Annotated in this window: 187 protein-coding genes (2 of these 187 only partly in view); 102 read left to right on the forward strand and 85 right to left on the reverse strand. The window is 42.5% G+C overall.

All coding sequences use genetic code 11. The features are described from left to right. Positions 1-1,726: the 3' portion of a SurA N-terminal domain-containing protein gene (locus tag FLL45_RS10900; RefSeq protein WP_142942037.1), read on the forward strand. The gene continues 173 nt to the left of window position 1, outside the view; the window shows 1,726 of its 1,899 coding nt (coding positions 174-1,899); the start codon falls outside the window, past its left edge; its stop codon occupies positions 1,724-1,726. Between the two features lie 65 nt (positions 1,727-1,791). Here the strand turns inward: FLL45_RS10900 and FLL45_RS10905 are convergent, their stop codons facing one another. Genes FLL45_RS10905 through pspF form a run of 6 tightly spaced genes read right to left on the reverse strand, consistent with a single transcriptional unit; the run spans position 1,792 to position 8,343 of the window. After that, a complete protein-coding gene (locus FLL45_RS10905) occupies positions 1,792-2,748 on the reverse strand; it encodes an oligopeptide/dipeptide ABC transporter ATP-binding protein (protein WP_210247156.1) in 957 nt (318 codons plus the stop codon). Further along, the gene (locus FLL45_RS10910) at positions 2,745-3,743 is read right to left on the reverse strand and encodes an ABC transporter ATP-binding protein (protein ID WP_142942039.1); all 999 of its coding nucleotides are present in this window, start codon (positions 3,741-3,743) and stop codon (positions 2,745-2,747) included. The genes FLL45_RS10905 and FLL45_RS10910 overlap by 4 nt, the downstream gene beginning before the upstream one ends. A 1-nt stretch (position 3,744) precedes the next feature. Beyond that, positions 3,745-4,632: an ABC transporter permease subunit gene (locus FLL45_RS10915; RefSeq protein ID WP_142942040.1), complete on the reverse strand. Its 888-nt coding sequence runs from the start codon at positions 4,630-4,632 to the stop codon at positions 3,745-3,747. After that, entirely contained in the window at positions 4,629-5,606 is a 978-nt protein-coding gene (locus tag FLL45_RS10920) for an ABC transporter permease subunit (protein WP_142942041.1), read from the reverse strand. Before FLL45_RS10920 ends, FLL45_RS10915 begins: the two co-directional genes overlap by 4 nt. Continuing rightward, positions 5,599-7,257, reverse strand: a complete 1,659-nt coding sequence (locus tag FLL45_RS10925) for an ABC transporter substrate-binding protein (RefSeq protein WP_185964412.1) — start codon at positions 7,255-7,257, stop codon at positions 5,599-5,601. Before FLL45_RS10925 ends, FLL45_RS10920 begins: the two co-directional genes overlap by 8 nt. Positions 7,258-7,263: 6 nt before the next feature. Next, positions 7,264-8,343 carry a phage shock protein operon transcriptional activator gene (gene pspF, locus FLL45_RS10930; protein WP_142942042.1) on the reverse strand — a complete coding sequence of 360 codons (1,080 nt, stop codon included), beginning with the start codon at positions 8,341-8,343 and terminating at the stop codon, positions 7,264-7,266. Between the two features lie 284 nt (positions 8,344-8,627). Here pspF and FLL45_RS10935 point away from each other — a divergent pair, with 284 nt between their 5' ends. The 9 genes from FLL45_RS10935 to FLL45_RS10975 all read left to right on the forward strand — a co-directional run bounded on the left by FLL45_RS10935 (position 8,628) and on the right by FLL45_RS10975 (position 24,198). Next, a complete protein-coding gene (locus tag FLL45_RS10935; RefSeq protein ID WP_142942043.1) occupies positions 8,628-8,849 on the forward strand; it encodes a hypothetical protein in 222 nt (73 codons plus the stop codon). Positions 8,850-8,938: 89 nt separating this feature from the next. Further along, positions 8,939-9,604: a phage shock protein PspA gene (gene pspA / locus FLL45_RS10940; protein WP_142942044.1), complete on the forward strand. Its 666-nt coding sequence runs from the start codon at positions 8,939-8,941 to the stop codon at positions 9,602-9,604. An 11-nt stretch (positions 9,605-9,615) separates the two neighbouring features. Then, positions 9,616-9,852, forward strand: a complete 237-nt coding sequence (gene pspB, locus FLL45_RS10945; protein ID WP_142942045.1) for an envelope stress response membrane protein PspB — start codon at positions 9,616-9,618, stop codon at positions 9,850-9,852. Then, a complete protein-coding gene (gene pspC, locus FLL45_RS10950; protein WP_142942046.1) occupies positions 9,842-10,303 on the forward strand; it encodes an envelope stress response membrane protein PspC in 462 nt (153 codons plus the stop codon). The genes pspB and pspC overlap by 11 nt, the downstream gene beginning before the upstream one ends. A 483-nt stretch (positions 10,304-10,786) precedes the next feature. Next, entirely contained in the window at positions 10,787-13,720 is a 2,934-nt protein-coding gene (locus FLL45_RS10955) for a TonB-dependent receptor domain-containing protein (protein WP_210247157.1), read from the forward strand. A gap of 90 nt (positions 13,721-13,810) precedes the next feature. Continuing rightward, positions 13,811-18,733, forward strand: a complete 4,923-nt coding sequence (locus tag FLL45_RS10960) for a S8 family serine peptidase (protein ID WP_142942047.1) — start codon at positions 13,811-13,813, stop codon at positions 18,731-18,733. Positions 18,734-19,308: 575 nt separating this feature from the next. Beyond that, positions 19,309-22,212 carry a TonB-dependent receptor domain-containing protein gene (locus FLL45_RS10965; protein ID WP_185964413.1) on the forward strand — a complete coding sequence of 968 codons (2,904 nt, stop codon included), beginning with the start codon at positions 19,309-19,311 and terminating at the stop codon, positions 22,210-22,212. An 88-nt stretch (positions 22,213-22,300) separates the two neighbouring features. After that, positions 22,301-23,257 (forward strand): class I SAM-dependent methyltransferase, encoded by a 957-nt coding sequence (locus FLL45_RS10970; protein WP_185964414.1) that lies wholly within the window; start codon positions 22,301-22,303, stop codon positions 23,255-23,257. Next, the gene (locus FLL45_RS10975; protein WP_185964415.1) at positions 23,257-24,198 is read left to right on the forward strand and encodes a class I SAM-dependent methyltransferase; all 942 of its coding nucleotides are present in this window, start codon (positions 23,257-23,259) and stop codon (positions 24,196-24,198) included. The genes FLL45_RS10970 and FLL45_RS10975 overlap by 1 nt, the downstream gene beginning before the upstream one ends. Positions 24,199-24,256: 58 nt before the next feature. Here the strand turns inward: FLL45_RS10975 and FLL45_RS10980 are convergent, their stop codons facing one another. Next, complete coding sequence (locus FLL45_RS10980; protein WP_142942051.1) at positions 24,257-24,997, reverse strand: hypothetical protein; 741 nt, start codon at positions 24,995-24,997, stop codon at positions 24,257-24,259. Positions 24,998-25,233: 236 nt separating this feature from the next. Here FLL45_RS10980 and FLL45_RS10985 point away from each other — a divergent pair, with 236 nt between their 5' ends. From FLL45_RS10985 to FLL45_RS11020, 8 genes are all read left to right on the forward strand, one after another. After that, the gene (locus FLL45_RS10985; protein ID WP_142942052.1) at positions 25,234-25,794 is read left to right on the forward strand and encodes a 2OG-Fe(II) oxygenase; all 561 of its coding nucleotides are present in this window, start codon (positions 25,234-25,236) and stop codon (positions 25,792-25,794) included. Positions 25,795-25,844: 50 nt separating this feature from the next. Continuing rightward, positions 25,845-26,516, forward strand: a complete 672-nt coding sequence (locus FLL45_RS10990; RefSeq protein ID WP_142942053.1) for a putative 2OG-Fe(II) oxygenase — start codon at positions 25,845-25,847, stop codon at positions 26,514-26,516. A gap of 699 nt (positions 26,517-27,215) precedes the next feature. After that, entirely contained in the window at positions 27,216-28,001 is a 786-nt protein-coding gene (locus FLL45_RS10995) for a DUF3450 domain-containing protein (RefSeq protein WP_142942054.1), read from the forward strand. Between the two features lies 1 nt (position 28,002). Continuing rightward, a complete protein-coding gene (locus tag FLL45_RS11000; RefSeq protein ID WP_210247158.1) occupies positions 28,003-29,376 on the forward strand; it encodes a MotA/TolQ/ExbB proton channel family protein in 1,374 nt (457 codons plus the stop codon). Positions 29,377-29,379: 3 nt separating this feature from the next. Then, the gene (locus tag FLL45_RS11005) at positions 29,380-29,904 is read left to right on the forward strand and encodes a MotA/TolQ/ExbB proton channel family protein (protein WP_142942055.1); all 525 of its coding nucleotides are present in this window, start codon (positions 29,380-29,382) and stop codon (positions 29,902-29,904) included. Positions 29,905-29,923: 19 nt separating this feature from the next. Continuing rightward, on the forward strand, positions 29,924-30,325 hold the full coding sequence (locus tag FLL45_RS11010) for an ExbD/TolR family protein (RefSeq protein WP_142942056.1): 402 nt from the start codon (positions 29,924-29,926) through the stop codon (positions 30,323-30,325). A gap of 1 nt (position 30,326) precedes the next feature. Next, a complete protein-coding gene (locus FLL45_RS11015) occupies positions 30,327-30,959 on the forward strand; it encodes an energy transducer TonB (RefSeq protein ID WP_142942057.1) in 633 nt (210 codons plus the stop codon). Positions 30,960-30,971: 12 nt separating this feature from the next. Beyond that, a complete protein-coding gene (locus tag FLL45_RS11020) occupies positions 30,972-32,261 on the forward strand; it encodes a tetratricopeptide repeat protein (RefSeq protein ID WP_142942058.1) in 1,290 nt (429 codons plus the stop codon). 597 nt (positions 32,262-32,858) lie between these two features. On the opposite strand, the gene FLL45_RS11025 is transcribed toward FLL45_RS11020, so the two are convergent. The 4 genes from FLL45_RS11025 to FLL45_RS11040 are packed head-to-tail and all read right to left on the reverse strand — an operon-like array spanning position 32,859 to position 36,736. After that, complete coding sequence (locus tag FLL45_RS11025; protein ID WP_142942059.1) at positions 32,859-34,088, reverse strand: ABC transporter permease; 1,230 nt, start codon at positions 34,086-34,088, stop codon at positions 32,859-32,861. Then, positions 34,081-34,740 carry an ABC transporter ATP-binding protein gene (locus tag FLL45_RS11030; protein WP_246075809.1) on the reverse strand — a complete coding sequence of 220 codons (660 nt, stop codon included), beginning with the start codon at positions 34,738-34,740 and terminating at the stop codon, positions 34,081-34,083. Before FLL45_RS11030 ends, FLL45_RS11025 begins: the two co-directional genes overlap by 8 nt. A gap of 48 nt (positions 34,741-34,788) precedes the next feature. Further along, positions 34,789-35,976 carry an efflux RND transporter periplasmic adaptor subunit gene (locus FLL45_RS11035; RefSeq protein WP_142942061.1) on the reverse strand — a complete coding sequence of 396 codons (1,188 nt, stop codon included), beginning with the start codon at positions 35,974-35,976 and terminating at the stop codon, positions 34,789-34,791. Between the two features lie 16 nt (positions 35,977-35,992). Next, positions 35,993-36,736: a YIP1 family protein gene (locus tag FLL45_RS11040; RefSeq protein ID WP_142942062.1), complete on the reverse strand. Its 744-nt coding sequence runs from the start codon at positions 36,734-36,736 to the stop codon at positions 35,993-35,995. Between the two features lie 299 nt (positions 36,737-37,035). On the opposite strand from FLL45_RS11040, the gene FLL45_RS11045 reads away from it, so the two are divergent. From FLL45_RS11045 to FLL45_RS11060, 4 genes are all read left to right on the forward strand, one after another. After that, positions 37,036-37,836, forward strand: a complete 801-nt coding sequence (locus tag FLL45_RS11045; RefSeq protein ID WP_142942063.1) for an ABC transporter ATP-binding protein — start codon at positions 37,036-37,038, stop codon at positions 37,834-37,836. Next, positions 37,836-39,089 carry an ABC transporter permease gene (locus tag FLL45_RS11050; RefSeq protein WP_142942064.1) on the forward strand — a complete coding sequence of 418 codons (1,254 nt, stop codon included), beginning with the start codon at positions 37,836-37,838 and terminating at the stop codon, positions 39,087-39,089. Before FLL45_RS11045 ends, FLL45_RS11050 begins: the two co-directional genes overlap by 1 nt. A gap of 146 nt (positions 39,090-39,235) precedes the next feature. Further along, positions 39,236-40,630, forward strand: a complete 1,395-nt coding sequence (locus FLL45_RS11055; protein ID WP_142942065.1) for an HDOD domain-containing protein — start codon at positions 39,236-39,238, stop codon at positions 40,628-40,630. Positions 40,631-40,929: 299 nt separating this feature from the next. Further along, entirely contained in the window at positions 40,930-41,895 is a 966-nt protein-coding gene (locus tag FLL45_RS11060; protein ID WP_142942066.1) for a bifunctional helix-turn-helix transcriptional regulator/GNAT family N-acetyltransferase, read from the forward strand. A gap of 62 nt (positions 41,896-41,957) precedes the next feature. On the opposite strand, the gene FLL45_RS11065 is transcribed toward FLL45_RS11060, so the two are convergent. Next, positions 41,958-43,568, reverse strand: coding sequence for a lytic transglycosylase (locus FLL45_RS11065; protein WP_142942067.1), 1,611 nt, complete (start codon positions 43,566-43,568; stop codon positions 41,958-41,960). 114 nt (positions 43,569-43,682) lie between these two features. Next, positions 43,683-44,465 (reverse strand): hydroxyacylglutathione hydrolase, encoded by a 783-nt coding sequence (gene gloB / locus FLL45_RS11070; RefSeq protein ID WP_210247159.1) that lies wholly within the window; start codon positions 44,463-44,465, stop codon positions 43,683-43,685. Between the two features lie 136 nt (positions 44,466-44,601). Between gloB and FLL45_RS11075 the strand changes: the two genes are divergently transcribed. The 3 genes from FLL45_RS11075 (at position 44,602) to dnaQ (ending at position 46,620) form a co-directional block, all read left to right on the forward strand. Next, positions 44,602-45,363 carry a methyltransferase domain-containing protein gene (locus FLL45_RS11075; protein WP_185964416.1) on the forward strand — a complete coding sequence of 254 codons (762 nt, stop codon included), beginning with the start codon at positions 44,602-44,604 and terminating at the stop codon, positions 45,361-45,363. 68 nt (positions 45,364-45,431) lie between these two features. Continuing rightward, complete coding sequence (gene rnhA, locus FLL45_RS11080; protein WP_142942070.1) at positions 45,432-45,863, forward strand: ribonuclease HI; 432 nt, start codon at positions 45,432-45,434, stop codon at positions 45,861-45,863. 49 nt (positions 45,864-45,912) lie between these two features. Beyond that, positions 45,913-46,620 carry a DNA polymerase III subunit epsilon gene (gene dnaQ, locus FLL45_RS11085; protein ID WP_142942071.1) on the forward strand — a complete coding sequence of 236 codons (708 nt, stop codon included), beginning with the start codon at positions 45,913-45,915 and terminating at the stop codon, positions 46,618-46,620. 127 nt (positions 46,621-46,747) lie between these two features. Here dnaQ and FLL45_RS11090 read toward each other — a convergent pair whose 3' ends face one another. Next, a complete protein-coding gene (locus tag FLL45_RS11090; RefSeq protein WP_185964417.1) occupies positions 46,748-47,200 on the reverse strand; it encodes a DUF4124 domain-containing protein in 453 nt (150 codons plus the stop codon). Positions 47,201-47,377: 177 nt separating this feature from the next. On the opposite strand from FLL45_RS11090, the gene FLL45_RS22765 reads away from it, so the two are divergent. Then, complete coding sequence (locus FLL45_RS22765; protein WP_185964418.1) at positions 47,378-47,551, forward strand: hypothetical protein; 174 nt, start codon at positions 47,378-47,380, stop codon at positions 47,549-47,551. A 178-nt stretch (positions 47,552-47,729) separates the two neighbouring features. Here FLL45_RS22765 and FLL45_RS11095 read toward each other — a convergent pair whose 3' ends face one another. The 3 genes from FLL45_RS11095 to pepN all read right to left on the reverse strand — a co-directional run bounded on the left by FLL45_RS11095 (position 47,730) and on the right by pepN (position 52,819). Continuing rightward, the gene (locus FLL45_RS11095) at positions 47,730-48,077 is read right to left on the reverse strand and encodes a hypothetical protein (RefSeq protein WP_142942073.1); all 348 of its coding nucleotides are present in this window, start codon (positions 48,075-48,077) and stop codon (positions 47,730-47,732) included. Positions 48,078-48,205: 128 nt separating this feature from the next. Continuing rightward, complete coding sequence (locus FLL45_RS11100; protein WP_142942074.1) at positions 48,206-50,065, reverse strand: HDOD domain-containing protein; 1,860 nt, start codon at positions 50,063-50,065, stop codon at positions 48,206-48,208. 138 nt (positions 50,066-50,203) lie between these two features. Beyond that, on the reverse strand, positions 50,204-52,819 hold the full coding sequence (pepN, locus tag FLL45_RS11105) for an aminopeptidase N (RefSeq protein WP_142942075.1): 2,616 nt from the start codon (positions 52,817-52,819) through the stop codon (positions 50,204-50,206). Positions 52,820-53,253: 434 nt separating this feature from the next. On the opposite strand from pepN, the gene pdhA reads away from it, so the two are divergent. The 6 genes from pdhA (at position 53,254) to FLL45_RS11135 (ending at position 59,466) form a co-directional block, all read left to right on the forward strand. Next, complete coding sequence (gene pdhA / locus FLL45_RS11110; protein WP_142942076.1) at positions 53,254-54,330, forward strand: pyruvate dehydrogenase (acetyl-transferring) E1 component subunit alpha; 1,077 nt, start codon at positions 53,254-53,256, stop codon at positions 54,328-54,330. Then, positions 54,330-55,310, forward strand: a complete 981-nt coding sequence (locus tag FLL45_RS11115) for an alpha-ketoacid dehydrogenase subunit beta (protein ID WP_142942077.1) — start codon at positions 54,330-54,332, stop codon at positions 55,308-55,310. The genes pdhA and FLL45_RS11115 overlap by 1 nt, the downstream gene beginning before the upstream one ends. Beyond that, entirely contained in the window at positions 55,307-57,040 is a 1,734-nt protein-coding gene (locus tag FLL45_RS11120) for a 2-oxo acid dehydrogenase subunit E2 (protein WP_142942078.1), read from the forward strand. The genes FLL45_RS11115 and FLL45_RS11120 overlap by 4 nt, the downstream gene beginning before the upstream one ends. A gap of 157 nt (positions 57,041-57,197) precedes the next feature. Then, complete coding sequence (locus FLL45_RS11125) at positions 57,198-58,073, forward strand: hypothetical protein (RefSeq protein ID WP_142942079.1); 876 nt, start codon at positions 57,198-57,200, stop codon at positions 58,071-58,073. A gap of 50 nt (positions 58,074-58,123) precedes the next feature. After that, the gene (locus FLL45_RS11130; protein WP_142942080.1) at positions 58,124-58,702 is read left to right on the forward strand and encodes an NADPH-dependent FMN reductase; all 579 of its coding nucleotides are present in this window, start codon (positions 58,124-58,126) and stop codon (positions 58,700-58,702) included. Between the two features lie 398 nt (positions 58,703-59,100). Continuing rightward, positions 59,101-59,466: a hypothetical protein gene (locus FLL45_RS11135; RefSeq protein WP_142942081.1), complete on the forward strand. Its 366-nt coding sequence runs from the start codon at positions 59,101-59,103 to the stop codon at positions 59,464-59,466. 96 nt (positions 59,467-59,562) lie between these two features. Here the strand turns inward: FLL45_RS11135 and FLL45_RS11140 are convergent, their stop codons facing one another. The 3 genes from FLL45_RS11140 to FLL45_RS11150 all read right to left on the reverse strand — a co-directional run bounded on the left by FLL45_RS11140 (position 59,563) and on the right by FLL45_RS11150 (position 62,954). Continuing rightward, a complete protein-coding gene (locus FLL45_RS11140; RefSeq protein WP_210247160.1) occupies positions 59,563-59,985 on the reverse strand; it encodes a type 2 periplasmic-binding domain-containing protein in 423 nt (140 codons plus the stop codon). A 10-nt stretch (positions 59,986-59,995) separates the two neighbouring features. Then, positions 59,996-61,129: a porin gene (locus FLL45_RS11145; protein WP_142942082.1), complete on the reverse strand. Its 1,134-nt coding sequence runs from the start codon at positions 61,127-61,129 to the stop codon at positions 59,996-59,998. A gap of 439 nt (positions 61,130-61,568) precedes the next feature. After that, entirely contained in the window at positions 61,569-62,954 is a 1,386-nt protein-coding gene (locus FLL45_RS11150) for a chalcone isomerase family protein (RefSeq protein ID WP_142942083.1), read from the reverse strand. Positions 62,955-63,237: 283 nt separating this feature from the next. On the opposite strand from FLL45_RS11150, the gene FLL45_RS11155 reads away from it, so the two are divergent. The 4 genes from FLL45_RS11155 to FLL45_RS11170 all read left to right on the forward strand — a co-directional run bounded on the left by FLL45_RS11155 (position 63,238) and on the right by FLL45_RS11170 (position 66,110). After that, positions 63,238-63,891: a transglycosylase SLT domain-containing protein gene (locus FLL45_RS11155; RefSeq protein WP_210247161.1), complete on the forward strand. Its 654-nt coding sequence runs from the start codon at positions 63,238-63,240 to the stop codon at positions 63,889-63,891. A 200-nt stretch (positions 63,892-64,091) separates the two neighbouring features. Then, positions 64,092-64,373, forward strand: coding sequence for an acylphosphatase (locus tag FLL45_RS11160; protein ID WP_142942084.1), 282 nt, complete (start codon positions 64,092-64,094; stop codon positions 64,371-64,373). 210 nt (positions 64,374-64,583) lie between these two features. Further along, positions 64,584-65,822 (forward strand): M20/M25/M40 family metallo-hydrolase, encoded by a 1,239-nt coding sequence (locus FLL45_RS11165; protein WP_142942085.1) that lies wholly within the window; start codon positions 64,584-64,586, stop codon positions 65,820-65,822. 51 nt (positions 65,823-65,873) lie between these two features. Next, positions 65,874-66,110 (forward strand): hypothetical protein, encoded by a 237-nt coding sequence (locus FLL45_RS11170; protein ID WP_142942086.1) that lies wholly within the window; start codon positions 65,874-65,876, stop codon positions 66,108-66,110. Positions 66,111-66,194: 84 nt separating this feature from the next. Here FLL45_RS11170 and FLL45_RS11175 read toward each other — a convergent pair whose 3' ends face one another. The 3 genes from FLL45_RS11175 to xseA form a co-directional block, all read right to left on the reverse strand. After that, complete coding sequence (locus FLL45_RS11175; RefSeq protein WP_142942087.1) at positions 66,195-66,956, reverse strand: class I SAM-dependent methyltransferase; 762 nt, start codon at positions 66,954-66,956, stop codon at positions 66,195-66,197. A gap of 175 nt (positions 66,957-67,131) precedes the next feature. After that, positions 67,132-68,796, reverse strand: coding sequence for an AMP-binding protein (locus FLL45_RS11180; protein WP_142942088.1), 1,665 nt, complete (start codon positions 68,794-68,796; stop codon positions 67,132-67,134). A 182-nt stretch (positions 68,797-68,978) separates the two neighbouring features. After that, positions 68,979-70,346 carry an exodeoxyribonuclease VII large subunit gene (gene xseA / locus FLL45_RS11185; protein ID WP_142942089.1) on the reverse strand — a complete coding sequence of 456 codons (1,368 nt, stop codon included), beginning with the start codon at positions 70,344-70,346 and terminating at the stop codon, positions 68,979-68,981. Between the two features lie 257 nt (positions 70,347-70,603). On the opposite strand from xseA, the gene guaB reads away from it, so the two are divergent. The 4 genes from guaB (at position 70,604) to FLL45_RS11205 (ending at position 76,238) form a co-directional block, all read left to right on the forward strand. Next, complete coding sequence (gene guaB, locus FLL45_RS11190) at positions 70,604-72,070, forward strand: IMP dehydrogenase (protein ID WP_142942090.1); 1,467 nt, start codon at positions 70,604-70,606, stop codon at positions 72,068-72,070. Between the two features lie 184 nt (positions 72,071-72,254). Then, positions 72,255-73,829, forward strand: a complete 1,575-nt coding sequence (gene guaA / locus FLL45_RS11195) for a glutamine-hydrolyzing GMP synthase (protein WP_142942091.1) — start codon at positions 72,255-72,257, stop codon at positions 73,827-73,829. Between the two features lie 139 nt (positions 73,830-73,968). After that, positions 73,969-74,427: a tRNA adenosine(34) deaminase TadA gene (tadA, locus tag FLL45_RS11200; RefSeq protein WP_142942092.1), complete on the forward strand. Its 459-nt coding sequence runs from the start codon at positions 73,969-73,971 to the stop codon at positions 74,425-74,427. A gap of 248 nt (positions 74,428-74,675) precedes the next feature. After that, on the forward strand, positions 74,676-76,238 hold the full coding sequence (locus FLL45_RS11205) for a cytochrome-c peroxidase (protein WP_142942093.1): 1,563 nt from the start codon (positions 74,676-74,678) through the stop codon (positions 76,236-76,238). On the opposite strand, the gene FLL45_RS23210 is transcribed toward FLL45_RS11205, so the two are convergent. Beyond that, positions 76,153-76,914, reverse strand: a complete 762-nt coding sequence (locus FLL45_RS23210) for a sugar ABC transporter substrate-binding protein (protein WP_142942270.1) — start codon at positions 76,912-76,914, stop codon at positions 76,153-76,155. The two genes, FLL45_RS11205 and FLL45_RS23210, sit on opposite strands and share 86 nt — an antisense overlap. 140 nt (positions 76,915-77,054) lie before the next feature. Beyond that, entirely contained in the window at positions 77,055-77,375 is a 321-nt protein-coding gene (locus FLL45_RS11215; RefSeq protein WP_142942094.1) for a hypothetical protein, read from the reverse strand. A gap of 166 nt (positions 77,376-77,541) precedes the next feature. Between FLL45_RS11215 and FLL45_RS11220 the strand changes: the two genes are divergently transcribed. Beyond that, a complete protein-coding gene (locus tag FLL45_RS11220) occupies positions 77,542-78,027 on the forward strand; it encodes a hypothetical protein (protein ID WP_142942095.1) in 486 nt (161 codons plus the stop codon). Positions 78,028-78,203: 176 nt separating this feature from the next. On the opposite strand, the gene FLL45_RS11225 is transcribed toward FLL45_RS11220, so the two are convergent. After that, a complete protein-coding gene (locus FLL45_RS11225) occupies positions 78,204-79,499 on the reverse strand; it encodes a glycerophosphodiester phosphodiesterase family protein (protein ID WP_142942096.1) in 1,296 nt (431 codons plus the stop codon). Positions 79,500-80,072: 573 nt separating this feature from the next. Between FLL45_RS11225 and FLL45_RS11230 the strand changes: the two genes are divergently transcribed. The 3 genes from FLL45_RS11230 (at position 80,073) to FLL45_RS11240 (ending at position 84,632) form a co-directional block, all read left to right on the forward strand. After that, complete coding sequence (locus tag FLL45_RS11230) at positions 80,073-83,381, forward strand: S41 family peptidase (protein WP_210247163.1); 3,309 nt, start codon at positions 80,073-80,075, stop codon at positions 83,379-83,381. 137 nt (positions 83,382-83,518) lie between these two features. Continuing rightward, positions 83,519-83,872 (forward strand): DUF1428 domain-containing protein, encoded by a 354-nt coding sequence (locus FLL45_RS11235; RefSeq protein ID WP_142942097.1) that lies wholly within the window; start codon positions 83,519-83,521, stop codon positions 83,870-83,872. 43 nt (positions 83,873-83,915) lie between these two features. Further along, on the forward strand, positions 83,916-84,632 hold the full coding sequence (locus FLL45_RS11240; RefSeq protein WP_142942098.1) for a TMEM175 family protein: 717 nt from the start codon (positions 83,916-83,918) through the stop codon (positions 84,630-84,632). 11 nt (positions 84,633-84,643) lie between these two features. On the opposite strand, the gene FLL45_RS11245 is transcribed toward FLL45_RS11240, so the two are convergent. Further along, positions 84,644-85,513 (reverse strand): LysR family transcriptional regulator, encoded by an 870-nt coding sequence (locus FLL45_RS11245; RefSeq protein ID WP_142942099.1) that lies wholly within the window; start codon positions 85,511-85,513, stop codon positions 84,644-84,646. 245 nt (positions 85,514-85,758) lie between these two features. Here FLL45_RS11245 and FLL45_RS11250 point away from each other — a divergent pair, with 245 nt between their 5' ends. The 9 genes from FLL45_RS11250 (at position 85,759) to FLL45_RS11290 (ending at position 97,341) form a co-directional block, all read left to right on the forward strand. Next, positions 85,759-86,796, forward strand: a complete 1,038-nt coding sequence (locus tag FLL45_RS11250; RefSeq protein WP_210247164.1) for an NADP-dependent oxidoreductase — start codon at positions 85,759-85,761, stop codon at positions 86,794-86,796. Continuing rightward, the gene (locus FLL45_RS11255) at positions 86,793-87,476 is read left to right on the forward strand and encodes a hypothetical protein (RefSeq protein WP_142942100.1); all 684 of its coding nucleotides are present in this window, start codon (positions 86,793-86,795) and stop codon (positions 87,474-87,476) included. The genes FLL45_RS11250 and FLL45_RS11255 overlap by 4 nt, the downstream gene beginning before the upstream one ends. A gap of 89 nt (positions 87,477-87,565) precedes the next feature. Continuing rightward, positions 87,566-87,841 carry a CBU_0592 family membrane protein gene (locus FLL45_RS23215; protein ID WP_142942101.1) on the forward strand — a complete coding sequence of 92 codons (276 nt, stop codon included), beginning with the start codon at positions 87,566-87,568 and terminating at the stop codon, positions 87,839-87,841. 382 nt (positions 87,842-88,223) lie between these two features. Next, positions 88,224-90,977: a TonB-dependent receptor plug domain-containing protein gene (locus tag FLL45_RS11265; protein ID WP_142942102.1), complete on the forward strand. Its 2,754-nt coding sequence runs from the start codon at positions 88,224-88,226 to the stop codon at positions 90,975-90,977. Positions 90,978-91,091: 114 nt separating this feature from the next. Continuing rightward, positions 91,092-92,573 carry a putative basic amino acid antiporter YfcC gene (gene yfcC / locus FLL45_RS11270; protein ID WP_142942103.1) on the forward strand — a complete coding sequence of 494 codons (1,482 nt, stop codon included), beginning with the start codon at positions 91,092-91,094 and terminating at the stop codon, positions 92,571-92,573. Position 92,574: 1 nt separating this feature from the next. Continuing rightward, the gene (gene iadA / locus FLL45_RS11275; RefSeq protein ID WP_142942104.1) at positions 92,575-93,744 is read left to right on the forward strand and encodes a beta-aspartyl-peptidase; all 1,170 of its coding nucleotides are present in this window, start codon (positions 92,575-92,577) and stop codon (positions 93,742-93,744) included. A 38-nt stretch (positions 93,745-93,782) separates the two neighbouring features. Beyond that, positions 93,783-95,447 (forward strand): cyanophycinase, encoded by a 1,665-nt coding sequence (locus FLL45_RS11280; RefSeq protein WP_142942105.1) that lies wholly within the window; start codon positions 93,783-93,785, stop codon positions 95,445-95,447. Between the two features lie 104 nt (positions 95,448-95,551). After that, positions 95,552-96,940, forward strand: coding sequence for a B-box zinc finger protein (locus FLL45_RS11285; RefSeq protein ID WP_142942106.1), 1,389 nt, complete (start codon positions 95,552-95,554; stop codon positions 96,938-96,940). Continuing rightward, entirely contained in the window at positions 96,937-97,341 is a 405-nt protein-coding gene (locus FLL45_RS11290; RefSeq protein WP_142942107.1) for a hypothetical protein, read from the forward strand. The genes FLL45_RS11285 and FLL45_RS11290 overlap by 4 nt, the downstream gene beginning before the upstream one ends. A gap of 44 nt (positions 97,342-97,385) precedes the next feature. Here FLL45_RS11290 and FLL45_RS11295 read toward each other — a convergent pair whose 3' ends face one another. The 6 genes from FLL45_RS11295 to FLL45_RS11320 form a co-directional block, all read right to left on the reverse strand. Continuing rightward, positions 97,386-100,535: an efflux RND transporter permease subunit gene (locus tag FLL45_RS11295; RefSeq protein WP_246075810.1), complete on the reverse strand. Its 3,150-nt coding sequence runs from the start codon at positions 100,533-100,535 to the stop codon at positions 97,386-97,388. An 11-nt stretch (positions 100,536-100,546) separates the two neighbouring features. Continuing rightward, positions 100,547-101,899, reverse strand: coding sequence for an efflux RND transporter periplasmic adaptor subunit (locus FLL45_RS11300; protein WP_142942108.1), 1,353 nt, complete (start codon positions 101,897-101,899; stop codon positions 100,547-100,549). A 314-nt stretch (positions 101,900-102,213) separates the two neighbouring features. Beyond that, positions 102,214-102,771 (reverse strand): tetratricopeptide repeat protein, encoded by a 558-nt coding sequence (locus tag FLL45_RS11305; protein WP_142942109.1) that lies wholly within the window; start codon positions 102,769-102,771, stop codon positions 102,214-102,216. Positions 102,772-102,800: 29 nt separating this feature from the next. Continuing rightward, on the reverse strand, positions 102,801-104,399 hold the full coding sequence (locus tag FLL45_RS11310; protein WP_142942110.1) for a general secretion pathway protein GspF: 1,599 nt from the start codon (positions 104,397-104,399) through the stop codon (positions 102,801-102,803). Positions 104,400-104,414: 15 nt separating this feature from the next. Next, positions 104,415-106,907 carry a LamG domain-containing protein gene (locus FLL45_RS11315; protein ID WP_142942111.1) on the reverse strand — a complete coding sequence of 831 codons (2,493 nt, stop codon included), beginning with the start codon at positions 106,905-106,907 and terminating at the stop codon, positions 104,415-104,417. Positions 106,908-106,909: 2 nt separating this feature from the next. Next, positions 106,910-108,139, reverse strand: coding sequence for a hypothetical protein (locus FLL45_RS11320; protein ID WP_246075811.1), 1,230 nt, complete (start codon positions 108,137-108,139; stop codon positions 106,910-106,912). A gap of 404 nt (positions 108,140-108,543) precedes the next feature. Here FLL45_RS11320 and FLL45_RS11325 point away from each other — a divergent pair, with 404 nt between their 5' ends. Genes FLL45_RS11325 through FLL45_RS11350 form a run of 6 tightly spaced genes read left to right on the forward strand, consistent with a single transcriptional unit; the run spans position 108,544 to position 114,655 of the window. Next, the gene (locus FLL45_RS11325; protein WP_142942112.1) at positions 108,544-111,237 is read left to right on the forward strand and encodes an HzsA-related protein; all 2,694 of its coding nucleotides are present in this window, start codon (positions 108,544-108,546) and stop codon (positions 111,235-111,237) included. Positions 111,238-111,297: 60 nt separating this feature from the next. Continuing rightward, positions 111,298-112,074, forward strand: coding sequence for an SH3 domain-containing protein (locus tag FLL45_RS11330; RefSeq protein ID WP_142942113.1), 777 nt, complete (start codon positions 111,298-111,300; stop codon positions 112,072-112,074). Continuing rightward, a complete protein-coding gene (locus FLL45_RS11335; protein ID WP_142942114.1) occupies positions 112,044-112,709 on the forward strand; it encodes an outer membrane beta-barrel domain-containing protein in 666 nt (221 codons plus the stop codon). Before FLL45_RS11330 ends, FLL45_RS11335 begins: the two co-directional genes overlap by 31 nt. Positions 112,710-112,765: 56 nt before the next feature. Next, positions 112,766-113,269, forward strand: a complete 504-nt coding sequence (locus FLL45_RS11340; RefSeq protein WP_142942115.1) for a TlpA disulfide reductase family protein — start codon at positions 112,766-112,768, stop codon at positions 113,267-113,269. A gap of 2 nt (positions 113,270-113,271) precedes the next feature. Next, positions 113,272-113,508 carry a DUF4266 domain-containing protein gene (locus FLL45_RS11345; protein ID WP_142942116.1) on the forward strand — a complete coding sequence of 79 codons (237 nt, stop codon included), beginning with the start codon at positions 113,272-113,274 and terminating at the stop codon, positions 113,506-113,508. Next, the gene (locus FLL45_RS11350) at positions 113,495-114,655 is read left to right on the forward strand and encodes a DUF3570 domain-containing protein (RefSeq protein ID WP_246075812.1); all 1,161 of its coding nucleotides are present in this window, start codon (positions 113,495-113,497) and stop codon (positions 114,653-114,655) included. Before FLL45_RS11345 ends, FLL45_RS11350 begins: the two co-directional genes overlap by 14 nt. A 55-nt stretch (positions 114,656-114,710) precedes the next feature. On the opposite strand, the gene FLL45_RS11355 is transcribed toward FLL45_RS11350, so the two are convergent. From FLL45_RS11355 to FLL45_RS11380, 6 genes are all read right to left on the reverse strand, one after another. Further along, on the reverse strand, positions 114,711-116,057 hold the full coding sequence (locus tag FLL45_RS11355) for a cytochrome-c peroxidase (protein ID WP_142942118.1): 1,347 nt from the start codon (positions 116,055-116,057) through the stop codon (positions 114,711-114,713). A 2-nt stretch (positions 116,058-116,059) separates the two neighbouring features. After that, the gene (locus FLL45_RS11360; protein ID WP_185964419.1) at positions 116,060-117,037 is read right to left on the reverse strand and encodes a FixH family protein; all 978 of its coding nucleotides are present in this window, start codon (positions 117,035-117,037) and stop codon (positions 116,060-116,062) included. A 96-nt stretch (positions 117,038-117,133) separates the two neighbouring features. Beyond that, positions 117,134-119,413 carry a choice-of-anchor B family protein gene (locus tag FLL45_RS11365; protein WP_142942120.1) on the reverse strand — a complete coding sequence of 760 codons (2,280 nt, stop codon included), beginning with the start codon at positions 119,411-119,413 and terminating at the stop codon, positions 117,134-117,136. A gap of 720 nt (positions 119,414-120,133) precedes the next feature. Next, positions 120,134-120,409, reverse strand: a complete 276-nt coding sequence (locus FLL45_RS11370; RefSeq protein WP_142942121.1) for a DUF6316 family protein — start codon at positions 120,407-120,409, stop codon at positions 120,134-120,136. A gap of 311 nt (positions 120,410-120,720) precedes the next feature. Next, the gene (locus FLL45_RS11375; protein ID WP_142942122.1) at positions 120,721-122,010 is read right to left on the reverse strand and encodes an HlyC/CorC family transporter; all 1,290 of its coding nucleotides are present in this window, start codon (positions 122,008-122,010) and stop codon (positions 120,721-120,723) included. 51 nt (positions 122,011-122,061) lie between these two features. Further along, positions 122,062-122,853: a cytochrome C assembly family protein gene (locus FLL45_RS11380; protein WP_142942123.1), complete on the reverse strand. Its 792-nt coding sequence runs from the start codon at positions 122,851-122,853 to the stop codon at positions 122,062-122,064. A 283-nt stretch (positions 122,854-123,136) separates the two neighbouring features. On the opposite strand from FLL45_RS11380, the gene ffh reads away from it, so the two are divergent. The 5 genes from ffh to rplS all read left to right on the forward strand — a co-directional run bounded on the left by ffh (position 123,137) and on the right by rplS (position 126,728). Further along, positions 123,137-124,513 (forward strand): signal recognition particle protein, encoded by a 1,377-nt coding sequence (gene ffh, locus FLL45_RS11385; protein ID WP_142942124.1) that lies wholly within the window; start codon positions 123,137-123,139, stop codon positions 124,511-124,513. A 279-nt stretch (positions 124,514-124,792) separates the two neighbouring features. Then, entirely contained in the window at positions 124,793-125,038 is a 246-nt protein-coding gene (gene rpsP / locus FLL45_RS11390; protein WP_142942125.1) for a 30S ribosomal protein S16, read from the forward strand. A gap of 18 nt (positions 125,039-125,056) precedes the next feature. Continuing rightward, positions 125,057-125,590 (forward strand): ribosome maturation factor RimM, encoded by a 534-nt coding sequence (gene rimM, locus FLL45_RS11395; protein ID WP_142942126.1) that lies wholly within the window; start codon positions 125,057-125,059, stop codon positions 125,588-125,590. After that, positions 125,577-126,353, forward strand: coding sequence for a tRNA (guanosine(37)-N1)-methyltransferase TrmD (gene trmD, locus FLL45_RS11400; protein ID WP_142942127.1), 777 nt, complete (start codon positions 125,577-125,579; stop codon positions 126,351-126,353). The genes rimM and trmD overlap by 14 nt, the downstream gene beginning before the upstream one ends. A gap of 18 nt (positions 126,354-126,371) precedes the next feature. Beyond that, the gene (gene rplS / locus FLL45_RS11405; RefSeq protein ID WP_142942128.1) at positions 126,372-126,728 is read left to right on the forward strand and encodes a 50S ribosomal protein L19; all 357 of its coding nucleotides are present in this window, start codon (positions 126,372-126,374) and stop codon (positions 126,726-126,728) included. A 281-nt stretch (positions 126,729-127,009) separates the two neighbouring features. On the opposite strand, the gene FLL45_RS11410 is transcribed toward rplS, so the two are convergent. Then, positions 127,010-127,264: a hypothetical protein gene (locus FLL45_RS11410; protein ID WP_142942129.1), complete on the reverse strand. Its 255-nt coding sequence runs from the start codon at positions 127,262-127,264 to the stop codon at positions 127,010-127,012. 134 nt (positions 127,265-127,398) lie between these two features. Here FLL45_RS11410 and FLL45_RS11415 point away from each other — a divergent pair, with 134 nt between their 5' ends. Continuing rightward, positions 127,399-128,436, forward strand: a complete 1,038-nt coding sequence (locus FLL45_RS11415) for a GlxA family transcriptional regulator (protein ID WP_142942130.1) — start codon at positions 127,399-127,401, stop codon at positions 128,434-128,436. 109 nt (positions 128,437-128,545) lie between these two features. Here the strand turns inward: FLL45_RS11415 and FLL45_RS11420 are convergent, their stop codons facing one another. Further along, positions 128,546-130,291 carry a sensor histidine kinase gene (locus tag FLL45_RS11420; RefSeq protein ID WP_142942131.1) on the reverse strand — a complete coding sequence of 582 codons (1,746 nt, stop codon included), beginning with the start codon at positions 130,289-130,291 and terminating at the stop codon, positions 128,546-128,548. Between the two features lie 107 nt (positions 130,292-130,398). Further along, positions 130,399-131,301: a ketopantoate reductase family protein gene (locus FLL45_RS11425; protein ID WP_142942132.1), complete on the reverse strand. Its 903-nt coding sequence runs from the start codon at positions 131,299-131,301 to the stop codon at positions 130,399-130,401. A 111-nt stretch (positions 131,302-131,412) separates the two neighbouring features. Between FLL45_RS11425 and FLL45_RS11430 the strand changes: the two genes are divergently transcribed. Continuing rightward, positions 131,413-132,999, forward strand: a complete 1,587-nt coding sequence (locus FLL45_RS11430; protein ID WP_142942133.1) for an AmpG family muropeptide MFS transporter — start codon at positions 131,413-131,415, stop codon at positions 132,997-132,999. A 49-nt stretch (positions 133,000-133,048) separates the two neighbouring features. On the opposite strand, the gene FLL45_RS11435 is transcribed toward FLL45_RS11430, so the two are convergent. The 5 genes from FLL45_RS11435 to FLL45_RS11455 form a co-directional block, all read right to left on the reverse strand. Further along, positions 133,049-134,065, reverse strand: coding sequence for an ABC transporter permease (locus FLL45_RS11435; protein ID WP_210247165.1), 1,017 nt, complete (start codon positions 134,063-134,065; stop codon positions 133,049-133,051). A 2-nt stretch (positions 134,066-134,067) separates the two neighbouring features. Then, entirely contained in the window at positions 134,068-134,949 is an 882-nt protein-coding gene (locus FLL45_RS11440; protein ID WP_142942135.1) for an ABC transporter ATP-binding protein, read from the reverse strand. Positions 134,950-135,060: 111 nt separating this feature from the next. Beyond that, on the reverse strand, positions 135,061-135,828 hold the full coding sequence (locus tag FLL45_RS11445; protein WP_142942136.1) for a TIGR04219 family outer membrane beta-barrel protein: 768 nt from the start codon (positions 135,826-135,828) through the stop codon (positions 135,061-135,063). 205 nt (positions 135,829-136,033) lie between these two features. Then, complete coding sequence (locus FLL45_RS11450; RefSeq protein ID WP_142942137.1) at positions 136,034-136,606, reverse strand: YajG family lipoprotein; 573 nt, start codon at positions 136,604-136,606, stop codon at positions 136,034-136,036. A gap of 89 nt (positions 136,607-136,695) precedes the next feature. Continuing rightward, complete coding sequence (locus FLL45_RS11455; RefSeq protein WP_142942138.1) at positions 136,696-137,886, reverse strand: class I SAM-dependent methyltransferase; 1,191 nt, start codon at positions 137,884-137,886, stop codon at positions 136,696-136,698. A gap of 251 nt (positions 137,887-138,137) precedes the next feature. On the opposite strand from FLL45_RS11455, the gene FLL45_RS11460 reads away from it, so the two are divergent. Beyond that, positions 138,138-138,500 (forward strand): response regulator, encoded by a 363-nt coding sequence (locus FLL45_RS11460; RefSeq protein ID WP_142942139.1) that lies wholly within the window; start codon positions 138,138-138,140, stop codon positions 138,498-138,500. A 105-nt stretch (positions 138,501-138,605) separates the two neighbouring features. Here FLL45_RS11460 and FLL45_RS11465 read toward each other — a convergent pair whose 3' ends face one another. The 7 genes from FLL45_RS11465 to map form a co-directional block, all read right to left on the reverse strand. Continuing rightward, positions 138,606-138,848, reverse strand: coding sequence for a DUF2897 family protein (locus FLL45_RS11465; protein WP_142942140.1), 243 nt, complete (start codon positions 138,846-138,848; stop codon positions 138,606-138,608). A gap of 67 nt (positions 138,849-138,915) precedes the next feature. Next, positions 138,916-139,605: a M15 family metallopeptidase gene (locus FLL45_RS11470; RefSeq protein ID WP_142942141.1), complete on the reverse strand. Its 690-nt coding sequence runs from the start codon at positions 139,603-139,605 to the stop codon at positions 138,916-138,918. A gap of 49 nt (positions 139,606-139,654) precedes the next feature. Next, positions 139,655-140,818, reverse strand: coding sequence for a succinyl-diaminopimelate desuccinylase (gene dapE, locus FLL45_RS11475; protein ID WP_142942142.1), 1,164 nt, complete (start codon positions 140,816-140,818; stop codon positions 139,655-139,657). 34 nt (positions 140,819-140,852) lie between these two features. Next, positions 140,853-141,194, reverse strand: coding sequence for an arsenate reductase (locus tag FLL45_RS11480; RefSeq protein ID WP_142942143.1), 342 nt, complete (start codon positions 141,192-141,194; stop codon positions 140,853-140,855). A 29-nt stretch (positions 141,195-141,223) separates the two neighbouring features. Further along, positions 141,224-142,048 (reverse strand): 2,3,4,5-tetrahydropyridine-2,6-dicarboxylate N-succinyltransferase, encoded by an 825-nt coding sequence (dapD, locus tag FLL45_RS11485; RefSeq protein ID WP_142942144.1) that lies wholly within the window; start codon positions 142,046-142,048, stop codon positions 141,224-141,226. Between the two features lie 22 nt (positions 142,049-142,070). Then, a complete protein-coding gene (glnD, locus tag FLL45_RS11490) occupies positions 142,071-144,731 on the reverse strand; it encodes a [protein-PII] uridylyltransferase (RefSeq protein ID WP_142942145.1) in 2,661 nt (886 codons plus the stop codon). 12 nt (positions 144,732-144,743) lie between these two features. Then, positions 144,744-145,637: a type I methionyl aminopeptidase gene (map, locus tag FLL45_RS11495; RefSeq protein WP_342778751.1), complete on the reverse strand. Its 894-nt coding sequence runs from the start codon at positions 145,635-145,637 to the stop codon at positions 144,744-144,746. A 53-nt stretch (positions 145,638-145,690) separates the two neighbouring features. On the opposite strand from map, the gene FLL45_RS11500 reads away from it, so the two are divergent. The 4 genes from FLL45_RS11500 to FLL45_RS11515 all read left to right on the forward strand — a co-directional run bounded on the left by FLL45_RS11500 (position 145,691) and on the right by FLL45_RS11515 (position 149,532). Beyond that, a complete protein-coding gene (locus FLL45_RS11500; protein ID WP_142942147.1) occupies positions 145,691-146,989 on the forward strand; it encodes an NAD(P)/FAD-dependent oxidoreductase in 1,299 nt (432 codons plus the stop codon). 506 nt (positions 146,990-147,495) lie between these two features. After that, entirely contained in the window at positions 147,496-148,527 is a 1,032-nt protein-coding gene (recA, locus tag FLL45_RS11505) for a recombinase RecA (protein WP_142942148.1), read from the forward strand. Between the two features lie 387 nt (positions 148,528-148,914). Further along, a complete protein-coding gene (locus FLL45_RS11510) occupies positions 148,915-149,187 on the forward strand; it encodes a hypothetical protein (RefSeq protein WP_142942149.1) in 273 nt (90 codons plus the stop codon). A 6-nt stretch (positions 149,188-149,193) separates the two neighbouring features. Beyond that, positions 149,194-149,532 (forward strand): nuclear transport factor 2 family protein, encoded by a 339-nt coding sequence (locus FLL45_RS11515; protein ID WP_142942150.1) that lies wholly within the window; start codon positions 149,194-149,196, stop codon positions 149,530-149,532. A 458-nt stretch (positions 149,533-149,990) separates the two neighbouring features. Here FLL45_RS11515 and mltF read toward each other — a convergent pair whose 3' ends face one another. Continuing rightward, complete coding sequence (gene mltF, locus FLL45_RS11520) at positions 149,991-151,271, reverse strand: membrane-bound lytic murein transglycosylase MltF (protein WP_142942151.1); 1,281 nt, start codon at positions 151,269-151,271, stop codon at positions 149,991-149,993. Then, positions 151,232-151,522, reverse strand: coding sequence for a hypothetical protein (locus FLL45_RS11525; RefSeq protein ID WP_142942152.1), 291 nt, complete (start codon positions 151,520-151,522; stop codon positions 151,232-151,234). Before FLL45_RS11525 ends, mltF begins: the two co-directional genes overlap by 40 nt. 478 nt (positions 151,523-152,000) lie before the next feature. Between FLL45_RS11525 and purL the strand changes: the two genes are divergently transcribed. Beyond that, positions 152,001-155,906, forward strand: coding sequence for a phosphoribosylformylglycinamidine synthase (purL, locus tag FLL45_RS11530; RefSeq protein WP_142942153.1), 3,906 nt, complete (start codon positions 152,001-152,003; stop codon positions 155,904-155,906). A gap of 168 nt (positions 155,907-156,074) precedes the next feature. Here the strand turns inward: purL and FLL45_RS11535 are convergent, their stop codons facing one another. Then, positions 156,075-157,100, reverse strand: coding sequence for a phospholipase A (locus FLL45_RS11535; RefSeq protein ID WP_142942154.1), 1,026 nt, complete (start codon positions 157,098-157,100; stop codon positions 156,075-156,077). A gap of 221 nt (positions 157,101-157,321) precedes the next feature. Between FLL45_RS11535 and FLL45_RS11540 the strand changes: the two genes are divergently transcribed. The 7 genes from FLL45_RS11540 to FLL45_RS11570 all read left to right on the forward strand — a co-directional run bounded on the left by FLL45_RS11540 (position 157,322) and on the right by FLL45_RS11570 (position 165,704). Continuing rightward, positions 157,322-158,197 (forward strand): ATP-grasp domain-containing protein, encoded by an 876-nt coding sequence (locus FLL45_RS11540; RefSeq protein WP_142942155.1) that lies wholly within the window; start codon positions 157,322-157,324, stop codon positions 158,195-158,197. A 116-nt stretch (positions 158,198-158,313) separates the two neighbouring features. After that, positions 158,314-159,903, forward strand: a complete 1,590-nt coding sequence (locus tag FLL45_RS11545; RefSeq protein ID WP_142942156.1) for a protein adenylyltransferase SelO — start codon at positions 158,314-158,316, stop codon at positions 159,901-159,903. 27 nt (positions 159,904-159,930) lie between these two features. Beyond that, positions 159,931-160,521, forward strand: coding sequence for a MarR family winged helix-turn-helix transcriptional regulator (locus FLL45_RS11550; RefSeq protein ID WP_142942157.1), 591 nt, complete (start codon positions 159,931-159,933; stop codon positions 160,519-160,521). Between the two features lie 110 nt (positions 160,522-160,631). Further along, positions 160,632-161,267, forward strand: a complete 636-nt coding sequence (locus FLL45_RS11555) for a hypothetical protein (RefSeq protein ID WP_142942158.1) — start codon at positions 160,632-160,634, stop codon at positions 161,265-161,267. Between the two features lie 79 nt (positions 161,268-161,346). Next, positions 161,347-161,763: a CBS domain-containing protein gene (locus tag FLL45_RS11560; RefSeq protein WP_142942159.1), complete on the forward strand. Its 417-nt coding sequence runs from the start codon at positions 161,347-161,349 to the stop codon at positions 161,761-161,763. A 332-nt stretch (positions 161,764-162,095) separates the two neighbouring features. Beyond that, positions 162,096-164,717 carry a phosphoenolpyruvate carboxylase gene (gene ppc / locus FLL45_RS11565; RefSeq protein WP_142942160.1) on the forward strand — a complete coding sequence of 874 codons (2,622 nt, stop codon included), beginning with the start codon at positions 162,096-162,098 and terminating at the stop codon, positions 164,715-164,717. A gap of 159 nt (positions 164,718-164,876) precedes the next feature. Beyond that, on the forward strand, positions 164,877-165,704 hold the full coding sequence (locus FLL45_RS11570) for a substrate-binding periplasmic protein (RefSeq protein WP_142942161.1): 828 nt from the start codon (positions 164,877-164,879) through the stop codon (positions 165,702-165,704). A 102-nt stretch (positions 165,705-165,806) separates the two neighbouring features. On the opposite strand, the gene FLL45_RS11575 is transcribed toward FLL45_RS11570, so the two are convergent. Then, on the reverse strand, positions 165,807-167,903 hold the full coding sequence (locus FLL45_RS11575) for a GGDEF and EAL domain-containing protein (RefSeq protein WP_142942162.1): 2,097 nt from the start codon (positions 167,901-167,903) through the stop codon (positions 165,807-165,809). Between the two features lie 176 nt (positions 167,904-168,079). After that, positions 168,080-169,120 carry a tetratricopeptide repeat protein gene (locus tag FLL45_RS11580; protein WP_185964420.1) on the reverse strand — a complete coding sequence of 347 codons (1,041 nt, stop codon included), beginning with the start codon at positions 169,118-169,120 and terminating at the stop codon, positions 168,080-168,082. Positions 169,121-169,404: 284 nt separating this feature from the next. Here FLL45_RS11580 and FLL45_RS11585 point away from each other — a divergent pair, with 284 nt between their 5' ends. Next, entirely contained in the window at positions 169,405-170,712 is a 1,308-nt protein-coding gene (locus FLL45_RS11585) for an NAD-dependent malic enzyme (RefSeq protein ID WP_142942164.1), read from the forward strand. Positions 170,713-170,909: 197 nt separating this feature from the next. Here FLL45_RS11585 and FLL45_RS11590 read toward each other — a convergent pair whose 3' ends face one another. The 4 genes from FLL45_RS11590 to FLL45_RS11605 form a co-directional block, all read right to left on the reverse strand. Further along, the gene (locus FLL45_RS11590) at positions 170,910-172,826 is read right to left on the reverse strand and encodes a PhoX family protein (RefSeq protein WP_142942165.1); all 1,917 of its coding nucleotides are present in this window, start codon (positions 172,824-172,826) and stop codon (positions 170,910-170,912) included. Positions 172,827-173,386: 560 nt separating this feature from the next. Continuing rightward, positions 173,387-174,220, reverse strand: a complete 834-nt coding sequence (locus FLL45_RS11595; protein ID WP_142942166.1) for a hypothetical protein — start codon at positions 174,218-174,220, stop codon at positions 173,387-173,389. A gap of 15 nt (positions 174,221-174,235) precedes the next feature. Beyond that, a complete protein-coding gene (locus tag FLL45_RS11600; protein WP_246075813.1) occupies positions 174,236-175,558 on the reverse strand; it encodes a serine hydrolase domain-containing protein in 1,323 nt (440 codons plus the stop codon). Between the two features lie 254 nt (positions 175,559-175,812). After that, the gene (locus tag FLL45_RS11605) at positions 175,813-176,688 is read right to left on the reverse strand and encodes an AraC family transcriptional regulator (protein WP_142942167.1); all 876 of its coding nucleotides are present in this window, start codon (positions 176,686-176,688) and stop codon (positions 175,813-175,815) included. 357 nt (positions 176,689-177,045) lie between these two features. On the opposite strand from FLL45_RS11605, the gene FLL45_RS11610 reads away from it, so the two are divergent. From FLL45_RS11610 to FLL45_RS11620, 3 genes are all read left to right on the forward strand, one after another. After that, entirely contained in the window at positions 177,046-178,209 is a 1,164-nt protein-coding gene (locus FLL45_RS11610) for a cation:proton antiporter (RefSeq protein ID WP_142942168.1), read from the forward strand. Positions 178,210-178,280: 71 nt separating this feature from the next. Then, a complete protein-coding gene (locus tag FLL45_RS11615; RefSeq protein WP_142942169.1) occupies positions 178,281-180,359 on the forward strand; it encodes a mechanosensitive ion channel family protein in 2,079 nt (692 codons plus the stop codon). Positions 180,360-180,383: 24 nt separating this feature from the next. Then, a complete protein-coding gene (locus FLL45_RS11620; RefSeq protein WP_142942170.1) occupies positions 180,384-181,331 on the forward strand; it encodes a CorA family divalent cation transporter in 948 nt (315 codons plus the stop codon). A gap of 153 nt (positions 181,332-181,484) precedes the next feature. On the opposite strand, the gene FLL45_RS11625 is transcribed toward FLL45_RS11620, so the two are convergent. Both FLL45_RS11625 and FLL45_RS11630 read right to left on the reverse strand, forming a co-directional pair. Continuing rightward, a complete protein-coding gene (locus FLL45_RS11625; protein ID WP_142942171.1) occupies positions 181,485-182,570 on the reverse strand; it encodes a WD40/YVTN/BNR-like repeat-containing protein in 1,086 nt (361 codons plus the stop codon). Positions 182,571-182,638: 68 nt separating this feature from the next. Beyond that, the gene (locus tag FLL45_RS11630; protein WP_210247166.1) at positions 182,639-182,926 is read right to left on the reverse strand and encodes a MoaD/ThiS family protein; all 288 of its coding nucleotides are present in this window, start codon (positions 182,924-182,926) and stop codon (positions 182,639-182,641) included. Positions 182,927-183,070: 144 nt separating this feature from the next. On the opposite strand from FLL45_RS11630, the gene FLL45_RS11635 reads away from it, so the two are divergent. The 7 genes from FLL45_RS11635 to FLL45_RS11665 all read left to right on the forward strand — a co-directional run bounded on the left by FLL45_RS11635 (position 183,071) and on the right by FLL45_RS11665 (position 191,559). Continuing rightward, positions 183,071-184,072, forward strand: a complete 1,002-nt coding sequence (locus FLL45_RS11635) for an AraC family transcriptional regulator (protein ID WP_142942172.1) — start codon at positions 183,071-183,073, stop codon at positions 184,070-184,072. Between the two features lie 191 nt (positions 184,073-184,263). Next, on the forward strand, positions 184,264-185,472 hold the full coding sequence (locus FLL45_RS11640; protein ID WP_142942173.1) for an acetyl-CoA C-acetyltransferase: 1,209 nt from the start codon (positions 184,264-184,266) through the stop codon (positions 185,470-185,472). Next, positions 185,381-187,618, forward strand: a complete 2,238-nt coding sequence (locus FLL45_RS11645) for a 3-hydroxyacyl-CoA dehydrogenase NAD-binding domain-containing protein (RefSeq protein WP_342778748.1) — start codon at positions 185,381-185,383, stop codon at positions 187,616-187,618. The genes FLL45_RS11640 and FLL45_RS11645 overlap by 92 nt, the downstream gene beginning before the upstream one ends. Positions 187,619-187,620: 2 nt before the next feature. After that, positions 187,621-188,766 (forward strand): acyl-CoA dehydrogenase family protein, encoded by a 1,146-nt coding sequence (locus FLL45_RS11650; RefSeq protein WP_142942174.1) that lies wholly within the window; start codon positions 187,621-187,623, stop codon positions 188,764-188,766. A 19-nt stretch (positions 188,767-188,785) separates the two neighbouring features. Beyond that, complete coding sequence (locus FLL45_RS11655) at positions 188,786-189,988, forward strand: CaiB/BaiF CoA transferase family protein (RefSeq protein ID WP_142942175.1); 1,203 nt, start codon at positions 188,786-188,788, stop codon at positions 189,986-189,988. A gap of 15 nt (positions 189,989-190,003) precedes the next feature. After that, complete coding sequence (locus tag FLL45_RS11660; RefSeq protein WP_142942176.1) at positions 190,004-190,654, forward strand: transglutaminase-like domain-containing protein; 651 nt, start codon at positions 190,004-190,006, stop codon at positions 190,652-190,654. Positions 190,655-190,707: 53 nt separating this feature from the next. Further along, positions 190,708-191,559: a phosphotransferase gene (locus FLL45_RS11665; protein WP_142942177.1), complete on the forward strand. Its 852-nt coding sequence runs from the start codon at positions 190,708-190,710 to the stop codon at positions 191,557-191,559. 37 nt (positions 191,560-191,596) lie between these two features. On the opposite strand, the gene FLL45_RS11670 is transcribed toward FLL45_RS11665, so the two are convergent. The 12 genes from FLL45_RS11670 to FLL45_RS22770 all read right to left on the reverse strand — a co-directional run bounded on the left by FLL45_RS11670 (position 191,597) and on the right by FLL45_RS22770 (position 204,770). Beyond that, on the reverse strand, positions 191,597-193,699 hold the full coding sequence (locus FLL45_RS11670; protein ID WP_142942178.1) for a putative bifunctional diguanylate cyclase/phosphodiesterase: 2,103 nt from the start codon (positions 193,697-193,699) through the stop codon (positions 191,597-191,599). 338 nt (positions 193,700-194,037) lie between these two features. After that, positions 194,038-194,886: a DNA ligase gene (locus tag FLL45_RS11675; RefSeq protein WP_142942179.1), complete on the reverse strand. Its 849-nt coding sequence runs from the start codon at positions 194,884-194,886 to the stop codon at positions 194,038-194,040. A 119-nt stretch (positions 194,887-195,005) separates the two neighbouring features. Beyond that, positions 195,006-195,608: a YceI family protein gene (locus FLL45_RS11680; RefSeq protein ID WP_185964421.1), complete on the reverse strand. Its 603-nt coding sequence runs from the start codon at positions 195,606-195,608 to the stop codon at positions 195,006-195,008. 72 nt (positions 195,609-195,680) lie between these two features. Then, complete coding sequence (locus FLL45_RS11685) at positions 195,681-196,037, reverse strand: VOC family protein (protein WP_142942181.1); 357 nt, start codon at positions 196,035-196,037, stop codon at positions 195,681-195,683. Positions 196,038-196,486: 449 nt separating this feature from the next. Next, positions 196,487-197,311: a tryptophan synthase subunit alpha gene (gene trpA, locus FLL45_RS11690; RefSeq protein ID WP_142942182.1), complete on the reverse strand. Its 825-nt coding sequence runs from the start codon at positions 197,309-197,311 to the stop codon at positions 196,487-196,489. 23 nt (positions 197,312-197,334) lie between these two features. After that, positions 197,335-198,525, reverse strand: coding sequence for a tryptophan synthase subunit beta (trpB, locus tag FLL45_RS11695; protein WP_142942183.1), 1,191 nt, complete (start codon positions 198,523-198,525; stop codon positions 197,335-197,337). Between the two features lie 11 nt (positions 198,526-198,536). Further along, positions 198,537-199,919 (reverse strand): bifunctional indole-3-glycerol-phosphate synthase TrpC/phosphoribosylanthranilate isomerase TrpF, encoded by a 1,383-nt coding sequence (trpCF, locus tag FLL45_RS11700; RefSeq protein ID WP_142942184.1) that lies wholly within the window; start codon positions 199,917-199,919, stop codon positions 198,537-198,539. Then, positions 199,912-200,934: an anthranilate phosphoribosyltransferase gene (gene trpD / locus FLL45_RS11705; RefSeq protein ID WP_142942185.1), complete on the reverse strand. Its 1,023-nt coding sequence runs from the start codon at positions 200,932-200,934 to the stop codon at positions 199,912-199,914. Before trpD ends, trpCF begins: the two co-directional genes overlap by 8 nt. Positions 200,935-200,977: 43 nt before the next feature. Further along, positions 200,978-201,610 carry an aminodeoxychorismate/anthranilate synthase component II gene (locus FLL45_RS11710; RefSeq protein ID WP_142942186.1) on the reverse strand — a complete coding sequence of 211 codons (633 nt, stop codon included), beginning with the start codon at positions 201,608-201,610 and terminating at the stop codon, positions 200,978-200,980. Further along, on the reverse strand, positions 201,610-203,352 hold the full coding sequence (locus tag FLL45_RS11715; RefSeq protein ID WP_142942187.1) for an anthranilate synthase component 1: 1,743 nt from the start codon (positions 203,350-203,352) through the stop codon (positions 201,610-201,612). The genes FLL45_RS11710 and FLL45_RS11715 overlap by 1 nt, the downstream gene beginning before the upstream one ends. Beyond that, a complete protein-coding gene (gene aroF / locus FLL45_RS11720; RefSeq protein WP_142942188.1) occupies positions 203,352-204,368 on the reverse strand; it encodes a 3-deoxy-7-phosphoheptulonate synthase in 1,017 nt (338 codons plus the stop codon). Before aroF ends, FLL45_RS11715 begins: the two co-directional genes overlap by 1 nt. A 249-nt stretch (positions 204,369-204,617) precedes the next feature. Then, positions 204,618-204,770 carry a hypothetical protein gene (locus FLL45_RS22770; protein WP_185964422.1) on the reverse strand — a complete coding sequence of 51 codons (153 nt, stop codon included), beginning with the start codon at positions 204,768-204,770 and terminating at the stop codon, positions 204,618-204,620. Positions 204,771-205,054: 284 nt separating this feature from the next. On the opposite strand from FLL45_RS22770, the gene FLL45_RS11725 reads away from it, so the two are divergent. Together FLL45_RS11725 and FLL45_RS11730 are read left to right on the forward strand one after the other, a co-directional pair. After that, positions 205,055-205,555 (forward strand): chemotaxis protein CheW, encoded by a 501-nt coding sequence (locus FLL45_RS11725; RefSeq protein WP_142942189.1) that lies wholly within the window; start codon positions 205,055-205,057, stop codon positions 205,553-205,555. 38 nt (positions 205,556-205,593) lie between these two features. Then, on the forward strand, positions 205,594-206,010 hold the full coding sequence (locus FLL45_RS11730) for a DUF2802 domain-containing protein (RefSeq protein ID WP_142942190.1): 417 nt from the start codon (positions 205,594-205,596) through the stop codon (positions 206,008-206,010). A 33-nt stretch (positions 206,011-206,043) separates the two neighbouring features. Here the strand turns inward: FLL45_RS11730 and FLL45_RS11735 are convergent, their stop codons facing one another. After that, entirely contained in the window at positions 206,044-206,718 is a 675-nt protein-coding gene (locus FLL45_RS11735; RefSeq protein WP_185964423.1) for a class I SAM-dependent methyltransferase, read from the reverse strand. 434 nt (positions 206,719-207,152) lie between these two features. On the opposite strand from FLL45_RS11735, the gene gshA reads away from it, so the two are divergent. The 4 genes from gshA (at position 207,153) to FLL45_RS11755 (ending at position 211,482) form a co-directional block, all read left to right on the forward strand. Continuing rightward, positions 207,153-208,709 carry a glutamate--cysteine ligase gene (gene gshA, locus FLL45_RS11740; RefSeq protein ID WP_142942192.1) on the forward strand — a complete coding sequence of 519 codons (1,557 nt, stop codon included), beginning with the start codon at positions 207,153-207,155 and terminating at the stop codon, positions 208,707-208,709. Between the two features lie 124 nt (positions 208,710-208,833). Further along, positions 208,834-210,360 carry a sodium/proline symporter PutP gene (gene putP / locus FLL45_RS11745; protein ID WP_142942193.1) on the forward strand — a complete coding sequence of 509 codons (1,527 nt, stop codon included), beginning with the start codon at positions 208,834-208,836 and terminating at the stop codon, positions 210,358-210,360. Then, positions 210,361-210,858, forward strand: coding sequence for a GNAT family N-acetyltransferase (locus tag FLL45_RS11750; RefSeq protein ID WP_142942194.1), 498 nt, complete (start codon positions 210,361-210,363; stop codon positions 210,856-210,858). Positions 210,859-210,915: 57 nt separating this feature from the next. Beyond that, positions 210,916-211,482: an SMI1/KNR4 family protein gene (locus tag FLL45_RS11755; RefSeq protein WP_142942195.1), complete on the forward strand. Its 567-nt coding sequence runs from the start codon at positions 210,916-210,918 to the stop codon at positions 211,480-211,482. Positions 211,483-211,643: 161 nt separating this feature from the next. Here FLL45_RS11755 and nhaB read toward each other — a convergent pair whose 3' ends face one another. Next, positions 211,644-213,278: a sodium/proton antiporter NhaB gene (gene nhaB, locus FLL45_RS11760; protein WP_142942196.1), complete on the reverse strand. Its 1,635-nt coding sequence runs from the start codon at positions 213,276-213,278 to the stop codon at positions 211,644-211,646. Between the two features lie 402 nt (positions 213,279-213,680). Here nhaB and fadR point away from each other — a divergent pair, with 402 nt between their 5' ends. Then, entirely contained in the window at positions 213,681-214,406 is a 726-nt protein-coding gene (fadR, locus tag FLL45_RS11765) for a fatty acid metabolism transcriptional regulator FadR (protein ID WP_142942197.1), read from the forward strand. An 11-nt stretch (positions 214,407-214,417) separates the two neighbouring features. Here the strand turns inward: fadR and FLL45_RS11770 are convergent, their stop codons facing one another. Genes FLL45_RS11770 through FLL45_RS11780 form a run of 3 tightly spaced genes read right to left on the reverse strand, consistent with a single transcriptional unit; the run spans position 214,418 to position 219,139 of the window. Beyond that, positions 214,418-215,938 (reverse strand): SpoVR family protein, encoded by a 1,521-nt coding sequence (locus FLL45_RS11770; RefSeq protein ID WP_142942198.1) that lies wholly within the window; start codon positions 215,936-215,938, stop codon positions 214,418-214,420. A 12-nt stretch (positions 215,939-215,950) separates the two neighbouring features. Beyond that, a complete protein-coding gene (locus tag FLL45_RS11775; RefSeq protein ID WP_425456676.1) occupies positions 215,951-217,204 on the reverse strand; it encodes a YeaH/YhbH family protein in 1,254 nt (417 codons plus the stop codon). Between the two features lie 12 nt (positions 217,205-217,216). Beyond that, positions 217,217-219,139: a PrkA family serine protein kinase gene (locus FLL45_RS11780; RefSeq protein WP_142942200.1), complete on the reverse strand. Its 1,923-nt coding sequence runs from the start codon at positions 219,137-219,139 to the stop codon at positions 217,217-217,219. 688 nt (positions 219,140-219,827) lie between these two features. Between FLL45_RS11780 and FLL45_RS11785 the strand changes: the two genes are divergently transcribed. The 4 genes from FLL45_RS11785 (at position 219,828) to FLL45_RS11800 (ending at position 225,994) form a co-directional block, all read left to right on the forward strand. Then, a complete protein-coding gene (locus tag FLL45_RS11785) occupies positions 219,828-222,047 on the forward strand; it encodes a hypothetical protein (RefSeq protein WP_142942201.1) in 2,220 nt (739 codons plus the stop codon). 141 nt (positions 222,048-222,188) lie between these two features. Further along, a complete protein-coding gene (sohB, locus tag FLL45_RS11790; RefSeq protein WP_142942202.1) occupies positions 222,189-223,295 on the forward strand; it encodes a protease SohB in 1,107 nt (368 codons plus the stop codon). Positions 223,296-223,318: 23 nt separating this feature from the next. Then, positions 223,319-223,963 carry a thiopurine S-methyltransferase gene (locus FLL45_RS11795; RefSeq protein ID WP_142942203.1) on the forward strand — a complete coding sequence of 215 codons (645 nt, stop codon included), beginning with the start codon at positions 223,319-223,321 and terminating at the stop codon, positions 223,961-223,963. A gap of 102 nt (positions 223,964-224,065) precedes the next feature. Continuing rightward, on the forward strand, positions 224,066-225,994 hold the full coding sequence (locus tag FLL45_RS11800) for a S9 family peptidase (RefSeq protein ID WP_142942204.1): 1,929 nt from the start codon (positions 224,066-224,068) through the stop codon (positions 225,992-225,994). 79 nt (positions 225,995-226,073) lie between these two features. On the opposite strand, the gene FLL45_RS11805 is transcribed toward FLL45_RS11800, so the two are convergent. The 3 genes from FLL45_RS11805 to astA all read right to left on the reverse strand — a co-directional run bounded on the left by FLL45_RS11805 (position 226,074) and on the right by astA (position 230,038). Beyond that, positions 226,074-227,408: a dicarboxylate/amino acid:cation symporter gene (locus tag FLL45_RS11805; RefSeq protein ID WP_142942205.1), complete on the reverse strand. Its 1,335-nt coding sequence runs from the start codon at positions 227,406-227,408 to the stop codon at positions 226,074-226,076. A gap of 129 nt (positions 227,409-227,537) precedes the next feature. Next, positions 227,538-228,875, reverse strand: coding sequence for an N-succinylarginine dihydrolase (astB, locus tag FLL45_RS11810; RefSeq protein WP_142942206.1), 1,338 nt, complete (start codon positions 228,873-228,875; stop codon positions 227,538-227,540). Between the two features lie 143 nt (positions 228,876-229,018). Next, on the reverse strand, positions 229,019-230,038 hold the full coding sequence (astA, locus tag FLL45_RS11815) for an arginine N-succinyltransferase (protein WP_246075814.1): 1,020 nt from the start codon (positions 230,036-230,038) through the stop codon (positions 229,019-229,021). A gap of 307 nt (positions 230,039-230,345) precedes the next feature. Here astA and FLL45_RS11820 point away from each other — a divergent pair, with 307 nt between their 5' ends. Further along, positions 230,346-230,686: the 5' end (the start) of an aspartate aminotransferase family protein gene (locus tag FLL45_RS11820; RefSeq protein WP_142942207.1), read on the forward strand. It continues 868 nt past the right edge of the window; the window shows 341 of its 1,209 coding nt (coding positions 1-341); the start codon lies at positions 230,346-230,348; the stop codon falls past the right edge of the window.

The following is a 230,686-nucleotide window of genomic DNA, read 5'->3' on the forward strand; positions in this document are numbered from 1 at the left end:
TTATTTAAGTCTTAAATCTCAGCAAGCTGATTACTACAATGCCACAGTTAAAACTGAGGAAGATGAGCGCAATTTCCAAGAGAGCGTATTGCAGCGTTTAATCAATATTAAAGTTAAAGATCAAGCGCTTGAAGAATTGGGTATGCGTTTCTCAAGCACTGCGCTTAGAGACAAAATTCAATCGGATCCTAATTATCAAATTGATGGAAAGTATTCATCAGGATTGGTTGATCAGGCATTAGTTGCGACGCAAAGAAGCCGTGAGAGTTTCAAAATAGACTATGCAAACCAAGAAGTAACCCGCCAATTGTTGTTGGGATTATCGGAAACCGATTTTGCTTTGCCAGGTGAAGCCCAAAATGACTTTGAGCTTATCTCGCAGACTCGCAGTGGAAGAGCATTACAAATCAACTTTGCTCAGTTTAAACAGAACGTAACCCCAACTGAAGAAGAGATTAATCAGTACTACCAAGACAATCAAGAAGCGTTTCGTGTCGAAGAGAAAGTATCCATCGAATATATCGAGCTTTCTATGGCTGATCTACAGTCGCAACAAGAGATTACCGATGAGGAAGCAAAACTTTATTATGACGAGAACATTGATCGGTACAAGGCCGATGCTCAACGACAAATTGCACACATTTTAGTTCTCCATAATGATGATGAGTCTGCGTCGCTAGCAAAAGCAGAAGCTTTAAAAACCAGAATCGATAACGGAGAGGATTTTGCTGCAATTGTTGCAACTGAATCAGACGACATTCCTACCAGGGAAACCGGTGGTGACTTAGGCGTTTTGCTTCCAGGCGCGATGGAACCCGAAATTGAAAGTGCAGCAAATGATTTGGTTAATGTTGGTGATATCTCTGCACCTGTGAGAACTGACTTTGGTTATCATATCGTTAAATTGACAAACTTTGTTGAAGGTAGCGTTCAACCTTTTGACGATGTTAAAGCTGAAATTGTTTCGGAGCTCCAAAAAACCAAAGCGGACGAAATTTTCTACGCAAAATCACAAGACCTTGAAAGTTGGGCATTTGAAGTATCGGATTCCCTCGCTGAAGCGTCTGCGCAGACTGGATTAGAAATTAAAGTTAGCCCATTTTTTGGTCAGTCCTCTCGAAAAGATATTTTTGCGAATCAAGCGTTAAAAAATGCTGCTTTTAGCTCAGATGTTAAAGATTCTTTGCTTAATTCGGCACCTGTTGAAATCGGTGAAAATCACATTGTTGTATTAAGGCTTAAGGAGTCGCAACCGAGCAGAGTACAAACGTTAGAGGAAGTGAAAGCTCGAGTCGAAAATAGTGTTAAGCAAGCAAAAGCGAAAAATGACGCAGAACAGCTAGCTGACAACCTATTAGGTAAACTCAAAGCGAAGGAAGATGTAGAAGCGTTACTCTCTGAAAATCAACTAACGTGGACTGACTTAGATAAAGTACAACGCAATAATGCCAGCATGTCATTTGTTGCTAATCAGCAATTCTTTAAAATGCCTGCACCTTCCGAGGGTAATGTGACTTGGGATAAAGTTGAGGACTTTCAAGGCATTACTATTTTGATGTTGAACAAGGTTGAGAAGGGGGATTGGGCTGCTGCAGATGATGCAAACAAAAACCAACGAACCCTATACATTGGTAGTTACTTTGCAAACGCTGGGTTTTCAGCGTTTTTAGAAGATCGTCGCAAAGAGTCAAAGGTCACGCGCAACCTTCAAAACCTACCTCAATAACAGCAACTCTGTTAGAGTAATACATAAAAAAGGCGACATTAGTCGCCTTTTTTATGTTCGCCGATTCAGTTTTCATTTTTAAAACACGCGACCCTCGAACTGTCTTCTTTGGTAATAAGATCAGGATGCTCTACTTGACAACGTTGTTCGCTATAGGGACACCTTTCAGCAAAACAACAAGCGCCTTTCTTAACATTTTTTATTTTTTTGTCACGCGGTTTTTGAAAGTTTGGAAAACGTTTACGATACATTGGAGTGCTTGCAAACAGACTTTGAGTATAGGGGTGTACTGGCCTATCAAATACCTGCGAGACGCTTCCTGACTCAACAACTTCCCCTTGGTACATGACCAAAACGTGATCAGCAATGTGCTCTACAACATTGAGGTCATGAGAAATAAACAAGTAAGACATCCCCATTTCTTCTTGTAATTCTTGCAACAGATTGAGTATTTGAGCTTGGATTGAAACATCCAATGCGCTCAGTGGCTCGTCAGCAATAATCACTTTAGGATCGAGTATTATTGCTCTCGCTATCGCGACTCTCTGACGTTGTCCACCTGAAAACATGTGTGGGTATCGATGACGGTGTTCGGGGAGTAATCCGACGCGACTCAAGGTTGATTCTATTTTCTGTTTCCTTTGCTTTGGGTTTAAATCAGTATTTATTGATAGAACATCATCTAAGATTTTACCGATACGCGCTTGAGGATTGAGCGATTCATAAGGGTTCTGAAAAATCATTCTGATATTTCGAAAACGGTTTTTTCGATGTTTTTTGTTGGCAAACTCTAATCGTTCATTTTCAAAGAAAATATCGCCACGAGTAGGCTTTTCAATGCCAATGATCTGTCTTGCCAGGGTAGATTTGCCCGAACCAGACTCACCCACAATAGCTAAAGTTTCACCTTTCTCTAAGGCGAAACTGATGTTCTTAATCGCCTCGAGCATCCCAGATTGACCTAAATTATAACTACGCACGCGGTACTTACGACAAATATTTTTTGCTTCAAGTAAGCTCAAGAGTCGGCCTCCGCTTTGTTTACCGAACTGACAGAAGCTAAATGACATCTAACTTTTCCGTAGTTTTCAATGCTACGAAGTTCAGGCGTATTTACACATTGACGCTCAGCTTTAGGACACCTTGGGCCAAGTCGACAGCCCACAGGTAGTTGGTCAATAGCAGGGATATTGCCATCTAAAGCAAACAAGCGGCTCCCTTTAACATGCCTGTCGCCTAGCTGAGGAATACTATCAAGTAACGCTTTTGTGTAAGGGTGGTGGGGTGAAGATAAGATATTCTCAGTTGCCGCGTGTTCCATAAGTTGTCCAGAGTAAACGACCCCGATTCGATCGGTATTTTCAGAGAGTAATGCAAAGTCGTGAGTGATGAGCATAAGGCCTGATTGTTGGGCGCGACTGAGTTTGACTAACAGTTCGATAATTTGCGATTGAATGGTCACATCAAGCGCCGTCGTCGGCTCGTCAGCTATCAATAGTCTTGGTTCACAGGCCAAAGCCATCGCAATCGCAACGCGCTGGTTCATGCCGCCCGATAATTGATGAGGATACATTTTTAAGACTAAATCTGGACGATTAATACCAACATCATCCAGTAGCTCGAGTGCCTTGGTTTTTCGATCCGCTCGACCACCTCCACCATGAAACGCTATTGTCTCATCCAATTGACTAGCAATTGAGAAACAGGGGTTTAAACTGGCTTGCGGTTCTTGAAAGATGATTGCGGCTTTCGATGCCACATAAGCGGCCCGATCTTCAACCGACATTTTCATCAAGTCCTCTCCGTCGAGGTTGATATAGTCTGCACGCATTCGCATCTTAGGAGACAGCAATCCCATGATAGCCAAAGCCATCATACTTTTGCCAGAGCCTGATTCACCAACGACCCCTAATATTTCTCCCATCCCCATCTTAATAGACATTCGATCTACGATAGGGACTTCACCTGACTCTGTTAGATAACTGACTGATAAATTTTCAACTCGGAGTAAATGCATTTTATTGCTCCAACTCCATTGCATCTCGTAAACCTTCCCCAACGAGATTAATTGAAAGTAATGTAAAGAATATTGCGAGACCAGGTAGGGCTACTGTCCACGGCGCTATCGTGATGTAAGCGTGCGACTCGGACAAAATTGTTCCCCATTCTGGATAAGGTGCCTGAGCGCCTAAACCGAGAAAACCAAGTGCGGCTATTTCAAGAACCGCGGTGGAAAATGCTAAAGTAATTTGTACGATGACTGAAGGTAAAATATTCGGCAGGATTGAGTGAGTGAACAACCTTACTTTGGTTGCGCCATCGAGCATCATCGCTGTTACATACTCTTTACCCAATTCAGCTTTTATCGCATTACGGGTAATTAAAACAAAATGCGGAATCAAAACTATCGCGACCGCATAGATGGCATTCGGTAAGCCAGGTCCAATTAAAGCCACGATGACAATCGCAAGTAATAAAGAAGGTAGCGCTAAGATTAAATCCATTACCCGCATGATTATTTGGTCAATCCAAACATTCGATAATGCCGATAAGGAACCCAAAAGCATACCGATGCTGGATGCTATGACCACAACAAATATTGCTAGCTTGAGTGAGAGCCGAGCGCCGTGAACTAAGCGAGAAAATAAATCTCTACCGAGGTCATCAGTGCCAAGCAAATGTCTAGCCATACCATCATCATACCAAGCAGGTGGAAGTTTAGTATTCTCAAATTGAATAGCCGGATCATAGGGAGCTATCCACGGCGCAAACAAAGCAACTAAAAATATTAAAGCGAGCAAAACGAATGCGCTGAGTGCTAATTTGTTTTTTAAGAAATTGTTCGTCCAGCGACTAACTGTACTAGGGATAACGCTCTGCTGGTAAAATTGAGGACTATGAATCATTTTTTGTGCCTCAACTTGGGATTGACAAGGTGAACCAAAACTTCAACGGCGATGTTAACTATAATGACCAGCGAGGCAATTGCTAACAGTCCGCCGTGCAAAGTAACAAGGTCTCTTCGATAAACTGCTTCCAACAACCATTTACCGATTCCTGGCCAAGCAAAAATCTTTTCGGTTATAAGAGTACCGGTGATCAGTACACTTATTTGCAAACCAATAACTGTTACGATTGGAATCATCGCATTGCGTAATGCGTGAGACCAAATAATTCTATCATAAGGTAAACCTTTCGCTTTAGCGGTACGAATATAATCACTGGAAAGTGCATCAATCATTGCCGAGCGAGTGACTCGCGTAAATATTGCGAGTGGGATAGTGCCGAGTACTATCGTTGGTAAAACCAAATGTTGAAGAGCGTTTTGAAAGGCCGCTAGTGCGTAGGGTTGATCGGATAAAAGCGTATCGATTAGCATAAAGCCTGTAACCGGTAGAATATCATATTCGAATCCAATCCGAGAGGCGACGGGCGATATTCCTAGTGTCAGAGCGAATAATAAAACGAGTAGCATACCCCACCAAAAAATCGGCATGGAGTAACCAATGAGTGTTGTTGAAACGATCAGTTTATCTTGCCACTTATTTTTATTTTCAGCCGCATAGATCCCTAATGGTAAGCCCAAAACTAAAGCAAAAATAATTGCGATTGTCGTCAGTTCCAGAGTCGCTGGAAAATAAATGAAAAACTCATCTAATACGCTTCGGCCACTGATGCGGGACAACCCCCATTCGCCTTGTGATAAAAAAGCAATATAATTAAAATAATTTTCGATGAGAGAGTCGTTAATTGTTTTAGCGTGAGCGTCCGAAAGGATTAATGGGTCAGGAAACAATTGACTGATTCCAAAAGTGAACAAAGTAAGCGTGAAAAGCCCTAGTATTAGAAGTAAAAATTGGCGAAAAATGATGCTAGTCATTGGCTTTCACTCGCGCTAATTTTTCAGACAAAAACACGTCTTTGAAATAAACACCACCTGAGGGATAAATCTTAAAATTTTGAACGCGAGGATTCACTATCATGTGTTGTGTTGCGTGAGCGATAGGAACCCAAGGAGAGGCTATCTTAAATTGTCTTTGCGCTTGCTTGTAAAGACTTTGCCGACTTCTTAAATCATTTTTGATTCTTGCATTGCGGAGTAAATTACTAAATTTTTGATCACACCAAAAGGAAGAGTTGGTTCCCATATTGGCTGCAGCGCAACTGAGCAATGGCGTAAAAAAATTATCAGGATCACCGTTATCACTAATCCAACCCATTAATGCACTATGGTGCTCGCCAGCCCGAGTACGCGATAAAAAAGTACCAAATTCATAAGTGTCGATCGTGACTTTAATGCCAACATCTTTTAGATCCTGCTGAATTAATTGCGCCATTTTTTTTGCGTTAGGGTTGTAGGAGCGTTGCGCAGACATGGTTGAAATGGTCATTTCAAAACCGTCCTCATAACCCGCAGAGGCGAGAAGCTTTCTCGCTCTTTCTGGGTCAAAATCGTAGTCCGCGACATCGTTATCATAAGACCACATGCTCGGCGGTATCGGATTTTTAGCAACAGAGGCTGTATCTTGATAAACTTTTTTTATAATTGCTTGCTTATTAATTGCGTGATTAAGTGCTATTCGAACCGTTTGATTATTAAACGGAGTTTTCGCTGTATTAAGGGATAAAAATGCAATATTGAGACCCGCCTCATTCAGTATTTCAAGATCAGTTTGTTTTCCCGCGACTTCTATATGAACAGGAAGTGGATTGGCCATGATATCGCACTCTTTAGCAAAGGTTCTCGCAAACCTGAGCGAAGGGTCGGGAGTGATTGCGAAAACTAAATTTTTTAACCGAGGTTGTCCGCCCCAAAAGTTTTCATGCGCCTTGTATCGAATATAAGCATCAGGTTGATAGCGCGTTAGTTGAAATGGACCAGTGCCAATTGGTTGGATATCGATATTAGCAGGCTGATTTTGTTTGAGTAAGTGATCGGCATATTCCTTTGACAGTATTGAAGCGAAGTCCATGGCTAGTGTGGCCAGAAATGTACTATTGGGTTCGTTAAGGATAAACTTGATTTTATAGTCATCAATTTTCTGAATATCTTTAATTAACTCGCCGAGCCCCATTGACACAAAGTATCCATAAGAGAGTGGGGTAACTGAGTGAAAAGGGTGCTGATTGAATCGTTGGCGGTTGAATGAAAAAAGTACATCGTCGGCGTTAAAGTTTCGAGTCGGTTTGTAGTTATTGTTATAGTGGAAAGGCACATCTTGTCGCAGATAGAATGTGTACTCAGTCCCCGAACGAGATACTTTCCACTGAGTTGCTAAAGCAGGCTTAATAAACGTGCTACCAGGTTCAAACTCGACTAAGCGGTTGTATAGCGGGCGAGAAGATGCATCGAATGTTGTTCCCGATGTCGAAAGTTGTGGATTAAATGTTTCCGGACTTCCTTCTGAACAATAAACGAGAACATCGTCTTTAACTTTGTTTGCTTCGTCAGAGTTACAGCTACTCAAGACGAGCGCAGCCGCGAGCCCGAATAGCAGCTTTTGGCTAATTTGGAATTGAATGAATTTCACTACAAATCACTTCTGTTCAAGTAATTGATACTTCTTGAGATATCCGCGCAGTTGATGATATGTCAAGCCTAGCAGATCTGCACACTTTTTCTGATTAAATTGGCTTTGTTCAAGCGCTTGTTGAATGATCGATACTTCTCTGTCTGCCATCGCCTCTTTTAAATCAATAGGAAACTCCACCGAGTTATTCAATGTTGCTAGTTCCGGAATCGATTGAACTTCGTCTGACGCGTCGAATTCGACGGCTTTTAATGATGAACTAGGCGCGTTCGATTGGGCTGAAACAAAAGAACGTTCGCCAGTAAGGCGGTAAGGGGACTCAAATGGGTCGAACTGAATGCGGTCCACTGGTTGGTCTTCCGGGTTTTTATAAATGTTTCGCTCTATGACATTTTTCAACTCGCGGACATTACCTGGCCATGAATAATTTAATAATGCTTCTTCTGCATTTTTGGTAAACCCTGCAAAATACTCTCGCTCTAGTTCTCGTGACATTGCGGTTCCAAAATGTTCCGCGAGAATTAAAATATCTGAAATTCTTGCTCTCAGCGGTGGAATCGTAACCACATCGAAAGCAAGCCGATCGAGCAAATCCGCGCGAAACTTTCCTTTGTGGGCAAGTTCTGGCAAATTCTCATTGGTAGCAGCAACCAATCTGACATCGACCTTTATGGTTTTACTGCCCCCAACCCGTTCCATTTCACCGTATTCAATTACTCTTAGCAGCTTTTCTTGAACAGACAGCGAGCTATTGCCGAGCTCATCGAGAAATAGCGTGCCGTTGTGAGCAAGTTCAAACCTGCCGAGATGCCGTTTGTTGGCACCGGTAAATGCGCCTGACTCATGTCCAAATAATTCGGTTTCTAGAAGGTTTTCATTAATCGCTGCGCAATTGAGTTTAATAAAAGGTTGATCCCATCGCGATGACAGATAGTGAAGTCTTGCTGCGATCAGCTCTTTTCCTGTTCCCCTCTCGCCGACGACTAGAACAGGTTTATCGACTGGTGCTAACTGTGAGACTTGCTCAATAATTTCCAGGAAACAGGAAGCTTCACCGATTAAGTTATCCGAATTTCTTTTCACCATGCCTGATGTCCCAAAACAAACTGTGAATACCAAATGCGTGCGCGCATCGGCTTTTTTTGTCACCTCCTAGCTTTTAAAGGAGGTTAGTTTGACAAATATGAATTGGTAAAAATGACCAACTTAGTGGGCATTTTCACATAAAGTTAGTTGTTAATCTAGCTGTTTGGATAAAAAAATCATTAAATACAATGGGTTATAAAATATATAAAAGTTGGCACGAAAGCTGTATTACTACTAGTAAATAGGCAGGAATTAGCCAAATTAACTAACTTGAGGTTACAACAATGGCAAGCAAGCAAAAACACAAACCACTTTCTAAAAGAGCATCCAAGTTGTTCGTAGAGATGGTGTTTGGTGTTGTCGGTTTACTTGGCATCATGATAGCGCAAGCAGTAGAGCCGGAAGCTAAAAACACACTTTATCAATTGAAGCACCACGGTGAAGTAATGAGTGTTGATGTCAGTAACGTCGCGCCACAAATCGATTGGTTGGATATTTTATTTTAAGTTTAAGTCATTTAATATTTCGTTCGCAATTCTAGCGCGCCATAAATTGACCGCGCTGAGCGTCAGAAAAAAGTTTGGAGGTAGCCCTGATGGGAATTTTTTCAAGATTTGCAGATATCGTTAATGCGAATATAAACGCGCTGTTGGACAAAGCGGAAGATCCCGAAAAATTGATCCGCATGATAGTCCAAGAGATGGAAGATACATTAGTCGAAGTTAGAACTTCCTCCGCGCGCACGATTGCTGAGAAAAAAGACTTAACGAGACGCATTGAGACGCTAAAAGCTGAGGCGGAAGAATGGGAACGCAAGGCTGAGCTAGCGATCTCCAAAGGGCGAGAAGACTTAGCAAAAGCCGCGCTGCTGGAACGTAATAAAGCTGCTGAAGTGGCTGAAGAACTTGAGAAAGAGTTAGCCAAACTGGAAGAAGTGCTTGCAAGGCTTTCTGATGAAGTGAGCCAGCTTCAAGAAAAGCTCAACGACGCAAGAGCGCGTCAAAAAGCATTAATCATGCGACACAAAACGACCTCATCACGCTTAAAGGTTAAACAAAGCTTGTATGATAATGGTGCTGACGACGCAGTGACTCGCTTTGAGCGGTTTGAGCGTAAACTCGATGAATTAGAGTCTGAGGTGGAGTCTTATGACATTGGTAACAAGACTCTTGCGGATGAAATTAATGGTCTAGAGAAAGAAGATGAAATTGACCGTCAACTAGAAGAACTTAAAGCCAGAGTCAGTGAAACCAAGAAATAAGAGGAATATCCATGATACCTGAAATAGCGTTTGTGCCAGTAGTTTTATTCATGGTGATCGTCGCACCAATATGGATTGTGATGCATTATCGTTCCAAAAGTAATAAGGAGTCTGGCATTTCGGAAGCAGAGCACGCAAGACTGCAAGAGTTGGTCAAAATTGCGGACTCGATGATGGTGAGAATTGAAACTTTGGAGTCGATTTTAGACCAAGAAACACCTGAGTGGAGAGCAAAGCATGGACAATAGTAGCTACTCTCCAAGAGAGAGACGCAGACTATACAAAGACCCTGACCGAGGCAAAATCTGTGGCGTGTGTGCAGGAATTGCAGAATATTTAGGACTGGAAGTGTGGGTTGTGCGAATAATCGCAGTCTCTCTGTTGATATTCGTTAATGGTGCGGTCTTAGTTGCTTATATTGTAATGTGCTTCGTTTTAGACCCCAAGCCAGGACATGTAAGCAACCGAGGGTGTTTTGGCTCCGAGCGAAAGCGACGTAAGCCGTCAGAAAGCGATGACTCTCGTCCATATCGCCCAACAGTGAAAGATGTCTGGTCATCAGGAACCAGCCCCAAAGATTTGTTTAGTCAAGTAGAAGATAAGTTTTCGGTCATTGAAAAGAAGCTTCAGAAAATGGAATCCTACGTTACCTCAAACAAGTTTAACTTAGACCAGGAGTTTAAAAAGATGGCAGACTAGCAACGCTAGTTTGTCTAATTTCTTTCCGTTTCGAAGGCAACTAAAGCTTCGCCAATCAATCAGAGTCATACAAATCTCAGACAGCGAACTGAGTCATGTTGCAGTGAACAAAATCACGAATTGCGATAAAAATAATTTTTAGAGATTCCTGAAATTCATCAATAGTTCGAATATCGTATAAATAACTCCTTTAACAGGCTGAAAAATATAGTAATTATATTTTTTTGATACTGTTATATTTTGCTGGTATCGCTCTATCATGATTCTATTTATGTTGCAATGCCAAATCTTGTATATGTGATTATTACCCATCTCATTGATCACAGATTTGAGACACGAGTAACATACACGGTGGGCAGATTAGGTCGTAACAGGCTTTAAGGCAGTTTTGCTGTCTTACAAATCTGACGATTTATTTCGTTTATTATAAAAAAACACTAATCCTAACAATACTTCCAATATAAGAAACCAGGGAGAATAAAATTGAGTATCAATAAAACAACCAATCCGATTGCACGGGCGGTTAAGCTCGCGTTGTTCGCGACTGCGACTGTATCGGCTGTTTCTTCGATGAATGCATTCGCCGCAGAAGAAGGTGAAGACGCAGAAGCTGAAGAACAAAACGAAAAAATCGTTATTACTGGGTCGCGTATCCCGCGTAAAGAGCTTTCTCAGCCATCACCTGTAGTAACTATTGATTCAGCTGAAATAAAGAAATTCGGTACCACTGACTTAGCATCGATGCTGTCAGAGCTGGCGCCGGTTGCCGCAACAGATACGTTGCAAGGTAACTCTGGGAGCAACGCCAGTGCGGGTGTAAGTTCTGCCAACTTACGTAATTTGGGACCAGAGCGTTCATTAACGTTGATCAACGGCAAACGCCACGTAGCTGGCCAGCCAGGTACTGCGCAAGTTGATTTATCAACTATTCCTGCGAGTTTAGTAGAAAGAGTAGAAATCTCGACTGGTGGTCAATCAGCAATCTACGGTTCTGACGCGGTAACTGGGGTTGTTAACGTTGTTCTCAAAGAAGACTTCGAAGGTTTTGAAGTTAATATGAGTGGCTCTAAGTCAATGGAGTCAGTTGGCGCTGGAAACGGCACTATTAATATTCTTGCCGGTGCTGACTATGCGGATGGGAAAGGCAACGTGACTTTCTTCGCAGGCCGTGAATACGTAGAAGAAGTGATGTCACGAGACCTTCAGCACTTAGAAAACTATGGCACGATTATTAATCCTGCTGACGGTGGAGAGGAAGACGGTATCCCTGATCTTCTAACTGTGCCTTTCGTTGGTTCAGAAATGATCAACCGTTGGGGTGTTCTCAACCCATTTGGCCCAGATTCTGCTCGTTGGACTTTCCAAGACGACGGCACGCCTTTCTTACAGCAAACTCGTAACGAAACTAACAGTTTCGCGTTTGGTGACTTCCCCGGTGGATGTCCGACTTGTTTCTTCACAGAAGATTACGAGAACTTCTTACCTTCTGTGCAAAAAATGCACGTTGGTTCAACGACCAACTATAGCTTTAACGACAATGTTCAGTTTTATGGTGAATTTAAATACGTTCGTTCAGAAATCGAACAGCAATTCCAACCGTCATTCCGTTTCGGTAACATCAGCATCAATGTTGTCGACAACCCTTTCCTAGATGGCGGCTTGAGAGCAACATTGCTAGCTAACGGTCAAAGCACTGTTTCTATGGCTAAATTCTTCGACGAATTGGGCAACCGTTCTGCTGATAACCTCCGTGAAACATTCCGTGTTGTAACCGGTGTGAAAGGTTTCTTCGAACTGGGTGACACAGAGGTTGATTATGACTTCTACTATGTAAACGGTCGTACCAACAACCGTCGTAGAACACTTAATGACTTAATACCAGATAACTTAGTTGCTGCCCTCGATGCTGTAATTGATCCTGCGACTGGCCAAGCGGCATGTCGTAGCCAAGTACCAAGCGCGCAAGGTACAGGATATGTTGATCCAGCAGCGATCAATGGTTCTCAATGTGTTGCTTACAACCCATTCGGTTTCCGTGCAGCGTCTACTGAAGCGATGGATTTCGTATCAGCTGACGTAACTCGTGAAGACGAAATTGGTCAAGAGTACTACGGTGTTCAATTTGTATTTGATACAGCTGAGTTTGCTAACCTACAAGGTGGTCCAATTGGAATCGCTCTTGGTTTCGAAGAACGTGAAGAGTTCTCAGAAACAATCACTGATTCTTTAACTAAGTCTGGCATTTTGGCGAACGCTGCGACACCTGATGAGTTTGGTTCTTATGATGTAAGCGAAAGCTTTGTCGAGTTACAGTTCCCAATTTTAGAAGGGCTTACTGGTGCACATGAGTTAACACTTGATGCGGCTTATCGTGCTGCAGATTACTCTGGCGCGGGTAACGCTGATACTTGGAAAGTTGGTGTGTTATATGCGCCAATCGAAGATATCAGAATCCGCGGTACTGTTGGTGAAGCGATTCGTGCTCCAAACATCAGTGAAGCGTTTAGCCCACAGTCTCCTGGCTTTGCTCGCGTAAGCGATCCATGTGATGCAGACAATCTCGGTAATGACCCTGATCGTGCAGATAACTGTGCGGCTCTCGGTATCCCTGCAACGTTCCAAGCTAATGACAACGTGAGTGTCAACACTATTTCTGGTGGTAACCCTGACTTGACTTCAGAAGTGTCTGATTCGACCACATTCGGTATCGTATGGACGCCAACTTTCTTAGAAGATTTCTCGGTAACTATCGACAAGTACGAAATCGACATTGAAGATGCAATCTTGTCAGTTGCAGCTCAAACTGTTGCTAACAACTGTGTTGATTCAACAGGTGGTCCTGACGCGAATTTCTGTGGCCAAATCGATCGTGATCCAACAACATTTGATATCACGTTGGTTCGCTCTGGATTTATCAATGCTTCTGCAATCCGTTCTGAAGGTATTGAAGCGAACGTTAACTATCGTTTTGACTTGGGTGAAATGGGAAGCATCGCTTCTAACTTATACTTAAGTAAGTTAGAACTTCTAGAATTCTTTGAATTCCAAAATCTTCCTGAAGAAAGTGACCTAGACCAAGGCGAAGTTGGTACACCTGAGTATCAAGCTCGTTTGAACTTAGTATGGTCTTTGGATGACTTATCTGTAAGCTGGACTTCACGTTTTGTTGACCGTTCTGCGCGTTACAACGTTTCTCCACCTCCAGGAGATACTTCAGAGCCAGAAGATATTTCACCATCTTACATTGGTAGTGTCACGACTCACGATATCTCGGCGTCTTATGACTTCAGTTCTGATGTCAGCGTTTACGCGGGTATTCGTAACGTAGGTAACAAACTTCCTCCAGGTTGGACTCGTTCTACCATTTACGATTCAATCGGACGTCGTTTCTTTGCGGGTGCAACTTTCCGATTCTAATTGCGGAATCTTGAGTTGAAATAAAATTGAGTGTCAGCATTCTGCTGACACTCATAAAACGCAAAAGAATAATAAGTTGGGAGACAATTTATGAAAATCAAATCAATTGTAACGGCGTTGTTAGCAGCCGGTACATTTGGTGCAAGCGCGGTTACGGTCTCAGAATATAAACTGGAACCTGTTTTACTCGGTAAAAACGTCGTCGAAAGCGCCTCATTTAAAGCTAATGGTTTAGGAATAAATGTTGCTAAACCGAAATTAAAAACATTATCTGAAAAAGCGTTACAACAAGAGTTTTTGGATAATAACGCCCATGATGGAGAGAAACTTTACATTGTCCGGTTGATGGATGATTCAATTCCTACATACAAAGGCGATGTCAAAGGATTTCCAGCAACCAACAAGTCAAACTCAAAATCAATTAATACGCAGATAAAGTTTGACGCAAAAAGTTCTGAAGCCAAGAAATATGGCAACTACCTAAACCAGAAACAAAACGAGTTTATTCAAAAGGCGTCTTCTAAGTTGGGGCAAGCAATTCCTGACTTGAGAAGGTATAAATACGCCATAAACGGATTCCTAACCAAGTTAACTCACTCGCAAGCAAAGCAACTGGCGATGATGCCAGAAGTCGAATTTATCGAACCGAGTAAAATGTTCGAAATTAATTCAGATCGCGGTCCTGAGTTTATCGGTGCTGGTGCTGTTTGGGATGGTTCTGCATCTGGAACTGAATACCAGGGTGAAGGAACGATCGTTGCAATTTTCGATACAGGGGTTAATACAGATAACCCGTCTTTTGCCGCAACTGGAGACGACGGTTACACGGTTACAAACCCTTGGGGAGATGATGTTTACGTCGGTGATTGTGTTGCACAACCGACTCTCTGTAACTCAAAATTGATTGGTGTTAGAAGTTACGATGCGTTACTTGATTTTATTGAAAACGCAGGCTTTACCAGACCAGCGAATGGCGAAGATTACAACGGACATGGTTCGCATACAGCCGGTACTTCGGCAGGCAACGTGTTGTTTGATGTGCCGTTGGTGATTGCGGATCCCGCTGGTGGTGAAGTGAGCGATGGTATTGAGACTTCTACGACTTTTCCTAGAATGTCTGGTGTCGCACCTCATGCGAATATAATTTCATATCAAACGTGCTTACCGGGTAACACGGGAGATACCTTGAGAGGATGTTTCTCGCCAGCGATATTGGGTGCAATTGATGATGCTATTGCCGATGGCGTAGATGTCATTAACTACTCAGTAGGTGGTACCACACCATTTAACCCTTGGCTCGATAGCACTGAAGTTGGATTTTTAAGTGCAAATGCTGCAGGCGTATATGTGGCGACATCGGCTGGTAACAGTGGGCCTAACCCACTTACCACAACGAAAGCTGCGCCTTGGTATTCCTCTACAGCAGCAACAACTCACGATAGAGTTGTTTCTACTGCTTTAGACTTCAATGGAACTGACTATGATTTTCAAGTAGGAAGCGGTCCTGGACTACCAGACGGCGGACTTACTGCCCCGGTAATCGAGTCAGGTGCGGTTGATGCAGCAAATGTAGAAGGTTGTTCTGCTTTTCCTGCAAACTCATTCGATGCATCAATTGCATTGATTAGTCGAGGTAGTTGTGCATTTTCTGACAAAATTAACAATGCAGGTGCTGCTGGTGCGGTTGCTGTAATCGTTTACAACAATGCCGGTGACGGTTTGATCAGCATGTCTGCTCCTGGAACATCAATTCCAGGTGTGTTTGTTGGCCAAACTGATGGTGAGGCAATGGTAGCTGCCTTGACAGCAACTCCTGGGTTGAGTGCCACAATTGATTCACAAAACTTCGTGATTGGTACTGGAACTGGCGATGTCATGGCGAGTTTCTCATCGCGCGGACCGAATGAATTTGGTCAAATAATCGCTCCTCAAATCGCGGCACCGGGTGTGAGTGTCTATGCAGCTTATGCTGATGAGCATTTTTATCGTGATGTTACTACGCCTGCGCCTAGAGAGTTTGCATTCTTGAGCGGGACTTCGATGGCTGGCCCGCACGTGGCTGGTGCTGCAGCTTTAATAATGCAGGCTCATCCGACGTGGAATCCTGATCAGGTGCGTTCGGCTCTTATGATGACTTCAACTCAGGCTGTTTTAAAAGAAGATGGTGTTACACCGGCTGATGCTTTTGACATCGGTTCAGGACGAGTTCAAGTCGACCAAGCGATTAACACAGGATTAGTGATGTCCGAAACGCAAGAAAACTACCTTGCGGCTGATCCAAATAATGGGGGAGATGTTAAAGCGTTAAATATCCCTAGTATGGCTAACTACGGCTGTGGTGTAACTTGTTCTTGGACGAGAACTTTCACTGCTGTTCGTGATGGTAGCTACGCGTTTACGACGGACAATCCTGATTTGACTGTGACGCCTGCAAACGTCGATGCGACAGCTGGTAATGATTTCTCTGTCACAATAACGATGGACGCGTCAGACTTAGATGATTTTGACGAAGTTTTTGCAAACGTAGTAATAAATGCGACGGATCAACCTGAGCTACATTTACCTGTTTTCGTCAGAATCAATAGAGGAGCGGTTCCTGACGACTTCACTATTACTGCAGGTCGTAACGATGGCTCTTTCGAAGTTGAAGGTCTTGAATCATTCTCTACAAGTAACTTGACGTTCACTATCGATGGTCTCTATGACGCTAATGCAACTGGATTCAGCGCAACTGAAACGTTCAGTATTGCAGAAGATCCAACTAACGCGAGTTATGACGACGACCTAGACCAAGTCTTCGTATATGAGTTTAGTGTCCCAGTTAATTCTGTTGCTCTTAATTTAGAAATCACAGAAACAACTTCTCCTGACTTAGACTTGTTCTTACAGCTCGATAGCAATGGCGACGGAAATTACGACGCATTGGTAGGAGCTTCTGCGACAGTAGCGACACTAGAGAGTATCAGTTTGCAAGCACCTACTGCTGGAAACTACAGAGCTATCGTCCAAAATTGGGCGGGTAGCGGTGCAGCAGAAGATACGGGTACCTTGAGCGTGAGCGTTGTACCTCAAACTGATCCGGTGGCAGGCTTATCGATCGATGCTCCTACTAGCGCTAGTGGGCTTGAGCCAGTCGCTGCGACGTTGTTATGGGATTTGGAAATGGCCCCAGGTGATGCGTATTTTGCTGACATCACAATGTCTGGTGACGGTCTCGAAATTGGAACCTTCCGAGTTAACTTGAATAGAGCTGCTGATGACTTTGCAGCGGCTACCAGTGTTCAGTTAGCGTCACGTGGTGATTCTATCGACTACACGTTAACCGTTAATCCAAGCACCTACAATGTGGACCAAAACTTAGAAATTACTGTGGATATGCCAGCAAACATGAGTTTGGTTCCTGGGTCTGTAGTAGCTAGTGGCGGTTCAGTTATTGTCAAAGATCCTAATGCAAGTGGTTTAAATATTGTTGATACCTTTGATATAGCTGAAGATCCTTCCAATGGTGACTACCGAGATGACCTGTCGCAAGTCTATGTGAATGAGTTTGTTGTTCCGTCTGGCTCACTTAGCTTGACAGCTGCAATTTCAGGGTCAACTTCACCTGACAATGATCTGTTCATTGAATTTGACTCTGCGGGCGATGGCTCATATGCAACTTTAGTCGCATTTGCTGCTACTGCTGAAGCAAACGAGGTTGCGAGTGTCGATGCGCCAGCTGAAGGGAACTATCGAGTTATTGTTCAAAATTGGGCGGGTAGTGGTGCTGCTTCCGATACAGGAACTATTACCATAACTACCGTTGCTGCTACGGGCGAAGGATTCCAGTGGAATCTAGGTCTTAATGCGCCAATTCCTTCGTACTCAGTTGTGAGTAGTACCGAGAGTGCTGCATGTGCTGTTGCCGGATTGGGTGGATGGGCTGGAACCCCTGGCTATACGCCGTTGTCCGCATTTGGAATCACTACTTCTGGGCTTGAGGGCGACGAAATTGCGATTAATGCCTTCACCTCGAGAAGCTTCCCATTCTTTGGCGAAGATAATGTAGGAATAACTGTCTCAGAGAATGGTTTCTTGACGTTTGACGGAGACATTGGTGCTAATGCTTGGTTCAATAGACCAATTCCTAATACCGCAGCTCCTAACGATATTTTTGCTGGCCTTTGGATCGACCAGATTCTTGTGGATGACGGTACTCGAGGGTTGAGAACGGCAAACTTGGGACCAATGGCTATCTTGGATTTTGATGGTTTACAACCATGGACCCCTGATGGCGTGAGTAGTGATCGATTCAAGTATCAATTCCAAGTGTTTGATAGCATCCAAGAACCGGGTGATGCTTTTGGTCAGTACGAATTAATTATTTCGTATGCGTCTGATCAAATCGGAAGCATTGCAGGTGCGACTGCAGGCGTTGAGAATCAAGACGGTAGCTACGGTGTTGATGCGAGCGCTATGATTGCAGCTGGTACGCAGTTATGTTTCGATGCTGAGGAATTCGCTCAAGGCTATGAGGTTACATTTAGTGTTATACCTGAAGCGGCCTATTCAGGTCAGTCAGCAGCGCCAGAAGTTAGCGTTGAGTCTGATATGGAGGGGACTTCAACATTGACTGTAGCGGCCACTCAGGTTGAATTGACCAATGTTGCACCTATCGCTAACGCTGGTGAAGATGTTACTTACGACCGAGCTGATGTTGATGAGATTACGTTGGATGCGGTGAATACCGTGGACTACGATACTGATCGACTGGCTTATCGTTGGCAGCAAATCAGCGGCGAGACTGTTACTATTCGTGGTGGTAACTCACTAAAAGCATACTTAGATGTTGCTGACATGGCGAATGGCACTTACACCTTCCAATTGTCAGTAGACGATGGTGAGTTTAATTCTTCTGATACAGTAACTATCACGGTTACAGGTGAAGAACAGGAGAGTAGTGGTATTGGTAGCATGGGTATCTTGCTATTGCTAGGTATCCCTCTACTATTCCGTAGAAGATACACTCACTAATTGAAGCATCAAGCTTTAATCCGAAAGCCGCGACTTGTTCGCGGCTTTTTTTATGTCCAAATAGATTGAATTTGTTGAATTTATTGTTTTTGAATAATTCTCAATAAATGTGTTTGTTTACAGTCAGTTAGCTATGAATACGGTAGCTATTTGAGTTTTTAAACCGTTCGCAATAATCGGCTAATTTAGCTAGCCCCTGCGAATTTACTGACAAGTGATCATACCTTCGTCTAAGGCTTACCGTCTGTATGCTAGCGATACTTGATGCCTCCTTAAATAGCCCGGATGTTCATTAAAAAACAATGGTCGGATGTGATAATTTTTTTTTACAAATCGATTAAAAAACGCTCAAAAAAAATTCTAAAACTCCTCTGCAGGCGGCATAAATCAAGGATATTTGGGTAAAATAAAAATTTAAACAAAATGTTGACCTGCGAGATTGATTACGGTTAGTATCGGACTTGGCAGATCAGGCCGTAAGGCCAACATAGAAAAATTTGGGACTTGTCGAGTATAACGATAGGCCGAAATTTATCTTAAATAACAACCTCCATGACAACCAGGGAGAAATAAAATTGAGTACATTAGATAAACGCAATCCGATTGCTAAAGCTGTGCGCACAGCACTCTTTGCATCAGCTGCTGCGTCTTTGGTCGTTGCACCAAACACTTATGCTGCTGAGGAAGAGGAAGAAGCATCAGAACAGCGGGTTACCATCACAGGTTCTCGTATTAAGAGAACTGACATTGAAGGTGCAAATCCCGTTACTATCATCACTAACGAAGACATCGCGCGTACTGGTGTGACTAACGTTGGTGAGTTATTACAACGTCTACCAGAAGTTACTGGTTCTCCATTAAGCACTACTATCAACAATGGTGGTAACGGTGCTGTAACTATCGACCTTCGTGGTTTGAACAGAACGTTAACATTGGTTAACGGTCGTCGTACTCCTGACGGCGGTGACTTCCAAACAATCCCAGCTGCAATGATCGAAAGAGTTGAAGTATTGAAAGACGGTGCTTCTGCTGTATACGGTTCTGACGCGATTGCTGGTGTTGTAAACATCATTACTCGTAAAGATTTCACAGGTATGGAGCTTACTGCTCAAACTTCTGATTTCTCTAACACTGACGCTGGTAAGCAAGACCAAATCAGCTTGGTTGTTGGTTCTGATTCTGACCGTGGTCACTACCTATTAGGTATCGACTGGTCGAAGCAAGAAGGTATTTTCCAATCGGAAACTCCTTGGGACTTCATGCAGAACAGTTTCTTCTTCATTGACCCTGATTCATTAGCTCAGTTTGGTCCATTATTACAATCGCAAGATCCGGTTAACTTCAACTTATCTTCGTTCGGTTCTTCTAGAATCCAACAAGGTAACTTCAACTTAAACGGTAACACTGCATTTACAGCACTTGCTGGTTGTGGTTCTGTAACTACTGACCGTTTTGCTGATGGTTCAAACACGGCTAACTATCGTTGTTACAACGGTTCATTCCTTGATCCAAACAATGATTCATACAACTATGCGCCTGTTAACTATTTGCAAACACCTTACGAAAGAACTAACTTGTTCTTCGAAGCAGATTATGAGATCAACGAAAATCACACTTTCTTCACTGAAATGCGTGTTAATCAACGTATCTCTCAACAGCAGCTTGCTCCTGTACCATACGACACACAATTCGATCCTGGCTATCAAGTTGACGTTTTAGACGCAACTGGTGCTTTCGTTCGTACTGCAAACGGTATCTCGGGTCAAAACTACTACAACCCATTCAACGAAGACATCATCCGTTCACGTCGTCGTATGGCTGAAAGTGCTCGTATCTTCACTCAAGACGTTACTCAGTTCCAATATGTTGCTGGTATCAACGGTTACTTAACTGAAACTTGGGAATATGAGCTAAGCTACAACTACGGTTACCGTCACCGTACTGACCAAGATTTTGGTCAATACTCAGGTGAGCGTTTATCTCTAGCATTAGGACCATCGTTCCTAGATGCGACTACAGGTAACGTAGTGTGTGGTACGCCGACAGCGCCAATCGCAGACTGTGTATCGTTGAACTTATTCGGTGATACCGGTACTGTTACTCAAGAAATGCTTGATTACATCCAGGTTACTCTTGTTGATCAGTTCACTACAGAGCAAGAAATCTACAACGGTTTCGTTACTGGTGAAATGTTTGAACTTCCTGGTGGTACAGCTGGCGTATCTTTCGGTTTCGAGCATCAAAAACTTAAAACTGATTTCGAGCCTGATTCAGGTAAAGAAACAGAGTCTGTAACTGGTAATACTGGTGCAGGTGTTGGTGGTGTTGTAACTAACCAATCTATCTTCGCGGAATTCATTTTCCCTGTAATTGACGAGTTAGAGTTAAGCTTAGGTGTTCGTGACGATGACTACAGCATCGGTGGTAGCGCTACTTCTACTCAATTCGGTGTTAAATTCCGTCCTCTTGACACTTTATTAATCAGAGCGACTGTTGGTGAATCTTTCCGTGCGCCAAGTACTGGTGAGTTATTCTCTCCTGCAGGTGACGCTTTCCCACAAGTTCAAGATCCATGTAACCAAGCTAACTGGGCTAACTTAGATGCTACTCAGCAAGCTAACTGTATCGCTTCAGGCGTAGCAGACGGTGGTTGGGTCCAATCTGATTCGCAATTACGTGCACGTGTTGGTGGTAACCCAGATCTTAATCCTGAAACTGGTGAGTCGCTAACAGTTGGTGTTGCTTGGAATCCTGATTTCATCGAAAACTTCAGTGTTACAGTTGATTACTGGGATATCGAAGTTGATGACATCATTTCATCACTTTCTGCAGGTACGCTATTAGCGAACTGTGCGAACAACGGTGACTGTTCAACAATCACTCGTTTCCCTGGTGGTGCAATTGACTCAATCGCTGCGAACAACCAAAACCTTGGTCGTCGTGAAGCGAGCGGTATCGACTGGAACTTCCGTTACTCAATGGAAACTGACATCGGTTCTTGGAGATTCAACTTATTGTACTCAATGTTAGATAACCGTACTGAGTTTGAATCTGCTACTGCAGAGCCATGGGAACTAGCTGGTACATTTGACGATGTAACTATCGGCGGTGCTTTCCCTGAAGACAAAGCGCAACTTGCTGTTGATTGGTCAATGGGTGATTTCAATGTGAGCTACTCACTAGACTTCATCGGTTCAATCTACCAGAACTTGTCTTTCTTCGGTGTTAATGGTGAGCCACCATGTTCTGTTGATGCAACAGACATCGCTACTTGTTACAAAGTTGATAGTCAGATTTATCATGACTTAGTTGGTACTTACACAATTCCTGATTTCGGAACTCGTGTTACTGTCGGTATCACTAACTTGACTGATGAAGAACCACCTTTCATCGATTCAGGTTTCAACGCAAGTACAGATCCATCTACTTACCGTCTATTCGGTCAAGGTTGGTTCTTACGTCTAACTCATGACTTTTAATTAAGTCTGAATAGTTAGCAACAAATTAAGTCGGGCTACTTTGTAGCCCGACTTTTTTTTAGAACAGTGATTTATAGAAAAAATGAGTGTGAATAAGGATTTAAAAAAAGACTCCTGGAAGGCGTATTGGGATACGGGAGCAACTGAATCTTGTCTGGGAGGACAGGGTGGTTACTCAGGTATTATTAAAGAAACCTGGTTAGCATTCTTTGAGAGCTTCGAAGATACATCTATGTCGCTTCTCGACGTGGCAACTGGCAGTGGGGCTATCGCTAATATCGCGCTAGAGGCCAGAAAAAATTGCAAAGCTGAAACAAAGATTCTGGGAATTGATGCATCATCAATCACCAGTGATCGCAAAACCACTGATAATGTTTCCTTTGAATTGCGAGGAGATTCTCCGGTAGAGAGTTTTCAATTTGAGGAAAATGAGTTTAATGTAATAACGAGTCAATACGGAATAGAGTATTCTGACTGGTCTAAAGCTATCGCTAGAATTTCAAATTTACTCGCTTCGGCAGGGCGAGGATTGTTTGTTTGTCACACTCAAAACTCTTTTGTCAAACAACGTGTTCAGCTTCAATTGAACCAGGCAAAGGAAATAAAACAATCGAAGATTTTTAATTTAGCGCAAGATTTTGTAAAAGTAATTTTGCGTGGAACGTCAGATATTAAGAGTCATAAAGCGTTTGATAATGCTGATCGACGGCTCAGGAGCGCATTTACCAAGCTGAACAAAAAATTGGAGTCAGACAACGATAATATTTTGCTGGCTGAGACATTAAAAGCATTAGACATGTTTTTAGCACAAATGAATAAGTTTGGTCCAAAAGTCACACTTGAGCGTCTAGAAAATGCTGAGCAAGCACTGCAATTTAATATCATTCGATTGAAAGATTTTCTCGATTCGATATTAAGTGATGAATCCCAAAAAGCGCTAATCGAGTGTCTCAAAAACAATCAATTGGAAATTGTCTCTATTAAAGAATTAGAGCAAAATGCTCACAATGTCGGTACGGCAATCGAGTTTAAAAAGGTAGTATGATGAGTAAGCAAGATATTTGGTCAAGTTATTGGATGTCCGATAACACAGCAATTGTTGATACAGATTCAAAGTTTAAAGAGTTACTCCGCTATTGGGAGTTTAAATTTAACGAAGTTCAAGACGGTCATAATTTACTTGAAGTTGGTACGGGCAATGGTCGACTTGTTGAGGTGTTTAAACAGTTCGCCAAAAACGCCAATTTAACTGCGGTTGATGGCGCAAAGATCGATAAAGAAAATGACGCCTTCAAATCAACCGCGCAAACCACAGTAAAAGTTATCGCAGAGCAGCCAATCGAAACGCTCTCAGAAAACGAAAACTATGATTTTATCTTTTCTCAGTTTACTATCGAATATACGGACATTGAGAAAACTATCAGTAAGTTGACTAGTGTTCTATCTCCAGGCGGGAAGCTAACACTAATTTGTCACGAAGTAGGTAGTATCTTATACAACTCTGCGCAGGCCGAAGTGAATGAAATTGATTGGCTCAAGAATGAAATAAATTTATTTACTTACGTACACAAGCAAATCGAATTAAAACACCAAAGATTAGCTTCTCCGTCACCATCACTTTATTCCGAGTATAAGAAGCATAATCGTAACTACAATGATCTCATTAAAAAACTGCACAAATACTTTGAAGAAACAAAATCAGCGTTTTTTGCCGTTAACTTGGTTGATGTGATTTATCATACAATTGAAAATATGGATCACTTACCTTTTGAGGAAGTAAAACAGAAAATAGAGGAGCTCGAGTTACAAGTCAATATGCATCAAGCGCGCTTAAACGCGTTACTTGAAAACGCGTTAACTACTGAGAAATTAACGCAAATAAGTGACTTGATAGCGACTGATTTAACGATTACTAAAAGTGATTTAATTTATCGTGATGAGGATGGGCAAATCATTGCCAGAGTTGTCGAAGCGTCAAAAGCTTAATAAGTAAAACTAAAAAAGGCGTAATTTCTACGCCTTTTTTAATGCGTGTTTTAACAGCTCAATCCTGACTCTCTGATTTTATTGCCTTGTTCTTTGCGAAGAACTTGTCCATTTTAAATCTTAAGTTCTCAATTCGTTTTTTGTCTTGGTCGGTTGAATGTCTAACCTCCATTTCTAAGGCTTTTCTCTCAAAAGGAATAACTTGTATAAACGGCATTCCCATTTTTAATTGATGATCTGCAGGTGCTGATTTAAATAACGTATTAACATGAATGTGGTGGTAGCTATCCGCATCGACCACACCAGGTAATACTTGAAAACGATTTTCAAATTGGTAGAAAGGGGCCATCACTAATACTGACCAACCTTTTGGGGTTACAACTTTCCAAGGGTTTGTAAATTTTACCGCATCAGGATAATAACCTTCTGGAAGAGGCATTGTTTTATATTGATTTTGCTGGCTATGTAGGCTGATACCACCGGAATGATTTGCGGCAAACGCATTGATAGTGTTCGGCCTTACTTGAACAACATGATCGCTCCAAAGCGGAACAATATAACCTTCCGATAAGAGCGAAATGATTCCAGGACAACGCCTAACGGTCACATTGACATTGGACAAGCCTAGCGCTTCACTGATACCGAGCGGAAACTTTTGGGTCGGCGGAATTGAGTGAGAAGCAGCGGTTTTTTTAAACCAATCGGGATAAAAACGATTCGCTGGTTGAGGTGGTGTATCAAGTAATCCTTCAAAGTCTGTAAAGAACTCGATTTTATTTTGTTTTGTTTTGGAAAACATTTTCTGATTCTGGATTATTTTTTGAAGGGATTATTCTATCCTAAGGTCTGAATGCTCGCAATCTTCAGGTCAGAATGTTCACAATCTTCGATTGGTCCTTTCAAATTATGCGGTTATGTTTTTTGCCATTAAAACGATTATTTGTATTGAGTTGGATCAATGATAAGACTGTCATACCGAAGCGCTTCGGGGTAGAATCAAGCTAATAGTTAAACCTAAAAAGTAGTGAAGTTTTAGTGCAAAAGTTAATCGATTATATTCGTGTCTACGACAATGCTTTAGATTCAAAAGTCTGTGATGATCTGGTTGATCTGTTTGAGGCTAAATCAGAGTATCATCAGATAAATGGCGGTGCACATCAAGCTCACCTTGGTAAGGACAGCCGTTGGGTCGAGTTAAACTTGATGCCTATTATGAGTGATACGTCGAAGAATACGGTTGCAGCGCAAATGGCAAAGTATAAATCCATTTACGAGAACGATTGTAATATTCAACCGCCGTTACCGAACCCTAATGCCATCTATCCTTTTCGATTAAAACGTTACGATGTGGGAACGGATCAATTCATTCCACATATGGACGCATATGGTCCCGAATCCAATCGCTTTTTAGTTTATCTGTGGTATTTAAACGATGTTGAGGAAGGCGGAGAAACCGTTTTTGTAGATTTAGATATTTCAGTGAAGCCTAAGCGCGGCTCTTTAGTCATGTTTCCACCTTATTGGATGTATATTCATACGGCTAAGCCACCAATATCTAACCCTAAGTATGTAATTAACACATTCTATATGTGGTAGCTTACTCACAATCCCAGCATTCAATTAGATAGTTTTATTCGGAGTAGTCTGTGAACTCAAAGGTAAATATCGAAACTTCACTTTTATTTCCAACAGTGGTCTCTAAAGTTGAACACGGTGATAGGCCTGAAAACCAGTATTTTTACGATCTTGTTTCTAAGATGAAACTCGATAAATCAATTGCGAATAAATGTGAAGCTGCAGATACCACAACATTTATGGGCTACCAGCCCGATATTGTGTTACATGAGTACTTGGAAAACGACCCGATGTGGCAATCGTTCATGAATCAATGCTTTCACCCTGCGATTCAAGCCCATATGCAAAAACATCAAATGATCGCAGGGTTTCCTGTTCCAGGATCGACTTACGTGATTCATTCTAGTTGGGCTGTAATTTATCCCGCTAATTCTTATCAAGCCCCGCATTTTCATCGAGATACCAGTTGTGTTTTTACTTATTATGTAAAAGTGCCGAAAAGGCCCTCTCCGGAAGCGGCGATAACGTTTATCAATCCCAACTTGGCTTCAACTTATCCGAAATTAAAATCGTTTGCTTATGATCATACGATACAGCCGAAGAATGGTAGTAACGTTATTTTTCCTGGAAGTATGCAACATTACGCTCATCCCCATTTTGGTGATGAAGAAAAAATGATCATCGTTTTTGATATTGGGTTTGAACCACCTTCAGGTTATCAAAGACAGAAAAATAGATATTAGGTTTTGTATAGATATTTTAAATAAAATCGTCGAAATGAATAGAATAATTTTTAAGCAATTGATTCAGTTATTTTAAAAATTAAACGCAATTATTCGTCATATTGTCGTAAAACCTATCCATTATAATCGAATTGACTCATTGGACCTGTTCGCTTCATTTTAATCTTTCTTTCCACCACTTGTTGAAAAGTTTTAAGTCGATCTGTAAGGTCAATGCATGATATTGTTTACAAAGCTTAGCTAATTAGTTGATATCACTACGATTAATTAAAAATATTCGTTAAAAGACTCTGGTAGAGAAAATGACTACCCACGAAACCATTAAAAACGTCTTAAATTATGGAAAAGGGTCAAATAAAGTAGATTTAATAAATAATATTGAATTTTTACCAGTTTTTTCAATGTTTAATTGTGAAAATACCTTTAATAATCAAAAGCATACATACGAATTGTGAAGGTCGTAAATTTCAAACTTTGAAGGCGTTTCTAAAATCTCTATAACCGATTGACTCAAGTATATTTTCCGTCTATAGTCCACACTATTGTGTACGTGAGAGCTTCGCAACCTTACCTCGTGCTCATAAAAAGTACACATTTAACAACAACTAAAACACCGATCTCGTAGCGAAAAAGACAGGAAAATAGATTTTCTTATCAATTTCGATTTGTTTTTAACCCTTAGATAAGTTTGGAAACAATATGCTTAATCGCAATAAAACAACAAAACTTAAAGCAATGTTGGTTGGGATGACTGCAGTGCTTACTGCTTTCACTGCCAATGCAACACAGAAGCTTGATGAGTCGATCAGAATTGAAACTCAAATCGCAACAGCATCCACTCAGTCACAACAAAAAATTGATCGTTTTGCTGAGCAAACCATGGGAATGGCTGCTGACTACAAATCAACACTTCGTGTCATCGAAAGTTTGAAAATTTACAACAATCAATTGGAACAATTGATTGCTTCTCAAGAAAAAGAAATGCAATCCATTCAGCAAGAAATCGATACTATCGATGAGACAGAGCGCGGTGTAGTCCCGCTAATGAATGAGATGATTGCTTCACTAGAAAGATTCATCGAACTCGACTTACCTTTCAAAAAACAAGATCGTTTAGATCGTGTGAACCGTCTGAAAAACAACATGCTTCGTGCTGATGTCCCGACAGCGGAAAAATATCGTACGATTCTTGCTGCATATGAAGACGAAATTAAATACGGTGATAGTTTCGAGTCTTACACAGGTGACATTACATCAGGACAAGGTGACCAGCAGGTTGAGTTTTTACGATTCGGTCGCGTTTTACTTGTTTACTTGACACTCGATGGCTCGCAAGCGGGTTTCTGGAATACAGATACTAATCGTTGGGAAGAACTTGGTAGCGAATACATTCGTTCAATTGAACAAGGTATTAAAATGGCTAACAAACAAGCGAGTAACAACCTAATCAAATTACCTGTACCTGCAGCGAAAGGGGCTCAATAAAATGAAAATTAAGAATCTATTGATCGCCGCGGTACTAGCGGGCACAACATTCTCGGCAGTAGCAGCTGAGCAACAACCAACTGGCGCTGTTAAAAAGCCTGCAGCTGAGACTCTTGATCAGTTGTTAAAATTGGTTAAAGAAAACAAAATCAAGCAAGATAACTTCAACAAAGAGCGTGAAGCGCGTTTCTTGCGTGAAAGAAACAATCAAAGAGCATTGTTGAATGCGGCAAAAGACGAGCAGAGACGAGAAGAAGCTCGTACCGATCGTTTGAAAGCCCAATACGAAGCTAATGATAAGAAGCTTGCAGAGCTTGAAGAGCAAAAGTTCCTTAAAGCGGGTTCTTTAGGTGAGATGATTGGTGTGGTTCGTCAACGCGCTGGTAACACCGCATCGAGCTTGAAACGTTCTATGGTTTCTGCACAGTTCCCTAATCGTCATCAAAAATTAGAGCAACTCGCTCAAGCGAAAGTTTTCCCACAGATTCCAGAGATCAGAAGCTTGTGGGTAGAAATGCAAAACGAAATGACTGAACAAGGCAAAGTTGTTAAGTTCAAAACTGACATTATCAATACTGAAGGTCGAAAAGAACCTCGCGACATCGTTCGTGTTGGTGCGTTCAACTTAATTTCTTCTGGCGAGTATCTTGTGTTTGATGGCGAAGACATCAAGCAGTTAACGAGAGCACCTCATGCGCGTTTCACAAGCCTTATCGACGACTTCCAAGGTGCGACTGCAGGATTCGAAGCGTTAGCGCTTGATCCATCGCGCGGCGGTATCTTAACGCAAGAAGTTAAGCGTGAATCTTGGCCTGAGCGTGTTCAAAACTACGCTGGACCAGTTGGTACTGCAATTGGTGTTGTTTTATTAGTTGGTTTACTCATCGTTGTTGAGCGTTTAATCACGCTAATGGCGCTTCGCGGTAAAATGGCAGCACAAGCTAAATCTTCTACGCCTGGAAATAACCCCTTAGGACGTATTATGGCCGTTTATCTAGCTAATAAGGATGACGACGTAGAGAACCTAGAGTTGAAACTTGACGAAGCAGTATTGAAAGAAACACCTAAGATTGAAACACGTATCACCATAATCAAGGTATTCGCTGCTGTAGCACCACTTATGGGTCTACTTGGTACTGTTACAGGTATGATCGAAACCTTCCAAAGCATCACGCTTTACGGAACAGGCGATCCGAAAATCATGGCAGGCGGTATCTCGTCAGCATTGATTACAACCGTACTTGGTATCGTTGCAGCTCTACCATTAATCCTAGCTCACAGCTTTGTATCGGGTATCTCTAAAGGTCTGGTTCACATGCTAGAAGAGCAAAGCACTGGTTTAATTGCGCAGCATCAAGAAGAATCAGGAGCATAATTAATGCTATTTCTTGAGGAACTATTTGACACAGTCTCCCGGTTCTTAGAAGCCGGGGGCGACGTTTTGTGGTTTATCGCAGCAGCGCTCGTGTTTATGTGGTCGATGATTATCGAAAGGTTATGGTACTTTTCGTTTACTTATCCGAAGCAAGCACGGTTGTTGGTCGCTAAATGGGAGTCGCGTAAAGACACGACTTCTTGGCATGCTCACAGAATTAGAGAAGCTTGGATTTCTCAGATGAAGGAAAAACTTCATTCTGGTCTACTAGTAATCAAAACTATTGTAGCTATTTGTCCCATGATCGGATTGTTGGGCACGGTTACGGGTATGGTGAACGTATTTGAAATTATGGCTCTTTCTGGGACAGGTAACGCAAGACTGATGGCAGCCGGTATCACCCAGGCAACTATACCGACTATGGCGGGAATGGTTGCGGCACTATCCGGTTTATTTATTAGTTCGAGGTTAGAGTACTCAGCGAACGTTCACGCTCAAGAACTTGCTGATCACATGCCTCATCATTAACTTTTAGGACCAGAGTTAAATGGCAAAAAAGAATTTACGGCCAAAAGAAGAAGAAGCCGCGATTGATATGACGCCGATGCTCGACATCGTCTTTATCATGCTTATCTTTTTCATCGTTACGACTTCATTCGTTAAGGAATCTGGCGTTAAAGTTTTGGAACCAACTGCTTTGACGGCTGAGAAAAAACCCAAAGCGAATATCTTTATAGGTATCACTGCAAACAGTGAAATCTATATGCAGAAGAAGAAAGTCAAAAAGGAAGATGTTCGTACTGAAGTTGAAGCGATGTTACTAGAGAATCCTGAAAGCAGTATTGTTATTCAGGCTGACGTAGCAGCAAAATCAGGGATTATGCTAGACGTTATGGACGCAGCGAGAGCTGCGGGCGTCAAAAATATCTCTGTAGCAGCGGAGAAGTAATATGCAAAGATTAATTATTGGTTTAGGTATTGGCGGTGGAGTTACATTTGGTCTGTTTGTGCTTATGGCATTCTTGATCAAATCAGAACTTAAAGCGCCACCAAAAATCGAAGAGAACTTGGTTGAGTTTGTTATCGCAGCGCCAGAAGAAGACTTGCGTGTCCGTGACAGACGGTTGCCAAAGAAGCCACCACCACCAAAGAATCCACCACCACCAAAGAATCCACCACCACCGCAAGTACGAAAAGTTGCCAAAATTCAAAAGCCAACTAAGGCGCTTAATCTGAATCTTGATAACTTCGATATGAGCGTTAATACAGGTACTTATTTGGGCAATGCTGGTGCATCAGGTTTGTCTGATGGTGATGCTATCCCGATGGTAATTATTGAGCCTCGCTACCCGCGTAAAGCGGCTATGGAAGGTATCGAAGGTTGGGTTAGATTTGAATTCACTGTCTCGCCTGACGGGTCGCCAAAAGATATCAGAGTTATTGACGCAAAGCCCAAACGCGTTTTCGAACGTGACGCGCGTAAAGCCATATTCAAATGGAAGTTCAAGCCAAAAGTCATCGACGGAAAGGCAGTAGAGCAGCCGAATATGCGTTACACGATGGAATTCAAACTAGGCGAGTAAGGGTTAATTAATATGATTAAGTTATCAAAATTTAAGGTATTAGCTTTTGCGATGGTCGGTTTGGTTGCGCCACTTACAGTGTCGGCTGTACCGAAAACTGATTTAACCAAAAGTTGTAAATCGCTCGTTAACCCAAATTTCCAAATTCCAAAAGCGCCAATTCGTGGTATGCCGGAAAAGATATACAAACGACAAACGCGCGCATTGGAGCAAATGGCTGAAGGAAATTACAATGAAGCGATTGAGATGCTTCAGCGTATTTTCGACAACACTGGCGATAATTACATCAAAGCGGTAGTAAGCATGAACTTGGCGTCAGCTTATGCCCAACAAAACAACTATGATGCATCTTTGCCACATTTTGAGAATGCACTTCAGTATGGTGAAGGCAATTTGCAATACGAGCAACTCCAAGCGGTTCGTCTTAACACGGCAAGTCTTAGCTACTCAGTGGGTAAGAAAGCAAACGCTGCTCGTCTGGCGAAGGAATGGTTAGCAAAGTCCAATAAAGAAGACCCTAAACCATACATTTTAATGGCTGTAATGGCTGCTGAAGACGGTAAATACCGCGAAGCAGTTTGCCCAGCTTGGAATGCGGTTAGAGTCGAGAAGAAACCTAAGAAGCAATACCATAATCTGCTTTTGGTTGCACATTATGAACTAAAAGATTTAGCGGGTTCTGCGAAAATTCTAAAGGAAATGGTTAACTACTTTCCCGAAGAAAAATCATACTGGAGACAATTATCCACGCTTTATTTATCAATGGATAGAGTGAAAGAGTCTTTAGCGCTCATGGAGATGTTGTACTTGAAAGGTGGTTTCGAAACTGAAAATGACTACAAAACATTATCAGCTTTGTTTGCTTATCAAGAAATCCCTTATCGTTCTGCTGAAATCTTAGAAGAAGGCATGGATAAAGGATTGGTTAAACCTGAAGTCAAGAACTGGAAATCAATTGCTGCGAACTATCGTGTGAGTAAAGAAGTTGATAAAGCCATTGTTGCTTATGGTAAGACCGCTGAAGCCGACAAGGATGGCGAAGAATTTGTGACTCAAGCGGAACTTTATTTGGAAAAAGAAAGTTATCGTGACTCTATCAAAGCGCTAGACAAAGCATTAGCGAAAGGCGTTAAAGATAAAGGTCGTGTATTGTTCACCAAAGGTAGTGCACAAGCGAATCTCGGACAATGTAAAACAGCAATTCGTACTTTGGAAGATGCGACAAAATATAAAAATTGGCGTAAAAGAGCGAATGCTTGGATTGCTTATGTCAAAGATCGTGAGAAGAACGACAAGTGTTAATTCGGTTTAATACTAGAGAAAAAAAGCTGGCTTATGCCAGCTTTTTTGTTTCATAAGCTGATACTTTCTTCGCTTTTATATGTCACCCTTGATAAAACATTTTTGAACTAAACGGCACTATTTTTTCACTCAACTCGACAATAACCTATTTATCGCTGCTGATTATCGATACTTCGGTTTATAGCCCAAGACTTTTAATTGCTTCTTGATCTCCAAGTCAATCCTGCGTAGCAAGTAGATTAAGCTATTTTGTATCAATTTATCAATTTATCAATTAAGCAACTCAGCAACTAAGCAATAGTTTAACCGCCTGAATGCTGACAATAATGCGTTTTTTACAAGGTAACTAAGGCGAGTTTGTGCCGGTAAAAACTTAGTTATATGCTCCGAGAAATTTAAATTGTCGGAAAAAATGAATTAACAAGTAATTTGCTGAGGCTTGCTAATAACCGATAACCAATACCCAAAACGTGCTTAACAATTGAAGTCTGATTAATTGAATCTCGATGCAGTAGCCTTTTTCCGCGTTTACCGGCTCAATGCTTTATTCTGACCTATGTCGCACAACAAACATTATTCTACTATTCGATATTTCAACTATTCGTATCGTAGTGCTTCAATGGGATCTAGGTTGGCCGCTTTAGCCGCAGGTAGAATTCCAAATAAGACTCCAACACCGGCGGAAAAACCGAAGGCTATTCCGACTGCCCATAAAGGGACATTAGCCGGCGGAAAGTTGGGAATTGATGCGGAAGCTAGCATGCCGAGTCCATAACCAAGAAGAATGCCGATGATTCCACCAAGCAATGAGAGAACCACCGCTTCAATCAAGAACTGCAACAAAATATGGTGGCGTTTTGCGCCGATTGCTTTGCAAATACCAATCTCACGAGTTCGCTCGGTTACCGAAACTAACATGATATTCATTATACCTATACCACCGACTATGAGCGAGATGCTGACGATCCCACCCAGCACTATCGTTAACATGCTGATAACGTCTGATATCCCAGACGTTAATTGTTCCGGCGTTTCAATTTTAAAGTCATCATCTTCACCTGGCTTTAATCGATGTTCTTTTCTTAATATCCGCTTAATCTTGCCTTTTATTTGTTCTAAGTTGTCTAAGTTCTTTAATTGCAACTGGACGAAAATATCTGGTTCTAATAAGTTGCCGTTCAAGCTTTGCATCGTGCTGTACGGAACAACGGCAAAATTGTCCTGACTAAATCCAAAAAATGATCCTTTGGGTTCTGCTAAGCCAATTACTTTAAGCCATTCACCAGCGAAAAAAATATATTCACCGATTGGATTCTTGGGTAATGATAAATCTTCACGAAGCTTTTCACCGATAACGACAACTTTTCGCCGTGTTTGGTTATCGCTGTAGGATAAGAATCGACCGTGTTTGATATCGATGTTTTGAACTGCTTGATAGGTGTAAGTCGAACCAGCGACTTGACCAAAGGCTTCTATACCTTTGTATTTAATCGAACTGGTTCCACCAACGTTTGAGCCAAGGGTCGGGGTAATATGTTCGACACCCTCAACACCTTCGCGGATTCGTTCTACATCTTGTGGTGTGATTCTTGCGATTTTTCCTTTTAAACGCTCGCTTCTCGGTGTGAAAGACCTCACTGAAATAGAGTTTGAACCGAACCCCTCAAATTGTTGATTGATTGAATAACTTAACCCTTGAATGACAGAAACCACCGCAATTGTTGAGCTAACGCCGATAATAATGCCCAAGGTAGTTAGGAAGCTTCTAAATCCATGAGCTCTTACAGAGCTAATAGCGCTGCGAAAACTTTCGATTAAACTAAACATTGGCAAGCTTCCTTTCGTTTTCGTAGTCTTCGACGATTTGGCCGTCACTGAGTCTGACAACTCTGTGGCAATGCTCGGCGATATCATCTTCATGAGTTACCATGATGATCGTTTGTCCCTCATTGTGAAGTTCATCGAAAAGGGTCATGATATCTTGAGTGGTCTGACTATCGAGATTACCTGTGGGTTCGTCTGCCAGAAGAATCGATGGTTGAGTCACAAGGGCTCTTGCAATGGCTACACGTTGCCTTTGGCCTCCAGAAAGTTCGCTCGGAATATGATCCATTCTGTCGGCTAAGTTGACTTTTTCTAAGGCTTCTTTCGCTAAATTTTTGCGTAGGTTCAAAGGAATACCTTTATAGACTAAAGGTAGCATCACATTATTTAGCGCACTGGCACGTGGTAGTAAGTTAAAGCTTTGAAAAATGAAACCGATTTCTTTGTTTCGTATGTCGGCTAATTCATTTTGCGTGAGCGTCGAGACATTTTTTTCGTTGAGTAAGTAGCGTCCTTTGGTTGGTTTATCGAGGCAGCCTAAAATATTCATCATTGTCGATTTGCCGGAGCCTGATGAGCCGATAAAGGCGATGTACTCATTAGGCTTTATCGTTAAGTTAATATGGCTAAGCGCTTTAACTTGTTGGTCACCCATATAATAATATTTGCAGATGTCTTCGAGTAAAATGAGGCTCATAGTTTCTTATAAACTTGCTGTATTGGGTGTAAGTTCGATAATTTTTATTTTATCGCCATCGCGTAAGTGACGAAGGACTTTATCAGGACCGGTAATGATAGTTGCACCATGCTGAATACCCTCTAATATTTGTTGGAAATTATCGTCAGAGATGCCGGCTTTTATAGGGGTTTTCTTAGCAACGCCTTCTGAGGCAATAAAGACAAAATTTTCGACTAAGTCATTGTCGTTGTCTTCCACAGTTTGAACCGCCTTAATCGGTACTGCTAGTAACGCTTGTTCTCCCTGAGTAAATACTTCAGCTCGGCAGCTCATACCAGGTCTTAAGTTAAGTTGATTGTCTTCGGCAAGCTTTAATTTGACTGCGAAGCTATAACTCTGTCTGCCTAAAGCCCGTTTTGCACTTGACGCGATAGATTCTACTTGGCCAACAAGCGGAGTGTCCGCAAAAGAAATTGCAATAATCTCAGCTTGTTGGCCGAGTTGTACGTTGGCGATGTCGGCTTCATCAACATTAATTTCAGCTAACATACTTTGCGGATTAGCGATTGTCATCAGCGAAGAACCGGCAATATTTGTAGTACTCGATATCGCTGTTTCTCCCTCTTTAATATCGAGGGACGTGACCACCCCATCGATCGGCGAGACTATTTTTGTTTTGGATAGTTGATCGCGCGCTTGGTCGAGACGAGCTTCGACTTGCTTAAGTAATTCACGACTTGCTTTTAAATCGACTTTCGCGACTTGGTATTGGTGTGTAATAGCATCGTAAGCATCGGTATCGAGTAGTTTTTGATTAAACAGTTGCGTTTTTCGTTTCCATTGTTTTTTCAAATTGTCGACAACCATCATTTGCTTTTCGATCGCAACTCTTTGTTGATCAACAGCCGCTTGTTGTTGCTCGACTGAAGCCGCGAAAGTTTCATCGTCGATCTCTAATACTAATTGGCCACGGGAAACCGAGTCTCCTTCTTGAATATGTAACTTACTGACTCGACCAATGACTTCAGAGGTCAGTTTGATTTCTTCTTCGTGCTTTAGTTGGCCTGAGGCTAGTATGGAAGCTTTGATAGTATGAGTCGAAACTAATTCGGTTTCGACTTCTTTCATACCTTCACTTTTAAAGTACTTTTTGCTTACCGGAATGCCAATGACGACCAAAAGCAAGATTGAAAAAATTACGAATTTTCTCATTACTTATCCTAAATTATTAGAGCATTAAAATGCGAATTCCATAGTAAATTACATAGGGAACTAAAACGATACCGAGCGATTTTCCAATACTGCTCTCGGTCCATTTTGCATAGCCAATTGTCATTAGTGCGATAGACCAAAAAATTGAAATGTCAGTACTTGCTAAAATATTTCCCACACCTTCCATAGCGTTAAAGTCAAAAAATAGCGCGTTTAAACTAAGTGGGTTAAGTGTCTCCGGCGATATTTGTCCGTTGCTAGACATAAAAACAACAACCATCGAAGCTAAGGTACCAATCAGTGAAGGAATAGAAGTCCAAGTGACAAAAGAAAGCCATTGCTTAAATTGGAAACCATCATTAGTAATGCTTGAAACGATTACATAGTAAAGAGAATAGGCGCAGAATATAACAAGCATCACAATCGCGACTGAAATCGCACCGAAAATCCCCATCGAGGTCGGTGACATCATCTCCATGCCTTGTCGCATCTGATCTTTCTCTGCGTTACTTATGTCACCACCTTGCGCTTCTACCATATGTTCAATAAACCAGCCAAAGTCGATATTCGCGTAGAGTAAGACAACGACTAGTGCATTTAGAGCAATAATCCCGATCAAGGGTAAAGCGACAGGGTAGTCTACTCTCATATCAGAGAAGGCCGTTCCTGGCGTAGTGATTATGTTGGTTAAAATTGATAGTGAAGAAGGGGATTCAGTCTTCTCCGTTTCTGGTGAAACATCATAAGGTGAGTCTGCCATTTCGTATTCCTTTTAATATTAATTTATGGTTATTACAGGGGTAGTCTGATAGTTTCAGATTTTATTACAGCTTATCGTTCTAAATTTGTTGTTATTCCCTAATTATTGAGATTTTGTGCATTAAGTTATCGAAAGCACTGCTTATTTTCTCTAAGATTAGGAGGAATAAAAAGAATAGAATTCCGTTAACAAAATCTTTTGTGAATATTAACTGTAATAAAAGCCATTTTTATCAGACTATTGGTAATATTCGCGATACTCTCGTAATAGCAATCACTTACAGATTAGGGACTTAATTAATGTTAGAAGTGAAAAACCTCAAAAAGCGGTTTCGCCTGGATAATAAGACTATCAAGGAAAATAAAAAGAAACCAAAAGCGAGCCTGGACGTTAGAGAGGACGGGCATTGGTTTAATGCAGTGCAAGATGTTAGTTTCCAATGTGACTCAGGGGAAGTGCTCGGCCTACTGGGACCCAATGGTGCTGGTAAAACGACTAGCTTAAGAATGCTTTCAACTGCGCTTCAGCCGACCCAAGGACAAATCGTCATTAACGGGGATGATGTTGTTGCCGAACCTTTGGCGATGCGTAAAAGAATCGGTTTTTTGTCTGGAACAACAAGTTTGTACCATCGCTTAACAGTGAGAGAGAACGTGCAGTATTTTGGCCGCTTGCATGGAATGGATGAAGCCGCGCTGGAAAAAGAAACTCAAGCAGTCTTTGATTTACTGGATATCCATAGCTTCGCCGATAAAAAAGCGGATTCATTATCCACTGGGATGAAACAGCGTGCCAATATTGCGCGGACAGTTATTCATAAGCCTGAAGTGATTGTTTTAGATGAGCCTACGACTGGTTTGGATGTTATCTCTGCAAAGACCATAATGGACTTTATTGACTCTTATCGGGGAGGAAAGGTGCCGATTATCTTTTCAACGCACCACCTTCATGAAGTCGAAAAGTTGTGTGATCGTGTTGTGCTCATCAATGATGGTATTACCCAATTCTCAGGAACTCTTGATGAATTTAAAGCGCAAAGCCCAGATGGCAATTTATATGATGTATTTGTCTCGTTAGTCGGCGACAAGGAGGTGGCGTAATGTTGCAAGTTTACATTAAAGAAATGTTGGAGTTGACTCGAGATAAGAAAACTCTAATTTTCACTATTTTGTTACCCACTCTGATCATGCCGGTGATTTTAGGTGGGTTCTTCACTTTGTCACTTAAGATAGCGAAAAAAGCTAATGAAGAAGTTCTAGATTTCGCGATCATTGGCAGTCAGAACTATGCTCAGGTTGAAAGTGAATTGCTGCGAGAGCCCGAAGGTGATGAAGATCCGCTTAATTTTAATTTAATCACTTTGGAGCCTGGCGCAGATGTTGATGAGTTGATCAACACGAACAAGATTCGTTTTGCTCTGGTTATTCCTGATGGGGCGAGCCAAGCGATGGAAAACGGCGAGACGCTTGAGATCGACTTTAAATATAATGACTCTGCAACCACAAGCGGTCTTATGTTTAAACGAGTTAACGATGCCTTAGAGGACCTTAAAACTATCGAGCTAGTTAAACGATATGCCAAATTAGGGCTGACAGAAGAGCAAGGCGAAGCGTTAGGAAAGCCACTTAAATTAGTGCAAAAATCGACGGCGAATGAAAGGGAGTCGTTTGGCGAAAAATTTGGCGCATTTTTACCTTACATTTTAATCTTGGTTGGTTTATCGGGGGCGATGTATCCAGCGATTGATTTGGGGGTTGGTGAAAAAGATCGCGGAACGCTCGAAACCTTGCTACTGACACCTGTTTCACGGTTCTCATTGGTGCTAGCAAAGTTCTTAGTCATCTTTACGACCTCATTTTTAGCGATATTTCTGAGTTTGCTGAGTTTCGCCATCATGACGCTAATGTTTGGTCCTTATTTCTCATCAATGATGGGACCTGAATCGAGCGCAAATGCAACATCAGTGCTACAAGCTTTGACTAATATTTCGGTTGTCGACATTTTGCTGATGTTTAGCATGCTGGTACCGATAGCGGCGATTTTTGCTTCCCTGCTGTTGAGTGTTTCGATTTATGCAAGAACCTTTAAGGAGGCACAAAACTATATGTCTCCGATTATGTTCCTCGTATTTTTACCTTTGATTTTAGCGTTATTACCTGGTGTGAAACTGGATTGGGTTTGGGCGTCTGTGCCAATCACCAATGTTGCATTGGCGATCAAAGAAATTTTTAAAGGCACGATTGATATGGGAATGCTTGCGGTTATTTTCCTGTCGACAACCATTATCGCTGGTGTACTCCTCGCGCTTTGCAATTGGTGGTTCCAACGAGAGCAAGTCCTATTTAGGAATTAATGCCCGAAAAGTCGTTCATTCGAACACGTCTCATAGAATAGAAACTCGGCTATGGCTGAGTTTCTATATGAGATTAAATCTCAATAAAATCAATACTTTGCCATAGGTTTACTATACTTAAGAAAACAATTTCTTAGCGGTTGTAAATGGCGAACCCACCCAAAACCAAAGAGCAGTGGTTAAAACTTCTTCAAGGATCAAACTTACCCAGTTTTAGCTCAAGTATTGATGCGCTGTCCAATGCTGATGCATACAGTCAAAAACATGCATCAGAACTCGCCCGTACCATACTAAAAGACGCGAATTTAACGGCTTCTGTTTTAAAGTTGGCTAATAGCGTCCACTTCAATACTGGCGGGAGCGCGATTCGAACGATCAGCCGAGCCTTAATGGTGCTGGGTCATAAATCAGTAAAAGAGGTCTGTGCAAGTTGCTTGCTCATTGATTCTTTTTTGAAAGGTAATGCCAGTGATAGTTTAAAAGCGCTTTTAGCACGAGCTTTTCACTCTGCAATTCAAGCGAAGAAAATCGCAATGATGCATGGTGAAAAAGCAACGGAAGAAATTTTTATTTCGGCTTTGCTAATCAGTTTAGGGGAAATTTCTGTTTACTCTGGACTTGATTCGAAATCCGCGCTGTTTCTCGAATTGGTCAACCGGTACCCACTCGCAAATGGCCAAGAAAAAGAATTAATCGGGTGTTACTTTAATGAGTTAACGCTGGGGCTTTGTAAAACTTGGAATATCGCACCGATGATTAGCCAAGTGATAAGCGGTAATTATGACGAAAACAGTCCGCTAAGAAGCGTGCTACTCGGTTATAGTTTGGCGAGTGATTGCGAATTAGTTGGTTATTCGAAAGCACTAGATAAACATGTCAAGTCAATTGCCCGCTATACAAAACTAGCACCAGAAGTCATTACTGAGAAAATTTCTGAGGCTGCGGATGAAGCCCAAAAAAGCTTACAGCAGATGGGGCTTAAATTGGAAATTAAAGACCTTAATCCTAATTCCAGCGGGCCTCAAGTTCCCGAGAGAGAAGTGAATAAAGAGCTTCAACTAGACATCATTCAGGAACTGACTGCAAGTTATCATGAAACACCTGAAATAAACGCGATGCTTAGACAGGTTCTGGAGGGCATTCATCGTGGTGGAAACTATTCCAACGCGCTAGTCGCATTGCTCAGTCCAGATAAAAGTCGATTCACTGCAAAGCATATTATCAGTGGCGAAGAATCCGACTTGAAAGCTAAGTTTGAGTTCAATTGCTTTTACGATGTGCCTGAAATTCATCGAAAAGTGTTGAGCAATAAAGACGTTGTGTTACAAGAAGAACTGCGTAAAGAGGGAATGACCTACAAAAAAATAATCGATAAAACGGGCTCACCATCGGCAGTATGGGGACCACTAATCGTCGAGAACAAGGTGATCGGTTGTTTTTATGCTGACAATGGAAAAGACGGGCCTCCAGTCAGCCTGGCACAGCGGGAGACTTTTCAGCTTTTTGTCACACAAGCGCGCTTATTCTTGCTGACATTATAGCGTCAGAATATAGCTTTCTCAGTCACGACTGGTGCTCTGCGTTTAATATAGAACGACAGAGTGGCTAAATACACAGGTGACAGAGGTTTGTTCAAATTGGTTTGAGAATAACTTGAATTTAAGTAAGTTGTTACGTAAACTAAATGATAATCTCCTCAAGAGATTAATGCACTCGTATTTCTCCTAATAGCTATAGTTGAATTACGTGGTACCGGTGTTTGTAACATTGATAAGTTGCTCAATGAATAAACGAATAAACTCCGGCGTTGTAAAAGGACGAAAATAATAAGGATATTTCAATGCATTCTATTGAAAACGCAGGACTTTTAGGACTTGGAAGTCGCTTCAAGAAGCTCAGCGAACTGATTTTTAAGCAATGCGATGACCTTTACCGTGCTCGCGGTGTCAATCTCCAATCTCGCTGTTTTCCCATATTACAACTACTTTCAACGCACGAAACGATATCAGTTACCTCATTAGCGGAAATGTTAGGGCAAACTCACCCTGCTGTTAGCCAAATGAGTAAAAAGTTAGAGTCGCAAGGTTGGCTTTATCATGAAGCGGACTCGAGTGACGAACGACGCCGTTTACTCGCGCTCACCCCACAAGGCTATGAATTAGTTGATAAGTTACAGCCCGTTTGGCGTCTTCAAGAAACGGTCATGAATCGGTTACTTGAGATTTCCGGTTATGGTTTGTTAGAAAATATCGCGCTGCTCGAGCGAGAATTAGAAAAGCAATCTTTGCGTGAGCGTGTAGAAGAGCTAGAAAAACAGAACAAACAAGACCGTGTTGAAATTATCCATTTTGAAAAGCGTTATGCGAAAGACTTTTACCGCCTTAACAAGGAATGGCTTGATAAATATTTTTATCTTGAATCAATGGACCATGAAGTTTTAAGTAATCCTGAATCCCAAATTATTGAAAAAGGGGGGTTCATTCTACTAGCCAGAATTGGCGAAGATATTATTGGTGCCGCGGCGCTAACTAGCAACCAATCCAACCAACTTGAACTATCAAAAATATGTGTTGAAGCGGGTTATCAGGGGTTGGGCATTGGAGAAAAGTTAGCAAGGGCGGCGATAAACCAATATCAGGCGACAGACTTCAGTGGTTTGTACTTGGAGTCTAATCGCAAATTACTGCCTGCATTAAACTTATATTTTAAATTAGGTTTTAGAGAAAAACCTTTTCCAGCACAAATAGTTCCCCATGCGCGCGCTGATATTTATATGGAGCTGCCAGAGCAAGCATCATCGCGTTAGCGTTGAACAGCTAGCGAGTTCTTATTCAAACCCATAACCGCCAGGATTGTCGGGCCCCAATACTAAAATTGACGGGTGATATCGACGTAGAGCGTCAGAGAATCACCGGGTTGAAGGTATTTTTTAGCACCAGCCGATTTATTCCATTTCTTTACGCTAGCCAAGCTAACCTTAAACTTATCAGCGATTCGCGCTAAGGAGTCACCCGAGCGAACTTTATAATATATCTTTTTGGTTTTCTTATTGGCAGTCGACAAACTCGCGAATTGCTCAGGCTGTTTGCTCCAGACCACCAGCTTTTGACCGACCTTTATTGGATCGGTTGGCGCCATGTTGTTCCATTTCGCCAGTGCTCGCATATTTACTTTGAACTTTCGCGAAATATCCCAAATAGAATCGCCAGCTTTGACGTAGTAAGTAATTTTTCTTCCCGATCGTTTAGTGTTTTGGCGCGCGACTAGGCGCTGTTGAGCACTCTTGTGATATTGGTCCCGCGCTTTCGAGGCGACAGGAATTAGCAAGCTTTTTCCCGCTCGAATCGAGTTGTTTCTGATTTGATTGTTATCCTTTAACAATTGAACCGTTGTACCAAATTTTTTGGCGATTTTGATTAAACTATCACCCGACTTTATCGTGTATTTCTTGAAAGAAATTCGTTGATTTGCGGGTATTTTCGCCAAATTTTCGGTAAATTGGTCGATCTTGTCGACCGGTAATAAAATATAGTGAGGACCTTTTGGTGCGGTGGCCCACTGGTTAAAACCAGGGTTAAGTTGGTAAAAATCATTCATTGAAATATCCGCAAGTGCTGCAGCAAGGGATAGATCAATCTGTGATTCAGTTGCAACCCGGCCGAAATAGGGTAGGTTATCGACTGGTGTCCACAGACCTTCCTCCGCTTTTGCTTCGGCAAGCATTTCTGAAAGTGCGAGTAGTTTAGGGACATAAGCTTTAGTTTCGCGAGGAAGCTTTAGCGACCAAAAATCAGTCGGTTTACCGCGGCGTTTATTGCGCTTGATAGCCTTGCTCACATTGCCTTGGCCAGAGTTGTAAGCGGCGAGTGCGTGTAACCAATCTCCGTCAAATCGTTTGTGTAGGCTTTTAAGATAGCGAATAGCCGCTCTGGTTGATAAATAGACATCTCTTCTACCGTCATACCACCAGTTTTGTTCAAGGCCAAAGTTTTTGCCTGTACCTGGAATGAATTGCCACATGCCAGATGCGCGACCATGAGAGTAGGCAAACGGATCAAATGCACTTTCAACGATTGGTAAAAGTGCGAGTTCCAGCGGCATATTGTTTTTCTCTAATTCTTCAACAATATCAAAAAGATACGGGGCTGCGCGAGCGGTAACTCGCTTCATATATTCAGGATGTTTTGAGTACCAGTTTTTTTGCGCTCTTACCCTTCGATTGTCAGGGATTTCAAAATTGAGTTGGCTTTTAACTCGCAACCAAACATCGCTGTAGGCGAGCGTTTCATTGTCTTTTATTTCAGCTTCACACGGAGTTAGTGTGTAAGGTAACTCTGCGAGTTGCGGTAAACTATCAAGTGAAAGCGCTGGTTCTGATGCCGTTGCCGAATTGGAATCAGATGAGGAGGTGTTAATCAATGCTGTTTTACAGCCGGTTAATGCCAGTGCAAACGCAAAACCGTACAACTTAAAATTCAATCGACTTTCCTCATATTACTCTTACAGCTAGCATACCATTGGGTCGCTAAAACGGTGGATATAGACTATAGACCGCAAATGGTATTTTTATTACGGTTTTATGTCAATTCAATCCTAGAATGTGTCTTTCCAATGTCTGATGACTGCAAACACCTGTGCTGCGCTTAAATTGACCGCTTCGGCGCGCGTTTCAGCCGTTTTGACAACGTCTGGGTCGTCGGCACGCATAAAGGGGTTAATCGCTTTTTCGGTAGCTAAAACTGCAGGTAAAGTTGGTAACAGCTTGTTTCTTAAAGCTTTAGCTTGGTCATTATATTTTTGGAGGCTTTGATTGTTTGGTTCTACCGCGAGAGCAAATTGAATGTTTGAGAGTGTGTACTCATGGGCTGGGAACAGTAACGTATCGTCAGGGAGCGCCATGATCTTTTGTATTGACTGCCACATTTGCGCAGCAGTTCCCTCAAATAAGCGACCGCAGCCACCAGAAAATACCGTATCGCCACAAAAAAGAAGGTTTTTGTATTTATCTGTTTGAGCAGCGAAATAAGCGATATGGTCTTTGGTATGCCCGGGTACTTCCATAACCTCAAGTGTCAAATTTAATCCAGGTAATGTTAATCGAGTGCCTTCGACACAGTGATTATCGATGCCTTCGATAGCATTATTCAAAGGACCGAAAACTTCGCAACCATATTGCGCTTTTAGCGCTTTTATTCCGCCCGTGTGGTCCCAGTGGTGGTGGGTAATTAAAATAGCAACTAACTTTAGACCGGCTTTTTCTACTGCGCGTTGCACAGGCTTTGGATCACCCGGATCGACAACCGCTGCATAAGTGCCATCATGGATCAGCCAGTGATAATTGTCATTAAATGCCTCGACTGGAGTAATAGATATCATTGGAGTCATGCGCTATGATTATTCAACAAGCCTAGGATTTTAGCGGATTCTTCGAGTGGCCGCTATTCAGTGTTGCCATTCAGAGCGAGACTCGCTAAGAATTGCCACTAGCGTCTTATTTGATATGAGGTGTTTAATGCCTGATTTGAAATTTCCAAGCACCGATAGGGTAATGCTAAGTGCAACAGCTGCACCGATTAGTGAAGCCAGAGTCCAGCTGATTAACGAAAAGCTGCAACCCCATTTGGCGCAGGTTTTTGGCTACAATGCGCTCTTATATAATGATCTTGCGGATCAACTTTGCGGCGATGCTCTGCAAATAAAGAATCAGGTTGTTCTTGGCGAATCCGGAGAGAACTTAACCTTAAAGTGTCGTTTTGAAGAACTGCCGATAGCATCGGACTGTATAGATTTAGCGCTTTTACCGGGCGTACTGGAGCTTTCCGAGTATCCCCATCAATTGTTACGAGAAGTCGAGAGAGTGCTTATTCCCGAAGGTGTGGTGATTGTTATTGGTCGCAACCCATACAGTTGGCATGGTATGCAAAATCGTTACCGGCGCTGGAGAAAAGATAAACATGCTCAGCGCCGCGATATCAGTAGAGGGCGGATTGGAGACTGGTTCCGATTGTTGGGTTTTGAAACAGATACTGCCGTCAATATTAGTTTGACCAATCACAAACTACAAAATAGTCAAAGCTATCACTGGGTTAAAAAACTCGGACAAACCTTTTGCGATTATTTTTGTAGCTACTATATAATCATCGCTCGTAAGAAAGTCTCAACGCTAACACCGATTAGACCGAGTTGGCGAAGAAACAAGCAGTTAGTACCATCGCGTTTAGCAGAGCCAAGTGTGCGTTCGCAAGTCGAAAATTGGTTTCAACAATTAAAGTAAACTGCATCGGCGAGTAGTACGATCTTATCGAACGTCAAAAACAACAGATGAAAACTTTGGGGTAATTCTTGAGTACAATAGAGATTTTTACGGATGGTGCATGTCGTGGCAACCCTGGTCCTGGCGGTTGGGGAGCAATATTACGTGCCGGCAAGCACTATAAAGAATTACATGGCGGTGAGAAAGAGACGACTAACAATCGAATGGAATTGACCGCTGCGATAGAGGCGTTAAAGGCGCTCAAGAAATCAAGCCAAGTGGTTTTGACAACCGATTCTCAGTACGTCCGCAAAGGTATTACCGAATGGCTCGAAGGCTGGAAAGCAAAAGGTTGGAAAAACTCTCAAAAGAAGCCTGTCAAAAATGTCGATTTGTGGCAAGCGCTCGACGAGCAAAATGCGAAGCATTCAATCGATTGGCGCTGGGTTAAGGGGCATTCGGGCCATCCTGAAAATGAACGAGCGGATGAATTAGCTAATTTGGGTATTGACGAGCTATAAATAGACACGCTTTGTTTGGCGAATCATTAACAGTATGAAAATGTAGTTTATGCGACAGATTATCTTAGATACAGAAACAACGGGTTTAGAGCCAACCCGCGGTCATCGAATCATCGAAATAGGTTGCGTTGAGTTAATTAATCGACGCCTTACTGGCAACCATTATCATGTTTACATCAACCCTCGCAGAGAAGTCGACGATGGCGCCATTGAAGTTCATGGTATAACTAACGAGTTTTTAGCGGATAAACCTTATTTTGAGGACATTGTTGATGATTTTATTCAGTATGTTAAAGGTGCCGAGTTAGTCATCCATAATGCTCCGTTCGACGTTGGGTTTCTTAACCACGAATTTGGTTTGTTAACTGATGCGCCAGGTAAAGTTGAGGACTTTTGCTCTGTATTAGACACTTTAGTTTTGGCCAGACAAATGCATCCGGGACAAAAGAATAGCTTGGATGCGCTTTGTAAGCGTTACTTCATCGATAATTCCCAGCGTGATCTGCATGGCGCATTGCTGGATTCGGAAATTTTGGCCGACGTTTACCTTGCGATGACCGGTGGACAAACCGATTTAACCTTAACACAAAGGCAGGATTACTTAACCGCGAAAAAAGACGAAGATGGGATTCGACGCTTGCCTGAAAGTCGTCAACCTTTTAAGGTTTTGCAAGCCAGTCAGTCTGAGCTTGATGAACACGCCGCGTATTTGAAAAAAATGCAAGAAAGCTGTGGCGACAAGCTAATTTGGCAGTAGCTGATTAGATAATTGTGTTAGATTATTTGGAAAGAATTAGGCTCTAGACAATTAATACCGCCATGAGTTGGGGGGGGAATGATTGACTAAAATCGCGGCTGAGAATCCTAGAAAATTCCAACCAATACTACTCATCAGTTGCGCAATGCTGGGAAATACCTTGTTTCAGTTTTTGTAATTCTTGTTTGCGTTCTTCGTCACTAATGAATCGTTTGCCGCCTTTTCCATTCTGCTCAAAAACGGGTGCTTGAAATTCTAAAATCCTCACCGCTTTTTCTGCTTCTTGACAAGTCTTTTTGAGTTCCTCGGCCTTGAGGGCATTTTCTTGCTCTTGGCGCTTTTTGTCTTGGGCATTTTCCATTTCGATCGCAACGCGTCTTTGTTGCAATTGAATCAACTTTCGCGCTTGTTGTCTTGCTTCTGCTTGTTGTTCGGGTGTCACTTTATTTTTTATTTCAACAACTTGAGCATTATCATCCTTAGGTCTATCTGAGTAGTGTACTTTACCATTCTCATCCACCCATTTATAAACTTCTCCCGCAAGTACGGGGTGCGCAAAACTTGTTAATATGACTGTCAAGCTGATTAATCTTAGTGGTTTCATAAGTAGAGAAGCAATTGGTGCGATGAAAGAAGAGTATAAACAATCTTTTACATTATTTCGCCATAATTAGGCACCGGCTGGACCGATTTGATAACCTTTCATGAAATATTCCTCAGTTATCGTTAAATAAACTGAATTTAGAGGAGTAAAAGTATGCAAGGTTACTGGCCAAAAGACGAAAATATCATGAGCTGGGATCCAGAGAATATGGATAAATACTGGGCAATGTGCCAAAAATACGACAAGTATCCCAAACTAGAACCTCGGCAAATCGAAACCGCCAGCCGAGAAGCGTTTAAGGCTGGGGTTAAACAAGATCGACGCTAAACCAGCCCGACGCTAAACCAGACTTTAATTCTGTCTATCGACTTGTTTATTCGCGAGTGAAGAGATGAGCTAATTAGCGAGCTTTTTAGCGAAAGTGCTAATCAGCTGTTGCGCTGCCGGGATTAATAGTAGCGATTAATGCAAAGTTATTTGACTACCCCCATCAAACTTGAAAGTACTAGGCGGACTTTTTAAAGGAGATCAATCGTACCCGGGTAACGAGATACCAGATGCCACCAGCAAGTGCCAAGCCCAATTGAAGGTAATGACTAAGCGAGTCCAGTCCTCTTTGGCCGACAAAATACCACAACATAATCCCGAGCAAGAATACGATAATTCCACTCATTGCTTGCATTTGCAGCGAGTAACGTTTTTTCATTCGAGCAAGCTTTGCTTTCGAGGCTATCTGCTCTTCAGTGAGCCCTTCGGTATCTTTACCGCTCACTAAGTTGAATTGACAATGCGAACAAACTTTTGATTTGTCAGAAATTCGAGCATCGCAAGAGGGGCAGTTAATAATCGCCATAAATCTACATTCTTGTTTGAAGTTGGCCTGATTATAAATGAGATGTCGATTCGGCTCAACGAAGCGCGACGAAATGTTTAAACGGTGCGATAAAAAAGAGTCAGACGCGACCAAGTGGGCGCTGAATCTCAGGAATTGAGTTCATCATAGAGCGCTTGGGCATCTGACCAGCAACGCTCAAAATCCATCCCACGTATTTGATTAGCGTGAGATTTAATTGAGTCGAGATAGTCGCTACCAAAACAGAGCTTCAAGCTTGTAGCAAATGTGATAAGAATAATGTCTTCGGTCTGTCTTAGTGATTGAACGTTAGATAGCTTTTCTTCAAGTTGACCTAAAAATTTGATCACCTGTGGATTAAGTCCCCACATTGAGAGCAACAAAACACTTGTACCGAAGACCGACAAATTAATTTCGGCATTGAGTAAATGGATAAAATTGAGCAAGTTCTTACTCTCTTGAAATTGTTTAATGACGTAGCTTCTTTTGTCATGTTTGTTATGGCAAAGCACAAGAAAACCGAGTAAACCAAACATTAATATTTGGGTAATTAATTCATCTTTAAATTCGCGGCCGAGAGTATGTTTAACAAATTTTCTGAATATTATAGGTGCGAGTATTTGAGCTTGGATAAACTTGTCAATCTCGAACCCTTTAATATGCGAGCTCAAGCTTTCTTTAGCCCCATAAACGATGGCTAAGTTTTTTATGGTTGCTAATCCTAAATTTCTACTGATGGCTTGGTGAAGATCTTTGGGCGTTCTACCATAAATTGATTTATTCGCTAACCCCATAACTCGACCACAGAAAACCGGATCTTTTTCGATGATTTTAACTGCATCGGCAATACTAAAGTTTTCATTATTGGAACTTTTTATTAATGCCTGGCAACTCTCAGGAAGTGGCGGTAAGTTTTGAATAATCTCATTTAGTTCAAACGCTTTATCGTCTGAGGTGATTCGATCTCGATAGCTTCGAATCGTTGAAGGAGTGTTTCCAAATTTTTTCCGGAACGCACGCTCAAAAGTTGAGCGTTCTGCATAGCCGAGCTTGAGTGCTAAAGCGTCAATTTTTATGTCTGAATTGAGCAGTGATTGCACGGTTATTTGATCGAGAATCTTACTTTGAAGCTCCTTGTAGCTCGTATTTTCCTCGGCTAACAACCTTCTGAAAGTTGATACACTTTTATTGAGCAGTGACGCCACTTTTTCCATCGTTAGGGTCGCTGGCTTTGGGCTCTCCTTGAGAATTTTGGCAACATGATCTGAAAACCGTAACTGATTTGACTGGTCTCTTAGCATCATTTCAATCGACGCTCGGGTAGCATCTCGAATGATACTGTTGTAGAACTCATTTTTACGATTGAACAATTCATTTTCGATCACGACGGTAAGCGGGCCATTGTGTTTTTTGACGGTTGCTTTGGAGCAGAGAGCGACGATCGCTTCGTCGAAATATTCCCGACTTTTGGGTACCCAAATTTCCGTATAGTCAAAATCATCGCCACAAACTTCTTTAAAAATAAATAAACTTAAAGTCATAACGGTATCATCTTTGATGTGTGATATTGGAGACTCGGCATCTGGATGGATAACGTAAAAATGATGGCAATCAGAATTCTCTTCAAGACTAAGCTGATAGCTTGGTGGCAAGAAGCAAGTTTTAAGTGAGAAAATGTCATTGATGCAAGTTTTAACATCAGGTGCAGCCATTAAATAGAGATTATGTTGGCCTTGATGAATGAGTTCTGAAGCGCGCATTCGACTGAGTCTTTTCCACATAAACATGTGTTCATCGAGCTCAGTGACTAATTCATAAATGAGTTGCTCAAAGGCTGCTTCGTCAACGGTACCTGCCGCAATCTGCGACTCTATCTGATTAACTCGAGAAGTCAGTTCCGCTGAAATTCTGTTTCGACCGTCGGTAACACGGAAGAATTGCTTAAGATAGCTATCCAGATTTTCATTCATCTGACGTGATAGTGACATACGGCTCTAAATTATATTTGTTATTGATAAAGCAAGGTATAGTTCAATATCCGCGATAAGTCTATGGTAGAAAATTTTAATACTAACGATCAGTTGTTTATGGCGCCTATCAGTTGATAAACGCCATAATTTTGCGCGCTAACTCATCTGTAGCGATTTGTCGACAACCTCAAATACATCGTTGGACAAATTATCAAGGGATTTGATTCTAACTAATTGTTCTTGGATGAGTGCTTGGCGTTTACTATCAAATTTTCGCCACTGATTAAATTGCTTTGCAAGACCTGCGGCAATTTGTGGATTGATTTTATTGAGTTGAATAATTATGTCAGCTAAAAACTCATAGCCTTGGCCTGTCGGATTATGAAATTGTGACGTGTTACCGGCAACAAATGCGCCGACGACGGCGCGAACCTTATTAGGATTTTCGATTGAAAATTTCTCATGATTCAATAAAGCTTTTACATGCTCAAGAATCGCTTCATCATCATTGACGACTTGAGCAGTAAACCATTTGTCCATGACGAGCTCTTCTTCTTTCCATTTTTGATAAAATTGTTCGATATATTCGGATCTGTAGCCCTCAGACGCATTCGCAATAACCTGGAGTGCGGCAAGTTCATCAGTCATATTGTCGGCATGCGTTTGTTGTGTCGCAGCTAACTCGAAATGTTGCTCGTCGTTGGCAATCATCATATAACGTAGTGCCGTATTTCTTAGCCATCGATCACCAGAAGTATCACCGCTGGTCGTGTTGTAAATAGAGAACCAAGTGTGCTCTAATTTTTCACCGAGATGCACCTTTAGCTGCTTATGCTTAGCAAACAACTGGTCGAGTTTTACATTATCTGACATCCCGATTAAACTATTTAGCTCGGGGACCATGACTGCCAATGATTTTAACGCGTTATCGAGTTCTTCATCATTTAAGATTTTAATAAAAGCATTATCGACTACACTCAGTTCATCCTCAGTGAGTTTTGATGTTTCACTCATCAGCATTTGAGTCATTAGTGTTTGACCAGCATCCCAGCGATTAAATGGGTTTGGATCTGCGGCAAAAAGGCTGGCTAATTCTTCTTGAGTGTAGCTATATTCTAGCTTCACCGGAGACGAAAAATCTCTCAAGAGTGAAGGGACGAGCGAGTCGCTCTCACAATAAATATCAAAGCTTTGTTTGGTTTCAGTCATCACCAGCAAGGTTTCGTCTACACCCGCTGCGTCATTAGTTTCTGCAAATTTAACTGGATGCCCTGTGTTATTTAAGAAGCCAACCTTGATGGGTAGCATAAACGGATTTTTATGCTCTTGGCCGGGCGTTGCGGGGCATGATTGTTCACAATTGAGGCGAAAGTGACCATCAGCAAGCTTCTCCAAGTCGACCTTTAAAACTGGCGTACCTGCTTGCCGGTACCAATTTCTAAAAAGCGACCAGTCTTTTCCATTAGCGTCTTCCATGGCCTTGATGAAGTCCTCGCAGGTAACGGCTTGACCATCATGGCGATCAAAGTAGAGGTCCATGCCTTTTCGAAAGCCAGTTTTACCTAATAAGGTATGCATCATGCGAATAACTTCAGCGCCTTTGTTATAAACAGTGACGGTATAGAAGTTATTCATTTCAATGTAGGAGTCAGGACGAATAGGGTGCGCCATTGGGCCAGAGTCTTCCGCAAATTGAGCGGCGCGAATGATTTTTACCTGATCGATTCTTTCTACGGCGGCCGATTGCATGTCCTCGCTAAATTTTTGATCTCTAAAAACGGTTAGTCCTTCTTTTAAACTCAATTGAAACCAATCACGGCAAGTGATTCTGTTACCCGTCCAATTGTGGAAATATTCATGTGCGATAACACGTTCGACACCTTCAAAGTCTGCATCGGTTGCAGTCTTTTTATTGGCGAGAACGTACTTGGTATTAAATATATTTAAACCTTTGTTTTCCATCGCCCCCATGTTGAAGTCACTGACAGCAACAATCATGTAAAGATCGAGGTCATACTCTCTTCCAAATTCTTGTTCATCCCATTTCATTGAGGCAATTAGACTGTCCATCGCAAAGCGACATTGGTCTAGTTTACCCTTGTCGACATAAAGTTCTAATTTGACTTCGCGTCCACTCATGGTGGTGAATGTATCTTCTAGGCAGTCAAGATCGCCAGCGACCAAAGCAAATAAATAACTCGGCTTAACAAAGGGATCGTGCCACGCGACAAAATGACGACCGTCAGTCAGCTCGCCACGATCTACCGGGTTACCATTCGATAAAAGCAGCGGATATTTAGCTTTGTCGCCTTCAATTCTGACGGTAAATTCGCTCATGACCTCTGGGCGGTCTAGGTAAAAAGTAATCTTTCTAAATCCTTCGGCTTCGCATTGAGTACAATACTTTCCACTTGAGGTATACAACCCTTCGAGAGAGGTATTTTTGTGCGGCAGAATTTTTACTACTGTGGTTAAGTTGAAGGTTTCACTAACTTTATTGATGATGAGCGTATGCGCTCTCTTTTCATAATCACTATCGTCTAAGACTTGTCCATCTAAATGAATGGAAACTAATTCGAGTTCGACGCCGTCAAGTTCAATAGGCAATAACGTTTCTCGATTATCGAGCGGGTTTCGGGTGATTTTTAGTTCGCTAGTGACTAAGGTGTAATCGTCAAACAATTGAAACAATAGATTGGTATTTTTAATGAGATATTGGCTTGGTTGATAGTCTTTACGATATTTAACGACCGGCTTTTCGGTTGAATACATATTAAGTAATTCCTGATTGACGTTACGGCAGTGTGAACTGACGTAGTTTTAAGGGTAGCTGAGAGATGGCAAAAGTGTAACAGCGCCATATCAATTTAGAAAGTTTTACCCCTAAAATTGACCGTTCTGGTACGACCAGAAAATACTTGAAAAGTCATTAAATGTTGTTATTTGCCTTAAAGTTGCGCTAATAATCGGCTAAATGCATTAATTTGCTATACAAAAAGCAGGGAAAAGCTTATCATCCACCCCCAGCAAAAACTAACCGATTTTCGAGTGGTTCTAATCTCAAAAGAGTTACCCAAATTACTCGAATTTCGTTCCAGTCAAAACGCTTAAAGTCTGCGTGGGAAATATGCCTATACTCGTTTAGCCACTGATGGCATGAGTCGGTCATTCCTCAATAAAGCGTTTCATCAAGAAGGAGAGTCATTTTGACCACAGTTGCTAAGTTCGAAATTAACTATCTTCAGTATATGGACGAAACCGGCACTTTCGTCAGTAAAGAGTTACCACCCGAATTTGCGCAAGACATCGATACCTTAAAAGGTCTTTATCGAGACATGTGTCTTATTCGCGTTTTAGACCAAAAAGCTTACGCGCTTCAACGAACCGGCAAAATGGGAACTTACCCTGCAGCTACCGGGCAAGAAGCCATCGGTGTCGGTTTTGGTTCAGCGATGAACAAAGAAGATGTGTTAGTACCTTATTACCGCGGCCAAGCTTCAATGATTCAACACGGCGTACGAATGGAAGAGGTCCTACTCTATTGGGGCGGCGATGAGCGCGGGTGCGATTATCAGGATGCTAAAGAAGATTTTCCCATTGCTGTGCCTATCGCTACACAATTACTTCACGCTGCAGGCGTCGCAAAAGCCATGCAAATGCGCGGTGAAAAGCGCTGTGTTTTCACCGAAATCGGTGAAGGTGGTACTTCAGAGGGCGACTTCTATGAAGCATTGAATGTGGCAGGAATCTGGAATTTGGGAGTTGTCTTTGTAATTAATAATAATCAGTGGGCAATTTCAGTTCCTTCAGAAATCCAAACCAATTGTGAAACCTATGCGCAAAAAGCAATCGCTGCAGGTATTGAGTGTATTCAAGTTGATGGAAATGACATTGTCGCCGTTAAAGCTGCTGCTGAAAAAGCTGCAGAGAAAGCGCGCAACGGCGGTGGTCCAACGGTTATCGAATGTATTAGTTTACGTCTCTGTGACCACACAACTGCAGATGATGCAACGCGTTATCGTCCAGATGGCGAATTGGATGAAGGTTGGACTAAAGAGCCGATCTTGCGTTTACGTCGCTACTTAGAGAGCAAAAAAGCTTGGTCTGAAGAAGACGAGACAAAAATGACTGAAGAGTTAACTCAGGAAGTACAAACTGCGGTAGACAATTATTTAAATACACCAGTGGACGAGCCACAGGCGATGTTTGATAGCTTATACGCTGAATTACCAGAGCGCACCTTGGCGCAACGAGAGTTAGCAATTGCACGAGGAGCAAAATAATGGCGGCGATTACTTTAATTGAAGCAGTAAATTTAGCTATGGCGCACGAAATGGCCGTTGACGACAGTGTTGTTCTTTTAGGAGAAGATGTCGGTGCAAACGGCGGTGTATTCCGAGCGACAGACGGTTTACAAGCCAAGTTCGGTAAAGAGCGAGTGATTGATACGCCGCTTGCAGAATCGATGATCGCCGGTGTTTCTATCGGCATGGCTGCACAGGGGATGAAGCCGGTTGCCGAAATACAATTTATGGGATTCATTTTTCCTGCGGTAGATCAAATTATTTGCCATGCGGCTCGCATGCGACACCGTACCCGAGGGCGTATTAATTTACCGATGGTCATCCGCGCGCCTTTTGGTGGCGGAATCCACGCACCAGAACATCACTCCGAGAGTACAGAAGCTATATTTGCGCATATCCCTGGGCTAAAAGTCGTGATTCCTTCAAACCCTTCACGAGCGTATGGTTTGATGCTAGCGGCAATGAGAGATCCGGACCCGGTCATCTTTTTGGAGCCGAAACGAGTCTATCGAATAGAAAAGCACGAAATTGAAGATAATGGAGAAGAGTACCCACTCGGCGTCTGCTTTGTTGATAGAGAAGGTACTGATATCACGCTTATCAGTTGGGGGGCGATGCTCCACGAGACCAAACAAGCGGCTGAGCAGCTCGCGAAAGAAGGGATCAGTGCAGAAGTGATTGATGTTGCGACAGTCAATCCCTTGGATATCGACACCATCCTCGAGTCAGTTGAAAAGACTGGTCGCGCCTGTATCGTTCAAGAAGCACCGAAAGCTGGAGCGCTGGGCTCGGAAATCGCGGCTGAAATTGCTGAAAAAGGAGTGATGAATCTACTTGCTCCAATCGGTCGTGTATCTGGATATGATACAGTCATGCCTTACTACCGATTAGAAAAACAATATATGCCGAAGGTTGAGCATATCGTCGAAGAAGCAAAAAGAATTGTGGAGTACCGATGAAACTATTTAACTTACCAGACTTAGGGGAAGGATTACCCGACGCAGAGATTGTCCGCTGGTTAGTCAAAGAAGGCGATACAGTCGCGCTTGATCAACCAATGGTTGAAATGGAAACCGCAAAGGCCGTTGTTGAAGTACCTTCGCCCTATGACGGAACGATCACCAAATTGTGTGGCCAGCCTGGCGATGTTATCGAAGTTGGAGCGGTCCTCGTTGAATTCGATGGAGATGGTTCAAGTGCTGTCGCTACGCCCGCTGCTGAGCCGGCAGAACCAGCCAAAAATGTATCCGCACCCGATGCATCAGCCCCTGCCTCACAACCTGTGGCTACTAGCGGCGGTGATGTTTTTAAATTACCTGACCTTGGTGAAGGCCTTCCTGATGCGGAAATCGTTCGCTGGCTGGTAAAAGAAGGTGACGTATTGGCGCTTGACCAACCGATGGTTGAAATGGAAACCGCCAAAGCGGTAGTCGAAGTTCCATCGCCATTTTCAGCGAAAGTAGCCAAGTTGCATGGGAATCCTGGCGATGTCATAGAAGTTGGCTCGCCGCTAGTGTCTTTTGGCGACGCTACTTCTGCTCCAGCAACTGCAGAACCCGCTGAATCTGATACCGCTGAAGAGTCAGGAGATGCTGGAACAGTTGTTGGTGCCGTACAAGTCGGTAACCAAGTTGTGGCGGAGAGCGCGAGTGCCGTTATCAAGGCTCTCGCAAGAAAGTTGAAAGTCGATCTCAGCCAAGTGACAGGATCGGGCAAAAACGGCGAGATTACCCAAGCGGATGTTAAGCAAGCAAAAAAAGACGGCAAAGTTATTGGGAGCACCTCCAATAATGCGGTTCAAGCGTCGGCAGCATCGCCTGTTGCGACTGTTTCAGACGAAAACCCATTAAGTTTTAAAGCGTCGCCAGCGGTTAGAGCGCATGCTCGACGTCTTGGTGTTGCTTTATCCTTGTGTAACCCAACGGGTAAAAAAGGCTCAATTACCAAAGCAGATGTCGATGCAGCAACCAACGCAGCAGCGTCAGCTCCTCAAACGACATCTGCGCCTGTTGCAACCCCTTCTTCTGCGGGCGGTTTACCAACGGTCCAAGTGAGCGTTGAGCCGCAATCCGTTCGTGGCGTTAGACGAGCAATGGCGATGGGAATGGCTAAGTCACATGCGACTGTTGTACCGACCACTTTGATGGAAGACGCTGATATTACCGCTTGGCCAAAGCAAGACTCTTTGGCTCGTTATGTGCGTGCATTAGTTTTTGCTTCAAAAGTCGAGCCTGCGCTAAATTGCTGGTTTGATGGTGAGAAATTTGAGCGATTGGTGCATCCGAGTGTACATGTTGGAATCGCAGTTGATTCTCCTGACGGCTTGTATGTGCCTGTGGTTCATGATGCGGATAAAAAGGATGCAGTAGCTGTTCGCGCTCGGGTTCAGGATTTACGTCAAAAGATCGAGACAAAATCACTTAAGCAAGAAGATCAACAAGGTGCAACTATCACATTATCGAATTTCGGCTCAATCGCCGGTCGTTATGGAACGCCAGTAGTGTCACCGCCCCAAGTCGCAATTTTGGGGACCGGTCGATTCCGTAGCGAGTTGCAATTGACTGACAAAGGTATCTCAAAACGTAAGATGCTACCTTTATCATTAACTTTTGATCACCGTGCTTGTACCGGTGGTGAGGCTGCAAGATTTCTCGCGGCTGTGATAGAAGATTTGCAAAAACCAATGTAAATTAAAAAAAGGCGCCATTTCGGCGCCTTTTTTGTTGTTAACCCCCTCACATCTCGAATATAGTGCTAGACTTATTCATTGAAAGTTTTGTCTAGACGAATCAATAACTTCTCTCTGTTAATTTTAAAAATAATGAAGCTGAAGCTTAGGGAGTTAAATGAGTATTTTACCGGCCACTTTGACTTATTTTGGTAGCCTGCAACATATCAATCAGGTTATTAATAAGACTGCCATTCCTTTAAAAGAAGCTCACCAGCTTGCCGATCCGTTTCTTCCCGACCATACCAGCGAAATGGAGTTTACAATTGAAGATTTTTTTGAGGAAGCGGTTAAATATATCGCTCATTCCATCCTGGGCAGAAGTGCACCGCGTGGCCAACCCAATCATCCGCTCCAAAAAGCCATTATGCGCTGGCGACTGGAAGATAGATTTAAAGACGAATCAGAGATCCGAGAAGCGCTACAGGGGTTATTGCCTGCAATGGTAGAGAAGGCTTTTAACGAAGCGAGAGAACATCATGAGCTCTGGGCGACTTTTGTTGAACGTAAGCGGCTCATTCCTTTTTATGAAAAATATCAAAAACTCGAACTCTGGTTGCAAGAAGGGCAACACCATCGAGGAGCGGCGATAAAGTTTAAGTGCGACGAAGACTCAATTTTTGAATACTGCCACCCTGTAAGTTATTCAAAAATTCCCGCAAAGACTGTCGACTTAAGGGGCTATATTGACCATATGACAGGCAACGCACAAGAAATTGAGTTTGACCCGCAAAAAACGATTCTGGCACAAAACTATGCAATGCGTGAGTTCAAAGAATGGCGACTGTTGGTCGATATTAGTCAAGTGGATGATACGTTTATTGAATTTCCAATCGATCAGATTCAGAGTGTATATATTGGTGCGTTGGTATCCGCTGACAATGTGGCACAGTTTACCAAACATCTCGAGAAGGTCAGTCCTAAAATTAAGGTATTCCAAGCCGTTTGCCGACCCAATGAATATAGTTTTGAATTTGAAAGAACTTCGAGTTAACTCTGTCAACGGAATTAAACTGAGGTCAGTTATTTAAAAAAGGCGAATCGATGATAAAAATAATGGCATTTGCGGGAAGCGCTCGCAAAGACTCCTTTAATAAAAAGTTAGTAGCAGTTGCTGCGAGAGGTGCGGAGAAAGCGGGCGCGTCGGTGACATTGGTTGATTTAGCAGATTACGATATGCCCATTTTTAACCAAGATTTTGAAGCCGAGCATGGTATGCCTGATGCGGCACGTCGCTTTAAACAGCTACTTATTGACCACGACGGTTTCTTAATATCATCGCCTGAATATAATGGCGCTTTTAGCGCACTTCTAAAAAATGCGCTTGACTGGGCTTCTCGCGCTGAGACCGAAGATGAGTCGCCATTACAAGCTTTCAATGGTAAATTCTCAGCAATTATGTCTGCATCACCGGGTGGTCTCGGTGGGTTGAGAGGTTTAGTGATGCTGCGTATGTTGTTAAACAATTTAGGTGTTACGGTTATTCCTCAGCAACAAGCTGTTGGCCAAGCATTTAAAATGTTTGATGAGAAAGGGGGGATGACCGATGAAAGGAAGCAATCTGCGGTCGAAGGGCTTGGTAAAGCGTTGTCCGAATTGGTTATCAAAGTTAAACAATCATAGCTGACTATTTATCGATATCAGTCCCGCATACGATAGCGCTCTAAGTTACGCAATATAAACTTTTTGAGATATATCATTTCTGCGCGCCAGCACTCAAAAATCAGCATCGATGCCAAAATCACTCAATCGCTGATGTATGATAAAAAGTTGCTTGGTGTTTGCTCTTTCACATGCGTCACCAATATAGACACAGAAAAAATGACTTAAATAATAACGTTAAAAATATTGAAATAGTCGAATTTTATGGTAGTGTCGAAGCATCAGGAGAGGTTGTAGGTATCTTCTAAAACCAGTTGAGTAGGCTTGATGCGTGATTCATTGATGAACTAAGCCGAGCTGGTGGCAGCTCTAGCTAGTTCTGTAGAATGCGATCTTGAGATTGTTTTAAGGGGGTAATAGTGAGTAAGCGAGATAAAAAATTAAGTACTCAGCAAATTTTTAGTGCGCTCAGTTCTAGTTCGAAGACTGGCAGAACAACACAGTTAGCATTTGATTTATCTGCGAATGGGCGCAAGAAATTGAAAATAGAAGCCGCAGTGGATGATATGACACCTGCCGAAAAAGCAAGAGAAGTTTTAGGCTTAAGTATCAAAGCAAAAAAAGCATCCCCCAAATTAATATTAAGGTTAACGGAAAAAGATTTTCGGTTTCTTGCAGACAAATACGACGTTGAATTTGAAGATAGATTGACTATTCGAAATAAGGCGGCTGAAGAACTCGCCAACGAGTACCCTGATGCTGAAGTTAAATTTGACTTTGATTAACTGAGTAAAAAACGAATAGTAAAAAAGTGTAATCCAAAAAAAAAGGCCTGCGGTAGCGGGCCTTTTTTCATTTGGAGGTATTGATAAAACAACAGATCAGAATCGCAGAACAACTTTGACGGTGTTGTCTACAGATTTGGCGTCAATAATCCCAATAACATTACCATTACTCGCAACCTGTTGCTTAACTTCATCGTCACTATCGTATTCTTTTGGTGGTCGCCCCTTACCGGTGAAGATGATTTTTGACCAATAAGCATTAAGTTGGCTCGAAGACTTATCGAGAACAACCTCATTAAAGGCCTGCTTAGTAGCACCTTTTTCTTTTGGGCTTATTGCGACAACTTTATCACCGTTAGAGAAGTATTTGGTTTTACCCAAAAACATCTTGGCAATCGTTTCTTTATCCAGTTTTGAATCGTTCATCGGATTAACAATAACGACTGATTCTGCAAAAACGTTAGTTGCAGCTAACATCAGGCTGACAGCAAATATTAATTTATAAAATATCTTGTTCATTGCCTGCCTCCTAGAAGAATGTCGTTACAGCGAACCTTAGAAGACTAGCGTCTTGACCAAACTGATCATCCGTTAAATCAGTGTATTCAACTTTAAGTGCCGCTGCTGGATTGAAGTCCCAACGGAAACCGACGGTTGTGTAAGTCGCATCTTCGAAACGTGATTGTAATGTCAAATTACTTGCAGCTAAAAGTGCATCAAGTCCAGGATCGACTCCCGCAGGTACGCCAGCTAAAGCTGAGAAGTCATTATCTGTTTCATCTGCACCGTAAGTCAGGTGAAGCGTAACCGTATCGATTCGATAAGCAGCACTCACAAAGTAAGATTCTTGGTCACCAGTGAAGTTATCATCTGATTCGAACTCTGTAACCTCTGCGATCAATTGGAAGTCGCCTAGCTCGATTCGCATACCGAATTCTGTGAAGGTAGCTTCATCTTCGGTGAACTCGAGCGCGTCTGCGACACTTGCAAATGGCGTTTGTCTCCAGCCCGCAAGCAAAGGATCGAGGTCGGTAACTTCGAGAGTAATGTCAGCGGTCGTTTGACTTGCTCTTAACATCAACCAGTCGTAGTTGACCGTCCAAGAGAAGAGGAAAAGATCTTTAATTTCTGATTCTAAGTTTTGCCCATCGAGGAAAGCATCGGCATTTTCTTGACCAAATAAAATCTCAAAGGTGTGTTCAACAGAACCCGTGCTGCCGCTAAGGATTGTATTTAAACCTGTGACGGTACCAAGCGGTAGATCGTATACACCTGCTGGAGGCGCGATCCAGTGATAGGCGAAACCAACATCAAAAAACTCGGTATACATGAAGTATGGAGTACGTTGTTTACCAAATTGAAAACGAACATTTTCATTGGCTTGGTAGCTCATGTACGCCCATTCGACATCCGTTGCCCATTCATCTCTACCACGAGAAATTAACTGAGCCGTGAAATTGAGATCTTCGTCTAAGTCAGAGCTTAACTGAACACCAAACAAAGAGTCGTTATCAAAGTTGAGATCTTCGCCGTATTGGTACAAGGTCTCAGTTTCATCTGAAGTAAATCCACCTGCGATGGTCGCAAAACCATTGATGTTTACTTCAGCATTTGCTTGAGTTGCAAAGAGTGCAACTGCCGGCAGTAAATACTTAAGTTTCATTCCTTCCTCCGAAGTTTGTCGTAAATTTAATTCGAGACAATCATCTCTCGTATTTATAAGTTTTATAATTTGTTTATTGAAAGTTGGCTTAGGGCATCAGCCTTATCAGGCATTTTTTGCTAGGCATAAGCCATTTTTCAAATTGTTACCAATTTGAGAACATGAACCATAGCGGAGACTTACGCGCGTTTGATGGAGTCATTCCTTGACTGCTTTAGGTACAACATCTCAAACATAGTGGTCGGACGAGTGAATTTTATACAGTTCGATAGGCCGACACAAGGTTTTTCCGGAATAGTTCCAATTGTTCGTTGATATTCTCCAGTTTAGTCAAAAAATTCAGTATTTACCGAGATTTAGCGGATATTATTCGACTGAATCTAGGTAAAAACTGAGTTTCTTGCTAGTTTTGGCTGTGAATTGGGGCAATTAAGTCACGCTAGAAGCAGATCCAAGCCGATGTAGAGCGTTTGCACTTTGCAAAATCCAGGGTTACATCAATCGTGATAGCGAGATCGGCTATAGCTTCTGGTATTGGCGGCATTGATTGCAACCGCTCAATCGAGTCATACATGCTTTGTAAGAGTTCTCCCTCGAACTCACCGGATACTTTTTCAGAATCACGGACCAAAAGTTTGCCTTCGCTGTTGAATAAAGTCACTCGCAAGGTCGCATTTCCCTTAGGTTTTCGTCTCACTTTTCTGGGCGGCACGGGGCGAGCGTTTTGTTCGATATAGAGTTTGAGTTCTGCAGAATAGTCATTCCTCAAAGAAGCGAACATTTGGTCAACGACGGAAACTTCTTCCACTTTAGCAACTTTGACGTCTTGCTGATTGTTTTGCGTAGCAGGTTGATTTGCCGGCGCTTTCACGGGCGGCTGTGTCTCATTGCGGACAATTGTGGTCGCTGGTTTTGGTTCTGTTTTTGCCGCTGGCTTATCTGCAGAAGCTTGTTTGGTATCTGATCGATCAGGTGTCACGCTGGACGCAGTCGCTTGCGCAGTCGTTGCGGCGACGTTTCCTGCCGTATTTGAATCTGTAGGTGATTCATTTTGAACCGTTTGTTGCGGTGCTTCGGATTGGGTTGGCTCTGCTGTTACATTGTTAGCATCACCTGATTGGGCAACTACTTCACTTGCGCCAACTTCAGCTTGGTTGGCGGAATTTTCTTCGGCTTCTGCCGATTGACTCGCTTCCGGCGTTGCTTCAAGACTTGCCTGTAAAGTGCGCAGACGAGCGTTTTTAGAAGTTTGAACTGTCAGTGCGTTAAATTCTTTTAACAGTGCCGCTGTTGGCGCCGTTCTGATTTGCTCTGCGAACTTCTTTGAAGGCTGCTTGTCACCAAACCAAATGGAGACTAATGCCGTTTGAAAGTTAAGGTTAGAAATAGTGCCCAGCGGCACGTCGTTAATCGAAACGCTGGTTCCTCTTACCGGATTGAGGTCAAAGACCAGTCTATCACCCTTAAACATATCGATTTTGATAAGCTTGCTAAACTGCAGAAGCGCATCTTCAAACTGCTTTAATTCCTCTCGCGAATTTGTCCGTAGTATTGCATTTAGCCAAAGCTGATTATTTCGTCGGGCCGAAAAGCGATCAACGATGTATCGGGCTTCCATTTTGAATGGGAGGGGATCCGCTATATAGGTAGCGAGGTCTTTCGGTGGGTAGCCTGAGGTTGCTGCGTAAAAAACTGGAACCCTAAGTTTTTCTTGCACTGCCAATCCAGTGATATTAGCGTTTGCAAAAGAACTACCAAGTGTGCAAATGGCTATTAAAACCAGCGAAAATGAAGACTTAAAATACCGAACGTACGCTTTTACCATCAAAACTACTTAAAACAAGGATAAAGGTAGCGCGGAATATACCAAAAATCCCCTGGTAAGACCATTTTCTGACCAGTATTTCAATAGAGAAATTTGCAACAAAGTGCGAAATTCACCTGAAAATACGTGATTTTTCGCGTTTCAGCCTAAAAACCGTGACGTGCTGAGTTTGCAACCGCACAAAATAAGTTAAATCAACTATGCTTTAGAAGACTGATCAAGTAATACCCAAGAATTCTAGCGTTTGGTGACAATAAACTTGAACAAGGCAAAAGCGGTTGAAATGAATAACTTTGTGATCAAAAAAGATACCCCGGCCCATATTGGGCGAATTAAGTGTATTTGCTGCTGGATGTTGATGACGGTTATGTTATTTGCGTTTCCTGCAATCGCCGAGTCGAATGTGTATCGCTTTGTTAATCAAAATGGCGACGTAGAATTCACCGATCGACCAAAGCATGACGGTTTTGTAAGGATTGTAAAAACTTGGAAAGGCTGGAAGCCGGTTAAAGCCAACCCTAACTTTAGGGCCAATCGAAAAAAATATTCTCCGCTTATTGCTGAGGCTGCCAAGGAATTTGATTTTCCAGTTGAATTTATTCACGCGGTTATCCATGCCGAAAGCCATTTTGATCCCTATGCTGTTTCTTCTGCAGGAGCAATGGGATTAATGCAACTTATGCCAGCAACGGCTAGTCGCTTTGGTGTCAATGATAGGCAAAACCCTCGTCAAAATATTTACGGAGGCGTCCGCTACTTGCGATATTTATCGGAAATGTTTGACGGTAATTTAACCTTAACCTTGGCTGCCTATAATGCCGGTGAAAATGCCGTAAAGCGCTTTGGATATAAGGTGCCGCCGTACCAAGAAACGCGTCGCTATATCAAAAAGGTCAATCGGTTTTATTCTTCCTATAGAAATAATTATCAGCAATAAGTTTACCGGTCCATTGTATTCTAAGATAGAATGTTTCACCTGAATTGTTTGGATTCAAAATTTTATTTAAAGCCAAGTAGAATTAAAAATTGTTTTAAGTTTTTTCTTAGCGATTGCGTTTATGCAACCTTTACCGAGCCTTGAAGCTCATTCGGCAATTTGTGAAAGATTTTTGGAAAGCTCATTTAAGCGAGGAATACATGATAAAAACTGTTCATGCCTTTGTTTCAGGAAAAGTTCAGGGCGTCTGGTATCGAGACAGTACAATCGCGGCAGCCAAACGATTCGGCGTACAAGGTTGGGTTAGGAATTTGCGAGATGGCAGAGTCGAACTGATTGCTCAGGGTTCATCAAAAGACGTCGATTGTCTTATTCAATGGTGTTGGCAAGGCTCGGCGGCTTCCCAAGTGAGCGATGTTGAGGCTGCCGAATGTGCAGCCCAAGACCTCAATGAAGGTTTTGTAAGGCGTCCTACGGCTTAAGAATTAACTTTGTATTCGTTTTATTGGTAGACCTTATTCAATATCCGCGCACATTATTAAAGGACTAATAAAAGTCGTGAATTTATTAATAGCGAAAAACGACTTGGCCAAACTAAGTAAATTGATAAGAGGCGCTAATTAAAATTTTTAACAGTAACTAAAATAGTAACATTAACTAAAATAGTAAAAGTATCTAAAAGGTAGCTAACAATGAAAATAAAACGAATAATTTTTCTACTGAGTTTTAGTTGTTTTTTTTCCCTGGCACACGCGGCAAAGCAACAGGATGTTCTGGCTGCTTCACAATCATGGCGAGATGCCAATAGTTTAACTATTTTAAATGATTTTCGTGATTTATTGTCGCTCAAGAACGTCGCGACGAACTTTGACGATATGACTAAAAATGCCGATTGGATTGAAAGTTATTTACAGCGAAGAAACTTTCAAACTCAGCGATTAATAGAAGGTGGGGCGCCTTATATTTTTGCTGAGAGAAAAACGCCCGGAGCTCAAAAAACAGTATTGATTTATGCCCATTATGATGGCCAGCCCGTTAAAGCAGAAAACTGGCAATCAAGCGCTTGGACACCAGTGCTTAGAGATGACCTCGTTGAGTCAGGTGGAAAAGATGTTGCTTGGCCAACGACAACCACACAAATAAATTCGGATTGGAGAATCTTTGCACGCTCGGCTGGAGATGACAAAGCGCCTGTCATTGGGGTCATGGCTGCTATCGATGCGCTAGATAAAGCTGGAATTACACCAAGCGTAAATATTAAGTTACTTTTTGATGGTGAAGAAGAAATAAGTTCTCCAAGTTTAAAAAATGTTTTAGATAAACATGCGGATTTATTAGCCACTGACCTGATGCTTTTTTGTGACGGTCCGATGCACCAGTCGAGAGAAAGGCAACTCGTTTTTGGCGTCCGGGGAGTTTCTGGATTGAATATTACGACTTATGGCCCCGCTCGACCACTTCACAGCGGTCACTACGGTAATTGGTCGCAGAACGCCGCGGAGAATATGGTGAGTTTACTTGCCAGTATCCATCATTCAGACGGAAAGGTTGCTATCAAAGGCTTTTATGATTCGGTGCCAAAGATGACTGAGACCGAAAGGGCAGCGATAGCTGCGATGCCGAACATCGATAGTAGATTAAAACATGAATTAGCACTCAACCAATCGAGACTTAAAAATACCCGTATTGAGGAAGCTATTATGCAACCCGGCGCGATCATTACAGGAATTCAAGTTGGCACAACCGGTCGCTCTGCGCGAAATGTCATTGTCTCTGAAGCAAATGCTTCAATAAACTTTCGGTTAGTGCCCAATCAAACCCCTTTGCAAGTAAAAAATCAAACTGAAGCTTACTTTAAATCTCTCGGGTACAAGATTACCTACCAAGAGCCGACCGATGAGTTATTAAGAAATAATGAAAAATTGATATAGCTTAACTGGAAGTTGGGTTATCCGAGCTTTCTCTCATCCCTTGAGTCACCCATGGCTGTTAAGTTACAAGCGATCATGAAGAATATGACGGGCAAACCGCCATTAATGACACCTACGATGGGGGGGAGTTTACCAATCTACTTATTCGAAAACGCAATCGATGCACCGATTATTATCTTGCCTGTGGCGAATCATGATAACAATCAACATGGTCCAAATGAGAACCTGCGAATTAAAAATTTGTGGGATGCGATCGACTTGTATGCGCTGGTGCTTACTCAGCTTTGATAGCCACTCTGTTTCGATAAGCATAAAGAACCACTTATCGAAACGGGCTCTTCAGAGCTTATGGTGATTCTTATCTGGGCTAAATCATTTTTTCTTAAACTTAAGGACGCTGCGGTCAGTGTTGTATTTGTTGCGCTCTTCGAATACCGAAGAGATCAAATCATCATTTTCATTGCTTAGCATATTTGATTGCCCAACGAGTTCAAATCCTACTGCTTGTAAATCTCTGATAAGAACTTTAGGGTCGGCTCGGTGCAGAGTTTTACCAACAATTTCATTGTTTGCGCCGTCCTTTGCATTCGCATCGATCACGCCTAAAATTCCGCCGGGTTTTAAGATTTGATGAATCCCTTTAAGAAACTTTTGTTTATCGATAGGAGGCCAACCTCCTTTGGCGTCGGCGTAGTAAATATCATGCATGCCGAGAATAAAGATCGCAGCGTCATATTGTTGTTTAAGTTCAACCAATGATTCTGGTGCAGCGACGTAATTATTAACGTTAGGGAGTCGGTTGTCGAGGAGGCGTGTTGCGACGGACTTTTTGACATAGTTATTCCAAGCTTGATTATTATAGAGGGTAACTGACCCTTTTTCACCGACCACATAACTTAAGATTTCGCTGTAATAACCACCGCCAGCGAAAATGTCAAAGACTCTCATACCTGGCTCGATACCGAAAAATTTTAACACCTTATCAGGTTTTCGTTTCTTGTCATTTTCGCTATCTGCCGCGCTGCGAGCTGGGTTCGCTAGCGCTTCCTGGTAAATATCGGCGGTAACTTTTTGACTTGTCGCTAATAATAAGAAAATAACGACGATGAGGATTCCGTTGGCTTGTATTTTCATTCTAGATGACCTTGTTCCTTCATTAACTAAAGGAAGTCTAACTGAACGAATAAATGCAAAATATTTAGGAATGTAACATTTCGAGAATCAAGTCGAAATTAAACAAAAATTAAAGCTTTCCACAAACAGGATGAGCGACATCATTTATGGAAAGCTAGCCGTGAAGACCTTTTGACTAGGTTGATTCAGAAGCAGTTACGTCATTCTCCCAGAAAACGAGCTCATTAATGGTGTCTTGAACCACCTTATTATATTTTTTCTCTAGCATCGAACGACGTATTTTTAGCGTCGGCGTCAGAAAATCATTTTCAACAGACCATGCTTCATCAGCAACAATAAGACAATCGAGTTTTTGATGACTTTCTAAATCAGCATTAACTTTCTCTAACGTCTTTCTTAACGATTTACGAATTTGGTCTTTATCGGCGCCAAGTAAATGAGCGGCAAGAACGGCAACCGCGACAGGTTGCTTTCTACCCGCACCCATCACACATATTTGCTCAATTGCAGGATTAGCGGCAAGCATCGACTCAATCGGTGCCGGCGCGACGTATTTGCCTTTGGAGGTTTTAAACTCCTCTTTCATTCGTCCGATTATTTGATAGGACCCATTCGCTAAGATTTCGCCTTTGTCTCCCGTCTTAAACCAACCATCTTGAAAGCTTTCGTCAGTTGCGGATTGATTCTGATAATAGCCCTCAAAAACCGCATCGCCTCGGATTAAAATTTCTCCCTCCGGTGACAACTTCATTTCCACACATGCGCACGGCAAACCAATCGTTCCAATGCGCTCAGGATTAAATGGAAAGTTACTGCACGCAAGGCCAGTAACTTCGGTCATTCCCCAACCTTCTGCGATATCAACACCAATGGTTTGATACCATTCTAAGGTGCTCTTTGAAATCGGTGCAGAGCCAGACCCATAAATACGCGCAGAATCGATGCCGATTCCTTGGCGAATTTTTTTGGCGAGTAGACGTCCTATGAGTGGAATTTTAAGCAGTTTTTCGAGCTTCTTAGGCGGAAGTTTTTCAAATACGCCAGTTTGAAATTTGGTCCACAAACGAGGTACCGAGATAAACAACGTTGGTTGACAATGTTTTAAGTCCTCTAAAAAAGTATCCAAGCTTTCGACAAAGTAAATCGATGCACCCGCATACATTCCAGGCCCCTGGATAACACCTCTCTCTGTTATATGGGCAAGCGGCAAGTAAGAGAGGGCCCGGTCATTGTTGGCAATCTCAAAGGATTGAATATGTGTTTCACAGACTGAAGAATAGTTGAGGTAACTGATGACGACACCCTTTGGGATACCGGTTGAACCTGAGGTGTATACCAGCGTCATGGTTTCTTCGGGTTTAGGCTCGTGGATATCGCTCAGCGGGTCGTTATTGTCTAGCCAGTCATTCCATTGATGTTGACATGCAATCGTCGGGTAGGGAAAAGCGACTTTCTGAATCTCGTCACCCAAAGCACCCTCCGCGGGTGCGAATTCATCAAGTTTGCCGACGAACACTGCTTTAGCGCCGCTGTTCTCAACCACTTGAGCAATCGTTTTTTGATTCGCTGTGTAGTAAATAGGCACGCTCACCATACCAGCCATCATAATCGCATAATCGGCGATAAACCATTCAGCACAGTTTTTTGAGAGTATTGCGACTCTATCACCTTTTTGTAGGCCTAAAGCGTTTAGACCGGTTGCTATTTTTTGGGCTTTTTCAAAAGCCTGTTGCCAGCTTGTCACGTGCCACTGGCGGTTGATGGGTTGATGCAGAAAATCTTTATCGGGGTGTTGTTTTACGCGTTCTGCGAGTACTTGGATAGGGTGTCTGTATTTCATTTTGCTCCAGAGTCTTGAGAAACGATTAAATTGTTGTTTTTAAGTTCTTTTATCTGAGCGAGGAGGCGATCCTCACGGTCCTGTTTAAAACACAGTTATATCATATATCCCGCAGTTGTGTTGAGTATTCGAAGATTTGTCTAAAAAACTCAGCCTTGTAATCGACTGGATTTAATCGTTACTTATTGATTGGGCTTGATCGATTCCACTCTACATTGAGCGTTGCCATCGCTTAACAGTAGATCGATGGACTGATTTTCTTGGATTTGTGCACAGGTATTGATGATTTTGCCCGTTTGACCATCTCTGGCAATCGAATATCCGCGGCTTAACGTAGACAACGGACTAAGGGTTTCTAGGGAACTCACTTTAATCTGAAACCGCCTATTGAACGATTCGAATTGAGATTGCCAACTCGATAACAGTCGGTGTTTGAGTTGAGTCAGTTTTTCCTGCTCTTGTTTTAAACGCAAGAGTGGATTCAGCTTTTGCAGCTTTTGTTCGCTGAGTTCGAGTTGTTTTTGATTTCGGTGGAGTGATTGGTTACCGACCATCAAAAGCCGGTGCATGAGCTTTTCGAGTTTTATCTGACTCGTATTTATTGCGTTTTGTGGATCCGCAAGCTTTAAGCTAGCAATGTTGAGGCGATTTTGCAGTTGGTTAATACTTATTATGAGTTTTTCAGCCAGAGCGCCAGAGAGAATATCGAGCCCTTGCTGAAGACCTTGCTGATCTGGTACCAACAATTCCGCTGCGGCTGAAGGTGTAGCAGCGCGTAAATCTGCGACTAACTCAGCAATAGTTGTATCCACTTCGTGACCAACAGCGGCGACAATGGGAAGTTGGCAAGCTGCGATGCGATAGGCGAGTTTTTCATGATTAAAGCACCATAAATCCTCAAGCGAACCGCCGCCGCGAGTCAATAACAACACATCACACTCGGCTCTTGTTTCCGCTTGGTCAATCGCGGCAATGATTTGCGCTGTCGCTGATTCTCCCTGTACTTGCGTTGGATAGATTATTACCGGAACCATCGGACAGCGGCGCGCAAGCACTGTCAAAACATCTTGAATGGCGGCGCCAGAAGGTGAGGTGATAACACCGATTCGTTTGGGTAAGCTTGGCAATGGTTGCTTTAGTTCAGGCGCAAAAAGCCCTTCTGTTTTGAGCTTGTTGATGAGTTCGTTCAATTGCTGCTGTAAATCGCCGAGTCCGGCAGGTTCCATGAAGTCAGCTATCAGCTGATAGTCCCCTCGCGCTTCATAGAGTGAAACTTTGCCTTTGATAATGACTTTATCACCCTCTTTGGGTGAAAAACGGAGCATCTGAACTTTAAATTTGAACATGGCACAACGGATTTGCGCAGTTTGATCTTTCAATGAAAAATACCAATGCCCTGAAGCCGCTTTGGTCAGATTTGAAATTTCGCCGCTTATCCACACACTACCCAGAGTCGATTCCAACGTGCCTTTTGCCTGACGGTTTAACTCACTTACAGTGAGTATGGTGCGTTTGGGTGGTTGCATTGGTTGGAGAACCGGTTTAATCATATGGCGTTTGTTTTTTGGCGGAAAATTGCGAATTGCGGCAGTTTACCCGCAAAAGGCCTAAAAATCATCGAGTTTACACGAGAAGTTTATCGAGCGAACTTTTTCTCAGGTTGGAAACTGAGGTTTATGCGTAATTCATCAATAAAAACAACAGATTAAAATAACAAATTTATCTAGAAATAATTGTTACTCTGCACAAATAGTCTGTATAATCCCGCTTTGGCTGCAAAGCCCTTCTACAAATGGTGAATTTTGATATGCGTATCACTCAAGAAGCTCTTACGTTTGATGACGTCCTACTTATTCCTGCTCACTCTCAAGTTCTGCCCAACGAGGTGAACTTAAAAACAAAACTGACCCGCGAAATAGAACTGAATATCCCTCTGGTATCGGCGGCAATGGATACGGTAACTGAGGCTAACCTCGCGATCGCGTTGGCGCAAGAAGGTGGAATAGGGTTCATTCACAAGAACATGGATATTGAGACCCAAGCCGCTCAAGTCCTTAAAGTTAAAAAATTCGAGAGCGGTGTCGTTACCGACCCAATCACGGTACCCTCAACGACCAGTATCGCGGCACTGAAAGAAATTACCTCGAAACACGGGATTTCTGGGTTGCCGGTGGTTGACGATGGTGAACTTGTTGGTATTGTTACTAGTCGCGATATTCGTTTTGAAACCCATCTTGACCGACCGATTTCTACGGTAATGACTACCAAAGATAACTTGGTCACAGTCACAGAGTCTGCTTCTCAAGAAGAAGTACTAAAGTTGATGCATAAACACCGCATCGAAAAAGTGTTAATGGTTGATGAAGAATTTCGTTTGACCGGGCTGTACACAGTAAAAGATATTCAGAAAGCCGAAGATAAACCCAACGCCTGTAAAGATAGATTAGGCCATTTAAGAGTCGGCGCTGCGGTTGGAACAGGTCCAGACACTAATGAACGGGTTGCCGCTTTGGTCGCTGCCGGCGCAGATATTATTCTCGTTGATACCTCACATGGGCACTCGCAAGGTGTATTGGATAAGGTTAAATGGGTCAAAGAAAACTATCCTAACGTTCAAGTTATTGGCGGGAACATTGCAACCGCTCAAGGTGCAAAAGATTTAGTGGCGGCAGGAGCTGATGGCGTCAAAGTTGGGATTGGTCCTGGATCTATTTGTACCACGAGGATTGTCACTGGTGTCGGTGTACCACAGATATCGGCTGTTAATAACGTCGCTCAAGCATTGGAAGGTACTGGCGTACCGTTGATTGCGGATGGTGGTATCCGCTACTCGGGCGATATGTGTAAGGCACTTGCCGCGGGAGCCTACTCAGTTATGGTGGGGTCAATGCTCGCAGGGACCGAGGAAGCACCTGGTGAAGTAGAATTATTTCAAGGACGCTCTTATAAGTCTTATCGTGGTATGGGGTCACTCGGCGCAATGCAGCAAAAGCATGGTTCTGGTGATCGATATTTTCAATCATCGAATGCTGCGGACAAGTTCGTACCTGAGGGAATTGAGGGGCGTGTTCCTTACAAAGGCCCAATCAATGCCATTGTTCATCAGATGTTAGGTGGTTTGCGCTCTTCGATGGGCCTCACAGGTTGTGGTGACATTCCCACTTATCGTACCAAAGCAGAGTTCGTAAAAGTGACCGCTGCAGGGATGCGAGAAAGTCATGTTCACGACGTTCAAATTACTAAAGAAGCGCCGAATTACCAAGTTTCAAAGTAAGTTTTATGAATTGGCTTGCCGAGCGTGGTTTGATCCATTGGGTCTCAGGCAAATAACTGACAGTTTACAGGTTTTGTCTCTATCATTAAAAAAGCCGCAATTAATATCAATTGCGGCTTTTAAGTTTTTTCAATTGCTTTAGCTTCACGAAAGCCAAAGCACTATCACAAAAGGTAACTAAACGATGTCCACCGATATCCATGCTCAGAAAATTCTGATTTTAGATTTTGGTTCTCAGTACACTCAATTAATTGCTCGCAGAGTTCGCGAACTTGGTGTTTATTGTGAGCTTTATCCTTTTGACCTTGAAGACGAACATATTAAAGCGTTCGCACCGAATGGCGTCATCCTCTCTGGTGGTCCTGAGTCAGTGACGGGTACTGATACCCCAAGAGCCTCAGATTTGATTTTTCAATTAGGGGTTCCTGTGCTCGGTGTGTGCTACGGTATGCAAACCATGGCCCATCAACTTGGTGGCAAAGTAGCGAGTTCAGACAAACGAGAGTTTGGCTATGCGCAAGTGCGCCACGCAGAAAAGTCACCACTATTTGAAGGCATTGAAGATCATTCACAAGCCGGCAAAGGAGTGCTTGACGTATGGATGAGCCATGGCGATAAAGTCGTCGAGTTACCACCGGAATTTACGGTTATTGGCGAGTCTGATAACGCACCTTTAGCTGCCATGGCCAACGAAGAGAAGCAGTTCTATGGGGTTCAGTTTCACCCAGAAGTAACCCACACTCATCAAGGTGGGAGAATTTTGGAGCGGTTTGTGCGTAAAATTTGTGGTTGTGAAAAGTTATGGACCGCTGACAGTATTATTGAAAACGCCATCAACGAAATAAAACAAACTGTCGGTGATGAAGAGGTTATCTTAGGCCTGTCGGGCGGCGTTGATTCTTCTGTAACAGCAATGCTGTTGCATCGTGCGATTGGCGCTCAATTAACTTGTGTATTTGTTGACAACGGCTTGCTGCGCCTTAATGAAGGCCAACAAGTCATGGATATGTTCCATGAAGACTTCGGATTAAATGTTATTAAAGTTGATGCTGAAGAGCGATTTTTAACTGCGCTTAAAGGGGAAGTCGATCCGGAAGCAAAAAGGAAAATAATTGGTCGAGAGTTTGTCGAAGTCTTCCAGGAAGAAGCTAGCAAATTAAGCGCTGCAAAGTGGTTAGCGCAAGGCACTATATACCCAGACGTTATTGAGTCCGCAGGGGCTAAAACTGGTAAGGCTCATGTAATTAAGTCGCACCACAATGTCGGTGGGTTACCTGAAGATATGACATTACAGTTGGTCGAGCCGTTAAGAGAGTTGTTCAAAGATGAAGTAAGAAAAATAGGATTAGAACTTGGCTTACCTTACGACATGCTCTATCGACATCCGTTTCCAGGTCCGGGCCTGGGTGTAAGAATTCTGGCTGAAGTAAAAAAAGAGTATGCTGATTTACTGCGCAAGGCTGACAATATATTTATCGAAGAGCTTTATAAAAACGACCTTTACCACAAAACTTCGCAAGCTTTTGCCGTCTTTCTGCCGGTTAAGTCGGTTGGCGTAATGGGCGATGCCAGAAAATACGATTATGTTGTTGCGCTAAGAGCGGTTGAAACGATCGATTTTATGACTGCTCGTTGGGCACATTTGCCCTATGATTTTTTAGAGCATGTCTCCAATCGAATTATTAATGAAATCGATGGAATTTCACGAGTAACCTATGATATTTCATCGAAGCCACCAGCGACTATCGAGTGGGAATAATTGCTTGAGGGCTTGCTATTTTTAAATCATTTAATGACTCGCATTCGGGCTAAGTGATTATCACAGCCCGAACATTAGTTTATCGATTTAATCATTCAGAAAAAAGTCTATCGACTCACCACCTAACCCGTAAATGCAAATGGATACTAACCACGATCATCATTATTGGATGGAAAAGGCGCTCGAACTAGCCCGTAAAGCGGAGTCTGAGGGAGAGGTCCCCGTTGGCGCGATTTTGGTCAAAGATGGTGAAATTGTTGGTCAAGGATATAATCATCCCATAGGCTTAAATGATCCGTGCGCACATGCCGAGATTCTGGCACTCCGTGAGGCAGGCCAAAAACTGGCGAATTATCGGCTGGTTGATACAACCATGTATGTTACGCTCGAACCCTGTGCAATGTGTGCCATGGCAATGGTTCATGCGCGAGTCAAAACCTTAGTTTATGCGACTAAGGAGCCCCGCACGGGTGCAGATGGCAGTTTGTACCAATTACTGCGACACGCGGGTCACAATCATCAACTAGAGGTTGTAGCGGGGGTGATGCAGTCTGAGAGCGCCGCCATGTTAAAAGCGTTTTTTCGAGCGAGACGCTAGCGAGATATAACCCCAGTAAGCAGAACTTGTAATAATAATTGGCCTGAATTGGTTGATCTCTGGCAATAATAACGAAAATAACACTATTCCCCTGAAGATCATTTTGCTAAAATCTCATTACGGCTTATGAAAGGGATGATCATGAGGCTTTTGGCTTTGCTTATCGAATCCTTTCACAAGAGGAATTCACATTCGATTGGTCTCCTCAAGCCAAAACCGGGGGTTTAAATATCAAAAGGGAAGTTACTATGTCGTATTCTGATCTATCCAGTAATAATAATAAATCTACTATTCAATCTTTAAAGCTCAATCAGTTTTCAGCGTGTATTAGTGCAGCACTTTTATCAGCAGCAATGTTGGGATGTGGTAGCAGCAATAATGGGCTGTCTGAAGAGCAACAACTTGTTGAAGATGTCAGGGATGTTATCACAGCGAAATCATTGACCGGTGATCCTGCCTCAGGCAGAGATTTGCCAAGTATCGATGATCCTAAAGCACAACTAGGAATGAAATTATTCTTCAGTAAAGCGCTTGGCGGTGAAATGGACACTGCTTGCGTGACTTGTCATCACCCAGTATTGGGTGGTGGAGATGACTTGTCGTTACCTGTTGGTGTCGACTCTGAATCTCATGACTTGCTTGGACCTGGACGTTTCCACAGTGTTTCGGGTGAACACTTTGATGGTGGTCCGACCGTCCCACGAAATGCACCAACAACTTTCAATCTCGGTCTTTGGGACAATGTTTTGTTCCATGATGGACGACTAGAAAGTTTGACCGGTACAGCAGGTATGAATGGCGCAGATGGCGGCATTAGAACGCCTGATTCAGCTTTTGGTGAAGCGGATCCGAATGCCGGTGCAAACCTAGCAATTGCGCAAGCAAGATTTCCAGTGACTTCACCAGAAGAAATGAAAAACTTCGGTGCATTCGATGGTACCAACAACACCGAAGTGCGCGAGTTCCTAGAACAACGCGTTGGCGGTTACGGTACTCCGCCAGGTAGTGTGTTACCAATGAATCAGTGGCTTGAAGAATTCCAATCTGCGTTTAATGCGCCGGAAGGCACTGCGGAAGAGTTGATTACTTTTGCTAATATGGTTGAAGCAATTGGTACTTATGAGCGCTCTCAAGTGTTCGTTGATACGCCTTGGAAAGCATTTGTTGAAGGTGACGATAATGCTATCTCCGACGAAGCAAAGCGCGGAGCGCTTATTTTCTTCAATGATGTGGCAAGTGGCGGTGCAAACTGTGCATCTTGTCATAGCGGCGACTTTTTCACTGATGAAAGCTTCCATAATATCGGAATGCCTCAAATCGGTCGTGGTAAAGGTGACGGGGTAAATGGTAACGATGATTTTGGTCGTTTCCGTGAGACTGGCGATGCTGCGGATATGTATGCATTCCGCACACCATCACTTATCAATACCTCAGCGACTGGGCCTTGGGGACATGCTGGTGCTTATACAACGCTTGAAAATGTGGTTCGTCATCATTTAGATCCACAAGCGGCGTTAGATAACTATGACTGGTCTCAATTAGCGCCCAATATTCAAGCTGTTGATATGGTCGCCAACACTCAATCAGCAATTGATACTTTAGAAGCGAGTCGAACTGCTGGTACGGCCATGCTTGAAAATGTTCAGTTAACGGATGAGCAAGTTAATGATTTGTTAGCATTCTTAATGGCACTCACTGATCCATGTGTTGAAGACAGAGCGTGTATCAGTCAGTGGATTCCTGATGCAAGTGACTCCAATCCTGATGCATTGAGGCTGAATGCCGTTGATGAAAATGGTGACTTCCTATAACAATGAACTTTCTATAGTTGTTAAGTCTCAAAAGATAAAAGCGCATCATTAGATGCGCTTTTTTTTGCTCTGAGATAGTTCGCTCGAGCAAACTTACTGCTTTAACCCCTAAATTATAGCCATTTTGGATAATTAGGTTTTTCAGTGGCATCTTTTTTAATTGAAGCAAAGTCATTGCTGTAGGGCTCCCTTCATAGCCAATTATAACGAAACGACTTTTTAAATCTTGATCGGCACAATAGGCCTCAATCGTTCCAACCGCCATTTCATCATTTGCGGCAAAAAGGCCTTGAAAATCTTTTAACTTACCCGCTTCGATAACCGCTTTAATTTGTGCAAAAGCAAGCTCCCTTTGCCACCCACAATCATAGGCTTGAACGTTGACCGCACCGTTAAATATGCTTAACGCACTAATAAAAGCTTGGTAACAAGATTGCTGTTCTTTGGCATGGAGGAGAATAATATTTTCTGGTGTTTGGTTAAGTTTTTTTAATTCTTCAAACAGCGCCCTGGCCGCGAGTTCACCGCCCAGCTGATTGTCATAGCCGATAAATTTTTTACCTGAAATAACTGCTTTGTTTTTGATAAAAATCTCAGGGAGTGTGTCGACTAAAACTAGTGGTAATTTAATCTGATCGACTAAATTAATCAGTTGCTCTGGGGCTTCATGGTCGATGACTGTGGGTAAATAATGCCGCCTTCATAATGGGCACTATCTTTTTCTATCGTGGATAGAAACTCTTCAAATGCAGCACCACTATATTCAGAATTAGGTGGCGGTAGCCATAAGGCTACTTTGTGCTTGCGCGCTGAAGACTAATTAATGCCATTGAGTAGGTCAACGTGAAATGGTTCGTTTGATAATGAAGGAAGGGCAACAAATAAATGTTTTGATTTGAATGTATGTCGATGTAATTTTTGCCAATTTGATACAAGATAAGCACAAAAACCGAGAACGAGAATGATGGCGAACATAATGATTAATTGGTTATGTCTCGATTCTCCGACCCATTCAGCTATTAGTAGTTCAGCAACAATCCAAATCATGATGGCTATGACCAAGAGGCTACTCATCAATATGGCATTAAATTCTTTGGCTTTCGCTATTTCTGACAGTGAACCTTTAATCCAATCCATGAATAATCCTCCTATGAGATTTGGTGTCAGACTACACTACACAGATCACCAAAAGATTCTAAAGAAACTAAGTTATAACAAGCCGACTAATAAACTAAGTGTCGATTTGCTATGAATGCCTAATCAGTGTAATTTGTATTGGATTTATAATAATAAGGAGAAAACAATGTCCGATGAGAGTAACAAAAATACGCCCTATGAATCGCCGAACGCCGACGTTCAAATGAGTAACAAAAAGGTGCCAGTATGGTTTTGGGTCGTCAGTATAATTGCATTAATATGGAATTTATTAGGTCTAATGGCGTTTGTCATGCAGCTCTTAATGACACCGGAAATGATTGCGGCGATGCCTCAGGCGGAACGTAGTTTATATGAAAATTTTCCTGGGTGGGTTTATATTCCATTTGGCGCTGCGGTAATCGGCGGAACACTTGGGTGTGTTTTTCTGTTAATGAAGAAGGGGTTTGCATTTGAACTTTTTATCATTTCTTTAGTGGGGGTAATCGTTCAAAATGGCTACTCACTATTGATGACAAATGCGGCAGAGATTTTAGGTGTACAAGCAATCATAATGCCACTCGTTGTCATTGCAATTGGGGTAGGCTTAATAATTTTTTCTGCAAAAACTAAGAAGCTTGGATATTTGAGTTGATATTTAAACTTGCTAAATAAAAGGTTTAAAAATGAGCGAGCGCTGAAGCACTCGCTCAATATCAAGTTAAAGTGGAGAGATTCTCGTTTTTGTAATTGATCGGGTTGAGACTATTTAAAACAGTAAATAATATTCGTTAGTCTTAATCTAAATTCTCAAATTTTATTGTCTAACGTTTATTTGATACCTTTACAATTTGCATAGTAAGATACAGTCGCTGGCCAATCTGAAAAAATGCCTTTCACTCCGACATCTTGCGCCAAAACATCGAGTAATGTGAGCATATCACCATCGTTATCGATTGCATTAGCGATTGATTGATAGTACCAACCACCTCCAGAAGCAAGTGGTCCTGAGCGTTCAATCGTCCAAGTAATAATTTCAAGTCCTGCTGCTTTTGCTTCAGTGGCATAAATAGAAGGAACAATTTTGTTTTCGCTATTTAAATCCACTAACATCCACATCGGTGGTGCGATGATTTGTACTCCATCGGCAACTAACTCTTGCATGGTTGGCGACCAGCTTGCAGGTTCTCGGAAGTCAAAAGTAGCAATACTATAGCGTCCATCTAAGTAAACCGCTTTTTTACCAAAACGAGGTTCGTTTTTAATCCAATATTTTACATCGTCAAGATTAAACGACTGAGGGTAAACTTTACGCGCGGGTACCCCCGCTTCTTTGTATTCATCGATCATTTGTTGTGCGTAATCTTCTTGGGTATAAGTTCCTTGATAAGGCATTTCAACGCTCGGTGACTTAAGTTCTGGTGTCATTTTTACTCCCAGTGATTTGAATAGTTCGATACTTTCCTTATGAGTTAATAGCGTTCCATTTTGAGAATATAAATCGGTCCGCCAGTCAGCCGTTGCGTTTATGTAATCTTCAAGTGTAGTGGCTCTCGGGTTAGCTGCGTCCATTTTGCCCTTTAGCGTTTTAAATTCTTCGAGTGTAATATCGCTTGTACAACATTTTGCTGATGCAGCTTGTAGGATATTGCCATCGGTATCGTACATTGCAGGTGAAAATGGAACTGAACACTTTGCCGCGAGTGGGGTTTGTAAAATGTTTGTTGTTGTATGAAGGTCACACTGTGAATGCCTGCAGACTAGCGCTTTATCTTTAGTAAAGGTCACATCGCATTCTAAAATGCCAGCCCCCATTCTTGCTGCGGCTTCATAAGATTCTTGAGTATGTTCTGGGAATTGCATTGGTGCGCCACGATGGCCGATTGAAAAGTTAGTTTTTTTAAATCGCTTTTTTTTGCTACACGATAGTAATTGATCTTTCAGTGGACCGACGTCCATATCTTCGACTAAGTAGTAAGGTCTAGCGCCCAGTTGCGAAGCTTTTGGATATTTGAGTTCAATGCTATCGTTATCATGTTTTTTGTTGCCTGCTTGGCTAGAGTAAGCGAAGCATGATAAGAATATTAATACCGCTGATATTTGAATCAGCTTGATGTTTAAATTCATTTTGTATCCCTTTTAGTGATAATGACTCGTCAGTAGTAAAAATTAAGTAGTTGCGCAGTTAAAATTTAAATAACGTATTCTCAATGGCACTCGCCAGCCTTGATACGAATTACGAAATACAAAACTAGGCAACTAATATGACTCAATCACGACAGCTTTATGTCTAAAAAATGAAAGTTAACACTAGTCAGAATTGCTAGGATAAATCGATAACAATATAACCAAAATATTAAATTTAAGAGTAAACTTTTTAGGCGTTTTTAACAAAGTCTCATTTGGAGATATCTAAAAATATCGGTGCTACGCTAACAATTTATTCGAAATTAATCGAACGAGTCATATTCAAAAAGGGATGGCTTTACGAGCGAATATTAGAACGCTAATGCTGGGTGCCATTTTATTTGGCTGCGGTGTACTCAATAGGGTCAATAAATTATAGAGGCTCACTCTAGGTTAATTGGGTAAAAAAGAGTGTAGTGATACTCCCATAAGAGTTTTGCTTTTACAGTTATCTGGTATTTGACGTATAAAAGTGATAAAAACAAACAATAAAATAAAACGAAGGAAAATAATATGACTCGACGGATTCAATGTTTACTTAGGCCGATGCATTTTTCACTGTTAAAAGCTTTATGGATAGTTTGTTTAAGTTTAGTCTTTTATTCAGGGAGTAGTAACGCGTCGACGCAACTTTTAAGTCAACCTTCAATATCTGAAAAACATTTAGTGTTTGTTTTTGGCGGTGATATATGGGTTGCTCAACGCGACGGTAACAACCCAAGACGCTTGACCTCTCATCCGGCAACTGAGCTAGCGCCAAAAATATCACCCGACGGGAAAACTGTGGCCTTTACGGCTTATTATGATAGGAATCCTGACGTTTACCTAGTGAGTATTGATGGAGGCCAACCGAAGCGATTAACCTTTCATCCAGACGCTGATATGGTGAATGGCTGGACGCCTGACGGTCAGTCGGTTGTCTTTACTTCTAGTCGAGAAATTCTAAATAGTCGAAGTCGTCAACTTTACGAAATTTCTATCGCTGGTGGATATCCGCGCAAAATTATGGAAGCCATTGCGTATGAGGGCACATGGAATTCAAGTGCAACAGAAGTCGCTTATAGACCTTTCCACACGGCTCACGGCGGTGCAAGTGGTTGGCATTTGCATCGAGGTGGAACAACGCCTCCGATCTGGATAATTAACCCTAAAACTGGGAAAACCGAAAAACTCCCCCACAATCGCAGCAATGATACCAATCCAATGTGGCGCGATAATATGGTTTACTTCATCTCCGATAGAGACAATGTTGCTGCTAATTTATATGCATACAATAGAAAAACTCAACTCGTCAGCCGACTGACCGAAGAAGTTGATTGGAATATCCGCTCGGCGGCAATTTACAACAATACTATTGTTTATGAGGTTGGTGGGATTCTCAAGCGTCTTGATTTAGATTCGGGGCAATCCACGAATATTGAAGTGAATCTAACGTCAGACTCAGTTCAGTTACGTCCTCAATGGAAAAATACAAGCGGTAATATCGAGCGATTTGAACTTTCAAAATCTGGCAAACGTGCGGTTATCACTGCGAGAGGAGATATCTATACGGTACCTCTCGAAGATGGCAGTATTCGTAATATCACTGCGACCGATGGAGTGAGAGAAAGTAATGGGGTTTGGTCGAGTAACGGTAAGAAAATTGCTTTTATTAGTGAAGCTTTTTCGAAGAAAAACATTGTCGAACATCAGTTAATAATTGCAGATCAAACCGGGTTAGGCACTCGGCAGACGATTGATTTAAAGTCAGAGCATTACTTAACTTTGTTAAGTTGGTCGCCGGATGATTCACACATTATTTTTCAAGATAACCATCTTCGTTTGTTTGGCGTTAACCTTAAGTCAAAGCGAGTATTTAGAATTGACACCGATCAGCGTCGCGCGGGTTTAGACTTCAGCTTCTCGAGTGATAGTCGATGGTTAGCTTACACGGTAAGTGGTGAAAATTATTTTAGCCAAATTAAATTGTACGATTTCAAGCGCAACAAAAAATACTTGATTACTGATCGTATGAGCCATGCGCATTCGCCGGTATTTGCAAAAGATGACTATCTGTATTTTGCCGCTTCTACCAACACCGGACCATCGCAAGTTGGACTTGATATGTCGACTCAAGAACGCCCAGTGAGAAGCGCCATCTATGTTGCTGTCCTCGCAAAGGACGGGAAATCACCGTTAATTCCTAAGACGGGTGATGAAGAGACAAGCAAGACGGGTGAAGATAAAAAATCTGAGGAAGAGGAGGAGGCACAAGCTATCCAGATCGACCTCACTGGGATCTTAAACCGGGTTGAAGCACTCCCTCTACCGGAAAGAAACTACGACTCGTTGTCAGTCGCGGACGATGGTGCACTTTTCTTTGTCGAACGAATACAACCAGGGGTGAGCAATGAACTACCGGGCTCTGAGCGCTTTGCGACAGCCGACTTAAAGCGGTTTGATTTTGAAAAGAAAGAAGCGGCAGTCGTCATGAGCGATGTGGGCACCTATGTCATGAGCGCTGACGGCAAAAAATTATTGATCATGACCAAAGGTAATAAGTTAGTTCATGGTGATGCAAAAGATAAACTCGAAACAAAATCATTGGATACAGCTGGAATGCGGGCTTTTGTTGAACCAAAACAAGAGTGGTTGCAAATATTTAATGAAACTTGGTGGATGCAAAAAGAATATTTTTATGATCCTGGAATGCACGGCTCAGACTGGATGGCCGTCTATAAAAAATATCGACCACTTCTAGAGCATGTGTCACGTCGCGAAGACTTGAATGAGCTTATGGTTGAAATGATCGGTGAGCTAGAAGTGGGTCACAATCGAGTTTGGGGAGGGGATGTTCACCGTGAGACGGCCGCATCTATCGGTTTGTTAGGCGCGGACTTTGCGATAAAAAATAATCGTTATCAAATCGTGAAGATATATACCGGTGAGCGCTGGAATCCTTTCTTAAAAGCGCCGCTTTCTATCCCGGGAATTGGCGTTAAAGAGGGTGACTATATTCTTGCTATAAATGGTCGTACTTTAACCGCGCAAGACAATATTTTTAGTTTTCTAGAAGGAACCAATGGCCAACAAATATCACTAACGGTAAATGCCAAAGCGAGTAGCAAAGGCGCGAAGACTATTGTTGTCGAGCCAATCGATAATGAGAGAATGCTTCGCCACTGGTATTGGGTGGAAAAGAATCGGCGTTATGTCGAGGAGAAGACTGATGGCAAAGTGGCTTATGTCTATTTACCCAATACAGCTGGCGCAGGTTATACCTATTTCAACCGGATGTTTTTTGCGCAAGTAGATAAACGCGCAGTCATTATCGATGAGAGACGAAATAGTGGTGGACAAGCAGCCAACTACATCACCGACGTTTTGTCACGGCAATATCTAGCGGGATGGAAAGACCGCGATGGTCTGGTTTTCTCAACACCCGGTGGCGCGATATATGGACCCAAAGTTATGCTTATTGATCAAGATGCAGGTTCCGGTGGGGATTTTTTACCTTATTCTTTTAAACGCATGGGACTTGGTAAGCTCATCGGAAAACGAACCTGGGGAGGGCTTATTGGAATTTCTGCTAACCCAAGACTGATCGATGGGGGAGGACTTGTGGTTCCGTTTTTCCGCTTTTTTACTCCAGATAGTGAGTGGCGAGTTGAAAATGAAGGGGTTGCGCCGGATATCGAGGTAGATCTTGAGCCTAGCCAGGTTAACCAAGGTGTTGACACTCAGCTGGATAGGGCGATCAAGGAAGTGCTTGAACAGCTAAAAAGCTATCAACCTGTACGACTAGATGAAGCACCCCCGATGCCCAAAGAGTTGGGCAAATAGGTTTTCATAACGATAAAGATCTATAGGCGAAAAGGGGCTTATACATCGCTCAAATAACAAAAATGAATCGACTTTTAATAAGCAATTTTATTTGGTTGAGCATTTACTAAAATTCTTAATAATAAAGGAGAAGTTAAATGAAATATGTCGATGGTTATCTTGTGCCAGTTTCTAATGCAAATAAGGAGGCGTATTTTGAGATGGCTAAAATTGCTGCGCCAATTTTTAAGGAAAACGGTGCTATCAGTGTCGTAGAAACTTGGGGAGATGATGTGCCTGATGGTGAAGTCACTTCGTTTCCGATGTCTGTAAAACTCAATCCTGATGAGACTGTTGTTTTTTCTTGGATTGTGTGGCCTTCAAAAGAAGTACGCGATATCGGGATGAAAAATGCGATGCAAGATGAACGCTTTAAACCATTTGAAAAAGCGATGCCTTTTGATGGCAAACGAATGATATTTGGTGGCTTCAACATGCTACTAGAAGAGTAGTCGATTTTTCAATGACAGTTGGTGAGTAGAGCTTTAATAAACGATGAGTATCAAAAAAGACTGGCCTGAGTTTGAGATGCGTGGTGCAGCGATGGATCGCTTAGAAACTTTCGTCGCAGCAGCCTTGGCCTTTGCCGTGAGCATGGTAGTGATTTCTGTGGATGGCGTACCTCAGTCTTTTGCAGAATTTTATAACGCAGTAAAAACGATTCCTGCGTTTGCTGCGAGCTTTGCGATAATTGCCTGGATTTGGCATTCGCATGCGAACTGGTGTCGTCGTTATGGATTGGAAGATGGAAAAACCGTATTCTTAAGCTGCTGTTTAGTATTTTTAGTCCTTGTTTATATTTATCCGCTAAAACTTACAATGCAAGGATTTTTTGCGGTTCTTACTGACGGTTTTGCGCCCATGAATATGTCATTCGATGCCTATTGGAAAGTGCGTTTCATGTTCGCATTCTACTCTGTTGGCTTTTTGTTGGTGACCCTAAATTTTGTTGCTTTGTACTATCATGCATTGAATTCGAAAAACGCATTAAAGCTGTCCATCTATGAATATTTAGATACTAAGTTTGATATCCAAAATTGGTTAGCCGCTTCAGGTGTCGCTTTATTCTGTTTAGTACTCGCGCTATTGTTGCCTGACGAATTGATCGGTTTTTCAGGATATGCCAATTTCTTACTTTTTCCTGTGTTATCAGGCATGGGGTTGTATCATTCTAAGAAGCGTAGCGACTTGCTTGAGCAAGACGAAACATAACCTGTCGGGCATTATTCGATTAATGTTAAAAGTTCTTTCTGCCAACTCACCAGCAATAGATTTTCGACGCAATGATATGGACAGTCGCTTACTTCAATATTGATTAGATCCCATTCTCGTAGCCAGTAGTCTGGTAAATAAGCGAGTACTAACCCCGCTCTGACCAACTTAGTTAAAATGCTGTAGTCATTAACGACGATTTGTAATTTACGCGGATAAACTTGATTTTGCCATCCATCACAACCGATTCCCCTGGGTTCACCGCAATAGGGAGAAACGCTGGGAGTGGCAAAAGCATGTGGCAGAAGCTCTTTGAGGGAAACGGTCACCTTGTTGGTATTCCGATCTTTTATCAGCGAATGTGTGCGAGAAGCGGCAACTTGCATAGTGACCGTACCAAGCGCTATGCGATGAAGGTCGTCCGGAATTTTTGATGCTATCGCAGTTGTAACTAGCCCAAGTTCTGCGTTGCCATTAACGACTTTATCGAGAGCCTCTTGTTCGAACATTGAATCAAATGCTAGTCTCGCATTAGGATAGGTCGCCATTATCCCTTTGCTGATAACAGTCGCCCATTTAAATTGAAGTATGGAAGGTCCAACAATTCGATATTGGCCGGTCGTTGCCAGGCCCGCAAACTCCGCTTTAGTTTGCTTGGCATGTGCGACCATCTGCGCAGCCTTAATTCGCAACAATTCACCGGCAGGGTTAATTTGAATGTTTTTCCCCACTCTGTCAAAAAGTGGGCTATTTAATGAGTTTTCTAATCTTTTTAATGATTTAGATAATGCACTAGGGCTTGAATCGAGTTTGTCTGCAGCCACTTGTAAATTCTCTACTTCAGCTATCACTAAAAATTTTTCCAAGTCTTGAATATTCATAATCGCGGTTTAATTTGAGGAAACCTTAAATAAAAAGAGTTTTGATATCCTGATTTGATATCTAGGACTGATATCGTGATTTCAGAGTCAATGATTTAAGAGTCAATGATATAAGAGTTAATGATACAAGCGCCATCTTTAATCGATTCCAAATTGGAAATAAATATTAACTTATCGGGTTTGATATGGAAAGTTAAAAAAACGAGTATAAGTACTTTCTCATTAAAAGTTGGCGGAATGTTCAAGTGGGTCAATCATTAATTAATCATAAATGGGTTTACGTAGCCCGCCCTGAATCTGAAGTGGGCTACGAACATTACGAGATGCAGAGAGAGGAAATGACTGATGACCTATCTGCCAATCAAGTTTTAATTGCTAATCAGTATCTGAGTGTTGACCCTTACATGCGGATTCAGCAAGCAGCAAGTCACACCTGGGAAGAACCACATCCACTGAACTCGCTTCAACAGTCTGGCGTTATTGGAAAAATCCTCGCTAGCGCGAGTAGCAAATTTAAACCTGGCGATTGGGTTAATGCTTATACCGGCTGGGAAAAATTTTCAAAAGTCAGTGCCAATGAATTAGTTAAACTCGATCCAACCGATATTCCGGTAACAACTTCACTTGGCATTTTAGGAATGCCGGGGAGAACTGCTTGGTTTGGTCTGATCGAAGCCGGTAAACCAAAGCCGGGAGAGACCCTTGTGGTTTCAGGTGCGTCTGGAGCGGTCGGTTCTTTGGTGGTTCAGTTTGCTAAAAAAATCGGTTGTAAAGTGATAGCATTTGCGGGCTCTGATGAGAAATGCCGATGGTTAGAAAAATCACTGGGTGCAGACCTGGCGATTAATTATAAACATTTTAATTGTTATCGAGAACTTCAATCATTTTTAGAAGAGAAAAGGATTGATGTTGATGTCTATTTTGATAACGTAGGTGGAATGATTTCCGATGCCGTCATACCGTTGATTAGTTTACATGCAAGGGTTGTGATCTGCGGTCAAATGAGCCAGTACAATGGTATGTTAGATGAAGTTCAATTAGGCCCTCGTTTTCTCCATCATATTTTATATAAACGCGCAACTATTCAAGGAATTCTTGCACGCGATTTTAGTCATCGAATGGAAGAAATGGTTGAGATTGTTGGCCCTTGGGTAAAAGAAGGAAGCATAGTTTATCAGGAAAGCATTGTTCATGGTTTTGAAAAAATGCCCGAACACCTAGCGAGCTTATTTGATCGAGGTAGCTCAGGAAAGTTATTGGTGAGAATTGGAGATGAATATTGAAAAATAAGTTTTTGCCCTTGTTGTTTCTTATAACACTTGTTGATTTAAAGCAGCTACATGCTGAGACAAAAAGCCATGAAGATCATAGTAGTGCGGTTGGCATTCATGGTATGTCATTGCTAGAAGCAAATGGCGATTTGTTCGCGTCCCACATGCCGCTACACAACTCAATTCATGCTTACCAAGTTATTTTAAAAGTAAGCTTTCGTGCTGATGAGGAAATAAAGATCATAAAGTTAATCGAAGACAACAAGCTGATCTCACTAAGGCCTGAATTGTTCGATCTTAATCAACTAATTAATGGAGAACTGATGTCTTTTAACACGGATATATTTATTGGGCATTTCGAACGAAATGGAAAAATTGCAATTGCCGATGTCAGGCTTAAGGTTGATAGGATGGTTTTATCGAAACCTATTGATAATTTCGAAAATGGTCGTTTCTATAATATCCCGCTAGACGATAACTTGAGTTTATTGGTTCATCGGATCGGAAACCTTCCTAGCTTCGACCAAATTCTATTAGCGAATCGCCGAGAAGTAACCCAATCCGATGTAAATACGCTCATTAACCCTAAAGTAAGTCTTCCGCTTGATCAAAAGGGTTTAAACGATACTTTTATGCAGCAAGGTTTTTACAACATCATCGAACTCTATCTTGAAACTGAAGACTTTCACTGAGAAATTTAACCCCAAAAAAAATGAAAAGATCTCGATACTAAAATACTCAATAATTAATAAAATATTTATGCGTAGGAGCTAGAACGAGCATGGACTATTCGCTTTTTGACTTGATCGGTAATGTCGGTGTGGCACTGATTATATGGGGTTATTTTTTATTGCAAATCGAAAAGGTTAGCGCGCACAACTTATTATATTTGAACGCGAATTTAGTGGGAGCTGTGCTCATTATAATTTCTTTATCTAACAGTTTTAATTTGTCGGCATTTGTTATCGAAGTATTTTGGGTGGTGATTAGTTTATATGGAATATTTAAGACTCTTAGAGTAGATAAAAAAGAGTCAACTCAACAAAGCGACACGTAAATTTGGCTATTCAAATTATTGAAGGATTCTGGAATGTTCTACGGTGAATAAAAAGTCTTTTGTGAAAATTCTACGTTGACAGAGTTTTTTAAAGGTGATATAAAATTTGTGAAATCTCAAAAATATATTTGTTTTAATTGAATTATTATCGGTATAGTTTGCAGTTTATCGAAATAACACTGCGCCATTCATCACAATAGAGGAGAAGACATATGACTAAAAATGCATACTGCCTAATGTCTTATCACTATTGTGAATTCTACTTAAGCGAGTGGTTCGACGAATAGCCTCGCCTTCCTAGTTAGCTTCGAAACGACTTTCGAGGTTTTCCTTAAAAATTAAAAACTAACGATTAAAATCCGCTTTCTAGGAAGGTTTTGTTATGCGTAATCAATTATTTAAGTATTCACTGACGGCGTTCGCGTGCGCTCAAATTTTTAACTCTGCCATCGTACTGGGCCAAGAAGATAATTCAGGAGAACAATCGGCTTCTGAAAAGAAAGTTGTTATTACTGGTTCAAGAATCAAGCAAGTTGATACCGAGGGCGTTTCTCCGGTAAAAACCATCGGCCAAGACGATATCCAAGAGTCTTCCGCCAATAATTTATCTGACCTGCTTAAAGAGTTATCGATCACTCATGGTGGTGAAGGATCTTTCTCGACTCACGCAAGTGGAGCACTGCAGGCTGATGCGCCGGTTGGAGCAGCTGCTGTTTCATTACGAGGGTTGGGCGCCTCTTCGACTTTAGTATTGATAAATGGTCGCCGCGTGGCTGGTAGTTCATTTGCTTTTCAGTCACAAAATTTTATTGATATTAATTCTATTCCACTTGCTGCGGTAGAACGTGTTGAAATTTTACCCTCAGGGGCTTCTGCCATTTATGGTGCGGACGCGGTAGCAGGTGTGGTTAACTTGATTTTAAAAGACAGTGCCGTTGACAATGAACTACGAATTTCTTATGGAAATTCAGAAGCAAAAAGTGATGATACGGTTAAGAATTTGAGTTTAGTTTGGGGAATGTCGACTGATTCAACTGATATTAATATGTTTGTCGATTATTACGATGTTAATAGTTTGTATGATCGAGATAGGGACTTAACCGCCAATAGTTTTGACCCTTCACAACAGGGGATCTGGCCAAGTTTTAATGGACAGTTTTTTGATGATATCGATTATGTAGAAGCAACTTGTCCTGACAGCTTAAGGTTTGATGACCGTGCGGGTTTTCCTATCAGTTCATTTGGGGAATACTGTCAATACAATCAAAATGCTTTTTTACCCACCTATCCTGCGCTGGAATCTGCCGCGGCCGGTTTCTTCTCGACGACCAATATAAATCCAAATTTAAGGTGGTTTAATGAAGTTTATTTTACGACTACGGAAAGCAGTGCTAATTCAACCGGGGCACCATTTAGTAACGTAGAAGTCCCCTTTGATCATCCTAATATGCCGACAGAACTAGCGACAAGGTTTAACGACCTCTGGAGTGATTTAGGTGTGCCTCCTGAGGATTTCTTATTAATGTGGGGAAGGTTTGCTAATCCTCGAACTTTGCAAGTGACGAATGAAAACTTTCGTATTGTTACCGGTTTGGAAGGAAACTGGGAAAATTGGGATTGGAACAGTTCATTGAATTACTCACAAAACAAAGCCGAACAGCGGGGCATAGCAGGCATTGTCAATGTCGAAAAATTTGAATCAGCACTTTATGGTGAATTGTGTGCAGATGGGAGTATTGGTTGTACACCGGGTGTGGATGGCCTCTACTTCAATCCGTTCAATGGCGGCTTAGATAATGATCAAGAAATCTTCGATTTGATCGAAGAAAATGTTCCGCGAAATGGTGAATCAAAGCTATTGGTGGTTGATTTTAATATTACCGGTGATTTGGCAGAACTTGAGAACGGTTCGTTATCAGCTGCGTTTGGCGCTGAATTTCGAAATGAAGAGGTTATCGACTCGCCTTCTCCATTAGCGACCGCCGATCCTGTAAGCGGAGAAGTGCCTGTATATGGCTTCGGTTCGACTGGCGCTCGTGCGGAACGAGATGTTTTTGCTGTCTATTCAGAGTTTTTAATTCCATTAGCCGAAAACTTTGAGCTTCAGCTAGCGGGTCGTTACGATGACTATAGTGATTTTGGCGGTGATTTTAATCCCAAAGTCGGTTTCTTGTATCGAGCGACCGATGACTTCTTGATAAGAGGTTCATGGAATACTTCTTTCAGAGCGCCGTCACTTGCGCAAGTTGGCGCGGACACAACTTTGAGTTCTGGTGCACTTGAATGTGGTCCTGAGTTTTTAAATAACTTTTGTGGTGGATTTGGTGGGACTGATGGGTATTTATCAGAGATTTATGGTAATCCAGACTTGCAGGCCGAAGAGTCGGAGGCATTTGACATTGGCGTAGCAATTAACTTTTCACAAGATGCTTATATGACACTCGATTATTGGGCATTTGAACATGACAATATTGTTGGTATTGATAATGAAGAGTTATTCAGAGCGGCGTTAAGAGGCGATGTTGCTGTTGTCGCTGAGGGTGATTTGGCGGTTGGAGAAATTGGCATAGAAACTCGCAACGGTGCAATTGGTGACCCGATTGAAGAAATTCATCTTCAATTAGAAAACCTTGGTATTCAAGAAACGTCTGGTATCGACTTTACCTATACGCAACATTGGAATGCCAATGAAAGTCGTTGGTCTTTGCTACTAGATGGTACCTACTTGCTCGACTATGACCGACAACGTTCTAAGCAAGCTGAAGTTGAACCACTTGAAGGAACGTTTCGTTATCCAGAGCTTATCTTGAGAGCAAAACTTCGCTGGCGAAATGATGATTGGTCAACAAGTCTTACAGGTTACTACGTTTCGAGTTACGACGATGATTTAGAGAAGTACACGGATGATGAATTATCGGCATTTGGCATATCAAGAAACCGCAAAATACCTGCTTGGCTCGAGTGGAGATTATCAGTCGGTTACGAGATTAATCAAGACGCTCACTTGCGGCTAAGCATTGATAATTTGCTCGATGAAGATGCACCGCTTGCCTATGGTACTAGTGCCAACGTCGATCATTTTAATCACGATACCATGGGCCGATTTTTTCGTTTAACTTATACTCAAAACTTTTAGCTCCCATAGGGCCGAAAGGCCCTCTTTTTTACCAAAATCGACTAGTTATTAGATAGGCTATATTTTTGGCGTATACTGTTGAGTAGTCAAAATTTAATAGCAAAGAATTTCAAAATGATTAAATTTTCACAGATTAAAGTCCCTGATACGCTTGTTATTATATTAGTGCTCATGTCAGTTGCCTGGATGGTAACGGGAGTAGTTCCCGTCGGGAGCTTTGAGACTAAGTCAGTGACATACGAATTTAATGATAAGTCAATTACTAAACAAGTGCTTGATGCGGAGTCCTTTCGCTATCGAGTTGACGAAAGTGGTAACAGCGAAACAAACATGTCCACGCTTTTTAGCGGCGAAGCTAATAGTGGCTTTCTAAACGCTGTCTTCGATGGCATTACCCGAGGTGATCGAAATGGTGGTGCTGTCGGAATTATTGCGTTTTTATTGATTATTGGCGGCGCCTTTGGAGTGATCATGGCACCGACTAGTATTCATAAATCAATGTTAAGACTGTTAGTTTTAACCAAGGGACATGATCTTCTCACTATTCCTATTTTATGCTTAGTTTTTTCTTTAGGCGGGGCTGTTTTTGGTATGGGCGAAGAAGCGATTGCGTTTGCAATGTTACTCACGCCAATAATGATCGCACAGGGATACAATGCCATTATCGCGGTCCTTTGTACTTACGTTGCGACTCAAATAGGTTTCGCGACTTCGTGGATGAATCCTTTTAATGTTGCCGTCGCTCAGGGACTGGCTGAAGTCCCAATGCTATCAGGAGCAGGTTTCAGGTTTATCATGTGGCTGACTTTTACCGTTGCCTTAATGATATTTGCGACAGCCTACGCGAAAAGTATCAAGTCGACCTCTCTCAACGAGAAAAACCAACAATTACAGTACGAGAAAATAAAGCTCGAATCACAAATGAGTCTTGGTGACCGTTTAATCTTAATAAACTTATTTGCTGGCATTGCTTGGGTGATCTGGGGCGTTTCTATGCGAGGATATTATATTGCAGAAATCGCTTCTCAGTTTTTTACTATCGGTCTGACTTCTGCTTTGATTACCTTAATTTTTAAGCTCGATAATTTGAGTGTTGATAATCTCGCCGCTGCCTTTAAGAAAGGTGCAGCCGATTTGGTGCCGGTCGTTTTGATCGTTGGTTTTGCCCAAGGAATACTGATCATTTTAGGGGGAGCGGATCCTAAGCAAGCATCGGCCCTAAATACGATTCTTTACAGCACGGCTCAAGCAATTGATGGTTTACCTGAAATGCTTTCAGCTTTTTGCATGTTAGGTTTTCAAGCGGTATTTAACTTTTTTGTTACCAGTGGTTCTGGGCAAGCAGCACTAACGATGCCACTACTTGCGCCAATCGCTGACTTGGTCGATGTGACTCGGCAAACAGCAGTGCTAACTTTTCAGCTCGGCGATGGGTTAACCAATATTATCGTACCGACCTCTGCACCTTTAATGGGAAGTTTAGGCGTCGCGGGTATCAATTGGAATGATTGGGCTGGATTCATCTGGAAGTTCTTGCTATTTAATTTATTTTTAGCTTTCGCGTTTGTTGCGATGGCTGTTGTTATTGGATTTTGACATGTTAACACTAATCAAAAATGCAGAGGTAGTTGCGCCCGTCAAGCTTGGGAAACAAGATGTTTTAATCTGCGGGGAAAAAATTCTTGCGATTGAAAGTTTAATTGAAATTAATTCACCGTATGTAGCGCTTGTTGATGCTAGTGACAAAATCATGGTGCCAGGGTTTGTTGATTCTTTGGTTCATATAACCGGTGGTGGTGGCGAAGGTGGCTTTACAACAAGAACACCCGAAGTCAATTTAACCGACTTAACAACTGCGGGTATTACTACGCTAGTGGCGGCGTTAGGGACCGATTCAATTAGTCGCAGTCTAAATGAGCTGTTGGTGAAAGCGAAGGAACTCAATGCTTATGGGTTGAGTTGTTATATTTATAGCGGTTCTTATCATTTACCCTTGAAAACGATAACTGGCGATTTGCAAAGTGATATTGTTTTGATCGATGAGTGTATTGGCGTTGGTGAGGTGGCGATTGCCGATCACCGTGGTTCTCAGCCCCATTTTAGGGAGCTCGCTCGGATTGCTTCAGATGCCAGAGTAGGCGGAATGCTTAGCGGTAAAAGTGGTATTGTGAGTATTCATATGGGACCGGGAAACAGTATGTTTAGCCTAATTGATGAGGTCGTTGAGAAGACGGATATTCCCATCAGTCAATTTTACCCAACACATATCAATCGAAATAAAGTCTTATTTAACGCTGGCATCGATTTTACTAAGCGTGGCGGGTACATCGATTTAACAACAAGTAGTAATTCGATGGCGTTCGAGCTAGGTGAAATCAAATGCAGCAAGGGCCTCAAAGAATTCTTGGATAGTGGTGGCGATATACAGCAGATTACCTTTAGCTCAGATGGTCATGCTAGTCTTCCTGAGTTTGATGAAGCTGGTAATCTAATCTCTTTGGAAGTTGGTAATGAAGGCTCACTTTTTAGAGAAGTAAGAGACTGTGTTTTACATGAATCTATCCCGCTAGAGGTTGCTATTCAGGCAATCACATCGACTCCTGCAGATGTATTAAAGCTCAAAAACAAGGGACGTTTGCAAGCAAATAATGATGCTGATTTAGTTCTGCTTGAGAAACAGTCACTTCACATAGAGTCAGTGATGAGTAAAGGCCAGTGGCTGGTGCGAAATCAGACGCCACTAATCAAAGGAACTTTTGAGTCATGAGGGTTAAAATCTACAATCTATTTATCATAAGTGTATTTATGCTTTTAGGGCCAGCCATACAAGCGACAGAGAAAAAAATGTTGCTAGTCGGTGGAGGTTTAAAAATATGTTCTAGCTACTCTCCGAGAAATTGTACCGAATCAGTCAAATTTGACGACACTGCTTATAAGTCGAGTTATTTCTCAGTAAATTCCGATAAGCAAGTAATTATTGCTCAGGATGCTTTTAACCTATTTTCTGATAAAAACAAGCTTACTCGTGTCGTCGAACTGTTAGCTAAGTATCAATTACGTTTTGATACGGCGCCTGTCACTCGACGAGAACTTTTAAAACGACTGGATAATATTAAACTTACCAGTAATCAAATGATGGGGCGTAAGCTCTTAGATGATCTAGACTCGAGACAATGGAATTTTCTTATTCATTATTTACAAGTTCCAGTTGTCGATCGCAAAGGAGAAGCGTTAACTGAATATGTCGATTTTGAAAATAGCCACCCAGATTCACAGCGCATTATTAATCAGTTTATTTCGATGGTGTCATCGATTAGTGGTGATAACCGGCCGACTGTACTATTTAGCACTGCGTCAGCGAATGATGTTTTTGATGCGGCAAGTTTTTATCTGCAACTGTTCCGCCATTTTGAAGTTGACGCTGTTTGGTTACCATTAGAAGCAAGCCTTAACCGGGTGATGAATGATCCAAACAAAGAGTGCACCGATCTAGCGAGAGTAAGAGGGGAGTATTATAGTGTTTTTAACCGTGACAAGGTATACCCACAGTTAGCTCGCTATCAGCAAAGTTTTTGTGAGAATCCTCATTATTTTACGACTTTGATTGGACAAGCAAGCGGGATTTTCTTCAATGGTGGTGATCAGTTTTTGGCCCTTTCTTCGTTAGCTGATACGGAGGGCGGAGAGAAAGCTTTTTCACCTTTTTATCGACAAATGAAAACAAAGTTTGATCGTGGGCAGCTTGTTGTCGCAGGCACCAGCGCGGGCACAGCTGTTCAAAGCGGAGGATTGTTTGCTGATCGCTTACTACCAATGATTACTAACGGTGAAAGTATCGCGGGCTTTTTTGATGGTGCCTATGCAACAAATTTTCCTCCGTCCGATCAGTGTGAATTACAAAATAGCTGTGGCGAGGCCATTGGTGCGGATAGTTTGACCTACTTTGGTTCTGGTGGGTTGGAACTGCTACCAATTGGCATTTTAGATACCCATTTTTCCGAACGAAATCGAGCGTTTCGATTAATTCGCTTGCTCAATACGACTAAAGTTTCTCATGGAATTGGTATCGACGAAAACACTGGACTGGTCGTCAAGCAGAAAAACGGCAAGTTAAGTTATGAAACGATAGGTCAAAATGGCGTTTGGTTTTTTCAATTGACCGATGAATCGAATGCTACGATTGTCGCCAATCGTGTAAATGCTGCGAGTTATTTAAATGACGAGAATAATATAAATGGTTTGAAAGTTAAAATGAGCGCTAAATATGACTCGCGGAAAAAGTCTGCGATTGCAAGTCGTTTGGGAACCGATCAATTAGCTAAAGTAATAACTAAAGCAATTAACGAGAAGTCGAAGCAAGCTTCAGGCATTCTTATACATCAACAAAAAACTGCTTCGTATATTGTCAGTATCAAAGACAGTAGCAGCCACTCACTGGAGTTACAACTCAATCTTCAATCGCGCTGGTAACAGCAATTATTGTCTCAACTGTGCTATCGCTGGTTGATATTTTGGTCAATCAGCGATTTAATAAGCAGTAATTTTTCCCTGTAATAGTAGGTTGCAAGGCTAGGATGTCACAGTTCTGCAAATACCACCCTAAAAATCACGCTGCATGGTTTTGCCAAAGTTGTGAAACTTTATTTTGTAGTCTTTGTGTTCCCGAGGACAAAGATAACTACTTCCCCAAATGCACGCTTTGCCGTAGAAGCTTACAAAGCCTGAGTGTCGCGCATCGGATTCCGCCATTTTGGGCAGTGTTACCTGATATACTGACTCGGCCATTCAATGCGGGAATTCTAGCTTTCGCTGTAATGTTTTCTCTCATTTTTGCCGGCTTACCGAGTAATGTGGTCGGTTTAATTTTGGCCGTTTTCGCGACTTTACCCGTGATAGAACTTTTGTTCGAAGTGATGGAAAGAACTGCAAGTGGCGATAAACTTCAAAAAGGTATTCAAAGCTACATCAACTTTCGGGTTCACAGCCAGTCTTTGAAGCTTTTGTTCGGAACAGGCGTGTTTATGGCGGTTTTAGGGAAGCTATATCTTGCAAACCCTTCTATTGGAGCATTATCGATTTTATTCTTTGTGTTAGGTATTCCGGCGACTTTGATTATTCTTATGATGGAAAAATCAGTGTTCTCCATGTTTAATCCCATTAAGATAGGTTTTTTAATTAAACTGTTTGGTTCGGCTTACTTTTTGCTCTATGCGGTAATGCTTGCTGTTGCATTCTTAAGCGTAAAGGTTAGTGGTGTCAATTCAGCGGATTCGGTGCCGTTTTTTGGCCAATTTTTACTTTACTTTTTTATTCTCTATTTAACGATATCAGTCGCCGTGATGGCTGGATATTTAGTATATCAATATCATCATGAACTTAATTTTACTATCGATCGAACGAGCTTACATCAATTAAAAAGCGAACCAGAAGTTGGAAATATGGCGGAGGTCGATATCTTTATTCAAGAAGCAAGATATGAGGATGCCCAGAAACTACTTTTGACGAGAATAAATGATAATCCGTCAGACTATAAATCGAACGAAAAGCTTATATTATTGTATGCCATCCAAGGCAAGGACGAATGGATTAAGAAAGTTGCTGATCAATATTTTGAAACAATGGTTCAAATTAATAATACAAAGCAAGCTGTAGACTTCTTTCAAAAATTGCAGGATCGTGGCGTGGTCTATTCACCTTCGTCCTTTGAAGTCGTTGCTTCGATAAGCAGAGAGATGCAAAACAAAAACCAATTTAAAACCGCGTTAAGACTAATTGATGATTTTTTAGCTATTTCGGCAAAACCCAAAGGATGGGAAAGTTTATACTTGATAAAAGCTCAGTTGTTATTTGAGTTTGCGAATCGCTCAACAGATGCGATTGATACACTGAATCAGGTAATTAATCGTTCGATCGATCAAGAAATAATGCAACAAGCTGAAGACTATTTAAGACTGATAAAATGAATTATTCAGAAAAACAATTTAACGCGTTACTAGCACAAATTTTTGTTCGTACAGATCAAATGCTTTTGGAGTCCGACAATGTGATTCCCTACGGGCTGACGTTAAATCAAGATAACCAGGTAGAAATTTTAGTTGCGGCAAATGTTAGTGAAAAACTTTCGGACTGTCTGGCTTACATACAAGATGAACTTAGAGAAAAATTGCAGTCAGAAGATTTTGTCGCGACTGCGGTTGTATTCGCGGACTACGATAATATGGAAATTATCGCGATGCTAGAAAACAACCAAAATTACTGTTTGAAAGTTTTAATACCCGTTATCAATGAACAACATTTGAGAATCGACGTCAATCAAATAAAAACAGAAGCAGGGGCTGTCTACATATTTCCTTTTGTAAGTTAGCGAGATGAAGCGAGCTGATTTGCCCGCTTCATTGACTGATAGCGTTACTCGGTCACTTCCTTATTGATGACTTTGTTTTTCACTTTATTGCCCAACCAAGTCATATCGCGCTTATAGCGTCTGAAATAGGCGCGAGCATCTTCAAGAATCATATAATTAACCGGGATCAGGAATAGCGTGATGACGGTGGCAAACAAAATACCAAAGCCTAAACTGACAGCCATTGGAATAAGGAATTGAGCCTGTGTCGATTTTTCAAAGAGTAACGGCATTAGTCCTGCAAAGGTCGTCAGCGAAGTCAGAATAACTGGACGGAATCTTCTACCCCCGGCAGCATAAACAGCTTCAAAGAGCTTGATACCTTGTTTACGTTTGCTATTGATAAAGTCAACGAGGACCAAGGAGTCGTTGACGACGACCCCGGAGAGAGCCAAAATTCCCATCATGCTCAATAGGGTAAGATCCATCCCCATAATCCAGTGGCCCATCACTGCGCCGACCACACCGAAAGGAATAACTGACATGACCACAAGCGGTTGGAAGTAGGATTTAAACGGGATTGCCAGAAGAATATAGATAACCATTAGCAAACCATACATTCCATACTTGAGACCCTCGGAAGATTCACGTTGATCGCGAGCTTCGCCGGCCATTTCGAAGTTTGTCCCAGGATAGGCTGAAACCGAGTCGTTCAGGAAGGATTCAAGCTCTTGCTGAACCGCACTGAGATTGCCACGTTGTTTGTCAAAATCTGCGGTGACAGTCAGCGTTCGTTGGCGGTCGATTCTTAAAATATTGGTTGGGCTTAAACCAGGCTCAACTTCAGCAATTTGCCATAGCGGTACTTCTTGTTGCGGGCCGATACGGATCATCATTTGTTCAAGGGTTTCGATCGATTGTCGAGCTTGTAGTGGATAACGAACCATCACCCGTACTTCTTCTCGACCACGCTGAATCCTTTGGACCTCAAAACCAAAGACTGCTTGTCGCACCTGGCTGGCAACAGCATTCAAGTTTAATCCGAGTAGCGTCGCTTCAGGTTTTAGTTTGAGTTGCAATTCTTCTTTACCATCGGACAACGAATCCTCAATATCAAAAACCGCTTCAAATTCTGCGAGTTTTGTTTTGAGCGATTCACCAAGTAAAGTTAGTTCATCGGTATTTTTACCACGAAGCTCGATATTGATGGGAGACCGATTCCAGCCAATTTGGGCACGATAGTTGAGTTGTTCCGCACCAGCAACTTGGCCGACCATTTTGCGCCATTCATTTACTAACTGTTGGCTTGTTATATCGAGTTCGCGAGACTCGGGCGGAGTAATTTCCATTCTTACCCGACCGACGCTCGAATTGCGGCCACCACTAATCGAATAGATATCTCGAATGACTGACTCACCAGTCTCTTCATCGACGTATTTCGCCTTGAGCGCTTGCGCTTTGTCATTGATATACCGAACGATGCTATCTGTACTTTCAAACGCAGTGCCGGCCGGCATTGTTAAAGTCGCAGTCGCGATTTCGCTTTGCACTCTTGGGAACCAAATAAATTTAGTTTGTCCGCTAAAAATCGCGCCAAAAATGACGATTAACATGGCAAACATTAGGGTCCAAGTTGCGTATCGCCAACGTAAAGCAAATCCCAGCGCTGGTTGATAATAATTGGCAATGAACTTCTCGAGCGAACGAGAAATCGCCATCTGAACTTTAGTGAGCTTGGAATCGTTTTCTTTGCGCGGTTTAACATGTTTTAAGTGAGCCGGTAAAACGAGTTTTGATTCGATCAAAGAGAACAGCAGCACGGGTATGATGATGTATGGAATGCTTTGATACCAGCTACCACGACCATCCAAGAATGCTAAGGGTAAGAAAGCTGCAACAGTAGTTAATATTCCAAAGGTCACCGGAACGGCAACTTCTTGGGTGCCTTCGATCGATGCTTTCAACGGGTCGTCACCTCGTCGCATGTGCGCATAAACATTCTCGCCGGTTACAATCGCATCATCGACCACGATACCGAGCACCAGAATAAAGGCGAACAAGCTCATTAAATTGAGGGAAATACTAAACACTGGCATCAACAAGAACGCACCCATGAAACACATGGGAATACCAATGCAGACCCAAAAAGCGACGGCTGGCCGAAGGAACAAGGCCAATAATAAAATGACTAAAAGAGCGCCTTGCCAAGCACTTTGCGTTAATGTCGCTAGGCGCGCCTTGATCGCTTTACTGCGGTCGCGCCAGTAAGTCATCTCTAATCCGCTCGGCAAAGAATTTTGTTTTTCCGCAATGTAGTTTTTAACGGCGGTAGTGACATCGATGATGCTTTGGTCTCCGGTTCTAAAGACTTCAACTTCAACTGCCGGAACGCCGTTGAAGCGAGTGCGAAGTGGCGTCTCTTCAAATTCATCTTTGAGTTGAGCGATGTCGCCGAGGCGGATTAATGATCCATCTTGGCTCGTTATGATTGGGATCTGTGCGTAATCAGACGCACGATAGGCTTGACCTAAACTGCGAACAAAAATTTCGCCACCTTCAGTTTTAAGATTTCCCGCGGATATGTCTCTCGAATTTGCCCTTAAAGCACTGGCAACTTGCTCTAATGTCAGATCGTATTTTCTGAGCGCCCATTCAGGTACCTCAATACTGATTTCGAATAACAACGTGTTATCAACAACGGCTTGTGTTACCTCCGGAAGGGCTGCAATTTCGTCCCTCACGTCTTCGGCGAATCGACGCAAAGCTAAAGCATCATAGTCACCATACAGCATGACACCGATCGCTTCGAAGCGTCTTTGCGGTGTTGTTACAAGCGGACGCTCAGCATCCACTGGCAAATTGTTCACGGCGTCTACGCGGTTTTTTACTTCGTCGAGCATTTCGTTGACATCATATCCATCACTCACCTCGATGGTGACCCGAGAACTACCCTCACTAGAGTTTGAGCTGATTTCTCGGATACCGTCCAAGTCTTGAATAGCTTCTTCAATTCTGATGGTAATTCCTTCTTCGACTTCCTGTGGTGAAGCGCCAGGTAGAACGGTAGCCACCTGAACCGTGTTGATTTCAAACTCGGGAAACATGTCGACCGGAATTTTGTTTTTTAGTGTATACAGCCCGGCGATGACAATCGTGACCATCAATATATTTGCCGCGACGTCATTTTTGGCGAACCAAGCGATCAGTTTATGCATCGTGCGTTCTCCTAGTTGGCCGAGGGCGAAGCGGTTGATTGACCTGTCGTCGAGGTACCCTTGGCGGCTTTAGCGTCAGCGGCATTTTTGTTTTCTGCAACCGCTAATCCTTGCTTGGATGGCTGTTCAGAAAGCGATTTAACTCGAGTGCCATCCACTAAGTTAGCTGTGGGTGTCAGGATTAATGTGTCGTCGCTTGAAATCGTGTTGTCGTCGTTCTTGACGGCGACAACGACTGTGTCTGCATCTGTCCATAATGGTTGAATTTTTCGCTTGCGCAACATGCCTTCTTCGGCGATAGCAATAGAATTGTCTTGGCTAACCGCCCTTCGTGGGATAACAAAGACATCGTTAAGCTGTTTTCCCTCGATTTTCGCACGCAGAAATTGACCGACACGAAGGGCTGGTCGTTCTTGCGTTGCGATGAATGGGTCATTAATTCGAGCAACGACATAAAGCATGCGTGTATTGGTATCAAACGCCCCTTCGCTGCGCACTAGCTCACCTTTCCACTGGAAAGTATTTCGTCCTAACTCAGCCTCTACGATGACTTGCGGTCTATCACCGAGGTAAGTTGGATCATTGATCGATTCAGCCGGCGGAATAGTCAAGTTATCAAGGTCCTGAGCTTTGACCGGTAACCGAACTTCAATGGTTTCAGTCGCATAGATTTCAGCGATAGCTTGGGAAGGGGAGACCACTTGCCCTAAGTCAACCATTTGGCGTAAGACTTTACCTGTAAATGGCGCGCGTATTTCGGTCCGTTCTAGATTTAGTTTAGCTCGAGCGAGCCTTGCTTCGGCAGCTTTAAGACCAGCAAGGGCGGCAGCCACTTGCGGCTCGCGTAGCGCTAAACTGCGCGCCTCAGGGTTGCCTGGGCGAATGTTCCAATCTTTTTCAGCCAGCGCTGCCTGTGCAACTTCTTGCTTATAATTAAAGTCTGCATCTGCAACCGCTGACTCAGCGACTTTTACCTCGATTTCAAAGTCACGAGGATCGAGTTGGATTAGCACATCACCTTTTTGGAAGCTCGCGCCGGCTCTTATCTGAGGTGATACGCTAATAACTCTCGCGTTGACGTCAGATACAAGCTGAGTCTGAGTCAGTGGCTCAGCGACGCCATATGAGTCAACCCAAACCTTATAGTCAGTAGGCTGCATTTTGGTTGTTTCAACACCGACGCTGGGTGGCGGCCGATTGCCAAACTTTCTGGCCTCTGGCTTGCTGGCAAACATTGCGCCGACGACGCTAAAAGCAATAAACAAAATAATAACAGAAACAATAAGATGCTTTAACCAAGTGACCGGGGTGGTATTAAGCTGCTCTGGATTAACTTGGTCCATATCTGAATGAGGTTGTGTCATAAGAGTTCCCAGCTGTTGTTGTAGTCAGTTGTCTGCCCGCTGTGCTTGTGTGATAGCGCAAAGTTTTAGCACGGCGTCTAACTAATATATATAACTCGAAGGTTTGAAAATGATACGGAGAATAGCGGAAGTTGGAGCAATGGACCGTCAGGAAATGTTAAGAAATGTGTCTATATTTATGAGTTAGCAAATTTGATAGTAAATATCTATAAGGCAAATACTCCACTTTCTGCGCTCAGATAACTCAAGGTTATTCTATGGTGGAATCATACGATAGTTCTCAGAGCGAAAGGCACCATGAGACTGTCACACAATTATCGCACAATTTGGCTTTCAACCCATGAAAGGCGTGCTATCGCATTTTGGGCCTCTGGGGTTTCGGTGTAGTAGGTAATCAAATACCTGAACTCATTTTTCGCTTTCAGCATTTGTCCTTTGCTAATCAGAGATTCGCAATAACGAAATAGTGCGGAAGGGGTTTTGGGGTTGTTAGCCTGGTGTTTTTTTATCCGAGTCACGAGCGCTTCACAGTCTTGTTCAAACCGTGTTGAAGATAGCTGATAAAGCAAGTTGTAAGCTTGCTCATCTGAAAACTCCGAGTTGCGACCGAACTGTTCGCTAAAGTCTGTGTACGCTCTGACGAAGTACTCATGGAATTCTTGGGATGAGCTATTCACCGAAAATATATGCCGACAGATTCGCTCAAAACCGGGCATGTGCGGGCGTTTGACCTCAAGTTTGTAGATCCGATCAATCAATTCAAGATCTCTCGGGTTTTCATCGAGCAACTGGTAAAAAAGCAACAAGGCTTTGTCCAAATCAAGCTGACGCAAGCAGGACAAAGCCTTGTCTAAGGTTTCGGTATAATTCATCAAAGTATTAATGCATAGTCAGCCTTTGCTTAGCTACCAATAGTACCATTAACGATTGGTTCAAAGGCAGTCAAACTATCCATCAATACTGAGTTACCCAGGCCGTGATTAGGGAACAAACTCGCAAAGTTGTTTTGTTCGCCGTGTAAGGCCATGTAATTTAGAATAACAGTTTCGGCTAGCAAGTTAGGATTGTTTGCCGCAGGAGACGAGGCTGTCTCAACCGAACCATCCGGCCGCATGTAGCCAATTTGCTGCGATATGGCTTGTTGCTCCGGCGTACCACCGATTAAGTTAGCGCGGCCATTTGGATTGTAGACCATGAAGAATGAACCCGCGGTATTTGAGTTGTCACTCTGCCACATAAACTTACCACGTCCTTCAACACTGTCATCAATTGTTCCGTTTGCACTCACTGAGCCATCACTGAACGCATAAATCATAAGTGGAACACCGACTCTGGCTGCGTACTCAAGACAAGCCCCCATACAACGGCCTGCTCGGAAATCACGAACTTCACCGGTAGATCGACCTTGGCCATGATAATCAAATCCGCCCATAGTCACGGTGCCTGCGCCGGCAAACCCGTTGATAACCATCTTCATAACAGAAGCGGTTTTACGGAACTCACCATCTGAATCGAATTCAGCTCGAGAGAAAATTCCATTTGGACCAACGATTTCAGGATCGAGCGACGGATCAAGCGTTGCTGGGTTACCAAATCGATCAGCAAGGTCGGCTGATTTAACATATCCGCAGCGAACCAAATCTTTTATCACCGCATCGGTACTGATGTTGGTGTTTACGCGGTCCATTTTATTATCAGAAATTCGATAAATCGATTCCATGACTGATACCGCTTCGTCTTGGCTAAGCAATCCAACTAAATCACCAACATCGACTAAGCCCGTGACGTCACTTGGGCGGTCAACTTTGGTTGGTCGAATTGATAAGTCAATCATATTGGCAGGTGCCATTGAGTTACCACCTGAGTCACTGTTACGAGAACCAATTAGGGTGAGTAACGAGCCATCTGCCCCCGCGCGGTTGATACCATACATAGGGTTATGTGGGTTATTTCCAGAATCATTGTCTGAACGCGCGGGAATTACCGCACCATTAGTATTAGCAGCTGTAGTTGCTGTCGATTTGTCCATGATACCGCGAAGGAAAGCACTGTCGCTGTGGAAAGACAAACCATAATCAGAGTTGATGAAATCTGATAATCCCGTTTGAGGGTTAACCACTGAGGGTACCATATCACCCGGTAAACCTTGACGTGCATAACCTGCGGAAGAGAGGAAGTCTAACTGACCCCCTCGACCACCGATTAGCACATTAGAACCTGCAAAGTTAGCGCCACCGGCTAAGTCGAAGCAGATAAAAGGAATTTTACCTGCACCTTGAACGGCGATACCACAAGCGTTTTTCAACGCTTCGATATCCGGAGAAAGCGCCGCGTGAGCTTTGCGTGGATTACCAAATAATCCCAGGATTGAGGGAGCCATAATGCTCGCCGTGCCTGCCATCATGCCTTGACCGATGAAGTCGCGACGTGTCACAGGCTTCTTGTGACAATTATGCAACAGTGGTGCATTGAGTAATTGCTCTTTGGTTAATTTCTTCATTATCTAATGCTCCTACTATTGAACCAACATCGCTGCGCTACCAAGCGCTGCTGCACATGTGGCTTTTACAACAATTTCAGTTCTATCACTTGCACAACTTCCACCGCAATTAGAGAGGTTGCCAATCAGTGACTCAAGCTCTGGTTTGACATCACCGACTGCAGGCTGAGTCGATAAGTTGTCACCCATGATATTAGTGAGTAATGGGTCAATAATTTGGTCTCTCTCAGCTGCGGTATCAAAAGCCGTACTTGCCGATGCTGAGAAATTGAAGCCGTTAAAGTAGCTATTTCTCAAACTAGTATCATCGACCAGCTCACTACAGTAAGCGATTGCTAACTGAGTAACCCCCATTTGATGTGCCGAGGTGAAGAAATCAATATCGGTTAACGTTGGCAACTGTTGCTTAACAAGCTCGTAAGTTGCTGCAACTTCTGAGTTTGCCATGCTAACGCCCGTCGCTTTAGACATTGTTGCATGAATTTCGTAGAAGTCACGAACGCCAATCTCTGGACGCGCTGGCAAGTCTGCCGGTTCTGCCGGAGTTGGAGCGGGTGGCTCTACGAAGATGTTCTCTGCACCGTTGATTTTTTCGAAGGTCAGGAAGAACTCGTCAGCCGTTGGACCTTTCTCTAGCGCGATAACGGTACCAAGTCGAGAAATTTGTTGGCCGAGTGCTGGGTCGTAGTCCGCAGCATTAAGCAGCACACGTAAGTTTTTGTATGCTTGACCATTTTTAACTTCTTTACCGTTAACCGCGATGCGAATTTTTTCGATATCGATGTCACTTGGCAACTCAGAACCATTTAAGTTGATGAATTGCGGTTTGTCGAATAGGTAACCGAAACTGTCCCACTGGCTGACTTCATACATGATGTAAGACTCTTCCAAACCGATAAGGTCTGAAATGCCGAACAACATGAAGAACTTCTCGCCAACACCAACATCGAAGTTTTGAATAACTTGTTCGACAGTCAAAGCGCGATTGTGAATGGCAACCATTCTGAAAGTACCTTGCCATAATCGGTCACTGGAAACTTCGTTACCTAGGACGAATGCATAGGTATCATCCCAATCGTTCAAGTCGCCATTTTCAACTTGTTCTTCGGCAACCAATTCACCATTAACGTAGATCTTACGACCCTCGGTCGGTGAGAAAGTCGCAACAACATGTTGCAACGCTGTTTGCACGATTTCATCGGCGTTTGGTGTTGATAGCGAGTCGTCACCGTTTTCGTTAGTGTTACTTGAACGGTTTAAGAACTCATAGTTGTACAGAGTTTGACCCAGAGTAAAGTTACGAGCCAAAGTTCCTGCTGAGTAACTGACGATTCCCGCTGGACCTTCTTGAGTAACATTAGCTGGAGCAACCCAAGCTTCAATTGAGTACTCACCAGTCGACTTAATCAAGTCGTGTAATTTCTTACTGTTAGCCGTTGAACCTTGCGCTTTTCCATCAACGATCTGGATACCCCAGCCGCCGACCCAGTTAAAGCTGCCACTGATAGTCAAGTTAATCGCAGGTTCAATACCAGAGGTATCGAAAGCAGTGGTGCCCGAGCCAGTTTTGAAGTTCCACAAGGCGATGATGTTAGTGTCAAAGCGACCGCCACCGCTAGCAACAATACCATCAGTCAAGTAGAGCGCGTTACTGGTTAGTAATGCTGGGTCGACTTGAGTCAGTGGTATTTGATCAGTGAAGGCTACAATCGCATTTTCCATCTCTGTTGACGCTGCACCACAGTCGGTCCAGCAGTTGTGGAACTCGTTGCGGAGTCTTTCAACAAAACGAGAATTTTCTGGCGTATCTAGATTGATTCTCGCTTTCGCCGCTGCGTATGCCGAGTCAATATCAGCGTTACCGAAGAAAGGTGCAATCGGATTTGCCGCATTTTCATTATGACAAGCCGCGCAATATTGCGTTAGTAAAGGATAAACTGTCGACTCAAAGAGCGCAGGTGCTTCAGGGAAAGACTTGCTATCGCCCGGCGTTCTTACTGGTGGCGCTTGAAGTTCGATAGTTGTTCCGCCAGTAGCAGAAGAACCTGCCCAAGCCGTAATATATTGCGTGATTGTATCGGCACAAGCCGCGTCACTTGTTAACCAACAGTTATGCCCGCCCGCAACTTTCGTGACCATTCGAGACTCTGAGGGTCTTTGTAGATCGACGATAGTATTGGCTTCCGCATAAGCGACGTTGATGTCTGCCAAGTTGACGAATTCAGGTGCTTGACCGTCTCCGTGACACTCTCCACAGCGGTTTGAAGCTGATAGGTTATCCCAGACATTGAGTTTAAATGATTGCACATCGTCGGTCTCTGGTGGCGGACCACTATAATTAGACGACGGAGGAGGCGGCGCTACAGGATTTTCTTCAACTTCAGCACCACCACCAGAACAGGCGGTCATGGTAATGACAATCGCTGCACTCGCCATAACCGGCGTTAACTGATGTTTTAGTTTCTTTTTGAGTGATTCTAGAGAGAATATTTCTGGATTAAAATTCATCGTTACTCTCCCATACAATAAACTGCTGATTCAGCAAAAGTTCGCTTCAGTTGATAGCCATTGTTGGCGAGTGAAGTGATCATGCTGTTGATTTGAGCTCTGTCGTTTGCGTCAACAGGAGGACGAAGACAGACATTTTCGAATACTTTTTCGACTTGGCAACGAGAGAAGCGAGCGCTGTGCGACAGCTCCATCCCCATTGATTTAGCACCGTTGCCAGTGCCTGGTAGCGAGTCATCCCACCCAATTAGCTGGTTGGGGCCTTTACGCCAGTAGTTTTCCCAGCTGTCATCTTCTGTGATGTATCCGCCAGGGAAATTAAACTTGTTATTGTGGTATTTCGCGACGACGCGGGTGCCGGTTTCTGGATCGGTGACGCCTTGCGAGTTGTAGACTAACTGACCATTTTCACCATCCGGGTCATTGTCCATATCATAAACATAGTCGTAGTAGGCGAATGAACCGATGAAGGCGTCCATACCTGCGTGACAACCATAACACGAGTTCATGAAAATTCTGCTGTCGCCACCAGGGCTGCGAGAGACATCTTGGCGGATACGGTCTGCCGATCGTTCGATATCTTTCAATGGCTCTAAGTCGCCACAGAAATGATTGAGTAATGCAAAACGGAATTGAGCGCGATTAGTACCATCAATTAAGAAAGCCTTGGCTGCTTGTCGTGTAGTTAACACGCCAGCAGTCGCTTCTGCCTCTAAGCCGGTGACACTTGTTTGAGTCGCTTGTTGAAGGACTGTTCCAAGTGGTAGCCGTTGCAGTTCCATTTGCTCATAGTGATTGTTATTGCTGTTTGAGTAAGCTGGAAGACCTTGACCTGGCGCGGTATAGATAACATTACCATAAAGCATCTCGCGAATATCGACATCATCGCGAATCATACCGATAACAGTCGCGGTATAGTCATTCAGTGGGGCAAACACCGTCATTGGCTCATTCGTCCAAGGCGTGACCCAGTTTTTCAAGGTAACAGAGTAAAATGCATCGTTATCCATCGCGGTATACGCAGCGGCCAACGCATCACCGGAAGCGATATCAGCTTCCATGTCAGCTAATATTGCTTCTGTCGGAGGAATTCCTGCTAATCTGTCATGAATTCGCTTGGCTTGTTCGCGCGGTCCGGCGGCGGCATTTAGCGAAATGAGAGTAATCAACCCTGCTACAATTCCTTTCAGCATTGGCTTGAATGTTACTCCTAATGATATTGCTTTCTTCATAGTCGCAACCTATTAGTTAGTCGGGCATTAGTAATTTAAGTTTGTATCGGCATTAACAACAAATTCGCCAACTTTTTTGGCTATTTTATTCTTTTTATACCGGTGACCATGGCAAAGTATAGACAAATCACCTGAGATATTTCGTGAATGGTCGCACAGAAATACTGAAGATAAAAAGTCATAATACCGTCCAATAGAAAAATAATACCGTTTATGCAACGGCTTGTTTTTCTTTAAAAAATCTCGTTTCAATATCGAATTTATTGTACTATTTTTTAACCTCGGAACTATACCATTGATGGGTGTAGTAAAAAGCCCAAGTTTGAGTGAAATGGCGATGTTTTGGGCTGAACGGTCAAAAACGGGTTAAAATGAAGCTAAATGATTGAAATCTGGCGGTATTTATGAGCAAAAACAGCACTAGATGTCTTCTGACAACATTGCTTGCCGCACTAGTGGCTGGCTGTACTGGAAGTGAAGGCGTTTCACCGCCCGAGCCACAAGATCCTGACCCGGTTGTGGTCGACTTCCCGATTGCTTATGTTAAGCGTCCCATTCCCACCGAACTCGATGACGACGATAACCCGGTTCCAGTTAACTTTAGCGTTCGTGAACCGGTCACATTTAATCCGGGAGCTGCATTGTTCGTGCGTGATAGAGCAGCGCTAAGCGCATTTGAGGTCAACGTAACTGACGCTGCATTCTGGGTCGATGGCCAGCCCCCTGCAGAGGGCGATCCCGCGCCAATGTACGACGTAAAGGACGTCGATGTATCGTTTGACGGCAGCAAAATCGTTTTTGCAATGCGCGCACCGGAAATAGAAGGCGCTGACGAGGAGGATCAACCCACCTGGAATATTTGGGAATATGATTCGACAACTCAGTCACTGCGCAGGGTCATTCAGTCGGATATTACCGCTGAAGCGGGCCAAGATGTTATGCCATCGTATTTACCTGACGGAAGCATCGTATTTTCGTCGACTCGCCAACGCCAAGCGAAAGCCGTTCTTTTGGATGAAGGAAAGCCACAATTTACTGCCTTTGATGAGGATGGCAATACCGAAGCACTATCGCTTCATGTGATGAGTGAAGACGGACTAGAAATCAGGCAAATCACCTTTAATCAAAGCCATGATATGGAACCAACTGTTATGGCAAGCGGTAAGATTGTGTTCAGCCGCTGGGACAATGCACCTGGAAATGACACGATTAACCTGTATCAAATTAATCCCGATGGCACGGGCCTCGAAATCTTGTACGGCCGCCACAGTCATGATACTGGCACAGACGGCGCGACCATTGAGTTTGTCGGCGCGCGACAAGTGCAAGACGGACGCCTTTTGGTGGGTTTGAAAGAGAATACCAGTACCAAGCTAGGGGGGGAGTTCGCGTTTATTGATACCGAGAATTTCATTGATATTAATCAGCCAACGACCACGGGCACAGAAGCAGGCCCCGCGCAGGTGAGCGCGACACCGTTTGATGTTAGAACCGATGATTTACCAGCGCTTGGCGGCAGGTTCTCAGGTGTTTTTCCTTTGTATGATGGAACCGGAAGAATGCTGATTAGTTGGACGCCTTGCCGTTTAGAAGAGCTCGATGCTAATGACAACCCGATTGCTGTTGAATGTACCGCAGAAAAGCTTGCCGATCCCGCTGTCGTCGAAGCTCCTCCGCTTTATGGACTGTGGATGTACAACCCATCAGACGGCAGTCAATTACCTATTGTCATCGGTGAGGAAAATATTGTCACTCATGAAGTTGTCGCTCTAGCCCCGAGAGATTTAGCGGCGGTGATTCCCGACTCTGCGCCATTGGCTGATCAAACCCTAGTAGAAGAAAACGTTGGCATCGTACATATTCGCAGTATTTATGATTTCGATGGGCAAGATTTGAGCCCTCTCGGAATTACGGCAATGGCTGACCCATTGCAGACGACGGCTGATGATAGACCTGTGCGTTTTTTGAGGGTTGTTAAACCTGTTTCAATGCCGGATGAAGATTTTCTTGATATCGATAACACCGCTTTTGGACGTAGCCGAGCAAATGGTATGCGTGATATTTTAGGTTATGCGGTGGTACATCCTGATGGTTCAGCAATGTTTAAGGTGCCCGCGGATGTCGCTTTTCAGATTAACTTCCTTGATGCCAACGGTCGCCGAATTGGTGCTCGCCACCAAAATTGGATGTCGGTAACCGCAGGCGAGGTTAAGCAATGTAATGGCTGCCATGAACGCACAAGTTTGCTACCTCACGGCCGTTTGGAAGCTCAAGCGCAATCCATCAATCTTGGCGCGCCCGTGACAGGTTCTCCTTTTCCAAACACTAACCCCGCTTTATTTGCCGATGAAGGCGAAACCATGGCAGAGGTGTTTAATCGAATTAATGGGTTCCAAGATTTATCTGTTAACGTGAGATTTGACGATGTTTGGACAGATCCAAACACTCGAGCGCTAGACGCACCAATCAATTTTGATATGGGAGAGCTCGCCACCCCTGCACCTACTGCAGTTGGATGTCTCACTAATTGGGACGGCCGTTGTCGAATTACCATTAACTATGTCGACCATATTCAACCGATGTGGGAGCTGCCGCGACAAGTGTTTGATATTGACGGCAATTTACTTCAAGACAACACTTGTAACACCTGCCACGGTCAAACCGATGATATGGGACAACTACAAGTACCTGCTGCTCAGCTTGAACTTGCTGGAACTCCTTCTGCTGACGAGCCTGACCAACTGACCTCTTATCGCGAGTTATTTTTTAATGACAATGCGTTAGAGTTGATGAATGGTGCGCTCATCGATCAATTAGTCCCTTTATTGGATGCCAACGGAAATCCGGTTTATGTTACCGATGCGGATGGAAACTTAGTGCTTGATCCCAATGGGGATCCTATCCCAGTAATGGTGACAGTTAACGTGACGCCCTCAATGAATGTTAATTCGGCTAACGGTAACGTCAGATTCTTCTCAAGGTTTGACGCTGGTGGCTCACACGAGGGGTGGTTAACGGACGCAGAGAAAAAAGTCTTGGCCGAATGGCTCGATATCGGCGGTCAATATTATAATAATCCCTTTGACGTACCGCAGTAGTTTGTTATTCAATAGGCACTCCGTTGATAGGACATTGGGTTTTTTGGGAAATAATAAAAATTGATTGAATTTAAGTCAGGTATCAAAGGACTACTGATACTGATATTGGCATTGATGACCTATGTCGCCAGCGCCGAAGAAGTCGAAGTGGAAGACGAGGACAATGATTACCAGTCCGTCGTTATCAATGATCCATTTATAGAAATGCATACGGGGCCTGGCAGAGGCTACCCGGTGTTCCATATTGTTGAAAAAGGCGAAACCGTCCTACTGATTAAAAAGAAAACTCAGTGGTACAAAATAAAGTCGCCAAAAGGAAAGCTTGGCTGGGTTAATGAAAACCAAATGGCACGTACATTGACCCCGGATGGCGAAAATTACGAGACTAAAACGCCTGATCAGGCAGGCTTTATTGCAAGAGATTTTGAAGCCGGTTTTATGTCCGGAGATTTTGATGGTGCAACTGTTCTAAGTCTCTATACTGGGTGGAATTGGACTGAAAACATCTCCGCAGAACTTTCGGTTTCTCAAGCGCTTGGCAATGTCTCCGATATCCAGTTTGCAAACATTAGTTTTATGCATGCGCCTTTTCCTGAATGGCGGGTATCACCATATGTCAAACTGAGTACCGGTATAATTAAAACCAAGCCAAGGGCAACATTAGTTTTCCCTGAAGACCGAGAAGATGAAATGCTTGGCGTTGGTATCGGAACCCGTGCATATATTTCAAGACAATTTTTCTTGCGTGCAGAGTATAACTCTTACACTATCTTAACTAGTAGAAACGATAACGACCAAGTAGAAGAATGGAAAATAGGATTCAGCGTTTATTTTTAAGCGCAGCATTAAGTTTGGCCGTGATTGGCCAGGTCTCAGCAGCTGAGCCAGAAGAGCAAGAGGAGGACTCGACAGGGTCACTCTCTAATATTCGAGTATTTGATCCTCAGGTGGAAAGGCGTGAAGTTGATCGCGATTCCATTGATTATGAAAACTGGGAGATTGGTGCTTACATTGGGGTTATCAGTATTGAAGATTTCGGCACTAATGAAGTGACAGGTGCGACGCTGTCTTATCACGTGACCGAAGACTTATTTATTACCGCAAACTATAGCGAATCAGAAGCAGATCTGACGAGTGCTGAAGTTCTTGCGGGAATCTCGATTCTGCCAGATGAACGAAGCTATACTCACTACGATGTGTCGTTAGGCTTCAATATTTTGCCTGGAGAAGGTTTCTTAGGGCGAGACATAGCGTTTACTAGCAATTTTTACTTGCTTGCCGGATTGGGGAGTACCGATTTTGCTGGAGATAATCACGCGACCGCAGTAATTGGCGGTGGTTATCAGGTTTTATTTAATGATTGGTTAGCATTGAATCTAACGCTGAGGGATTATGTTTATAAAATTGAGATCGTTGGCTCAAAAACGGCAAGTGATCTCGAATTTTCAACGGGATTCACAATATTTTTCTAGCACTTGGCTATAATCTGTAGATGTGAAGTTAAAATTGATAAAAAGTAGGTATTTGAATGAAAAATCAGTGGGTTAACAAAGTCAAAGGTATATTGGTTGCGACTTTAATGGTCTTCTCTGTCAATGCAGTTGCCGAAAATAAAGTCCAAGCACCCGATTTTACGCTGAAAGCGCGATCCGGTGACAATAAGCGCCTTTCCGATTATCGAGGACAAGTGGTACTGTTAAACTTTTGGGCATCTTGGTGTGTTCCTTGCCGTGCTGAAATGCCGATACTCGATGATATTCATAAGAAATATGAGGCCCTTGGCTTCACAGTATTGGGTGTCAATGTCGATTTGGACTCAAATAAAGCCATTAAATACCTCAAAGATACACCGGTTGATTTCCCGGTACTGTATGACCCAAAAGGCGACGTAAGTAAGTTATACAGCGTTTCGGCAATGCCAAGTACTGCTATTATTGATCGCGATGGTAATGTACGTTATATCCATCCGGGTTACAAAGACGGCGATGGCGATAAGTATCGCGCGAAAATTAAAGAATTAATGCGAGAGTAATTATGAAGTTACGTAAGATTCTTCGTCGAGGTTTAGTGTTTGCAAGTTGTATCATCGCGACTGGATGTACAACGATTGAACCATGGGTCAAGCCATATGAACGCCAAAATCTGGCGGATCCGATTATGGCTTTCAGTAAAGCGCCTGTATCAGATAACTACCTGCATCATGTTCACCAAGCACGCGAAGGTGCGCGAGGTGCAGAAGGTAGTGCTGGAGGTGGTTGTGGCTGTAACTAGCCGTTTTAGTCAGAGCTGCAAACTTGCAATCGCCGCTCTCTTTGGCGGCGTTTTTGTTTGTAATCAAGCCTTTTCTGCAGTCTTACCCGAAGATCGGGCTGACGCGCTTTATCACGCTTACGACGGCGGTGGAGTCACGATTCAAGGACCATCAATTTTGGTCAGAAAGTCGGTCGGTAATAATGTTTCATTTTCGGCAAACTACTACGTTGATAACGTACAAAGTGCCTCGATTGATGTAGTCACTCGGGCGAGTGAATATACTGAACGTCGTGAAGAAAAGGGATTCGGCGTAGATTTCCTCCATAACAAAACAACTATCGGTCTCAACTACACCGAAAGCCAAGAGAACGATTTCTTTGCCCGCTCTGGGCATTTGACGGTTAGTCAGGATTTCTTTGGTGATTTAACCACGCTTTCGCTGGGGTATTCACAAGGACAAGACGAAGTCGGTCGAAGAGGCGATGAAGACTTTAAAGAAAACGCAGAAAGACGCCACTTCAGGTTAGGGCTTTCGCAAATTATCACTAAAAATAGTATCTTAAATTTTTCACTGGAAACTATCACCGATGAAGGGTATTTAAATAATCCGTACCGGGCAGTAAGGTATCTCGACCCCACCGTTGGGGCTGGATACGCTTATCAAGATGAACGGTATCCTGAGACACGTACGAGTGATTCAGCGGCTATTCGCGGACTTTATTATTTACCGTATCGAGCGTCAGTCAAATTTGAACTTAAGACATTTGCCGACACTTGGGGAATCGAAGCCGACTCGCAAGAGATCGGTTACGTACATCCTATTGGTGACAATTGGCAAGTCGATTTCAAACTCCGAAGCTACAAACAAGGTCAAGCTGATTTTTATAGCGACCTTTTCCCGAGAATTGATGCACAAAATTTCTTAGCGCGTGACAAAGAGATGAGTGCGTTTAGTTCACAAACTATCGGGGTTGGTGGTTACTACAAGTACGAATTGAAAAACTGGGACTCATTCGATCGATTCAGCATCAACCTATCACTCGATCGTGTGTTGTATCAATATGACAATTTCAGAGATTTACGGGTTTCTGCAGAGCCAGGTACTGAGCCGCTTTATGAATATGAAGCGACAGTATATCGGTTCTACTTTTCGTTGTTCTACTAATTCACTGGGTGAGGTTTGTCGTGACAAACCTCGCCTTCGTCACTCAATCGCATACCTAAAGGTTTTTTAAAGCGATTTGCGCTTTCAAATTATTTTCTTGGTTTAGCCCCCACCAGTGATCGTCTTGTGGTAATGGAGAAGTCAATGAGCCAAGAAAACTTTCTAAATCAGTCAATTCCTGTTGGTTTAGCTTAAGTGGCAATATATCAAAGTGTGGCCGACTGGGGTGCTGTTCCATATCGTATACTGGCGGGGTTGGATCATTATAATGAGCTAATACTTGCCGTAAACTTTTAAATTGACCAAACTGCATATAAGGGGCCGTGTTAGCAATATTTCTCAAGGTTGGTGTTTTTAAAGCACCGACTAATTCTGGGCCTTTGGTTTTTAAAAAGCGCATTTCTTGGCATTGACTTTTATTGGCGTCGCTCCATTCAGATAAACAAGTAAACTCATCTGTCAGTAAAGCCTTCACGCCAGCAAATCGACCTAATTCAACCGGCTTATCGGCGAGATCGGGAGCGCCGATATTATGGAACTCGTAATTGGTGAACAGTGGACCATTGTGACAGCTCGCGCAATTTGCTTTACCGACAAATAGCCGTAATCCTCGAACTTCACTCGCCGACATCAATTGGGCAAGTGGCCGTTTTTCTCCCGCTACTAGCGCTTCAATAAATTGATCAAAGCGAGACTTTGGTAGTTTGATTTTTCGCTGATAGGCCATCATTGCTTTTCCAGCATTGCTAAATACATCATTGACTTGTTTTTGCAGTGATTTATTCAGACTATGCCAGTTTTTCTGTGCTGTTTGGTCGCCTATAGGGGACGCTTTTTCAGGCAATAAATTTAAAAATGAAAAATCCTTTTCGCCAAAAGTTTCTTGGTAAATCTCTCGATAATCAGCAGCTAGTTTTCTCACATATTCAACTCGACTGGTATCGAGCTCGTTGTGGGCTTCAATCGGCGCTAACGCTTGTGACCATAAACTATCCTTTCGACCATCCCAATACTGCCATGGGCTATAGGCTGAGCCGATTAAAGTAGGACTATTCCGCGTGGCAATGCCTTCTGCGATTGAAAACTGTAACCCATCAGTGAAAAATTTATTGGGTTGATGACAAGTCGCGCAGGAAAACACTCCGCTACGACTAAATTGTTTATCAAAGAAAAGTATCTTTCCAAATTGAGCAGCTTTGTCATTGTTTGCATATTGATTACTATAAGACTTAGGTGGTTTACCTAATTCATCAAGCGAGAACTTTGACAGAAACCGGATATCTGCGGGAGTGAATTGATAGATGGGGTCGTTATTGGAGGTGCTATGATTGATTACTGATTCAGTTGAGTTTTCGCTGCAACTTAATAGCGTTAGACTAATTATGACTAATAGACATCGCATCTTTATAATACCAAGTTAAAAGTAAAAAAATCTGACTGAGTTTTGTCAGTTGCGTTAGTCTCGTTATCGGCAATAATAAACTTCATAACCCACCAGCCTTTCATCTGAAACTTTAGTCCGTCAACGATGTAAATACCGGGCTCAATCTCTTTGATTACCCGAGGTTCTGTCGGTAATCCATGAACGTGACCGGGCATATGACCTTCGACTAAGAACTGAATATTTTCGACTGGCTTGCCTTGTAAATCAGTCACCAATAATCGCCATTGATGAATGCTATTTAGGGGAACGGCTGTTACGTTGTTTGACTGTGTCGGTGAGTCAGTTGTTTCAATTTGTGGATCGGTGTGAACTTCAATATGGGCAAATAACCTTTCTTGTCGAGAAAGTTTAAACGCGCCAATATCCAGACCTGGTGGTGCATTTTGTCCGATGAGTACCGGGACTTTTAAAGACATGTCGTTGCGATCGGCAGTCACAATTTCATCGCTTAAGGAAACTTTCGGCATATTATTATGGACACTTCTTACTCGAGAGTTGTGAGCAAAGAAGTTTTCGACATTTGAGTCCATTGTTAACGGGCGAGTGTTAGTGATCCAATTACCCCACACAGAAATAACACCTTTCGTGAAATTGGTGGTGGCCGCCTTTTTTAATTGTTCACTTTGAGCACGAGTTGTTGCTCCTTGTTGTTGGGCAACTTCAAGTGCTTTAACGAGCATTGAAATTTCATTTTCAGGATCATCTTCGCCATTTGAGTGTTTGCTTTTATTGGCTCTTAAATTCTTGAGTTGTTTGCGAATTTTGTTGGCTTTTAAAAAATGTTGGCGAGATTCTTTATCGAGTCTCTGAGCGAGTGTTAGCTGTTCTGCAGCTTCTTGAATTTGAATATTCTGAGGTAGAGCGTAGGTTGCTTGAGTGACGAAAAGACTGCAAATTAAGAGCAATATCAATGGTTGTATTTTTGTTATCAGATTCATCATTTAACCCTTTTTTCAAACACGAGAAAGGCGGCATGGCCGCCTTTAAAACATCTGAGTTGCTGAGTGATTGATTACTCAGAAACTTCATTCTTCTTATTGTTGAGCGCAAACTTTTAAGTTATCGATTCCAGCTTCAATCAAATCCCCACCGCCTGTTGCATCGGCAACTCTGGCTCGAATTTGTATCGTGCCGGCACCAGAAGTAAAGTTTTCTAAAGTCCATGCGGCGTTCGACGTTTGATCGCCAATTGATACGAGTGATTGATAACTTCCGCCGTTGACCGACAACTCTAAATTAAATCCGTCATTGGCATCATCACCGGCATCTCTCTGCCCATGGAAGTAATAGAGAGAAACATCCGAAGTTGTTGCGACATTGTAAGCAGGGGAAGTAACGACACACTCGCCACCATCGACATCATCTGAACCCGCTCCGCCAGAATTGGGTTGAGTGAACAAAGCAGAATTACCACTTTGTGCGCCACCTACCTGTGTTGTTACGCCGCCATTAACCACTTGATCTGGTGTTCCGGTGATAAACGTGCCGGTTGAACAAGAACCGCTTGTCGTCCATCCACCCAAGCCTGATTCAAAGTTTTCTTCAACACTACAAGTGGGCGGTGGAGGAGGCGGATCGCCATCGAAAGTGACAGTGTAATCTTCGACTTCGCCATAATTAAATGAACCGCATGCCGATGGTGCTGCGTTATAACGCATAGCGACGCGCATTCTGGTGCTGCCTGCTGCATCACTTGGAATAGTGATGTTGCCATTAACTATGGCGCTGGATGCACCGCCAGAATCAAACACCTCTTCAGAGGCATCAAATGTTCCATTTGCATCGAAGTCGATCCAGATTTTCCAATATTCGTTATAGCTGGTTCCGGCGAATTCAGGCGTTAGCGTAATCGCATTATTACCGATCGACATAGCGACGCTCATCGCTGTAAAATCGGAGTATTGGCTGCTGCCAGAAGGGTTACTAAAATTGCCCACTTCGACGTTACCAATCCACTCTTCAGATGCATTATTACCACTGGCATCACAATAGCTAATCGGCGGTGGAGTATCGTTGTCGATTGCTTGCCAATCCGGTTTTACAATAAACAAGCCCGTGCCGATATCACTTAATACAATGTTGCCACTAGCAAAATATGGATAGTTACTCCAGGTGCCAGAAAATTGCGCGGAATTTGAACCCGGAATGGTATCGAAGTAGGCGGCTTCGGTCATGACGCCATTCTCGATTTCTGTCGTCCTTAGAATTCGCATGCCCGCGCGATAATTGGTTTCAATGACATAGTTGTTGAGCGTATACAAGTTGTGGTCGACCGCCGGCGTGGGCCCAACATAACGGCCAATTTCATTCGGGTTATCCAGGTCACTTACGTCCCAAATATAAGAAGTTGTGTTAATAGAAGAGCGTTGTTCATCGAGTTCATCATTCATGATCAATATTGAATGGTTGTCGTTTAAGAACCAACCTTGGTGGGTATAACGAGAACCACTATAGCCACTTCGAGATAACTGAACAGGGTTTGACTTATCACTAACATCGACAATTGTAATGGTGTCTTCGTTATAGCCAACGCAAATCTCCCGCCCTTGGTAGATCACATCAGGACCATTATAAATGACACATTGTGCATCGTGAGTGTAACCATCTGACGAGAAACAACCCGCATAGCTTGGTGCTTGAGGGGATGAAACGTCAACCATATATAAGCCGCCACTGCACTGATTACTGCCTACAATGTAGGCGAAGCCAGTGTCTTCATTAATGGCGATATTGTGAGCCGAACCAAAACCATTAAAGTGTGCGGTTTCAGTTAAAGTTGAGTTGGGCTGCGTATTGCGGAGTTGACGCATATCGTAAACTTGCAGTCCATGGGTTGATTGTGAATCTGCAACGATAAAAGCATGGTCATTGTAGACTTTAATATCACGCCAGCTTGAGGTGCCATTATTATGTGACCTTAAAAAGCCAATATGAACGGGGTTTTCAGGATCACTGATGTTGACAAAGGCTGTGCCATTAGTTCGCCCAACAATCGCAATTTCGTTGCCATTAACAGGATCGGTCCATCCCCAAATATCATTTAAGTTTTGCGAGCCTCCACCCATATCGGCCTTCGCCAGAAAAGCTTGTAAGTCGACATTTCGACAAGGGTACCCGTTAGCGCTGCCGTTGACGCATTGGTTTGCAGCGAGTGCTTTGTTACCTTGGAGGGCAACGATTTGAGCGGCGGTAAGTCCTTCATTGGAGTTATCAAATTTATAATAGTCTTTGAACATCGCCCCGTGACTCGAAGCCAGCATACACCACATCCCAGAACAGCTTAGTAACGTTAAAAGCAACTTTTTAGTATTCATGATTGGGTCCTATCGATAGATATTATTGTTACTTCGCTGTTAATCAATTGGTGTTTTAATCCAAACATCATCAGTAATTTTTGACAGACAAAGCGGCGCCCTCCAAGCAGGCTTGGATTTTTAAAACAGCGAATTTAAGTGTTTAAATCAAGCTCAAAACTAAGACATTTTTGATATTGTGCGTTTTGAGTAATGCAGGTTTTGCAGTTGAAATGCAAAACATTAGGGATACTGTAGATTTATAAGTGATTAAATTTCAAACAAATATCTAAGATGAAACCTGTTATTTTGAGATATATCTCTTTTACATTATCAATTATTATTGCGAACGCTGTTCATAAAAGGGAGATTGAGTTATTCAAAACGAAGTTTCTCGGCTCAAATTTCTAGCTTGTTTGATTTTGGTCACACTAAACTAACAATAATGAAGCCGGCGAACGACTCATCGTCGAATACTCTTCATTGGGAAATTTTGAATTGGACTGCTTTTCGCGCTTTTTGAACCGCCCGTCGTGCATTTTCAGTCATTCCGCGCATTTTCAGACTTTCAAAAGAAAATAACCGTGTTTGTTTAGAATAATTGGTTAGCGTATTCGTAATTGGTTATCGGTTATTAGTCGTGACTATCAGGTAGATAAATTTGCGACGAGCAATAGTTAACGGCTTTAGCCTGTAAAGCCATTAACTGTCGGTCAGATTCTGTTTAATCCAGAGCGGGATTTAGTTGAAATTGATTTTTGGAACTGTCCAAGAGCCTGCTGAATCATCAAAGTCGACGGGAATGCCGCCGAGATCATTACTGGCACTGACAACATCAATAAACTCGTCGTAAGCATAACGACATTCTGTTTTACTGGAGTAGGGACCGTAGTTTAAGCCTTCGCGTGTCTTGAAAAACCAATTACTGTTAACACAATAGAAGCGACCGCTTCGGGTAAATTGATGGTTCTCGCTCTCACCACTTCTTGGCTTGTAGACTTGGGGGTTGTTAGCCATTTCTTTCAAAACTCCGTCTTGTTACTTCTCTTGGCGCGTTTTTAAATGCTTCGTCAGATTTGTTCGCTCTGAACGCACCAAAAATACATCACTTCCATTCCAATGAAAAATCTGTGAACTGGTCCACATCGTGAAACAATAGCACTAAAATATCGTTGCTTCAATAAAATCCGACAGTAAGTGTCATTTGGGTGCCAAATGGACATAAAAACCTATTGTTCGCTCAGTAGGTTAGTAAAAAATTGGGCTTAATTCTTAATCGATATAAGGTGGTATTTAGCTTGATTTTATAGAGTCGGTTGGCGCGTGAGCTAATCGGTCTCTTTGGCTTCCATATACAATCCAGGCCAGACTCTGACACTTTTTACCATATTAGCTTTAACTTGAAGGATTTCCATGGGGTATCCAGACAAGCGCATTCCGGTACCGGCTTTTGGGATAGCTTCGATGTATTCTATGATCAGGCCATTAAGCGTTTTCGGTCCATCGGTGGGAAGTTTCCATTGTAAAGTTTTATTGATATCTCGAATAGTGGCGCTGCCATCAATGATAATGCTGCCATTTTCTTCTTTTTGAATGTCTTTACTGGATTCGGCGAAGTCTGAAGTGAATTCGCCGACAATTTCTTCAAGAATGTCTTCTATTGTAGCCAAGCCAAGAATGTCGCCATACTCATCAACCACTAACCCGATACGATGTTTTTTGCGCTGAAAATTAAGCAATTGAGTATTTAAAGGGGTTCCTTCTGGGATAAAATAGACAGGAGTCATTGCGTCGATAATGGCCTCTTTATTGAGATTTTCCTCATCGTAGGCGAGTAACTTAATCATCTGCCGAGCATGTAAAAAACCTTTGATATTGTCGATTTCATCCTGATAAACCGGTAGTCGCGTGTGAACGGCATTTTTCATTTGATTGATAATTTCGTCGATATGAGTATCTAGGTTGATCCCTGTAATTTCGGAGCGAGGTATCATAATATCTTCGACGGTTACTTTCTCTAAGTCGAGGATACTGACGAGCATATTTTTGTGTCGCTTGGGTATCATCGCGCCTGCTTCGGCGACAACTGTTTTTAGCTCTTCGCTACTTAAATGGTCCTCGAGGCCATCATCAACTCTGACCCCGAAGAGTCTTAAAAGACCGTTAGTGATAGCGTTTAACCCTTTGACAAAAGGGATCAGTAAAACCGACAAGGGTTTCAGTATGTACGAAGCAGGAAACGCAATTTTTTCTGGGTGCAAAGCTGCTAGGGTTTTTGGCGTCACTTCTGAGAAAACTAAGATGATAAAAGTCAGTCCAAAAGTCGCAATGATTGCGCCCATCGCTGGTCCCCAAATCCGTTCACAAATATAAGTCGCAATGACGGTGGCAGCGATGTTAACAAAATTGTTGCCGATTAAAATCAAACCAATCAGTCGGTCGGGGCGCTCGAGGAGTTTTTGCGTTTGTATCGCGCCGCGGTGCTTATTTTTAGACAGGTGTTTAAGTCGATAGCGGTTCAAAGACATCATCCCTGTCTCTGAGCTAGAGAAAAAGCCTGAAAGAATAATTAACCCTAATAAGATAAGGGACAGGGTGGTCGTCGAAATAGCTTCCAATGAAATGTAGACTCTTTTATTAGTATAAAAACTATCAGTATGTAAATTGGATCAATTGAGGATAAATTCAAGCACAAGCTTACTACCAAAGTAACCTAAAAGCAGCAAAAATACACCGACTAAGCTCCATTTGGCAGCAAAAACACCCCGCCAGCCTTTGACATAGCGGCCAAACATCAAAAATGCCAGTACTACCCAAGAGGCGATAGTAAGGACTATTTTATGCAAAGCTTGGCTCGATTTGAGATCGTTGGGTAGCAGCGTCACTAACACCAAAGAGACTGACATGAGAATAAAACCCATTGTCAATAATTGGGTGAGATATCTTTCCATACCCTGGAGAGAACCCAGCCAGGGGTGGATGTGTGCAGGTCGTTGCCGAAGACCACGATCTAAGTAGAGCACTAATATGGATTGAAGCGCCGCCAGTAACAAAATGCTCATCGCGGCGATACCGCTTAAAATATGCAGAATATTGAGCGGTTTTCCACTCAGTGATATAACACTTGCCGTCTGAAAAAACGCGGCTTCGGCAATACTTACTGCAGCTATAGGCAAGGACACCAAAAGCAAAGAGTGAGCTTGATGTTTAATTAAGTTGTAACCGACAAGGCACATTGCTAACCAGGTTGTCATAACAAAGATGTTAAACAGTCCCAGGTTTTGCTGTTCTCCACCATCAATAAGCTGGTAAGAAAGGTATCCATGACACAAGACTGCTAGAGCATAAGGGATAATTAACCTGTTATCGAGTGATTTGTTATTGGCTAGACAATGCCAAGTGTAAATAAACAAACCACTATAAAGCAGAAAGCTGATCGTTTGTAAAAGGCCGAGAACCAATTTCGTTTAATCCTTTGAAAATCTTACGCTTATTATGGGATACGGTTGAAATGCTGTAAACCTTTTATCGATAGCTGTGTGATATAACCTAAGCGTTATAAATTAGCGGTTTAATATTGTATTTGGCCGAGGTCATGAAAATCTAAGCTAATACTTGTGGCATGGTTGAATCTAGCTATAATAGCCGGTCTTATCGCCAGAGTTTACAGCATGGCTTGATCAGTTCTATTTATGTTAATGTAGTTTTATTAACACTAAATATCGTTTGATATCAGGAAATTGAATGTTTGATAGTTTAAGTGACCGCTTAAATCGGGTCCTCAAAAAAGTTAGTGGCAAAGGTAGAATTACCGAAGACAATATCAAAACCACCCTCCGCGAGGTGCGAATGGCATTGCTCGAAGCCGATGTCGCGCTTCCAGTTGTCAAAGATTTTATCACCAAAATAAAGTATCGAGCTTTAGGAAAAGAGGTCAAGTCAAGCTTAACGCCTGGTCAAGCTTTTATCAAAATCGTTAACGACGAAATGGTAAAAGCGATGGGGGCGGCTAATGAAACATTAGAGCTAAAAGCCAAACCGCCTGCAGTTGTTATGATGGCCGGTCTGCAAGGGGCTGGTAAAACGACTTCTACTGCTAAGCTTGCACGGTATTTAATAGAACGAGAGAAAAAGTCGGTAATGGTGGTCAGTGCCGATGTTTATCGACCCGCGGCTATCGCACAATTGGAGCGAGTTGCGAGTGAAGTTGGCGCGGAATTTTTCCCCAGTCAAGCTGATCAAAAGCCTGTTGATATTGCGAAATCAGCAATTGCGGCGGCTAAAAAAGGATTTGCCGATGTGCTAATTCTCGATACCGCTGGTCGTCTTGCGGTTGATGAGGAAATGATGGACGAGATTAAGGCGCTTCACGCAGCGGTCAATCCTGCGGAAACCTTATTTGTTGTCGACAGTATGACTGGGCAAGACGCAGCTAACACAGCACAAGCATTTGACGAAGCGCTTCCTTTAACCGGGGTTATCTTAACCAAAGCCGACGGTGATGCTAGAGGTGGTGCGGCGCTATCGATTCGGCATATCACCGGAAAACCGATTAAATTCATCGGTATGGGAGAAAAACTCGACGCGCTCGAACCTTTCCATCCCGACCGAATTGCTTCAAGGATCCTTGGAATGGGAGACATGTTGTCTCTGATTGAGGAAGTTGAGCGAAAAGTCGACAAAGATAAGGCCGAAAAACTTGCGAAAAAGGTCATTAAAGGTAAAGGCTTTGATTTAGAGGACTTCAGGGAACAACTGGTTCAAATGAAAAATATGGGTGGCTTAACCAGCATGATGGATAAATTGCCTGGTATGGGCAATATTCCGCAAGCCGCAAAGGATCAAATGAATGACAAGGCCACGGTTCATATGGAGGCAATCATTAACTCGATGACTCCAAAAGAGCGCGCTTTTCCTGATATGATCAAAGGATCTCGTAAGAAACGGATAGCCGACGGCTCAGGTACCGATATTCAAGCTGTAAATCGTTTACTCAAGCAATTTAAGCAAATGCAAAAAATGATGAAAAAAATGCGAGGTAAAGGTGGCATGATGAAAATGATGCGTGGTCTGCAAGGAATGATGCCGCCAGGTGGTGGTTTACCGCCGATGGGGCGATAACTCGCATTCTCCCCATTTTCCGCTGGATTAAAGCCGTATTCAGCGATGTAAAAATCACTCACAAATGCCCGAAATTCGCTTATTCGGGCAATTACTCCAGCCGCTCATTTACATTTTTCAATAAAACCGTCATAAATCGCCAAATTAACCTTAAAAAGGGTTCCCAAATGACACTTTTAAGGATAAAATGCGCGTCCTTTGTGAACTGGGGTCAATCCAGACGGTAAGTTGTGGTTGATTTCCTGGTAAATAGTTAAGTTTTTAGAGGAATTTTAACGCATGGTAACCATACGTTTAGCACGTGGCGGATCTAAAAAACGCCCATTTTACCACATGGTTGTAACCGACAAGCGTAATGCCCGTGACGGTCGTTTCATCGAGCGTGTAGGTTTCTTCAACCCAATTGCAACTGGGCAAGAAGAACGTATTCGTGTCGATAACGAGCGTGTTGATCACTGGGTTGCGCAAGGTGCTCAAATGAGCGACCGTGTTAAAAAATTAATCAAAGACAGCAAAGCTGCTTAATTAGTTTTTTAAACCCAAATGAAAGATTCTCCAGTTGTTATCGGTGAAATAACTGGTGTATATGGCGTTAAAGGCTGGGTAAAAGTATTTTCACATACTGAACCGCGTATCAATATCGTCAAATACAATCCTTGGTTTTTAAAGCAAGGAAATGAATGGAAGTCCGTCAAATTAATTAACGGGCGATCGCAAGGCAAAACTATCGTTGCTCAAATTGATGGAGTAAACGACAGGAATGATGCTCACGCGATGATTGGGACTCAGATTGCTATCGAGAGCTCTCAATTACAAAAATTAGGCGCCAAAGATTTTTACTGGCGTGACCTTGAAGGTTTAGAGGTGGTTGATTTAAACGGAGACGTGTTAGGTCGCATTTCACATCTCATTGAAACTGGTGCTAATGACGTTATGGTGGTTAAACTACCGGCGGAAAAAGCCCAAGGTCAAAAGATTAAGGAATTGATGATTCCTTACTTAATGGACTCAGTGATTAAGAGTGTCGACCTTGATGCCAACCAGATGACGGTTGATTGGGACGATGATTACATCTAAAGCAACACTCAAATTTACAGCTATTAGTCTGTTTCCTGAGATGTTTGCTGCGGTTACTGAGCACGGTGTCGTTGGCCGAGCCATTAAGAATGGTGAAGTGGATGTCGACTTGGTTAACCCAAGGGATTTCACATCTGATCGCCATAGAACAGTTGATGACAGGCCATACGGTGGTGGACCTGGAATGCTGATGAAAGTTGAGCCGCTTGAAAAAGCGATTGAGTCAGTAAAGCATCAATGCCCTGGTAAGGTGATTTATTTAAGCCCGCAGGGAAAACAGTTGAATCACAAATTAGTGAAGCAACTGAGCACAGAACAGCATTTGATATTAATCGCTGGTCGCTACGAAGGAATCGATGAACGCTTGTTAAACAAGCATGTCGATTTAGAGGTTTCTTTGGGAGACTTCGTACTAAGTGGTGGCGAGTTGGGTGCAATGGCAATAATTGATTCGGTGACGCGTCTATTGCCTGGTGTATTAGGTCATAGTGATTCCGCAGAAGAAGATTCTTTTTCTGATGGGCTTTTAGACCATCCGCACTATACCCGACCAGAGGTTTATGAGGGTGCTCAGGTGCCAAAAGCATTATTAAGTGGTAATCACCAGTTGATAGCAGATTGGCGGTTACAACAGCGACTGGGTCGGACATGGTTAAGGCGACCAGAGCTACTCGCTGAAAAAAGTTTAACCCAAAAAGAGCAACAATTGCTCGAAGAATTTCAGCGGAATTATTCGCTGAAAAAAACAGATTTATTAGATTAAGTAACCCAGGAGTGGACAATGAGTAAGATAATTGATCAACTGGAACAGGAACAAATGACTAAAGACATCCCTGAATTTGCACCAGGTGACACTGTCGTTGTTCAGGTAAAGGTTAAAGAGGGCGACCGTGAGCGTCTACAGGCTTTCGAGGGCGTTGTTATCGGCGTTAAAAACCGCGGATTAAACTCTGCTTTTACAGTAAGAAAAATCTCTTATGGTGAAGGTGTTGAGCGTGTATTCCAAACATACAGCCCACTAGTTGACAGCATCACGGTTAAAAGACGTGGTGATGTTCGTCAAGCTAAACTTTACTACTTACGTGAGTTAAGCGGTAAAGCGGCTCGTATCAAAGAAAAGCTTGATACTAAAAAGTAATCGATTCGATTATGAAAAAAGGCGCTCTCAGCGCCTTTTTTTATGTCTATAACTAAACGTCTTATTTGAGCTAATTGAATGGTTGTTGGCATTATCGATTTTGGTTGCAGTTGTAGGCTTAATTCATTCTTTTCGCTGATTTTAGCGACATTTTGTAGCTATCTTTGCTTAATTGTTTAGATCTGACAGGTATTATCCTGTGATATTTCTAAGCGACTACGCTCCCTTTTTAAACTCATAGTTTTATCAACGACTGAGGCAGTTTTTAACCAATTCTAAAATTACGCCGCGGGTTTCATTTCAAATTCATTAGTGCGCCGTTTAATCCTCCTTGCAATGCGCACTGTTTGGCTTTTCGGTTTAGCGAGGCTGCATTCATACAAGTATCCATATAGCCCCAAAGTCTCAAGAATCAGTATTGGCATTAATACTAATTGATTAAAAACTGGCATGGTTGAGCTAAAACTAATATACAGTAAAATCAATAGCTTAGTTGCGACGATCGCGACCAAGGTTAGTTTACCTTTGGTATTCATACAGCGCTCCTTTTGTCTGTTTGTACGCATATGATTATTTTATGAACAAATCAGGCTTGACAGAAGTGGCAATAATGACTTTAATGGTGTTAAAAGTGACATCCAATAAAAGCCAACGATAATGCGAGCTTTTAGTGTCAAATTGGAAAATGACAATAGCCTGTGAGAGTTTGATTAAAATGAGAGAAATAGCGATCTTAATGACCGACAATTGTTTAGCGAGCAGTGTCACCGGACCGCATGATCTATTTAATATGGCTAACCGTGTGTGGCAGCACGTGGAAGGAGAAGCTGCTGAGCCTTTGTTTAGGGTTAAGCTAGTATCAGAGGATGGAAAACCCGTGACAACCTCAAGCGGTATCGTTATTCATGCCGATGAAAAGCTTGCTGAGCTAAGCGACTGTGATTTCTTGATGATTGCGGCCTACCTTTACGGTGCGAAGAACTCGCTTCTTGAGTTTATTCAGAGTAAAAATACGGTTTATGCTGAGCTTCGCCGTCTGCATCATGAAAAGACGATGATTGGTGCGTATTGTTCGGCAACGTTTGTTTTAGCCGCCAGTGGGTTACTTAAAGAAAGAAAGGCAACCACCAGTTGGTGGCTTGCTAATAGTTTCCGAAGGTCCTTTCCCGAAATTCACTTAACTTTAAATGAGTTAGTTGTCGAAGAGCAGGGGATTTATACCGCTGGCGCGACGACTTCGTATATCCATTTGTGTCTAAAAATCATTGAAAAGCTAGTCGGCGCACAAATCGCTAATCAAGTTTCAAAAGTGTTGTTAGTCGACAATAATCGACTATCTCAGTTACCTTACATGCAGTTTATTCCAACGCTCCATCACAAGGATTCAGTCATATCAAAGTGTCAAGATTGGATTCAAAACAATCTATCTCGATCCATCAGTTTAGAAGATATGGCTGCGGTAGCCTCGATGAGCAAGCGAAATTTTATCAGACGGTTTAAAAAAGCAGTGGGTGAAACACCATTGTCATACCTTCAAAGGCTGCGTATTGAGGCCGCTAAAAGATATTTAGAAACCACTGATATGCACATGGAACAAATAATTGAAAAAGTAGGCTATGAGGATTCAAGTGCTTTTCGACGAGTCTTTCAAAAGATAACCTCTCTCACGCCAAGTGCGTATCGAAGTAAGTTTATCATGTCTGCTTAAACCAAAAGCGCCTGAATAAGGCGCTTTTGGTTTCAAAGAGTCGGTCACTGAATCGGTCAAAGTAGTATTCACAGGGACCAATGACTTGTCGCTGTGAATAGTCAGTTTGCTAATCGATTTCACAAGTGAACCAGAATTGACTTCCTTGGCCCTGCTCACTAATTACACCGATTTCTCCGCCCATCAAGTCAGTTAAGTGTCTTGAAACGATTAATCTGAGCCGACCAGCAAAACTGCTATTAGTGAGTTTAGTTGTTTGTTCAAGCGAGTCAAATAAGCCTTTCTGAGCTTCGATCGCCATCCCGACGCCGGTATCTTTAACGGTAAAACGCAGCATTTTTTGGTCATCTTGCTCGATGGTATCGGCATATAGTGATACTTCACCCTCTTTGGTGAAACGAATGGCATTACCCAGCAAGTTTCTTAAAATTTGTCGGATTCTGAAGGGATCCGCTTGGACTTCGTTGGGAACCTCAGGGTCAGTACTGGCTTGCAAGGATAGCCCTTTATCATTAGCAAAATGCGAGAGCTCGGAAGAGAGATCATCGACGAGTTCTCTGACACTAAAAGTCTTCTTTTTCAGTTGCAGCATGCCTGCGTCAAGTTTTGAAAAGTCTAAAATATTATTCAGGTTGTCCACTAACGTTCTGGTGGAACGCTTAGCAATATTTAGGAGTTGTTTCGGTTCCGGCTCAAATTGGTATTCTGAAAGTAATTTGAGCATACTCACGACCGATTTCATCGGGGTGGTGATTTCATCACCCATTCGGGATAAGAATTCGGACTTCAACTTGGGTTCATTAGCGACTGAGTCGCGCTCTTTGGTAATTAAAGTGACATCTTTTTTGAGTTCTTTCTCGGCATCCTGCAATTTTCTGACTTCAATACTCAAACTTTTCTTTTGCTGAACCAGCTGTTCCAGGCGCTGACGGATAGACTGGATGGTATCTGCCATATTTTGGTCGTTAGTCAGGTTTTGCAGTGTTGTCAGCCGGTTCATTTGTTCGACGATTGGAAGTTGAATATCGATCGTGTCGTTAAGTATCTCTATTGACTTACGTGTTGAGTTGATTTGTTTGATCACGATAAATAATAAAACTAGAGTCAGCAAACCACCGATTATCCCATACACTAAAGTCATGGATACTGCTGCACTTGGTTCGACCAACAAGACAAGCTTCCATAACGAAGACTTCACCGAGTCTGGCCAGCTAACTTCGACTAATTGGTAATCGGAAAGCGCCGGTGAAGTTTCTATACTTATACTTTGAACGGAATCATTGTTGACAACGGCAACCGGAACTTTTGCGTCGATATGAATGGTTTTTAGAAATTCATTGTCCAAATTTTTAATGCCGATTAAAGAACCTAAAATTTCACCTTCAAGTGACTTGATTGGCGTCAGCATTATGATCGCAGGCTGATTCTTGTAAACTTGCAATAAACTGACAGTGGCTCCTGTTTCATAAAGTCTTTTAAGCGGTTGCCCTAATTCCCCGTAACGACCGGGCAGGGAAGGTTTTTCAAAATAAATAACATCTGTTTTATTCGAATGAACGCCGAGAGTCGATAGTCCAGCGGCTTGATATAAAGCGCGCTGAGCATCGATCGAGAATGACCATTCTTCTGCTTGAGTCGATTGCCATATTGGGCTGAATGAAAACGACTCTAGCGCCGTCTTAATCGACGTAAACTCATTGTTGATATTTGTCGATATCGTTTGTGCATTGCTTCGCGCGGTGCTCAAATCTCTGGAGGGAGATTCTTGTTGACTGGACTGACTATTGATTAAAAGCAACGTCAGAAGTCCACCAATTAAGAGAATACTGATAGTCGATATTCTAGTTGGGTTCATGGGGGTTTTAGCTCTTTATGTTGGTACTGTTATCGTTGTTATTTACTTAAGAATATCAGAAGAACCGCGGTTTCACCGGATTTCTCATAATAAATGTGATCTAGGTTTTAGTTTGAATCTAAGGCTTTGATTTGTTTCACAATTTCAGAATGTTCTTTGAGCGCAATAGATTCTTTTGTGGCGAGCTCAATTAAATACCCATTGATAAAGTCGATTTCAGTGGTTTTCTTTTTGTGTAAATCTTGGCGCATTGAAGAAGAGTTACCAGCAGTATTTTCAGCCACCTGTATTATTCGTTGCGTGATTTCATCTTGACTGAATTGAGGTAGAATTATTCTCAGAAGCGGAGAAAGCTCATTGAGTAGCCGAGCGGCGAGGGGAATCAATTTATGTTGTTCAACCACTAAGCCATTCTTGATATCCAAAAGTGCGGTTACGGGATTAATTATTGCGTTAATAACCACCTTGAGCAGCATATTGGTCTTGTGGTCGTCACTCCACTCCGCGGTGGGGAGAACATAATCGAGAAGTTCAATGGTTTGCTCAAATTCTTCCCCAGCGTAATCACTGTGCAGGTTACCAAGAATTGTTTTTCCGTTGCCCGTATGAACTAACTGGTCATTACTGATGAAAGCACCATGTACAATGGACGCGTGAAGAATCGGGTTTTGGTATTTAAAACCTTGCATGATTTCGACCAGGCCAAGCCCATTCATCATGAGGACAATTGGACAAGAATTCATCACTTTTGAACGCAGTTTTTGACCGAGTTCGCTGAGACAATGAGCCTTAACACAAATTAAAATCAGATCGCAGTCTCTCCAATCATCGAGTTGGTCGTAGTCTAGGCTAGTTTCAAAATCGCCTAAGGGAGAGACAACGCTGAGTTGTGTCGATGGACGAGGCGTTCGTACATAAAGCCTGACGTCTTGGTTTTTTTGCTTAAAAAAGCTAGCCCACAAATGACCAATGGCGCCAGCGCCGATTATGTTGATTTTTAGTGGTTCCATCGAAACAGTAATTGTCACGCACGCGTTTAAACAGTTAGTATATCTTGAATAAGATTAATTTGAAAAAATACAAGGTTATATGCCGCGAGAGTGGTGTTTTTGGGAAACTTAATGCTTAAAGATGCAGCAGTTGAAAAGAATTGGAAGACGACCGCTCAATTATTGATCAAACCACAAGTGTTGACGATGTTGTTTCTCGGGTTTTCTGCAGGAATTCCTTTTTCATTGATTTTTAGTTCTTTATCGCTCTGGTTAAACGAGGCGGGCATTACTAAGTCAATGGTTACGTATTTTAGTTGGGCGGGGCTCGCTTTCTCGTTTAAGTTTCTCTGGGCACCATTAGTTGATCGAATTCCGGTTCCCTTTTTGACTCAGTGGCTTGGTCGAAGGCGAGGATGGCTATTAACCGCTCAGTTTATGGTTATTGGCTCAATTATTTTTATGGGAAGTATCAATCCCCTCTCAAGTGAACAAGCGCTTGTCATAATGGCGCTTGCGGCGGTCGCGTTGGGTTTTTCTGCCGCGACTCAAGATATTGTCATCGATGCTTATCGCATCGAAGTTGCAGATGTTTCAATCCAGGGCGTTTTATCGTCCACTTATTTTACCGGTTATCGTGTCGCAATGATCGTTTCGGGAGCAGGGGCACTTTATTTAGCCGGGTATCTCGGCTCAAGTAAGGAGAGCTATGACTACGATGCCTGGCAAACTACCTATTATGTTATGGCTGCCGTTATGCTTATTGGCATTGTAACGACGTTAGTTATTCGCGAACCGGAAAATCTTCAGCCGCTCAAAACACAATACACTAATGCTCAATATGTTCGCTTCTTGCTCTTTTTTGCGGCTTGTGTTGTTGTCTTGATTTATTCTTATTTAGCTACCGCTGAAATGATTGCTAATTGGAAATTAGCCATGTCAAATTTCTTCGGTAACAAGCCTCTCGCGAATTTTATAGGGGAAACCTCTCAGTTAATTTTTGCTGCAATTGGCGTGATTGTATTTGGTTTTATAATTAATAAAGTCGGCTTGATGGAACGTCAGTTGGTGAGAGAAAACTATTGGCTGCCCGTTAAGGATTTTTTCAGTCGTTATGGCTTAAAACTTTCAATATTGCTGCTTGTTTTTGTCGGTTTTTATCGTATTTCCGATATTGTTTTGGGCGTTATCGCGTTGGTGTTTTATCAAGATTTGGGATTCACTAAAGCAGAGATCGCAACTGTCTCCAAAACCTTCGGTGTTGTCATGATGATCATTGGTAGTTTTATTGGCGGAATATTTTCGATTCGCTTCGGGGTCATTCGTGTTCTAATGGCTGGAAGTATTCTAATCATCCTGACCAATTTGTTGTTCATGGTATTGGCACATGTCGGTGATGACATAGCAATGCTTTACCTGGTAATCTCTGCAGACAATTTAGCCGCAGGTATTGCGACTGCCGCTTTTTTGGCATTTTTAGCGAGTATCACTAACGTATCGTTTACTGCAGTTCAATACGCTATTTTCAGTTCCTTGATGACTTTAATTCCGAAAATAATCGGCGGTTATTCTGGGAGTATGGTTGACAATATTGGCTATTCCAATTTCTTTCTCGTTGCAAGTTTAATGGGCGTGCCAGTATTATATTTAATTGTCCTGTTAAACAAACACCTAACACTAAAAGAGAATGGTGAAGTAGCGAAGCAGTCGAGTAAATAGGCTTGGTCTGGGCTAGCAAATTAGCGATTCACTGAAAGCGAAAATTCGATTAAGTTCGATTATTGCCCCAGCTAAACATCCAGCTACTGGCAGCGAGGAAAACTATCGTCATTATTGCAAGAACAATTAAATGACCGGATACCGCCGCTAAGCCAACTCCGTCTGTCATAATGGCCCTTGCAGCATCGAGCATATGTGTCAAAGGAAATATCTGAGCAATCGATTTGACCACTTCAGGAGCCCCTTCTAAAGAAAACCAAACGCCAGACAAGAGCATCATTGGCCAAGAAAGAAAGTTGAGTAACCCGCCGGCAAACTCTTCACTCGCAGATTTTGAGGCGATTAATAAACTCATCGCGATCATACTAGAAGCGCCCAGCATGCCGACAATTAGAAGATTAAAGAGTGAACCTAATATATAAAAGTCTAAAAGTAAGTGGCTGCCAAAAAATACGATTGAGGTGACAAGCATCACAATGATTAATCGAGAGACGATTTGTGCAGATAAGAATTCAAAAGCAGTTAAAGGCGTGGCTTGAAAACGTTTTAGTACGCCATTCTTGCGATAACGGACGATAACGTAACCAACGCCAAACAAACAACTGAACATCATATTCATCCCCAGAATACCAGGCATAACCCAGTCAACATAACGAATCGCTCTCCCTGAAGTTTGCGAACGGTCGAAATTTGGGAAGTAGTTAGTTAATAACGTTTCGACAATATAACCTCGGGCAGAGGTTTCATTTACCCAGTACCGTTTATTGTTAAAATCGACAAGAAGATCGATCTTATGTTGATCAACTTTTAAAACGGCCTCAGATTCGTCGTTATAACTGACAAACTGGAAATGTTTGAGTTGCAAAAATGGATTATCGATAGATTCGATATTGGTTAGCGAAGTGTGCAGAACGCCAACTTTATGTAAGCTTCTCGCATCATCATTAAACATAAAAGAGAAGCCAAAAATCAGTAGTACGGGAAAAACAAAATTCCATGCAAGAGCAGCGCGATCACGAAGAAACTCTTTATTTCGAGCATTGAGGATGGCAAAAAATTTATTCATAATTAACCTCTCAGCTGATGCCCGGTTAGTTTAATAAACAAGTCTTCTAGGTTGGGCGAGCGGACCTGCATGCCTTCCAGCGGAACTTCATTTTCGAGTAAAGTTCTAATGGTTTGATCGACGTTTGCGGACATTATTTCAACGACTTGGTTATTACGTAAATAGTCTAATTGCATGCTTTTTAACTTTGGTTCGATGCTAATCGGTAGCGTCACTAAAACACCATCAAAATGGTCTTTTAATAACGTATTTGGCGTACCTCGTTGAATAATTTTTCCAGTGTCCATTATCACGATTTCATCACAAAGGGATTCGGCTTCATCCATGTAGTGAGTCGTTAATAAAACCGTTTTGTTTTGGCGCTTGATATTATCTATTAGTTGCCAAAAGTTGCGTCGTGATTGCGGGTCTAGACCGGTGGTTGGTTCATCTAAGAAGATAATTTTAGGATCATTAAGCATCGCTAAAGCGAGCAATAGTCTTTGGCGCTGGCCACCTGAGAGCTTTCTTGTATCGCGGTCAACGATTTCCTGCAAAGCACACATTTCAATCAACTGAGCGCTTGATAAAGACTGCTTATAGAAGTTAGCAAACATCGATAGGGTTTCTTTTACTGTCAAGAAATCTTGAATGGCAGTATGTTGAAACTGAATACCGACTCTCTGATAATAATTTTTATCGATGGGTTTACCTTCGAATAAAATTTCACCTGAAGAGGGCGGCAGAATACCTTCCATCATTTCGATTGTTGTTGTCTTTCCTGCACCGTTAGGACCCAACAAGCCAAAGCATTGTCCTTGTTTAACATTGAAGCTAATATCATCAACTGCGACTGTTTTAGCGTAACGTTTGGAAAGATTTTTTATTTGCAATATATCAGCCATGAGGCAATTCTAATCGCGGAAATTGGAAAAAGAAAGAGGCGTTTATTTTATCACCAGAACCAAGTATGTTTAGCTCTGGTGATTTATTCTAGGTATTGCGAAACGTTTACCTTAGAAGTGGAAGAAAAGATTGAAATAAGTACCGTCGAATTTCAAATCCACATCAAGATCGTCTTCTTGGGCTTCTAAATCAAAAGAGCGGTAACCGAGACTTGCACCAAAACCGATTTCACTTTCATAACCTAAAGCAATCATGGTGTCGCTCACCGAGTCGTCATCATAACTAATGATGTTAATCTGACCATCAATAAAAAATCCGGTAAATGGTAAATCAAATCGTGCTTTGGTATAAAAGAGTGGGATAGTAAAATCAAGCAATTCAGACTCGTTGAGATTACTGCCGTTCGCAGGTGTCGATAATCCAACTTCTCCATCATACTGGCGAATGGTTGCACCAATATCCCAATTAATCCAGTTGTCTAAGATTTCATAATAAAGTGTGTACTCCATATTTGAAGTATCCATAACGGTAGTGACATTTTCGCTGACGGAAAATGTTTCACCACCGAACACTAAGTCTCGGGTAATAACGCCGGAGGAAGAGTTCTCAAAATCTGATGATGTAATCTTTAGATTAGGTAATACAGGAATAGGGTGTTCGAGCGAGAAGTATATGACATTGTGCGACTCGTCGGTAAATCCCAAGTCGTTTTGAAGGTCGATGGTTGAACCTGCCACGGTAGATGTACTAGACAAAATTGTTCCACTGTAATCAGGTGTCCACTGGTAGCCACCCACTTCAAATCCAGCCACATCTGCTTGGACAACTGAAGATACTGACAAGCTCGCGATAGTGACTGCGCCTAGTAGTTTTTTCATAGTTTTCTCTCTGTGTTAACAATACGAGTTAATTATGGACCATGATCAATTAAAAAGTGAGAAATTTTTCACAGTTTGGTCAGGTATTTAAGGCGCTTATCGCAAGTGATTTCTCAGGTTGCGATAAACGGTCATATATGAAGATATTCGGTCTTTTTGTTAAACGGGTGGGTGTTCCTTAGTCAATAAATCGGCGAGCAATGACTCAGCCGTTTGTGAGTGCGAGCAGTCGTGGATCGGTAAATATAGCGGTCATTTGTTGCGTCAACATTTGGTTAACGACGCCTGTGACATCGATTTCATTGGCAGGATTAGCGACCTCTTGTTTGCGAGTATTTCGATAAACTTTTTCAAAAGTCTTGCCTTGTTTTTTTGCCTGAACTCGAATATGACTAACGGCATTTATTTCTGATTTAAACATACCTGTATCAACGGTGGCATATAGCGTTTCGATAGTGAAGCTCAGAGAAAGATCTGCGAGTAAAGGATTACTGATAATCCTGAATTGATTAGCTTTCAATTGATCGAGAATCTTATTTCTTAATACGCCTGCAGGATCGTCAGGACCATTCGCGATGATTAAGTCTTTCTTGATACCTTCAATATTGTCCGGAAGCTGCTCGTTAACGCTAACAGAAATCTGTTGTACGCCTCGGGATAATTGTTGCACGCTGCTGATTTCAGGATCGATGCCAAAGTTGAGTTTTTCCGTCGTACATCCCGCTAGGAATGAAATTAAACCGATGACAAGTAACAATTTAGGGTTAATTAAACGCATTTGGGAACCTGAAAAATTAGCTAACTGACTGAGCAACCAATGTCGCTAAATTAGTGTCAATGGTCAAGTTTAAATTGAAAATATTTTTGTCATTTTTTGGGTTCTCTCGCTAACCAAACAATAAATCGCTTGTCGTCCGAAATTATTGTTACCTTCTTAAAATAGCGACGCAAAATGGGGCCATACTTCAAGTGCCTATTAGCGACAACTCTGAGTTCTCCGGAACTCTTTAAGCGTTCAGCTGATTGTAAAAACATTTTTGTTGCAATGGACAGAGTCTGGGTGTTTTGTTGATGAAAAGGTGGGTTACATAAAATGTAATCGAAATTAGACTGCGGAACTGCATCGAAAACATCAGAATGATAACACAAACCATTGGTTAGACGATTTGCAGCAAAGGTTAATCGCGCCGAGTGGATCGCTAACGCTGATTCATCACAAAGTATTATTTGCGATTGTGGTTGTTTTTTAGCCATTAACGCACCGAGAACGCCATTACCACAGCCGACATCAGCAACCAGCGTATTCGAAGCGATATCAGGAAGGTACTCAATTAGAACTCGCGCACCTAAGTCAAGTTTTTCACGAGAAAACACACCGGGTAAGCCGATAGCTTGCAGCCCTTGATCGGCGATTGTATAGCTGGCGATATCAAGTTGTGTGACGTGTTTGGGCACATTTTGGCTGATAATTAGCCGAGATTTCTTTTCTGCGAGGGTTGTTCTTGTCGGCCCAATGATGTTTTCAAAAATTCGAGTAGTGCTGTTATGAATTTCCTTTGTCATACCTCCGGCAACGACTAATGTATCGTTTCCAAGTAAGGGCTTTATCGCTTGTAGTTGGAGTTGTAATAAACTGTTATGTTTTGGTACGCGCATCACCACTAGATCAAATTGATCGGTTAATAAATCACCATTCTCATGGGCCAAGAATACGCTCTTATCAGTCTCTTCCAGTTGAAGCGATACGCTTTGTTGGTCGACAAATGTTTCTAGATCAACTGATTCGATGTTTTCTTTGAGGTTCTGTGTAATTGCCTGTAGCGAAAGGTAAGAATCTGTCCAAATTAAGGGTTGTAGGGATCGCAAGGCCAGAGTGAGTGCCCCGAATTGATCATTAATAATAATTGCTTTTAGTGACTTGCTATTGGCGTTGGGTGCTAGCGCTTGGCTTAGATATTTAACAAGATATTCATCTGCCGCATTCCATGCTCGCAACGAAGGATCGTTGGTTTTGGGGTATCGTTGGAGATTAAACTGAGCGATAGTGGACAAATTCATAGGGCTATTTTAACTGAATCAAAAATTATAGGCGTAGCCAGTTATACCGATAAGCCCAGATTATAAGTTAATCCAAACTATTTCGCCGCGATTTAATGCGAAACATTGCTATTTGGGCTATTCTTAAATCTAGATATGCAAGGATAACGAATAACAATTAAGCACTGATAAGAATGTATCATGAATGAAGGGAACTCAAGTGGTCATGATCGTCTTGGTTGTTGCTAAATATTTCATGGCAGAACGATTGTATGCTTGTTTTAGTAGCTGATGATAATGATATAAATGTTAAAGTGGCGAGTGCCTTCTTAAAATCCCTGGGTGTTCCAAAAGAGTCGGTCGTAACCGCCCAAAATGGTGAAGAAGCGATTGAGAAATGTCAGAAGCACAAGATTGACTTGATATTCATGGATATTCAAATGCCTGTTCTAGATGGTTTGCAAGCGACTCGAGAGATTCTTAAAGGCGAGGGGCATAAACCCGTAATCGTCGCACTGACTGCCAATGCCACGGACGGCGTTGAGAAAAAGTATTTAGAAATGGGAATGAAAATGGTTATTCCTAAACCCGTGACTAAGCCCGCATTTCAAAAAGCCTTAGAGTTAATTAATTAGCCGATTGTGTCACTGTCGTTTGCCAGCTATGTCAGTTTAGTTTTCTTAACGCTTTATGACGATTTTTTATGGTGGTATCGCTTCGTTGATTAACCTTACGACAAGTTAACTTTTAGGTTGTTCAGTTTCAGCAGGGGGCGTATCATCAAGACTAGCTGAGTTTGGTGTAACTTCTGAATTATTCTTAGAATTAGAACGCGCAGGCCAGTCATCTTCATCGTCAAACCCAACCTTCGATCGATCATAATTTTTAGGGAATTTGTATTTATTCGCAGTTCGCAAAAGCGTTATCATTCCGCCGATGATAAAAGCAAAAACGAAAATGATTGCCCAGACTGCTGTGCTCATACTTTTTGTCTCCGCCCAAAAGCCTAATTAATATTCAGATTAATGGGTCTAGTCATGAATACTTTTTCTAGCAAGTGCTAATATTCTCGAAATAATTTTTACGATAGTGATTAAGCTGACTCGTTATAAACTTTGCGGCTTGTATTTCACTCGCGCTTATATAATTGGCACAAGCTTTAAAATCAAAAGATTGGCTTATTTTACTCGACACTGATTGGTGTGAAATATGCCAAGGTTCTTGTGAAACGCCGCCCAAATATTCACTATAAGGCCTGAAGAAGCCCAATGATTGTAATCGCTGGCTTAGCCATTCAGCGAGTTTTTCACAAGGGCCATTTTTTGCGAACTCTGCAAGCGTAAGTTCTACTTGGTAGCCCTGTTTTATTGGTTCTGCGAGAAATATATCTAGATCGGTTCCCCAGTGGTGGCGACTCATACCAGGTAGTGCCGACCACAGAGCAATCGCTTTATATTTTTCGATTTCTGACATGTTGGTAATATTGAGAGGGCGGCCATGTCTTGAATAAACCGGTCGGTACCCTTGCCATTTATCGTTCCAGATTGATAGTTGCCTTTCAAAGCTCCTAAAACCACTGACGATAGCGATTGTTAGGCCTGCCGCTCGCGTCGCATCTATGAGCTTTTGTAAGTCATCAACGATTGCTGAATGAACTAAAACCTGTCCGCCAAGGCCATCATTAAACTCACTCAAGTGAGTCTCTTCAAGTCCGATTGCTTGCTGCCAAGAAAGCTGCATTTAATCTCCGTAAGGATACAGTTTTTAAGGGGTAACTCTCATTAAGTCACTATAGTAACACGCGTTTTAGTGTTTCGTAGTAAATCTCGCTTAAAGTCTCTAAATCCTCAACTGCCACACACTCATTGACTTGATGAATCGTCTTATTAATTGGACCCAGTTCGACGATTTGAGCGCCGGTTTTCGCGATGAACCGACCATCAGAAGTGCCGCCACTGGTTTGTGCACTTGTTTCGATTTGACAAACTTGTTGAATCGAACTGGAAACTGCGTCAATTAAGTCATGGGATTGAGTTAAAAAAGGCTCTCCATTGAGTTTCCACTGTATGTTGAAATCTGGTGCGTGTTTTTTTACGAGAGATTCAACGGTCGATTGGATTTGTTGATGAGTTTGTTCCGTCGAATAACGCAAGTTGAACTCTATCGCCGCTTCTCCAGGAACAATGTTAACTGCCTCGCCGGCTTTAAAATTAGTCACTTGTAAACTGGTCGGCGGAAAATGCTCATTGCCGTGATCCCACTCAATCTTAACAAGCTCATCAATAAAATGAGCCGCTCGGTGAATCGCATTATCGGCAAGGTGAGGGTAAGCAACATGGCCTTGTACGCCTTTCGCTGTTAGCCAACAAGTCAGAGAGCCACGTCGACCGATTTTGATCACATCACCAACTTTCGCTGTTGATGAAGGCTCACCAACTATACAATAGTCGATTGGTTGGCCACGTTTCATGAGTTCTTCAATAACGCGGACGGTACCATTGATAAATGGTCCTTCCTCATCGCTGGTAATCAAAAAGGCTATCGTACCTTTATGATCCGGAAACGCTTGGACAAACTTTCTGGTTGCAGTGAGCATTGCGGCTAGCGAGCCTTTCATGTCAGCAGCACCGCGACCGTGAAGCATTCCGTCTTTTACAACAGGTTCAAAAGGCGGTGTCACCCACTGTTCTAAATTACCAGGCGGTACCACATCGGTATGACCGGCGAACACAAAACACGGATTATTCGCATTCGCTTTAATTGTCTTTTGGCCGCGAGTTGACCAGATATTTTCTGTATCTTCAAAGTCCATATGCTCGGTTTCAAAACCAAGTGGCCTTAAAAAGTCGGCCATGAATGCCTGACAGCCCGCGTCAACAGGCGTCACGGACTGGCGAGCAATCAAGTTTTTTGCAATGTCTAAAGTAGTAGCATTTAGGTCGACTTTACTCATGGGATGTAAGCCTATTTATTCTTAAAAAATAAAACTAAAGGAACTGGTTTTGCCAATCTTCGGCTTTAAAGCCGACCGACCATTGACCATTGTTCTCAACGACAGGGCGTTTAACCAGTGTCGGTTTTTCAATCACCAATTGCTTAAGCGCTTGAGTATTGGATAAATCTTTCTGTGATTCATCAAGCTGTCGCCAAGTCGTTCCTCGTTTATTTATGAGTTTTTCTAAATCGACTTGAGTAAACCATTGATCAACGAGCGCTTGGCTCAATGGCTCCTTTTTAAAATCGTGAAACTCATAAGAAAGTGAGTTTGAGTCAAGCCACTTGAGCGCTTTTTTGACTGTATCACAGTTTTTAATTCCATAGATTTTCATCAATTAATCCTCGTGCTGTTTTATCAGAGTTACTCGACGAGTCTTAGAAGTTCGTTAACTGAAGTTTTTGAACGAGTTTTATCGTCGACTTGTTTGACAATAACCGCACAGTTTAAGCTATAAGAACCGTCTTCTGAAGGCAAGCTTCCTGGAACAACGACGCTACCTGCTGGCACTCGACCATAAGTAATTTCGCCGGTTTCGCGGTTATAAATTCGAGTACTTTGGCCGATAAATACGCCCATTGAAATGACACTACCACGTTCTACGATTACCCCTTCTACGATTTCACTTCTTGCACCGATAAAACAGTCGTCTTCAATAATGGTTGGGCTGGCTTGCAGTGGCTCTAAGACACCACCGATACCAACGCCACCAGATAAGTGAACATTCTTACCAATTTGTGCACACGAGCCAACGGTGGCCCATGTATCGACCATGGTACCTTCATCAATGTATGCACCAATGTTAGTGTAACTTGGCATGAGTACGACGTTAGGTGCGACGTAACAACCTTGTCGAACTACCGCTTGTGGAACGACGCGTACGCCCATTTGCTCAAAATCTTCTTGCTGGGTGTTCGCATATTTTAAGGGGACTTTGTCAAAGAATTTTGTGTGGCCCGCATCGACAACTTGATTTTCTGAGATTCTAAACGAGAGTAATACCGCCTTTTTCGCCCACTCATTAACTTGCCAACCTTCTTCAATCGGCTCGGCGACTCTTAGTTCACCATTATCTAACATATTGAGCGTTTCTCTTACTGCATTGGCTACTTCCGGAGTGACATTTTCCGGCGTGATTCTAAGACGGTTGTCGAATGCTTTTTCGATGGTTTGTATCAAAGGATTCATGGTTAGTTCCTTAGTGCTAAATTTAATTTTTTAATTGTTCAGTAATTTCTTTACGAATTTGGTCACGTTTTGTTTCATCTGTAATCGGGGTATTATCTCGATGACTGATGATAAAGGTGTCTTCGACTTTTTCGCCGAAAGTGGATATTCTAGCGTCATGTAATCGAACTTGAGTGTTTACGAAAGCCCGGCCTACGGTGGCCAGTAAGCCCGGTTGATCTCTAGCCACTAGTTCCATACGTGTATAGCCGGTAAATTCATCATCGGTGAATTGTACGTCTGTTGGAATGGAGAAGTATTTAAACTGCCGCGGCATCATCCGTTGAACACTGACTTTCATAGCCTTGTCTTTACTGACATTAGCCACAATTGCACTTTTAATTTGGCTCTTAATTGATTCATTTCTGAGTGCTTTTCCTTCTTCATCTAGAACAAAAAAACTATCGTAACAAAAGCCATTTTTAGCCGTATAAATATTTGCCGCTTGAATGCTCAGGCCATGTTGGGCGAGTGTTGCGGTTAAAGCTGCAAACAAGTTTTCTTTGTCAGGACTATACACAAAGACTTCACTACCACTTCTTTGTGGTGTCGATTTGATGCCAACAATAATATCTTTTTCGTTTTGTTGAGATAAAATTTTACCCGTTTGCCAGGCGATAGTTTTGACTTTTCGGCGAGTAAAATACTGCGGATCTAAGTGTTGCCACAAATCCTCAATTTCTGCCTCTTGGAATCCTTTTTCAAGCAAAATGGTCATAGCTTGTTCACGACTCTCAAGCCAGGTCTCAGCTGAAGGTTTAGTTTGCTCATTTAAATACGCATAGGTATTGAGATAAAGGTTTAGTAACAGCGAGTCTTTCCAAGAATTCCATAAGCTGTGACTCGTTGCTCGAATATCAGCAACCGTAAGAATATAAAGCAATTCAAGTCGCCACACATTGCCGACAATACTGGCAAAATTCTCGATGACTTTGGGGTCGGAAATATCTCTTTTTTGAGCGATCATCGACATATTCAAATGGTTTGCGACCAGCCACTCTATCATTTCGCCATGTTCTTGTTGCATATTATGTCGCTGCCAAAACTCTTTGGCCTCAACGCCGCCAAGTTCACTATGATCGCCACCTCGTCCTTTGGCAATATCGTGAAAAAGACCGGCAAGAAAAATCACCTCAGGATATTCTTGACGCTGCATTATCTCGCTACAAACTGGAAATTTGTCGTTGAGTGCAGGGTCTGCGAATTCGCTCAAATTCTTCAGTAAAAATAAAGTGTGTTCGTCAACGGTGTAATTGTGAAACATATCGTATTGCATCTGACCGGTGATTTGACGAAAGGGTTTTAAATAATCGGCTAAAACGCCACTTCTTTTCATGAGAAACATGGCGCGCGACGAAGTATGCATAATGTGCCAGAACTGAACAAATAACTCTTTGTTCTCAGGCTTATTTAAAAAAGTTTTAGTGATTTTGTATCTTGCCGCTCGAATTGATCTGAGTGTAGAGGCGGTGATACCTTTAAGTGAATCATCCTTAGCAACATAATGGAAAACTCTCAGTAACTGACTCGGCTCTTTTACAAAGAGTTGTCTGTCGATAGCATCGATGCGTTGATTCACTATTTGAAATTTATCATCGATTTGTTTTATCTCTTTTTTAAACTTATTACCAAGGATATCTTCTTCCATAATCTGAAGTAAGATATCGCAGATATTGCGAATAACCAACGCCGAACGATAGTATTTTTTCATCATTTTTTCGACGGCTAAACTAGTCTCAGTATCTTTATAGCCCATCAACTTTGCTGCCGCTTTTTGATAATCAAAAAGCAACCGGTCTTCGGGTTTGCCGCTCACTATGTGTAAAGCAAATCGGACGCGCCAAATATACAATTGGCATTTGACAAGCGTGTAATATTCTTTTTTGGTAATGATGTTTTGTTTCACCAGTTCCGGCAACGACTTGGGAAAGTAAGTTCTTTGAGAAATCCAGCTCACTAGGTGAATATCGCGTAAACCACCTGGACTTGATTTTACGTTTGGTTCTAGGTCGAATGAAGAACCATCAAATTTTTTGTAACGTGTTTTTTGTTCCGTCGTTTTGGCAACGAAGAAATCTTTAGCTTTCCATATTTTTTTGGGGGATGTTGCCTCTCTTAGCTTCTCAAATAGCTCACTCGATCCACATAGGTGTCGGGCTTCCATCAAATTGGTGGCTATCGTGACATCCTCTTTAGCCAGCTTTACACAGCTTTTTAAATCACGAACCGACTGGCCAACTTTTAAACGAGCATCCCACAAAAGTGAAATTAAACGACTAATCTTTTGTTGCTCTTCGCTTGCGAGCGCTTTTTGACTTAAGATCAGTAAATCAATATCTGACTGGGGGTGAAGTTCCCCTCGGCCATACCCGCCGACGGCTATTAGTGAAATCGACTCATCAATTTGTAAGTGTTTCCAGAGCGCCGAAAGGAGTTTGTCGATATGTTTGGACCGGGTTGGAACAAGGACTCTGATATTGGTTCCATTGACAAAGCTCTCTTCTAAGTATTGGTTTGAAACATCCAAATATTCTTTGAGAGTGGGCAAAAGCGCGTGTGGCTCAGTGCTCAAACCACTAAAATCAAGCAGCTGAGCAAGCTGCTTGATGACCAATTGGCTTTGCTGATTGGTTTTTACAGGCACGGGGTAAAACGCTTAAAACTTTTCGTCAGGGCGTTTCGTCAAGACATCGACTCCGTCGCTTGTAACTAACAAGGTGTGCTCCCATTGTGCAGAGAGTGATTTGTCTTTTGTGACCACTGTCCAGTTGTCTCGCAGCAGTCTTGAGTGACGTTTTCCAGCATTAATCATAGGTTCAATCGTAAAGGTCATGCCCTCTTGAAGAGTCACGCCCGTTCCGGGTTTGCCATAGTGAAGGACCTGAGGTTCTTCATGAAACACTTCGCCAATGCCATGCCCGCAGTATTCTCTTACAACACTAAAACGGTTCTTGTGAGCATGGGTTTCAATCGCATGCCCAATATCACCAAGTCGTACCCCAGGTTTAACCATATCAATGCCTATATACAGGCATTCTTGTGCGACTTTGACTAAATTTTGAGCGAGAACCGATGTCTTTCCAATAAAGAACATTTTCGATGTATCGCCATGAAACCCATCTTTAATGACTGTGATATCAATATTGATAATATCGCCTTCACGTAGTTTTTTGTCCGCTGGAATACCATGACAAATTACATGGTTTACCGAGGTACATATGGATTTTGGAAAGCCATTGTAATTAAGTGGTGCTGGAATCGCTTTTTGTTCATTCACAATGTAGTCGTGACAGATTTTGTCTAATTCGTTGGTCGTAACACCTTTCTTAACATAGGGTGTAATCATTTCTAAGACCTCTGACGCCAGTTGACCTGCGACGCGCATCTTTTCTATCTGTTCTGCATTTTTAATGACGATAGACATTGAGTGATTCCAAAATTCAGTTGATGCGGGCCATTTTACTTGATTTGGTTGGAATTGGAATACTATTACTGCTTTGCAGTTATAACATAGAGCGATAAATAGGATTTCTCTATTGTAAAGTATCAGCGTAAACTTGTTCGCCCTGGCTCAAAGCTAATTTATAAAAACAATGGTCAATTATGTCCTCAATATCTTCCGCCTACATTCAAAGTTATTACTCAGATACGCTTAATTACGACGCAGATTATCCTCAGTTAGTCGAGTCGATTGAAGTAGATGCCTGCATTATAGGTGGCGGATATGCAGGGCTGATGACTGCTATCGGCTTAATTGATCGGGGTTATACAAACATTGCGCTGGTTGAATCGGAAAAGGTTGGTTGGGGCGCGTCCGGTCGTAATGGAGGTTTCGTATTTGGTGGATATTCATTGGGTCCAAGAGCACTGGTGAAACAGGTTGGGCCCGAAGCGGCGCAGTCACTTTATCGTCTTACAACGGCTGCTGTGGATTTGATTCGTCGCAGAGTCAGTCAGTATGAGATTGATTGTGATTTGGTTGATGAAGGGGTTATTTGGGCTAATTGGTTTAAAGATCAGCGGTGGTTAATCCAAGAACAGCGTTTTATGAAAGAATTTATGAACACTGATTGGGAGTATCTTTCACCGCAAGAGCTGAGCCAAAGGATTCAATCAGAACGATACTGTGGTGGGCTTTACGAACCGAATGCGATGCATTTTCATCCGCTTAATTATGCCGCGGCAATTGCCAAGCAAGTTAAGTCTGGTGGTGGATTAATTTTTGAAAACTCCCGAGTAGTAGATTTGCAAACTGATGCCGCAGAAAAACGAGTAGTTACCGAAAATGGTTCCATTCGGTGTAAGCATTTAGTGATTGCTGCTGGTGGATATATCGGAAATATTTGTCCGCCAGTGGCTCGCTCCATATTACCGATAGCAACTTATGTGATGACAACTGAACCATTGGGAAGCCGATTGCAGACTTATTTGAAAACTCGCTCAGCTATTTACGATACTCGATTTGCGTTTGATTATTACCGGCCATTAAATGACGGTCGGGTTTTGTGGGGGGGCAGGATTAGCGCTAACACCAGCGAACCGAGGGACTTAGGAGAGGAATTACGTCAAGATATGTTGCGGGTATTTCCGGATTTTGAAGATGTAAAAATTGAAAGAGTATGGAGTGGATGGATGGGTTATGCGCGCCATCAGATGGCGCAAATCGGACAGTTAAAACCCGGCGTATGGTACGGGATTGGTTTTGGAGGGCATGGCGTCGCGCCAACGACCGCTGCGGGCGAGATTATTGCCGCTGCAATTTCGCAACAGGACCAAAGTTACAAACAATTTAAGCCTTGGGGACTGCCGTGGAACGGAAGCCTTTTCGGGCCTGCTGCGGCACAAATGAGTTATTGGTGGTACCAGCTTAAAGATTGGCTAAAGGATATTTCGGAAAACTAATCTTGGCGAATTTTTCCTTCTAATACATTTCTAATTTGATCTGTTTGAAAAAGCGACACACCTATTTAACTAGGATAGATCTCTTCGATTCGAGTAATTACAATAATCTCATGAACTGCTCGAGAAGCTTTGTGAAAGCTTGTAAGGGAGAGGTTAAATAAAACTTGCCTACTCGCATAAGTAGGTGTAGGATGGTGTCAGTTTCGATAGTAGTTATTTAAGTAGTGCTTGTATGGCGTCTGCATCGAGGCAAGTGAGTATTAGAAACAGCGTACATCAAGGAAAGGACTGTGACTAATACTTAAAGCTCGCCAGGTAGCCAGGTAGCCAGGTAGCCAGGTAGCCAGGCGCCCAGGTAGCCAGGTGCCCAGGTAGCCAGGTGCCCAAGGGATGCCCGGAAAGATAACGCTAAAAGTGACAAACTTATTGGCGTACAAATACGAAAACAGACGAATACGAAGAGAGTAAGTCAACAAAACGAATTCAACAATCTTGTGGAGAAGATAATGGACGATAATCGTAAGCAAGCGCTCAATGCAGCGCTAAGTCAAATCGAAAGACAATTTGGTAAAGGCTCGGTAATGCGCCTAGGTGAAGCTCAAGCGCAAAAGATCGACACGATTTCAACGGGCTCACTGGGACTGGATGTTGCACTCGGCATTGGTGGTTTGCCAAAAGGGCGTGTTATAGAAATATACGGGCCAGAGTCTTCGGGTAAAACAACTTTAACTTTGCAAGCGATCGCTGAGTGCCAAAAACAAGGTGGCACAGCGGCATTTGTCGATGCTGAACATGCTCTTGACCCAATTTATGCCGAGGCATTAGGTGTCGATTTAGAAAATTTATTGGTTTCACAACCCGATACCGGCGAGCAGGCGCTCGAGATCTGCGACATGTTAGTACGCTCGGGAGGCGTAGATTTAGTCATCATTGACTCGGTAGCAGCTTTAACGCCAAAGGCTGAAATTGAAGGTGATATGGGTGACTCTCATATGGGCTTGCAGGCTAGATTGATGTCACAAGCGCTAAGAAAACTCACTGCTAACATAAAACGAACTAACTGCACTGTCGTGTTTATTAATCAGATCCGGATGAAAATCGGGGTAATGTTTGGCAATCCAGAAACAACAACTGGCGGTAACGCACTTAAATTTTACGCTTCAGTCCGTTTGGATATTCGACGAATCGGCGCAGTTAAGCAAGGTGATGAAATTATCGGTAATGAAACTCGGGTCAAAGTCGTTAAAAATAAAGTCGCACCACCATTCAAACAAACTGAATTTCAAATTCTCTACGGACAAGGTACATCACGTTTAGGAGAGATCGTTGATATTGGTGTGAAGGAAGGCATTGTCGATAAAGCTGGTGCCTGGTACAGCTATAAAGGCGATCGTATTGGACAAGGTAAAGCTAAAGTGACAGATTTTCTCACTGAAAATTCCGAAATCGCGGAAGAAATCGAAATGCAAATCCGCGCTAAATTGCTGCCGAATACAGTAGAGCAGTCAGGTTCAACAGAGCAAGATTCTGTTGAGTAAAAACCGCTGAGGGCGGGAGATTCTTTGGCAATTGCCCATGAAATTAGTCGGTGGTTAAAAGGATTGTCCTGTAGGTCCTCTACGAGTACTGTAAGTTTTTGCAGAATTGAAGAAGGTAACAATCAGTATGATTGTTACCTTTTTTCGCAAAATTTCTTGTGATTCTTTGCCATTATCGATGTTCCAACTAATTAAATCTTAAAAATGGCGATCAAGTAAAAACTATTTAATTTAAATAACTGGTTGGCTTGAAGTCGAATATCACTCTCAAATTTGTAATTCTGAGTAAATTCATTTAATGTTTGTCCGCTTGTCTAATATCTGTGCCAATGTTGAATTAAGCCGTTTTAACATCGGATTGGTTTTTTACACACTAGGAAGGTCGACATGGGGACTGAACAAGATAAACACTACCGTCAAAGAGACAATGAGTCATCACATCTAGACAAACTTGTTGAAGTAGGCAGTTATAGCCGGCTTACTCAGCAAAATCTCAAAAAAAGTATGAAAGCGGTATTTCCTGACAAACCTGGAGATTCTTTTATAACTTATCAAGAAGCTCGTAAAAGAAAAGTTGAACCAATTAAACTTGCAGGTCTGACTGACGAAGAAAATACACAATTGAATTTTATTCTTTCGGGTCAAGCGGCAGACGAATAAAGTTGATTGACTTTGCAGTATTTCTCCACGATTAAAGACAAAGAAGTTGCGCTACATCGACCGGAAATTAGAAGCGATCTGACTCAGTTAGTACGTTTGATCCATCCATCATTTATCGAGGTGGGTTATTCTGGAAAAGTTTATGATTTCGAGTCGATAACTCAAAGCCTCACTCAGCAACCTGAAAGTGATTATCAAATTGTCGCGAGCGAGTTTGAATATAAAGAATTATCGCCCAGTGTCATTTTATTGATCTACAAAACCGAGCGAATAGACAATGCCGGAAACATTTCCAGGCAAGCGATGCGTTCTTCAATTTGGATTAGAGAAGCGGGAAACTGGTAAATAAGGTTCCATCAAGGAACACCTATTTAGCTTTACACTGGTTAAAGTCATTGCAATTACTAGTGCAATGCTAGTCCGATATTCCAGTCCGATTTTCCAGACCGACTTTCTATTCCATAAGTGTTATTTACGGTTACAGGATTCTTCATCACAATTATCGTTATTCCCAATAATCGTTACTCAAAATAATCGTTACTCACGATAATCAGAAACAAAGATGTTGAATCAGACTAAAAAATTGGCACCAGTCGCTAATGCCCTCGAATTTGTTGGACCTTTCGCGATAAACATTTTTCACACTGGCTCGGTTATAAAATTTTCAGGTGGTTGGCCAATGATACCAGCTCGCCCAGTTTGATTGGGAGCTTGCAAGAGAATAGAAATATCGAGTTAACGCGTTTTAGATTACGTTGATCACACAAATGTTTAATCAATGGTTCAGAGATAACGCGTAGAACCTAATCAACGCGTTCTGTTTGGTTATTTTCAGCGGAGTCGTCTTTCGATGCAATCAGCGTTTGTGTCTTTTGGCTAGGATTCAACTCAAGCGGATCTGCCGGTTGTTGCTCTTCGTCCTGCCAAACTAAAACATCATAGTAACGTCGGATATTGGTCACGTACTGCACTGGTTCATTGCCCCTAGCATAGCCGTGTTTGGTTTTTTTGTACCAACGCTTCTTCTGTAACAGCGGTAGGCGCTCTTTGACATCAGCCCAAGAGTCAGGATTGCCACCTTGTTTTTGAGTGATAATTCGAGCGTCTTCTACATGACCCCAACCAACATTGTAGCCGGCAAGCGCAAACCAAGTTCGGTCTGGATCTTGAATTCTTTCGGGAACACGTTTTAAAACTTTACGCAGATATCGAGCACCACCGTCAATACTTTGTTCGGCGTCAAGTCGGTTGGTCACACCCAATTGTTTCGCTGTATTTAAGGTAAGCATCATCATACCTCGAACACCGGTCGGTGACTTTGCTTTAGGTCGCCAATGAGATTCCTGATAACTCAATGCGGCCAGTAATCGCCAATCTAAATCTTCACCAGCGGCGTCAACAAACATGTCTTTGTATTTACCGAGCTTGTTTTCAGTAGCGCGGTGGAACGTGCGAGCGCCAACATAATCAAACTTCTCAACATGGCTGTAGTATTTTTCGGTTAACTGTGCGATACGCCCTGCTGATTTTTGTTCGCCGAAGTACTCGATTATTTGCGCAAAAAGAGAATAGTCATCAGACTTTTTCACTGCCCAGGCGAGACTTTGCGGTTTACCTACCGTGAATGCAACCGCCAGCTCCGGGTGAAATCGTCTATTTAAGTCGAGCTCAGTTGAATCCACGATGGTGTAATCAATCGTTTCGTCTAGCACCATCATGAGCAATTCTTCGGTTGAATGTTCGCTTGTTTCTGACCAATGTAATCCAGGTTCGGTTTTTTTCAAGTTGAGCAATTCTTGAGAGAAGTATGAATGTGCAACCACCCGTAACTCGCCGTCAAGTTGACTGATATTTCTTGGCCATTTTTTACCTTGTTTAAAAACAAGTTTTGAGGTGATTTGTTGATATGCTGGTGCAAATCGTAAGTAGTTTTCTCTTTCTTCGGTGACTGAGAGACCTGCTGCAGCGATATCGGCTTCGCCCGACTCAATCATTTCTGCAATCTCTTTGAGGTCATCACTGACAACAAAATTAACTTTAACACCTAGTTTTTCAGCAAACCCTTCAACGAGTTCAAATTCAATCCCAGCTCAACGAGTTCAAATTCAATCCCAGCGAAACCATCCGCTCGCTCATAATAGGTGGTTGGACTGTTACGAGTGACGACCGTTATTTCTCCGCGATTAAGAACTTGCTCCAACTTAGAGGGCGCTTGTTGGCTACAGCTTGACACGAAGAGGGTTGCGAGCGATAAAAACAACACACGCGCCGTCTGCTTCTGCGGAAGCAAACTGGGCTTAATCAGGGCTGTAATAAATCGATTAACATGCTGCATATAGTGATAGTTTGTTCGCCAAAGAATTCCCTGGTACGACTGCTCCCTTCAATTGGACCGTGAAAACTTGCCCATTCTGCAAGTAGTTTATGAAATTTTTCGCCTAAGTTCTTGATCTCGAAGGCCAAAAACACGCTGTTTAATCACTCGTCACGGTCTTCGCAAGTGATTGATTTATATCCGTTTTATGTGAATTATCGTTGTTTAATGGAGTTTGATCAAGTTTGTACAAGGGTAAATATTATCAAAAGAGATATTTAAAGGCGTTCAAAATTTGCGCAGCTCGCTATTTAAGCGGTCTGCAGCGACGACCTACCGATTATCGGAAATTTGTAAATTTTTCTTTAATCAGGCGGGATGACCTGTAATCGGTATTTTAAATTACCTTAAATAGCATTATTTTTAGGTTAATTAATCAATTAAATTAGCGTATCATTGCGCCTTGAATTCAACCCCCCTAGTTATGAGTCAAATCAATATGCTTATACTCCGTGGTGCTCCCGCTTTATCCTTGTTTAGAACCCAGAAATTACTTGATGAAGGAAAAACTTTAGTATCCGATCTCGGTCAGATTTATGCTGAGTATGTTCATTTTGCAGATACCAATGCGGAATTACCTGATTCCAAGTTAGAGACCCTAAACAAATTGTTAACTTACGGTTCCAAAAAGTTAGTTAAAGAAACCAAAGGAGCCTTTGTTTTAGTCACGCCGAGACAAGGCACTATTTCACCCTGGTCATCGAAAGCAACAGATATTGCGCACAATTGTGGGCTGCATGAGGTCAATCGGCTAGAGCGCGGAATCGGCTGGTATCTTCAAGATAATCAAGGACAAGATCTTTCTGACGACGCGGTTACACAACTAATGCCATTGATTCATGACCGAATGATGGATAGCGTGTTTGCTGATTTTGAAGCGGCGGAAGTTTTGTTCAAGCATGAAGAGCCTAAAGCGCTCATTTCAGTGGATATATTAAAAGGCGGTCGCGAGGAGTTAGTTTCGGCAAACTCCTCGTTGGGATTGGCGCTTGCGGAAGATGAAATCGACTATTTAGTGGATCGATTTAACGAGTTAGAACGCAACCCAACCGATGTAGAGTTGATGATGTTCGCGCAAGCTAATTCGGAGCACTGTCGCCATAAAATATTTAATGCAAGTTGGACAATTGATGGTGAGGATAAAGACATTTCACTATTCAACATGATCCGCAATACCCACAAAGTTTCGCCGGATGGCGTACTCTCTGCATACAAGGACAATGCAGCAGTTATCGAGGGCTTTGAGCAACCTCGTCTTTGGTCTGACGCTGACTCTAACGAATACCGTTATCATCTCGAACCCATCCACATTTTGATGAAAGTAGAGACCCATAATCATCCGACTGCAATCTCACCATTTCCGGGTGCGTCGACGGGTTCTGGTGGTGAAATTAGAGATGAAGGCGCGACGGGCCGAGGTGGTAAGCCTAAGGCTGGTTTGACAGGATTTAGCGTATCTAATCTTGAAATTCCGGGGTTTGAACAACCATGGGAAAATCATTACGGGAAACCCGGTCGAATCGTTTCCGCACTCGACATTATGCTTGAAGGTCCACTTGGCGGTGCTGCATTTAACAATGAATTTGGTCGCCCAGCGTTGTGCGGCTATTTCAGAACTTATCAGCAAAATATTGAATTTGATTATGGAGAACAAGTCCGCGGTTACCATAAACCCATAATGATTGCTGGCGGAATGGGAAACATTCGCGAACAACATGTTGAAAAGGCGGAAGTTAAACCGGGGTACCATGTGATTGTTCTCGGTGGTCCTGCGATGCTAATTGGTCTCGGTGGAGGCGCCGCTTCATCAATGGCATCAGGTACAAGTGACGAAGATTTGGATTTTGCTTCGGTACAGCGTGATAACCCAGAAATGGAAAGGCGCTGTCAAGAAGTTATCGATACTTGCTGGTCTATGGGTACTGACAATCCCATCGAGTTTATTCATGATATTGGCGCGGGCGGTTTGTCAAACGCTGTTCCGGAGCTCGTGCATGATGGTGAACGCGGTGGCAGTTTTGAGCTTCGTCGAGTACCTAATGACGAACCAGGAATGAGCCCTGTTGAAGTGTGGTGTAATGAGTCACAAGAACGTTATGTGATGGCGGTCGCCCCCGAAAATCTTGAGAAATTTCAAAGTATTTGCGAGCGTGAGCGTTGCCCTTTCGCAGTGTTAGGTGAAGCGACCGAAGCGTTGCACTTAACTTTGAATGACGAGCATTTTGATAACAAACCAGTTGATTTGCCGATGGATGTTTTGTTCGGCAAGCCACCCAAGATGCATCGTACCGTCGAGTCCGCCAAAGTTGTCGAAAAGAAGTTGCAAATTGATGCGACTTTAGACGAGGCTCTCGATCGTGTATTGACGCTACCGGCAGTTGCTGACAAAACATTTTTGATTACTATTGGCGATCGGACCGTTGGCGGTTTATCGCATCGCGATCAAATGGTCGGTCCTTGGCAGGTTCCAGTCGCTGACTGCGCGGTAACGGCGTCGAGTTTGCAAGCAAATACGGGTGAAGCAATGGCAATGGGTGAAAGAACACCCGCGGCAAATTTAAATTATGGTGCCGCTGCGAGGATGGCTGTTGCGGAATCAATTACCAATATCGCTAGTGCGAAAATTGACGACATCAGTAAGATTCGACTGAGCGCAAACTGGATGGCTGCGTGTGGCGCAAAAGGCGAGGATGCCGGTCTTTTTGAAGCTGTTGAAGCTGTCGGCATGGATCTTTGTCCAAAACTTGGTGTCGCGATTCCTGTCGGCAAGGATTCTATGTCAATGCGAACAGTGTGGGCAGAAGAGAGTGAAAATGGGAACATTGATAAGAGTGTCGTTGCGCCTTTATCGCTGATTGTCACCGCTTTCGCGCCAGTCACCAATATTCGCCAATCGTTAACTCCACAACTGTCACAAGATACTGATACTCGGTTGATTTTGGTCGACTTAGGTCACGGAAAAAATCGCTTGGGTGCAACCGCCTTGGCACAGGTATTTAACCAATTAGGTGACGAGTGTGCAGACGTTGAAGATGCTGAAATTTTCAAACGATTCTTCCAAGCGATTCAGCATCTAAATGCAGAAGGTGTTTTATTGGCTTATCACGACCGTTCAGATGGAGGATTGATTACAACCCTGGCAGAAATGGCATTTGCCGGTCATTGTGGGTTGGATATTGATCTTGCGGAATTATCAAGTGAAGCGTTAAACGTCTTGTTTAATGAAGAGCTCGGTTGTGTTGTACAGATTTCAGAAAAACACAAAGACAAAGTGATGCAAACTTTTGCTCAATTTGGGCTAAAAGAGATTGTCCACGATATTGGGTCCGTTCAGAAGGAACTTGCCATCAAAGTGCATCACGGTGACGCGCTCTGGCTAAATCGAGAATTAATGGATTTGCGTGCTTTGTGGTCTGAAACCACTTATCAAATGCAAGCATTGAGAGATAACCCACAATGTGCTTTGGAAGAGAAAAATGCCAGACTCGATAGTGGTAATCCTGGAATAAAGCCGCATTTAACGTTTGACCCAAGTGAAGATATTGTCGAGCGCTTTGGATATGTCGCTGAGAAGCCGCGAGTCGCGATTTTAAGAGAGCAAGGGGTTAATAGTCATCTAGAAATGGCAGCAGCATTTATCAAAGCTGGTTTTAATGCGATTGATGTTCACATGAGTGATTTGATGAGTGAAAGAGTCAGCTTAGATAACTTTGTTGGCTTAGTTGCTTGTGGCGGGTTTTCCTATGGTGATGTACTAGGTGCCGGTGAAGGTTGGGCAAAGTCGATTTTATTTAATGAAAAACTGAAAGAGGCATTCAGCGAATTTTTTGCTCGAGAAAATACTTTTGCCCTCGGGATCTGTAACGGTTGTCAGATGATGTCCAATCTACGCTCGATTATCCCTGGTACCGACCACTGGCCACACTTTGTAAGAAATTTATCGGAGCAGTTTGAAGCGCGCTTCTCGATGGTTGAAGTAGCCAAAAGTCCATCAATTTTCTTCGAGGGTATGGAAGGCTCAAGGATTCCGATTGCAGTGTCTCATGGCGAAGGCCGTGCAGAATTTGCTGACGAAGCTGCAGCCCAACAAGCCGACAAGTCTGGACTAATCAGTGCGCGATTTATCGACAATTATGGCCAAGTTGCAACCCAATATCCAAGTAATCCTAATGGCTCGCCGTTCGGAATTACCGGTCTCACTTCAACAGATGGTCGGGTAACCATAATGATGCCTCACCCTGAGCGAGTTGCCAGAACAGTGCAGAATTCGTATGCGCCAGCTGAGTGGGGAGAAGATGGACCTTGGACTCGAATGTTCCGTAATGCGAGGAATTGGGTCGGTTAATTGTGAAACGCCCCTCGTTACTAGCGAGGGGCTGTTTGTGGGTTATTAATTTTTGAATTCAAGTTGTAGAAATTGAGTTCTTAAATTGAGAATGTTAGGTTCAATCTCATCAGGTAAATCTAAATTCTATTCTCGCAAACTTCAATCGCTGAAAGCTTTGCATCCGGGTCAGAAAAAATCAGAGAGCAATACACCAATTCCAAACCGTTGTACTGACTCGTTATAATCAATCAGGCTTTCTCCATAGCCATTAAAGTACTGTACGTACCCTTTAAAGCGACTACCCATTGGAAACGTCCAATCAAGCTGGATAGCCCCTTTGTTATCTGAGCGAAGGTTGTTTCGGAACATAACCCCAAATGTTTGGTCGTCCCATTTATAAGTGCTTGTAAACTCGAAGTGACCGAGAAACTTATCAATATCAGGGTTATCGTCACCATCGGGATCATTCGGGTCAAGCTTGTCGTCTTCAGGTAAACGATACCAGGGCTTAAAACCGACAATCCAGCGATCGTTTTCCCATACAAAGTGCGCGTAGATTCGATTCCAGCTTCGAGATTGAGGTTGTGATTGTCCGTTTGATTGGTGTTCGATACCGATTACATTCACTCTATTGGTCCACTCACCGATCGTAAAATCGTTTACAAATCCATAAAAAATTTCGGGCGTGTAATTAGTTTCTCTAAAAGGAGATGATATATCCGTGTTGTAGGCTTGCCAGTAAGATTCAATCGTAAATCCAAAGAATAATACATCTTTGTCTTTAATTAGAGATTGAGCTAAGGGAGCCTTGAAGCTGAGCTGAAACTTTGCTTCCCAGTTATCAAGTAATCCCGCGTAATTGGTATTTTCGTAGGGCGCTTGATTAGGTTGATTAAGATAGCTAATTGGGAGCAAGTAGTTACGTTTATGCGGGGTGATGACGTTTGGATTGTAGACGTTTTTTAACTCTTCATTGATACGCTTTTCTAGCGGTGACAGCTTTTCGATTGTTCCACCATTGTCTTCGGCAATTTTTTGGATGCATTCAGCCTTAACTTGTTCGAGTGTCTTATTCTTATTTTGTTGCTTAAAAGCCTCGAGATAACACACTTCAAACCGAGGGTCATCAGCTAAGTTTTCTATTTCAGCGTTAAGCTGTGGTGCAAAAGAAGCGAGGATGGCGATTGCGTACATTAAATGTAAACGTCTCATAAGCAGTGACTCTAAACGCTACTAGGTTAGGGTGAGATGATAACAAGTTGGTTGATAAAGGCCAGCCGAATATTCAAATATTGTTCCAGTTTGAGGTGCTTAGCCTTAGAATTGAAAACTCTGATTAATCAAAAGCAAAGTGATAGAATCCCTCAAACACAACAGAGGTGTCGATTCGATATGCTTGGAACACCTGAAAAATAGTATGTGATGGTAATCAAATGAAAAAATGCGCAATTCTCTCAATGGATAATACTCAAGACTTTGTAATTTATGATCAGCTTTTAGAAGCGCCGCTAGCGGATGCCGGTTGGCAGTGTGAGACCGTTTCTTGGCGAGCTGATGTCGATTGGAATGAATATACCACTGCGATTATTCGCTCGACGTGGGATTATCAAGATCATGCCGATGAGTTTCTCGAGGTTTTGCGTAAAATAGATGATTCTGATACCCATTTAGATAACCCACTTTCAATCGTTGAATGGAATATTGACAAACGTTACCTCCAGGAACTCCAAGCGAAAGGAGTGGCTATTGTTCCGACAACCTGGTTTGGAGACTATGATTTATCGAAGGTTTTGGCGTGTTTTCAGCAATTTAATGTCGAAGAGCTAGTCATTAAGCCGTGCGTGAGTGCTAATGCTGACGATACTTATCGAGTTAGGATTGACCAGCTTAAAGATAGCTCGTCGATGCTGGCAGAGACCTTTGAGCAGCGCAACTTTATGGTACAACCTTTTATGTCGGCTATTGTTGAGGAAGGCGAATATTCTCTTTTCTATTTTGATGGCCAATACAGTCATGCCATCTTAAAAACACCTAAATCGGGCGATTTTAGAGTGCAAGAAGAGCATGGAGGGCGTTTGAAGAAAATTATTCCCGAACCCGCTCTCCTGGCTGCAGGCGATAATACCCTAAAGCAGATTGCGCAATCATTGCTCTATGCGCGTTTGGATTTCGTAAGACATAACGATGAATTTGTTTTAATCGAAGCAGAACTGATTGAGCCCTCTCTTTACTTCAATCTAGACGAGGATGCGCCGGGACGTTTTGTAAAAGCAATGGAAAATCGACTCCAGCGGTTAGCCGTAATTTAAAGCAATTTGCAGGCAGGGGCGATGCGTGAGGATTAAAAACTTCCTCATGATGGAATAACGGGAAATTTAGTTCAGAGTAAATCGAACCTATTGAAAGGTTGACAACGAGTAAACCGATGAGCATAAAGTTCAAATTACGAAACCGTTTTAGCGAATCACTTCCCGCCGATCTCGAGACGGCTGTGATGCCGCGTCAGGTTCATAATGCGGCATTTTCTTATGTTAATCCGACTCCAGTATCTCAGCCCCAAGTACTAGCCGTATCAACTGAGATGTTGACGTCGCTTGGACTTGAGCAGCAAGCATGGCAAAGTGAGCAGTTTCTTGAAATATTTGCCGGCAATCAATTAATTGAGAACAGTCGCCCGTACGCCATGTGTTATGGCGGACATCAGTTTGGAAATTGGGCAGGCCAGCTTGGTGACGGTCGAGCCATTAACCTCGCAGAGGTTGTCGATGCTCAAGGGAACAATCAAACGCTCCAGCTCAAGGGAGCCGGGTTAACTCCTTATTCTCGAACCGCGGACGGCCTTGCCGTGTTGCGTTCATCGGTTAGAGAGTTTTTGTGTAGTGAAGCGATGTTTCATTTAGGTATACCAACCACTCGTGCGTTAAGTTTAATTCTTACGGGTGAGCAAGTGATGAGAGATATGTTTTACGATGGTAGACCGCAATTAGAGCCTGGGGCGATTGTCTGTCGAGTGGCCCCTTCATTTGTGCGGTTTGGTAGTTTTCAAATTTTCGCCTCTCGTCAAGAAACCGATAACTTAAAAAAACTGATAGAGCATACTATCCGTTATGACTTTCCTCATTTGATGTTGGACGAGGAGAAGCTGACCAGCGAAACTTATGAAGCATTTTTTGATGAGGTTTGTCGACGCACCTGTGAAATGATTGTTCACTGGATGCGAGTTGGCTTTGTTCATGGCGTTATGAATACCGATAACATGTCAGTGCTCGGCTTGACGATTGATTATGGTCCATATGGCTGGCTAGAAGGATATGATCCGCACTGGACGCCGAATACGACAGATGGCGAAGGCAAGCGCTACTCCTTCGGTAATCAACCGCAGATTGCCCAGTGGAATTTACTTCAATTAGCGAATACGCTTTATACTGTCATCGGTACTGCCGACAAGCTGGAAGAGTCATTGCAAAAATTCGCCGATCTCTACACGCACAGTTCGCAGCAAATGTACGCCGACAAACTCGGAATTGGTCGTCACAGAGGAGAGGACGATCAAAAGCTGATCGGTGATTTGTTTGCTTGTTTGGCATCAACCGAAACCGATATGACTATTTTTTTCCGAAATTTGACAAAATTTTCTCAAGAATCCGAGCTAGCCACTTGGTATGAATCGGTAAAAGAAGCGTTTTATACATTGGATGAAATCAACACACAAACCAAAGATGAATTTCAATCGTGGTTTACTCGTTACAAAGCAAGGCTGCAAGTTAGTGAGCTCGATTCTCAAGATAGGATAAGTTTGATGAATCGAACAAATCCAAAATATATTTTGAGAAACTATTTAGCTCAAATTGCTATCGACAAAGCCCATGAAGGCGATTATTCTGAAATCGAGAAATTATTGGACATAATGCGTCGCCCCTATGACGAGCAACCTGAGCATGAACAATATTTTGCCAAAAGGCCTGAATGGGCCCGAACCAAAGCTGGCTGTTCCATGTTATCGTGTAGCTCCTAAACCTCTAAATTAAAGACACATATCTCTATGAAATCTTATCGCCAAACAAGAAAAAGAAAAAACGCGTTCAGTCTGACTGAAAAGCTGGAGCAACCAATCGATCTGTATGATCATTTACCATTTCAGGTGGCTGTTGTTAGTAATCTTCTTCAACTAAATCGAGATTTTTCGATTCGCCAGATTATAGATTTAGATCCGCGAGAGTTGCGCGTTATTTTAAATATTGGTTCATACATGCCCATTAGTAGCGCGGATATTGCTTATCAAGCAAGGTTAGATGCGTATACCGTAAGCCGTGCAGTAAAAACATTAAAGTCGCTCGAGATGATTGAAGTGTTTAGTCGCTCAGACAATAAAAAAGTTAAATTACTTCGGCTAACAGAGAAAGGTCACGAAGTGTATCAAAAGCTTGTTGACGAGATAAATCAACGAACCGAATTTCTAGAATCGGTGATCACGCAAGAAGAGAAAGCGCTATTAATGGAAACTCTGGCCAAAATCGAAGATCGTGCCGAAAAGATGCTGACTGAACATGCGACCGGTGCGTTGAAAAAAGGCATAAATTTACCCGCAGATCAAAAAGAAATCATTCGCTGGCATAAAAAGAGTAATCATTAATCGGCGAAGTTGAACAGCTTGTCTGATTGAAACTTGAAATCTAGTAGTTTCGAATTTAAGGTTACAGACAAGTGATTGATACTGTTTGACAGAAAATTTTCGAGAAAACGATGAACGCTTTCAAAACCTTTATATTGATTTTACTAGTAGTGCTAAGTTCAAAGGGCTTTGCTTATACCGATTCAGATGCAATCCAAAAGCTATTCAAAGAATACAAAGCATTAATCACTAAAAATGATCCGACGACGATTGATAGGATTTCACAAGAGACTATCAAATATTTTGGTCATACGCTTGAGTTGGTTAAGTATGCGACTAAACAAGAGTTGCTTGATGCGAGTTTGTTGGAACACTCAAATGCTATTCTCTATCGGCACGTTTTACCCAAAAATAAGCTAGCCAATATTACGCCGCAAGCATTATTTCAGTTCTCGGTTATCAATGGGTTTTCGGGAGAGGGTAACTATTCGAGGATGGCGATTAGTCATGTTGTGGTTGATGATAAGAAAGCCTTCGCTAACATGACCTTTGATGGGCGAGGAATACCCAATCGTTTTTATTTTAAAAAGGAAGCAGGCGAATGGAAGGTCGATTTGATTGCAATGTTACTGGACTCTGAACGATTTCTCGAGTTTGAATTTAAGAAAAATAAAGTACCAAAGTCAGACTTTGTTTTGGGGTATATCAAGTATGTCACTCAGACGCCGGTGCCAAATGAAATCTACATTCCGCCCTTTCAAAAATAAGCGATAATTGTGCACATTTTCTGGCAGCATTGCGTTTATGTTCTAACCTTAATATAAGAGGTTGTGTCGAGGAATAGCATTGAAAGTAACAGCTTTAATGAGTACAGAGGTTGTCTCTGTCGAATTGGATGATTCGCTTAAAGAAATAAAATCAATTTTTGATGAAAAAGGATTCCATCATCTACTAGTTGTTGAGTCAGGCAAATTGCTGGGAATCATTTCGGATAGAGATTTATTTTTATCTTTGAGCCCGAAAGTAGGCACCAATGCGGCGAGTAAAAGTGATCTAGCGACCTTGCAAAAAAGAGCCCATCAAATCATGTCCCATGATCCCGTGACCCTCAAACAAGACTCCCTCATTCAAGAAGCTATCAAGCTATTCAATCAAGAAGATATTTCGTGTATTCCGATTGTTGATAATGAAAAAAGGCCTGTTGGTATTTTGTCTTGGCGAGATATTATGCGTAAGCTAGGTGAGCTTTATCAACAGTCCTGAACTAATATCAACAGTCTTGAACTAATATCAACAGTCTTGAACTAATATCAACAGTCTTGAACTAATATCAATAGTCCTGAACCAACAGACCGTAAACTAAAAGTCCTGAGATAGTAGTTTGGTAACAGCAAACCCAAACCAGTGGCCCAGAATCAATAATCCTATTCGCGTTAATTAAGCAACAAATCGACACTCAATTCGATCAAATTGTTCAAAGTGGTCTGATGACTTTAGCAAATTATCTCATATAAATACTAAGTATCAGACTTATCGTAGCGGATGTGATTTAATTTTTAATTCCATAACTTCTAATCTAAAAGTCCCTATAAAGAATGAACCAAGAATTATCCTATGACGGGTTGAGAGAGAGAGTACGCTTATTGGGCGATATGTTAGGTGATACGATAAAGCATAGCCTTGGTGAAGATTGGCTCGAGACAATTGAGAATATTCGAGTATTGGGCAAATCAGCAACCGAAGAGAATCAAGAGTCAGTCCAAAAGCAATTGGAAGTCTTATTCGCAGCAATGAATAACGATGAACTTTCTCGTGTCGTGAGTGCCTTTTCGCAGTTCTTAAATTTGGCTAATATCGCCGAAGAACAGTATACCGTTGCTCACTATCAAGGAAATCCAGTTAATGACTATTTGAAAAGACTTAAGGAAGAGGGAGTCGATGGTGAGGTTTTACGACAAAAGGTGAATCAACTTAGTATCGATTTAGTACTAACGGCTCACCCGACAGAAGTTACGCGACGCACGCTAATCAATAAATATCGAGAACTGGCTGACCAGTTACAACAGCTTGATGTCAATCAGGCGCTTGCTAATGATGTCACTCATGTTGAACGGCGTATTGCAGAACTCATCACTCAAGCTTGGCATACGCATAAAATTCGAGAGAGTCGGCCCACGCCAATTGATGAGGCTAAATGGGGTTTTTCGGTTATCGAACATAGTTTGTGGGAGGCGCTTCCTCAGTATGTTCGAGAATTAGAAGATGCCTTAAAGCAGAGTTTTGACATCGAACTACCCCTTGATGCTCGCCCTTTGAAAATGACCTCCTGGATGGGGGGAGATAGAGATGGAAACCCTCGGGTTACCGCAAAGGTAACCGAGCAAGTTCTCTTAATGTCTAAATGGCGCTCTGCCGATCTTTTTATTGGTGATTTAGATAACTTAGCAAATGAGCTATCGGTATCAGTTGCGAGCGACTCATTGATTAAGCTAGCAGGCGGAAACCAAAAAGAACCTTATCGTGTTGTCATGCGTAATTTGCGTGACCAGTTAGTGGAAATCAGAGAAAAAATTTCTGAGAAAATATTAGGTAAAAATATTCACCCAGCTGAATGTGCCTTTAGCGACGAACAGTTGATAAAACCATTACTAGCGAGTTATGAGAGCCTCCAAGCCTGTGGCTTACAGATTATTGCGAATGGCGCGCTCAAAGATACCTTATTGCGAGCTTATTGCTTTGGAACAAGTTTAATCAAACTGGACATTCGCCAGGACAGCGAGCGGCATGAAGAAGTAATCAACGAAGTTACCCGTTATTTAGGTTTAGGCGATTATTCCCAATGGCGAGAACAGGAAAAGCTGACATTTTTGAGAAAAGAACTCGTTGAAAAACGCCCTCTATTTCCACGCCGTTGGCAACCTAGTGAGTCGGTACAAGAAGTACTCGATACAATGCAGGTGATTGCTAACAATGATGCGACGAGTTTTGGTATTTACGTTGTTTCAATGGCTCGTTCTGCTTCCGATGTTTTGGCCGTACAACTATTGTTAAAAGAAGCAGGTGTTGATTGGCCGATGCCTGTTGCGCCGTTGTTTGAGACCCTAGATGATTTAAATAATGCCGAATTTGCGACTCGCCAGTTGCTCGATATTGATTGGTATCGGGAATATATTGAAGGTCGTCAGTTCGTGATGATCGGTTATTCTGATAGTGCCAAAGACGCGGGGGTATTGTCTGCAGCTTGGGCTCAATATCGAGCGCAAGAAAGTTTGGTAGCCCTAGCAAAAGAGTTTGGCGTTACTTTAACGCTTTTCCATGGACGCGGCGGTACAATCGGCCGGGGCGGTGGTCCAGCGCATGATGCAATTCTTTCTCAGCCGCCCGGAAGCGTTGATGGCGGGTTTCGTGTGACAGAACAAGGCGAGACGATTCGTTATAAATTTGGTATGCCGGAATTGGCGGTTCGCAGTCTTAGCCTTTATACGAGTGCTATTTTGGAGGCATTGATTACACCGCCGCCAGAACCAAAGCTGGAATGGCGAGAAATGATGACACAGTTAAGTGGTCGTGCAACTGAAATCTATCGAGGGGTCGTGCGTCACAATCCTGATTTTGTTCCCTATTTTCGCCAAACGACACCAGAGCAAGAGTTGGCGAGCCTACCTTTGGGTAGCCGCCCAGCTAAACGAAAACCAGAGGGCGGAGTGGAGAGCTTGAGAGCGATCCCTTGGATATTCGCCTGGTCTCAAAACAGGTTAGTTCTGCCATCTTGGCTAGGTGCAATGGAATCAATTGCTGGGGCAATCGAAGGGTTTGGCAAAGATACTTTAGAGCAAATGCGACAGCAATGGCCATTTTTTAGAAGTCGTTTAGCGATGCTGGAGATGGTGTTTAGCAAATCCGACCCTCACTTGTCCGCAGCATACGACAAGCATTTAGTCGATAAAGATAAACAGGCTTTCGGAGAGAAACTGCGCGATCAATTGGCCAAGGATAAACAAACATTACTGTCACTCAGTCAGATTGATCATATGATGCAATTTGATCCATGGAACCGAAATAGTATAACAATGCGCATGCCCTATTTATTACCACTTCACATGGTGCAGATAGAACTGCTTAAGCGTACGCGAGCGAACCCAGATGACAAAAACTTGCAAATGACGTTAATGATGACAATTGCTGGAATCGCGGCGGGAATGCGAAATACCGGTTAATCTACTTTTGTAGATGCGGTTTGAGATATTAAGTTTTCTAAACCAAAAATTTGCTCGCAAAGCTCGATAAGTGCGCAATTAAAAACTCAAGAATTGGCTTAAAAAACGAGAATACGTTATGCTTTTATTTATAACGCTTTCAAAATTTAAGGACAATTCTTGAGGCTGCAAAAATCCAATCTTTTAGTTTTAATAATTATTTCTATTTCATCAATAGCTAAAGCCAATGCGCAAGCTGTTACGCGCGATAGCATCCAGGCTGATTCTAATAGTCAACATTGTGAGCTGGTGTATGGATGGGCAGAATGGCCACCACTTCAATACTTTAAAACGAACCGAGAAATAGCTGGCATTCAAACTGAGATGGTGCGAACACTTGCCGAAGATCTAAATTGCAATATAACGTTTTTTAAAAGTGACTGGAGCAATATCGTTGAGCTTATAAAAATTGGCGAAGTCGACTTTACAGCGAATGCAACACCGACAGAAACTCGAAAGCAATTTGCGCTATTTTCTGATGTCTATCGTAAAGATTCTTATGGCATTTGGGTGAAAGCAGAAAGTTTTGCTCAATATAAAAATATGAGTATCGATGAACTCAAGCGTTCGGGGTTTAAGTTAGGGATGACAAGGAGTCATTTTTATAGCGAAGCGCTAGATAACTGGCAGCATGATAAGGAATACTCGAAGAATATTATTTATGGTGATTCATCGGCGATCAGTATGCAACGATTAATCGAGGGACAAGTTAACGGTTGCGTTGAGGATCCACTTATCGTTGGCTACAAAAAACGCATTAAAGTTATTACTGCGGATATTGCTCGATTACCCATTAATATTTTTGGTCACGATGTCGCTTTAATGTTTAGTAAAAAATCGGTCTCACCAGAAACGGTGATAAAATTTAATGAGGCTTTAGCGAGGCTGAAAAAATCAGGAAAATACAATTCAATTTGGTTAGACCCTAAATATCAGTCAGAAGATTGAAATGGATGTTGTGCTAATCAGCCGTACTTTGGTTGACGCTTTTTAATATAAAATATTTGTTATTCTGGTGTGAATCTTTATCAAATAATTGAGGCGTATCGTTCATTTTTTCTTTAAACTATCTAATAAAAAATGTTTAAATTTTTCTCTATCGATAGCGGGACTATACAAGAATCCCTGGAATGAGTGACAGCCAAACTCAACTAATCTATCTCGTTGCATTTCTGATTCTACACCTTCTGCAATAACGGCAAGGCCCAGGCTGTTCGCTAAAGCGACCACTGTTTTGGCAATCTCGGCATCATTTTTATCGTCGAGCAAGTCTCTAACAAAAGATTGATCGATTTTTAGCTGGTCAAGTGGGAGTCTTTGAAGATAGGCGAGTGAAGAATAGCCCGTTCCGAAATCATCAAGTGAGAAACTAATACCAAATTCTTTTAACTGATTCATCTTGCTTTTCGCTTCAGAAATATTTTTTACCAATAGGCTTTCTGTTAGTTCTAATTTTATTTGACGAGGATTAATTGAGTATTGACTAATGATACTTTGAACATCTGTCACAAACTCTTCCGAGAACAATTGGTTGGCGCTGATATTGACTGCGAGTTTAAAGTCGTTACCAATACCAAGAGAAGACCATTCCTCGAGAGCAGAGCAAGCTTCATGTAGGACCCATTTCCCGATTTCGATAATCATTCCTGATTCTTCAGCAATTGGAATGAATTCTCCAGGGGAAATGTCACCTAGTGCTTGGCTCTTCCATCGAATTAATGCTTCGGCCCCCTCAATACTGTTATCCACTTTAATTTGAGGTTGAAAATACACGCTAAACTCATGGTTATTCAGGCTATTGCTCAGTACTTTTTCTACGGTAACACGCCGTTGTAAATCTTTTTGCATTTGCGGATCGAAAAAGTGGAGTGTATTTCTGCCAGAACCTTTTGCTTTGTACATGGCGAGGTCGGCTTGTCTGAGTATACTGCTAGGATCTTTGTCGGCACCACGAAACAGAGTCACACCAATACTAATGCCAATTTGTTGCAAGCCAATGCTTAGTTCAAATGGTTTTTCCAGTAATGCTAATAACTTTTTACAGAGTCGTCTCGCCATTAGCACTGCTTGAGTTTCTTTGGTGGAAAGGTTGCTCAATATAATTATAAACTCATCTCCACCAAATCGACCGATAGTATCTGATTCTCGCAGCGCAGTTTGAAGTCTATTAGCGACTTGGATAATTAGTTCATCGCCGACGTCATGCCCCGCGGTATCATTAACTAATTTAAAATGATCCATGTCTAGAAAGAGTAACGCGCCGAAATGCTGAGTACGGCTACTTGCGGCTAAAAGTTGGCTGAGTCTATCTTGTATCAGCGTTCGATTAGGAATACCGGTAAGCTGGTCGTAAAGCGCTAAGTTACGCGCTTTTTCTTCGGCTTGTTTGCGCTCAGTGATATCAATATTGACGCCAATCATTTGGGTTGCTTTACCCAAATCATCAAAGAAAATTTGTGCTTTAGCCAGCACATGGCGGATGTCTCCGTTAGGCCGAACCACTCTAAATTCAGAATCAAAAGGTATTCGATCATTGATGGCAAGTTTAAGCTCTTCCTCTGCTCGCCCAATGTCTTCGTGATGGACGCCTTTAACCCAAGTTTCGTATGCACCGACAAAATTTGCTTCATCAACTCCGTAAATACGATACATCCACTGATCCCAAATCAATGTGTCCGATTTCAGATCAAGCTCCCAAATACCGATCTGGCCGGCATCTGCGGCGATAGCTAAACGTTTTTTGCTTGCGCGGAGCTCAGTATCACCAACAAATCGTTCGTGATAAATACAAACATATCGTTGATTTTCAATGACAATCGGAACGGCTCTCATTAAAAACCAGCGAGTTTCGAAAGGAGAGTGGCAAGGGTATTCGAGTGGCGGAAATGAACCTTGTCCGTTTAACATCAGCTCGAGTGACGCCAAAATATTAGTGCATTGAGCGTCGCCGTCGTTACTCGCTTTTCTGCAAACAGAGAGATAATTGACGCCAATCCAGTCGGATGTCGGGGCATCGTTTTCCAGGCCAAACTTAACCCACGCCTCGTTAGCATAGACGATAGTTCCGCTTTCGTTTATGACTGCAATATGGGCAGTTGAATGCTCTACTACAGAACTAAACAAGTTGATGTTTGGGCTCTGTGACAATCACGCTCTCGCAAATATAGGGGTATCCTCAAGAATAGCCTAGAACGCTTGCTTTTGCCGGTTTAAAGTTAACACCTAGTAATCTTCTTTGGGTGTTAGTTCGATGAAAAACATGAATATCTTTAGTCACCTATTCAATCTTGGACTTTAAATAGGAAAAGGCCTATTAAATGAAACTACTTATTTTGTTTTAAGCGCTTAGAAAACCGTTTAAATTCCTTGCTAAATTGACGGTCAACAAAGGATTTTGACTGTATTTCTTCGAGTATAACTTTAGCTTGCTTGCTATTTCCCTCACGCCAATGTATTTGCGCGATGCGAAGTTTTGCCCAGTACAACTCAGGAAGTTTTTCTTGTTGAGGATAAGTAATATAAGTCTTGAGAGCATATATCCCCATTTTTGATTGGAGGCCACTAATCGCCGAAGTTTTGCCGACTTGATAAAGTGACATTAATTTTTCTGACAAAGAGGCGCTTGTCGACCATTCGGTACTTTCCTTGGCGTTCAACTTAATGTTCACTATCGGTAACAAAAGTTCAAAGACTACTTGGTAGTTTTTGACTTGTTGATAAGCATAGACAAGTCTCAGGCGGTGATTAATTGAATCTGGCAAGTTTTCAAGCACTTGTTGATGGACGGCATTGATGCCTTTGATATCTTCTTTTTGTTGATAGATGCTAAGTTCTGCGAGCAGACCTTCACCGATGTCGAGTAATTTGATTTGGTGACTTAAAGCAAGAGACTTTTTGAGAGAACCGCCCGCAATACTCGGGGCAAACAAATAAAAACGTTGCAAACCAATTAATGAAGGTAAGTGGTTTTTATCTAAAGCCAGTGCTTGTTGAAAACTTTTTTCGGCGGTCTTAGCGTATCCTGGCGCAAATAGAAAAGACGCTTCACTAGCCAATCGACTTGAGGTCCTCGCTAGCCAATAGTATTCATCTGGATTATTAGGGGGGTACTCGAGCGCTTTTTTGAAAAAATGTTCAGCTTGTTCAGTGTTATCGCTGTCAAAATTAATTCGTCCCAAATAGTAAAGACAATCCTGAAATGCAGAGAGTTCTGTTTTTACAGACTGACAGTACGTTTTTATCGCGGAGAAGTTTTTAGCTTTAAAGTTTTTTTGCAGCAAGGTACCTGTCGTCTCATTGGCAGATGTAGATGAGCTGAATACAATTATTGCGATCGAAATTGACAACCAATATTGTATCGTCATAAATGACTCCATTATTAAAGTTAGTGATTATTTTAAGGATTGTGCGCGAATATATTAGTGCCGTAAGTCATTGTTTAAAATCATGACTTTTGACCTATTCACACGACTTGGTGTTAGGAGACTCTGCTGAACGATCAATCAGTCAATGACCATATAGCAGACAATTCATGAGCTTCTTGTGGGGGGAATGAATAAAAATAATTTTTAATTGGTTGTGTACTTGGCTATCTTTGTTAAGCTTTCATTAATAACGGACTAATTGTTAAACTTTAGATAGAAAACTTATGAAAATTGTTGAAATTTTGCTCGTCGAAGCCCCTCATCAACCCGGTAATATGGCGAAAGTGCTCACAATCATCGGTGATATGGGTATTACCGTCGAAGGGTTAAATGCCATACGTCGATTGTATAAGGACACGGTATGGGAATTAACCATAGAATATGATGATTCTTTAGATATGCAAGTGCTTGTGGATCAAATCAATGCGTTACCAGAAACAAAAGTGGTGGGTAAATCTGATCGCGTTTTTAATCGACATAAAGGTGGCAAGATCAAAACTCAGTCTAGTATTGAAATAAATTCACTGGAGGTTTTACGAGATGTCTACACTCCCGGTGTGGCGAGGGTGTGTCAAGCCATAAAAGCCGCACCAGAAAAGATAAAGGAATATACCAATATTCAAAATACGGTCGCTATAGTGACTGATGGAACGGCAATCTTAGGTTTGGGCGATATTGGACCTGAAGCAGGTCTGCCGGTTATGGAAGGTAAGGCTGCGATATTTTCTGAGTTGGCGGATATTTCTGGCGTGCCAATACTATTAAAAGAGAAAGATCCATTGCGTATTATCGAGACTGTCGAATCAATCTCTTCCTCTTTTGGGGCTATTCTTCTGGAAGATATCAAGGCTCCCGAGTGTTTTCAAATTGAAGCGGAATTAGTCCAGCGTCTGGATAAACCGGTATTTCATGACGACCAGCATGGTACCGCTATAGTAACGCTTGCTGCGCTTTTGACTGCGACCAAGCGAGTCGGCATGTGTATTAAAGAAAAGACTTTTGGTCAAATTGGTCTTGGCGCAGCAGGCATGGGGATCTGTAGTCTGCTTTTGGAATATGGTGTCAAAGAAGTACTTGGTGCGGATATCAATGAGAAAGCAAAAAAGAAACTCCGTGGTGATGGAGGAACTCCGGTATCGCTGGAAGAACTGATGCAAAAAGCCGATATCGTCGTCGCGACAACTGGGGTGAAGGGCTTAATTAAACCTGAAATGGTAAGAGAGGGCCAGATCATTATGGCGCTTACTAATCCCGATCCAGAAATAGAGCCTGATGTTGCGTTAGAGCATGGTGCCGCTTTTGCTACAGATGGTAAAACAGTCAACAATATGCTGGCTTTCCCAGGGTTGTTCAGAGGAACACTCGATGCCGGCGTGACTAATATTACTCACCAGATGAAAATTGCTGCCGCGGAGACGCTTTCGAGTTTAGCAAAGGAAGATGCTCTGGTACCTTCAGCGCTCAACAAAGAGGCCCATCGAGCAGTCGCTGAAGCGGTTTATGATTCGGCGTTAAAACAAAAGCAATACTAACATTTTGCTGATGATATGCTGACAGTTGAAGTATTATTGAGTTTTATTATTCTATCAGCGGTTTGAATACTCTTGAGCCTGTTTGTAGCGGTTTTGTTGGGATAAATGAGCGGAAAAGAGACAGGCTAGGTTAATAAAAGTGAGACCCAAAGCGCCATTCTTTAAAGACTGGCTCTTTGGGTTTTGGTTTAATGCCATTAAGAGCCGATAATGCCGCCATTTTTACGCGTAATCACCAAAGTACAATCGCGCGGAATAGTCTGACCATCAAAGTCTGCTGGGAAGTTAGTACTTGACGGAGAACCATTACCTGGATGTTGAATGTTTACGAATGCCGTTCGTCGATCGGGTGTCATCGTAAAACCTGTAATTTCATCACTGCTAACACCGACCAACAAACGCTTGGGTTCGGGATTTTCTTTGGTCGTATCAATGACAACTAACTGATCTTGTAATCCGTCTGGTTGACCACCATCGGTGCCAATAAATAAACGACCGTCTTCATCGGCGTATGCTAGATCGGGATCGGTAAATACGCCTTCAGTACCTCGTGTCGATGAAGCCAACAAATAAATGTCCCAAGTGAAAGTCGTACCTAGGTGACCATCGGAGTCTGTTGTACGGATTATGTGGCCATCTGAATTTGGCGCTTCTGGGTTTGCGACATTCGTCTCAGTTCGATTCGAATTATTCGTACATGTCCAGAAGACTTCACCATTCTTCCCAATAGTGGTCCACTCTGGGCGATCCATTGGTGTTGCGCCAAGTATGTCTGAAGCAAGTCGAGCAAAAATCAGTAACTCAGCTTGTGAGTCGAATCGCGCTGCCAGTAAAGGGTTGTTGATAGTTAACTCCAACCATTCTCCTGTACCGCCCTCATCGAAACGAGCTACATAAAGTTTACCTTCGTCAAGAGGGCTTTTTCCTTCAGCAATTGCTTGTTCCCACGGCTGATCCGAAACATATTTGTAACAGTAATCAAAACGCTGGTCATCGCCCATGTAAGCGGCGATACGGCCATTTGAACTCTCTGCGATCGCAATTGCCTCATGCTTGAAGCGACCAAGAGCTGTGCGTTTTACTGGTGGTTTTGTTGCATCATAGGGGTCGATTTCAACGATCCAGCCAAAACGATGTTGTTCATTTGCATAGTCCTCATCCGATAAGTCGAATCGCTTATCAAACAAGTGCCACCCGTAACCAAAACCGAGTGCATTCAAGCCATAACGGTCCTGCTCTTCTGTTGGGGTGAACTCATTGTTAGCCCCAAAGTAGCCATTGAAGTTTTCTTCACAAGTCAGGTAGGTACCCCATGGCGTTGGACCAGAGCCGCAGTTATTCACGGTTCCTAGCGGGATGTTTCCGTTAGGGTTTTGTAGTAATTCAGATGCCGCTGCTGGACCAGAAAAATTAACTGGTGTGTTAGCGGTAATACGGCGAGAATTTTTGCTTTTAACTACTTTCCAACCTCGAATATAATTGTATTTAATTTTAAGGACTGAGACACCATGGACATTTTGAGAAAGTCGAACGTCCTCTAAGCTCTCTGGCATATCTTTGCCGAGTGCGTGAGAGTTAGTGCCAAACTCATGGTTAACACAAAGCATACCTTTAGTACTGCTTTCGATATCACGATGGCCATATCGACCATTTCTCCAGGAAATTGGAAAGAACCACATTCCATCGTGACCAAGACCAGTTTGCAGTGCAGCTTCTGCAGAAGTCGGTCGCTTCATCGGATCGCCGCTGTATTCTGCTGTAGCACCTGGCTCGATTGGTGTACCCCAAGGTATTAGTACTTGGTATTGGTAATCATCAGAGATTGTTGGCATTGTAGTATCAACGACATCCTCAATTTTCACCGGATCAAATTTAACCAGTTTTCTGCGACCACGACCACGTCCTCTACCTTTATCTCCCCAACTCGCAGAAGCTGTAGGTGCTAAGAATGCTGTTGCTGCGGTTGCGACACCACCTTGGAGCACTGTGCGTCTGCTTAGGCTGTTTTTAATAATCGAAGCGAAAGAGCGATTACCTGATTTGTTTGAAGGCGTGTTTTCTATTTCGTCGTGCAACTGAGCGTTGTCTTTAGTTGTGTTTTTGATGTCAGACATTTGGCTGTTCCTTTAAAAATAATAAATTTTTGGTTTTACTTAACTGCCTACTACTTCTGTTACTAATCTACTTCTGTTACTAATTTCTTTAACTTGCTGTTTTACTGTGATGGTTTTTAATTTTTCGATACGACATCCTAGATTCGAGATGTGACACTTGTGTTGAATATTTATTACAGTGGAATTACATCCGTAAAACTTTGAAGGCATAGCCATACATAAATTAGACAAATAGAAAGTTAACGAAGAAGGCTGGTTTTGGTTACAGGTTTGTGAAATTAACGAGGATTGAAAGGGGAGTTTGTCAAAAGAGCTAGCTGCGGGTGATAGGCGTCAATGTGATCTTTCAAATAGGTATTGTTGATAGTTTTTTGATCGAAAGAAATCTATTAAAACAGTATCTCAGTAAAACAATTTGCTTCTTGCTTGATGAACCTGTTGCTATTAATTCGTTCATTAAGTGCTTCAAATTGTTGCCAAGTTATCGTCGATTATAATAAAGACACGTGTAGATTGAGCTGTTTTTATCGCGCAACCTGTTTTTATTGTACAACCTATTTTTATCGTACAACCTCAAGGCTTCCCTGTTCTGTCTCACAGAGTATGGTTGACACATTTTCGGAATGGGGTTTTTGGTCATTAAACTTGAAGAGAAAATTAAAGCAGCGCGCCTTTTTTATTGTGGTAGCGTTTACCAGCGTAATCTCACCGCTCCTTGTTGTTGCCGGGTTTTTCCACGCCGTGGTTTTCCCAAACTCAGAGGCATTTATAAGCGCTTGTACTGTCTCTAGAATCATTTCTTTGTCGGAATTGTCGAGAATTATTTCTTCGCTTTTAAATATCGAAAATACCGAATTGCCGATACCCGCAATCAGTTCAAACGGTGCTCGTAGTGCTCCGGAAAAGACACCTGCAACTGCGCCTTCACTTGTCTCTTTTCCAATGTTTCGTGATTCAGTAATTAAGGATTCAACTCGTGTAATTGAAACAGGAATCTCCTGGCGGACTAAGTTTATTTCTTGAATTCCTGAGTTTAAAGTTTCTCGCGCGAGCTCTGCTTCTTTTACGATAATAGGAACCAGAATTCGCCAGTTTTTTGATTCAGTTAATGCTACTGGGAGTTGAGAGTTTAGCTTTTCGGCTTCTTTAATGGTCTCATTGATACTCACTCTAATTTGTTCCGATTCTTTGAGTATTGCCGGGATTTGCTTTTTGATATCGGCGGCTTCAGCGACAAGTGGGGCAATGTTCTGATTAACTTTTTCAACCGTATCGATTATCTGGGGCAGACTGGAATTTATGTCGCGCAATGATGCCGCAAAGTAAGTTATTGCGCCGGCGAGAGCCAATAGACTCAAAGACAACAAATATAAAGCGGCGTTTTTAAGTTGCATAATGACCCTTTGAAACTATCTGCCGCTTCTTAAATATTGGGATAACGCTTCATAAGCGGGCAGTGAAGTTGGATCGATTTTCGCATTTTTTGCTGTCGGGTATGATGCAAACCTCACCAGCACCATTTCGGCTTCTGGGTCAATATAGATAGTTTGTCCGTAAACGCCTCGTGCCGCAAACGCCTTGCTATCATTGTGGAAGAGCCACCACATACTTTTATAACTCCCCCCTGCAAGAGTTGAATATCCAGCTTTTTCAAAGGCTGCTTTGTCACCGCCACGCATAATATTTTCAACAGCAGCAGCGGGGATTATTTGGTTGCCATTTAAGTTGCCTTTATTTAGCACCATTAAACCGAATCGACCCAAATCTCTTAAACCTGCGCTGAGTCCGCCTCCAGAGAATGGAACCCCTTTACTATCTACTGTGATATAGGCGTCCTGCTCAGCTCCGATTTTTTGCCAAATTTTGTTTGAAAACAAGTCTGCAATACTTTGTTTCGCAACTCGTGCAACAATCCATCCCAACACATCGGTATTTATCGTTCGGTAACCGAAAGCGTCACCATGTTTTCCCGAGGACTTTACTGTTTGAAGGTACTCATAGTAGCCAACAGGTCCATCATAACCTTTAGGTTTTGGTAGGGGACTCGCGGCAATGGAGTATGTCCATATATCGGCTTTAGGGTCCGAATAATCTTCGCTGTAGGTTAAGTTAGTCGTCATATCCATCACTTGCCGAACAGTTGCATTGCCAAAGCCACTAGCAGAAAGTTCAGGAATAATATTCTTCACCAATTCATTCTCATTGAGTCGCTCTTCTGCGATGAGTATTTCAGCCAACAACCCGACTACTGATTTGGTCATGGACATTGCCGCGTGCTTTCCAAATTCATTTAAACAGCCTGATTGTTTTTCGTAAATAATTTTACCCTTATGGATAATCAGAATCCCGTCGGTGTAATTAGCGTCAAGAGATTCTTTCCAAGTCATATCCTTGTTGCTATTTATGGGCTTAAACGTCAAAGAGTCGATATTTTTGTCTAGTTGATAAGTGAACAGCGTTGGACCAGACAGACCTTTACTGATATTTTTTGTTGGTAAAAGCTCTCTTATGTGACAAACGGTCCAACGAAGTTTCGGAAAGCTAAAGTAGTTTGATTCGGGCTGCATGATTAGTTTATCTGGAGGCGGTGGAAATCCTTGCATCCACTTCATTGTCTTGGGATCGCTTTGCTTAGCGTTAAGTATTTTTGAATGATGACTACTTTGTGTCAGGCCTACTGTGGAAAAAGCGCTTAGATAAATTGCTAGACATAATTTAAACATTGTTTGCATAATCTTCAGAGAGCTCCTGTAAATGCTTAGCAGTAGACAGTTTTAGTATAAAAGTTAATTTTAGACGCCAAATAAAACAGTCAGGAGGGGCAGGATAGACTAGATGGCTCATCGAGTATCACATTAAATGAGATTGGCAAATGCTGTCAATAGTCTGAAAAAGCTGAGTTAAAGTTGATTGGTAATTGATATCACTCTCTTGAGATTAAATTAAGTTGCGCAACTCCAATCGTATTTAAATCGCTCAACAAGGTTTAAGTAACTTTCACCGGTATCCACCAGCGGACTCCCATATCTTTCATCGGTTTAAACGGAATCGGAAAATAAGCAGCGACGTCAGGCTTGTTACCATCTCTTTCGTAGCCGGTAGCATTAAACCAGTCGCCATAAATTGCACGGTTAGTTTTCATTGAAGTTTGATAAGTGCAATTAAACTCAGCATAGGTCGCTTTTGGAATTTTGAAGACTTCAAATGATTTATTATCTACCTCGACAGGTTTTTCTATCGCAAGTACATCAGTAAATAAATCTCGGCTCCCTGAGTCATTGGGGAAATATACCGACATCATCGGAGCGTCCGAAACGAGCCCCGCTCGTCCATTGGTTATTTCATATAACGCCTGATACTCACTCGAACTCACATAGTCTTTCCAAAATTTTGGCCCCTGTTTAACAAACTCTTCGAACTCAAAGTTTTTACTTTTGCCAAGCACTTCAAAAGCTGGTTGTTCAATAATACGGTAATCTAACATTGGTTTTCCTTTCGAATTAAATTTACAAGATGCCCGCCTAAAAGCCTTCAGTTTCACCTGACCAGAACGAGCTGCGCTCGGAGTGACGCCATGGATGTTACGGAATGCACAAGTAAACGCGTTTGGAGATTCATAGCCGTACTTAAAGGCAATATCGATTATTTTTGTATTGCCCAAGACTACTTCGCTTGCCGCTTTGGTAAGTCTGCGCCGGCGAATGTATTCTGCCGGAGTCGTATTAAACTGCGCGTAAAACATCCTGTGAAAATGATACATTGACGAGTAAGCCTTTCGCGCGACTTCATCTATCGAAATATCTGCATCAAGGTTATTCTCGATAAAATCGAGTGCCAAGTTCATACGTTGTGACCAATCCAATCTAAATTTCCTCCCGTTGTTAGTTAGCCTATCTGAACATGGAGCGATGGGACTCACCTTTTTTTGCTGTAGTTCAAATAGAATATAACGTCAATTTGCGACCAATGCAGACTTTGAGACCAGACTTGGAGACAGTCATGCGGTAGTTGAAATCAAGCTTGCCACTGAATTGAGCGCTGCGACAGGGATTAAAGCGGGCGGTGAACCGATAAAGTTTTTCTATCTTATTATTTTAAATTAAGGTAAATTGAATACCATGCAGAATAAAAAAACAATAATTTAATCAGTTAGTTACAGATCGAATCTGGTTTTAAGGTTGACCCGATAACATTTAGATTAACTAGAGGCAAGCCGTCGATGCACATGGATCCCGCCATGCCCCAATTGATGGGGGTGCTGTTACTGCTGTTGTTTACTGGAATGTTGTTAAAAGTCCTAAAGCAACCGCACGTGATTGCCTATTTAATTGCTGGAATCTTTATCGGTCCTTTTGGGATTGAACTCATCACTGACACCGAGGCGATTACTCGCTTTGGTGCGATGGGCGTAGTACTTTTGCTGTTTTTCGTTGGAATGGAAACCGATCCGAAAAAGCTTGCGTCTAACTGGCGGCTTGCAATAATCGGAACCTTAGTACAAATCGCTTTAAGTATACTATTTGTTTACTTGCTCGCATTCTGGTTTGATTGGAGTATTCAGCGAACCATCCTTATTGGATTCGTTATCAGTCTTAGCAGTACTGCTGTAGTCATTAAATTATTACAAGATACCGGAATTATCCACACGAGAGCAGGGCAAAGTGCTCTGAGTATCGTACTCGCTCAAGATCTGGCTATTGTACCTATGCTTATCTTGTTAGGGTTACTGGGGGAGAATAGTCTTGAACCAATTCATTTAATCAAACAAGGCGTTGGCTCGTTCGTTATTGTTTTGCTTTTAATGTATGTTTTTAAAAAGCCCAAATTAGAACTTCCATTCAGTCGTTGGTTTAAACATGATCATGAGCTTCAGCTTTTTGCAGCATTGGTTATTTGCTTTGGATTAGCCTTCATTACAGCATGGTTTGAGTTATCCACGGCGTTAGGTGCGTTTATCGCGGGAATTATCATTGGGGTAGCGAAAGAAACACAGTGGGTACAACATGCGCTAGAGCCATTTAAAGTATTATTTCTAGCGCTATTTTTTGTATCTGTTGGGATGTTATTAAATATTGATTTTTTACTGACTAATCTTGTCGAAACTTTAGCGCTTGTGATCGCGGTAATATTAACGAATACATTCATTAACGCGCTAATACTCAAGTTCGCAAAGTTCAATTGGAAAGACAGCTTGTATACTGGAGTGCTTTTATCGCAAGTCGGCGAGTTCAGCTTTGTTCTTGCCGCAGTAGGGTTTCAATCGTCTATAATCAATGAATATGGATACCAGCTAGCTTTGTGCGTGATATCAGTTAGCCTATTAGTGAGTCCCGCATGGATAGCTTTTGGACGCAGTGTTATTGGCTGGAATGAGAAAGATTAAGTGGCGATTGACTCATTGAATGACAAAATAGCCCATAAACAAAATAAAATTTAACTGGAAGTCTTATTAGAATGTTTCTGTTATGTAAAAAGAACTTGGTGATTATCATCGGTTTGTTTTTAGTTTTCTTGTTCTCATCTTCGGTGCAATCGACGGAGCAAGACTTTGATTACCAAAAAATCGAGCGTTCGATTCAGGATTTATCTAAGGCCACTGATAATTTTACTGCTCGAGAGCAGGTTCAGACTGCCAATTCTCAGCTAGATGAGTATATCAATCAGCTTAAAACTTGTGAGACTGAAGCTTCGCAAAGTTTACTTAATTTGACTGGTATAATCGGTGAAGCGAAAGAGACTACATCTGAGCAAAAAACGACGAGTCGCAATCTCAGTGCCAATATCGAAAAGCTTGAACAGCGAATTATCGAATGTAAATATTTATTGTTGGTGGCTCGGCAACTGAAAGATAAATTATTAGCTCAAGCGAGTAAAATAACCAAGCAGGACTACTTTAAACGAATACCATTTTATTGGGCCGATAATTCTCAAATCGAACCACATCAACCGGGCAAAAAGGTCCTCTATTATACCTCTGCAATTGCAATGCTATTAATAGTGATAGCATTGCTTCAATTAGTGCTGCGCAGTTCAGGATGGCGAGATAGCCTTTACGCCAACCTCTTTTTTCCGATTTTTTGTCTTAGTTCGATAATTACTGCTGTTGCCTTTTTAAAGTCGCAGCTTGGAGTGGAACAATCGTTAATTTGGTTAGTTTTTACCGGGGTACTAATTACCGCTTTTAGACTTGAGAGTCCGGCTAACTCAGCGGTAATTGAAACGATGTCATTAGCCGTTATGGCTTTTACCTCAACTATTGTCATCGTGGGGCTGGGATTATACGAATCAGTGATTTTTCACAGCTTAGTCGTTATTGGGTTGGCTGTTTCACTAATTGTTTTGTTGAGAACAAGAATCAAGGGATTAGTGAAATATTTGGCGTTTTTAGTTATTGCCTTAGGGTTAGTTTTAGAATTCCTTGATTTCCATATTATGGCCCATCAGATATTAGTAGCGGTAACGACTATGTTGGTCATTGTGTACTTTTTCTTTCTGGTAAAAGAATTGCTCGCTTCGATAGGAAGTTTACTCAATCAGACGATCTTAACTCAGTACCGGTATACTCAACAAACCAATGCGCAATCGCCAGGAATAATCTGGATCTATTATGCTGTATTTGCCTTTATATTGAGTCTGTTCATTTATTATATGGTTCCTCTGGTAGGGTTTCCGTTAGAAATAGTTTCAATGATTCATGAAATACTAACCAATGAAATCAACATAGGAACAATTTCAGTCGCATTTAACAATCTAATATTTGCTTTTTTAATATTTGGTCTGGTCTTGTATATCTCTCATATCGTCAAGCTCCAAATAGAAGGCGGGCTAGCCAACAGTTTGTCTCCTAAAGAAAGTGCACAGACCGCAAAGGCTTCTTTGTTTTGGTACTCTGCTGTGCTTACTGCATCTTTGATTGCTTTAGCTGTTGCTGGTTTCAATATTCAAAATTTGGCTATCATTGCAGGTGCCTTTTCAGTTGGAATTGGATTTGGCCTACAAACAATAGTGAGTAATTTTGTGTCTGGTCTAATTCTACTCATAGAAAGGCCCGTCAAACCAGGGGATTGGATCGTTATTGGGAATACCGAAGGCTTAGTTCAAAAAATAAGTATCCGAGCTACCCAGATTACTACTTTTGATCGCGCAGATATATTGGTTCCCAACAGTGAACTCATCAGTAATCAGGTCACTAATCTAATGTTAGGCGATGATGTAGGTCGGTTAAAATTTATGGTTGGAGTTGCTTATGGTACTGACACAGAATTTGTCGCTAAGCTCATGTATCAAACAATTGTATTGCATGAAGAAATTATCAGTGATAACCATGAGTTAATGCCCTCGGTGGTATTGCAAAAATTTGGCGACAGTAGCGTTGACTTCGAAGTACGGTGCTTTCTCAAGGATATTAAAAAAATCGTTAATGTACGAAGCGATTTGCTTCACGCAATATACAAACAATTTAAAGAAAAAAATATCGAAATTCCTTTTCCAAAAAGAGATGTATATATAAAGCAACATGTGGATAAAGGATAAGGTGTTTTTGTCGGGAGAAAGGACATGAAAAATAATAGCTTTTTGATATGCGCGAGCGAAGAAAAATATTTTCTCAGTGAAGGTGAAGCTGATAAATGTTGCAGCAATAGTTGGTCTCATTTTGATAGGGAGACTAGAAATCTAGATGCGATTGTTGAGTTGGGCGCAGAACCTAATGATGCCGCAAGCTTGCTAGAAGAAACGACTCGACCTCATGTTCATCGAACTAACAATAACGGCATCATTTTATTTTTAAGAGCAATCAATCTTAATCCTAACAGCGAGCCAGAGGACATGGTTTCATTGAGGTTTTGGTGCAATGGTGAGCGTTTAATTACTGTAATGAATCGTAAGGTTCAGGCGGTTGCTATGGTCAAAGAGAAAATTCTAAGTAATAGTAACCGTACACTGAAGATTCCCGATATATTTGTCGAGATAATTCACCAAACAATGTTGAGAATAGAAACTCACGTGACTAAGTTATCGGAAAAAATCGAGTTTTTAGAGGAGCAAATCGATAAAAATCAGCCGGTTCAACAATCTGATGTGATGGATTTAAAACGCAGTACTTCACGGTTATGGCGCTTCATGTACCCACAGTTAGATTCTTTAAAAAAACTATCAGCGACGGACTTGGCATGGATGAGTGATAATTTAAAGTATTCACTTAAAGAATTTGTTGACTTGATGAGTTACTACAATGAAGAGCTCATCTTGATTAAGGAAAGATGTGAAATATTAAGTAATGAAATAACCAGTAATATTAACGATAAAGTTAACCGGAATTTATACATCATTTCTATTATTTCAGTCATATTTCTACCTTTAGGATTTATTACCGGACTACTAGGAATTAATGTGGGTGGGATTCCGGCAGCGAGCTCCGAAGACGGCTTTCTGTATGTCATGATAATAATGGGAGTTATTTTTATCGGCCAGTTATTACTGCTTAAAATTTTTAAATGGTTCTAACGATTATTACATCTATTTTATCGGCAGCACGGGCTTATTTAACCGGTAGAACAAAAACAAAACCAATTGAGTTTCGCAACTCATGAATAATCGGCAAACTAGTATCGGGTTCGGATTAATTTTCATGAGGATTAATCCATTAACTTGATAGAGTTAGCTGCATCTTAAAAAGCGAACCGCATAAATTGGCGGTAAATGATTCGAGATACATTGCCAATTTTGTCCTTGATCTTCAGATAACCACAAGTTTCCCGTTGTGCTCCCTAAAAGAAGTTTTTCTCCGTTATGATCGATATCTAACCCATGCCTGAATACCAAATCGTAGCATTTCTCTGTCGGTAAGCCATTGTCCAGAGCGGAGAAGGTTTTTCCGCGATCCTCTGTATAATTAACGATAAACTTAGCGTTAACGGGTATGCGAGATTCATCTTTTACGCCGGGTACAAACCAAGCTTTATTCGCATTGTTAGGATGAACGGCAACAGCGAACCCAAAACCAGACGGGGATACGTTTTTGCATTCATGCCAACTTTGACAATTATCGTCAGAATAAAAAATACCATTGTGGTGCTGAGTCCAAAACTTGTCGGGATCATGAGCACATTGAACCATTCGGTGTGGATCCTGAATGTTGATATCGAATGTTTTATCCGGAGGCATATATTCTGCTCGCATTCCCTGCGCACCTGCACGCCAGTTAGCACCAAAGTCCTCTGTTACCCAAACGCCACCGCATGATATGGCTACTTTAACTTCATGGTGGTTTCGCGGATCGACGCAAATTGAATGAATCCCCGGTTCGTCAAAACCTCCACCAAACCACTCACTGGTTTGCTTTTGTTGCCATAAAGTTTTATTTAATGTCCAAGATTGGCCACTATCATCAGAGTAAAACAATCCGCCGGGAACAGTTCCTGCCCACAGCTTCATGAGGTCATTAGGGTCGGCAAATTCAAGTGACCAAATCAGCTTCAGAGAATCGCCTTCTTGTTTCTCATCGCGATTTACCTGAGGATAGGAAGGTGTGGAAACCTCGGTCCAAGTGGCGCCACTATCTTCTGAGCGATGCAGTTTTACGCCAAAGTGACCCAGATCCAAGGCGGCGTACCATAGAGGCTTGTCAGGATGAGCGAGTATCATTGATACTGGGTCGCCGATAAATGCGACTTCTTCGATTTGTTTCTCGTGGGTTAATTTAAATAATCCTTTGCGCGTCGCAATTAGGGCAAGCGTGTTCATAACATTTTTCCTTTTGAAATCGATTAATGTTCGAGTTCTAGCGATTGATTAGGGACGAACAACGCCAGCTAACCGCCTGAAAGTGCTTGGAGAACATATACCTCTGAGTCGCCAGCAACAGTGTCCGTTAAGTTGATCCTATCTTTGACTAATTCATTATCAATTGAAACCAATATGTGCTTTCTGAGCCGACCTTGGTCATCGAGAATATAGCTGCCGAGTTTGGCGTTATTGGCGAATACGGCGTCAAGAACTTCTTTCAGGTTGGTGCCTGATACTTTGCTTGGTGGACACTCGATGTGTCTTTTTAAATTATCGGTAAAAGTGACTCTAGGCATGACGGTAACTTGGCTCACTTCGACAACTTTTATACGAGAATCTATAATAACCGAAAATTCACGCAACCGCAGCGAGTAATTATTGAAATTAATCGGTTGACGAGAGCAGCTACACCGATAGTATGTGAGCTGTTGCGTGACGAGCTAACTATCAAAATACGAATGCATAACATATCCAATCAAATTGTGAAATGGCAATTACAAGGGCTGAAAGCCCGAGACGTTGATCTTAAACCGATTTATTCAATTGCCGGTTTATCGGAAGAGGATTTATCTAAGCCAGGGAATCTTCTCACTGCAGAAGAGTTTGCGCAGTTGATGCGGTCAGCTTTTGAATTAGTTGATGATGAAGCGGCTGGTTACACTCAAAAGCCATGGCGTCTCGGTACTTTCCGAATGATGTGCCACGCAACGATTGACTGTGATAATTTACGTCGTGCAATTATGCGTATGATGGAATTTTTTCGGTTATTGAGTGATGAATTTAAGTGGTCTTTAGAAGAACAAGGAGAAGAGGCAGTCTTGTCGTTTACGACCCTGCCCAATGGCATCATTGACAATGGCTATTTTGTTGCAAGTATGATGACAATATTGTGGCGGTGGGCCTCTTGGATGATTGATACACCGATTTTGTTGAGCCGAGTTTACTTTGACTTTAGTGGCGAATTCGACTCTGCAGAATTAAGAAGTGTTTTTCGAACTGCGATATATTTTGATCAAAATGCAAATCAACTAGTGATACCCTCTCACTATTTAGAACAACCCATCAAACAAAACAGTGAATCCTTGGTTCCGTTTTTGAATAACTCACCAGAATGTCTGCTCAGCCACTATCAATCAGACAATAGCTTTTCTCAGCAAGTAAAAATATTTTTAGAAGCAGAGCAAGAGCTGGACACTGTAAGTCTAGACTCGATGGCTAAAAACTTCGAAATTAGCGGTCAAACACTGTCGCGACGCCTCAAGAAAGAAGGCCATCAATTTCAAGAAATAAAAGACAAAGTTCGTAAAAATCGAGCAGTTAACCTGTTGCAGAAAACCGACTTATCTTTTGCTGAGATTTCTAACGCTCTAGGGTTTTCTGAAGACTCTGTATTCTACCGAAACTTTAAAAAATGGACGGGTATGACCCCAAGTGAGTACCGTCAGAACCGTTCCAAGTAAGTAACCCTTCGTTTTAAATGACAATTTTGGTCAGCAAACTGATATTTCTGGTCATTTCTTCCGTATCTTATCTTAGTTAAATTATCGGTTATCTTTTTCAAGCTGGCGACGCGTCAACCCTTGAAGCTCGTCGATATTCCCGCAGAGACTCCGTCGAAGGAGTCATTGCATTCCTCAACAAAGGACAATAAATGACCATAGATGCTTTTATATTTGATGCCATACGTACACCGCGTGGTAGAGGAAAATCTTCCGGTAGTCTTCATGAGGTGAAGCCGGTTACTTTGCTCGCCGGACTTTTGAGGGAATTAAAAAATCGCCATCAATTTGAGACTTCACAAGTCGATGATATTGTCATGGGGTGCGTTACTCCCATCGGGGATCAGGGCGCTGATATTGCCAAGACTGCAGCGCTAGTTGCGGGTTGGGATGACGATGTTGCGGGAGTCCAGTTAAATCGATTTTGCTCATCGGGGCTTGAGGCAATCAACCTTGCCGCGATGAAAATCCGCTCGGGCTGGGAAAACTTGGTGGTTGCGGGTGGCGTCGAGTGTATGTCGCGTGTACCGATGGGGAGCGATGGTGGTGCTTGGGCGATGGACCCAGAAACAAATTTCAATACAGGGTTTATGCCACAAGGTATTGGCGCTGACTTGATAGCTACTTTGGATGGTTACACACGAGAACAAGCGGACGAGTTTGCGATGAAGTCACATCATAAAGCGGCTGCAGCCTGGAATAAAGGAGCTTTCACGCGTTCGGTTGTGCCAGTGCTAGATAGAAATGGCGAGATTATCTTAGACCGGGACGAAATGATTAGGCCTGAAAGTTCAATGGAAGTCTTGTCGGGACTCAAACCATCATTCTTGCAGATGGGACAGATGGGATTTGATGGCGTTGCTAAAGAAAAATACCCGCACGTTGAAACCATTAATCATATCCATAGCCCGGGAAACTCCTCTGCCATTGTGGACGGCGCCGCCGCGGTTCTCGTCGGCAATGAATCAATCGCTAGTCGGTTTAACTTAAATCCACGGGCGCGAATTGTGTCAACCGCTCTGGTCGGTACTGATCCGACTATCATGCTTACCGGTCCGGCTCCAGCGACCGAAAAGGCGCTCAAAATCGCTGGTTTGTCGATTGATGATATTGATCTTTTTGAGGTCAATGAGGCGTTTGCGTCGGTGGTTATGCGATTTCAAAGTGCTCTCGGTGTTCCTTGGGAAAAAATTAATGTGAATGGCGGCGCGATTGCGATGGGGCATCCTCTCGGCGCAACAGGCGCGATGATTTTAGGTACCTTGCTTGATGAGCTGGAAGCGCGAAATCTCAAACGAGGTCTTGCAACCTTATGTATCGGTGGCGGTATGGGTATCGCAACAATCATTGAAAGAGTTTAATCAGGGGACAATTATGCAAGTTATTCAATACGAAAAAGATGCCAATAATATTGTCCACTTAATTTTGGACAGGCCAAATGCCAATGCTAACTTAATGGATGAACATTTCGCTGAGTCTCTCTCGAAAATTGTTAATCAATTGACTGCAGATGATTATGCTGGCGTGATCCTTCGTTCAACCAAATCGACCTTTTTCGCCGGTGGTGATTTATCCAAGTTGGTTAAAACCAATGATGAATCAGCAACTGAGTTATTCGCGATGACTGAATCGATCAAAGCGTCTTTTCGAGTTTTAGAAACTCAAGGCAAACCAGTAGTGGCCTGTATCGCGGGCACTGCACTAGGAGGCGGCTGGGAAACTGCACTCGCTTGTCATTACAGAGTTTCAGTGAACAACCGGAAGATTAAATTAGGGTTGCCAGAAGTTACTCTAGGTTTGTTGCCTGGCGCGGGCGGTATTATTCGGACCGTTCGCTTATTAGGACTGCAAGCAGCATTACCTTTGTTAGCAGAGGGGCGTCAGCTGACACCCGAACAGGTTCAAGGCTTGGGGTTACTGCATGAGCTAGTAGACAGCGAAGAAGAGTTAATCGATGCTGCGACTCGCTTTATCCAAGCTAACCCTTCAGCAACTCAACCTTGGGATGCTAAAGGTTACAAACTTCCCGGCGGTGCAGTGACTCACCCGAAGATTGCGTCAATGTTAGCAATTGCCCCATCGATGATGCGTCAAAAAAGCCGCGGCTGTTATCCTGCGCCTGAATCCATTTTAGCGGTAATGGTTGAGGGCGCACAGGTTGATTTTGAAACGGCTACTCGAATTGAAACGCGTTATTTCGTCGAATTGGCGCGCGGACAAGTTTCGAAGAATATGATTAATACACTATGGTTTCAGCTTAACGAAATTAAAGCGCTGGTGGGTCGACCTAAAGATATACCGCAACAAAAATTTCAAAAAGTCGGCGTGTTAGGCGCGGGCATGATGGGAGCAGGAATTGCTTATGCTTGTGCAGTCCGCGGTATCCCGGTGGTACTTAAAGATACGACTAAAGAAAATGCCGAAAAAGGTAAGCAGTATTCTCAAGATTTACTCGATAGACGTGTCAATAAAGGCAAGATGAGTCGAGAAAAAATGGTAGGTATATTAGCGCTTATTGAACCGACTGATTCGGCAGAAGATTTGCGAGGTTGTGATCTCGTCATTGAGGCTGTCTTTGAAAATAGAGAACTGAAAGCTCAAGTGACCCAAGAGGCTGAGGCACAGCTTGAATCTAACGCTGTTTTTGCTTCGAACACATCAACATTGCCAATCACTGGCTTAGCGCAAGCTTCTCAGCGTCCAGAACAATTCATCGGCCTGCATTTCTTTTCCCCGGTAGACAAGATGCCATTAGTCGAAATTATTTGTGGTAAACAAACAAGTGAAGAAGCACTAGCTCGAAGTTACGACTTTGTACTCCAAATTGGCAAGACGCCGATCATCGTCAATGATTCTCGTGGTTTTTTTACCTCGCGCGTATTTAGCACTTTTGTAAAAGAAGGCATTGCAATGTTGGGCGAAGGCTTATCGGCATCAGCGATTGAAAATGCGGGTTTTTTAAGTGGTTTTCCGGTTGGACCATTGGCGGTAAGTGATGAAGTGACTTTGTCTTTAATGGCTAAGATCAAAAAACAAACAATGCTTGATATGCAAGCAGATGGTGAACAGTACGTGACTCACCCTGCAGAGTCTATCATTGATCGTATGCTTGAAATGGAACGAGCGGGTAAATCAACCGGTGGCGGTTTTTATGATTATCCGAAGGCAGGAAAAAAATATTTATGGCCCGGATTAGAGGAGCATTTTAGGCAGGCAGATAAAGCTATATCTTTAACTGATATGAAAGAACGTTTGTTGTTTATCATGGCGATTGAGTCTGTGCGGTGTTTACAAGAATCAGTACTAAAGACAACACGTGATGCCAATATCGGTTCGATATTTGGTATCGGTTTTCCGGCCTGGACTGGTGGTGTTATTCAATATATTAACCAATATGGCTTGCGAGAATTTGTTCAACGAGCTAACCAGCTCAAAGATTTGTATGGTGAGCGATTTGCGCCGCCAAAGCTATTAATCGAAAAAGCCGAGAATGGTGAGAGGTTTTAAAAATGATTCCAAGAACAGTTTATGACAGTGAGCTCGAGTTGTTTAGAGATATGTTAGCAAAATTTCTCCAAGCCGAGGCCGTTCCGTATCACGAGCAATGGGAGAAGGATGGTCAAGTATCTCGTGAATTATGGTTGAAAGCAGGACAACAAGGATTTTTATCTCCAACAGTACCAGAGGCTTATGGTGGAGTTGGCGCTGACTTCCGATACAATGCAATTGTTGATGAAGAAGTAGCACGTTTTGGGTTGTCCGGGATAGGCTGGGGACTCCACTCCGATATCGCGGTGCCATACATTATCCGACTTGGTACCGAAGCGCAGAAACAAAAGTATCTCCCTGGTACAGTAAGCGGAGAAATTATTACCGCGATTGCTATGTCTGAACCTGCAGCGGGATCTGATCTACAAGGCGTAAAAACATCCGCGGTGCTTGACGGTGATGAGTATGTAATTAATGGCTCTAAGACCTTTATCACTAATGGACAAATGGCAGACCTAATTATTGTCGTTGCCAAAACAGACCCATCAGCGGGGGCTAAGGGAACGAGTTTATTTTTAGTCGAAGCGGGTATGGCAGGATTTAGTCGCGGTAAAAATCTTCATAAAATAGGTATGAAAGCTCAGGATACATCGGAGTTGTTTTTTGATAACTTGCGCGTACCTAAGTCGGCCTTGCTCGGCGAGTTAAATAAAGGATTTATTTATCTTATGGAAGAGTTGCCGCAAGAGCGCTTATCGGTTGCCGTTAATGCGATAGCTAATACCGACTCTATTCTTAAGCAAACTGTTGAATATGTGAAGGAACGTCAAGCATTTGGTCAACCTGTGGCGGCATTCCAGAACACTCAGTTTACCTTAGCTGATGCTGCTACTGAAGTTGCTACGACCCAAGTTTTTGTTGATCGCTGTTTGGAATTACATATTCAAGGAAAGTTAGATGCGGTTACTGCAGCACAAGCTAAATTAGTGGCAACTGAGGTTCAAAACAGAGTACTCGATGAGTGTTTGCAACTCCATGGTGGATACGGATATATGTGGGAGTATCCCGTCGCAAGGGCATGGGCCGATGCACGAGTTCAGCGCATTTATGCGGGAACTAGTGAAGTGATGAAGCTCATTATCGCGCGCGATTTGTTGAGTAACTAGTTAGGAATATTTAATTCTTATGGAACAAGTTGATTTATCTAAAGGGCCCTTGACGGGCGTTAGAATATTAGATTTTTCTACATTGTTGCCGGGCCCTTATGCGACGATGTTGCTCGCTGATATGGGTGCTGAAGTGATTCGAATAGAATCGCCGCAGCGACCGGATTTAATGCGAGAGATGGCTCCAAAGTATGACGAGCGCTCGTACGCCCATTTATCGATTAACCGCAACAAGCAGTCTTTGGCGATCGACCTTAAACAGATGGAAGCCAAACCCATCATAGAAAAGCTAATAAAATCAACAGATATTATTGTTGAGCAGTTTCGACCTGGTGTAATGCGACGGTTAGGTATTGATTATGACTCAGTTAAAAAAATCAACTCGAAAATTATTTATTGTTCGATTACAGGCTATGGGCAAACGGGGCCCTACAAAGATCGAGCAGGTCACGATATCAATTATTTAGCGCTAAGTGGTCTTGCAAGTTATAGCGGTCGCAGCGATACGGGACCGGTTTTAAGTGGTACTCAGTTAGCAGATATTGCTGGAGGTTCGCACCATGCTGTGATGGCCATTCTTGCCGCGGTTATTGCAAGAGGCGTCAGTGGGCATGGTCAGTTTTTAGATATTAGCATGAGTGACGCTGCATTAGCTTTAAATAGTCTGTTTGCTCCCGGCGCTTTAGCTACTCGTCGAGATCCTCTGTTGGGTAAAGAGGTGCTCAACGGTGGAATATTCTATGATTATTATCAAACTTCAGATGGCCGTTTTTTTTCTGTCGGTGCGCTAGAGCCTAAGTTCGCATTGAGTTTTTTTACCGCTATAGGTAAACCGCATTGGGCGATACGAGCCGCTAATATCGATAGTGAGCAAACTAAACTTAAACAGGATATCGCGAAAGTCTTTAAGAAAAAAACGTTTGCCGAATGGCAAAAAAAGTTTGCTGAAAAAGATATTTGCGTTGAGCCAGTATTAACCATTAGTGAAGCAGCAGACAGTGATCTATTTCAACAACGGAATATGATTAAAAATATAATGGATGAGAACGGAAATGCAATTCCTCAAATAGCGTGCCCCATTAAACTTGACTCACAACGGTCTGAGGATTTGTTAGGTAGACAGCTTGGTCAAGACACTAAAGCAGTTTTAACGTCGATTGGCTTAAATCAAGATGAGATTAATCAGCTAATCAACTCATCTGTAGTGAAACAGTATGATTAAAGGATAGGATTTGTTATGCAAGAATATTTAAGAGAAACCCGTTACTTTGACTTTAATTCTGATCAAGTCAGAGACCTCGCGATGAGAGTAGAAGGTGACAATGTCAAAGAGATAGCAATCAGTATTTACTACCTTGTGAGAGACAGCATTCGCTATAATCCATACATCGTTAGATATGGTGAAGAAAGTTTTAAAGCAAGTCATGCACTTAAAAAAGGGGAGTCCTACTGCATTCCCAAGGCGGGTCTTATGGTTGCCCTTTGCCGCAAGTTTGGTATTCCAGCACGACTTGGGTTGGCTGATGTGAGGAATCATTTGTCGAGTGAAAAATTTATTGAAATGATCGGTACAGACTACTTTGCAATGCATGGATATGCCGAAGTTTATTTAGATGACAAATGGATCAAAACAACACCCGTATTCAATAAAGAGCTCTGTGAAAAGTTTAATGTTGAACCGCTTGAATGGGATGGTGAAACTGACGCGGTATTTCAAGAGTTCACCAAAGATGGTAAAAAGCATATGGAGTACTTAGAGGAACACGGGACGTTTGACGATGTACCTGTAGAATTTATATTTGAAAGTTTTAAAAAGCATTATCCCAAATTAGCGGCTGCTGGATTCCAAGCTATCGCTGAAAATTCCTTTGAAACTGATATTGCTTAGTTGAATCGACCGAAGGGTAATTGTGTTGTTAGTGGGATGGATAAACTATTGGGATGGCAAAAAATAACCGCCAAGAAAAAGCACTTGAACTCATTAGATGCCTTTCAAGCGATTTGGGGTTGCGGGTTGAGGCTCCTAAGGTTATCAATGACTCTAGTTATATTTGTATTCGAGTCAATCAAAGTTTATTAGCGAGAGTAAAGCTTTTTGATGAAAGTTTTAATGATAGCTCGCGAGTTTATAGAGAGGTTAGGGTAGCGAGCTTTTTAGCTGATTGTGGTGCGCCTGTGGTTCAGTTTGCCCAAGGAATTGAACCTGGACCCTATAAAATAGATAACAGCTTTATAATGCTTTTACGTTTTGAAACGCTGACAAAGCAGCAAGTCCTTCACTATGAGGTAGGCAAGTCGCTTAGCGCATGTCATCAGTATCTGAAAAGTTATGGAGAGCCACTTCCTAATTACTTAGACGATATCAATTTGTGTTTTAATCACTTAAAAGGCTTTAAAGACCGAACATTTCTATCATCGAGAGACTATGGTTTTCTTACAAATATTGGCGGTGCTTTGATAGAAAAGGTTATCGCTTGGAAGGTTGAAAATCCTACCAAAGAATATCAACCGCTACATGGCGACCCGCATCTAGGAAATATTTTGAACACCAAGAATGGACTATTATGGTGCGACTTCGAGTCTGTGTGTTATGGTCCGGTGGAATGGGATTTATCCTCTCTTCCTGAAACGGCGCTTGAAAGCTTTCAATTTGATAGTAAGCTGCTAGAAACAATGAGACTTCTTCGCTCTTGGGTTGTAGCCGCTTGGTGCTGGATGTACTACGAGCGCTCACAAGATAAAAAAGATGCCGCAACCTTTCACTTAGAGCGACTTAAAAAATCACTCATTTAAATGAGTGATTTTATTAATCGTTAATGAGTTTAATTAATTAGTCTGATGATTGTAGAAAGGATTCTAGCCGTTCCGGTTTCGCAAAAAAATATCCCTGCATACCAAAAGCTTTACTTTTTAGCGACTCACAAGTTTGCTGGTCTTCAACGCCCTCAACGATAATATCCAGGCCCATTACGTCCGCCATGTAAAATATACAATCAACAATATTCCTTGACGCGACATTTGAGTGGTAGTCATGGATAAAAGAGCGGTCGATTTTTATGATGTCTACTGGAAAATGATGGCAATGAGTCATTGAGGAGTAACCAGTTCCGAAATCATCTAGGGCAATACGAATGCCTTTCTCACGAAGAGTATTTAAATTTTTTAATACTAGTGCTTCATCTTCCATTAATGCGGTCTCAGTATATTCAACATTGATATGCTTGGCTAAACTAGGGTTACTATTGAGTGCATCATAAAGCGTCGATAAACCATTACTCGGCTTTGATAAATCGAATGCGGAAATATTAATACTGAAGGTGACATCGTCAGGTAATCGCGAGACTTTCTCTTGAAGGTCGTTAACCACTTGTTTAACAACAAAATCTGTTAAATGATGTATCAACCCAGACTCTTCTGCTATTGGTATAAACTCTGCCGGAGAAATACTACCTAACTCATCATCATGCCAGCGGAGCAAGCTCTCGAAGTGATTATATTGGCTGTTATCATGGGTTATGATTGGTTGGTAAGCCAGCGAAAGACCATAATGACTTCCGCATATTTCAGATAATTTTTTTCTAATGGTTGAAGAACGTTCAATCGATGACTGGATCTCTGGTTCAAATAATCTAAATTTATTTTTACCTTCTTTCTTTGCAAAAAACATGGCGTCGTCAGCAAGTGCCAATAATCCGGTCGCAGTCAGTGCGTCATCAGGAAAAATTGCACTGCCCATTGAGGCCGACATGGTCACTTCAATATCACTGAGTTCAAATGGATAGCGGAGCGCATTGAATATTTTGTCGATTGTAATCATATGCTCTTCAGTATCGTGGGTAATCATGGCGAATTCGTCTCCGCCGATACGGGCTAATTGAGCGTTCTCGGGTATTGCAGCTATGAGCCGTTTACCAAATTGAGAGAGTACAAAGTCGCCCACTTCATGGCCGTAAATATCGTTAATTTCTTTAAAGTAATCTAAGTCGATATAAGTAACAAAAAATTGTTGATGAGATTGCGTTGAGTTAGCGATAGTCTGGTCGAGAAAATCTAAAAATCCGCGACGATTTTTAAGTCCTGTTAGGAAGTCGGTATGTGAAATCTCTTTGAGATATCGCTCTTTTTCTTTTTGCTCTGTTATGTCTTGGACCATGCCGAAAAACTCAATCGGATTTCCTTGTCTGTCTCGACGTAGTTGGCCTTGTAAGTGAATCCACCTTACCTCACCAGATTTTAAAATAATTCGATGGTCAATGTTCAGCTTTACTTTATTAAAAACGCTATTTTTTTCGGCTTCTTTCATTGCCAAAAAGTCATTTGGATGGAGATATTCATAGTATTGATCGACGGTTGGGTGAAACGAGAAGGGAACTTCACCGAAAATCTCGAATGTTTCTTTCGACCAAATCACGCGATCAGTCACCATATCTCGATACCAATATCCAATCTTTGCAAATTGCGCTATTTCGAGGAGCAAATAATCTGAATCAATTTGTTGCTCCTGAAGTAGGTATGCACGAAAGAAGTAGATAAGCGCATTGGTCTCTAATTCGATATCCGATTGAGCTGGAGTTTCAGTGATTTCCTTAAAAGATAAAACAAGACTGCCTAGTTGTTTATCTAGTGCATTATAGATTGGTAAATAGACCGCGTTAATGGCTTCAAGCTGTTTAATAAATGGATCATTACTTTCTTGAACTGAATAACATTCAAAATGCTGTTGCCGCAAGCTTAAAGGGCTATCAATAGTGATTTTAAAACTAATAGAATCTAGGTGATCGGATGAATTATTGATGATAAGCCGCGAACGGATTTCGTCGGGTTTTGATTCAAATAGGTGAAGTGTATCGCCTTTTAGACGAGTTAAAGTATCTTTTGCGATTTGCAAGAGTAATTCGTCTTCTTGCTCAAATGGCAAGGAAGAAAGTTCCATTATCTTGGTCCCATTGTTAATCGCTATGACAGCTTTTTTAACGACACGATTCTATCAGTGCGAGCACTCAGAAAAGAACAGCAACTAAATTGTATTAGTCGATAAAGCCAAAGGAAACTTAGAAAGCGTGTTATCTGTTTAGCTTTTAGCTAAAGCACCAAGCATTAAGTACTGGCGGTTAGGCAACAAACATTGAGTTCTCAGCCATTTGAAGAATAAGATAAGTGTAGTATGAGTACCTTTTGATGGGTAGATAATATTGGAATTTTACTTGATACAGATCACCCTAGGATTTTATTTAATGCTGTATCTCTCATGGAGATTCAAGTGAAAGGCAATCAGAATTCATCCCGTATTCGCATAAAACTAGCAAACCTTGGAACGCCTCGACTCGTTTTACCCCGATAGCGAAAGGTTATCTCACTCCCGACAGAAGGTGGGTTTTTTCGTTCAAGATCACTAAATCCGGTACCGATTTTGAACCTAACGCCGGATTTAGTCTCGACCAGGATCGACCCCATTAAGCCACTATATTTCCCTTTTCCAGGGAGATGTTTAAGAACGATCGCTTCTTCATCTATATAAGATTTAACTTTTAATAAATCATCTGTTCTTTTAGATTGATACAAAGCATTGGCACGATGAAGCATCAACCCTTCGCCTCCGATAGCATCAATCCCTGCAAGAGCAGAATCTAACTGCTCTTGGGTTTCAATTGAGAATTGCTCAACGTACTCGAGATGTCTGACACTGGTTTCGCGAATAAGTTGTTTTAGTTTGTTAGTCCTGTTAGCAAAAGTCTCTAAATTATGCGGAAGGTCGAATGCCATAAACTTGACTCTCAGCCACTCTCCGTCGTCTGGGATGTGCTTTCTGACAATGCTAGAGACCGTTTCAAATTGTCCTCTGCCAACCCATAACTCACCATCAAGCGGTACCGCTGGTAGAGAGTCAGTAAACCATTTTGGGGCGTAAATCAAGTTACCAAAGCGAGTAATTAACTGTTTGCCGTTCCAATAGGCTCTGATCCCATCCAACTTCTCGCTCACAAAAAATTGATCTAAATTTACGGTACTTTGATAAACCTTTGCTAGTTGTAATTTGGGGGCTTTATTCGTTGCTGCAGCCAGTGTCATTGGTGAGCAATATAATAAAGCAAGCGATAACGGGAAAACGACCTTGTACATTAATTCAATCCATGAGTAACCAATAGTTGATATTATCTCAGGGTTAACTAAGCCTGAATGCCAGTTTTCAGCGAGAATCAATGTAAGATATTGCTGAATTCAGTTTGAGAGTTTTACGATTATTGCTTTAAGAATTCAGCATACACTTCGATCGCGACAGTATCACCAACCATTGGTATATACTGGTCCATACCAAAATCAGAGCGACTAATTTCTCCCACGGCTGTAAATCCTAGGGTGTAGTATCCAGTCAATAAATTATAAGCACCACCATTAAAGGTTGATGTTAAGGCGACTGTTTTCGAAACACCAAGCAGTGTCAGTTCTGCGTTAAAAATAAATTGATTAGCCGTTTCCGTTTCTTCGACCGAAATTGTTCTCAGTGTAGCCTCTGGAAATTTCTCAGCGTCAAACCAGCTCGATCCCGTCAGACTTTCTTCTAGCGATTGATTGTTGACATCAATACTGGCGGTTTTTACTAAAGCGGTTAAACGAGTTTTTTCTATATTTTTAGGATCGAACTCTAAGCTCGCATCCATTTCGTTAAATCGTCCGACGTAGGTAGAAAGGTTTAGATGGCTGACCTTAAAAATAACTGAAGTGTGGCTAGGATCGAGTTTATACGCGCCTTGTTCTAATTGAAGAAGCGCTGTTTTGACGTTTGGGGTCAGTAACCAAGTACATCCCTGCAAAAACATAAGAATAAGCAGAGTAATACTCATTGGTTTTAGCACAGCTGAAGCAGGTAATGGTTTACTGATATTATTGTTGATCATCTTCAATCAATAGTTGTTCTACTGCTGGTAAAGGGTACAAATTGCGCCGGCGGGATCTTCGATGACAGCATATTGACTATTTTCTCTTGGTGGTTTGAGCACCTTACCTCCAAGACGTTGGCATTCTTCTAACGACTTTTGTAAATCATCGACGGTAATATAAATCATCCAAACAGGGGGTAAATCGGCATTACTCCCGCGAGCATGGCAAATACCTGCCGAGGGTTCATTACTGCCTGGTGCAACCATATTAAAGTCATCATATTCACCCATTCTGACGGCCTCGGGTTCCCAGCCAACAACGTTAGAATAAAAATCTCGGATTGATTGCGCGTCAGCGACTGTCAAATCAGTCCAGGCTATTTTTCCAGACATCTTATCACTCCCTAGTGATTGTTTTTTATTAAACTAATTCAGATTACCAATTAATTCAATCTTAATCGGGACTAATTCTGCAAAATTCGATGGGGTTAACGCGCGTTAAAGAAATTATCGAGGTGACACAGCCTTAAATTCGATGTGAATCTCTACTCGGAAATCACTTGTGAATATTTGCGAATAAATAAAGTTGTTCTGCTTGCTTTGGCTCACTGAAGTAAAACGCAAAACCGCAAAAATAAAGCACGGTTTGTAAATAAACGAGGTGAACACGGCAGGAAACGAGTGAAATTGATTTGTGTCTGTTCAAAGCCGACTTTCATTTTCAAGCAACTATAACGCGTCCAAAAGAATGCATGTGAAACAAAGTGGAAGTGACATGAAATGGGACTAGCTTTTCAATTTAAGAAAACTAGTCCATTAAGTTTAAAAGTGAGTAAACTCGATTAACCAGTGACGATTGATGACTTGGTTGCTTGTTTCATTGCTTCAACAAACTCTCCAAGTTTGTTTAATAGAGTCGCGGGATCGTCCTTGTGTTGTTCGATTATTTTGACAACTGCAGAACCACTTATCGCCCCGTCGGCACCTGACTCTATAGCCTGCTTAACCTGAGCGGGAGATGATATACCAAATCCAAGTAAACTCGGCGGAGCGCCAAACCTTTTTAAGGAGTCGATAATCCCTTCAACCGGCATTTCTGCTTGTGTTTCGGTTCCTGTTACTCCAGCACGGCTTAGCAGATAGGTGTAGCCGGCACCGAGATGAGCAACTTTTTTTAAAGTTTCCTCTGTAGCATTAGGGGTGGCGATAAATATTGGTTGAATATTGTTGCTGTTGGCTGCGTTTATAAATCGCTCGCTTTCAAGTGTCGGTACATCTGCAACCAAAATGGAGTCAACACCGGATTCGCTCGCTTGTCGATAGAAGTTATCAACAGAGTTGCCAACGACTAAGTTCGAGTAAACTAATAAGCCAATCGGAATTTGTGGATAGTCTTTTCGAATATTGGCGATTAGATTAAAGCATCGAGCCACAGTGGCTTCGTTTTCCAAAGCTCTTATTGCCGCTGCTTGAATTACCGGCCCGTCAGCGATTGGATCGGAGAAGGGAATGCCGAGTTCCAGCGCATCTGCGCCGCTGTCAATCAGGGTTGTTATGATTTGATAACATAAATCGAGATTAGGGTCTCCGAGCATCACAAATGGTACGAATGCACCTTCATTATTGGATTTCAAATTAGCAAAACATTGTTGGTATCTGTCAGTCATAATCTTTTCCTAGTGGCTGCGGACTAATCAATAGTATCTTCAGGCTTTAGAACGCTTCGAACATGAGCCAAGTCTTTGTCGCCGCGTCCCGATAAATTGACGACGATTATTGTTCCATCATCAGCTTTCTCTGCAAGCTTTAATGCGTAGGCTAACGCATGTGACGACTCCAGCGCTGGAATAATTCCTTCACTCTTTGATAAAGTTTGGAATGCTTCAAGGGCTTCTGTGTCAGTTGCTGATACGTACTCAACACGACCGATATTTTTTAAGTGAGCATGTTGAGGGCCTACGGCAGGGTAGTCTAACCCTGCCGATATTGAGTAGGATTCTTCTATCTGACCATCGTCATCTTGCATGACATAGGTTTGGGCGCCGTGCAAAATACCAAGTTTTCCTTTTGCCAAGGTCGCACCGTGTTCATGAGTGTCAACACCTTTACCCGCCGGCTCTACCCCGATTAGCTTTACTGTTTCTTTGTCGAGCAAATCGGCAAAAAGTCCGATGGCGTTCGAGCCACCACCGACGCAAGCAATAGCGTAATCGGGTAAACGACCTTCAGCTTCGAGAATCTGCTTGTGAACTTCTTCTCCTATCATTTTCTGAAACTCTCTCACCATTGTTGGAAATGGATGAGGGCCCGCTGCGGTTCCGAGGAGGTAATGGGAGTTTTTATAAGTAGCAGACCAGTCTCTGAGTGCTTCATTACAGGCATCTTTTAATGTCCCACTTCCTGAAGTCACAGGTATAACTTTGGCCCCCATGAGCTCCATCCTAAAAACGTTGGGTTGTTGTCTTTGACAATCCACTTCCCCCATGTAAACGCGGCATTTTAACCCCAGAAGTGAGCAGGCTATCGCCGTTGCCACACCGTGTTGGCCAGCACCAGTTTCAGCGATTACTTCTGTTTTTCCCATTCGTTTTGCCAACAATGCTTGACCAAGAACTTGGTTAGTTTTGTGTGCGCCACCGTGAAGAAGGTCCTCTCGTTTTAGATAGATTTTAACTTTATCGTTTGGAGAGAGATTTTTGGTAAGCGTTAGCGGGGTTGGACGCCCAGCGTAGTTTTTGAGTAAGTCGGAAAATTCTTTTTTAAAAGACTCATCCGATTGAGATTCGATAAAAGCACCTTCGAGTTGAGTGAGAGCTGGAACTAGTAGCTCCGGCACATACATTCCACCAAAGTCCCCAAAATAGCGATTTAACTTTGTCATTAGTTTACCTTTTATACTCTTAAATTTTGGAATAATTGCGCGATCTTTTGTTCGCTCTTTAATCCCGGCTCGTGTTCAACACCCGAACTGAGATCAATCCCAAAAACATTTTTCGATACTGCGTCTACTGCATTATTTAAATTGATACCACCAGCTAACATTACTTGCGTGCAATCAATCGTTTCAAGTAACTGCCAGTCGAAGGTATGTCCAGACCCGCCATAAGTGCTAGAATCTGTGTCCAAAAGATATCGGTTTACATCTGGATTTTTGATAAAGCGAATTTCATCAGATATTCGTTCGGCTTTCCAAATTTGAACTTGATTTAATTTCGACTTTAGTTCGGCAATGTATTCTGCAGTTTCATCGCCATGTAATTGAACTGCGAATAGCGAAAGTGTTTGTGCAATATTCACAATCTTTTCGATAGATTCGTTGACAAAAACACCTACGTACTTCAGTGGAGCTGTGGATACTAGTTGTTTAGCCGCGTCCAGCTCGATATAGCGTTTTGATTTTGGATAAAAAACAAGGCCTCCGAATATACCTCCGTGCTTGTCAACAGCGGTTGCATCTTGAGGCGTTTTCAAACCACAAATTTTAACGTTACCAAACAATAGTGATTTACAATGACTGCGCATATCAGCTTGGGCCATAATAGATGAACCAATCAAGAAGCCATTGACCAAAGGTGATAAGCGTTTGATATCTTGATAAGTTTCGATACCAGATTCCGAGATAAGAATTACATCTTTATCGACTTTACTAACAAGCTTTTCAGTTGTTGCTAAGTCTATCTTTAGTGTTTTTAAATCTCGATTATTAATGCCAATTATCTTTGCATCCAGTTCAAGCGCTCTGGATAACTCTGATTGATCATGCACTTCGGTTAGCACATCCAGATTTAAAAACTCGGCAACTTGCGCAAGACTGTTGTAAGTCTCATCATCTAATACGGAAAGCATTAACAAAATTGCATCAGCGCCATAGTGACGAGCTTCGTATACTTGGTAGCAATCGATAAAAAAGTCTTTGCAAAGAATGGGCTGGTCAACCCGCTTGCTCGCCGTTTTAAGATATTCAAAGTCACCTTGAAAATATCGATTATCAGTTAATACCGATATTGCGCTAGCAAAGTCTTTGTACTGGTCGAGTATTTCATTAATATTAAAATCGGCGCGAATCAACCCTTTAGAGGGAGATGCTTTTTTACACTCTAAAATAAAGTCAGACGCTTGATTGCTAAGCGCTTTTTTAAGGCTGCGTTCACTTGGTTTTATTTCCGCTTTAAAATCTACCAGTGGCTTGCGCTTTTTTCTCAGGTCGACTTCGACGCGTTTATGATTAACAATTTCTTCGAGCACATTGCGCTTGCTCGCTTCAGGACTAAGCATTTACGACCTCCGTTTGGCTAACTTCAGCGAGAGAGAGGAGCGTTTCAAATGCTTTACCGCTCTCAATAACGGCTTTCGCATCGACAACACCTTGTTTAATTGTCGCACTTTTGCCAACTACATAAAAAAGAGCGCCTGCATTCGCTGCGACAGTATCGATTATTGCAGGATCCGCTTCACCTTTTAATACGGCTACAAACTGACGCGCATTTTCTTCTGGTTCGCCACCAAATAGTGCATCTAAAGGAACCGGTTGAAGCCCAAAATCACTTGGCGATAACTCGTACTCGTGAATTTCGCCGTCTTTTAATTCAGCAACAACCGTTGAGCCTGCAAGGGTGATTTCATCACATCCACAACTATGAACAACCATTGCCGATTTACAACCCGATAATCGAAGAGATTCCGCTGCAGCATAACAGTATTCGGGAGAATAAACTCCCATCAACTGAAATTCTGGATTTGCTGGATTAATAAGCGGCCCAAGCAAATTAAAAATAGTACGCGTACCAAGTTGATTTCTAATTGGCATAACATGTTTAACGCCCGGGTGATATTGCGGTGCGAACAGAAAGGTTACGCCAACTTCGTCAAGACACTTGCGAGCGATCTCTGGCGCCATATCGATTTTAATCCCAAGTCGTTCTAACACGTCGGCAGAGCCACACTTACTTGATATAGAACGGTTTCCATGTTTAACCATTTTAATACCATGAGTCGCAGCCAGAAGTGACACTAAGGTTGAAATATTTAAGGTGTGTTTTCCGCTTCCCCCAGTGCCACAGCTATCGGCAGAGCTATACTCTGGCTTATCGAAGAAATTTGCTTGCGTTCTAAGCGCTTGCGCGGCTCCAGCTACTTCTTCAGGAGATTCCCCCTTCATTTTCAATGCAATAAGAAACGCAGCAATCGTAATAGGATCTTGTTCGCCTCTAACAAACTCGCCGAAGATTGATTCTGCATCATCTTTAGTTAAATTCTCTTTTTGGAACAATTGTGCTAGTTGTTGTTTCATCGCTATTTACTCATTTAATTTAAATTCGTTCTGTTTCTCTTTCTTATTTTGTCGTCGTTTCATCGCTCAGTAACCACTGAATAGAGGACTGTAATAAGTGACTGCCCTGAGTGGTTAAAATAGATTCTGGATGAAATTGAAAACCTAAAACCTTTTTTTCGCGATCCGCGACAGCCATGACTTCTTTTTCTCGGTCGCTTGTGGTTGCGATGACCGCCAAATCATCGGGAGTGACCTCTGCGACCAATGAGTGATATCGAGCAGCTTGAAAATATTTTGGCAAGTGTTCGAAAATCGTTGCTGCAAGGTGATCGGTGTCATCATAAATAATCTGGTCAGCCTTCCCATGCACAATACTTTTTGCTTGACCAATTTTTCCGCCATATTGCTGTACAATGGATTGATGACCCAAACAAATGCCTAGAATGGGTAGTTGGCCGGCATACGCTTTGATCACTTGAAGAGAAATACCCGCAGAATCTGGATTACCTGGCCCAGGAGAAATCACAATGATGGTTTGTTTATCTGCTAACCGGCTCTCAGTAAAAATTGATTCAATCGGTGTGTCATTTCTAAAAACAACAACCTCAGCGTCGAGCATTCGAAATTGGTTTACGAGGTTATAAGTAAACGAATCGAAGTTGTCGATCATAATTATTTGTAAGGGTAAACTCATTAGCTGTTCCCCTCGGTTTGAGTCTTTTTTATAACTATATTTGATCCCGTTTGCTGGCAGATCCGATTGGCGTTTTTGATCGCATTGATGACCGCTAAAGCTTTATTTTCTGTCTCTTTGGCTTCCATGAGTGGGTCAGAATCGAAAACTACTCCCGCACCAGCTTGAACATAGGCAAGGTTATCTCGGCAGAACGCTGAGCGAATAACAATGCAAGTATCCATGTCGCCTTGACCATTCAAATATCCGACCGCACCGCCATAACTGCCTCTGCGTTTTTGTTCTGAACGTCGAATTAATTCTGAAGCCTTGATTTTGGGCGCACCAGTTAATGTTCCCATATTCATGCATGCCTGATAAGCATGTAAAGCATCAAATTCGGGGTTAAGTAATCCCTTAACGCACGATACGAGGTGCATAACTTGCGAGTATCGATCAACGGCTAAAAGACGCGGAACATGTGTTGTCCCTGGACGACTTATTCGCGCAATGTCATTTCGTGCGAGATCGACCAGCATCATATGTTCAGCAAGCTCTTTTTGATCGAGTTTAAGCTCTGCTTCAATTCTTGCATCAAGATCTAAGTCGATTTCGCCGCGACTGTTTTTGCCGCGAGGGCGAGTACCAGCGATCGGGTAGAGCAGTACTTCATTAGACTGGCTATCATATTTCAGCGCGCTCTCCGGTGAAGCGCCGAATAACACGAAAGCTTGGTCTTGCATATAAAATAAATAAGGACTCGGATTAGCGGACTTGAGTTGGCGGTATGCTTCTATAGTTGATTGACAGTTGAGCGAATAAGTTCGAGAGGGCACTACTTGAAAAATATCCCCTTGGACGATGTTTGCTTTCAACTTTTCAACTAATTGAGCAAACTGCTGATCATCAAGATTAACCGTTACTTGCTCGTTTTGGGAATCGTTGTCGGAATCATCATTTTTATTGCCTGATAACGTTAAGCGATTTTTATCATCGGATTGAATACCGACAATCTGGTTATTTTCTTCTGCTCCTAATTGATTTATTTTAAGCTCAAACTCAGCAAATTTTCGGGATAAATCAAAATAGGTTTTATCCTGTTCCTCTCCAGAGAAGTGATTGCCAATCAATCGCTTTGAGTTGTTCTGATGATCAATAATCAATAAGGTTTCGGCTAGATAGAAGACAAAGTCTGGACAGCTATTTTGACCGTCTGTCACTTCTGGAAGCTGCTCAAATGTCGCGATAAAATCAAAAGCAAAAACACCACACAAGAATAATGAAAACTCATTAGCGGTATTAGCGACAAAAGCGCTTTTGATTAATCTCAGAATATTGATCGGTGAGGCGCTTTTTAGACGTGAATCTTCATCGAGATTCGGTTGTTGTTGCGCAATTTGAATTGTCAGCTTAGGGAGACCTTTGGGATCCCCCTGAGCTAAAACTGACTCCTGGACTTGTTCGTCATAGTTCACCATTTGTGCAATATGTTTCAACGCATTTGAACCATTTTCTGATAGCGACTGCAGGACGACTTGTCGCCCATTACATTCGATTCGAAGTGCTGCAGCCAGCATCAAAATACTTTTTACATTCTCTTTAGACTCTATTTCACTCGACTCCAAAAGCATCCGGTTTTGGGTCGTTGTATCTTGCAAGCTGAGCCTGCGAAAAATTTCCACAGGCTCGAGCAAGGAGTCGACTCCTTTAACAATGGTCTTGATTTGACCAAAGTTTGCTTGGTTCACGTTGATCGATGACATTATGCAACAACCTTACCTGCAGCTTGAATAAATGGCTTGATTTCATTCATCAGTTTTGCAAAATGAGCCTCATCGAGCGATTGCGCGCCGTCAGATAAAGCGACTTGTGGGTTGTAGTGGGCTTCGACGATCACTCCGTCGGCACCGCAAGCGACAGCTGCTTTTGCCATAGGGCCGACAAGCTCCCTAATACCAGTACCGTGTGAAGGGTCAACAATAACAGGAAGATGGCTCTTGGTTTTGATGTAGGCGACTGCATTCAAGTCGAGAGTATTGCGAGTCGCTTTTTCAAATGTACGGATCCCTCGCTCACAAATGATGACGTTTTGGTTGCCTTCGTTATAAATATACTCAGCAGCTAAAAGTAATTCTTCAATGGTCGCAGACATTCCGCGTTTTAAAATAGCGGGTTTGTGAGACTGACCGACTGCTTTAAGCAATTTGAAGTTTTGCATGTTTCGGGCACCAATTTGAAAAGCATCAACATATTGTTCGAGCATTTCCACGTGGGCCGGATCGATTATTTCTGTTACGCACGGAAGGCCATATTCTTTTGAGGCTTCTTGAAGCAGCTGCAAACCTTCTTCCTCTAATCCTTGAAAACTATATGGTGAGGTCCTGGGTTTAAAAGCGCCACCGCGAAGGCCTACTGCACCGTATTTTTTAACGAGTTCGGCCGATTTGAAAATTTGCTCTCGGTTTTCGACCGCACAAGGGCCTGCGATTATGGCAAAGGAGCCACCGCCGATCGTCACATCGCCAAACTGCACCTGAGTGTCGTGACTTTGCAGTTCGCGGCTGACCTGTTTGTAAGTACTTAAGATAGGTTTAACATTTTCTACCATAGGATGGGCGCCGATATTGAGGTTATTGAGGATCCTTTCGTCGCCTAATGCCCCAAGGACAATTCTTTCGGTTCCAGGCATGTACAGTGGTTTCAAATTGACAGATTCAATCTGCGCGAGTATTTCCTTGGCTTCAACTTCTGTTGCTTCTGGCTTTAATACGATAATCATTGGTTTATCCTCTAAGTTAATAATATCTTCAATCTGTAATTAAAAAATTCGGTTTCTTTCCGTCAAATTAAGCAAAAAAAAACCCGCTTGAAGGAGCGGGTTTCAAAAAGTCGTCTTTTTTAGACAGCATCGGTTACCCACTCAAAGTATCTGAGTGCCACCACCATGCTGTATGAATATTGTTGTGTCTGTTAATCATGATTTTAATCGTCTATTTATTTAATTTCGCTATTTCTAGAACAAGATTAATTATTCGTTGTTTAAAGCGGCAATTCGGACATAAAAAAACCCGTTAGATTGCTCAAACGGGTTTTCAAATTCTTTACAAATCGCGTATACGCCAGAAAACCCTCTAGTTTTGCCAGTGCCACCAGAGAGTAGAAATGTTGTGTGCGTGTACATTTATTGTTTTCATGGGGCAAAGGTATCTTATAAGTCTCGGCACTGTCAAGCGTCAATTTTTTGATATAAGCAAAATATATTGTTTTATTTCACGACAAAAAAACGCAACTTCTTGAAAATTGACTATATTTATACAAGAAATGCCTGCGTTAAGCGGAGATTTTTTGAGCCGAGTAGGGTGGAAAATCGACATTTAACGAATTGGTATAATTATTGCCTTCATTCTAGCTAAACGCAGAAATTAGGCTGATCCGACAAAAATCTGACAAATAGGAACATCAGACGTGGCTGCAGATGAAAATATAATAGCCAATAAAGACGGCGAAGACGATACAGTATTGCAGTGGGTGACATTTCGCTTGGCGAATGAAACCTACGGAATAAACGTGATGCAGGTTCAAGAAGTATTGCGTTTCTCTGATATTGCACCTGTCCCTGGGGCGCCACCTTATGTGCTTGGGATTATTAACCTTCGGGGAAATGTTGTTACCGTTATCGACACCTGTCAAAGATTTGGCTTACCTCCAATTGAGATAACTGACAACACCCGTATTGTAATAATCGAAACCAGTCACCAAGTGATTGGCATACTGGTTGATGCGGTCGCGGAGGTTGTGTATTTAAAGCAGTCAGAAATAGAGACGACACCTAATGTCGGTAATGAAGAATCAGCTAAATTTATTCAAGGGGTTTCACATCGCGATAATGAGCTCCTGATATTGGTCGATTTGAATAAACTGCTTGGCGAAGAAGAGTGGGATGAACTCGACTTTTTAGACTATTAAACCCGCCACAGATTGAGCGGGAATATTGAGAGGCAATTATGTTGGAAGGGTTGATAGAGATAGTATCGTCGGTACCGGTGTTTAACTGGGTTACGCTGGTGATAGTCATGTTAACCTTTGTTGCCTTAATTAAAGTCAAACGAGATAATCTGACGCTCAGAAACCAAGTCGCGCAACTGTCTAACCAGTTTAGGGCGATGAATAGCGGGCACTTGGGTATGGGAAGAGAAATCCGCAAAGTGGTTAAAGAAATCGCGCATGTTGAGTCGGTTCAACAAGAATCGCATGCTTCTGCAACCGATGCTCGCGCTTATGATCAAGCTGGAGTTCTGCTGGCTCGGGGAGCGACCATTGAAGAAGTGGTTGAAGCGTGTGATATTTCGCCTGCTGAGGCCGAACTGCTTGCGATAGTGAGAAATACTGCCCCCAGCCACCGTCACACAGTTAATGCCTAATATTTGATAACTAGGGGACTCAACATCATCGAGTCACTTAACAACGCCCACTTTCAAATGAAGCGGCCAGTTTACCGATCTTATTTGGTCTGAGGGCCCCCATAATTTACTCATCTCTTCACTGAATGATGTCAGCGGACTTTCGCCAGTACTTGCCTGATAGCGATGACAGGCCGACCAAGACGACAGGTAGCCCATTACAGTATTTAAATCCCAATCTTTCGTCATAGAAAATTTTGGCGTTGCTAGCGGTTTATACGGAAATGGCATACTTGCGTAGCCATCCTCGACTAAACGACGTTCTGCTGGCCAAAAGTCGCCGAGTACTTGCGAGTATAAGCGAAAAACCAGTTCATCGATTGCGGGAGAGATACTAAACAATTGGTAGCACCATAGCGCGACGAGACAATCCGGTTTCGATACTCTGTCACATTCCTTGTAAAACTGATTGAGATCAAACCAGTGTGCCGCTTGGGCCACGCATATGAGATCGCAACTTCCTGTTGCAAGGCCACTGTTTTCAGCGACCGCGACGCGGTATTCGATACCTTCGAGTTTTTTTGCGTTAGCAATTTGTTGCTCACTCGCATCGGTAGCAAAAACTTGCTTAAAGTACGTTTTTAAGGAAATTGCGCTTTGTCCTGAGCCGGTCGCACAATCCCAGGCTATGTCTGTCGAAGGCGCAGAGTGGCTTAAAAACTTGAACAATTTATCGGGATAATTTGGACGATATTTGGCATAGGATTGTGCATGTCCGGAAAAATGGTCCTTGAAGTCTGAACGATTGATTGCTCTATCCCTTAGCCTGTGCCGTTTAATTGATAGTAACAGAAGTCGATGTCATTTGAGGAAAATTTCTCAGATTAACAAAGTGTTACTGAAATCAAAGTGATAAATTTGGAGATAACCATTTGAAGACTTGACCCTGTGGCTTCAACGTCGCACACTAAGCCCATTCAATTTCGGTACCTCGTTGCATTGTCAGCTGGTTTCATTTGGAGCTTGTGAATCGTCGGCAAGTGCTTTCTATGATTATTGAGCAACTGAGCCTATGAAAAGCGCCCAATGTTGGATTATCTGCCGATTCAAACCAATTACAAATCGAGCCTATACCGTCAGTTTCAGTTTAATAGTGAGTACATATGTCGATTTTAGATTTACCTGATCTCGAAGAAGTGAAGTCCTTGAGTCATCATTTTACCGGGATTAAGCGTGGAATTGAAAAAGAAAGCTTACGCATATTGCCAAATGGCTATTTGTCCCCCGATGCTCATCCGGCTTCTTTGGGCTCAACTTTAACCAACGCCTTTATAACGACGGATTACTCAGAAGCACTTCCAGAGTTTATAACTACCGCGTCAAGTGATCGCTTGAAACCGCTGAAAGATTTAGAGGAAATTCATCAATTCGTTTACCAGAACATCGATAATGAAATTCTTTGGGCAATGAGCATGCCGTGTGTTATGGGACAAGAAGAAGATATTCCAATCGCTCGATACGGTAGCTCGAACAGTGGTCAGATGAAAGAAATCTACCGACTCGGATTAGGATATCGTTATGGCCGGTTTATGCAGACGATTGCTGGTGTTCACTATAACTTTTCGCTCCCTCAATCATTTTGGACAGCATTGCATGAAAAAGAGCAATCGCAGTTAGCGTTGCAAGATTTTATCTCCGAGAAATATATGGGATTGATTCGTAATTATTTACGTCATTCTTGGGTGATTCCGCTTTTCTTTGGTGCGAGTCCAGCGCTTTGCGAAAGTTTCCTTAAAAACAAAAATATCGATCTCGATGAACTCGTTCCTGGAACCCGTTATGGACCCTATGCAACTTCATTGAGGATGAGTGATCTTGGTTATCAAAACAAAGTTCAAAGCCGCCTTAATATAAGCTATAACTCTCTCGATGAATACATTGCCGGTTTAGAGTCAGCGATCTCAACTGCTGATCCTTATTACTCAGAAATCGGTGTAAAAAAAGACGGCGAATACATCCAACTAAATGATAGTATTTTGCAAATTGAGAATGAGTTTTACAGTAGCATCAGGCCCAAACGTGTTTCCCAGTCAGGGGAACGTCCGACTAAAGCGCTTCGCAATAGAGGCGTTGAATACATCGAAGTAAGAGCGCTGGACTTGAATCCATTTTCACCAATCGGTATCGATCAATCTCAAATCGCTTTTATGGATACTTTTTTATTGGCTTGTTTATTTTCTAAGTCAGATCCTCTTTACCAGCGAGAAACGGGTGAGTACCAAGAGAATTTTCGTTGTGTGGTGCGAAAAGGGCGACATCCAGATGTTTGCCTTACACATCGAAATCAGTGTGTTCCCATGCAAGACATTGCATCGAACTTACTCTCACAATTAAAGCCATTTGCAGAGCTACTGGATAGTGCCTATGACACGCAAGATCATGCCGATATATTGCAACAGCTCGAAGACCAAGTTGGTGATTTAAACACGACTTATTCTGGCAAAATTGTCAGTGAGATTGAACGCAGAAAAGATGGCTTTTTTCAATATGCAATGGGGCTATCCAAATCGCACAAAGAATACTTTACCAAACGCCCACTTGACGGAGAAAGGTTGGCTTTTTATGAAAATGAAGCGCAGGATTCTCATAAAAGACAAGCAGAGATCGAGCAAGCAGATTCGATTAGTTTTGAAGCCTTTTTAGCGAATTATTATCGGTAGTATTTAATCAATCGTTAATCGTTGAAGCGATGTAGTAAGTTTAAAAAAATCAGTCGAGTCGATGAAATGGGCTCAATACAATAACAAAAAAGTAATTAATAATAACAACAATGAGGTTTACCTAATGGAACATACCGCGACTTTGGTCACGTTTATTTTGTATTTGGTTATGATGATGGGGATAGGTGTGCATGCTTATCGCCAGACAAGTGATTTATCTGATTATATACTCGGGGGGCGACGTTTAGGCCGCTGGGTAACTGCGCTTAGTGCCGGTGCCTCAGATATGAGTGGCTGGCTATTACTCGGTCTTCCTGGCGCAATTTATGCCTCAGGTTTGGGGGAAGCTTGGATAGGCTTTGGCTTAATTTTAGGCGCATACGCCAACTGGAAAGTTACGGCGCCGAGATTAAGGGTTTATACGCAGCATGTCGATAATGCATTAACCTTGCCTGATTATTTTAGCAACCGCTTTCGGGATGAAACTAAGCTACTCAGAGTTGTCAGCGCGACAATTATATTGGTTTTTTTCACCGTTTACGTTGCTTCAGGGTTGACTGCAGGCGCCAAATTATTTGAGGCTTCGTTTGCGATGGATTATCACCTTGCTTTGTTTGTTGGTGGGATCGTCATCATTAGTTATACCTTTATCGGCGGTTTTTTAGCGGTCTCATGGACTGACATGGTACAAGGAATACTAATGGCTGCTGCATTGATTGTTGCGCCGATTGTAATGTTGTATGAGTTAGGTGGATTGGACAATGCAATGGCGATAGGGCAGTCCATGGATCAAGCTGCCGGTAGTGTTAAGTCTCAATGGTTTGCTGGGCAATCGGCAACAGATTATTTGTTTTCAGTTTCGTTTATTTCGTTAATGGCTTGGGGGCTCGGTTATTTTGGACAACCTCACTTGCTTGCCCGTTTTATGGCTGCTAAGTCGATTAAAGAAGTTCACGGTGCTCGCCGTATTGCAATGAGTTGGATGGGCCTTAGTATGCTTGGCGCCATTTCTGTTGGATTATTCGGTATTGCCTATTTTAACAACACTGATCAAGCAAGCATATTAGCGAATGACTCGGAGCAAGTTTTTATTTTGGCGAGCAAAGTTCTGTTTAACCCATGGATTGCCGGCTTCTTATTAGCTGCTATTTTAGCTGCGGTGATGAGCACGATAGATTCGCAGCTTTTGGTGTCCTCCAGTGCAGTAACAGAAGATTTTTATCGCGGTTTAATTAAGCCACATGCCTCTGAAAAAGAGCTCGTATTAATTGGCAGAATCGCGGTATTAGTTGTAGCTGCAATAGCGTTATTTATTGCTATGGATAAAGACTCCAAAGTACTCGGCTTGGTTGCTAATGCGTGGGCTGGATTTGGTTCTGCTTTTGGGCCGGTTGTATTGCTGTCGTTAGTTTGGCGAAGAATGACGATGTGGGGAGCTTTATCGGGAATGGTGATTGGTGCAGTCACGGTCATTTTATGGATTCAATTTCGCGCCAACCTTGGCGTATTATCGGGACTTTATGAAATGATACCCGGCGTCATCTTGGCAAGTGCTGCGATTTGTCTGGTAAGTCTTTATGGTCCACAAAACGACTCCAAAGTTGGTGAAGACTTTGACCATGTAAACTTGTCGTTGCAAGGGAAATTGTAAGTGAGCCCCTTTAATATCCGTCCAGCGGCGGAAAAAGATGTTGAGTTGATTTACGGCTTTATTTTGCAGTTGGCAGAATATGAAAAATTAGCTAACGAAGTTGTTGCCACTCGCGAACAGCTCCGTGAAACTTTATTTAGCGAAAAGCGATACGCAGAAGTGATTATTGCTGAATATGAAAATAAACCGGTAGGATTTGCGCTGTATTTTTATAACTATTCCACATTTTTAGCAAAGCCAGGGTTGTACCTTGAAGATCTTTTTGTCATTCCTGAAATGCGCGGCAAAAAAATCGGCAAAGCGCTTCTAAGTTACCTTGCTCAACTTGCTATAGAAAACAATTGTGGTCGGTTTGAATGGTGGGTGCTTGACTGGAACCAATCAGCGATCGACTTTTATCGAAGCATCGGTGCCAAAGGAATGGATGAATGGACCGTGCAACGTGTAGATGGAGAAAGTTTGCACAAACTTGCTGGTGAGAATGTTGAAGTGACTTGAGATAGGTTGCTTTAAAAATTAAAAACCGAATACAAATTAAAGTGAAACAATCAAACAATGGAAGAAATAGTTAAACGGTTTATAGCCTGGCTGAAAGTGAATTATCCAGAGGGGTACGCCGACCTCAACCCCCCAGCAACTGAGCAAGTGATTGCTGACTTAGAAGCAACCATCGGTGTAAAACTACCCGCCGATTATATTGCCTGCCTAAAGCTCGTTAATGGTCAGGCAGGAAACGCGGGTTGGGTATTTGATGGTGTTGAATTTCTCTCCACTGATCGCATTATTGATGAATGGACCGTATGGAAAGATTTGCTTGAAGGCGGGGACTTCGATGGTGCTTCATCTGAACCCGATGATGGAGTTAAAAATAATTGGTGGAATCTCAAATGGATCCCAATTACTTATAATGGTGCGGGTGATCATTTTTGTATCGACATGGACCCAGCACAAGCCGGTCAGCCTGGACAAATTATTACCATGTGGCATGACTCAGCAGAGAGAGAATTAATCGCGGCCAAATTTTCTGATTGGTTGTCAGATTATGTTGTCGGCCTAGAAGCGGGACAGTATGCTTACTCAGATAACTATGGCTGCATCATGCCAATTGATGAATTAGAATAATATTTTATCAAAAAAATTTAATTCTTCGTGTTGGTTGAGATAGTCTGACAATTTGATAAAGCTAGTTTTTTACGAAAAAATCTCGATAAAAGTATCGGTTAAACAGGGCAACTAAAGTTGCCCTGAAAAATCGTCGAGTCATCACTATGTTGTTGGCCTGGTTAGTGGCTTGCGCGATTAGCGCCATCTAAAATGCAAGCATCGTTTTTCCACTCGCCACTCATCGCGGTGCAAAGCTGTTCGATTGAATGCTGGGTTATTGTCCCATTTTCGGTCATAGCATCCGTCTGTGGCTTAAGTGTAGTCATCACCATAACAAGACCAACAAGGCTCATTACGATGGTATAGGGAAATGCCATTATAACCATCTTCACGTAAGATAATCGGATCAAGGGCGCTAATGCGGAGGTTAATAAAAACAAGAATGCGGCTTGGCCATTTGGGGTTGCGACACTTGGAATATTCGTTCCTGTGTTGATTGCGACGGCAAGCATATCAAAAACTTCCCGCGATATTGTGCCGTCAAGTGCCGCTTTAGCGACTTCGTTAATGTAAACAGTGGCAACAAATACGTTGTCACTAATCATTGATAATACTCCGTTGGCGATATAAAACATGGCCACTTGAGTATCGCCTTCCATCGCCAAGACAGCATCAGTAATTGGTTTGAACAAGGCTTGGTCAGCAATGACGCCGACAATAGCGAAGAATACTGTGAGTAAGGCGGTGAAAGGCAGTGCCTCCTCAAAGGCATGACCGATTTGATGTTCTTCATTGATGCCACACATGGCAGTGGCGAGCACAATAACACTGAGTCCAATTAACCCTACTTCAGCCAAATGAAGCCCCAGCGCGATTATTAACCAAATCCCTGTGATAGCTTGGGCAACTAATGCGGCCTTGTCTTTACTGGTTCTCTGGCCCGCTTCGTATTCAGCATATTCTTCCATGACGTGTCGGACTTTCTCTGGCAGTATTTGTCCGTAACCGAACCAACTGGTTTTCTCTAGCACAACGACTGTTATGAGCCCCGCGGCTAAAACGGGCATAGTGACTGGCGACATGCGAATGAAGAATTCGCTAAACTCCCAACTCGCTTTACTCGCGATCAGCAAATTTTGAGGCTCCCCAACGAGTGTACAAACCCCTCCCAAGGCAGTGCCCACTGCAGCGTGCATGACTAAACTTCGCAAGAAAGAGCGAAACGCATCAAGATCTTCTCGATGCAGATCATGAATTTCATCATCAGTTCCATGATCATGATCTGAGGTAAATTTCTTGCCCGAGGCGACTGTATGGTAAATGCCGTAAAAGCCGACGGCGACTGCGATAACCACCGCAGTCACGGTTAAGGCGTCTAAGAAGGCGGAGAGAAACGCAGCGACAAGCGAGAAAAGTAGCGACAGGACGACTTTTGACCGTATGCCTAATAGCATTTTGGTGAATATGAATAATAGCAAGTCTTTCATGAAATAGATGCCGGCTACCATAAACATCAAAAGCAAGATGACATCCAGGGCTCCCTCAACTTCATGCATGACCGTTTCAGGTGAAGTCAGGCCAATAAAAACTGATTGAATCGCTAATAAACCGCCCGGTAGCAGCGGGTAACATTTCAGTGCCATGGTCAATGTAAAAATAAACTCAATGATTAATAACCATCCAGCCACATACTTATTGATCATAAATGCAACAATTGGGTTAATCACGAGGAAGGCGAAGATAGTGAATTTGTACCAAACGGGAGCATTACCGAGGAAATTTTCTACAAAAGCCTTGGGGAGTGAGTGACTCATCGTCTTTCCTTAACTTCTAAATTTAGGGGTGTCGCAAAAATGGGGCGCATTTTATTCCTAAACGAGATTTTTGCCCAGCGATTTGATACTTCCTATTACTAAAAGTGATTGGTAAATGGCTAAGTGGCTTAACAAGTCAGTCATAAATTGAACTTATACATTTAAATTCGAGCTTCTGACTAAAAAACGAACAAGTTGAGTATTCAATTATCGAATCCCCTTTGCCTTCATTGAGGAAAACGCGTATCCTTGCAACTACTCAGACCAGTGGAATTTGACTGAATTAGCATTGCAAGGAAATCCTTTCAATTGGTGGTGCAGGCAGCGCTTGGGTTCGCTTAACGAAGCGATAGCGCGCTTTAGGAAGGTTCACTGGAAAACAGATAGTTACAGGAATACGGAATGAGCAACCTTATCACAGCTAGAAGTCCGGCTGCTTTCGCTGAAGAGTATATTGTCGACTCGATTTGGAATGGTAAATTTTCTCCGGGGACTATTTTGCCTGCGGAAAGAGAGCTGTCTGAATTGATAGGTGTGACCCGAACCACTTTGCGGGAAGTATTGCAGCGACTTGCGCGTGATGGCTGGTTGACGATTCAGCATGGTAAACCAACGCGAGTTAATAATATTTGGGATACTGCTGGGTTACATATTCTGGAAACCATTACGCGTCTTGATGATGCGGGTTCATTAAAACTAGCGGATCAATTGCTCGATACTCGTACACAATTTGGTAGCGTCTACATGCGTTTTGCGATGAAAGAAAACGCTGAAAAGATGTCAGAAATAATGGCAAAGGTCGACGAGGTTGAACAAAATGCCGAAGCCTACATCGAGTTCGACTGGAAGGTACAACATGAATGTGCCGAACTTTCAAAAAATCCTGTTTACGTCCTAATGCTCAACGGCTTCCGTAATATTTATTATCGAATTGGTCGGTTTTATTTCAGTCATGCCAACACGCGAGCGCTCGCCAAAGATTACTATCAATCGATGTCGAAACTTGTCTTAGAACATGACGTCAATAAGCTGAACGAAGCGATTTGGGATTATGGCCGAAAAAGTGGCGAACTATGGGCCGAAATGAGAGCCGACCTCAATTCCTTGAAGGAAATTGATAAAATCTAATCGGCGCTGGTTTATTCGCTGCTCTTGGCGGGGCAGCGAGCTAATTCGCTCACGCTGCCTTCGGAATCATGTGATTCAAGTTTCACTGTAAAACCCCATAATCGATGCAAATGTTTAATGACCTCTTCAGTGTTTTCTGCAAGTGGGACTCGATTGTGGGGGGTAAAGCGCAGAGTCAACGAGCGGTCGCCCTTGATATCAACATCATACACTTCGATATTGGGCTCATTCATACTGAGATTGTATTGTTCAGAAAGTTTTTGACGAATATGGCGGTAACCCGAGGGATCGTGAATTGAAGCGACTTCAAGCTCGTTTTGCTGGTCATCATCCAAAATTGAAAAAAACTTAAACTCGCGGATGAGTTTGGGTGAAAGAAATTGAGCAACAAAACTCTCGTCTTTGAAATTTTTCATCGCAAACTCAAGAGTTTCTCGCCAGTCGCTACCAGCAAACTCTGGGAACCATTGTTTGTCTTCTTCAGTCGGCGCTTCGCAAATACGTTTTATATCCATCATCATCGCATAGCCGAGCGCGTAAGGATTGATGCCATTGAAATAGGGCGAGTCAAAATCTGGTTGTGCGACGACATTGGTATGACTTTGAAGAAACTCTAGCATGAATCCATCTGTTACCTGGCCGCGGTTGTACAGCTCGTTGATGATAGTGTAGTGCCAAAAGCAAGCCCATCCTTCATTCATGACTTGAGTTTGTCTTTGTGGATAGAAATACTGACCGATTTTACGCACAATCCGAACGATTTCTCTTTGCCAGGGTTCGATAAGTGGCGCATTCTTTTCGATGAAATAGAGAATATTCTCTTGAGGTTCAGCGGGAAAACGAGGTCGATTTTCGTCTTTTTTATCCCGTTCAGCAGCAGGAATTGTGCGCCACAGCTCATTGATTTGTGATTGCAAAAATTCTTCTCGATCCTTTTGCCGCTGCTTTTCTTCGCGCATAGAAATGGGGTAAGGGCGCTTATAACGATCAACGCCGTAGTTCATGAGTGCATGGCAAGAGTCGAGGATATTTTCAACCTGGTCAACACCATGTTGTTGTTCGCATTGGGCAATAAAATTTTTAGCAAAAACCAAATAATCGATGATTGCTTCGGCATCCGTCCAAGTTCTGAAAAGATAGTTGCCTTTGAAAAAGGAATTATGTCCGAAGCAGGCGTGAGCCATCACTAGTGCTTGCATCATCATACTGTTTTCTTCCATTAAGTAAGCAATACAAGGATCTGAGTTAATCACTATTTCATAGGCCAGCCCCATCCGGCCGCGTCGATAGCTTTGTTCATTCGAGATGAAATGCTTACCAAATGACCAATGGTTGTAACCAATTGGCATGCCGACACTCGCGTAGGCATCGAGCATTTGTTCTGCAGAAATAATTTCCAACTGGTTCGGGTAAGTGTCGAGTTTAAAATCCGCAGCAATTTCAGCGATAGCATCGTAGTATTCTTGAACGAGTTCAAATGTCCAATCCGCGGTGGTGGAAATTGGTTTATTCCTTTTCGCTACTTTCGCCAATGAATTCTCCTACTAGACGGATTGTTTTTGGAAAAACTCTCGGAATACCGGATAAATATCTTTCTGCTCCGTGATTTTTTGCATCGCAAAGTTATCATGGGCTTCTTGTAGTCGAACATATTCATGCCAAAGGTTTTGAGGTTCTCGTTGGGTGATTTCGACGTAGGTATAATAACGTACTAACTTGAGCAATTTGTCTTGCATTAATTTGTGACAAACTCGCGAGTCGTCGTTCCAGTTATCGCCATCCGAAGCTTGCGCAGCGTATATATTCCAGTCACTGGATGGGTAGCGATCATTGACAACCTCTAGCATCAATTTTAAAGCACTTGATACGATAGTTCCGCCGGTTTCTTGGGAGTAAAAAAATTCTTGCTCATCGACTTCTTTAGCTTGAGTGTGATGGCGAATATAAACGACTTCCACATCTTTGTAGGTACGCTTTAAAAACATATACAAGAGAATGAAAAATCGCTTTGCCATCTCCTTTGTTTGTTGGTCCATAGACCCTGAAACATCCATCAAACAGAACATTACTGCATTGGTGGTTGGCTGCGGTAACTTATCGAAGTTTTTATAGCGCAGATCGTAAGAGTCAATGTATGGAACTTTTCTTAACCGTTCTTTGAGCGCTAAAATTTCATCTTGCAGCGCTTTTTTCTTTTCGGCATTCTCTGAGCCTTCAAGCTCAGCAAGTTGCGCTTCAAGTTCTTTGATTGCTTTTTTTAGCGGTGACTGGCTGGCGATTCGTCTTGCTAGCGAGCCTTTAAGAGAACGCACAATATCAATATTAGAAGGCGTACCATCAGTATTAAAACCTGATCGTATTGGCTTGTAATTAATGAGCTTCTTCAGTTTGTTTTTCTTTAAGTTGGGGAGCTCAAGATCTTCGAACAAAATTTCCATATATTCGTCGCTGGAAATTTCAAAAGCAAAGTCGTCTTCACCTTCTCCTTTGTCACTCGCTCGTCGTCCCGCTCCTTGACCGCCTGGTGGCGGGCGTTTAATTCTATCGCCAGTCGAAAACTCCTTATTACCAGGATAAACTCTTTCTTTTACGCCACCGCCGCCGTGCCGAAATGTCGGCTCTGAAATATCCCTAGTCGGAATGCTAATGCTTTCATTCTGGTCAATGTCGGTCACGCCGCGTTGGCTAATTTGCTTAGTAATCGCTTGCTTAATCTGCTTGCGATACCGCCTTAAAAAGCGCTGTCTGTTGACAGTGCTTTTATTTTTTTGATTCAAGCGCCTATCAATTACCTGCATCAATATGACCTACTAAGATGATTTTCTAACACGAAGATACCATTCACATAACAAGCGAACTTGTTTTCTTGTGTAACCTTTCTCCATCATTCGATTGACGAAGTCATCATGTTTTTGACTGTCTTCCGTCGACGATTTAGCGTTAAACGAAATAACGGGCAGGAGGTCTTCGGTATTGGAAAACATTTTCTTCTCAATGACGCTTCGCAACTTTTCATAGCTAGTCCATTTTGGATTTTTACCTTGATAGTTTGCACGCGCACGGAGAACAAAGTTTACGACTTCATTTCTAAAGTCTTTAGGGTTGGATATTCCCGCGGGCTTCTCAATTTTTTCTAACTCTTCATTGAGTGCCGCGCGGTCGAAATTCTCGCCTGTTTCCGGATCTCTGAATTCTTGGTCTTGGATCCAAAAATCAGCATAAGTAACATAACGGTCAAAAATGTTTTGGCCATACTCTGAATAAGACTCGAGGTAAGCGGTTTGAATCTCTTTGCCGATAAAGTCGACATAGTTGGGAACTAAAAACTCTTTAATATAAGCGAGTAAACTGTCATGAGTTTCTTGTGGAAATTGTTCTTTTTCGATTTGCTGTTCTAAAACATAAAGCAGATGCACCGGGTTAGCCGCAATCTCGGTTTGATCGTAGTTGAAGACACGCGATAAGATTTTAAATGCAAATCGCGTTGACAAGCCATTCATGCCTTCATCGACGCCTGCGTAATCTCGGTACTCTTGATAGGACTTAGCTTTTGGATCAGTATCTTTGAGGCTTTCGCCGTCATAAACTTTCATCTTAGAATAGATGCTCGAATTCTCCGGTTTTACGAGTCTTGAGAGAACACTAAATTGTGCCAGCATTTCTAACGTGTTGGGAGTACAAGGGGCTTCATATAACGAGGAATGAGTGAGTAACTTTTGATATATTCTGACCTCTTCGCTGACGCGTAAACAGTAAGGAACTTTCACGATGAAAACGCGATCTAAAAATGCCTCGTTATTACGGTTGTTTCTAAAACTTGTCCATTCCGATTCGTTTGAATGAGCCAGTATGACGCCTTGAAAAGGCATCGCGCTCATTCCCTCAGTGCCATTAAAATTACCTTCTTGGGTGGCAGTCAGTAATGGATGAAGCACCTTAATTGGCGCTTTAAACATTTCGACGAACTCCATTAGCCCCTGGTTAGCTCGGCACAGCGCACCATCATAGCTGTAGGCATCGGGATCATTTTGTGCAAAATTTTCGAGTTTACGAATGTCGACCTTGCCCACTAAGGCAGAGATGTCCTGGTTGTTTTCATCGCCAGGTTCCGTTTTACAAATGGCAATTCGATCAAGAATTGAAGGAAGAATTTTAACCACTTTAAACTGAGAAATATCTCCCCCGTATTCATGAAGTCGTTTGACCGCCCACGGCGACATAATAGAATTTAAGTAACGTTTGGGGATGCCGTATTCTTTGTCAAGAATATCCGCGTCTTCATCGGGGTTAAAAAGGCCTAGTGGGGATTCGAAAACTGGTGACCCTTTGATCGCATATATAGGCATTTTTTCCATTAAGCTTTTTAGCTTTTCAGCGAGCGATGATTTACCGCCGCCGACAGGACCGAGCAAGTATAGAATTTGTTTCGTTTCTTCTAACCCTTGAGCGGCATGCCGAAAGTAGGACACAATTTGTTCAATTGCGTCTTCCATCCCGTAAAAGTCTTTAAATGCGGGATAACGCGAAATGACCTTGTTCGAGAATAAGCGGCTCAGTCGGGGTTCTTTCGAGGTATCAATGAGTTCGGGTTCACCGATTGCCAACAACATTCGCTCGGCCGCGTTGGCATATACAGAAGGGTCTTTTTTACAAAGGTCTAGATATTCAGAAAGGCTATATTCTTCTTCTTGTTGGCTTTCATATCTTTGCTGGTACTGATTGAAAATACTCATTACTGTCTCCACAATTTGGAACTAGTTTCACCAACGGAAAGTATGTTTGCCAAACTGAGACAGCTTTAACAGGGCTTTCAACGAAAAAGGTTGTTTTAGCTGCCCCAACTGGCGGCGAAAATTGACACTTCCCTCTACAAAATTCGCCCTTACTTTAAGCTTAGTCGGCTTCGCTAAAAATTGCCTGAGAGAATTGTAAAAATTAAATAATTTTTTGAACTAACTCTGACAAACTTTAGCCAAGCAACGGACTAAAACTTAATCACGATCTTTGACTTTCTTTTTACGGTGTTAGTTCTGATTAAAAGTTAGATCTATTCTAAACGGTTCAAAATTAGCGACGACTTGTAAATTTTGTGCGGCGCGACAATTCAATTGGATGTAGAAGGCTCAAACAAGTCCCTAAATTGCGGATTTGACTGAAAAATTCGATTTATCACATTTAACTGGTCTGAACACTTGCCTTATGAGGTCGATTATGAGTAGGATTGGGGCTGGACTAGTGGCAAACTAAGTAACGACGCCACTTTGATACGATAAAACATAATGATAAGCGACCTAAATTCAATTCGTTGATACATTCGTATGCATCGAGTGACCTGTGAGAAGGAGTCACTCAAATAGCTTTTCGATTAGACGTAGTTAAAGGGTTCGTATTACTTAAATTTCGCCTTATTGGGAGAGATACATGAAAAAGCTCGTTTTGGGACTCACCGTAGCAAGTTTGGTAGGTATTGCTGGCTGTGGTGGTGATGGTCCAAAAGAACCGGTTATTCCTGGTGGTACTGCTGGATCCGGAGGAGAAGGTAGCACATCTTTAACGTCACCCGTTTATTCTGTTGCAACTGGTGATATACCGCTACCGAATGATTTACTGTTCCTTGGGACTACCAACCTAACACTTAACCCGCCAGTAGACGACCCGACCAATTTTGGCGATCCTTTGGTTGCAGCCAGCTCGATTGACGGCTGGTCAGCGACGGCACCATTTTCTTTTGCTTTCAGAAATAACGACGGTACGGATATCGATCCACAAACGGTTATTCCTGGTAGCACGGTCAAAATGTATCAAATACAAACGGACAGACCTGAAGCTGTTCCCGGAACTGGGATCCCTGTTCCAACTGGCGCAGCGACCAGCATTGTTAGAGAACTAACCGCTGGGGTTGATTATGTTGCGACTTATGCAGGTCCACAAACGGTTGCAGTGATTCCGCTACGACCTTTAATTCAGCAAGCGAGCTATATGGTGGTTACCACTAACGGTATTATTGACGCACGCGGCAACCCGACAGTTCCTGATGGTCAATATAATGTGGCGAAACGCGAAGAGCCGATCCCTCCTGGTGGTCCAACTTCAGCTTTAGAGCCAGTACGTCAGTTGGTTAACGCAATGGAGCGTTTAGCGAATACGGCCGGTACACCTAAAGAAGACATTACCGTCAGCTTCCAATTTACCGTTCAATCAGTGGGCGAAGTGATCTCAACCGCTAAATTAGTTTACATCGACGGCTTCCTCGCTGCTGGTGGCACGCCTTACACAAGCTTTAGTTCGCTGTTCACCGATACAACCCCATTTACCGGTCTTGGCGCTGCTGACTTATATAAGGGTGAGTTTGGGTTAACTTATTTTTTAACAGCACCTGACAGCTTAGGTAATCCAAGCCATCCAGGTGTTGCCAATCCAACATCAGTACTCGACGATTTCTTCCGCGGAGCGGCTGCTTTCCCTGATGGTGCAGGTGGTTCGATTCCTAACCCATTTGCCGGTGACGTCACTACTTATGCTAATCCGCTTCCAGCAGCAACTGGCCAGGAAGTAGTACCACTGTTAGTTTCTATGCCTAAAGAGACTCTCGGTTGTGCTAAGCCGGATAATGGCTACCCTGTGATGATTTTCCAGCACGGCATTACTTCTAACCGTACCGCTATGCTGGGTATCGCCGATACTATGGCAGCTCCGCCAACTTGTACTGCGGTTGTTTCAATGGATTTACCGATCCATGGTATCGCTGTAGATAATCCAGTTCACCAAGGCCTTCAAGCGGCTTCAGGTGGCGCACTTGGAATTTTCGAAGATTATGCAGCTGGCGGCGTTCGTGAGAGAACCTTTGGTGTTGACTATGTTAACAACACGACTGGCGCTCCTGGTCCCGATGGTACGCCAGACAGCTCTGGTGCTCACACTATCAATCTCACTAATTTGTTGATGTCGCGTGACAACGGTCGCCAAGCGATCTTGGATTTGTTAGCGCTAGAGAAAGCCATCCCGTTTATGGATATCGATGGTGATACAACGCCTGACTTCGATGCGACTAATGTTAAATTTATGGGGCATTCGCTCGGTGGTATTATCGGTACAGGTTTCTTAGGCCACGCGGATTATGTTGAGTCAGCGGTACTTGCCAACCCGGGTAGTGGTATTGCATTAATGCTTGATGCTTCGCCGACTTTTGGGCCGACTATTAGAGCTGGCTTGGCAGCGGCTGGCGTTGAAGCAGGTACACCGGATTACAACTTATTCCTATTCGTGACTCAAACGGTAATCGACACGATGGATCCGGCGAGTACTTCTGCATTTGCGGTGACTAATGGCATTCCGACATTGATGATCCAGAACGCAGAAGATGTCGTTATTCCTAATTTTGTTCCGACAGCGCCTCAGTCGGGTACAACGCCGCTGGCAGCCTACTTAGGATTAGCGAACTTGACTGCTTCAGAGCCAGGATTTGTCGCTGGTGAGCGTTTCTTCTCTCGCTTTAATGCAGGTGGTCACGCAGCACCATTGTCACCGGTAGATAACCCTGCAGTGACTGTGGAGATACAGACTCAAATTGCTTCATTCTTGTCTTCTCCTCCAGGAAGCAAAGCAGTGTTAGTAAGCGATCCAAGTTTACTATTGCCTTAAGGCGATAAGTCTTTGCGAAAGAGCCTCCACATTGTGGGGGCTTTTTTGTTTATTAGTCTTGGCTTTTCCCGTAATATTGTCCGGTTTTTGTAGGGCTGAGCTCACATCAGGGCACAGTGAGTAAAGATTTAGAGGTGATAATTGGAATTTTTAAGTGAATATGGGATGTTTTTGCTCAAAGCGATAACTATCGTTGTCGCTATTTTAGTGGTCGTCGGTGCAGCTGCGAACGCGAGTCAAAAACACAAGAAACACACAGAGGGGAGCTTTGAGGTCAATAACCTTTCCGATGAAATTGAAGAGATTAAAGATGACTTGCTCAAAGAGATAATGAGCGAGGAAGACTATAAGGCGCTGCAAAAAGAAAAGAAGAAGAAAGAGAAAGAAGAAGCTAAGCAAAAAAAGAAAGAAGAAAAAGCTGCCAAGAAAGCCAAAAAGTCCGACTCAAGCACAGACAGCGATGATTCTGAAGAATCAGAAGACGAAAAGTCACGAATTTTTGTTTTAAACTTTGATGGCGATGTTGAGGCGTCTGGCGTCGAGAATTTGAGAGAGGAAATCTCAGCGGTGATTACCGCGGCGGAAGAGGGCGACACTGTTTTACTGCGTTTAGAGAGCCCTGGTGGCATGGTTCATTCTTATGGCCTCGCCGCATCACAACTCACTCGCTTGAGAGAAGCAAAGTTGAAGTTAGTCATCGCCGTTGACCAAGTGGCAGCTTCGGGCGGTTATATGATGGCGTGTGTAGCTGATGAGATTATTGCTGCGCCATTTGCTGTGGTAGGTTCAATCGGCGTCGTTGCAGAGCTGCCGAATTTTCATCGTTTACTTAAAAATAACTATGTAGATTACGAACAGCATACAGCAGGTGAGTATAAGCGTACGTTGACAATGTTTGCTGAAAATACCGATGCAGCCAGAGAGAAGTTTAAAGAAGAGCTTCAAGAGACGCATGACCTGTTCAAAGAGTTTATTACAGTAAACCGACCGGCTCTCGATATCGACAAGGTCGCAACCGGTGAGCATTGGTATGGTACGACAGCATTAAAACTCGGGTTGATTGATAAAATTCAGACCAGTGATGACTACATATTACATAACGCAAAAGACAATGAAGTTTTTGAAATCAATTATGAGATCAAAAAGCCTTTAGCGGAACGTTTGTCTCTGTCGATACAGGGTGCGGTCGAGAAAGGGTTCCTTGCGGTTTGGAAAAAAAGCATAGAATCCCGGCTGTTTAAAAGCTGATTGTGTTTTGAGGGCGAGTTTTTATGGATAAGTCGTTTTGGCTCGATAAATGGGAAAAGCAAGAAATTGGTTTTCATCTCGCCCAAGTTCACCCGTTACTAAAAAAGTATTACCAAACCGTTTTTTCCCAAGCCGATGGCGTCTTCGTTCCGCTGTGCGGTAAGACCACGGATTTGACGTTTTTATTGAATCAAGGCAAGTATGTCCTTGGTTGTGAGCTGAGTGAAAAAGCGGTCGCTGCCTATTTTCAAGAACATCGACTTGAAATTAAAAAACAACAGTTAGGCGAATTTGTCGAATACCAAAATGATCATTTGTCACTTTTAGTGGGCGATTTTTTTAAGCTTAGCGCAGCGCAACTAGTAGGTTGCCAAGCGATATATGACCGAGCAGCATTGATCGCGCTACCGGAATCGATGCGCAAGCAGTATGTGGCTCATTTGACTAATCTCATGCCCCATGCGAGCCTGTTATTGGTTACGCTTGAGTATCCGCAACCGCAAATGGCTGGACCGCCGTTTAGTGTGGAGAAAAAAGAAATAGATTCGCTATTTGCTTTTGCAGAAGTTAATTCAGTCTATACTAATAATATAATTGAGAAAGAGCCTAAGTTCGCTGCACGAGGCTTGTCTTATCTCAACGAATGCGCATATATCATTCGTTGGTGATGGTTTTTCCGTTAATTTAAAAGTGATTATGTTATTCGGATCGTCACCCGCTCAAAATTCAAACTGTTAAAATCTTATTCGAGAAAAGGATCGTATTACTTTATGAAAACCATGCAAGCCTACGGTAGCTGGCCATCAGAATTAACGGCTGAAGTTCTCGCGAAGAAAGGTCGTCGCTATGGTCATTTATGTGTTGATCAAGGTTATCTTTATTGGTTGGAAGTAAGAGCTTCTGAAAATGGTCGTGGAGTCATTGTTAGAAGTTCAAATGCGAGTCGTTGCGAAGAAGTATTGCCCGCCGAAATCAGTGTGCGCACAAAAGTTCATGAATATGGTGGGGCTGACTTTTTAGTTAGCGATGGGGTGATTTATTTTTCCAACGCAGCTGATAATCGGCTTTATCGTTTTGACGGCGATTTACGGGCGATCACGCCGGAATCTAGCGACGCGGAATACCGGTTTGCAGACTTCGCAATATGTCCTGACAAAAACTATTTATATGCAGTGAGAGAAACACACTTTAGTGACAAGGTCATTAATGAACTCGTTAATATTGAGATTGATTCGGGAAAAGTGACAGTTGTTCACCGTGGTTTTGATTTTTATAGTTTTCCAAGAGTCACTCGTGCTGGGAAACGAATCTGTTGGACTTGTTGGAACCAACCTGATATGCCGTGGGATGCCGCAGAACTTTGGATGGCTGATCTTCATAATGAGGGGCAGTTTGATGCGGCGCATAAAGTTGCTGGCGGCGAAGGCGTCTCAATATTTCAGCCCGAGTGGAGTCCGCAGGGTGTTTTGCATTACATTAGTGATGTAAACGGGTGGACCAATATTTATTCTCATCAAGATGGCGTTTTAAATGCGCTAACACCGATTGATCGCGATTTTGGCACGCCGCAATGGGTGTTTGGCTTGGGCACCTATGTGATTAATGAAGATGGGTCATTATATGCGTTACATTTTGAAAACGGACAACAGCAGCTTTGTCATATCGATCCCACAAACGGTCACATCGAGCATATAGCGCTTCCTTTCAAACATTTTGAGGGGCCATTACTTGGTGATGAGAGTTCCTTATATTTTTGTGCTGCTGGACCGGCGGTTGAGTCAGCGATCTATCGATTGGATCTAAAGTCTCAACAATATTTTGCATTAACAGAAGTATCACCATTTCCGTTACCACAAAGTGATATTAGTGTCGCTTTACCGATCACTTTTTCTTCAGCTGGTGACCGTGACTGCCATGCGTTTTTTTATGAACCGAAAAGTAGTCGATTCCAAGGTGAAGAGGGCACTGCACCACCGCTTATCGTGATGAGTCATGGGGGGCCAACAGGCTTTACTGATAATTCGTTAAATCCAAGTATTCAGTTTTGGACTAACCGAGGTTTTGCCGTTGTTGACGTTAACTATGGTGGTAGTACGGGTTACGGCAAAGAATATCGAGAAACACTGAGTCACCAGTGGGGTATCGTCGATGTTGAAGACTGTATTGCAGCAGCTAAGTTTTTAGTTGAACAAGGTCAAGCTGATGAAAAAGCGCTGTTAATTAGAGGCGGAAGTGCTGGGGGATATACAACACTGTGTGCACTGACTTTTCATGATGTTTTTGCCGCAGGGATGAGCCGATATGGCGTTGCAGACTTAGAGGCATTGGCGTCAGATAGTCATAAATTTGAAGCGCGCTATCTAGATAAAATGATTGGAGAGTACCCTAAAGAAAAAGCACTTTATCAAGCGCGCTCACCAATCCATCATACGGCGCAATTATCGTGTCCTATCCTTTTATTACAAGGAGAAGATGATAAAGTGGTACCACCGAATCAAGCCCAGTTAATGGTCGATGCGCTTGAGGGTAAACAGATTCCTTATGGCTATTTATTGTTTGAAGGAGAAGGGCATGGTTTTAGAAAAGCTGAGACCATAATCGCTGCTTTTAACGCAGAGCTTTATTTCTACCGAAAAATTTTAGGGATAAAATCTGAAGAAAAAATTCCGCCGATAGAGATTAAGAATTTACAAAGTTAACACCAAACTGTTATTGAGCGACACAAATCAAAAAGGCCAGCAATGCTGGCCTTTTTATACTTACTCATTGCTAAAAACTTTAGGTATTATGGGTTTCATTAACGGTTTCGGCAATCTCGCGTTCGTTGTCAAGATCGATTTGAGTTGCGCCAGGCTCGACCACACCAGCATCAGGATTATTAAACTCTTCGACACTGAGCTTGCCTTCACTTTTTGCAACGATAGTTGTCACCGCTGCATCACCGGTCACATTGACAACGGTGCGAATCATGTCAAGGATACGATCAACGCCGATAATTAAGCCGATGCCTTCCACCGGTAAACCGACTTGAGCAAAAACCATGGAAAGCATTAATAGGCCCACACTGGGAACACCAGCGGTTCCTATTGAGGCTAAAACTGACATTAGAATGACGGTTAAATATCCGACGAGACCAAGTTCTACTCCGTAAATATTGGCGATAAAAACAGTGGCCACACCTTGCATAATAGCGGTACCGTCCATGTTTATTGTCGCACCGAATGGAACTGTAAATGAAGCGACAGAGTTATTGACGCCGAGGCGCTCTGTCACTGTTCTTAAGGTCACCGGAATTGTTGCATTTGAGCTAGAAGTACTGAATGCAAACACTTGGTTACTTCTCATCTTTTTCAGAAAAGTAAATGGGCTTAACCCCGAGAAACCGAAAAGGACCATTTGTACTGTAACGAATAGGTGGAAAAATAAAATCCCGGCCAATACAAGAACGTAACCCGCTAACTCCCATAATAAATCGAGCCCTAAATTAGCAATCGCTTTACCAAGCAAACAGAATACCGCATAGGGAGCTGTCGACATGACTAGCATTACCATTTTCATCATGACTTCGTTCCAAAGCTCAACGTTGGTTACCAGCGGTTTAGCTTTTTTGCCAACTAATAGAATGCTGACACCGACCAAAATAGCGAAGAATATGATAGCCAACATGTTACCTTCAGCCATAGCTGATATTGGATTGGTTGGAACAATATCGATAAAAACTTGAGACAAGGGTGGGGCTTCTCTACCGGTAAAGTTAGTCTCAGTAGGTATTTTTACGCCGTCACCAATGCCAATTCCACCAGCGATAATAATCGCGGTAGCGATAGCAATTGCGGTTGTAAGCATATAGAGGCCGAATGACTTGGTACCTATACGTCCAAGTAAGCGAATATCGCCAATGCCGCAAACACCACAAATAAGCGAGAAAAAGACTAAAGGTACAACGAGCATCTTTAATGCATTGACAAAAAGTGAACCGACGACATGAAAGAAACCGTTCACGACATAGTGATTGACGAAGCTACCGTCAGCGTTCATCCCTGAGAGGTTAAATACTAACCCGACAATTATCCCAAGAGTCATGCCGATTAAAACTTTAGTAGTCAAATTCATGGATTATTTCTCTAATTTTTATAATGGTTTAGGCAGTTAGACTAACAGTTTCACACGAGAAACAAAAGTAACAGGGCGGATACAAAAAAAGCAGAGATAATTCCCTGCCTTTGGGTTTGAAGGCGCGGTTTACAACTGGAAAGGATATACCGAACCTAAATTAAGAATTTGCGTTAATTCATCCAACGCGGCGCGAGACTCAACTAGCAATTGCGGATCTGCTAAATCCTTTTCAGAAAGCTGGTCGCGGTAGTGTTTTTCAACCCATGCGTTTAAGGTCGAGAACAGTTCATCATTGATAAAAACCGACTGGTTAGCCGCTTTGATTTCATCATCATTGAGAACCACTCGTTGTCTTAAACAAGCGGGGCCACCGCCGTTGCGCATACTCTGTTTGACGTCATATATTTTGACTTCTTTTATTGGGTTATCTAACTCAATGACTTGCTCAAGATAGCGGCGAACATTCTCGTTTTCATGACACTCACTTGGCGCGATGATTGCCATATGCCCAGGAGATAAAGTTACCAGCTGACTATTAAATAAGTAGGAGTTAACCGCATCTGAGACACTCACTTCATTAACCGGGACTTTGACAAAGTGCAGTGGTTGTTCGCTAAAAGCGGCCTGTAAGTCATCGAGAACTTGCTCAGTATTGAGGAACGCGTTTTCATGATAAAACAAACAATCTTGGTTACCGACTGAGATAACATCGTTGTGGAATACGCCCGCGTCAATGACGTCAGGATGTTGTTGCGCGAAAACAGTCCTAGCCGGATCAAGTTGGTGTAAACGTGCAATAGCTTGAGAAGCCTCCATTGTTTGTCTCGCTGGAAACTTTGTTGGTGCCGGCTTTGAGTTGTCAAAAGCATATTTACCATAGACAAAAAACTCTACACCGGATTGATTATAGTCGCCACAAAACCGAGTATGGTTCGCCGCACCTTCATCACCAAAATGGTCACCCAACGGTAACGGCTGGTGGTGAGCAAAAAACTGCTCGTTGTTGAAGATCGCTTTTAAGACACGTGAAGTGGTTGGTGATTCGATCGAGCGATGAAATTTATTGGATAAGTTTGCCGCGGTAAAATGGACTTTATTGTCACGAGTATCGGCGCTCGGAGAAACGGTGCATGCATTTGCTGTCCACATACTCGAGGCACTGCAAGTCGCAGCATATACTGCCGGTGCCTCTTGTGAGGCTTTTTTAATGACATCCTCATCACTGCCGGTAAAACCGAGTTGTCGCAGAACATAGACATCAGGGCGTTCTAATGGGGGGAGGACGGCTTGCTTGAGTCCCATGTCAGATAAAGCCTTCATTTTGGCTAAACCTTGCAGCGCTCCTTGTTTGGGGCTGCTTGCTTGATCGGCATTTTTGAGAGACGCAACGTTGCCAACCGAAAGTCCCGCATAGTTATGTGTAGGCCCAACTAGACCATCAAAATTCACTTCATAAGCTTTCATAAAAATACTCTTCAATGAATAAGGTTAACATTACAAACGTGGTCACTTTGGTTAAGTGGAAGACCCTTCACTTTATAGAAAACAATGACGAGCGCCATTGTTTAAATCTTATCGGCTTCATATTGTATGTCGTACGAAGAAGATTAATAATATCTTACACGCACTGATTCGCCATCTTTTAGCAATAATGCGTCTGCCAATTCTTGACTGACGGTTATTTTATAGCCCTCAGGTGGTGGTAGTTTCGCTAATGTCGCGCGAAATTGTTGCAACCGAGTATTTGATATTATCGCGTTAGTTACTCCCGTAGTCTCCATTTCGCCAATGGTTATGTCTAGAACAAAACTCTCTTTGATCGTTCTGACTTCTTCAACCGGGGTTTCAATAGTCGGTCCACCGTCAAAAATATCAACATACCCGGTTTTTCTGAAGCCTTCTCCGTAAAGCATCTGCACGGCCGGTAAAGTTTGCGGGTGAACTTCACCTAAAACTTTCTGAGCTTCTGCAGACAACATCGGTACATAAACAGGGTGGTGAGGCATTAATTCGGCAATAAATTGATTGTTTCCTTCACCGTTTTCTTTGTCTGCGACGGCAAAGTCCACACCGAAGAAGTGTCTGCCGACGCACTCCCAAAAAGGCGATTGCCCATTCTCGTCAGAATACCCCCGCATTTCAGCGACGACGCGATCCCCAAATCGACCTGGGAATTGGGCCATGAATAAGAATCGGCTTTTTGAAAGCAGAGGCCCATTGCCACCCCCACGAAAGTCAGGCGACAAGAATAAGGTGCAAATTTCTGACGCGCCGGTAAAGTCATTGGTTAAGGTAAGAAAGTTAAGCTTTCGGTAGATATCCATGGACTTTGAATAATGAACTTCAGTGTTCATTTTGTAGGTATAGAACGGTTGCCGGGTGCCGACTGCAGCGACCACCCCACTGGTACCGACAACTTCTCCGGTTTCGGTATCCTCAAGCACAAACAAGTAGCATTCATCCATTGGCTCGCCATCACTTTTGTCAAAAGCGGCGAGTGAGTCTTCGATCTTGGCTTTTAAATGGATTCGACTGTGCGGTAATGTTGTAAGACCGGTACCAGTCTTACTCGCGAGTGTCACAATATTATCCAAATCATCCATTTTTACCGGACGAATTACCATCATATTTGTCGCTCTCCTGCTCCTGATGACCATGGTTTTACAATAGGGTCGACATTATACGCACGTTATGGCCTTGAGGTAAAAGTCAATTCATGGTGAGTGATTTTTGACCAAACCCTCGTTAACTCTGGATTAGTGAGCTGTTGGCAACGATTGAAAAAAGTCAATCTTTATGAATAAAAGTTAGAATGAGGTCGAATCTGTTAAAAATCATGCCTCAAAAGCTGGAATCTACCCCCGAAATTAGCGATGATACGCCCAACTTAATTATTCACCCAACAATCCAGATTGTTAATCATAGGAAAGTAAAATGACACAAGTATCTCGCGAAACCTTCGATCAGGTTATGGTACCGAATTACTCACCGCTAAAAATTATTCCGGTGAAAGGCGAAGGCGCAAAATTATGGGATAAAGAGGGCAATGAATATATCGACTTTGCTGGCGGTATTGCAGTAAATGCGCTAGGTCACTGCCATCCTGAGTTGGTGGGGGCATTGAAAGCGCAAGCGGACAAACTCTGGCACTTGAGTAATGTTTTTACCAATGAGCCGGCACTAGAGCTTGCTGAAAAAATGGTCGAAAATACCTTTGCTGACAAAGTCTTTTTTGCCAATTCCGGTGGTGAAGCCAATGAAGCGGCGTTTAAGTT

The sequence above is a fragment of the Aliikangiella marina genome (genome assembly GCF_007004765.1).
Classification (GTDB): Bacteria; Pseudomonadota; Gammaproteobacteria; order Enterobacterales; family Kangiellaceae; genus Aliikangiella; species Aliikangiella marina.

Bases quoted from the DNA above. Each gene is read 5' to 3' on its own strand.
- FLL45_RS10910 (WP_142942039.1), bottom strand. From the start codon at position 3,743: ATGCATTTACTCCGAGTTGAAAATTTATCAGTCAGTTATCTAACAGAG.
- FLL45_RS10915 (WP_142942040.1), bottom strand. From the start codon at position 4,632: ATGATTCATAGTCCTCAATTTTACCAGCAGAGCGTTATCCCTAGTACA.
- FLL45_RS10920 (WP_142942041.1), bottom strand. From the start codon at position 5,606: ATGACTAGCATCATTTTTCGCCAATTTTTACTTCTAATACTAGGGCTT.
- pspF (WP_142942042.1), bottom strand. From the start codon at position 8,343: ATGGTGAAAAGAAATTCGGATAACTTAATCGGTGAAGCTTCCTGTTTC.
- FLL45_RS10935 (WP_142942043.1), top strand. From the start codon at position 8,628: ATGGCAAGCAAGCAAAAACACAAACCACTTTCTAAAAGAGCATCCAAG.
- pspA (WP_142942044.1), top strand. From the start codon at position 8,939: ATGGGAATTTTTTCAAGATTTGCAGATATCGTTAATGCGAATATAAAC.
- pspB (WP_142942045.1), top strand. From the start codon at position 9,616: ATGATACCTGAAATAGCGTTTGTGCCAGTAGTTTTATTCATGGTGATC.
- pspC (WP_142942046.1), top strand. From the start codon at position 9,842: ATGGACAATAGTAGCTACTCTCCAAGAGAGAGACGCAGACTATACAAA.
- FLL45_RS10960 (WP_142942047.1), top strand. From the start codon at position 13,811: ATGAAAATCAAATCAATTGTAACGGCGTTGTTAGCAGCCGGTACATTT.
- FLL45_RS10975 (WP_185964415.1), top strand. From the start codon at position 23,257: ATGAGTAAGCAAGATATTTGGTCAAGTTATTGGATGTCCGATAACACA.
- FLL45_RS10980 (WP_142942051.1), bottom strand. From the start codon at position 24,997: ATGTTTTCCAAAACAAAACAAAATAAAATCGAGTTCTTTACAGACTTT.
- FLL45_RS10995 (WP_142942054.1), top strand. From the start codon at position 27,216: ATGCTTAATCGCAATAAAACAACAAAACTTAAAGCAATGTTGGTTGGG.
- FLL45_RS11000 (WP_210247158.1), top strand. From the start codon at position 28,003: ATGAAAATTAAGAATCTATTGATCGCCGCGGTACTAGCGGGCACAACA.
- FLL45_RS11005 (WP_142942055.1), top strand. From the start codon at position 29,380: ATGCTATTTCTTGAGGAACTATTTGACACAGTCTCCCGGTTCTTAGAA.
- FLL45_RS11010 (WP_142942056.1), top strand. From the start codon at position 29,924: ATGGCAAAAAAGAATTTACGGCCAAAAGAAGAAGAAGCCGCGATTGAT.
- FLL45_RS11015 (WP_142942057.1), top strand. From the start codon at position 30,327: ATGCAAAGATTAATTATTGGTTTAGGTATTGGCGGTGGAGTTACATTT.
- FLL45_RS11020 (WP_142942058.1), top strand. From the start codon at position 30,972: ATGATTAAGTTATCAAAATTTAAGGTATTAGCTTTTGCGATGGTCGGT.
- FLL45_RS11025 (WP_142942059.1), bottom strand. From the start codon at position 34,088: ATGTTTAGTTTAATCGAAAGTTTTCGCAGCGCTATTAGCTCTGTAAGA.
- FLL45_RS11030 (WP_246075809.1), bottom strand. From the start codon at position 34,740: ATGGGTGACCAACAAGTTAAAGCGCTTAGCCATATTAACTTAACGATA.
- FLL45_RS11035 (WP_142942061.1), bottom strand. From the start codon at position 35,976: ATGAGAAAATTCGTAATTTTTTCAATCTTGCTTTTGGTCGTCATTGGC.
- FLL45_RS11040 (WP_142942062.1), bottom strand. From the start codon at position 36,736: ATGGCAGACTCACCTTATGATGTTTCACCAGAAACGGAGAAGACTGAA.
- FLL45_RS11045 (WP_142942063.1), top strand. From the start codon at position 37,036: ATGTTAGAAGTGAAAAACCTCAAAAAGCGGTTTCGCCTGGATAATAAG.
- FLL45_RS11050 (WP_142942064.1), top strand. From the start codon at position 37,836: ATGTTGCAAGTTTACATTAAAGAAATGTTGGAGTTGACTCGAGATAAG.
- FLL45_RS11055 (WP_142942065.1), top strand. From the start codon at position 39,236: ATGGCGAACCCACCCAAAACCAAAGAGCAGTGGTTAAAACTTCTTCAA.
- FLL45_RS11060 (WP_142942066.1), top strand. From the start codon at position 40,930: ATGCATTCTATTGAAAACGCAGGACTTTTAGGACTTGGAAGTCGCTTC.
- gloB (WP_210247159.1), bottom strand. From the start codon at position 44,465: ATGATATCTATTACTCCAGTCGAGGCATTTAATGACAATTATCACTGG.
- FLL45_RS11075 (WP_185964416.1), top strand. From the start codon at position 44,602: ATGCCTGATTTGAAATTTCCAAGCACCGATAGGGTAATGCTAAGTGCA.
- dnaQ (WP_142942071.1), top strand. From the start codon at position 45,913: ATGCGACAGATTATCTTAGATACAGAAACAACGGGTTTAGAGCCAACC.
- FLL45_RS22765 (WP_185964418.1), top strand. From the start codon at position 47,378: ATGCAAGGTTACTGGCCAAAAGACGAAAATATCATGAGCTGGGATCCA.
- FLL45_RS11095 (WP_142942073.1), bottom strand. From the start codon at position 48,077: ATGGCGATTATTAACTGCCCCTCTTGCGATGCTCGAATTTCTGACAAA.
- FLL45_RS11100 (WP_142942074.1), bottom strand. From the start codon at position 50,065: ATGTCACTATCACGTCAGATGAATGAAAATCTGGATAGCTATCTTAAG.
- pepN (WP_142942075.1), bottom strand. From the start codon at position 52,819: ATGTATTCAACCGAAAAGCCGGTCGTTAAATATCGTAAAGACTATCAA.
- FLL45_RS11115 (WP_142942077.1), top strand. From the start codon at position 54,330: ATGGCGGCGATTACTTTAATTGAAGCAGTAAATTTAGCTATGGCGCAC.
- FLL45_RS11120 (WP_142942078.1), top strand. From the start codon at position 55,307: ATGAAACTATTTAACTTACCAGACTTAGGGGAAGGATTACCCGACGCA.
- FLL45_RS11125 (WP_142942079.1), top strand. From the start codon at position 57,198: ATGAGTATTTTACCGGCCACTTTGACTTATTTTGGTAGCCTGCAACAT.
- FLL45_RS11130 (WP_142942080.1), top strand. From the start codon at position 58,124: ATGATAAAAATAATGGCATTTGCGGGAAGCGCTCGCAAAGACTCCTTT.
- FLL45_RS11140 (WP_210247160.1), bottom strand. From the start codon at position 59,985: ATGAACAAGATATTTTATAAATTAATATTTGCTGTCAGCCTGATGTTA.
- FLL45_RS11145 (WP_142942082.1), bottom strand. From the start codon at position 61,129: ATGAAACTTAAGTATTTACTGCCGGCAGTTGCACTCTTTGCAACTCAA.
- FLL45_RS11150 (WP_142942083.1), bottom strand. From the start codon at position 62,954: ATGGTAAAAGCGTACGTTCGGTATTTTAAGTCTTCATTTTCGCTGGTT.
- FLL45_RS11155 (WP_210247161.1), top strand. From the start codon at position 63,238: ATGAATAACTTTGTGATCAAAAAAGATACCCCGGCCCATATTGGGCGA.
- FLL45_RS11160 (WP_142942084.1), top strand. From the start codon at position 64,092: ATGATAAAAACTGTTCATGCCTTTGTTTCAGGAAAAGTTCAGGGCGTC.
- FLL45_RS11165 (WP_142942085.1), top strand. From the start codon at position 64,584: ATGAAAATAAAACGAATAATTTTTCTACTGAGTTTTAGTTGTTTTTTT.
- FLL45_RS11170 (WP_142942086.1), top strand. From the start codon at position 65,874: ATGGCTGTTAAGTTACAAGCGATCATGAAGAATATGACGGGCAAACCG.
- FLL45_RS11175 (WP_142942087.1), bottom strand. From the start codon at position 66,956: ATGAAAATACAAGCCAACGGAATCCTCATCGTCGTTATTTTCTTATTA.
- FLL45_RS11180 (WP_142942088.1), bottom strand. From the start codon at position 68,796: ATGAAATACAGACACCCTATCCAAGTACTCGCAGAACGCGTAAAACAA.
- xseA (WP_142942089.1), bottom strand. From the start codon at position 70,346: ATGATTAAACCGGTTCTCCAACCAATGCAACCACCCAAACGCACCATA.
- guaB (WP_142942090.1), top strand. From the start codon at position 70,604: ATGCGTATCACTCAAGAAGCTCTTACGTTTGATGACGTCCTACTTATT.
- guaA (WP_142942091.1), top strand. From the start codon at position 72,255: ATGTCCACCGATATCCATGCTCAGAAAATTCTGATTTTAGATTTTGGT.
- tadA (WP_142942092.1), top strand. From the start codon at position 73,969: ATGGATACTAACCACGATCATCATTATTGGATGGAAAAGGCGCTCGAA.
- FLL45_RS11205 (WP_142942093.1), top strand. From the start codon at position 74,676: ATGTCGTATTCTGATCTATCCAGTAATAATAATAAATCTACTATTCAA.
- FLL45_RS11215 (WP_142942094.1), bottom strand. From the start codon at position 77,375: ATGGATTGGATTAAAGGTTCACTGTCAGAAATAGCGAAAGCCAAAGAA.
- FLL45_RS11220 (WP_142942095.1), top strand. From the start codon at position 77,542: ATGTCCGATGAGAGTAACAAAAATACGCCCTATGAATCGCCGAACGCC.
- FLL45_RS11225 (WP_142942096.1), bottom strand. From the start codon at position 79,499: ATGAATTTAAACATCAAGCTGATTCAAATATCAGCGGTATTAATATTC.
- FLL45_RS11230 (WP_210247163.1), top strand. From the start codon at position 80,073: ATGACTCGACGGATTCAATGTTTACTTAGGCCGATGCATTTTTCACTG.
- FLL45_RS11235 (WP_142942097.1), top strand. From the start codon at position 83,519: ATGAAATATGTCGATGGTTATCTTGTGCCAGTTTCTAATGCAAATAAG.
- FLL45_RS11240 (WP_142942098.1), top strand. From the start codon at position 83,916: ATGAGTATCAAAAAAGACTGGCCTGAGTTTGAGATGCGTGGTGCAGCG.
- FLL45_RS11245 (WP_142942099.1), bottom strand. From the start codon at position 85,513: ATGAATATTCAAGACTTGGAAAAATTTTTAGTGATAGCTGAAGTAGAG.
- FLL45_RS23215 (WP_142942101.1), top strand. From the start codon at position 87,566: ATGGACTATTCGCTTTTTGACTTGATCGGTAATGTCGGTGTGGCACTG.
- FLL45_RS11265 (WP_142942102.1), top strand. From the start codon at position 88,224: ATGCGTAATCAATTATTTAAGTATTCACTGACGGCGTTCGCGTGCGCT.
- yfcC (WP_142942103.1), top strand. From the start codon at position 91,092: ATGATTAAATTTTCACAGATTAAAGTCCCTGATACGCTTGTTATTATA.
- iadA (WP_142942104.1), top strand. From the start codon at position 92,575: ATGTTAACACTAATCAAAAATGCAGAGGTAGTTGCGCCCGTCAAGCTT.
- FLL45_RS11280 (WP_142942105.1), top strand. From the start codon at position 93,783: ATGCTTTTAGGGCCAGCCATACAAGCGACAGAGAAAAAAATGTTGCTA.
- FLL45_RS11285 (WP_142942106.1), top strand. From the start codon at position 95,552: ATGTCACAGTTCTGCAAATACCACCCTAAAAATCACGCTGCATGGTTT.
- FLL45_RS11290 (WP_142942107.1), top strand. From the start codon at position 96,937: ATGAATTATTCAGAAAAACAATTTAACGCGTTACTAGCACAAATTTTT.
- FLL45_RS11295 (WP_246075810.1), bottom strand. From the start codon at position 100,535: ATGCATAAACTGATCGCTTGGTTCGCCAAAAATGACGTCGCGGCAAAT.
- FLL45_RS11300 (WP_142942108.1), bottom strand. From the start codon at position 101,899: ATGACACAACCTCATTCAGATATGGACCAAGTTAATCCAGAGCAGCTT.
- FLL45_RS11305 (WP_142942109.1), bottom strand. From the start codon at position 102,771: ATGAATTATACCGAAACCTTAGACAAGGCTTTGTCCTGCTTGCGTCAG.
- FLL45_RS11310 (WP_142942110.1), bottom strand. From the start codon at position 104,399: ATGAAGAAATTAACCAAAGAGCAATTACTCAATGCACCACTGTTGCAT.
- FLL45_RS11315 (WP_142942111.1), bottom strand. From the start codon at position 106,907: ATGAATTTTAATCCAGAAATATTCTCTCTAGAATCACTCAAAAAGAAA.
- FLL45_RS11320 (WP_246075811.1), bottom strand. From the start codon at position 108,139: ATGAAGAAAGCAATATCATTAGGAGTAACATTCAAGCCAATGCTGAAA.
- FLL45_RS11325 (WP_142942112.1), top strand. From the start codon at position 108,544: ATGAGCAAAAACAGCACTAGATGTCTTCTGACAACATTGCTTGCCGCA.
- FLL45_RS11335 (WP_142942114.1), top strand. From the start codon at position 112,044: ATGGAAAATAGGATTCAGCGTTTATTTTTAAGCGCAGCATTAAGTTTG.
- FLL45_RS11340 (WP_142942115.1), top strand. From the start codon at position 112,766: ATGAAAAATCAGTGGGTTAACAAAGTCAAAGGTATATTGGTTGCGACT.
- FLL45_RS11345 (WP_142942116.1), top strand. From the start codon at position 113,272: ATGAAGTTACGTAAGATTCTTCGTCGAGGTTTAGTGTTTGCAAGTTGT.
- FLL45_RS11355 (WP_142942118.1), bottom strand. From the start codon at position 116,057: ATGCGATGTCTATTAGTCATAATTAGTCTAACGCTATTAAGTTGCAGC.
- FLL45_RS11360 (WP_185964419.1), bottom strand. From the start codon at position 117,037: ATGAATCTGATAACAAAAATACAACCATTGATATTGCTCTTAATTTGC.
- FLL45_RS11365 (WP_142942120.1), bottom strand. From the start codon at position 119,413: ATGAATACTAAAAAGTTGCTTTTAACGTTACTAAGCTGTTCTGGGATG.
- FLL45_RS11370 (WP_142942121.1), bottom strand. From the start codon at position 120,409: ATGGCTAACAACCCCCAAGTCTACAAGCCAAGAAGTGGTGAGAGCGAG.
- ffh (WP_142942124.1), top strand. From the start codon at position 123,137: ATGTTTGATAGTTTAAGTGACCGCTTAAATCGGGTCCTCAAAAAAGTT.
- rpsP (WP_142942125.1), top strand. From the start codon at position 124,793: ATGGTAACCATACGTTTAGCACGTGGCGGATCTAAAAAACGCCCATTT.
- rimM (WP_142942126.1), top strand. From the start codon at position 125,057: ATGAAAGATTCTCCAGTTGTTATCGGTGAAATAACTGGTGTATATGGC.
- trmD (WP_142942127.1), top strand. From the start codon at position 125,577: ATGATTACATCTAAAGCAACACTCAAATTTACAGCTATTAGTCTGTTT.
- rplS (WP_142942128.1), top strand. From the start codon at position 126,372: ATGAGTAAGATAATTGATCAACTGGAACAGGAACAAATGACTAAAGAC.
- FLL45_RS11410 (WP_142942129.1), bottom strand. From the start codon at position 127,264: ATGAATACCAAAGGTAAACTAACCTTGGTCGCGATCGTCGCAACTAAG.
- FLL45_RS11420 (WP_142942131.1), bottom strand. From the start codon at position 130,291: ATGAACCCAACTAGAATATCGACTATCAGTATTCTCTTAATTGGTGGA.
- FLL45_RS11425 (WP_142942132.1), bottom strand. From the start codon at position 131,301: ATGGAACCACTAAAAATCAACATAATCGGCGCTGGCGCCATTGGTCAT.
- FLL45_RS11430 (WP_142942133.1), top strand. From the start codon at position 131,413: ATGCTTAAAGATGCAGCAGTTGAAAAGAATTGGAAGACGACCGCTCAA.
- FLL45_RS11435 (WP_210247165.1), bottom strand. From the start codon at position 134,065: ATGAATAAATTTTTTGCCATCCTCAATGCTCGAAATAAAGAGTTTCTT.
- FLL45_RS11440 (WP_142942135.1), bottom strand. From the start codon at position 134,949: ATGGCTGATATATTGCAAATAAAAAATCTTTCCAAACGTTACGCTAAA.
- FLL45_RS11445 (WP_142942136.1), bottom strand. From the start codon at position 135,828: ATGAAAAAACTACTAGGCGCAGTCACTATCGCGAGCTTGTCAGTATCT.
- FLL45_RS11450 (WP_142942137.1), bottom strand. From the start codon at position 136,606: ATGCGTTTAATTAACCCTAAATTGTTACTTGTCATCGGTTTAATTTCA.
- FLL45_RS11455 (WP_142942138.1), bottom strand. From the start codon at position 137,886: ATGAATTTGTCCACTATCGCTCAGTTTAATCTCCAACGATACCCCAAA.
- FLL45_RS11460 (WP_142942139.1), top strand. From the start codon at position 138,138: ATGCTTGTTTTAGTAGCTGATGATAATGATATAAATGTTAAAGTGGCG.
- FLL45_RS11465 (WP_142942140.1), bottom strand. From the start codon at position 138,848: ATGAGCACAGCAGTCTGGGCAATCATTTTCGTTTTTGCTTTTATCATC.
- FLL45_RS11470 (WP_142942141.1), bottom strand. From the start codon at position 139,605: ATGCAGCTTTCTTGGCAGCAAGCAATCGGACTTGAAGAGACTCACTTG.
- dapE (WP_142942142.1), bottom strand. From the start codon at position 140,818: ATGAGTAAAGTCGACCTAAATGCTACTACTTTAGACATTGCAAAAAAC.
- FLL45_RS11480 (WP_142942143.1), bottom strand. From the start codon at position 141,194: ATGAAAATCTATGGAATTAAAAACTGTGATACAGTCAAAAAAGCGCTC.
- dapD (WP_142942144.1), bottom strand. From the start codon at position 142,048: ATGAATCCTTTGATACAAACCATCGAAAAAGCATTCGACAACCGTCTT.
- FLL45_RS11500 (WP_142942147.1), top strand. From the start codon at position 145,691: ATGTCCTCAATATCTTCCGCCTACATTCAAAGTTATTACTCAGATACG.
- recA (WP_142942148.1), top strand. From the start codon at position 147,496: ATGGACGATAATCGTAAGCAAGCGCTCAATGCAGCGCTAAGTCAAATC.
- FLL45_RS11510 (WP_142942149.1), top strand. From the start codon at position 148,915: ATGGGGACTGAACAAGATAAACACTACCGTCAAAGAGACAATGAGTCA.
- FLL45_RS11525 (WP_142942152.1), bottom strand. From the start codon at position 151,522: ATGCAGCATGTTAATCGATTTATTACAGCCCTGATTAAGCCCAGTTTG.
- purL (WP_142942153.1), top strand. From the start codon at position 152,001: ATGCTTATACTCCGTGGTGCTCCCGCTTTATCCTTGTTTAGAACCCAG.
- FLL45_RS11535 (WP_142942154.1), bottom strand. From the start codon at position 157,100: ATGAGACGTTTACATTTAATGTACGCAATCGCCATCCTCGCTTCTTTT.
- FLL45_RS11540 (WP_142942155.1), top strand. From the start codon at position 157,322: ATGAAAAAATGCGCAATTCTCTCAATGGATAATACTCAAGACTTTGTA.
- FLL45_RS11545 (WP_142942156.1), top strand. From the start codon at position 158,314: ATGAGCATAAAGTTCAAATTACGAAACCGTTTTAGCGAATCACTTCCC.
- FLL45_RS11550 (WP_142942157.1), top strand. From the start codon at position 159,931: ATGAAATCTTATCGCCAAACAAGAAAAAGAAAAAACGCGTTCAGTCTG.
- FLL45_RS11555 (WP_142942158.1), top strand. From the start codon at position 160,632: ATGAACGCTTTCAAAACCTTTATATTGATTTTACTAGTAGTGCTAAGT.
- ppc (WP_142942160.1), top strand. From the start codon at position 162,096: ATGAACCAAGAATTATCCTATGACGGGTTGAGAGAGAGAGTACGCTTA.
- FLL45_RS11580 (WP_185964420.1), bottom strand. From the start codon at position 169,120: ATGACGATACAATATTGGTTGTCAATTTCGATCGCAATAATTGTATTC.
- FLL45_RS11585 (WP_142942164.1), top strand. From the start codon at position 169,405: ATGAAAATTGTTGAAATTTTGCTCGTCGAAGCCCCTCATCAACCCGGT.
- FLL45_RS11590 (WP_142942165.1), bottom strand. From the start codon at position 172,826: ATGTCTGACATCAAAAACACAACTAAAGACAACGCTCAGTTGCACGAC.
- FLL45_RS11595 (WP_142942166.1), bottom strand. From the start codon at position 174,220: ATGCAACTTAAAAACGCCGCTTTATATTTGTTGTCTTTGAGTCTATTG.
- FLL45_RS11600 (WP_246075813.1), bottom strand. From the start codon at position 175,558: ATGCAAACAATGTTTAAATTATGTCTAGCAATTTATCTAAGCGCTTTT.
- FLL45_RS11610 (WP_142942168.1), top strand. From the start codon at position 177,046: ATGCACATGGATCCCGCCATGCCCCAATTGATGGGGGTGCTGTTACTG.
- FLL45_RS11615 (WP_142942169.1), top strand. From the start codon at position 178,281: ATGTTTCTGTTATGTAAAAAGAACTTGGTGATTATCATCGGTTTGTTT.
- FLL45_RS11620 (WP_142942170.1), top strand. From the start codon at position 180,384: ATGAAAAATAATAGCTTTTTGATATGCGCGAGCGAAGAAAAATATTTT.
- FLL45_RS11625 (WP_142942171.1), bottom strand. From the start codon at position 182,570: ATGAACACGCTTGCCCTAATTGCGACGCGCAAAGGATTATTTAAATTA.
- FLL45_RS11635 (WP_142942172.1), top strand. From the start codon at position 183,071: ATGCATAACATATCCAATCAAATTGTGAAATGGCAATTACAAGGGCTG.
- FLL45_RS11640 (WP_142942173.1), top strand. From the start codon at position 184,264: ATGACCATAGATGCTTTTATATTTGATGCCATACGTACACCGCGTGGT.
- FLL45_RS11645 (WP_342778748.1), top strand. From the start codon at position 185,381: ATGAGCTGGAAGCGCGAAATCTCAAACGAGGTCTTGCAACCTTATGTA.
- FLL45_RS11650 (WP_142942174.1), top strand. From the start codon at position 187,621: ATGATTCCAAGAACAGTTTATGACAGTGAGCTCGAGTTGTTTAGAGAT.
- FLL45_RS11655 (WP_142942175.1), top strand. From the start codon at position 188,786: ATGGAACAAGTTGATTTATCTAAAGGGCCCTTGACGGGCGTTAGAATA.
- FLL45_RS11660 (WP_142942176.1), top strand. From the start codon at position 190,004: ATGCAAGAATATTTAAGAGAAACCCGTTACTTTGACTTTAATTCTGAT.
- FLL45_RS11665 (WP_142942177.1), top strand. From the start codon at position 190,708: ATGGCAAAAAATAACCGCCAAGAAAAAGCACTTGAACTCATTAGATGC.
- FLL45_RS11670 (WP_142942178.1), bottom strand. From the start codon at position 193,699: ATGGAACTTTCTTCCTTGCCATTTGAGCAAGAAGACGAATTACTCTTG.
- FLL45_RS11675 (WP_142942179.1), bottom strand. From the start codon at position 194,886: ATGTACAAGGTCGTTTTCCCGTTATCGCTTGCTTTATTATATTGCTCA.
- FLL45_RS11680 (WP_185964421.1), bottom strand. From the start codon at position 195,608: ATGAGTATTACTCTGCTTATTCTTATGTTTTTGCAGGGATGTACTTGG.
- FLL45_RS11685 (WP_142942181.1), bottom strand. From the start codon at position 196,037: ATGTCTGGAAAAATAGCCTGGACTGATTTGACAGTCGCTGACGCGCAA.
- trpA (WP_142942182.1), bottom strand. From the start codon at position 197,311: ATGACTGACAGATACCAACAATGTTTTGCTAATTTGAAATCCAATAAT.
- trpB (WP_142942183.1), bottom strand. From the start codon at position 198,525: ATGACAAAGTTAAATCGCTATTTTGGGGACTTTGGTGGAATGTATGTG.
- trpCF (WP_142942184.1), bottom strand. From the start codon at position 199,919: ATGCTTAGTCCTGAAGCGAGCAAGCGCAATGTGCTCGAAGAAATTGTT.
- trpD (WP_142942185.1), bottom strand. From the start codon at position 200,934: ATGAAACAACAACTAGCACAATTGTTCCAAAAAGAGAATTTAACTAAA.
- FLL45_RS11710 (WP_142942186.1), bottom strand. From the start codon at position 201,610: ATGAGTTTACCCTTACAAATAATTATGATCGACAACTTCGATTCGTTT.
- FLL45_RS11715 (WP_142942187.1), bottom strand. From the start codon at position 203,352: ATGTCATCGATCAACGTGAACCAAGCAAACTTTGGTCAAATCAAGACC.
- aroF (WP_142942188.1), bottom strand. From the start codon at position 204,368: ATGATTATCGTATTAAAGCCAGAAGCAACAGAAGTTGAAGCCAAGGAA.
- FLL45_RS22770 (WP_185964422.1), bottom strand. From the start codon at position 204,770: ATGTACACGCACACAACATTTCTACTCTCTGGTGGCACTGGCAAAACT.
- FLL45_RS11730 (WP_142942190.1), top strand. From the start codon at position 205,594: ATGTTGGAAGGGTTGATAGAGATAGTATCGTCGGTACCGGTGTTTAAC.
- gshA (WP_142942192.1), top strand. From the start codon at position 207,153: ATGTCGATTTTAGATTTACCTGATCTCGAAGAAGTGAAGTCCTTGAGT.
- putP (WP_142942193.1), top strand. From the start codon at position 208,834: ATGGAACATACCGCGACTTTGGTCACGTTTATTTTGTATTTGGTTATG.
- FLL45_RS11755 (WP_142942195.1), top strand. From the start codon at position 210,916: ATGGAAGAAATAGTTAAACGGTTTATAGCCTGGCTGAAAGTGAATTAT.
- nhaB (WP_142942196.1), bottom strand. From the start codon at position 213,278: ATGAGTCACTCACTCCCCAAGGCTTTTGTAGAAAATTTCCTCGGTAAT.
- fadR (WP_142942197.1), top strand. From the start codon at position 213,681: ATGAGCAACCTTATCACAGCTAGAAGTCCGGCTGCTTTCGCTGAAGAG.
- FLL45_RS11775 (WP_425456676.1), bottom strand. From the start codon at position 217,204: ATGCAGGTAATTGATAGGCGCTTGAATCAAAAAAATAAAAGCACTGTC.
- FLL45_RS11780 (WP_142942200.1), bottom strand. From the start codon at position 219,139: ATGAGTATTTTCAATCAGTACCAGCAAAGATATGAAAGCCAACAAGAA.
- FLL45_RS11785 (WP_142942201.1), top strand. From the start codon at position 219,828: ATGAAAAAGCTCGTTTTGGGACTCACCGTAGCAAGTTTGGTAGGTATT.
- FLL45_RS11795 (WP_142942203.1), top strand. From the start codon at position 223,319: ATGGATAAGTCGTTTTGGCTCGATAAATGGGAAAAGCAAGAAATTGGT.
- FLL45_RS11800 (WP_142942204.1), top strand. From the start codon at position 224,066: ATGAAAACCATGCAAGCCTACGGTAGCTGGCCATCAGAATTAACGGCT.
- FLL45_RS11805 (WP_142942205.1), bottom strand. From the start codon at position 227,408: ATGAATTTGACTACTAAAGTTTTAATCGGCATGACTCTTGGGATAATT.
- astB (WP_142942206.1), bottom strand. From the start codon at position 228,875: ATGAAAGCTTATGAAGTGAATTTTGATGGTCTAGTTGGGCCTACACAT.
- astA (WP_246075814.1), bottom strand. From the start codon at position 230,038: ATGATGGTAATTCGTCCGGTAAAAATGGATGATTTGGATAATATTGTG.